This is a genomic window from Paenibacillus sp. FSL H8-0079 (genome assembly GCF_037991315.1).
Taxonomy (GTDB): Bacteria; Bacillota; Bacilli; order Paenibacillales; family Paenibacillaceae; genus Paenibacillus.
Map to the genome: position 1 here is coordinate 1,845,491 of NZ_CP150300.1, position 230,686 is coordinate 2,076,176.

The window sequence follows — 230,686 nt, forward strand, 5'->3', positions numbered from 1 at the left end:
GCAGATTCCTGATAAATTGTCGGGTTTTCATAAAGTCATGTGGTGGATTTTGGATCTATAAAATATTTTAAAATAATCTAAATAATACCATCATTTTCTGACATTTTATAGTATATTAAGAGTGTCTGGGAGGTGAGTGATGAGATAATCCATGTCGGTGATCTGTTCGGCTTCTATGTGTCTACATACCGTGTGAATAGCTTAACCCATCCCAAGAAGGAGGTTTTGTTATGAAGCGTATTGGAAACATGTTTCGGAAAGCAATGCTGCTCTCTCTGTCATTAATGCTGGTGTCTATCGCGTATTCACCTCATCCAGCTTCCGCTGCAAGCGGGCCTGTCAAAGGATTTCATGTAAGCGGTACCAAATTATTGGATGCTACAGGTACCCCTTTTGTTATGCGTGGGGTGAATCATGCCCACACCTGGTTTAAGAATGATCTGCAAGCGGCCATTCCGGCCATTGCTGCCACAGGTTCCAACACCGTGCGTATTGTCTTGTCCAACGGAAGTCGCTGGACAGCAGATTCACTGGCGGATGTAGAGCAGATTCTGGCGCTGTGTGACCAGTACCAACTAACCGTTATGCTGGAAGTACATGATGCCACCGGGTCGGACAGTATTGCAGAATTGCGAAAAGCCTCAGATTATTTTATCAGCATCAAGGATGCCCTGATTGGCAAGGAAGATCGCGTAATCGTTAACATTGCGAATGAATGGTACGGTTCATGGGAAACCGCGGTGTGGGCGGAAGGATATCAACAAGTGATCCCTGAACTCCGTCAGGCGGGCATCAAGAATACGCTTGTCGTGGATGCCGCAGGTTGGGGGCAATACCCTACAGCGATTTTCAATCGTGGACTGGATGTGTTTAATGCGGACCCACTGGCAAATACCATCTTCTCCATTCATATGTATGAATACGCAGGCGGCGATGCAGCAACGGTCAAAAGCAACATTGATCATGCGCTGGCCATCGGCGTACCTGTCATTGTAGGCGAATTCGGCTTCAAACATAGCGATGGTGATGTAGATGAAGCGACGATCTTAAGCTATGCACAGCAAAAGGGAGTCGGCTGGTTGGCCTGGTCCTGGTACGGTAACGGTGGCGGTGTAGAATACCTTGATTTGAACAACGGTCCAGCAGGCTCCCTGACCGATTGGGGACAGACGGTGGTCAATGGACCGAACGGTACGCTAGCAACCTCTGCATTGAATACGATCTATACAACCCCTGGCTATCAGCCGGTGCCAGATAACGGTAGTGGGGGAGTTGTTACGATCCCGGCTGCGCCGACAGGTGTAACAGCCACGCCGGGGAATGGACAAGTAGCTCTGAACTGGAGCGCATCTCCCGGAGCAGCGAGTTATATTGTACAACGTGCGACAACGAGCGGAGGAACCTATACGGATGTAGCCACGAGTGTGAGCGGTAAAACTTACACCAATACGTCTTTGACGAATGGAACCACGTACTATTACAAAATCAAAGCCGTGAACAGCGCGGGTACCAGCCCAAGCTCGGTACAGGTGAGTGCGACACCGCAGGCGGGTACAACCACGCCAACTTCCAATCTGGTTCTGCAATATCGTGCCGCAGATACCGATGCAACGAATAATCATATCAAGCCCTATTTTAATATCAAAAACAATGGTACCTCCGCTGTTAACCTGAGTGGTCTGAAGATCCGTTATTACTTCACGAAAGACGGCTCCGAGGGATTGAATACGATCATCGATTGGGCGCAGATCGGAGCAGCCAATATCACGACCAGCATTGGAAGTATCACGGGCACGAATGCAGATACCTATGTTGAGATTGGTTTTACTTCGGGTGCAGGTTCTCTGCCAGCGGGAGGTCAGACGGGAGACATTCAGCTCCGTATTCACAAGGATAATTGGAGCAACTTCAACGAAAATAATGACTATTCCTTCCGTCCAACGCAGACTTCCTATGATGTGTGGAACAGGGTAACTCTGCATCAGAATGGCAACCTGATTTCAGGGGTCACACCTTAACGTTCAGCGTATCCGCTATTCAGGCTGACCGTAGCAACGTGTACATACTGCGGCAGCCTGAACGGGCGAACCATTTTAACTTTGCAGAGACAGAGGCGGTTGTTATGGGTTGTTGAAAGAAACTGATTTCGTCGGACTAGGCTGTGATAATTCGATCTTTCGTTCGTCTGTTCCGATGTTCTATGGCTTCCTCATAATCCCCGATTAGTGTATCAAATATATGCTCCCACGACCGCTGCTCAGCTAGCTTTCTGCCTTCCAGTCCCATCATCCTCAATTGGTTCCCGTGATTTCCCCAGAGACATATCTCCCGAATCAGTGCATCAGCTTGACCTGGCTCGAATAACACACCATTGCGGTGAGGGGATACTAGATCCTTGACACCTCCGGCATTGGCTGCCACCACAGGAAGTCCTGAAGCCATTGCTTCCAGCACCACATTGCCAAATGTCTCCGTAGAGGAAGGAAACACAAACAGATCTGCCGAAGCATACATAACAGCAAGTTCTTCGCCATGCATATATCCTGTAAAGGTGACATTCGATGGGGTTTGTGTACGCATTTTGGGGAGAGATGGGCCATCGCCAACAATAATCCAGTGTACTTGGGACTGCATTTCCTGTGGCAACTGCTGCATGGTAGTTGTGAGCGTAGCGATATCTTTTTCGGGGGCAATGCGTCCAACGTAGAGTAAAATAAGGGGAGCGGTGATCTGATATCGTTCACGGATATCCGAGCTGCGTTTATCGGGAGAGTACAGGTTGCAATCAATCCCGCGGGACCAAAGCTTCAGACGCTGAATGCCTTGAGCTTGCAGGGTGTTCAACGTTTCCTGCGATGGGGTGAGTGTTGCATCACAGGCACGGTGGAACCATTGGATATATTTCCAGTAGAGCGGAATCATGCTTTTCAACCGGTAGTATTCGAGATAACGATCGAAGTGAGTATGGTAGGAGACAACATGCGGAAGATGATGCTTCAGCGCATACCTCAGGCCAAGTAGCCCCATATTAAACGGCGTGGCGATATGCATCAGATCGGGCTGAAAGTCTTGTAGCTGTTTGTGCGTGTTTGCTCTGTTGGGTAGCGCAATGCGGCATTCGGGATACAGAAAAAAAGGAATGTTAGCAACCGATCTGACTTGAGTCTCATGGCTCCCTTCGATGACGGAGTTCGGAGTAAACAGCAGATGTTCAATTCTTTTGCGGTTCAGATGGTTACTCAAGCGGTGGAGCGTGCCAGCAACACCATTGGTTTCCGGAAGATAGGTGTCTGTGAATAAGGCCAGGCGCATCATTACCCCTCCCAAGACTCGTGATGCCAAGATCATAACAGCGGAACATTTTCCAGAGGTCAAGTGCACGTTAACTTGACGATATTCCCTGTAAATTTGATAACAAAATAAGCAATACCAACTTCCATAAGTTCAACTTATATAGCGTATTCTGCTATGATGTAATAACGTGTCGGCGTATATATAGCCAGAGAGATACAGGAGGCAGAGAAAGATGAACAAGTTACAAGAAGAACTGCAGGAATTGTTACCACTTGATCAGCTTGAGGAGATGTCAGGTGAAGAAGTGGTGGGGGGTATTGCCATGGACCTTTATCGGGCTGAATTTGCGACGATTCGAGAGAGTGGACCAGAGCTTCCGCAAGTATTGCGAGATACCATTCTAATCATCGATCTGGATACCGAACTGTCCATGAACGGGATGACCGGTTTCCTTGAGAATGCCAGCGGGCAGTATCTCGGTGAGACAATAGCAGCGATGGAGCGGATCGGTAATGAGGCTGATACCGTGATCCTGAAGAAGATCGAGCAGATCTTGTCCGAGAGCGGTGTAACGCCCGGGCAATTACGAGATAATGTGAATGGCCTGTCCGAAGATGACATCACGACAAGTCTGCAAACGCACGGAGAACAGATTCATGAGGTATTGCAGCGAATTGAGCAGGAAGCCGGCAATATAAGCATGCAATCGGATAACGAAGAAAGTTTCGACCTGTTGTATCAGTATGTGGATGCGAATAAAGATCGTCTGAAACAGGAGATGCAGCAATTCTTGTCTAATTGAATGGGAAGAGGAGACAAATGACAAACATGAACAAAAGATTAGCGATGGAATCCGTTCTGGTTACCTTTTTATTCATCATCGGTTTTGTAGCTTGGAATGTCGTTCAAGGCATGATCATGACCATGAATTACGTACCTGATCTGACGAACATCGCTTCTTCGGGTACCCCATTGCAAGCCAAGATTGCTTTTGGAACCCGTGTTCAATGGGATACAACATCCATGATTATGGCTGTTGCCGGATTCATTTTGCTCGCCGCTGCATATTACGGTCTTCGATCAGGAATGCAGCGCTGGACACAGCGTTCATGAAGTATTGTCGGCTTAAGCCCCACGTTCAGTGAACTTACGCTATCTCTGTAACACACCAATTGCAACTGCCCTGAGTCCATTAGACTCAGGGTTTTTACTATGGCTAATGTTTTTCCGCTTCGAAGGGGAAATTTTCTAGATCCAAGGTCGAGGAAGAATCCGTTACAATGATCCTGTAAGCGCTTATCGTTTTGGATAGAGAGAGGAGGAGAGACAGAGATCATGATTACAACCAATCAGATTTATCTCGATCAGACATTGCATAGCAAAGAGGACGTATTTGATTTCATATCTGCGGAGGCAGAGCGTTACAGCATCACTACAAACCGTGTTCAACTTGCGGCTGATCTGTGGGAACGCGAACGTGTCTACTCCACCGGACTTCAGGATCACTTTGCGATTCCCCATACCCAGAGTGAAGTTGTAACACGTCCGGCGGTGATGGTCATTCGATTGCAGGAGCCCATTGATTGGGAATCACATGACGGCAAGCCGGTAAAATATATTTTTGCCATCCTTGTGCCTAAAGGTCATGTAGACATATCCCATCTGCAAATTATCTCTTCACTTGCCACCTTATTGCTTGAAGATTCATTCAAAGAGGCCATCGCAGAAGCGGTGCAGCCGGAAGATGTATATGCCTTGCTTCATCAATATACGGAAGGACTGGTGTCATAATGAAAATCGTAGGTGTAACGTCATGTATCGCAGGTCTCGCCCATACCCCGATGGCCGCCAAAGCATTGGAAAAAGCAGCTCAACAACTGGGATATGAGATCAAAGTGGAACAGCAGGGAGCCATGGGACAAGTCAACAAGCTCACGGAAGAGGATATTGCTGCAGCGAATTTTGTACTGATTGCAGCGGATCAAACGGTGAAGGACATGGATCGGTTTGGCGACAAAAAAGTCGTTCGTGTCAAAATCGGTCATGCCGTAAGTCAGGCAGAAGCGGTATTAACCAAAGCCGTCGAGGCTGTGAACGCACAAGCTTAACCCACCTTCCACATGAGGAGAGAGTACGATGAGAAAATGGTTCGGTGAAGCAAAAACACATCTAATGACAGGTATCTCCTATCTGCTGCCGGTCATTATCGCGGGTTCCCTGGTCGTTGCCATCTGTAAAATTATTGCACTATCGATGGGCATTACCGATCTTGATCCGTACAAAGATGGAAGCGGATTCTTGCATATTTTATATCTCGTGCAAAATGTAGGATGGAGTGGCATCGGATTATTGACGATTGTCCTGTCCGGTTATATTGCGTACTCCATTGCCGACAAACCTGCGCTGGCCGCAGGTCTGATCGGCGGAGTGCTGGCACAGCAGACCAACGCTGGTTTCTTGGGCGCGTTGATCTCCGGTTTTTTTGCCGGATACATCACCTTATGGGTCAAAAACAAAGTTAAGATTACAGGTCCGGCCGCTGGCTCGGTACCGTTAATCATTTTACCGCTGATTACTGTCGGTTTAACCGGATTTCTGATGGCAGTCATTCTGGGTGGCCCGCTGGGCGCACTGAATGAGTATCTGATTGCTTGGGTTCAAAACATGAGCCAGAGCGGAACGAATACCGTTGTGCTTGCGATTATTCTGGGAGCGATGATCGGATTCGATCTCGGTGGACCCGTCAACAAAGCCGCCTGGATGGCAGGCAACGCCCTGTTCCTGTCCGGTGTCTATCTGCCGAATATTTTCATTAACATTGCCATCTGCATTCCGCCACTTGGTTATGGTCTGGCAACATTGCTGATGAAGAAACGTTTTTCCAAAACGTATCAGGAAGCGGGCAAAGGTGCAGTGATTATGGGCGTGATCGGCATCACGGAAGGTGCAATTCCGTTCACACTGCGTAACCCTGCCAAAATGATTCTGGTCAACATGTTTGCCTGTGCAACGGGTGCTGCCCTGACTGCATTGCTGGGAGCGCATATCATCATGCCACCGATCGGCGGCTTATATGGAGCTGTATCGGTAGGTACCCCAATCGCGTATCTTACCGGAGGCATTGTCGGTGCACTGATCGTAGCGGGGGGCACCATGCTGGTGAACTTCCGTGATGAAGAAGAGAAACAACCTGCCAAGACTCAGGAAGCTTCGGTGAAGAAAAACGGGGAAGAAATCGAACTCGTTTTTGACTAAAAGTACATGTTCAAAAAGATCGGTTTTCAGTATCGAGAAGATGGGATGAAGGTAGAAATGGAGTAGCGGAGCGTAGGGGAAACTACGTGAGCAACTACAATGTTTCCGAAGGAAACAACCTTCGTAAGCATCCACTTATTTCGGCTGAATTCCATCTTCGACGCTGATGATGCCAACAGGCATCCCTCGTAATCAAAAGCGGACTTTTTTGAACAACCTTTAAAAAGCATCTGGAGGGATATAGAGATATGAGTGAGAGCAATCGTACCAAAGTACATGTTATTCCACATACACACTGGGACCGGGAATGGTATTTTACAACCTCCCGTTCCAAAGTGTATCTCGTCAAACACGTCAAGGAAGTATTGAACGCACTGGAGAATATCGATGGATTTCATTATTACCTGCTGGATGCACAGGGTTCGTTGCTGGATGATTACATCCGCTGGTGTCCCGAAGATGAGGAACGTATCCGCCAACTGGTTTCAGCCAAACGACTGATGACTGGACCCTGGTATACACAGACGGATCAATTGGTGATTTCCAGTGAATCCATGGTCCGAAACCTGTATTATGGTATGAAAACAGCACAAAAGTACGGACATGCGATGAAAGTCGGTTATGTTCCGGATGCATTTGGACAATCGGCACAGATGCCGCAGATCTATCGCGAGTTTGGCATTGAACGTTTCCTGTTCTGGAGAGGCGTTTCAGATAATACAAATCCACATACCGAGTTTACGTGGGAAGGATCGGACGGCAGCCGTGTATTTGCTGTACAGATGCCATTCGGGTATTACTACGGCGGTAACATTCCGGAAAATGAGGAAGATCTAATTCCTTATCTGGAGAAACAGATTGGTGCGCTGGAACGCAAAGCCTCGACCAAACATATCTATTTCCCTAATGGGTTTGATCAGGCACCTGTGCGATTGAATCTGCCGGAGTTGATTGAACGCTTCAATGCGTTGGATACAAAACGCGAATATGTGATGAATGAACCGGAACGTTTTCTGGCGGAGATCGAAGCGGATAGTCAAGATCTGCCTGTACTTCGGGGTGAATTAATGGAAGCCAAGCACATGCGCATTCACAAGTCCATTTTTTCCACCCGTGCGGATCTCAAACAACAGAATAACCGAATTGAGAATCTGATCGCCAATACGCTCGAACCTGTGCTTGCCATTAGCCATTCTCTCGGGCATGATTACCCGCATCGCATTGTGGAGGACATCTGGAAGCTGTTGTTTGAGAATGCGGCACATGACAGCATCGGTGGCTGTAACAGCGATACAACGAATCAGGACGTTGCGTTCCGTTACAAACAGGCCTGCGATATCGCACTGAATTTGCTCGACCTGCATATGCGGATGATTGCTTCAACGATACAGCAGGAGGAGACATTTGCGTTCACCCTGTTCAACACGCTACCGTATGTGCGAGGCGGCGTTACCGAGATTGAAGCTTATATTCCGGAAGAATCCTTTGTCATTCGGGATACGAAGGGACGCGAGCTGGCCTATACGATTGTAGAAAAAGTAGACCAGACCGATTATGTGCTTGGACAGCACATCGATCTCAATCCAAGCCGCAAAGTGCATCTGCCGGAACGGGTATATCGCGCCAAATTGCTGGTGGATCTGCAAGAGATCCCGGCAATGGGCTACACCCAGATTGTGTTTGATTTCAGTCAGGGCACTGCACCTGTCATGGAGCGACGTAACGGAGACACGATTGAAAATGAACATTTCACCGTTGCGCTGCAAGCAAACGGCACCTTGCAAATTACGGACAAGCGATCAGGCCAAGTGTATGCAGATCAAATGGTCTTTGAAGATAATGGGGATGACGGAGATTCCTACAACTATTCTCCACCTGAGCGTGACCTGATTGTTTCTTCCGCAGGCACCCAGATGAGCACAACGACCACCCAAACGTCTGTATCCCAGACACTGTCCCTGCGTTTCACGCTGGATGTCCCCTACGATCTGGAAGAGCGGGCCGCAGGCATCACATCGGGTGCACTGCCAATGCAGGTGGAGATATCCCTTCGCAAAGGAGAGAAGCTGATCCGCTTCCACGTTCAGGTGCAGAATGAAGTGTTCAGCCACCGTCTGCGTGTCCTTTTTGATACAGGAATTGCTTCCGCTCTATCCATTGCAGACCAACCGTTTGGTGTGATTGCTCGTCCAACCTCATTGCCAGAAGTGGACGTATGGGAGCGCGAACAATGGCAGGAGAAACCGATCACCATTGAAGCGATGCAGAGTTATGCCGGGTTGAACAACGGTTCGCATGGTATGGCTGTGATGACGGAAGGTGTGCGTGAGTATGAGATTGTTGGTGAGCAAATGGATACCATTGCTCTGACCTTGTTCCGCACTTTCGGTTTCATGGGTAAGGAAAATCTATTGTATCGTCCTGGCCGGGCTTCCGGTGAGAAAATTGTAGCAACACCAGACGCGCAATTACTTGGCGAGCTTTCCTTTACCTTTGGCCTGCATATCCAGACTTCGGGGTTCGACGAAGCAAATGTAGCTCGTGCTGCGCGTGAATATTTGACACCGATCAGCAGTTATCAGCTGTGCGACTTTTTGAACGGACGATTGATCTTTGCTTTCCGCGATGAGGAACGTGTTCTGGAACGTGATTACAGTCTGATGTCGTTCAGCGACGATTCCAACGTGGTGTTAAGCAGCTTCAAGAAAGCAGAGCAGAGTGACGGATACATTATACGTGTCTTCAATCCGTACTTGTCACAGTCTGCTAACGTGAACATGCACTTTAATCAACCTGTACATGCAGAACGTGTATCTCTTGGTGAACAACCCCTGGAGCCTCAACAGAGGTTAACTGATGGAGAAGAGGTTGTTCGTTTACCGGAACTCGCACATTGTAAATTGATGACGGTACTTGTATCGATATAAGGTGAACTTTAGTTTGACACAATCTTGATCAGAAGGGAGGTCGGATATCGATATGATTTTTCCAACCAAGCGGTTGAAAAAGCTGTTCCATCTCATTCATGGTGAAGGACAGGAACAGGCTTGGACGAGCCAAGCACTTGCAGACAGGTTGGAAGTTACGGTGCGTACCATTCGGGATGATCTGAAAAAGTTGGATCATATTCTAGCAGGACACGGCGGGAGCCTGGAGTCTAAGCGTGGACGGGGATATTCCATTCGTGTGCATGATGCGAAGCGGTATGATGAGCTGTTGGAGGAACGGAAGGATGATCGGCAAAAAGGTGCGCCAGTACCTGGATCGCCTGATGAGCGTATCCGTTATGAATTGTTCAAGCTGCTTGGTGAACCGGGTCATATCAAGATGGAAGACCTCGCTGATCAGCTGTATATAAGCCGTGCAACGATGAACAATGATCTAAAAATCATTCGTCAGATTCTGGAGAACTACCAGCTTCAGCTTCAGATCAAGCCAGGACATGGTGTGAAGGTCGTCGGAGACGAGCAAAGGTTCCGCTATTGCCTTGCCGAATACGCTGATGCGCGAGATGAAGAACTGGGGCCGGAAGGCATGACTGCTGCACAGGAACGTTTGTTGTATCCAATCGAACCTGCGCACATCCGCGAGATCGTCATTCGCCATGTAGGCAAACAGAATGTTCGTATTGCAGATGTGGCCCTGAAAGATCTGATTACGCATCTGGCTGTTATGGTATTGCGTATTAAACAAGGGCATGAACTGGAGCGATTCGAGAAAGTGGAGGCGAATCCGCAGGATCAACAACTTGCACAACAGATTATTCAGGATCTGGAGTCGTTATATTCCATTCATTGTCCAGTCGGAGAGCGAGATTATCTGTTGCTTCATATTGTTAGCAAAAAAATGACCGCTACCGATTGGAATGGACTTCGAAGTGACCCATTATATGTTGCTGTACTGCAGATGCTGGGACATATCTATGAACGGTACACCTATGATCTGCGAGATGATGAACGCTTGCCGAATGATCTGTATGCCCATCTGAAACCCATGATTACGCGCCTGGAACATGGCATGAACATGCGGAATCCACTGCTGGGACATATACGTAAATATTATCCACTCGCCTATGAGATTACGATCAGTGCAGTGAAACAGCTACAGACATACGTACCTCATGAGATCAATGACAGTGAGATTGGTTACCTGGCTCTTCATATTGGTGCAGCATTGGAACGTAAATACCAGATTCCTCATCGCAAACGGAAATCCGTATTACTCGTCTGTGGGTCAGGATACGGCACAGCCCGTATTCTTGAATCCAGATTGCGCTCTTTATTTGCCGAGCTGGAGGTCTCTCGTGTAGTTTCGCTAAGAGAGTACGAGGAGATGGGGAGTGTGCCTGAAGATTTGGTCATTTCCACGATCCGGTTACGGGAGTCCAAAGGCAAGCCGTCGGCTGTCATTGCTGCGATTCCATCGGAACGCGACATGGCAACGATCACTCATCTGGTGCGAACCAGTGATGAGCAGGAGGAAATGACGTTGCTGCGTTACTTTGATCCAGCGTTGTTCATGTTTCGGTCCGATCAGCCTGATAAAATGGCACTTATGGCTGAGATGAGCGGGGCGCTGTTGGAGAAGGGGATTGTAACGGAGCAATTCTGGCCAGCTGTGCAGGAGCGGGAAAAGATGGCTTCAACCGCGCTTGGAAGAGGTATGGCGATTCCGCATCCCATGGAGCTGAGTTCAACCCGTACGACCGTATCGGTATGTCTGCTCGAGAAGCCGATTCCTTGGGATGAAGAGAATGAAGTACATGCGGTATTTATGTTATCCATATGCAAAGAGGATTACGAACAGGCGATGGGGATCTATGATCTGTTTGTAGAGTTGATTCGGCAGGAGGAGCAGCTGGAAAGCCTGCGATCCTGCGGCAGCTTCGATGCCTTTGCCCAACTTGTATGTGAAACGTTGAGTCTGAAAAGTACCGAAGTGTATTAATATATAAGTTCACTAAGGATAATTTCACTGACACTCCGATGACAGAATAACCTTCCGATCGCTGTTATCCCCAGATTTTTCTGATCCCCTTTTCGAAAGGGGAAAACCGTCCTTCATCAGATTTGTCTGATAGAGGACGGTTTTTATTCGTTTACACAAACTATAGATTAAATATGTTTGGATATGACTTCTTCCAGACCCTGAGCGACAGAATGCGCACCCCGCTGCAGATGTCGTTCATACAGATGCAGGCGGACGAAGCTCTCATCCGTTCCCATCGCTTCGGAAAATATTCCACTGAGTCCACGAGCGCGGCGGTCGATCTGTAACAACAGTTCCAGCGAATCGCCCATCGGATAGAACAGCACTTCCAGCTCATCCAGATGCCCACGAAACTTGCTCGTTGGCACAAATTCGAATTCCTGCACAAATGGCAGATTTCCGCCCAGCTTTGGTGCGTAGTCATTGGTCACTTCACGCAGCTTGAAGCCAAGGATATCGATTGCATCGAGCACGGTATTCATGTCTTTGCTAGGAACAACATGTAGTCTGTCCCGGTCGGATGGGTCCACGGCGCTTGAGATATCGAGGCCCGTTTCTACCCACACTTCTGCACGATGCAGTGTAATAGGCAGATTTTCTGGCAGGTCAAATGAGAAGTCTTTCTCCAATTTGGCTCCAGGCTGCAATGTGAAACCTTCGGTGAGCAAATATTTGGCTATAACAGCTGTTTCTTTTACTTTGCGATCATCGCGCTCCCGTATGTAATGGGTTTTGATTGAAAGATAGATTCGATCTACGTTCTGTTCCACATCTCCACCTTCAATGTACACAACCCCTGAGATGATTCCTCCAGGCGTGACCTCTGGTGTATGCAATTCTGTATTCACTTTGGCTGCTCCAACACCTACACTGGCTAACATTTTCTTGAAAAATGACATGCGCTCAACCTCCAGATCAGATGGTTTACTTTTTGGGGATAAATACGACTTCGACCTTAATACGGAAACTGGAAGAGAAGCGTTTCAAATTTTAGTAAAGATATATCCCTATCAAAACAGGAGAATCGACTTACCGATGTCGAATGTTTTGGAAGAAGGAAGTTTTTGTCAGGATTTCCTCAGACACAAGTATATCTGGCAGGCCGTCAGGAGTTGAAACTGAGTGAACACAGAATTTTCAGAACAGAACTATGGTGAGACGGGTGTGAAAACCAGCTTCGAGCAGATGGCGAACGGGGAACAGAAATATAAAATGATAGCAGAAGACGGTAGTTATTATTGTAGAACCGTTGCTTTATCCCAGGGAGCTTGGCAAAACAGCCATGTACACGTCAATATAACGGAGTTTTATGTGGTACAAACCGGATGGATTGCATATGCCAGTTATGGAGATGACCAGATGATTTCCATTCAAGTGATGCGTGAAGGCGAGCATATCGTTGTCCAGCCGGGAGTCCACCATAATATATATATGTCTGCACATAGCGCGATCCATACCATCAAACATGGACTCAATACCTCCAGTGATTGGACGGCATCCCCTGAGTTGGATAGGTTAACTCAATCTTTAACAGAGAAGGAGCTACTCCAGAAGTATGATTAACCAGACGGGAGGATCAGACAGATGCGTAAAAGTACAATATTTTGGATTACGGGAATAACGATAATCCTCTTGGTGACTCTGCTCATATACAGCTATGTTATTCCAAGTGTGAGTGCCCAGGATGTTGTGATGGCAGGTACAATCAGGCAGATTGATACGGATGTAGTTGAGGTAGAGTTAGAGATAACGCGAAAAAGAGAAGACAAGGATCAACATATGGTGTATCCCGTTGTCCCTGGATGGGAGGGGGTCACATTCACTGAAGAACAAGATGATGCGTGGTACATGCCTTCGTCTGTTGGCAGCTCCTATGTTGATCAAGTCATTCTGGAAAAGTATCTGAAGGCGCAGGGGAAAACCATGAAATCAGCTGATAATATGATGGGATTTGCTATACCTGATGAGATAGGGAGCTACAAATTGCGGTTAACGCTTAGATCTTTGGATGGAACGACTCAGCCGCTTGAGAATCCCATGGTGTATTATGTTCACAACGAGCAGTTGTTAGGGAAGGATCTGAGTTGGGTTACGGGTGAGAATCTGGAGATCATTAAGGGGTATGCAGAATAATGAACGTATATGAATCGGATGAAATTACCGTACGTTTCTTGAAGATTGAAGATGAACACCACCTGGTGAAGTGGCTGTCAGACCCGGAAGTTCTTCAATACTATGAAGGGCGTGATCGGCCGCATGATCTGGAACGGGTAAGAGAACATTTTTACAATCTGGAGGATGATGCTACTCGTTGTATCGTGGAGTATAGAGGAGGCCCTATTGGATACATTCAGTTCTATAAGCTTGAGGAAGAAGAGCGAACGGCGTATGGTTATGGAAACACGGATACGGATGAGATCATCTATGGAACGGATCAGTTTATTGGAGAGGTAGATTACTGGAATAAAGGGATAGGTACACAGTTGGTGCAGTCCATGCTTAATTTTCTGATTAACGAAAAGCATGCTCGAAAAGTAGTCATGGACCCTCAAGCCTGGAATTTGCGAGCCATATCTTGTTATGAGAAATGTGGTTTTCAAAGGATGAAGCTGTTAGAGAAACATGAGCAGCATGAAGGACAGATGAGAGACTGTTGGCTCATGGAATATTCCCTGTAGATGCTGTTTAAAGTTATTTTCAATCATACAAATAAGGAGGAATAATGGATGGATGAGAGATTTCCAATAGGACCATTTGTACACACGGGTGAGGTTACGCCTGCACAGAGAGAGCAGTGGATTCAGGATATTGCTGAGCTGCCTGAACGTGCGCGCGAAGCGGTAAAGGGACTGAGTGAAGAGCAATTAAGTCTGCCGTACCGAGAAGGTGGATGGATGCTCAAACAGGTGATTCACCACATGGCAGATAGCCACATGAACAGCATGATTCGTTTCAAGCTGGCACTGACAGAGGACACCCCTACGATTCGGCCTTATTATGAAGAGCGCTGGGCTGAATTGAGTGATTCAAGGGACCTGGATATCGAATTCTCGCTGCAAATTCTGGATGCGCTCCATCGTCGCTGGGTGTTTCTGTTAAACGCGTTGACAGATGCAGATTATGCCAAACAATTCTATCATCCCTCATCGCAAGAAACGACGAGACTGGATTATAATCTGGGCATGTATGCTTGGCATGGCAAACACCATGTTGCTCATATCACATCGCTTCGGGACAGACTGGGAATTTAAAGAAGCAATAGACCTGTTATGAAAGGAGTGCATCATGACGGATATACATATACGGCTCTTAAATGAGAATGATCCACTTGTAATCTCGCAGGCTTTTCAAGCGCAGGGATGGCATAAATCTGCCGAGCAGTATTTTTATTACCTGGCTGAACAACAGAATGGGGAACGCGTAACCTTGGTAGCCGAGTTGAATGGAGAATTTGCCGGATACGTGAATGTATTGTGGTATTCCAGCTACCCATCTTTCAGGGAACAAGGCATTCCCGAAATTAACGATTTTAATGTGCTGATGAAGTACCAGCGCCAAGGTATTGGTTCGCGGCTTATGGACCGAGCAGAGGAAGTTATTCTGGAACGAACGGATGTAGCAGGCATTGGTGTAGGCGTGTTTTCTGATTATGGCAAAGCGCAAATTCTATATGCCCATCGCGGATACATACCAGACGGTCAGGGTGTACACAAGCACGATCATTACATTCAGCCGGGTGAAGAAACAATTATGGACGACGATGTTGTACTGTATCTTACGAAGAAGTTAAAAGCTGCGCAAGAAGTGTAATATGGTCATACCCCTGTCAAGTAGACAGATGTAAAAAAGCTGTCCTGCATGTTATACTCTATTGGAATTTGAGGAATGATAAGCAGGATGTTGAGAGATTAGATGATTAGAGGAGTGAATGATGCATGTTTAGCAAAGTCGGCCAGATTATGTTGTATGTCAACAATCAGGATGAATCATTGGCATTTTGGACGGAAATTGCGGGGTTCCATATTGTGGATGAAGTAAACCTTGACGAGGGTATGAGATGGATTGAGATTGCGCCCACCCCAAATTCGCAGACGAGCATTATTCTTCATGACAAGGAGTTTATGGAGCGGATGTCGGCGGGTGTAAATCTGGGCACACCTTCGTTAATGTTCTTCACCGAAAATCTGGATCAATTATATGCCGACTTGGCTAGTAAACATGTAACGGTCGGAGAGATTGTCGAGATGCCAACGGGGCGTGTCTTCAACTTTGCCGATAACGAAGGGAATTACTTTGCAGTCTTGGAACGGGCGAAGTAAAGTGCAACTGAAAACAGCTCCTAATTCAAGCGATCGACATCCCATGTCGGTCGTTTTTTTGTTGGGAGAAAGCTTTTGTTTTCGAATATAAAATACAAGAAAAATAGAGAATTACTGGGTAAAAATGTTATAATATAGTGTGGCTGATTAAATGAAAATAACGAGAAATTGATAGCGAAGAATCAGGATTGGAACGGAGAATCGAAGGAGGAATGTGGTTATGGAAAAGACGATCAAACATGTGCAGGATCTATATGATATGCTCGATGCGGATTTCAGATCTGCCAAGCAGTTTTGGGAACCTTTCTATGAGGATCGGAACAGACCTATTCCCTTTTTCCCAAACAAACCGGATGAAAATCTGGTAGCGCTTGTGAACACAGGTGTGCTGAGCGGCGGCAAGGCACTGGAACTGGGTTGTGGCCCGGGCAGAAATGCATTGTATTTAACCCGCCAAGGATATCAGGTTGATGCTTATGATCTTTCGGAGACAGCTATTGCCTGGGCTAACGAGAGAGCGGCAGAAGAGCAACTGGACGTGCATTTTGAATGTCGATCTGTGTTCGAACTGGCACCAGAGCAAGAATATGATCTTGTCTACGACTCGGGTTGTCTGCACCATCTGCTACCACATCAGCGCATTCCCTACATAGATATGATCCATAATGCACTCCGTCCAGGAGGATGTTTTGGAATGACTTGTTTTGCTCCGGGTTTTGGCGATATTGGTGGGCCGGAAACCGTTATGAATGACTGGCAGGTGTATCAAGAGAAGTCGATGCGAGGTGGTCTTGCATTCACGGAGGAGAAGCTTCGCTACATGCTGGAAGATGGCTTCGAATGTGTCGAGTTCCGTGCGATGAAGGCGATGGAGCAGCATGAACCGTGTTTTGGTGTTCCTTTTCTATGGGCCACGTTGTGGAGAAAGAAAAACTCGTAAGAATAGGAGAATTACATGCAATGAAAATAGAGGAGGCGTGGTATCGGAATGGGAACAGGAACAGGAACAGGAACAGGAAGAAGACACTTTATCATTACAGGCACATCGAAAGGAATTGGTTTACAACTTGCGCAGTTATTATTGGCTAAGGGAGACTACGTTTATGGTATTTCACGTGGGAGTTCGGATCTGTTGGAATCAGGCGAGGAATGGAGCGGGCGTTACCGCCATGTTCAGTATGATCTTGCCGACCTGAATGGGATCGATGATTTGATTACACGCATATTGGACCAAATACCTTCTCAGGAAGCTGAATTCATTGGACTCATTAATAATGCAGCGATGCTGGAGCCTCTAAGACCTATCGATCAGTGCAGTGCGGTTGAGATAAGTCAGAGTCTTAACATCAGTCTCGCAGCGCCGATGATATTGAGTTCATCTTTTATTCAACAAACAAATCACCTGTCCGCCAGACGTAAAATTGTTAATCTCTCATCGGGTTCGGGAAGTTATCCCGCGCCTTCAATGGCAGTGTACTGTACATCGAAGGCAGGCATGAACATGTTCACCCAATGCTTATCTTTGGAACAAACGGGTCAACAGAACCCTGTTGAGATTATTGCTTTTGATCCGGGGATGGTGGATACGGAATTGCAGGCTGTTGCACGAGGCAAAAGTGCAGAGGAGTTCGCCCTTGCAGGTATGTTCAATCAAGTATATGAATCAGGACAATTAAGATCGCCACGAGACGTAGCGATGCAGTTGATCGAGCGGATGGACGAAAACAGTGATGCAAGCCATGTTATACACACTGTTGAGAGCTAATATGATATACGATACTTCTTTCAGCTCGTTTTCTTACGAAGTATGGATACCTTTTGATATAAGCCTAACTTCCCTGTACACTGGAATCAGCGATCGGAAGAATGATTCGTAACGGTAAAGGTGATCCTGCAACAACGGAGTCTAATTATCTTATTCAACCTCAACCTCAACCTCAACCTCAACCTTAGAAGATCAGAAACGTGGTGAATCTCTTGTTTAAAATTATGCTCATTGAAGACGACGAAACGTTATTCAGTGAAATCAAGGAACGTTTGTCCCAGTGGTCGTATGACGTGTATGGTGTGCAGGATTTTGGAAAGGTATTGCAGGAGTATAGTGTAATTCAGCCGCAACTGGTCATTATTGATATTCAGTTACCTCAATATGACGGGTTCCATTGGTGCCGGATCATTCGTTCGCACTCTAATGTGCCGATTATCTTTTTATCCTCACGGGATCATCCTGCGGATATGGTCATGTCCATGCATTTGGGTGCAGACGATTTTATCCAGAAGCCTTTTCACTTCGATGTATTGATTGCCAAGATCCAAGCGACTTTGCGGAGGGTGTATAACTATAATACAGAGCATATTGAACTTCGAACCTGGCGTGGTGCTGCTATTGAATATGTGAAAAATACACTGACCTGCGGGGGTGAATCTGTCCTGTTGACCAAAAATGAGATGTTCATTCTTAAAGTGCTGGTCGAGCACAAAAATCAGATTGTTACCCGTGAAGATCTCATCCGCAGCTTGTGGGATCATGAGCATTTCGTAAGTGACAACACGCTGACGGTTAACGTTAATCGGTTACGGAAGAAACTTGAACCCATCGGCTTGGAGCGTTACATTGAAACCAAAGTAGGTCAGGGCTACATGGCAACGGAAGAGGCAGAAGCATGATCGGAAAGTACATACGAGAAAGGGCTAGTTGGTTATGGCTACTGGTAAGCATGCAACTTATTATTTTATTGGTGGCCTATCTGGACTCGTCCATTCCATTCCAATCTGTCATGTATATCGTAGGACTGAATGTGGTGGTATGTCTTGTTTTTATCTGGGCGAGATACCTGAAAGAAACCCGCTTTTATAAAAAGTTGAACACCTGGGATCATACCTATGATCTTGGGGAGCTTGACATCGCCGAGAGTCCCTATGAACTCATCGTACACGAGGCTATTACCTCCCAGACGGAGCGGTATCGTAAGGAGTCGTCACATCATTTTATCGCTCTGGAACAGGAGAAGGACGAGATGTTGTCCTGGATTCATGAGGTGAAGACCCCACTGACTGCGTTGCAACTGATGATCGAGCGCTTGCCAGATGAAAAGTTACAGAGCCAAATGACATTTGAATGGTTACGAATTCATCAGTTGCTGGATCAGCAGCTTCATCAAAAGCGTATTCCGTTTATGTATAATGATCTGTTCATCGAAGAGACGGAACTTGAACCGGTATTGAATAGCGAGATACGAGCGTTGAAATCGTGGTGCATTTCCAAAGGCATTGGCTTTGATGTGTCTTTAATGGTATCGCGCGTGCTCACAGACAGCAAATGGTTAGGCTTCATCCTCCGGCAGTTGTTGAGCAATGCGGTGAAATATAGCGATTCATCGGACATCCTCATTGAAAGTTGGGAACAGGATGGACACATCATACTCATGATTCAGGATCACGGGCGAGGGATTGAGACTCAAGATCTGCCGCGTATATTTGATAAAGGTTTTACGTCTACCCGAGGCAGAATGGATGGAGCGGCAACCGGGATGGGGCTGTATCTGGTTCGTCAAGTGGTCCAGACGCTTCATATGAACATTCATGTAGAGTCTTCTCATGGCGAGGGCACAACCGTCACACTTACTTTTCCGCGAAAAAACGACATGGTTGATCTTGCAGGCGTGTGACAACAATGTCACATGCTTTTTGGTTTTGTTCGGTGAATCACACGATAACACTGCACATTCCGCCTATGATATAGACATGAGCAATTTGGAGAAGATCTATGAGGAGTGAGTGGGATATGTGGATACTGGAAGCCAAAAAAATTCATAAAGTCTATGGTAATAAACTGAATAAACAGGAAGTGCTGAAGGGGATTGATCTAGGGGTAAGCAAGGGAGAGTTTGTTGGTATTATGGGCCCTTCGGGTTCGGGTAAAACGACGCTACTTAATGTACTTTCCTCCATTGATCGGGTGAGCCAGGGCACGATTGATATTGAGGGCAAGGAATTCACCGGAATGAAGGAGAAACAGCTGGCTGAGTTCCGCAAACATCATTTGGGCTTTATTTTTCAGGAATATAATCTTCTGGATACCCTTACGGTGAAGGAAAATGTATTATTGCCGCTCTCGATCACGAATATTCCGAAGCAGGAGGCACACCGGAAGTTTGAACAGATTGCCGGTGAACTGGGAATCTACGAATTGAAAGACAAGTATCCATCTGAGATTTCAGGGGGTCAGAAGCAGCGGACTTCGGCAGCACGAGCATTTGTCCATGAGCCAAGTATCATTTTTGCGGATGAGCCGACAGGAGCGCTGGATTCCAAGTCGGCTTCGGATCTGCTCGGCAAGTTAAGTGATATGAACAGCGCACGAAAGGCGACTATTATTATGGTTACCCATGATCCGGTTGCCGCAAGTTATTGCAGCAGAGTGATCTTTATTCGAGACGGTCAGATCTACACCCAGTTGAATAAAGGAGACGAGTCACGGCAATCGTTCTTCAACGATATTATCAAAACCCAGGGCGTGTTGGGTGGTGTGCAGCAATGAGCTTGAGTTATATTATCTTCCGCAATCTCAGGAAAAATCTGAAGAATTATTATCTCTATGTATTTGCGCTTGTGTTCAGTGTGGCCTTATATTTTTCCTTTGTGACGTTACAGTATGATCCTTCCATGGATGAGGTGGCTGCTTCAACGAAAGGTGCGGCCGCCATAGGCACATCTTCGGTACTTTTAATCGTCATTGTCGGCATCTTTTTGCTCTATGCCAATACGATCTTTATCAAGCGGCGCAGCAAAGAAATTGGGTTATTTCAATTGATTGGACTGACGAAGGGCAGAATTTTTGGCATTTTGAGTGCGGAGAACAGTATCCTTTATTTTGGCTCCATGGCTATTGGTGTGTTAATTGGGTTTCTTGCGTCCAAGCTGGTATTGATGATATTGTTCAAAATTCTCGGTGTAGATGCGATTACGAAACTGTACTTCTCTCCGATGGCACTGATGCAAACGGTGATTGTCTTTACGATAATGTATTTGCTCATCATGCTGATGAACTACACTTTTATCAAGAGACAGAGCATTCTCTCGCTCTTTCGGGTGTCGGCCACTTCGGAGCAGCAGGTGCAAAAGATGTCGTTTGGACAGATGATTGTTGGCGTCTTGGGTATTGCTCTGATTGTGTATGGATACTTCATGTCTGCACGGCTGTTCAGCGGTGAGGCAATGGATATGCAGCAGTTGATGTATACGATGATCCTGATTCTCTTCTCGGTCATACTGGGGACATACCTGTTCTATAAGGGTTCGGTAAGTTTTATTTTTAATCTGATTCGCAAAAGTAAAAACGGATACCTTACCATTCATGAGGTGTTGTCTTTATCTTCAATCATGTTCCGCATGAAGTCCAACGCATTGCTGCTTACAATTATTACAACCGTGTCGGCGCTTGCTATTGGCATGCTGTCACTCAGTTACATTTCGTATTATTCGGCAGAGGCTCAGGCGAAGGAAAGCTTGCCGGAGGATTTTTCATTTGCTCAGGTTGAGGTGAAAAATCGATTCGTAGCGGAGTTGGAACACAAACAGATACCATATGAAGAGAAGCACAGAGAGCCTATTTATATTGAAATTGATGCTCATGAAGTGATGGATGAGTCCGTGACGGAACAATACCTGTTCAGTAGTGTGTTGAGTGACAAGATGGTAGATAACATGGATCTGCAACCAGGTGAAGTGGTTTTCATGGGATATGGAAATGCCATTCAGCAGTTGATTACCATTCAAGAGAAAGGTCCAATCGTCTTGCATGGATTGAAGCGAACGCTGGACCAGCACCTGATCGGAACCACCAAACAGGGAGTACTTCCTTCGTACTATACTGGGGGTACGCCGGTTGCGGTAGTGCATGAAACGGTATATCAGCAGCTGCGACAGGATCTCGATTCCGAGCTTCAGAAACCCGAGCGGACTGACTACTATGGTGTGCGTATTCTGAACGAGGGGCATGCTGAAGAGGCATATGCCGTATATAAGGAGCTGCAGTTGGAAGCACCGAGCTTCTCCCAGATTGAGTTCAAAAATAACCAACGTAACAATATGGGCTTAATTATGTTCATTGTTGGTTTCCTTGGTCTAACATTCTTGATTACATCGGGATGTATCCTGTACTTTAAACAAATGAATGAGAGTGAAGAGGAGAAGGGCAATTATACCATTCTTCGTAAACTTGGATTCACGCAAAGCAATCTGTTGAGAGGAATTCAGATCAAGCAGTTGTTCAACTTCGGTATTCCGCTTGTGGTGGGACTGAGTCATAGTTATTTTGCCGTTAAATCAGGTTGGTTCTTCTTCGGTACGGAGCTGGCGACACCCACGGTCATTGTCATGATAGTCTATACATTGTTATATTCGATTTTTGGTCTGTTGTCTGTGTGGTACTATAAACGGGTAATTAAGGAAGCTTTGTAGAATTGGCATCAGGAGTATGCTGATATAGCAAAATAGATTGAGTAAAGGGGAGCTGTATTGTGTACAGACTGCCCTTTTTTCTTGCTTTCTATTGGGATGGGTAGTTGATTTCACCCGTTTCGAGTAGTTGTTTTAAACCTTTGAACATCATATGCCATCCCTGCTCAGAACCGCTGTTGTATTCACGGATTGCTTTTTCAATATCGTCCCTAGTCCAGCCTTCTTCATGGGGAACGATAATATGTTGTGTAAATGTCATCTCGGAACTCTCTCCATGAGGTGTCACCTCAACAGTAATCGTATCTACAGTATCACTGAATTGTGGCATTTCAAATGTAAGCACCAATCGGTTCGGTAGATCAATCTCCAGGTATTCTCCAATAGCTCTGTAATCTTTCCCCTCACGATGGTCTACGATTTCCCAAGTACCGCCGACTTTGGGTTCATTCTGTACAACTTTATTTGTCGTTTCGCTCGTGAACAGCCACTTCTTCATGAGTTTAGGATTCAGCCAAGCGTCCAAGACCTGATTCGTAGGTACATTAAAAGAACGTTTCATCGTTAATAAGGTTGTCGATATGTTGTTCATGATCATCATCCTTTGCTGATTCATCACTCTTCATTAACCTTGCTCAATCTTACAGATAATTATAATGGAATTAGTCAATTTGTTTAACAGGATATTTGGAAAATGAATATAGCATCATAAAAAAGGATGATTATGGAATCAAGTCGAAATGATGATAGAGTCTATGATTCTGATTCATGTATAACGGTGAAATGAGGGGAGTAGAAAAGAAGATGTCTCAGTTAAACATTAATCAAAGTACTTCAGAAGATTCGGCGTATGTTCGTCAGCAATTAGTCGCATATAATGCGGCCCATGTGAGCGATGAGCTGAAGAATCGGTATGAGGAATTTAATTTTAAATATCAAAAATGAGGCTGGTGAAATTGTCGCAGGAGTGCTCAGTACACTTTGCTGGAACTGGCTGGAACTTGATATTCTTTGGGTGGACTCCGATCAGCGGCATCGGGGATACGGTTCCCAATTGCTGCTTGAGGTGGAGCGCATTGCGCGCGAGAAATCCTGTGATTTTATGATGTTGAATACATTCTCATACCAAGCACCGGAATTCTACAAGAAGCACGGATACCAATTGATCACAACTATCGAGAATGCTCCAACAGGGCATTGCCATTATTATTTTAAGAAGGACCTCAATTAAGATAGAATATAGAATACCAAATAAGAGAGAACGTCAGGGGGACATAGTATGAGTATGGTTACGATCAAAGCTATTGAACTACAGGATCTGCCGGGTTTAAGCAAACTGTATGATGAGTTGATGGGAATGCCTACAAATGAGCAGCAGATGAAAAAGATGTTTCATTACATACAGCAGAATGGTCATTATCATGTGCTTGGGGCATTTTACAATGGCAAACTGGTCGGGTCCGTTATGGGGATAGAGTGTATGGATCTGGTGGGCCCATGTAAACCGTTCATGGTTGTGGAGAATGTGATTGTGTCAGATCAGGTACGCAGACAGGGGATTGGGCAGAAATTAATGCTTCAGATTGAGCGGATTGCGAAAGATCTTGGTTGTGGTTACATGATTCTGGTGTCTGGCGATCAGCGCAAGGAAGCGCATATATTCTATGAGAAACTAGGCTTCAAGGATGAGAAGGTTCAGGGTTACCGGAAGCATTTCTAATTAACTGAGCTGATCTTGTTAAACTAATGAGAGCAACAGATAGAAATACAAGATGAATTTTCAAAAAATACATAGGAGGTTAACACAATCATGCGTATCGTAGATAACATTAAAGTCTGGGGGGAGCCACTGGAGAACGCCGTAAGTCAGGCGGTGACTTGCTCGCAATATGGAGATGTACTGGGTGTGGCTCTGATGGCCGACCATCACAAAGGCTACTCACAGCCCATCGGTGGTGTTGTCGCTTATCGGAATATGATCAGTCCGTCAGGTGTCGGATATGATATTGCCTGTGGCAACAAGGCAGTGCGCACGAATCTGATGTGGGACGATATGCGGGATCAGATTAAAACGATCATGGATGACATCAATTCGACTATATCTTTCGGCGTGGGCCGCAACAATCCAACACCTGTGGATCATGACTTGTTCGACGATGCGAGCTGGAAGATGTTTGATGCCATCGAACCGGGATTACAGCATAAGCTGAAGACACTTGCACGCAACCAACTCGGAACCGTAGGCAGTGGCAATCATTTCGTGGATATTTTTGTAGAAGAGGCGACGGGAAAGGTATGGATTGCGAATCATTTTGGCAGCCGCGGGTTCGGTCACAAAGTGGCGAGTGGATTCCTTAACCTTGCTGCTGGACGTCAGTTCAGTGGCAAGGCTCCTGGCGAATCGATGGATCAACCGCCTACGTTGTTTGACCTGAACAGCGAAATGGGTGATATGTATTGGGATGGAATGACTTTGGCGGGCAGATACGCCTATGCAGGACGTGATTATGTCATTGAACAGGTGCTCGGAATTCTCGGGGCAAGTGCCGAATATGCCGTACATAACCATCATAATTTTGCCTGGAAAGAACAACACATGGGTGAAGAGGTAGTTGTGGTGCGCAAAGGCGCAACGCCGCTGGCACCTGGGCAACTCGGTTTTGTTGGAGGAAGTATGGGCGATATCTCGGTAATTGTGGAGGGTATCCATAGCGAGGAGAATACCGAATCATTCCGCAGCACTGTGCACGGAGCAGGGCGTACGATGAGCCGAACCCAGGCGGCTGGCAAAATGAATTACAAGCTGCGCACACGCATGGGCGGTGAGATTAGCGAAGCACAGATGCATGAGGCGATTCGCGCCTATGGCGTGGAACTGCGGGGAGCGGGCACGGACGAAAGTCCGTTTGTGTACAAGAAGCTGCAAGACGTACTGAACGCACATGCGAATACGCTGAAAATAAACCATGTACTGCGCCCGGTAGGCGTTGCCATGGCCGGAGGCAATGAATTCGATCCGTATAAGGATTAGTCATATATGTTCAACTGAACATTTACACGATAACGGAGAGGGCAGAAATAACTTGAAGAAGCGGAGCGTTCGCCTAAAAGCTTTCTAAAAGAAAGCTACCTCGGAAGCATACGCTATCACCGGATTTCCCCTTTACAAAAAAAAGGAATAAAAAAATCTGGGGATAACAGCGATCGGAAAGTTATTCTGCCATCGGAGTGCCAGTGTAAATATTCATTAATTGAACTATATATAGAGAGAGGGTGAACTTCATGAGAAATTGTGCGATATATAGCTCTCAGTTTGACCTGGATCAGCTGTTTGAAGTGGTTCAATCCATTTATCCAGAGGATGCCATTGAGCGGCAGGAGGACAAGACCCACATTCAAGTGACTCAGAAGAAATGGTTCAGTAAGAAATCAAAGGGCTTTAATATCATGACCAGCCAGACACATCCTGAGGAATTTACGACCATGATTCAGGGGATGCTTGGATTTTTGAGTCAAATTGAAGGGCGCAATGCTACGCTCCAGGAAAAGGTACTGATCAAATGTTCTACACTGAACATGGTGGTTGGTATTGAGACGGAAGAGGATATCTCGGAAGAATTCTATGGCGAGTTATTGCGGTTGGCTGATGAGCTGGATGCCGTCATTTTCTGGGGAGGTGGATCTCTGCTCAATGCACAAGGTCAGCTGTTGCTGGATGTGAATGGAGAATCCGAAGTGGAAGATTACACGGTGACAGCGCACACCAGTTTCCTTGACGGTGACAGCCCCCAGTCGGAGTCTGGCATTCAACGTAAAGCACGTTCAGAGCAACTGTTGACTGAACAAGGCATTCCGTATAATGCGAATTTGCCCGCAAGGGCCGGAGATGAGCACGCCACGATTCAGAGTAAAGAGGAAGTCGCGCGCCGTGCGGTTGCCCTATGTCTTGCCGCGCTTAAAGGTGAGTGTCTGGGAGCCGGCGAAAGTGCGGATGATACCGCAGCACTGGTTCAGGAAGTGATCAACAAGTATGAGGCTGACTCCTTTTTCTCACCCGTAGAGAAGAGGTTTATCAACCAGCACGGAGCAGAGCAGCAGGAGATTATCTCCTTCTCTTGGGGATATGAAGCGTACCACGTAATGTTATGGGCGCTTGGTTATGTGAAGGAACTTGGTGCACCAACGGAGTTGTGTAACGTAGGGAAGGATGTCGGTTATTTGCAACAGAAGGATAGTTTTACCGACTTTCTCTCCGATGCATCTCTGCGTAGCAAAAGCGAGATTCTGGATGAAGCAGATCTGATATACCGCTACAACTGGGTATGCGTGGATAGTCGGGTGAATGACAGAACACCTCCAGCTGGCCTGAATGGTGGAGTGGCTTATGAACGTCACCGTGCATTGAACTGGCTGATCTGTTATCTGGATCTGGCGTGGGATGATGTGCGCACAGATACGTAGATCGGGATGATGTGACGGCCCATTGTAATTAAACAAGAACACATTACACAACATACAAAAATGCCAATACCCCTATAGCCACACGAATACGGTTAAAGGGGTATTTGGCGTGCTTTTATCCACTATGCCTGCCGAACTGTTCACGAATAATGACATCAGCAAGAATCAGCTTTTTCTCTACGCTGCTCTCTGGGTTCGCAATGCGCCATAACATCTGATCCACTGCACGCGCACCGAGCAACTCCTTGTTGACATTGACTGTGGCCAGTAATGGAATGTTGTCGTATAGATTATCAAACCCGGTGACAACACACTGATCGGGTACACGAATCCCCATACTCTCAAGGGCTTCTATGGTGTATAGCCCATAGAAATCATTCGCACATACAAAAACTTCAGGCAGGTTATCCTTATGGATCACCGAAGTGAACGTCTGGCGGAACTCATCCAAGGCCTGATTACTCAGCTCGGGAATCTGGTTTATTTCCATCCCGTGACCGATGAGCACAGAAGTATAAGCAATCCAGCGTTCATAGAAACTATGAGCATCACTGATATTGCCTACGAACTGGAAGGTCTTGAAGCCTTTGCGGAGCAAATAGAGCATGATCTCGCGCATGGATGCAAAGTTATCGGTGAATATGCTGTCACTGTGGAAAACAGGGTCCAGATGATCCACCATCACAACCGGAATGCCCAGACGTTTGATTTCGAGCAAAATCGGCGTCGAGATAGAGCCAACGGTAATAATTCCTCGAATAGCATCCGGATTCAATAGTGTGAACAACTGATCTGCTGATGGTTCGGTTAGCGTCAGAATATTAATGCCTTTCTGATTCAGCTTGGACGAGATCCCGTTAAATACAGGTCCCCAGTATACGGACTCTTGATTTTGATACCGAACATTGGGAAATAAAATCAAGATCGTACCGCTTGAACGGGTGTTCTTCGGGTCCTGAGATTCATTGCTGTTATACAGTTCACCAGACAACATGCTGTTATCTTTGAAATATCCAAGTTTGCCGGCGGCCTTAAGAATGACATCCCTCGTCTGATCGCTAACGCCCGATTTTCCAGACAAAGCCCGTGATACCGCGAATTTCGACAAACCCGTAAAATGTGCAATTTCCTGAATTGTTACCTTCGTCTTCATCATACCATCCTTACACTCGTAGTTCTGCCGTATTCCTTATTTGGAGCGATATCCAACTGATTCTAGGGCGTATCTTATAACTCCGAAAGGAGCAGATTTTGCCGAATTTTCGTTCCAGGCCAGGAACTTTTTCGCAGGCGTACCGGGGTACGCCAAGAGAAAGTGACGCAGCAGGGGGCGAAAAGGCGGTGAAAGATGCCCTTAAGTGAGATTTAAGACACGCCCTAGTATAGCATGATGTATTTCTCTTAATCTAATAACGGACAGAGAATTCAAAATGTTAGTGATGCACAGCATTTTACGATAGACATTGAACATGAAGGTAAGCACATTTTCAGATAGTATGACGAATTTTGTCTTGAAAATTATTATTTTGTTATTTTTATAAAATAACAAAATAACGAAAATCTTACTGCTTTCAATAAGTGTGTACTTAGTATACGTACTCGTGAATAAGCTGTGATACAGGAAAATTAGAGCTTAATCAGCATTTTATCAGAATAAATAGAAAATGTTAACAACAAAAATGTTGACGCTTACATTTTGCTGTGTTAAATTTTGTTTGTCAAAAACAAACAAGAAAATAACAAATGGTGGTGGTCGTTTATTTTCGATTGGTTGATGAGCGGGGTTAATGATTTAGGGTGAACCATGATTGGTATACACATTCGGGGAGGTTGTTAAAATCATGATGAGAAGATGGAATGTTCTACCTCTGATGTTATTGGCTGTGATGCTTTTTGTATCCGCTTGCAGTGGTGGGGGGACAGCGCCGACGGGGACCGATGCAGAGGGAACAACGAACTCAGGCAACAGCACCGAAGTCGCTGAGACAGAGAAAGAAGGCGCAGCGGAAGAAGCTGTGGTTGATGTTCCAGATCTGGGTGGACGTGTCATCAAGCTTGCGGCCTGGTGGGATCTGAAACCTGCAGGAGAGACGGCCTCCGATAAGGCCAGACTCGATAAAATTGCAGAGGTCGAGAAGAAATACAACGTGAAACTGGAGTTCATCAACGTACCTTTCGAAGAGTACATGAACAAATTCACTACGTCTGCACTGGCTGGCGAACCATTTGCCGACATCGTTCAGATGGAATACAAATCCGCACTACCTGCTATCCTCAAAGGGCAACTGTTGCCCATCTCCGAATTCACTACACCTGAGAACAACATCAACCAAGAGGCGAACCTGATTGCTAAATTTCCTGCCATTGGGGGCAACGAATACGCCTTCGAATCTCCGACCAGCATCGGTCTGGGACTTCACTATAACCGTGACTTGTTCAAAAAACTATCATTGCCTGATCCGCAAGAACTGTATAACCAAGGCGAATGGGACTGGGATAAATTCATGGAACTCGCCAAACAGGCAACCAAAGATACCAATAATGATGGCAAAATTGACGTATACGGATTTTCTGGCTGGGCCCTTGATGTCGTTCGTCATTTTACCGCAGCCAATGGTGGCACCATCGTAGATGATGCAAATAGCAAAGAAGGATTATCCGATCCGAAAACGATTGAAGCTGCCGAATTCGTCAAACGCCTGTATAACGTGGAAAATGTCGTGAAGGTCAAAACCGGCGACAAAACCAACTGGGAGGAAAGCAATACATTTAAAGATGGAGACGTAGCCCTGTTCACCGCTGCCGAATGGCAGTTAGGCGATCTCACCTTTGCAGTCGGTGTTGTACCGATTCCAAACGGGCCACAGGGTAGTAAAGAGGTAACCTACGCCAATAACGCGGCAGCGGCAAAGTTCATACCAAAAGGTGTGGAGGATCCGAAGATCGTCTACCAAATCTATGAAGAGACCTTTGACATCCCGCAGATTGAAGAGTATCCAGGTCAAGATTATCTGGAGAGTCGTTATACCGACGAGAAGGATATTGCGATCATTCGCGAGCACATCGCTGGAACCGGCCGCATCTTGCTGGATGATGCCTACACAGGATACCCTTTCGGGGATTATGTGAACGATATCATCAAAAACAATGCTTCCGTGACAGCAACAGCCGAGAAATACAAGGCACAGGCACAAGCTGCAATTGATAAACTCGGCAAACAATAACAACACTTATCACCAGCAAACGATTCAGGCAGGGGGGCTCGTGTCGGCAATGTTGCACGGAGCCCCTTTTCCTGAACCACCAAATCGGCATTGCTGGCATCAGCCTTGATGAGGAGGACTCGTAGGATGGCTGGAATTCTACAACGTAAGACATGGATATTGTCCACAGTATTCATCGTGGCGGCAGCCTGCATCATTCTATATGTAACTTCCGGCGCTGATGGAAAGAGTGCAAACATTCCACCTGGCAGTCTGCCTGCCATTGAAGTGGATGCAGTCTTGCAGCAGACCCGGCAGAAAAAGGGATACGAACAGTATCGATCCGGAACGGATCAGGCTACACAGCCGAATGTGGACATCACCATTGAAGCAGGAGATTACATAAAAGCCGAAGGTGAAGACGTCCGCAAACTGACTAATTATGAGGGAATGGATGGTGTATCTCTCCATACCGGAGAGACCGGACAAGTCGATTGGACGATTAATGTGCCGGAGACCGGCCTGTATAACCTGTCCGCAATCTATTTTCCCGTAGAAGGCAAGAGTTCGGCCATTGAGCGTGCATTGTACATTGATGGTGAACTTCCTTTTGCGGAAGCCGCCTATTTGCAGTTTGACCGGGTATGGGCGAATGAGAAAGATGTCGTTGAACAGGATAACCAAGGCAATGACCTTCGCCCGAGACAAGTCGAGCAACCTCGCTGGATGGAAGAAACGTTTCAGGACTCAGACGGGTACGAACAGGCTCCATTCAAGTTTTATTTGGAAAAAGGGGAACACACACTAACGCTAAAATCATCGCGTGAACCCATGGTGATCCGGTCCATACGTCTTTTCAATGAGAAGACAGCGGTCCCTTACGCAGAGACTACGGGGGCACAACAGTCGGATTCCTCCGGGCAGCCGAAGGATGTACTTATTCGCATCGAGGGTGAAGCCGCGATTGCCAAATCTTCACCTACGTTATACCCGACCAGCGAAAGGTCAAGTTCTGCTGTATCTCCTTACAGCGCTTCCCAGGTACGCATCAATACGATTGGTGGCTTTAACTGGCGTCTGCCAGGACAATGGATTGAATGGGAAGTGGATGTGCCGGAGAGCGGACTTTATCATATCAGTTTTACCGCACAGCAGAATTTTGTCAAAGGCATCTATTCTACACGCAAACTGACCATTGACGGTGAAGTTCCGTTTGCAGAGATGGCCAAAGCACCTTTCCGTTATCAAAGTGACTATCGTATTGACGTCATGGGCGGCAAGGAAGCATACAAGTTTCAATTGGACAAAGGAAAACATGTGCTACGGCTGGAGAACAGCCTCGGTGACTTTGCACCCCTTATCCGCAATGTGGAGGACAGTCTGTACAACTTGAACTCCATGTACCGACGCATTCTAATGATTACAGGCACCAAGCCTGATGAATTCCGGGATTACCGGGTGGAAAAGCAGATCCCGAACCTGCTGGAAGTATTCAGCGGAGAAAGTAAACGTCTCAAGGACGTGGCTGCACAGCTTCGTCTCCTGTCAGGACAGTCCAGCGATCAGGAAGCGCTGATCAAGACGATGGCACTGCAACTGGACGAGATGATTGACAAGCCAGATACCATTCCAAGACGGCTTGCGGCTTATAAAACCAATACAGGCGGTCTCGGCACATGGGTGCAGCAGGCACGAGAGCAGCCCCTTGAGATTGACGCACTGTACGTCACTTCGATCGACCGCGATATTCCCGGCACAGGCATGGGACCACTCGCAAAGCTCGGTCATGAAGCGAAGATATTCTATCATTCGTTCTTCATTGATTATAACCAGATCGGCAATGTAGCCACATCGGAAGATCAGCGGACGGTAACCGTCTGGATTGGTAGTGGACGTGACCAGGCGAATACGATGAAAGCGATGATTGACAAGACCTTTACACCAGACAGTGGTATCAATGTCAATCTGAAGCTGGTGAATATGGGAACCTTGCTGCCAGCGACTTTGTCTGGTGAAGGACCGGATGTAGCGATGCAGATCGGCAATGATCTGCCCGTGAACTTTGCGATGCGGAACTCGGCTGTAGATCTGACGCAATTCAGTGATTATAGCACCGTGGAACAGGAGTTCAGGGAAAGCGCGATCGTGCCGTATGCCTATGATTCAGGCGTATATGCCTTGCCGGAAACACAGACCTTTAACATGCTGTTTTATCGTAAAGACGTGCTCGAAGAACTCGGTCTTGAAGTGCCTCAGAACTGGGAAGATGTCGAAGCTCTACTCGCGATTCTGAGCAAAAATCACATGGAATTCGGTATGCCGATTGTGACCCAAGCTAATATGCAGGGTGTTAATATCCCCCCGAACTCGCAGTATGCAACGATGCTGCTTCAGAACGGAGGCGCCTTCTATCGGAATGATGACAAGGAGTCGGACTTGGATTCCCGGATCGGGATCGAGACGTTCAAGCAGTGGACGGAGTTTTATACCGATTACAAGCTAGAGCGGGAATATGATTTTGCCAACCGTTTCCGGACAGGGCAGATGCCCATTGGGCTAACGGATTACACCATGTACAACCAGTTGTCCGTATTTGCACCGGAGATTCGGGGACTATGGGGATTCGTTCCTGTCCCGGGAACCGTTCAGGCGGATGGAACCTTGAATCGGGACGTACCGGGTGGAGGCAGCGCGGTCATGATGCTGGAGAGTGCCAAGGATCAGGATGCTGCGTGGGAGTTCATGAAGTGGTGGACCAGTACGCCGGTTCAAGCTGAATTCGGACGGGAGATGGAAGGGCTTATGGGTGCGGCTGCCCGTTATCCAACGGCCAACATCGAGGCACTGGATTCCCTGCCGTGGCCTGCGGAGGATTACGCCAATCTCAAAGCGCAATTTGAAACGGTGAAGGGCATTCCCGAAGTACCTGGTGGTTATTTTACAGGCCGCCATCTGTTCAATGCATTTTACAAAACTGTTGTTGGCCAAGTGGAAGCCAGGGAATCCATCATGGATTATACCCAATATATTCAGGACGAGATTCGCGTCAAGCGTAATGAATTTGGTCTTCCGTAAGCAGAGGGAGGGTTAATCGTGCCACAAATATCACTCCGAGACGGACAAAACAGTCCTCCTGAGAAAGCGTCAAGGATGGGCATGAAATCGTGGTGGAGCTGGAAGCTCCAGGAAATGAAGGCCAGCAAACATTCCTATGTCCTGCTTGCACCTTATATGCTCCTGTTCCTCATGTTTACCGTGATTCCGGTTGTCATCTCGATCATACTCAGCTTCACCTACTTTAATATGTTGGAATTTCCACGTTTTATTGGCTGGCAGAACTATACTCGCCTGTTTCTGGAGGATGATGTATTCCTGATTGCGATCAAGAATACGTTGCTGTTCGCCATTATTACCGGACCGATCAGTTATATTGCCTGTTTCGTCTTTGCATGGATCATTAATGAGTTAACACCGAAATGGAGAGCGTTCATGACGCTGATCTTCTACGCTCCCTCCATTTCGGGCAATGTGTATTTTATCTGGCTGATGATCTTCTCCGGGGATCGTTATGGCATTGCTAATGGGTTGTTGATCAAATGGGGCTTTCTGCTGGAGCCGATCCAGTGGCTGAAGACAGAAGCCTACATTATGCCGATCCTCATTCTTGTGCAGTTATGGCTGAGTCTCGGAACCGGATTTCTGGCGTTTATCGCGGGCTTGCAGACCGTGGACCGGACATTATACGAAGCGGGAGCGGTGGATGGGATCAAGAATCGCTGGCAGGAGCTATGGTATATTACTCTGCCTTCGATGCGCCCACAGCTCATGTTTGGCGCAGTCATTCAGCTCACAACCTCGTTTGCCGTGGCCGATGTGTCGATCGCACTGGCCGGGTTCCCGAGCGTGAACTATGCGGCAGAGACGGTGGTCACCCACTTGATCGACTTTGGTACAACACGGTTTGAGATGGGATACGCATCGGCGATTGCCACCGTGCTGTTCATGATTATGGTGGGCACCAACTTGCTGGTACAGAAACTGCTTCGAAGGGTGGGAGAATAACTATGGCTGCAATTGCGACAGGCAAAAAGCGGGTGAATCGCTCGCTATCGGGAAGTCTCTCCCTGTTTGCCCTTCTGCTCGTATTTGGTGCCTTCATGGTGCTGCCGTTGATCTATGCGATCAACAATGCATTCAAACCATTGGATGAGATTTTCACCTTTCCACCAACGCTGTTTGTCAAAAATCCCACGTTCAGCAACTTTACAGATCTGCTGAATCTGCTGAGTGACTCGTGGGTGCCGTTCTCACGTTATATATTCAACACGGTATTTATCACAGGCATCGGAATCGTAGGCCATGTGCTGTTAGCTTCCGCAGCGGCCTACCCGCTTGCCAAACACAAGTTTCCAGGCAAAGTATTCATGTTCCAAGTGGTCGTACTGTCACTGATGTTCACACCTGCGGTAACGGCCATTCCGAACTATATGATCATGTCATGGCTCGGATGGATCGATACCTATTGGGCCGTCATTATTCCGGCATTTGCCTATTCACTCGGGTTATATCTGATGAAGCAGTTCATGGAGCAGATCCCGGATGCGCTGCTGGAAGCGGCCAAGATTGATGGTGCCAGTGAATACCGCATCTTCTGGTCCATCGTTATGCCCAATGTGAAGCCAGCCTGGCTGACATTGATCATTCTGCTGTTTCAGATGTTATGGGGCAGTGATGGCAATGGATACATCTACAGCGAGCAACTCAAGACCCTGCATTATGCAGCAGGTCAGATTATTCAAGGCGGAATATCCCGGGCAGGAGCGGGTGCTGCGGTAGCACTGATTTTGATGAGTGTGCCGATCACGCTATTTATCTTCTCTCAGAGCCGAATCATTGAGACGATGGCGAGCTCGGGCATGAAGGATTAAGGGGGAACGATATGGCACGCACAGTGAAAAGATGGCTTGTTCTCCTGGCGGCAGTATCTCTGCTGCTGGTGAATGCCGTGCCTGCGGCGGCCTCCCCGGCGCCGTATGAGAGTTATAACTACAACTACTGGAAAGAGGCTGTTCCTTCACCAGATGCCTATCTGCCCGAGCGTACCATATCAGGCCGGGACCTCGGCATTAGTGAGTTCAAAGACCCCGGTGATGTGAACGTTTCACCCTCCGGGTTGATCTATATTTTGGATAGCGGCAACAGCCGAATTGTCGTATTGGACCCAGGCTTTAAGCTGCTGCGCGTCATCGATGGATTCATGATGGAGGGCACTACGGAGACCTTTAACCTTCCAGGTGGATTATTTGTAGATGAAGAAGAACGCATATACGTCGCCGATACAGGCAACAGTCGTGTAGTTGTCCTGGATGGAGAGGGGACGCTGATACAAACCATCACGAAGCCCGAGTCAGATATCCTATCGACCCAATTCCAGTTTCAGCCCTTGAAGCTGACGGTTGACCATGTAGGTCGAGTGTACGTTGTGGCACAGGGAGTCTACGAAGGCATCATGCAGTTTGACGAGAGCGGGAAATTTATCGGATACGTCGGTACCAACAAAGTGGAGCGGGACTACGGCGAATATATCTGGCGCATGTTATCCACCAAAGCCCAGCGTGCACAGATGGTCCTGTTTGTTCCAACGGAGTTCTCCAATGCGGATATCGACCACAAAGGATTCGTGTATGCAACGAATATTGATCCCGGCTCGAATGAACCGATCAAACGGCTGAATCCGTCTGGTGAAGATGTGCTGAAGCGGTTTGGTTATTATGACGTCAAAGGCGATATCCGGTTCCGTAACAATCCGGGTCCCTCCAAACTGATTGATGTGAAAGTGCTGGGCGACGGCATGTACAGTGTATTGGATGCGACACAGAACCGGGTGTTCACGTATGACGATGAAGGTCATTTGCTCTACATATACGGTGGCAAAGGAAATCAGGTGGGCACGCTCAAAACACCTGTCGCGATTGAACAATCGGGTGAGCACCACTTGGTTCTGGATCGGGGCAAGAACAACCTTGTCGTCTATGAGCCGACCCGTTTTGGTGCCCGTGTGAATGAAGCGGTGGCACTCCACTATCGGGGCGAGGACACAGAGGCCGTGAATATATGGAGAGAAGTGCTTAAGCTGAATGCCAACTATGACATCGCCTATATCGGCATCGGCAAGTCCTTATTAATGGAGAAGAAAAACGAGGAAGCGCTAGGTTACTTCGAACTTGGAATGGACCGCAAGAGTTATTCTGTCGCGTTCAAGAGGCATCGGCGGGAGATGATGAAGGAACATTTCGGTACATTCCTGACCGCTGCAATCGCGCTGATTGTCATTCTGATCCTGACCCGGGTAGCGGTTAAATGGAGACGGAGGAGGCAGGTTGATCGTGAAGCAGGATTTCATTAAGTTTCCGCTGCATCTCATTTTTCACCCCATTGATGCATTCTGGGACCTCAAGTCGGATAACCGGGGACGGCTTCTTGTTGCTTTTGCAGCACTGGCGCTTACCATTGTTATGATGATTTTGCAAAAGCAGTATGCAGGATTTCTTGTCAATTACATCGATCCTCGTACGATTAACAGCATCATCGAGATCGCTACGGTTGCGGTCCCTTTCTTTCTATGGTGTACAGCCAATTGGGCAGTAACAACCTTGATGGAAGGAGAAGGCAAGTTCAGGGAAATCGTTCTGGCGACAGGTTACTCGCTCATTCCAATTATTCTGATCTATGCCCCGATGATCTTGATCAGCCGGTTCATGGTGCAGGAAGAGACTGCTTTTTATTATCTGTTCAATAGTATCGCGTTCTTCTGGTTTGTGCTGCTTCTGTTCATTGGCATGATGACGGTACACCAGTACACGGTGATTAGAACAATCATTACGATGGTGCTAACGCTCATTGTGATGGGCATTATCGTTTTCCTTGGCGCATTGGTTTTCAGCATGCTGCAACAGCTGTACGAATTCGGTTATAACATTTACCGCGAGTTGATTTTTCGGACCTAAAGGAGGCGGCATCCGTGAACAAAAGGCAACGATTATATACGGTGCTGGCTGGTGGTACAGCTGTGATCATGATTGCAGCCGGGCTGCTGTATATAAACAACAGGGGGGTTCCTGCCGTAGAAGCCGCGGCTTACCTGGATACGACAACCAAAGCCATGCCCGTCACGGAGGACCCGTTGCAGTTCCTTAGCGACTCCTCGCAGGGTGTGCCTGGTATGCAACTGGTCGCCGAAGATCAGGGACTAGCCCTGTACTATAACGAGGAGACAACGGAAATTGCAGTACGTGACGGGAAAAGTGGAGAGATCTGGTACAGTAACCCGAAAGAACGGGCTGAGGACGCTCTTGCTTCTGCGTATGAAAAAGAAGTGCTGTCCTCCCAGTTGAATGTGTCTTTCCGGGATTCGATGGGCACACTGGAGAACTTTCCGAATTTCAGTTCCAGCATTAGCAACAAACAATTCACAGTGGGCCACATCGATCAGGGGATTCGGGTGAACTATACGCTTGGTGATACGTCACTTGGCATTGATGCGCTGCCTAAACTGATTAGCAAACAGCGTCTGGAGGAGAAAGTGCTTTCCAAGCTGGATGCTACTGTCGCAAGGTACACATCTGCCCGATATTATCCAACCAAGAACAATCCGGATATTCTGGAACGGCTGGATGGACAGATCTCGAAGCAACTTGTGCTGAACAAGATGCTGGGTGCATTTGAGACGGCGGGTTACACGGCGGATGATCTGGCTTATGACAATCAGGAGAATGGAGTCGAAGGCGGAGGTGTATCGGATAAGCCCAGCTTCGTCATTTCTGTGGAATATCGACTTGAGCAGGGGGCACTTGTTGTGACTGTACCTCTGAGCCAAATAGAAGAAAGTGGGCAATACCGCATTCGGAATATTGATTTGCTCGCTTACTTCGGCGCTGCGGATACGAAGGGCGAGGGTTATATGCTCGTGCCTGACGGTTCCGGCAGCCTGATCCATCTGAACAACGGAAAAACCCAGGAAGAGCAGTATGTACAGCGTGTCTATGGCGCAGACCCAAATGATAATTCGCTCAGTCGTCCTCAGGTTAGTGAATCCGCGTATATGCCTGTGTTTGGTCTGAAGAACGGGGAGAATGCCTGGTTTGCAGTCATTGAAAAAGGGGACGGCATCGCCAGTATCTCCGCAGATATTGGAGGCAGACAGAATAGCTACAACCATGTGCATGCGACCTTCTCCCTGCGGGGGGAGGATGAGTTGGAGATGTATACCTCGCAGAAAATGCAGGAGATTCAGCTACTTAGCGAAGAGCCTTTCCGTGGAGATATTCAGGTGCGCTATCATTTCCTTCAAGGAGAAGAGGCCAGTTACTCGGGTATGGCCCGCCTGTATCAGCAGCAGTTGATCGAGCAGGATGTACTGAAGCCGCTCGCAGAACAGACGGAGTTGCCGTTCTATGTGGATGTGCTTGGTGCAGTGGACAAAAAGGCTTCGTTCCTAAGCGTGCCCTATCGGACCACTTTAGCTATGACGACGTACGAACAGGCCACCGAAATGGCGACGAAGTTACAGCAGGAAGGTGTGAACCGCGTACAAATGCGTTATCAGGGATGGTTCGGTGGTGGCATCAGCCATCATACGCCAACCCGGGTGAAATTGGACAGGGAAGTAGGTAGTCGTTCCGAACTGCAAGCGTTGTCCGCTAAGCTTGAGCAGTCTGGCGGAGCATTGTTCCCGGACGTGGCTTTCCAGCATATGTATCACGATGATATGCGTTTTGCTCCCTCTTCGGATGCGGCGCGGTTTGTAACGAAGGAGACAGCAGAACTGTATCCATACAATCCTGCGCTTAATCGCATGGATCAGAGTAAGGACAGCTATTATTTGCTTTCAGCGGCGAAGCTTCCTTATGTGGTGAGTGAGTTTGCTGACAAATTCAATAAACTGGACCTCGGTGGATTATCCCTTCGTGATCTCGGGCAGGTCTTGACTTCAGATTATCGGGATAGTCGGGTGATTCATCGAGAGACGGCGAAGAACATTGTGAAGGAGCAGTTGGGCAAGCTGGAACAGTCCTATCCGAACCTGATGGTATCCGCAGCAAATAGCTACGCTTGGGGAAGTGCACAACATGTTGTGAATGTACCCGCAGGGTCGAGTCGGTTCAATATTACCGATGAAGAAGTTCCCTTTTATGCGATGGTCATTCATGGATACATGAACTATGCGGCATCTCCGATGAACACGTCGGGTGATCAGGATCTCCGCAAACAGTTGCTGCGCAGCCTGGAGCTTGGGGCAGCTCCGTATTTTCAATGGACCTATGAACCATCATCCAGGCTGAAGCTGACGGATTATGATTCGGCCTATGCGACCGAGTATGGCTATTGGGTGGATGACGCTGTTGCCTTGTATAAGCAGGCCAATGAAGTGCTGGGAGAGCTGGAGAATGAGCAGATTCTCAAGCATGAACGTATTCAAGATGGCGTGGTCCAGATCACCTATACTGGCGGTACATCCATCCTTGTGAATTACAATGCGGATGCAGTAACCGTGGATGGAACAACGGTTGGCGGGACGGACTATGTGGTGGGAGGAGTGAACCGATGAGAACCATTCGATTATCGCTGAGGTCACGGAGAGCACTGCTTGGACTTGCATTTATTTCCCCGTGGCTGCTCGGTTTCATCTTCCTCTTTGCTACGCCGCTCCTGCAATCGATTCGGTTCAGTCTGAGTAATCTGTCCGTTGCTCCGGGCGGATATGTTCTGGAATACGTTGGATTTAAAAACTTCAAGGATGCGCTTCTGGTTGACGCTACATTTAACCGGATTCTGGTGGATTCAGTTGGAGCAATGGTATTGAATGTGCCGATGATACTATTTTTCAGTCTGTTTACGGCGACACTGCTTAACCAGAAGTTCAGAGGCAGAACGCTGGCGCGTGCGATCTTTTTTCTACCGGTTATTCTGGCTTCCAGTGCAGTCGCAGCAGCCGAATCTGCGGGATTAATCAATCTGATGGGGGATGCGAGTGCGGTGGATGCATCAGCCGATGGCGGTGCTTCGTTCAACGTGGTATCCATTGTGCGGATGCTGGCGGATGTGGGATTACCGATGGCCTATGTGGATTACATCGTAGAAGCCATCATGCGGATCTATGAGATTATTAGCAGCTCAGGCGTTCAGATTCTGATCTTCCTCGCCGCGCTGCAATCAGTACCAGGATCGATGTATGAGGTTGCGAAGATCGAAGGGGCGACAGCCTATGAATCATTCTGGAAAATTACATTTCCCATGGTCAGTCCGTTGATTCTGACGAATGTCATCTATACGATCATTGATTCATTTGCCGGGAGTCCAGTCACACAGGCCATCTACCAAACCGCATTCAAAACCCAGAACTTTGGCTTAAGCTCGGCGATGTCTTGGCTGTATACACTGGTGATTGGCCTTGTACTGATCGTAGTGGGCTGGGTCTTGTCAAGGCGGGTTCACTACAACTGACGGTTAATATTAAGGGAGGCTTCAGATTATGGCTGCATCAGGGACAGATCGCATGGTGGTAGTTCCGAAGCAGAATTATCACATGCATCGGGTGCGAAACAAGACATCGGACCTTCTCTATTCCATATTCAGATATGCACTGGTCATCGGCATTTCATTTATTATTTTGTATCCATTATTTCTAAAAGTGTCAGTCGCGTTCAAGGATAAGCAGGATATCTACAATCCGACGATTTATATGATTCCCCAGCATTTTACGCTGGATAATATTCGGCTTGCGGCGCAAGTGATGGATTACCTACCTTTGCTGGCGAACACGTTATTGTTCGTTACCATCACAACGCTTCTGACAGCCATGTCCTGTGCGCTTGCAGGATACGGCTTCGCCCGGTTTTCTTTTCCGGGCAGCAATGTGCTCTTTGTACTGGTCATTCTTACGATTCTGGTGCCTACAAGCACGCTTATGGTGCCGATGTATCTGCATTTCCGCAGCTTCGACTTTCTGGGCATCATCCAGTTGTTCACTGGAACGAATGGCATCAATCTGCTGAATACGTATTGGCCTTCCATGATTACGGCTGCTACAGCGGGAGGACTGAAGGCGGGGTTGTTCATCTATATTTTCCGTCAGTTCTTCAAGGGCATGCCAAAGGAGATCGAGGAGGCCGCACTGATTGACGGCGCTGGTGGATTCAAAACGTTTGCCCGAATCATGTTGCCCAATGCGATCTCGCCACTGATTACGGTCATTTTGTTCTCCTTTGTATGGCAGTATAACGATACATTCTATTCGGCATTATTCATGAGTGAAAGTCCACTGATCTCGCTGAAGGTGGCTTCCTTACCTGCTCAGGCGAACCAGTTGATTCCGCAACTGATGGGATTTGGTTCGAACTCGGGCATTAAGGCCGATCCGAACTATGTGGCCATGATTGTGGATACAGGCATTTTGCTGGCGATTGCACCGCTGATTATTTTGTATCTGTTTGTACAGCGCTATTTCGTGGAGAGTATTGAACGTTCTGGTGTCGTGGGTTAACATGGTAAACCCAATTGGAGGTGTTAGCGATGATGATGCGTACGATCAACAGTGCTCCGGTGAATGAAGCAACGACATCTGAAGCGAGAGAACTAATGGCGTTTCTGGTCGAGCGTTATGGGAAAGAGATGTTGTCAGGTCAGCAGGACTACAGCAATCTGAACTGGATTAATGAAAATACAGGCCAGAAGCCAGCTGTGATTGGCTTTGATCTCATGGAATATTCGCCATCGAGAACTGAACGTGGGGCGGTCTCCCAGGAGATTCGGGATGCCATTGCATGGCACCGACAAGGTGGCATTGTGACGCTGTGCTGGCACTGGAATGCACCAACGGATCTAATCGATGAACCGGGCAAAGAGTGGTGGCGGGGGTTCTATACGAACGCAACCACCTATGATCTGGCATCGGCGCTGGCAAATCCTGAGTCCGAAGAGTACAGACTTTTGATCCGGGATATCGATGAAATTGCTACACATTTACAGGAGCTGAAGGATGCTGGTGTGCCTGTATTATTCCGACCACTTCATGAAGCGGAGGGTGGCTGGTTCTGGTGGGGAGCGAAAGGCCCCGAACCTGCCATACAATTATATCGGTTGTTGTATGATCGATTGGTTCACGAGCACAAGCTGCACAATCTCCTCTGGGTGTGGAACTCGGAAAAACCGGAATGGTATCCAGGGGATGATGTCGTGGATATTGTGAGTGTAGATGTATACCCGGAAGCAGGAGATCACAGCCCGCTGGCGGCACGTTACGTCAACCTGCGTGAGCTTGTGAAGGATAGCAAAATCATTGCACTGGCCGAGAACGGCTCCATTCCTGACCCCAAGCAAATGAAGGAACAGGATGTACATTGGAGTTGGTTCTGTACTTGGACAGGTGGATTCCTGAGAGATGGGACACATAATGATGTGGGGTTTTTGAAGAGAGTGTATAACAACGAAGAGGTCATTACGCTCGATCAGTTACCGAAGTGGAGTTGGTTATAAGAACTCCACTTCCAAGCTTGAATTGGAATCAATGAAGCGTTAGTATTCGCTGAAGAAATAATGCGAATACTAACGCTTTTTTTTGTTGTGGTGCGCATATGTAAGTGGAACCCCTCTTCCGAGAAACAGTGCAGTCCGGTTTGAACAAAAATCTAGTGTGACGGGTGTAACATAGCTTGGATATTGGTATGTAAAGTCACGCTGGAAGTGAATAAAATGTACGATTGATTAACCGTGCGGATCAGAATCCTCTCGCTTGTGCCATTGACTGGACCGATGCGAATGGCGGATGGTTCGCTTCCACCGTACGTATCATCCAGGGTAACCGATGTGATATGTGCGATGGGAATTTCAATTTTGGAGAACTGCCAGCGGATGACCAGTTGATCTTCTATTTTTTTCACGTTAACACCAAACATAGGATGACCTCCTGTTGTGATTCAAATTATTGAAGTAATCTCGTATTTCCAGGTTATCATAATTTGGATACAATTACCTTATTAATAATTAAGAGTGACGATTTCTATCAACTGATTTCGAAAGTCCGAATCTATCCTGTGCAAAGGAGGAGAATGTATGAACAACTGGAATGCCTATCATTATTTTGAACAAAGTCTTGGTCCTTTCAGAAATCTCTCCAGCCTGTCTGCGGATGAAGCAGAAACAGTTACCCAGAAGATCCGTCTTCAGGGACGGAACTTTGCCAGTCGGCGACCCGCAGATTACATGACAATTCGCAGAACACTTGAACAAAGGGCTTATGAGCAGTTTGTTGCCAAAGGTGGGAAGCCGGTACAATCATATCCCCATTATCTGACGCTCGGTGCATGCGAATGGCTGTTGTCCTGGTATTCAAAACCCGATCATGTAATCATTCCGTGGATTGACCTTCCAGTTGAAGTTGTGAGTTTTACCTACGGGGACTTGTTTCCAACAATGAGGTTTGACGATGCTAAACCTTATCGTAAGCAGATCTATACCAAGGATGAAATCATGGAAGTTATTCAGTTCTATGGTTGGCCTCAGGAATGGAACCGTAAAGGTGATAAGGGGCCGGAACGATATATTGAGGTACAAGTCTGGGACGAACGTATTATCCAACCGTGCACACGTGACTGAGCCCGTTATAAAGATTTTTGATTTTATTATCGATCGCAAGAAGTGATCATGCGGAGATATCAGTGTACGATATCGAGGGTGGGATATTTGAGTAAAACCTACAGGATTAACCACGTTACATACCGAATACAAATAGAGAAATTAGAAAACTTATACTCCAACACAAAGGGTGTGCCACATGACGAATCTATTCGAACGATGTTCAGGTCAAACATTATCTGCCAACCTGGGATGGCTGAACGAGCCAGCAGATTGGTCCATTGAAGACGGCAAAGTAACGATAACCGTTTCGCCGATCAGTGACTTTTTCATTGATCCGGGAGGTGACCCGGTGAAAGCCTCAGCTCCATTTTTACATACGATCATCAAGGGAGATTTCAGCATGGTCACTCAAGTACAGGTGGACATGAAAGAACAGTATGACTCGGGTTGCCTGATGGTGAGAGTGGACGATACGAATTGGGCTAAAGTTTGCTTTGAGTATTTCGAAGAACAGCCGTCCATTCTCAGTGTTGTTACTCGTGGTAACTCGGATGATTGTGTATCATCCCCTGTGGAGGTTAACAAGCCTTATTTACGTGTAGCCCGGGCAGGCAACAGCTTTGCTTTCCATTATTCTCAAGATGGAGTGAAGTGGAAGCTGGTTCGCTATTTCGGTCTCGACTGCCCGGAAGAGATCAAAGTTGGTATTGTGGCCCAATCCCCCATTGGGCAAGGGACGACGGTTACTTTTACAGACGTACAGCTTCAACATGGAGTGACCGGGAGTGTTCGCCGTGTAAAATAACAGCGATCAGAAGGTTGTTCTGTCATTTATTTCACCCGAATTAGCAATCCGAACAGGCCGAGTACAGCAAAAGCCAGAAATGCCGTTGTATTGGAAAACACTTCGATCGTATAACCTGCCATGGATGAGCCAAGGAATTGCCCAACACCCAGCGCGAGAAAGGCAAGGCTAATTCCGATGGACACATTTGGACTGAATAGTCTCGTCGCCCAAACGATAAATACACTGGTCAGGAAAATATACGTGCTGCCAAATATGATCGCAGAGATGAGACTGGCAGTCATTGATGGCAGAAGGATAACCCCGAGCGAAATAGCCAATAAAAGTATGCCTATTCGGTAGGACCACCCAATCACGAACCGTTCAATAATGCGACCGGCGCATCCACCGAGTATCCCCATAACCCCCATCACAATCCAGAACAACACGGCTTCCGAATCGGAGGCCCCTTTCTCGTCTGTTAGGAAGTTCCGGGCAAAGGTCCAGTAGATTGCAGAACTGAAACCTGTCAACAGACAAGCCATGAGCAGAGCAGAGCCTGGTCTGGTAGGTTTCATACATGTCCAGAGAGATTTGGTACAAGGCAGCGTCTTGGTTGCCGGAATAACACGTCTGTTCCACAAAAGAACCACAACACCGATTACAGCAAACAGGATGTAGGTTAGACGCCAGTAATCCGTGAACAGCCAGTAGAGTGGACCCGATATTACAATCCCGAAGCTGGTCCCTGTGTTAATCCAGCTGTTGCCTCTTGCTTGTAGCTCGGGAGCAAGCTCGGCATTAACCGTGTTACCGAGGGCTGGAGAGGCCCAGCCTGTACTCAAACCCGCTAAAAATATACTAAATGTAAGAACCCATGCATTCTGAGCTAGGGCAATGCCGGTTAATCCGAGCACTGCGCTGATCCCTGCCAATTGAATGACATAATGATGTCCCTTGCGATTAATCAACAATGGCGCAGTTAGAAGGGACAGACAGTAGGCGATATACGTTCCTGAGTTAATCGCGCCAGAGGCTGCATCATTTAATTGTAAGGCTTCCGAAATTTCCGGCATAAACAATCCATAACTGAATCGCCCGAATGCATAACATACAGCGATAAGTGCAATGCCTGGAAAGATAATTTTTTTCATTAAATCCACCGCCTTTTATATAGAACGATCATTATAATTATGATTAAATAAAAAAGTGAGTTGAACTACTAACTCACCCGGAATAGCATTACTTGAAACTGGTCTGCGTCATATGGATCAGTTCACGGCAGACGTCATTTACATTTTCTGTCTCAGCAAGTGCCGTGGAACCCTCCAGCAGCAGGGAGAATCGTAATAGATCTCGATCACTTGCAACAGGCGCCAATGTTTGGATTAAAGTTCGCATATGTCTTTTATGCGCATTCACTGTCTGCACGATGATATGGTCTGTATGACCTCCGAATTCTTCTTTGGCGCGTAAAAATAAGCAACCTCGTGATTCGTGTTCCTTCAACCAGGTTGCATGTCCTTCAGCCAGATTGAGGAACATAGGTTGTGCTTTATTGTCTGCATATTGCCTGAGCTGTTCTAAATAACGTTGTTCGCGTCGCAAGAGTACCTGGACAATGAGATCATCCTTGGACTCAAAATGATTATATAACGTCATGATGGCAATCCCGGCATCCGTGATAATCCGCTTCAAGCCGATGGAATGGAAGCCATGGAGGTAAAATAATTCTTCAGCCACGTTCAAAAGCATTTCCTTTTTGCTGCTCATGATCAGTGATACTCTCCCTTCAAAATAAGATAGAACGATCATTATAAATATAGACTATAATATATCGTTTACATTGTCAAATGTTGTGACTCCCCTTGTCTTTGGTTAGCTCAAAGCCTGGGCAGGGCGTTATATGAACAACGTCTTTGCACATTAACCGGACATATGAGAGCACAACATGACAGGTTTTGGGGTGGTTTATCCGTTATATTAGACATCAAGGAGTGATTAACACATGAACTGGATCAACTCATTACAGGTCGCTATTCAATATATGGAAGACCACTTGCTCGAAAATATGACGATGGAGCAGATTGCAGCGCAAGCTCATATCTCTCCTTTTCATTTTCAACGTACCTTTGCCTTATTAACTGATGTTACTGTAGCTGAGTACATAAGACGCAGACGATTGACATTGGCGGCACATGAGTTGCTACAGAGTGATGTTAAAATTATCGATTTGGCGTTTAAATACGGTTACGACACACCGGAATCTTTCTCCAAAGCCTTTCGTAGACAACACGGTATCGCACCCAGTGAGGCAAGCAAAAATAGTAACGCTGTCACATCGTATAATCGTCTGGTGATTCAAGTGAGTCTAAAAGGAGCAGAACCGATGAAATATAAAATCGTTGAACATCCCGAATTTACTTTAGTAGGAGTGAAGCAGGCTTTCTCATATGTAGATGGAGAACATCTGCAAGGGATCGGGAAGATGTGGCAGGAAGCTTGGACGAGTGGTACAGAGGATCGTTTGTTTGAACTGAACAATGGAGATATTCCAGGGTTGCTTGGCGTTGTTGTGGATCAGAGCGAAATCAAGGAAAAGCAACTGGAATACTGGATTGCTACGGCTTACGATGGGGAGGTGCCTGATGGATTATCAAGCTTCACCATGCCTGCTTCCAAATGGAGTGTATTTGAAGTAGAGGGCCCGATGCCGGAGAGCATGCAGCTTCTGTGGAAACAGATTATTTCGGAATGGTTTCCATCCAATCCTTATGAGCACGCGTATATGCCAGAGCTGGAAGTATACCCGGGACCAGATCAACCGCCACAAATATGGATACCGATTAAATAAATATTAACCATCTCAAACGCATACAAATGAAGCCCATAGACAGTCGGATAACCGAAGCTGTTTACGGGCTATTTGGTTGTGATTGGTCAGAAATGTGAAGTAGCGAAGAGGATGTTCAAGCGTTGTTCATTGTATTACAGATAGGTAAACATGATATATTGGAATAAGGGTTTATCGCAATGAGAGAACAATAAGGTGAACCGCAGGAGGCAGGCATGTTGCATGAGGGGAAATTCGTTCAAGCGATTATGGATCACGAGCAATTAATGCACGACCTGCGGCGAGTTCGAAGTCTGCAATTGCCTCAATGTTACATAGGTGCAGGATATGTTCGTAATTATATCTGGGATCTTCTTCATGGATATGCCCTTCGCGAGCTGCATAGCGATATTGATGTTGTCTATTATGATGCGTCAGACCTGCGTGAGGAACTAGACATAGAGTTGGAGCGTCAGCTTCGTGAGTTGACAGGTAATGCCAAGTGGTCGGTCAAAAATCAGGCGAGAATGCATCTGCGCAATCGCACAGTTCCTTATCAATCTACTGAGGATGCTCTTCGCTATTGGCCAGAAGTTGTGACTGCCATAGGAGTACAGTTGGATGAAGAGGATCAGGTGAGGATTTGCGCTCCGCATGGTCTGCATGATCTGTATCACCTCATAGTCCGCAAAAGTCCGTTCTTCACGGATGCTGACTATTATAATCAACGCGTACAGAAGAAGTGCTGGCAGGAATAATGGCCGAAACTAACGATAATAACAGCTTGAATAATAAGGGATATGCGGAATTGTGAGTACAAGAAGGAGTGTCTACGGATTTGATAAAAAAGTTCTTACAAAAAAATGGACTGATCATTGATTTTGTCCTGTTGGCATGTTTTGTGGCATTTCTGATCTTCTGGGGCCAAAGGTTTCCAGTCATGTTTTTCGGAATGATCACGGTGGCTTTTATCGTTCTAAGACGGATTGACTATCAGAAGCATGTTATTCTGAAACGGATTATCCTTACCGGATTTAGCGTGGTTGCCGTCTCTTTTGTCATTATTGAAGCACTTGTATTCACGCAACTTGGTGCCAATGATCCGGAAGAAGCGGACTATGTCATTATTTTGGGTTCGGGCATCAGAGGAACAGAGCTGTCCTTGACCCTGAAGCAAAGGCTAGATGCCAGTCTGGACTACATTCGTAGCCACCCTCAGACACCAGTCATTGTATCAGGTGGACAGGGACCAGGGGAATCGATTCCCGAAGCGCTCGCCATGAAAAACTATCTAATTGAACAGGGGATTAGCCCCTCCCGAGTCATTATGGAAGATCGCTCCACAAGTACACAGGAGAATTTGGCTTTTTCAAAAAAAATTATTCTTGAATCCGGGTTGGAGCATCCCGAAATCATGATTGTCACCAGTGACTATCATATGTTCCGCTCCAAGTATATCGCTGCCAAGAACGGTTATGCGGCAGAATACGGCATATCCGCCCCGTCACCTGGATATTTGAAACCGGTCAACATGATCCGTGAATATTTTGCTACGATCAAAACATTTATCTAACCGATTGGCATATATTCGAAAAGACAACGTTAGACTCTCCTAATAGAGTTTATGTTGTCTTTTTGTCATTGTCTCTGCACAAGTTGAATTGAATCAAATATTTGAATCTCAAACCATGCTATAATATACGTCATTAATAGAAGAACGATGTAGGAGTGAATGATCATTACAGCATATCAATTACCTGCTCTATATGAGCAGAAGAAAGTTTCAATGCACGAGATGGAAGAGATTGTACGCCTGTTGGCCCAAGCACCGCTATTATACGATGATGGACAGAGCATTCAGGTTCAGGATTACATGGGAGGCTTGGAGGTCGAACTTGAGCATGAGGTACGCCGTGCAGTGACCGAGTTGTATGAACTGGCTGTTCAGGCCTGCCGCGCCTTCGCTGATCCATTGGCGTACGAGCAACTTCAGGATGCGCTTGGGTTACAGGCTGAGTTATGGCAGGAGGAAGTGCTTACTCTTGCAAAGTGGATGGACTGGCTGAAGCAGATCAGTGAAGGAAAGAGAACACTGCCCGAGTACAACTTTACAGCCATGCTTGGCAATCTGCCAGATGGATTCATGATCCATGATTTTTATGATGAACTCCGATATCAGCTGGAACAAAACCCTGCAAACGCATGGGCTATCGAAGAGCGGGATCGCTTGTACACAACTCTGGGTGCGAAACAAATCAAACCAACGGGTCACCGGCGGTGTTAATCTAATATCTGCATTTTGCATGCATAGAAACATTCCAATCTATATCTTGCGAATTCTTTACCCAGTATGGGAAATGAGGGGATACCGTGAAGAAGGTTGTATTAGCTGGTGGAACGGGATTTGTTGGACAGGATTTTGCCCAAAGATTCAAGAAACTAGGTTATGAGGTATTAATTATCTCGCGTCAGCCCGGTCATATTGCCTGGGAGGATCGTGCAGGAATTATAGGGGCACTGGAAGAGGCGGAAATGTTGATTAACCTGGCAGGTAAATCGGTGAACTGCCGTTATACGGAGGAGAATCGCAAAGTCATTCTGGAATCCAGAACCCGTACAACGCGCATTCTCGGCGAAGCCGTCCTGGCTTGTAATCTTCCTCCTGAACTATGGATTAATTCGAGTACAGCGACCATATACAGACATGCTGAAGATCGTCCCATGACGGAAAAAGAGGGCGAGATTGGCTCCGGATTCTCGGTCGACGTTGCCAAGGCATGGGAACAGGCTTTCTTTGAATTCAGTCTGCAGTCTACGCGTCAGATTGCACTGCGGATTGCGATTGTGCTGGGCGAGGGCGGCGTGATGGTGCCCATGACGAACCTCGTCCGTTTTGGACTGGGAGGATCGCAAGGCGCAGGAACACAGCAGTTCAGCTGGATTCATATCGAGGATCTCTTCCGCATGGTAATTTATTTGCAAGAGCATCCACACTTGAATGGTGTGTTCAATGCTTCCTCTCCGCATCCGGTGACGAATCGGGAGCTAATGGCGCGTCTGAGAGAACAGATGGGTGTGCGGATTGGACTACCTTCTCCTCGCTGGATGCTTGAACTGGGCGCACGTTTTATTCAGACCGAGACGGAACTGGTTCTCAAAAGCCGTTGGGTGATTCCCGAGCGAATGGAGAGGGAAGGATTCACGTTCACATACGGTACGCTAGATGCCGCTCTTACCGAGATTTTGAATAAGAAGAAATGACACTTCATACAAAAGAAAACACAACAGGAAGGGCAGAGGCATCTGCCCTTTTGTTATATATGTTCAACTAAACATTTACACGATAACGGAGAGGACAGAAATAACTTGAAGAAGCGAAGCGTTCGCCTAAAAGCTTTCTGAAAGAAAGCTGCATCGGAAGCATATGCTTATCCCCGGATTTTCCCTTTTTAAGAAGGGAATCAAAAAAATCTGGGGATAACAGCGATTGGAAAGTTGTTCTGTCATCGCAGTGTCTGTGTAAATACTAATTAGCTGAACTTATAGAGGTTTTTCAAAAAGTCCGCTTTTGATTACGAAGGATGCCTATCGGCATCATCAGCATCGAATATGGAATTCAGCCGAAATGTCCGTTGCTCACGTAGTTTTCCTACGCTCCGCTACTCCATTTCTAGCTTCATCCCATCTTCTCGGTACTGAAAACCGGTCTTTTTGAATACGAACTTATATATCAGTCAGATGAACAGAAAGAGGTTGGGGAAATGCAACTTAGAAGAGTAAGGATCGCGGGAACAGGGAAGTACCTGCCTGAACAGGAAGTCACCGATGAGGAACTGGATCGCCGCTTGGACGTGCCTGCGGGCTGGGTCAGCAAAGCCACAGGTGTAGGTGTGCGCCATTATGCTTCGGGTGAAGAAACCTCCTCTTTCATGGGCGCGCGGGCTGCGGAAGCTGCACTGGTGGATGCAGGACTGGAATTCGGGGATATCGACTGTCTGGTGTGTACCAGTGGCACGAAGGAACAACCGTTGCCAAGTACGGCGGTATTTATCCAGCAGGCCATGGGGCAGCAAGATTCGGGCGTACCTGCCTTTGATATGGATGCAACCTGCCTAAGTTTCCTGAACGGACTGGATGTGATCTCCTATATGGTAGATGCCGGACGTTACCAGCGAGTACTGCTCGTAGCCACTGAGATTGCCTCAGCCGGACTGAATTGGTCGGATAAAGAAAGTGCGGCCCTGTTCGGAGATGGAGCGGCCGCCGTTATTATTGAACGTTCGCCTGAGGGATCATCGTCACAGATCGTCCATGCTTCACTTCGAACCTACAGCCGAGGTGCTCGTTTCTCGGAGATTGCAGGTGGAGGTACACGGATGCATGCTTCGAATTATAAGGCAGATCAGCCTGAACCCTACCTATTTCATATGGATGGACAGGCCATCTTCCGCATGGCTTCCAGACTTCTGCCCGGATTCATCAGCGACATGTTACAGGCGACCGGGAATCGGATGGAGGATTTCCAATTGGTTATTCCTCATCAGGGGAGTGCCATGGCGATGAGATTGATCCGCAAGAAGCTTGGGATTGCTGAAGATCGATTTATGGACATCACACGAAATCACGGCAATACGATTGCAGCCTCCATCCCGATGGGGCTGCATGAAGCGATTAGACAGCAGCGCATTCAGCGGGGGGATCGCGTGCTGATGATTGGCACGGCTGCCGGATTATCATTGGGAGGACTTATTTTTGACTACTAGATCTGGGGAAACCGGACATCGCGCAACTGCTTCTCTCCGTGTACTGCTTACAGGCGGAAGGGCCCCCGTAACGCTCGATCTGGCACGCATGCTTCATCGGGCAGGCCATCGGGTCTATGTTGCGGAGAGTGCCGTACGGCATCTGACCAAATCATCCAGTGCAGTGGAACAGTGTGCTGTGGTCCCATCACCACGTCATGACACAGGTGCGTATCTGGCGGAGCTGGAACGGTTGGTTCAGGATTGGCAGATTGACCTATTGATTCCGATGTGTGAAGAAGTCTTCTATGTTGCTCAAGGGGCAGAGAGTCTACGTTCATATTGTCGTGTTCTGGTTTCTTCACTGAAGCAGCTGCATGAGCTGCATCATAAATATGATTTTATCGAGCTTGCAGGGTCACTCGGTCTTTCGGTTCCGGATACACGCCTGATCAATAGTCAGCAGGAATGGATGGAAGCTCAGTCTGTTCTGGGGAAAGTAGGAGATTGGGTGTGGAAACCGGTGTATTCCCGCTTTGCTGCCAAAGTCCGCATGCCGACACTCATGACAGATGACACTGGGGCAAGGACTGATCAGCAAGGGAGCGTAAGCGAAAAGAAACGTCGACATTTCCGTAACGACCCTCCGGACGAAGGGGAATTATCCTCTATTTCACCTTGGGTTGCACAGGCATTCATTCCTGGTCAGATGTTATGTACATACAGCATAGCGCATGAAGGGCAACTGGTTGCGCATTCCACTTACGACAGCCGCTATCGTACAGGAAGCGTGGGAGCCAGTGTTTTTTTTGAACAGGTGGAACATGAGGGTTCCCTTGCGTGGGTGAGACAATTTGTTGAGGCAACGGGGTTTAGCGGACAGATTGGGTTTGATTTTATAGAAGGTCAGAATGGGCGAGTGTACGCAATTGAGTGTAATCCGAGGGCAACGAGTGGGATTCATCTGTTTCACCCTGGAGGTGACTTGGTGCGTGCACTAACTGAGCCGGAGATGTTGATCAAAGACAGAAAAATGATCACGCCAGCACGGGGCAGCAAAGCCATGCTCATGCTTCCCATGCTAGGAAGCGGGGTTCAGCAGATCTTCGGCAAAGGAAAGTTCCGGGCATGGATAGCAGCGTGGCGTGGCACCAGGGATGTGGTCTATGCACGACAGGATCTTCAACCTTTAATGGAACAATTCGGAGTGGTGCTGGCCGCATGGCGTCTGGCAAGATCGCAGAAGTGCTCGCTGACTGAAGCTTTGACTCATGACATAGAATGGAACGGTGAACAACAATGAACAGAGCATTGGTTACAGGAGCTACGGGATGTCTGGGAAGGCACCTCGCGATGCGGCTTGCAAAAGAGGGATGGGAAGTAACCGGTATGGGTCGACAGCCAAAGGTTGGTGCAGAACTTGAGTTGGCAGGAATCCGATTCCTGAGTGGAGATATACGGGATGAGGCTGCAGTGAACAAAGCGTGTGCGGGGCAGGATATGGTGTTTCACTGTGCGGCACTATCCTCGCCATGGGGCCGATATCGTGACTTTTATAGCAGCAATGTGGAAGGGACGCAGAATCTTGTAGATGTATGCCTGCATAATGAAGTACAGCGATTCATACATGTCTCAACTCCGAGTATATATTTTAATTACAATCCGCGATATAACGTACATGAGAATGATCCGTTGCCATCCAAGCCAGCCAATCATTATGCAGCCACAAAGCTTCTCGCTGAGCAGGTTGTGATGGAGGGGCATGCAAAGGGACTTCCGTCGATCATGATTCGACCGCGAGCCATTTTTGGTCCGTATGATCAGACGTTATTTCCCAGAATTGTCGCAGCAAATGCAAAATCGGGCGTGCCAATGATCGGTGATGGACAGGCGTTAATCGATCTGACATGTGTGGATAATGTAGTGGACGCCCTATTATTGTGCCGCGATGCCTCTGACGAAGCGCTCGGCAGAGCTTACAATATCTCCAATGGCGATCCGAGGGCGTTCAGTGAGTTGGTGAGCAGCCTGTTTGGCATGTTGGATATGCCCTTGCGTCGTCGAAACATTCCTTATCGGATGGCATATGGTGTGGCAGCGTTGCTGGAGCGAGTTCATGGCTATATTCCTGCGTTGGGTGAACCTCCGTTGACACGGTACACAGTAGGCTCCTTATCCATCCCACAGACGTTGGATATCACGGATGCACGGGAGCAATTGGGATACATCCCTCGGGTGTCCATTGAAGAGGGATTGCAACAATTTGCAGACTGGTGGAGGGCTGAATCATGCTGATAACAACTCCGGTGAAACTATATTTGGGTGCGGCGGGTTACTGTACACATCCAGAGTTTCTGACGCTGCGTGGTGGTCGATTGAGTCCAGTACCTTTCCCGGCAGGATTTGCTTGCATCATTCATCCCGTACATGGACCGATCCTGCTGGATACGGGATATAGTTCCCGCTTTTTTGAGGAAACGGCTCATCTGCCTAACGCACTGTATCGTCATATTACACCTGTGGTCTATCGTGAAGAGGATAGTGCCGTTCATTTTTTGGCTCGAATTGGACTGAAAGCTTCCGATATTCGGTATATCATCCTCTCGCATTTTCACGGCGATCACATCGCGGGTGTACGAGATTTCCCGGAGGCACAATTTATCTATTTGCCAAGGGCCTATGATGCTGTGCGCTCACTCGGTCCAATTGCGGCTGTGAAAGCAGGTTTTCTTGCCGGGTTGTTACCCGAGGATTTTATGGCCAGATCATGCCCTGTTACGTGTGAGCCTGAGCGATGGACGAGAGCGGGGGAAGAGTTCCCTTTTGATGAGGTCTACGATATATTTGGCGATGGCAGTCTACTGGGGGTGGATGTATCCGGTCATGCGGAAGGCATGATGGGACTCCTGCTGCGTACAGAAGAACATGAATATTTTCTCTGCGCGGACGCGGTATGGTCGAGTCGGGCTTTTCGTGAACAGCGCAGACCTAATATTCTTGCTGGAATCATTATGTCGAATCGAAAGGAATACCACCGTAACTTTGACAAGTTGGTCCAGCTGCATCAGCAGTTTCCCCACATTCGGATTGTGCCGAGTCATTGTCGAGATGTACTGGACGCTTGGGGTACAGGAGGGCAGAAACGATGAGCAATACCCTTCGTATTGTGGTTCATTATGCGCTTGCACGTGGGCTGCGAACATGGAAAACGCGAGAACAACTGGAGCGCTGGCAAGAGCGCCGGGTTATTCGTCATGTCCATCAGATCCGTGCCCGCTCTCCGTTTTACCGGAAGTGGTGGGATGGCGTGAACACATCCGACTGGAGAAGATTTCCGTTGATTGATAAATCGATTATGATGGAGCACTTCGATACACTGAACACGGTAGGCATTACCAAGGATGAAGCGTTGACTCTTGCAGGTGAGAGTGAAGAAACACGTGACTTCAAACCTTCCATTCAAGGCGTGACGGTTGGACTGTCTTCGGGCACGTCAGGGAACCGGGGGATATTTCTGGTGAGTGATCGTGAGCAGGATGCGTGGACGGGTACGGTACTGGCTAAGTTGCTGCCTGGTGGACTGTGGAAACCTGCGAAGATTGCGTTTTTCCTGCGGGCTAACAGTAATCTGTATGAATCGGTGCAGCGTGGCAAATTGCAGTTTCAGTACTTTGATCTGCTGGAGCGTGTGGAGACCTTGGTCAATCGGCTGGAAACCTACCAACCTACCGTGTGGGTGGCTCCTCCATCCATGCTGCGTCTGTTGGCGGATGCCTATGTGGCAGGCCATCTGACTGCTGTACCGGATAAAATCATCTCTGTTGCTGAGGTGTTGGACCCCCTGGATCGCAAGGTGTTGGAGCAGGTCTTCGGACAGACCGTTCATCAAGTCTATCAGTGCACAGAAGGGTTCCTGGGTGCGACCTGTCGTTATGGCACACTGCATTTGAATGAAGATATCGTGCATATTGAAAAAGAGTTCATTGATCCCGCCACCCGGCGGTTCGTGCCCATTATTACGGACTTCTCCAGAACATCACAGCCGATCATCCGGTATCGACTGAATGATATTCTGACCGAGGCGGCGATGCCATGTGCCTGTGGTTCCCCGTTTACCGCCATTGAGCGGATTGAAGGCCGCTGTGATGACACGCTTTATTTTTCACAACTGCATACGGGTGAGGCGGTACCGGTCTTTCCTGATTTCGTCACTCGTTCGGTCATTGCGGCTTCCCCGGATATTGAACATTATCGTGTGGTGCAGCAAGGGGACGGAACAATGGAGGTATCCCTTCGACTTGGCGGGAGCGCAGTGATGGCTCAGGTCGAGACGGATGTACGGGGTGAACTGATAAAGCTGGGAGAGCGGCTTGAATGTACCCTACCTGAGATCAGATTTGTTCCATATACGTTTGAACCGGGACTTACGAAGCTGCGCAGGGTGGAGAGACGAGATAACGGAGTGGCGGATTAAGCAATAGGGGCCGTGCGGTATGGTAGGAACGGAAGTAAGTAATTTACCAAGGAAAGAAGGACACACCGTGACAGCTGATGAACACTTAACAGAGGACGAGCAAGGACGAATTAACACGGGTCTTGATTCAGTGAGTAAGACAAAGGAGAGAGATAACGCTCCGGTTGCCTTAATTACGGGTACCTCCAGTGGTTTTGGTATGCTCACCGCAATCACCCTTGCCAAGCAAGGATATCTTGTTGTTGCTACAATGCGTGACCTGAGTCGAAGAGAAGCATTGGTTAAGCTGGCTGAACAGGCGGAGATAACCGAACGTTTGCAATATGTGCAACTGGATGTGACCGATGCTGAATCGGTGCAAAAAGCTGTGGGGACTGTACTTCACGACCATGGCCGAATCGACATGCTGGTGAACAATGCGGGATTTGCGGTGGGGGGGTTCATTGAGGAAGTAGGGATGGAGGATTGGCGGCGTCAGATGGAAACCAATTTGTTTGGATTAATCGCCGTGACACGTGCGGTCCTGCCTGTGATGCGTGAACAGAAGCAGGGGCTGATTATTAACTTGTCCAGCGTCAGTGGGTTGTCGGGTTTTCCAGGGTATGCGCCCTATGCTGCCTCCAAATTCGCTGTGGAAGGATTCACGGAAAGTCTGCGGCATGAGATGTCTTCGTTCGGTGTTCGGGTGGTATTGGTTGAGCCTGGCTCTTATCGTACACCGATCTGGAATAAAGGTTTGGGTGAGATTCACCGGAGCGAGGACTCTCCGTATAAGCATAAGCTGGACGCGGTTCTTCGTTATTCCAAACATGCGAGCGAGACTGCACCTGACCCACAGGAAGTGGCAGATCTGATCGGCCGAATTGCACGGATGCGTGCACCAAGACTTCGATATGCTTTGGGAAAAGGTTCGCGTGTGCTCATCATTGGCAAAGCGGTGCTACCCTGGAAGTGGCTGGAGCGGATCATCGCCCGTGGCTTAAAATAGCGATTAGGCAGGAGATACGATCGCATAATTCCGATTGGGAGGGATAAGCCATATTCGAATTCATCGTCATTATTTTACTTCTTGCGATTGTGGGTCTGCTCTTTCATATCAATAGCAAGTTGCCAGTGCGTGACCGGGTGAAGGAAGCGATGGAACGGGATCGGAATCAGAAACATAATCAGGATGCACCAAATTAAAACGCGGAGGTTACCAATGAAAATTGCATTCGTTTTGTTTGATGGGCTGACTTTCCTTGATTTTGCAGGATTCTATGATGTGATCAATCGGTTGAATTTCTTTGAACCCACCAAAGGAACGACGTGGGAAACCTGTGCCATGACAGATCAGGTCACGGATGAGTCTGGTTTAACGTTGAAGGTGGATCGAGTGAAGCCTGACCTGTCGGAATATGATCTCGTGTTTATCCCCGGGGGCATGGGAACGCGCAAGCTTCGATATGACGAGGCCTTCGTAGGTTGGCTGAAACAGGCTGAGTCTGTGCCTTTGAAGGTTTCGGTGTGCACAGGCTCTCTGCTGCTAGGTGCGGCTGGTTTTTTATCCGGTAAAAAAGCAACAACACATCCCCGTGCATATAATTTGCTTGAGCCGTATGTCACCGAGGTAATTCAGAAGCGGATTGTAAAAGATGGAAATGTAATTACTGCCGGTGGAGTAGCCACGTCCATTGATCTGGGGATTTATGTTGTTGGGTTGCTTGCAGGACAGGAAGCGGCAGCGAATGTAAAACTTCAGATCGATTATCCTTATGAGATGCAGGGAGTGGTCGAAGAATGAACGAAGATCGAAAGCAAGAGACGTATATCATTCGCAATATTCAGCGCTGTGAAGCAGACATCTACTGGCCTTTGCGACTGGAAGCACTGAAAACACATCCTGAAGCCTTCGGGGCTTCGTTCGAGTTGTCCATTCAGATCCCCATGAATGAAGTGCAAGAGCGCATACATAATGAACCGGATGATTATATTCTGGGAGCATACACAGAAGAAGGAACCTTGGCGGGAATGATGGGTTTCAAAAGGGAACATGGCCTGAAACTCAGGCACAAAGGCATGATCTGGGGCGTCTATGTTGCTCCGCCATATCGGGGAAGTGGGCTGGCTTCGCGTTTGCTCCGCGAGGTGCTGGATCGGGGAAGACATCTGGAAGGCATCAAGCAGATTAATCTGAGTGTAGTTACAACGAATGAATCAGCCAGACGTTTATACGAGCGATATGGATTTGAAGTCTACGGCATCGAGCGTAACGCATTGGAAGTCAACGGTCAGGGATATGATGAGGCGCATATGAATTACTTTTATACGGAGCATTCAACATTGAATGAAGATACCAGCACAGGAGGAGTCCGATGACAGATCAAGTTGAACTTGAGATCGATGGTATTTCCTTTGTCTTAAAAGAGTCTCATTCTTTCGATTGGTTACAGCCCTTGGGTAGGGTTTTTCGCGTATTCGATCAGCAGGATTCAGGGAATCTCTCTTTTGGTATTGTGCAAAAGGATGGAAAGCGATTGTTCGTTAAATATGCGGGAGCACATACGATTCATGCGAATCATACGGGAAGTCCCCCGGAAGCCATTCGGAATCTGAAATGATCTATTTCCGTTTACGAAGATTTGGCGCATGACACGTTGATTCGACTAACGGATCATTTTGCAACGGATGAGGGCTATGCCTGTGTATTCGATTGGGTAGATGGGGAGTGTCTGCATTCCCATTGGTATTTTCCGCCTCCGGCCAAATATGAAGATCCACGTTCGCCCTACTATCGGTTCCGACAGCTTCCTGTTGAGAAACGCATTCGGGCAATGGAGCAGATTGTGAATTTTCATATCGATGTGGAACGGAGAGGTTATGTGGCTGTTGATTTGTATGATGGCAGTCTTATCTATGATTTTAACAGAGAATTCATGAAAATTTGTGATATAGATCTGTATCGGAAGGGCTCTTTTACCAATACCATGGGGCGCATGTGGGGATCTTCCCGCTTTATGTCTTCCGAAGAGTTTGAGCTAGGCGCACCCATAGATACTGTTACCAATGTATTCAATATGGGGGCAATGGCGTTCGGGTTGCTTGGCGGGGAGAAAGATCGTTCCTATGTCAGATGGGATGCCGGAGAAGCGTTGTATCAGGTTGTGAAACGTGCAGTGAGCGACGAGCGGTCCGAGCGGTACGCAACGATTGCGGAACTTGGTGAGGCCTGGAAAGAAGCTGCGATGCAAGGTCAATGAGTGAGTGGGCGGAATTTTCGCAAATGTGCAAATTCCATTCGTATGTGCGTGTGAAATCCCGTATAATGGAAATTATTAAGGGGGTGCAGATGATGTGCAGATATGCCTTGTCAGGACCATATAAAGACATCTATGCATGTTTCATTTGTCGCAAATCATTTAAACAAGTTTCCAGACATGACCTGAGCCCTGAGGTGGTGGCACAACTTGAATATAAATGCCCGCAATGTGCCACGTCTATGGCCAGCATGGGACAGGATTTCCAGGCGCCCAAGCAAAATGATACCAAGCAATGGACCAAAGTTATGATGCTGTATCGTCATGGTTATACCTATCATAATTGCGGGTGCGGGGCTGGATATCGCCCGGCTGATTTACGTCAATTATCCGAATTTCTTGAGCAGCAGGAAGCTGGTAAAGGCAGTGTAGGCGAACGATTATTGCAAAGGTTAACTTCTTAGTTATGCTTCCAGAATCGAACCTGTCGCCTATCGAAATGTTGAAAATACAAGCGAATACTTTATATACGATCAACGAGCAACAGCGCCTCCTAAGCATTAACGAACCGGGTGGTGGGCAGGCTCCAGCCATTTTTATCGGCATGACTTCTGCCGGTTCACTGACCTATTACCATGAGCAGTTACCGCCGAATCTAATGGCTGAGTTGGGTAAGGATAGCGAGCTTCCATTGGATATTCCGAAACTGATTCGAAAGGTGGAAACCTTTGAGTCAGTCAACCGTGTGTGGATGGGACCAGCCTATTCTTTTCCTGAAACATTAGATGAGTGGGATCTGAAGGTGCAGTTGATTGGTCATGAGCAGCGTTATTTGCTTGCGGAGCATTTTCCGGAATTAACGGATCACTCGCATGAAAAAAGCCCTGTTGCCGCTTATGTTATTGAGGGTTCTGCTGTGGCAGTGTGCTGCTCTGCAAGGGTCTCCGTTCATGGTGCAGAGGCCAGCCTGTATACGGCACCTGGTTATAGAGGACATGGATATGCAGCGGAGACGGTAAAGTGCTGGCAGTATGATGTTAAGAAGCGTGGACGCATGCCGATCTACAGTACATCCTGGGATAATCTCGCTTCACAGCATGTTGCCCGTAAACTGGGACTAATTCAGTTCGGTGTGGATTTCAGCATCACAACTCTGAATTCGAGCAAGGGCTGTGACCTCCAATGATCCGCACTTTCGTACAAAAGGACCTGCAATATGTCATTGAAGCGCATATCCGTATTTATCGAAAAGAGTATAATTATGATGATAGCTTTGCTGAATTTATCACGAATGCGGTGAATTTGTTTGGACTTACGGGCAATCACTCGAGGGAAATGTTGTGGATCGTTGAGCTGAATCATTCAGCTTCAGGCTCCATAGGTCTTACTCAAGTGAATGATAATACGGCTCAACTACGCTGGTTCCTGATCGAACCGGAAGCACGTGGTGCAGGATGGGGCGTGAAGCTTATCGAACAGGCAATTCTTTTTGCAAAAGAAAAGGACTACACATCTGTGATCCTGTGGACCAATGAGTCTTTGATCGGCGCACGTAGATTATATCAATCTGTGGGCTTCGAAGTGAAGGAAGTCCGCAAGCAGATGTTGTCAGGTCAGGAGCTTACCGAAGAACAATGGGAACTTGTTCTGTAGTTGGCCGTGGGCTTGAGCATGAAAGACGAATCGGTTGTCTTAACTCATTGTTGAAAGGAGGGGTACAGTGAATCGCAGAAGACTGATTCTGGGTTTGTTATCCGTATGCACAGCATTGACGGTAGTAGCATGTTCGACTCGGACAGAAGACCAAGCATTATCAGCAACCATTGAAAGCAACCTGCAGCAGATGGTTAGCGACCCTGTCCTCCTGACCAGCAGCAATCCCAATGATTATATTGCTGGTAACCGGGAGGTTTACGATGACATTTTGAATACGGGTGAGGAAGGATTGCATCTGCTGCTACAGCAGCTCGAATCCAGTCCGGATAATGGTCTCAAGGAATCGATTATGGCTCAGGCAAGTACTGAACTGCTTGGAGAGCATAACCCCGTAGAGGCATGGCATAGTGGCAAGGACTGGCTCAGGAAGTATAAAATGAACGTAGAATAACAAACCTCACCTCCAGTCAGCATGAGCAGCATTGAGAGGTTCCTGGAACCCGAAAGAATACATTATAGAGGTGAAATCCTTGACTAAGAAAATTGCTTTTTTTGATTCAGGCATCGGTGGTTTAACCGTTTTGCATAAGGCATTACAACAGTTTCCGGAAGAACAGTTTCTGTATTATGCGGATACCTTGCATGTCCCGTATGGAACCAAGTCTGCGGATGAGGTTAGAGGACATATTTTTGATTGTGTGGAAGCCATCGTTCAGGAGGATGTTCAAGCCATCGTGATTGCTTGTAATACAGCAACCAGTCTGGCTGTTAAGGATCTGCGCGCCAAGTACGATATTCCGATCATTGGCATGGAGCCTGCGGTGAAACCAGCCGTAGAGATGAATCGTGACAGTGGGAAGAGAGTGCTTGTATTTGCTACGGCCCTCACCTTGAGCCAAACCAAGTATAACGAACTGGTATCGCGTGTTGATGATCACCACAGTGTGGATTCCATTGCTCTGCCGGAACTTGTGGAGTGGTGTGAACAGCTGGACTTTGATCCGAGCAAAATCGCTGATTATTTCAGGTTCAAGCTGGCAGATTTCGATCTTCAAGGGTATGGCACAGTGGTGCTTGGCTGCACGCATTATCCATTCTATACGTCCATTCTGCGCACGGTTCTGCCAGAGCATATACAGATTATTGATGGCAGCACAGGCACGGTGAACCACCTGAAGCAGCGTCTTGGACTGGTGGCTCAGCCTGAAGGCAGAAGAGGGGAACAAGTTACCTTCTTCAGTTCATCAGGCCGACCGGAAGAGCAGGAGAAGATGTACAGTGCACTTCAATATCTTGAGAAGAGTTCCATGTAGGTTACACCATAGGAGGTGATAGCCGTTGCAGTCCATTTATCTTATCCGTCACGCCAAGGCCACGGGGCAGGAACCCCATGCAGAGCTTACAGATGAAGGGATCGGGCAGGCTGAAAAACTTGCGAATATCTTGGCTCATCATTCCATAACGTATATTGTCTCCAGTCCATGGAAAAGGGCCATTCAGACGGCTATGCCACTGGGCATAGCAACGCTGCAACATATACATACGGATGAACGTCTCCAGGAGAGGATACTTAGCTCCGTTAATCTGCCTAACTGGATGGATGTGCTGAAACGTACATACGATGATGTGGACTGGGTGGAAGAAGGTGGGGAATCATCCAGAACCGCCGCTGAAAGAGGGATGGCACTCCTAGAAGAGTTGTGGAGCAGACCGGAACAGCACGGGGCCGTGGTTACTCATGGAAACCTGTTATCACTACTTATTCGTGAGTATGAACCATCCTTTGGTTATGGAGAGTGGACCAAACTGTCTAACCCGGATGTGTATGTGTTGGAGCGACAACGGCCAGATACAGGGCTACCCACCATTCGCAGAATTTGGACAGATTGAACAGCAAAAGAGTGCTCCAGCGATAGTATATCAGCCAGAACACTCTTTTCGTTTATACATGGGGCGTATTTATAGTGCAGCAATAATGATCATAACCCATCCAGCCAAAAATGCGACTCCGCCAAGTGGGGTAATGGCTCCCAATTTGCGAACACCCGTTACACTTAAAGCGTACAGGCTACCCGAGAACAGGATGATCCCGGCGAACAACAGCCATCCGGCAAGCATGACGAGTGAAGAGGATTCGAGGCGGTCTGCCAGCAGTCCGATCAGGATGATTCCAAGTCCGTGGGCGATATGATACTGAACACCGGTTTCGTAGATTTTGATCATGTCAGCGGATAATTTACGCTTGAGCGCGTGTGCTCCGAAAGCACCCAAAGCGACAGCCAGAAACATCATAATACTGCCGAGGATAATCAGGGTTTGCAATGTGTTTTTCACTCCTTTTAAGGGTAATTAGATACAACATCAAGGTGTACTCGTCCTGATGAGAGTTGTTTACAGTTTGCGCAATTGAATCTGCCCAATGGAGTGATCGGCTTCCTTTTTCAGAATCAGCCTGGCACGTCCTTTGGTTGGCAAAATGTTTTCATGCAGGTTTTTGGCATTGATATCATGCCAAATCTGGTTGGCTGTACGCACGGTTTCTTCTTCATCAATATTGGCGAATCGTTGATGGAAAAAGGAATCCGTGTTCTGAAACGCTGTATTGCGTAACAGCTTGAAACGCTCAACGTACCAGTGCCTTATATGTTCTTCTTCCGCATCAATGTAGATGGAGAAATCAAAGAAATCACTGACCAGCAAAGGCGTTTCCTTTTTGATCTGGAGCACATTGATGCCTTCAATAATGAGAATATCCGGCTGACAGATCTGCTTCTCTTCCCCTTGAATGACATCGTAGGCGAGGTGAGAATAGACCGGTGCTTTCACTTCGGGTTTGCCTGATTTCACATCGCCCATGAACTGAATCAGGGATTTGATATCATAGCTTTCCGGGAAGCCCTTGCGGTTCATGATGCCCTTCTCTTGCAGCACGGCATTGGGATATAAGAAACCGTCGGTTGTGACCAGGTCAACTTTTGGGCTATTCTTACCTCTGGCGAGCAGTGCCTGGAGCAAGCGGGCCGCTGTACTTTTGCCCACGGCAACACTTCCCCCGATTCCAATGATGTAGGGGGTGGGGAGAGCTTTTTTTTTCATAAAGGAGGCCGTCAGTCGATTCAGTTCTCGTGAAACTCTTGCATATAAGTCAATAAAGTGGGTAAGAGGCAGATATATATCTTCGACTTCTTGAATCGATACCTCTTCATTCAATCCCTTTAACTGTTCTAATTCGGCTTCCGTCAGTGGAAGAGTGGTCTGATGTTCTTTAAGTTCAGCCCATTCCTTGCGGTTAAACTCGATGTAAGGAGAGTATGAATTCATGAGATCCCGCTTTCTGTATGTAATATGATCGTGGACACAACCCTTAGTGTACCAAATTTCAGGAAACTGACAACACCTTTACATTGTGCATTCCATAATGCCTTTCGTCAAAATGGAGTGAAAAGTAACTTATAGGAAAGTTTAACCCAATTTATGTTAAAGTCAACGTATACCATGCGGAAGGGTGACAGCAAATGATCGTATATGAGAGAGAGCATGATTTTGTTTTGACCGCACAGCATGAGCATGGAGTAGTAGCCGGAGAGATGGCTTCCCACTGGAAAAATGAATTGCTTGCCGATGCTGCTCATCGAGATGATTTAATTCTGGCGGCGAGAGAACATGACCGTGGCTGGATCGAACTGGATTCATCTCCGTTCTGGAATGATTACAGTCAATCGCCGTATTCGTTTCGTGATTTTCCGCTACGTCCGCGTTTTGTATTCTACCATAAAGGCATTGAAGAAGTTCGGCAGAAAAACCTTTACGCCGGATTACTGTGTAGCTTGATGTATACGGAGCTATTTCAGAAAAATCTGGGAGCCAATGCTCAGGATGATGAAGACATCCGAGATTATCTGAATGAAGAATTGGAACATCAGTTGAGTTGGGAGAACCAGCTTGGTGGTGATACTGAAGCATTGAAACGAAGGCTGCAAAGCGATGTGGAAATCATGTTGTTCTGTGATCAGCTCAGTCTGTTTCTCTGTATGGAGGAACCGGGAACACCTGCTGCACGTTATGATTTTTTTGCAGAAGGCCTCAGTTGTACGTTTGATGCCTGTTCCAGACAACCGATTCAGGCAGAGTGGTTATCCAATGAGAAAGTAGGGCTGTCTTTTTTCCCGTTTGATGAGAACTTTACGGTTGTTTTGCCTTACAAATCGGTACCGAAGGCAAGTATCCGCAAATTTGGTATGCAGCAGGCTTATCGCCGGGCGGAGTGGAAGGAACGCCGGGTGTTGATTACGGAATTGAAGTGAGAACTCGAACATCCGAGCTTGAGGAATGCACAGCATAGAATATCACAAAACAGGCGGGCTTCTGATGTACAGGGCGTCCGCCTTTCGTATGCATATATATCATCATGGACTACACTTCGAGATCGATGAAAATACAAATGAATCAGCGTGGGAATAAAGAAGGAAAACACAGGTTATTCCCAGAAATGTTAGTGTACAGCAGAGAAGCGCATGTTAGTGGGAGGACGAATATGAATACCAGAATAGAGATATTAACGATGTGTATGGTATGGGACAAAATGAATGATCAGGTGCTGCTAATGAATCGGCCGGATCGCAAAGGATTTCCGGGATATATCGCTCCTGGGGGGAAGGTGGATTTTCCAGAGAGTATCGTGGACGGTGCCGTGCGAGAGGTTTTGGAGGAGACGGGGCTAGCGGTTAATGAGATTACGTATAAAGGACTTGATGAGTTCTGTGATCCCGAACAAGGATTGCGATACATGGTATTCAACTATTTGGCAACTTCATTTGAAGGCGAGTTATTGCAAGATCCTCCCGAAGGCGAACTGTTATGGGTGCCTGTGAAGCAGGTGTTCGAGTTACCTATGCAGGATTGGTTTGCTGAACGTATCCCGCGTTTTTTTCAGGCGGGAACCTTTGAGCGGAGTGTGATCTGGGAGAAGTCATCAGGACGTACCCTGCAGGAGACATTTATGGTGTATAGCGATTCGGTTCTTGAACAGAGTGAAGTTAGATAAGCCAATAGGAAGGTTGGATACAGCATGTAAAATTTCCATTACATGATGGATCATATTGTATCATCCCTATCTATATATTTATATCCAGATATTATGATATAATGAAGTTTACTTTTTTTATGGGAGATGACGAGTGACATTATCAAAATCAATCCGGAGCAGAAAGTGGTTAATAGATTGAGTGAACTAGTTTGTTGGAACGAAGAATAATATATTTGTAGATTCGCCATACATAGGCTTCTGCAAACAGGACGTAAATGAATATTGTACGATGAAAAGGTGGAGATTGGCATGAAATTGTCGTTCCGGATTTTGGACTGGGAAGAAGAGAAACCGTATGAGCTCTTATTGTTGGCTGATCCTTCAAAAGCGATTGTTGACGAATACTTGAGCCGGGGTGTTTGTTTTATTGCCGAGTATGAAGGAGAGATGGTTGGGGAGTTCGTATTGTTGAAGACTCGTCCAGAGACTGCGGAGATTGTTAATATTGCCGTACAGGAAGAACTGCAGGGACAAGGGGTAGGCAAACATATGATTAAAGAAGCGATGGAAGCTGCGCGGAGACTGGGATGCCGGATTCTCGAGATTGGGACAGGTAACTCAAGCTTTCATCAATTAAAGTTATACCAACGTTGCGGATTCCGCATTATCGGAGTCGATCGCGACTTCTTTGTGAGGCATTATGAGGAAGAGATTATAGAGGATGGCATCCGCTGTGTAGATATGATTCGTATGGCCATAGATCTGGATGCTGTTACAGAGGATGAAAAGAAATAGGAACTACTCGCTGGGATTGAATTTGCTGTATCCAAAGAAGCTGCTCGGATAGTTATGTCTGGGCCAGCTTTTTTCTGTTGGTCTCCTGAAGAAAAACCCAATTATTTGTTGAATGTGATGTCAATTGGTTAATGTTTAACTTGACGGTTTGTTTTTGAACATAATGGACCACAATTCAATTAAGGAGGTAAAATGGGAGAACCTATGCCTATTTTGATGTAATTAAGCGTTCGTTGTTCTGCTCAAATTGCTCGATTTATTCGATTCATCTAATTTATGCATCAATTGAACTAAAAATAGGAAATGCTCCTGAGCGTAAAAGTTTATAGAATAGATATTAGAACACGGACTTCACTTGAAAAAGAGGAGAAGGTGTAACCTTCGAACGGATAAGGACAGTATTCGACATCTGTGCGACGGTATATACAATCATTGTTTTACTATGATTTTGAAAACGCAGACAAACCTTGACGGGAGCGTCGGACTAACGTTACTACCACCAACAGCACGATTATTGGACTTCATGAAAAATTTCGCTTAAAATGTTGAACGAACGCAAATTACGGCTTAGTCAATGATTTCCGTCAAAAACTTATGACTAAATCAAGACGGAGGGAACGTCGATGACGATCGTGGAAGGCAACAAGAAGCCCTGGGAAAGTTATTATGGCCCCAATATGGGATACGTACAGGAACAATATGAATTATTCACTCAAGACCCTGGTTCGGTTACACCGGCCTATCGGGAATTATTTGAACAATGGGGTGCACCGCCGATGTCTGGCAGGGATGCACGTACAACCTCGAATTCCGGCAACGCCCAATTGGCTTCCGGAAACGTAGACATTCAATTATTACAGAAAGCGGTTACAGCGGGAAAACTGGTATGGAATATCCGTACCTATGGTCATCTTGCTGCAGATATAGATCCGCTTGGAATCAGTGAAGATACAGATACATCTTTGCTGGAGCCCCAGCATTTTGAATTAAACGAAGAAGATCTGAAAGCCTTACCTGCTTCTCTGATCTGGGAAGGTGCAGATGGGCAGACAGCAACCGGATGGGATGCAATCCAACGCTTGCGCCAGATTTACACTGGACCCATGGCCTATGAATTCAGTCACGTGCACGAAGTTCAAGAGCGCGAGTGGCTGAATCGCCGTGCGGAATCACGGACATCACCGGCTCCACTTACGGCGAAGGAACGTAAGACATTGCTGGAACGTTTGGTTGAAGTCGAGCAATTTGAAGATTACCTTCACAAAACATTTGTTGGGCAGAAACGTTTCTCCATTGAAGGTAACGACGTGCTTGTACCGATGCTGGATGAAGCTGTTCGCATCATGGCAGAAGCCGGATCAAGCCACATTCTGATGGGGATGGCCCACCGTGGACGGTTGAATGTACTGGCTCATGTCTTGGGCAAACCGTACAGCAAAATTTTCTCTGAATTTCATCATGCTCCGAACAAAGACCTGGTTCCATCGGAAGGTTCGACCGGAATCAACTATGGTTGGACGGGGGATGTCAAATATCACATGGGTGCCAACCGTTTTGTAAAAGACGGGGAAACCGTGCAGGCTCGCCTTACTCTGGCGAATAACCCGAGCCATCTGGAATACGTTAATCCGGTTGTACAAGGGTTTGCACGTGCAGCTCAGGATGACCGTCGTGACCCTGGGTATCCGAAGCAGGACGTAACGAAGGCAGCCACCATTTTGATGCATGGTGATGCAGCATTCCCTGGAGAGGGGATCGTTGCAGAGACGCTGAACTTCAAAGCTCTGCCAGGTTATCAGAATGGCGGAACCATTCATATTATCGTGAACAATCGTCTGGGCTTCACTACAGATAGCAGTGATTCCCGTTCAACGTACTACGCAAGTGACCTTGCCAAGGGGTACGAAATTCCGATTGTACACGTGAATGCGGACAATCCGGAAGCTTGTATTGCAGCCATTCGCATGGCGGCAGAGTATCGCAATCGTTTCAAAAAGGATTTCCTGATCGACTTGATCGGTTACCGTCGTTACGGCCATAATGAAACCGATGATCCCGAAACGACGCAGCCTACCGTCTATGACAAGGTGAAAAACCATCCAACGGTAAGCCACTTGTATCAGGATCACTTGAAGCAAGAATCGGTTATCGATGATGCGTCTATTGCGAGCATTCGTGATGGAGTAATGAACAAATTAAAAGAAGCTTATGACCAGATGAAGAAAAATGAAGTACATGAATATTACCAACGAAAAATCAGCGAGCCGGAAGCCGTTACGATTACGCCGACTGCGGTACCACTGGAGAATTTGCGCAGCATTAATGCCGATCTGCTGAAATGGCCTGAGAATTTCAATGTATATCCGAAGTTGCAGCGGATTTTGCAGCGTCGGAGTACTTCCCTGAATGAAGGGGAAAAAGTGGATTGGAGTCTTGCGGAGACACTCGCATTCGCAACCATTCTGGCAGATGGCAAGCCAATTCGGATTAGTGGACAGGATGCCGAGCGTGCTACATTCGCTCATCGGAATCTGGTACTGCATGATTCGGAGAATGGAGCAAAGTTCTGCCCATTGCATCACTTGCCACAGGCAAAAGCATCCTTTGCAATCTATAACAGTCCGTTATCAGAAGAATCCGTTGTTGGATTCGAATACGGATATAACGTATATTCACCAGATACACTGGTTATCTGGGAAGCCCAGTTCGGTGACTTTGCCAACTGTGCACAGGTTATTTTTGACCAGTTTGTATCAGCGGGTCGCGCCAAGTGGTCCCAGAAATCCAGTCTGGTCATGTTGCTTCCACATGCGAATGAGGGTCAAGGACCTGAGCATACAAGTGCTCGTCTGGAACGCTTCCTGCAGCTTTGTGCAGAAGACAACATGACGGTTGCCAACTTGTCGAGTGCTTCCCAGTACTTCCACTTGTTGCGTCGTCAAGCTTCGTTGACTGAAACAGAAGATGCTCGTCCACTTGTGATGATGTCACCGAAAAGTCTCATTCGGAATCCGCGTGTTGCTTCACCGGCAGTTGAATTCAGCGAAGGCAAGTTTGAGCTTGTGCTGGAGCAAGCTGGACTGGGTACACAGCCGGATCGCGTGGAGCGCATTATTTTGTGCAGTGGCAAGATTGCCATTGACCTGGAAGATGCTTTTGAAAAAGATAAAGCGGATTGGTCATGGCTTCACATTATTCGCGTGGAACAGCTCTATCCGTTCCCGGCAGAAGAGATCAAACGTGTACTCGCACGTTTCAGCAATGTAAAAGAGCTGGTATGGGTGCAGGAAGAAAACAAAAACATGGGTGCCTGGACATACATGGAGCCTCGTCTTCGTGAAGTCGCCCCGGAAGGCACAACCGTTAGATACGAAGGTCGCCCGGAACATGCAAGTCCTTCCAGCGGTTATCAACTTGTGCATAGTATGGAACAGCAACAGATTATTACATCTGCGTTGAAGCAAACGACGAAGAATAATATTCCACTGGGGAGGTAACAGCTGTGAGTGAAATTAAAGTACCTGCAATGGGTGAGTCAATAACTGAGGGAACTGTATCCAGATGGATGGTCAAAGAAGGGGATACCGTTAATCAGGGTGACGTACTTCTTGAACTGGAAACGGATAAAGTAAATATCGAAATCAGCGCAGAAGAAAGTGGCGTGCTGGAGAAGATCATTCGTCAGGAAGGGGAGACTGTAGAGATCGGTGAAACGATCGGTACACTCTCGGCTGGATCTGGAGGAGGAAGCGGTGCACCCGCTTCCGAACCGGCAGCAGCTGAAGAGAAAAAGGCCGCTACTCCTGCACCTGAAGCTCCAACACCACCTGCACCTGTTGCTGCAGCACCAGAGTCATCCGAGAGTGGCAAGACAGCTTCACCATCTGCCCGTAAACTTGCACGTGAGCGTGGTATCGAGTTGGATCAGGTTCAGAGCAAAGATCCGATTGGACGGGTATACCAGGATGATGTGAAGAGCCACAGTAATCAGGCGCCTGCTCCTGCTGCTCCACCTGCAACTAAAGCTCCATCGGCACCAAGTGCTCCGGCAGCGGGAAGTTCAACCTATACCAAACCAGTGGAGCGTCAACGCATGTCTCGTCGCCGTGCTACCATTGCCAAACGTCTGGTAGAGGCTCAGCAGACAGCAGCCATGTTGACTACGTTTAATGAAGTAGATATGACTGCCATCATGGATGTACGTAAACGCCGTAAGGACAAGTTCAAAGAGAAGCATGAGATCAATCTGGGTTTCATGTCCTTCTTCACCAAAGCAGTTGTGGGAGCTTTGAAAAAATTCCCAACAATTAATGCAGAGATTGATGGCGAAGACGTTGTGCTCAAAAAGTATTATGATATCGGCATCGCCGTATCTGCGAAGGAAGGACTGGTTGTACCAGTTGTACGTGATGCTGATCGTCTGGGCTTTGCCGAGATCGAGAAAAGCATTGCGGATCTGGCATCCAAAGCTCGTTCCAACACGCTGGCGTTGTCTGATCTGCAAGGTGGAACGTTCACCATCACCAATGGTGGAACATTCGGTTCCCTGTTATCTACACCAATCCTGAATACACCTCAAGTAGGTATTCTAGGGATGCATAAGATTCAGCTTCGTCCAGTGGCAATTGATGCAGAGCGGATGGAGAATCGTCCGATGATGTACATCGCGTTGTCCTATGATCACCGGATTATCGACGGCAGTGAAGCTGTACGTTTCCTGGTGACCGTAAAAGAACTGCTTGAAGACCCTGAATCGCTGTTAATTGAAGGTTAATCCACAAGGTTTGATCATAGCTATTATTCATATTGTTTAACAAAGAAGCCCCTGAATGGAGCGCAGCGTGAGCTGTACATCCGATTCAGGGGCTTCTTGTTCTTGTGCTTGGTTATATGTTTTTCGACCATTTATACAGAGTCAGCCATCTCAGCAGGGCTCATTGCAACGTCATGTTCACTAGAGTCAGGTGTATTCCGCTCTAGCCAGCTCACAACGTGCTGGGCCACTTCTGTTCGGTTCGTCTCATGCAGCATTTCATGGCGTCCACCTGGATACAGGTGGTACTCAATATTCTCCAGATGAAGCTTCTTATACTGAGAGACCAGATTAAGAACGCCTTTGCCATGAAGTCCAACAGGGTCCTTCTCACCGGAGAACAGATATACAGGTTTATGTTTAGGTATGCGCTCCATATTGTGTGGAAGATGAACTTCAAGCAGCAATTTGAAGAAATCGCGGAAGAATCCTGCTGTACAGACCGCTCCGCACATGGGATCATCAATGAACCGTTGAACCTCTAGCGTGTCCCGGGACAACCAGTCAAACGGAGTTGTCGCAGGGCGGAAAGAGCGGTTAAATCCACCGAATACAATCGCATTAAGCAGCATGCTGGGATGAGTAGCCCCCTGAATGCCACACTGCAAGAAGGCCAGTTTCTCTCCAACCCGGAGAAGACCACGTCTGCCATTGGTCCCGGATAAAATAAAGGCATGGTACCGTTCATGACCAGCGTACATGAGATGCTGTACCAAGAACGAGCCCATACTGTGCCCCATTAGAAACAGAGGCACCCCAGGGTTTTCCTTGGCGGCTACTTCGCCCAGATTGATCATATCACTCGCCATCCAGCGGAAGGCATCGATACCAGCATTACCGAGCAAGCTGGCACTTTCCACGGTTTTGCCATGACCCCGATGGTCATTGGCATAGACCGCGTAACCGTGTCTGGTGAGAGTGTCGGCAAACTCGGCGTAACGGGCCGCAGTCTCACCCATGCCGTGTGCGATTTGCACGACGCCCTTAACATTGCATTCCGGATCGGGAAGCCAGCGGTACACATGAATACGGGTACCTTCACTACCGACCAAGGCAAAGGTAGATTCCTGCATCTCGTGTAATTCCTCCTTCACAGGTTACATATAAGCTTGATTTATGGCAGATAAGAGCGAAGAACAGTGGTATTTCCATCTAAAGTATAAGAACCCAGATTGGCTGGCAAGAGATAACATTGTCCAGCTTTCAATTCGATGTTGTCTGATCCAGCATGTGCCCACGAGAGTGTTCCTTCGCCTTCACAGACAACGAGAATCGTGAAGCTGTCAGGATTGGTGGAAAGTTCCCAACGTTCAGTCACAATGCCTTTTTCAACCACAAAATAAGGGCATTTCGCAAGCTTGAGCCATTCACCAGGCGTGGCGTTATTTGTTTTCATCGTTGAGGCACCTGCGCCCTCATAGGCGGTTACATTCAGCGAGTCTTCAACATGCAACTCACGTGGCTTGCCGTCCAGCCCTGGACGATTGTAATCGTAGATCCGATACGTCGTATCCGAGTTTTGCTGAATCTCAGCGACAACCACACCCGCACAGAGCGCATGTACTGTTCCAGCTGGGATAAAGAACGTATCGCCAGCTTCAACAGGAACTTGACGAAGGGTATCCATCACCGTACCGTTCTCCAATGCTTCTTTCAATGTTGCACGGTCCACGCCTTCATTCAAGCCATAGATGATGTGTGCGCCCGGTTTCGCGTCGAGTACATACCACATTTCTGTCTTGCCAAGCTCGCCAGGAGGAAGTGCCTCATAATCATCTGTCGGATGAACCTGAACGGACAGGTCATCGTTACAGTCGAGCAATTTAATCAAAAGGGGGAAACGTCCACCTTTCTCGGAAACGCCTTTGGTTCCTAGCCATTCGGTGCCCAGTTGTTCACGAACTTCATCCAGACCCTTGCCAGCAAGTGCTCCATTTAATACCTTGGTTGTACCGTTGGGATGATCTGCAATCATCCAGCCTTCTCCGATATGTCCTTCAGGGGGCGTAAGACCGAATTGCTCCAGCGCACGACCGCCCCACACACGTTCTTTGAATTCAGGTTGGAATTGTAATGGATATGGCGTAGACATCAGTAATCTCTCCTCTAGTATATGAAATGGTGGATCGCTTTAATCAGTCATGGGCATGTAGTCGCCATGAACAAACAAGTGAATACGTTTGCATATGTGTGTTTAGAACACAGATCGCAGTAAGAGAAGGCCAGTAATGGCTCACCTTGCGATTGTGTCTAGTTTATTGTATTTGGTGAACAAAGGAAATTATTTTTTCTCGATTCCGATCAGAAAAGGAGAAGTTTCTCGCTGTAATTGGCGATACAGCACAACCTGTGCCTGTTCTACCGGCAGGGCAGAGGACCATTCCAATACGGCTGCTGCTTCCTGCGCCCCACCGTCATGGCCGGGGTAGAGCGCAACTGTAATAATGCCTCGAGGACGTAATAAAGCGAGTGCGGCCTCTAACGCAGCAATTGTACTGTCTGTCTCGGTGATGATGGAGGAATCTGCACTTTCTGAAGGCAGGTACCCCAGATTGAACATGACCGCACCAACTTCACCAACCCATGACTCAGGCACCGCTTCTGCCATGCGATCATGGCTTAATTGAAGCATGGAGATGGAGCCAAGCTTGGCTTCGTCGTCTTGTTTTCGTATGCGGGCCTGTGCCAGCGTGAGGGCTTCACTTTGAATATCGAATCCGATCACTTGTCCACGTCTGCCTACTTGTTGTGCCAAAAATAATGTGTCTGCTCCTGTACCGACGGTTGCATCTATCGTCAGATCACCAGGCTGCAGACGGGAAGCGATCCATTGATGCGCACAGCTGAGAACCGAAAGAAAGCCCATCTATGCTCGCCTCCAATACTTCCCTTGCCATGTATCCCGCTCTCGCAGCTCACGATCAATGGAGTTCAACACTTCCCATTTGTTGAGGGACCACATCGGTCCAATCAGCAAATCACGCGGTGCGTCGCCTGTAAGACGGTGTACGATCATTTCCGGTGGTAGCATCTCCAACGTATCCACGATCAGCTTGATATACTCGTCTTGTTCCAGAAAACGTAGAAGTCCGGCTTCATATTGCTTCACCATCGGCGTTTTGCGCATCAGATGCAGCAGGTGAATCTTGATGCCCTGCACATCCATGTTGGCGACGGCACGTCCAGTATCCAGCATCATTTCATGCGTCTCTTGAGGCAGACCATATATGATATGTGTGCACACACGTATATTCCGTTTGCGCAGTTTCTCAACCGCTTCTTCGTAACACTTCGTGTCGTGCGCCCGATTGATCAATGTCGATGTGGAATCATGGATGGTTTGAAGCCCCATCTCAACCCACAGGTAGGTGCGCTCATTGAGTTCAGCCAAATAATCAACAACATCATCTGGCAAACAATCCGGGCGAGTGGCGATGGACAAACCAACAACACCGGGCTGCTCAAGAATTTCTTCAAAATATTCGCGCAGCTCCTCAACCGGAGCATACGTGTTCGTATAGGCTTGAAAGTAGCCAATATAATGGGCGGTAGGCCACTTGAGATGTTGTTTATCTCTTATCGTATTGAACTGGGTGACCAGATCTTCACGTCTGCTGCCAGCAAAATCGCCTGATCCACGCGCACTGCAGAAGGTGCAACCACCTTTGGCAATGGAACCGTCACGGTTGGGACAGGTGAATCCGGCATCCAGCATCACTTTGAAAACCTTATTGTTAAATTGATCTCGCATCTCATAATTCCAGGTATGGAATCGTTTATCTCCCCACAGGAGAGGGGACTGTAATGCAGGTGCATTCATCTTCAGGGTACTCCTTTGGCTGTCAAATTACCGTAATCATACGTGAACAAAAGAAGAAGCGCTATGCGATTTCCATCAATGACATTCGATAGCGATAATAGGTGTCTTCATGAACATTTATCATTGTATCAAAAAACTGAAAAAAAAGGGAATCGAAACGCAAAAATAGGCCGTAAAATCAAGGTTTTCTGCTTGCTATAGTTTACACCTTGTGTTATATTTAAATCAACGTCAGACACCATCTAATGGGTATTATTCATCATAGCATTTGAATCAACGTTGACGTCATGGACCATACTATACCGTGAGGTGATATGAATGAATTCCCAAGTTAAAAACAATGAATTGAATCATGTGTCTGTTGAATTGACGGCAGAAGAAGCACTGGCTTTAACAGGTGTTCGTTTTAATGGAAATCCGAAAGTGAAAGCGGCTGCAAGACAAAAAGTTCGCGATGCTTTCGAAAAGACATTTGATTTTTCACACCAAGATAAGGTAGACTATGAACTACTAAAGTAGTTGGACCCCAATTCCAAATAAATCGAAGAGGGAATCTTTGAGATTTGCCCAAAGTGGCAGATCCGAAGATTCCCTTTTCATTGCTCTTTACAATTTGCCAGTTCTTCGGCAAAATAAGTCTGAGACAAGTATGGGACAAACGGAGGAATAAAATGCGTTTACGTGGCAGAAAAGGGATAAGAGAAAATCTGGAGCAACAAGTCGATCTTGTTGTACTGGACCCCAAGCAACATAAAGGAAAATGGTCTGAACTATTTGGCAACGACCATCCGATCTTCGTGGAATTTGGTATGGGTAAAGGTCAATTTATCAGCCAAATGAGTTATAAATATCCGGAATTCAATTTTATCGGTATTGATATGTATGATGAACTGGTACGTCGTGCCAGTGAGAAAGCTCGTAATGCGTGGAGTCAGGCTGATGTGGAGACACCTCCGAACCTGAAGCTTGCGCTGGCGAATATTGAACAGATCGAGGAAGTTTTTGAACCGGAAGAACTGGAACGCATTTATTTGAACTTCAGTGATCCTTGGCCAAAAGCAAAGCATGCACGCCGTCGCTTGACGCACCCGCGCTTCCTGAAGAAATATACGGAACTGCTTAATCCAAAAGGACAGATTCATTTCAAAACCGATTCGGAGACGCTGTTTGATTTCTCGCTCAACGCGATTTCCGACTTTGGCCTGCAAATGACCAATATTTCTTTGAATCTGCATCGTGATGGCTTGAATGAAGAACATGTGATGACGGAGTACGAACAGAAATTCATGGGCAAAGGCATGAACATTCACCGCGTTGAAGTGATCGTTGGTGAAGAGGCCTTGCGTGAGTATCAGCAGATACGTCTGGACAAGTATAAAGTCCGTGAAGCTTCGGATGAGTCTGGCGAAGATCAGGAACAGGAATAAATCGAAATCAAAATTAAATTTATACAAGAAGAGCGTCAGATGAGGTGAATGGTTCATTCTCATAGGTCGCTCTTTTTTGCGTCAACGCTCAATGGACAACGCTCTATAGAACTCATGTCTGGTATGAAGTCAAAAGTTCTCTGAATGGAACTCTTTGCGGCGATAATCGTTTGGCGTAACACCGTTGAACTTTTTGAACATGCGGTAGAAGTAGGAACTGTTGGTGAATCCGGTTCTCTCGGCAATATCGGCAACGGAGTTCTCTGTCTCTACAAGCAAATGTTGAGCTTTAGCTATCCGGGTTTCGTTAATCACATCCGTGAGCCCTTTCAGGGTGAGTTGTTTGTAGAGCCTGCTCACATAGATGGGCGACATGCCCAGTTCATCTGCAATCGAGGTTAGACAGAGATTGGGATCGGCATAGTCCCGCTCAATAATACCATTGATTTTACGAATCAACTCTTCGTGCTTCAGTGTGCGTTTCTCCTCGACTTTGGAACCAAGCTCATCGAACATCCGATAGAAGTGTTCATGTACTTCACTGATGTCTTCAGCGTCTTTGACAGGAAGCATTAGACCATCCGAGATTGAATCAAGCGTAAGCTGATTGTTCTTCTTGAGGGTGTTCCGTACATGATTCAGTGTCATTGTCAGATGGGATAAGGCTAGCTGGAAGACGGTAAAAGGGTATGCGGCTGTCTCGCCGACGATGTCTGCATAGACTTGTTTGGCTTCTCTCGTCTTGCCTGTCATTAGATAATCGACAAGTTGTCTTTCCTTACCTGCCGGGAATGCGTATTCTTTGGTGTGATAAGCCATGATGTCAGCGGTATAGATTAGACAGCCTGGTCCCATGAACAAACGATGCAGTGAGGCTTCGGCTGATCTGGTGTAGGATGCAATACTGTCTTCCAATGAATCTTCTTCCGTGCCGATGGTGCAGGAGATAGAGCATTTTAAATGGGTCATTACAGCAGCCTGCATCATACGTAACAATTCTTCGATCCGGTTAGGAGCAGGTTGGCCAAGTTCAGGAAGTTCCTCTTTTTCATTGAAGATGAGTGTGATCAGATCACCGCCCATGTCCACAGCTTCCGCATTGTAGTGGAGATCGGCTGTCTCGGTGCAGATGTTCATCATGGCGTATTTTACAAGCTGGGTCTCGTCACGATACGTTTCATTGAATTCGGTAAAATGGTCAATCCGCAGCAAGACTAGTCTAGACGCATGTTGAACGTCAATGGAGGAACCATAGAACTTCATTCGTTCTTCCAGCATACCTCCGGTTACTGTTTCACGACCCTGCAGAGCTCCTCGCAGAAAATCCTGCCGTAACAAATGAAGACTGCCACGTCGCTCCGCTTCCATCACACGCAAACGAACAAGCACCTTATCAATGGGATGATATAGTTTTCGGGACACAAGGTAAGAGAGTAGCAAGCCTGCGATGAGAAGTCCGACACAAAACAGAATGGTATGTGTTCGCATACTCCGTATATCTGAGGTAATCAGATCATACGGTGTTATTCTCACATAACGCCAGCCCAGGTCATCGGGAGCGGTGTACGTAATGAGCGATTTTTCTCCGTCGACCTCCTCCGTAAAGTACGCGGACTGCTGCATGTCCTGCATGATTGGCTCCATAAAAGCTTCGCTGGAGAGATTTTTCATCAATGCACGGTCGCCAAAGTCAGATAGAAGGTCTCCATTCTCATTCACGATAAAGGTCTTGCCTGGTTGATCCACAGCATTCATATTCGGACTGAGCCAATCATCCTTGATATTAACGATGACAGCATAGTTTAGTTTGGCATTGTCATTGATCGTGTCATAACAGAGATAGGTGTAGCTGTTAACCTCTGTTGCTTCGGTAGAGCCGACCTGATATGTACGCGGTATGGGCACAAAAGGTTTATAGTCATGGAAGCGTTGGAGGATACTTGTAATCCCCTGATCGTCGATCTCTGAGATGGACTGCTGCCCATTGCGTACGTTGGAACTGATAAAGAATTCATTGCTTTTGGAGTTATATACATAGATGGATTCGATAAAAGGAAGGGACATACGGTAGTTGTCGAGCTGCTCCATCGCCGATGTGATCTCATAGATATTCGGTTTGGAATAGAGCAGTAATGAAGAAATGGTGTAGTCTTGATAAATCTGATATGACAAGGATTTCGCAGTCTCGGTCATTTTGGCCACTTCACGGCTGGTTTGAGTAAGACTGTTCATATCTGTCCGATATACCTGGCGAAGAGCAATACGATTATAATTGACGTACAAAATGGCAGAAGCCACAAGCAAGGTCGCAACGGTACTGATAATAATGCCGATCAGAATCCGTGTGAAGACCTTCTTACTGTCCTCTGAACGTTTACGCATTCCTTTTCCCCCTCGGACCTCCTGTTTTGGGTGAACAACGTAGAACTTCATATACATACGCTAGATTTCATATATGGATGAGCAGAAGAGCAAGAGTATCTTGAATTATATATTATGTATGCGTTTACATCAATGCTGGACAGGCTGTTTTGTCTGTTTTCTCTACATAAAGTTCAACTTTCGCTGGATTGTTCACTGGGTTTAGCCTATGCACGATATCAACATTTGTGAACGGATGTGTGTTCATTTCATGGTTCGTTCGTTTTGTTCATAGTTCATTTCGCAGAATCGTTCATTTTCTGACGGGAAGCTTCAGTATCCGTGAGCGGAGCGAGCATCTACAATAAAAAGAGAGCTCCACCACGCAGCACCGCAAGAAATTCGGGAGGGATCGAGCCATGCTCAAAGAATTGAACAAGAACAAAATCATGTTTCTGATGCTGTTGCCCACGCTGATCTTTTTTCTGATTAACTCGTATTTTCCGATGGTCGGCATCTATTATGCATTTACCCGGTATGATTTTGAAGGAGGATTATTCGGCAGTCCATTTGTTGGTCTGGAGAACTTTAAGTTCCTATGGCAATCCGGAATGCTGCTGAAGCTCACAACCAACACCGTGGGTTACAATCTCGCCTTCATTATATTAGGAAACGGTCTGGCGATCTTCTGCGCGATCATGCTTAGCGAAATCCGGGGCAGGTTATTCAAAAAAATCACGCAATCCGTCATGTTCTTGCCGTATTTCATCTCGTTTGTACTATTAAGTGTAATCGCTTACAACATGTTTAACTATGAATCAGGTTTCGTGAACACGGTGCTCAAACGTTTCGAGGCGGGCCCGGTCGACATTTATAACACACCCTGGATCTGGGTGTTCCTGATCATCATCTTTTATCTGTGGAAAAATCTTGGATACAGTATGGTCATCTATCTAGCTGCGATAACGGGGATCAGTGACGAGTATTATGAGGCTGCCCGAATCGATGGGGCCAATATTTTTCAGCGAATCTGGTACATCACGGTACCGATGCTAAAGCCAACCTTTGTCATCCTGCTGTTGTTCTCGCTCGGCAGCATTATGAAGGGTCAGTTCGACCTTTTCTATCAACTGATCGGTAATAACGGGGTGCTGTACAACGCGACGGATATCATTGATACGTATGTGTATCGTTCACTGAAAGTAACGTTTGATATCGGGATGGCAACAGCTGCCGGTTTGTATCAGTCGTTATTCGGATTTATTTTAATCATGACCGTCAACTATATTATTCGCAAAGTAAATGAGGACTACGCCTTGTTCTAGAACGCCCGCAGGGCAGGAGGGAGAACGATCATGAACACGCCAATGAATACTCACACGCGAACGAATACTCGTCTCAGAGATTCGGAATTCACCTTCATGTTTCAACTGATTGCCTACAGCGTCATCATCATTTTATCGATCATGTGTCTGCTACCGTTTCTACTAATATTATCGGGTTCATTCAGCAGCAACGAGTCCATTGTGAGGGATGGGTATCACCTCTTTCCGACGGACTTTTCCCTGGAAGGCTACAAAATGGTTTTTACATTCCCTACAAAGGTACTCAAGGCTTATGGGGTAACGGTCTTTACAACGGTGGTGGGGACTACGCTTGGGCTTTTCCTCATCACGATGGCCGGATTTGTACTCCAGCGTAAAGACTTCAAGTATCGGAATACCTTCTCGTTTTTTATCTACTTTACAACGTTGTTTGGTGGGGGGCTCGTGCCTTGGTACATTATGCTGGCGAACTATTTCAACCTTATGGATACGTACACGGTACTGATTTTCCCGGGGTTGATGACACCATTTCTCATTATCCTGATGAAAAACTTTATTCGTTCGGCTGTGCCGGATGAGTTGATTGAGTCCGCTAAAATTGATGGAGCGAATGACTTCCGCATCTATTTCAGCATTGTGTTGAAACTGGCGATGCCTGGTATCGCAACCGTAGGTCTGTTTCTGGCACTGGGTTACTGGAATGACTGGTTTACTTCATCCCTTTTCATTAACAACCCGGATATGTACCAGCTGCAATTTTATCTCTATAACACGATGAACACGATTACTTTTATTGACCAGATGGCGATTGGCACAGGGATCACGCTCAGTCAGGATGTGCCTACGGAATCAACCAAGATGGCGATGGCTATCGTTGTTACGGGACCGATTCTGTTCCTTTATCCGTTTGTACAACGTTATTTTGTTAAAGGACTTACGATTGGTGCAGTGAAAGGTTAGAACGTGAACACGCTGTGGGTGTCAGGCCATTAGCATCATCTTCGGCTTGAAGCATGGCGAGTCTGCGCTAACATATAAAGGTTCACCACAAAAAGGGAGGATGCGTATGCGTAACAAAACAATTCGGCACCTGTCTCTGGTACTTGCCCTGATGTTATTCGCCGGGGTGCTTGCCGCATGTAATAACGGTTCGGGGGGATCGACGCAAGGAAGTGAGCAGGGAGGAGCGTCCGAGAGCAAAGGCGAGAAAGTAACGCTTCAATTTTACATGCTTGGGGATGCTCCCAAAGATCTGCCTGTCATTGAATCCGAGATCAACAAGCTGGCTGAGGCTGATCTGAACGTCAATGTGAAATTCAACTACACCTCCTGGACCGACTGGGATCAAAAATATAAACTGCTGCTGTCTTCCGGACAGCCGATCGATCTGATCTTTACAGCGGATTGGACATTCTACCAGTCCTATGCGAAGAAGGGCGCGTTCCTGCCGCTGGATGAAATGCTGCCAACAGCAGCGCCAGCACTGAAGGCTCATGTACCTGAAGATATGTGGAATGCAGTCAAAATCAATGACAAAATCTATACGGTTCCATCGACATGGATTGAGTATGTAACAGAGGGAATTGCGTATCGTGAGGACTTGCGCGAGAAGTACAATCTTCCGAAGCCGGAATCGTTGGAGACGCTCGAAGCGTATCTGGAGGGCATCAAAGCTAACGAACCCAATATGATTCCGATTGCGGATAGCAATGCCAACCATACTCATGGTATCCGTCAATTGACATCAAAGCTGGTTAATACAGCAGGTCAACTCCCATATGGACTGGATATTATGTATGACTCACCATCAACCGTGAGTTCCTACTGGGGATCGGCGCAGCATCTGGAAGACCTGAAAACATACAAGCGCTGGATGGACAAAGGCTTCTTCCCGAAAAACGTACTGAATGTAAAGGATACTTCCAACTCGTTGCTGCAAAATGGAAAAGCGGCAGTTGTTCTCTCCGGGGAGAACCCGAACAAATTTAATGCAGATGTAATCAAGGTGCAGTCTACGCATCCAGATTGGAAACTCGCTTATTTCCCGTATCCGAATGCGAAAGGGTTTGCACAACCGGTTCACCCGATCCATAACGGATTTGCGATTCCGCGTAGCAGTAAAAACCCGGAAAAAGCATTGGCGTTTTATGAGAAGCTCGTGACAGACAAACGCTACAACTGGTTGACTGAATACGGCGTTGAGGGTAAAAACTTCGAGGTAGATAATGGTTACTACAAAATGGTCGGTGATGCACAAACGAACGGCTTCCCACGTGAAGGCATGAATGGCTGGGCATGGCGTAATCCGGAATTCATGCTCTATGATAAAACCTTTGATGATGTACTGACCATGTTTGAAGATCTCGACAAAATCAAAAAGCCGGATATTTTCACAGGATTTGCTGAAGACTGGACTCCGTACCAAGCCGAGAAGGCTGCATTAGAGCAAGTGGAAAAACAATATTTGTATCCGCTTAATGTGGGATTGGTGGCAGACGTGGAGGCTGGATTGAACACATTCATGGAGAAGGCTAAACAAGCAGGATTGGAAAAAATTCAGGCAGAGTACACCAAGCAGTGGCAGGAGTACTTGAAGTCAGCGGGCATCCAATAGTTTGTACTTTCCTTCATACAGAAAAGGTGCCTTCAGATCCGAAGGCACCTTTTAAATGTGGTTGCAGGCTTGTTTGAAGCCGTTGGTTAGAGACGTGAATGGACGAAGCCTGCGGGAAGCAACTTCCCGTTTGAGATAAAATCATAAACGAGCCTCTTCTGCGGATGAAGGACGAACGTCCTCCAGGAGATCGATAATACTTTGAGCGCTCTCCATCGGATGAACCTTTGCGATTTCCGCCAGATGGCGTTTGCGTTTACGTACGACATCCGGGTAATGATGCAGCAGTTTGTTCATCCATTTGACCACTACGTCGAGCGAAGATATGGGTTCTCCCAATCCTCTTGCGGTAAAATAATGGACGTTTTCTTCTTCCTGACCGGGTATAGGGTTGTGAAACAACATTGGAATTCCTTTGGCCAAGCCTTCGCTGCAAGTCATTCCCCCGGGTTTGGTGATCAACAGGTCGGATACTTCCATCAATTTGTCGATTTCGTTCGTGTACCCGATAATATGAATGTTTTCTTTGCGATACATGGGGTTCTGTTCCATGCTGATCCGTGCTTTATCGTTGCGCCCCAGACAAAAGATGATCTGAATATCTTCGTGCCAGCGAGTGAGCAACGGATGGACCAACTTGTCACTTAGCATCCCCCAACCGCCTCCCATGACCAGTACAGTAGGCATGTTCTTGAGGTTAAATCTGCTTCGGATCTCATCTCGTCCGGGATGCTCCCAGAAGTTCGGATGCACAGGAATGCCTGTGACTCGAATTTTGTCTATTGGTACGCCACGCAGCATTAGTTTGGACTTAACCTCATCTGAAGAAACCAGATAAAGGTCTACTTCACGGTTAATCCATGTCCCATGTGCATCATAGTCGGTGATGACTGTGCATAGGGGAACCTGTACACCCAGACGTTTCAGTCTGGATATGACAGCACTTGGGATCGGATGGGTACAGACGATCGCATTGGGACGTAACTGATGCACGACGCTGCGTGTGTGTGTGTAGAACAGTTTATGCAGCGCCAGTGTTGTCAGCCGGTTCAATGATTTTTTATATTGATGTCTGTATACATATCCCACGAGTTTGGGTTGGTTGGTAACCGTTTTTTTGTATGCCGTTATAATTAGAGGTGCCATCTTGGGATTTAAAAAACTTCCCAGTTCAAGCACTTTCGTCTGCACGTCTGGCGACAGCTTTCGCAAATTGCTGGACAGTGCATAGGCGGCTTGAGTATGACCCGTACCAAAGCCTTCAGATAATAGTAATACTCTTTTTTTCTCCACGCTTGCTTCACCTGTTCCTGCTAGGTTTTTCTGAGTCTAACATATCGGCTTTAAGACCAGAATGCAACTGTTGCAAGTGCGACTAAAGTACCTATTGTGGCACCTGCCAAAACATCGGATGGATAGTGTAATCCCAGATAAATTCGAGAGAATCCGACAATAAGGGCCACAGGCAACAATATTAGCAATAAGATCGGATCAGTAGTCATAAATGGAACCGTGACCGAAAAAATGGCAGTCGTGTGTCCTGAGGGAAACGAGTGGTCCGTCAGGGGGTTACGGAACGTGATGGTATCCGGCAAGGCCAGATAAGGCCGAATGCGGGGATACAATTTTTTCGCGATGGCTACGGGAATGTGGCTGACCGCAAGAGCGATACAAGCCTGTAGTCCTGTTGTGCTCCATGGAGCTGGAGCGAGCAGCCAGATTAACAAGGATATTGCAATAGAAGAAGTTGCTCCACCCAGATGGGTGAAATAATACAGCCAAAAATTCATAAAACGATTATGAAGTCGGCCGTTGATCCACATAAAAACATTTCGATCATAATCTTGAAACTTTAAGAATAAACGGCTCATATTGGCCTCCTGCCAGTCAGGCCGCCCGTAATGGCGGCAGTATTTCCGGTGATTTTTCTGCATCCGGTTTCGTCCTGATTAGTATATAACCGTTTTTCGTGAACTTGAGGTTATTTCAGGTATATGTTTATCATATTTTTAAATGTTGTCCTTTTCAAGAAGAACACATGTAAAGAACGTAAAATTCATGTTAAAGAGTGGATATATACCCATCTTAACTTTTTGACTTGAGTCAGCCAAAAAAGATACAATGATTCAACATGGCTGAAATGAGGTAAAAAAAATGTGAGTTTTGGTTTAAACTTTTTGAGGTCTGGATGCGTTATTTGTTATAGAGCCTCTGACGAAGAATAACATGCTGATGAAAAAAGCAGGGACTTTAGAAATAAAAATCAAGTAAAAGGCTGAAAATAAGATATAACAGGCATGAATGCGAGGTTGTGGTATCACGAAGTGTCTATTCAGCGTTTAAAGATCACATTTCTGCTTCAGAAAGTGGAATTGGGGTTTTGACAAATGACTGAAAAGAATACAGAATCGATAAAGCAGCCAACTGATAGCAACCAAGCTTTGAAACATTGCCTGATATATTCACGTAGTACACAAAAGAACAGGGTCATATTCTGCAGATTACAAAAAAATAAATTGCAGAATCAGGAAGAGAAATGCTTAAGTAAACTGGGTTTTGAAAAAAAGGGGGTAACAGAGAACGATGTTGGACGCTATATTCGTCACGATGCAGGTCATTCTGGCACTGCTAGCCGTGTACCAATTCACGTTTTCGCTGTTCGGTCTGATTAAGAAAAAGAAAAAGAAACATTATCCGGCGACAAAATCATTCGCTGTACTCGTCGCAGCACACAATGAGGAACAGGTCATTGGTGCTTTGATGGAGAACTTGAAACAACTTGATTATCCGGAAGATCTGTATGATGTGTTCGTCATCTGTGACAACTGTACGGATGGTACGGCTCAAATTGTCAGAGAACATGGGTTGAATGCCTGCGTACGTACCAATGCCGATCTGAGAGGTAAAGGGTATGCTATCGAATGGATGCTTAAGTACCTGTGGAAATTGCCACGTCAGTATGACGCAGTTGTCATGTTTGACGCGGATAACCTGGTTGACCGTAACTTCTTGCTTGAGATGAATGATGACTTGAACAATGGTTCGCGTGTTATCCAAGGATACATTGATACGAAAAATCCGGAGGATTCCTGGATTACTGCAGCATACGGTGTATCTTACTGGTACATCAACCGTCTGTGGCAGTTGTCTCGTCATAACTTGAATATGGCGAACTTCCTCGGAGGCACCGGAATGTGCTTTGAGACCAACCTGTTGAAGGAAATTGGCTGGGGCGCAACAAGTCTGGTTGAGGATCTGGAGTTTACGATGCGTAGTGTGCAACGTAATGTGTATCCTGTTTTCAACTATGACGCTAAAGTATTTGATGAGAAACCATTAACGTTCAAAGCTTCAGCGCGACAACGTCTGCGCTGGATGCAAGGCCACTTTACAGTTGCACGTAGATACTTCTTCCCGCTGCTCTGGCAGTCCATTAAGGAAAGAAGCTTGGTGAAATTCGACCTTGCTATCTATGGAGCCAATGTCTATGTTGTATTGCTTACATTCCTGATGACTGCTGCGATGTGGGTAGACATGGCGATATTCAAAGGTCCGCATATTGCGAATATTTATGGATACTTCCCGTTATGGGTCGGATTCGTGGCCATTGGTCTGAATATTCTGACGTTCCTGTTGTCCATGGCGCTGGAGAAGGTTACCTTTGCCAAAGTGTATCTATATCTGATTTTGTTCCCGATTTACCTGCTGTCATGGTACCCGATCACGTTCTACGCTTTCTTTACGCAGAACAACAAACAGTGGAGTCACACGCAACACACACGTGTTGTTCGGCTGGATGAGGTACAGAGCAAACAAGGGTAAGGAACATGCAAGCATGCTTTGTCGGCATCTGATATAAACAAATGTATAATTTTCGAAAATGAAGTTATAAAGATGTTGACAATGCATTTCGTGGGTGTTATAGTATTCAAGTGCTTTAAAACGGATTTGAAACGAATAGCAATGGAATCACAAGTAGAAGTCCGACTTCTCACCTGATCAACACTATGTTGGCTGGTCAACGATCCCAATAATTTATGAAGTGTATACTCATGAAGAATTGTGTTGATTACAGGGATGTCGGTAGCTTGACCGGCATCCCTTTTATTTTTGTGTAACAGGATATTCAAAATGACCTGGAGGTGGACGGTTATTAGTAAAGATCACATGATTAATGATGAGATTCGGGCGAAGGAAGTACGCCTTGTCGGAGCTGAAGGAGAACAAATTGGGATTACGCCCATTCGCGAAGCACTGCAAATGGCGATTGACCTGAATTTGGATCTGGTCAATGTGGCACCACAGGCTAAACCGCCGGTGTGTCGCATTATGGACTATGGCAAATTCCGCTATGAGCAACAAAAGAAAGAAAAAGAAGCCCGTAAGAACCAGAAAATTGTTGACATTAAAGAAGTATGGTTCCGTTCCAATATTGAGGAGCACGATTATCAAACGAAGCTTCGTAATGTAGTTAAGTTTTTGAACGAAGGCGACAAAGTGAAATGTTCTGTTCGTTACCGCGGACGTGAAATTGCACATGCCGCGATTGGTCAACGGATTTTGGAGCGCGTTAAGGTAGAAGTTGCAGAACTTTGTACTATTGAACGTCAACCGAAATTGGAAGGCCGCAGTATGATCATGATTTTGGCTCCTAAAGCCTGATAACATTGGAGGAGGAAACACAAAATGCCTAAAATGAAAACACACAGCAGTTTGAAAGGACGCTTCAAAATTACCGGTTCCGGTAAAGTCCTTCGTTACAAAGCTCACAAAAACCACTTGCTTTCCCACAAATCCAAACGTGCTAAGCGCGTTCTGAACGGTAACCCAGTTATGGCTGCCGGGGATGTTAGACGTTTGAAACAAGGTTTGGCTAACTTGAAAGGCTAATTCTAATTAGTACATTCCGTATGGGGGATCGGCTACGGCCGTACACATACCACGGATACATTTATATTTATTTGGGAGGTTCTTTAATATGGCAAGAGTAAAAGGCGGTTTTGTAGTACGTCGTCGTCATAAAAAGGTTTTGAAACTGGCAAGAGGTTATTTCGGTTCCAAACACCGTATTTTTAAAACAGCTAACGAGCAAGTAATGAAATCCTTGGTATACGCATACCGTGACCGTCGCAACACGAAACGTAACTTCCGCAGACTGTGGATCGTTCGTATCAATGCTGCAGCACGTATGAATGGTTTGTCTTACAACAAACTGATCCATGGTTTGAAACTTGCTGGAGTAGACATGAACCGCAAAATGTTGGCTGATCTGGCCGTTAACGACATCAATGCGTTCAACTCTTTGGCTACTGTAGCTAAAGGCAAAATCAACGCTTAAATTGTATGATACAAGCCGCCGTACCTATATGGCGGCTTTTTTTACGGCTTGGAAGAAATCCGAAGATGAATCTCTGAATGAGTAGAGCGAATAGGCTATAGTCTGCAAGGGAACAATGAAACCAGATAACTGGTGAATAACAGACCATGGTAATACATAAAATACGAACGGTGAAATAATACAAACGAAAACAGGTAAATTCCATACATCACTAAAGTTTGCGGTATGTTTTTGTTATATAACATCACATCGCTGTAACGTTAGTGTGTTAAATCGCTAAATTATTAAGCGTTTTCAATAAAAAAAGAACAAAAATATGTGATATTTGGTGATGAAACATCTGGATTTTAACACTGGTTGATTGTATAATCACCTCTAGTAGGCTAGTCCTAATTTTTCTCTCCATGTCATAATGTTCGGTTTTTCGACAGATGATTGGATGCTTCAAGGGTGAGAATGCGCTTTTAATGTCGAAGAAACCATACATTCTGCATAAAAGTCATTCCTGCTATCTGTTAACCGTTCAATTGTAGGCTGGATTGGAATGAGGATATATCATTAAGGGGGAAAAAGAGAAAATGAAAAAGATGCTCAGCTTGTCTTTGGTAATGTTGCTGGCGGTATCGGTTATGCTCGCAGGTTGCGGTAGCAAACCGAAAGAAGAAACAAATGCCGGAGGAGATACAGGTGGCACATCCACTGAAGCGAAATCCGATCTCAACATCGGTATGGTTACTGACGTAGGTGGAGTTAATGACAAATCCTTTAACCAATCCGCTTGGGAAGCTCTACAAGCGACTGAAACAGAAACAGGTACTGCAGTTAAATATCTGCAAAGTAAATCCGATGAAGAGTACATTCCTAACCTGAACGAATTCGTTAAAGGTGGATATGATCTGACTTGGGGTATTGGTTTCCAATTGGCTGATGCAATCAAGACTGTTGCGGAGCAAAATCCTGATTCCAAACTTGCGATCATTGACAGTGTAGTTGATGTTCCTAACGTTAAATCCGTAACATTTGCTGAAGAAGAAGGTTCTTACCTGGTTGGTGTTGTAGCTGGTCTGACAACGAAATCCAACAAAATTGGTTTTGTTGGCGGTATGGAAAGCCCACTGATCAAGAAGTTTGAAGTAGGATTCAGAGAAGGCGTTAAAGCAGTTAACCCTGATGCTCAATTCATTTCTAACTATACAGGTGCATTTGATAAACCTGACTTGGGTAAAGCAGCAGCAGCAACACTTTACAATGAAGGCGTAGATATTATCTTCCACGCTTCTGGCGCAACAGGTAACGGTGTGTTTAACGAAGCAAGTGCTCGTAAGAAACAAGGTCAAGATGTATGGGTTATCGGTGTTGACAAAGACCAATCTCTTGAGTTTGGTGATGAGATCACTTTGACTTCCATGATCAAAAAAGTTGACGAAGCTGTTAAGCGTGTTAACCAAGAAGTAATCGACGGTACATTTGCTGGCGGTTCCGAAAACCTGACGTTGAAAGAAAACGGCGTAGGTATTGCTGATACTTCTACTGCGAACGTATCTGCTGATACACTTGCAAAAGTAGAAGAGTACAAAGAAAAAATCATCAGCGGCGAAATCAAAGTACCTACTGAGTAATTTGATCTTCGTGGCATAAAGAATAATCATTGGGGCCGGTCTTGACCGGCCTTATGATTGCAAGAACAGGAACATATGATCAAGTCATCATAACAATTGTACAAGGTCACTGTATATCAACGCTCCGGTAGGAGCTTTTCTTTCGTTTGCGGAACCACACTATATCAGTTATAAGGGTGATTACATGGGTGCAGCAACCCCCGTCGTTGAGTTAAAACAAATTACGAAGCGTTTCCCAGGCATTGTTGCCAACGACGCCATCAGCCTTCAGCTTCGTAAAGGCGAGATCCATGCGCTACTGGGCGAAAATGGCGCTGGTAAGTCAACGTTGATGAATATTGTATTTGGTCTCTATCAGCCAGATGAAGGTTCCATTGAAGTGAATGGCAAGCCTGTCATCATCGACAGCCCTAACCGAGCGATCGATCTTGGCATCGGCATGGTGCATCAGCACTTTAAGCTTGTACAGCCGTTCACGGTAACAGAGAACATTATTTTGGGATCTGAACCAACGAAGGGTCTCAATATTAACTATAAAAAAGCAGCTGCTGAAGTTCAGCGTCTGTCCGAACAGTATGGACTCAAGGTAAATCCTCATGCCAAAATTCATGATATCTCTGTCGGAATGCAGCAGCGTGTAGAGATTGTTAAAACGTTGTATCGCGGTGCAGACATTCTGATTTTTGATGAGCCTACCGCCGTATTGACTCCTCAAGAGATCAAAGAATTGATGACCATCATGAAGAAGCTGGTCGCTGAAGGAAAGTCGATTATTTTGATCACGCACAAACTGAAAGAGATCATGGAAATCTCCGATACGGTAACGATTATCCGTCGGGGTAAAGTGATTGATTCGGTCAAAACATCGGAAACCAATCCGAATGAATTGGCAGAGAAAATGGTAGGTCGGAATGTCACATTCAAAGTGGACAAAAAACCAGCTACACCTGGAGCCAATGTGCTCGAAGTCAGCAAACTAACTGCCAAGAATAAAGAAGGTATTTCGGTTCTGAACCAACTTAACCTGAACGTACGTGCAGGAGAGATTGTCGGAATCGCGGGCGTGGATGGTAACGGTCAAAGTGAACTGATTGAAGCCCTTACCGGACTTCGTAAAGTAGAGAGCGGTTCGATTCTGTTGGAGGGCAAGGAGCTGTCCAATCATTCTCCGCGCCATATTTCGGAGTCGGGTGTAGCCCACATTCCAGAAGATCGACATAAACACGGACTTGTACTTGATTTTTCAGTGAGTGAAAATATCGTTCTGGAATCGTACTATAAGGCACCATACACCCGTAAAGGGTTCCTTAACTTCGATGCGATCAAAAAGCAGGCGAAGCGGCTTGTGGAGGCATTTGACGTGCGTACACCAAGCATCGAGACCAAAGCTCGTTCCTTGTCCGGAGGAAACCAGCAGAAGGCCATTATCGCCCGTGAGGTGGATAAAAACCCTGAACTGCTTATTGCTGCCCAACCAACGCGTGGTTTGGACGTAGGGGCTATTGAGTTCGTGCAAAAGCAACTGATTGCACAACGCGATCAAGGCAAGGCTGTTCTGCTGATTTCATTTGAGCTTGATGAGATTATCAATGTATCTGACCGAATTGCTGTTATCTATGAAGGCCAGATCGTTGGCGAGGTGCTGCCGGAAGAAACCAATGACAGGGAGCTCGGCTTGATGATGGCGGGCAGCACCCAAAAGAGAGGTACTGCGCATGAATAACGTATTGAAATGGTTTACCCGAGATTCATTTATTTTGCCTGTAGTCGCCATTGTTATGGGTCTGATTCTCGGTGGGATTGTCATGCTGATCGGTGGTTACAATCCGATTGAAGCCTATGGCGCATTGTTCACCAAGGTATTTGGAGACATGTACAACTTTGGTGAAGCGGTACGTGAAATGACACCACTGATCATGACTGGACTTGCATTTGCATTTGCATCACGTGCAGGGCTGTTCAACATCGGGGGAGAAGGTCAATTTCTCGTCGGTATGACAGCTGCAACATTTGTTGGTGTTAAGTTTGCAGGTTTGCCGATCTACCTCCATGCGCCACTGGCTTTGATTGCCGGTGCATTGTTTGGTGGTCTTTGGGCCGCGATTGCTGGTTATCTGAAAGCAGCACGTGGGGTCAATGAAGTTATCAGTAGTATCATGTTGAACTGGATTGGTCTGTATTTGGCCAACCTTATCGTTCGCCAATTCTTGCTGTTAAAAGGTGAGAATCGTTCCGTGAATATCAGCGAATCGGCTTCGATTAGTTTGACATGGCTCTCTGAACTGATGGGCAACTCCCGTGTGCACATGGGAACGCTGATTGCCATTGTGATGGCTGTGCTCTTTTATATCTATATGTGGAAAACAAAACAAGGTTATGAAATCCGCGCGGTAGGTTACAACCCTAATGCGGCTGAATATGCAGGTATGCATGTTAACCGGAATATCGTAAAAGCGATGTTCATCAGTGGTATGCTTGCCGGTCTTGGTGGTGCATTCCAGGTGCTCGGGGTGTTCCAGTACCAGACTGTAATGTCAGGTTCACCGGGAACAGGTTTTGACGGAATTGCGGTTGCCCTGATTGGTTTGAATCATCCGTTTGGGGTGTTATTGGGAGCAGTGCTGTTCGGTACCCTCACGTACGGATCTGCAGGTATGAGTTTTGCTGCGGATGTTCCGCCTGAGATTATTCGGATTGTGATCGGTTCGATTATCTTCTTTATTGCGGCACAAGGCATCGTGCGCTGGATACTTAAACCGTTCTATTCGAAGCGTAAGAAAGAGAAGGTGTTGTAGATGGACTTGTTGACAATTGGGCAAATTATCAATACGACGCTTGTCTTTGCTACGGCATTGATTTTTGCATCACTCGGCGGAATTTTTTCGGAAAAATCAGGTGTAACCAACCTTGGACTTGAAGGTTTTATGGTCTTTGGTGCCTTTGCAGCTGGAATCGGGGCGCATTATGCCCAAGAAGCGGGCATGGGTGGAACGACATCGGCCTGGATGGGGGTTTTGCTCGCGATTGTATTGGGCGTACTGGTATCGCTGATTCATGCCGTTGCGTCTATCACATTTAAGGCAGACCAGATTATCAGTGGTATCGTCATTAACTTTTTGGCAGCAGGAAGTACGTTGTATTTGGTTAAACTGTTGTTTGAAGGTTCTGGTGATTCACCGTTGGTTCAAGGCTTCAGCAAGTTTGATGTGCCATTCTTGAAAGAGATTCCTTTGCTTGGAGAAGCCTTCTTCAAGAACGTATATCCAACGACATATCTGGCTATTCTGTTCGTATTCCTAACGTATTACATCATGTTCAAAACGCCATTTGGTCTGCGCCTTCGTTCTGTAGGTGAACATCCAAGTGCGGCTGATACGGTTGGTGTTAAAGTGCTTCGTTATCGCTATATTGGCGTTATGATCAGTGGTGCGCTTGCGGCCATTGGTGGAGCTGCAATTACGTTGACGACTACGGGTACATTCTCACACAATACGGTTTCCGGCCAAGGTTATATTGCCATTGCAGCTATGATCTTTGGTAAGTGGAATCCGATTGGTGCCTTTGGTGCGGCTGTCTTCTTTGGATTCTCACAAGCGATCCGAAACTATGTACAGTTGTTTGAATGGTCACAAAGTATTCCCCAGGAAATTATTTTTATGTTGCCTTACCTGCTTACCATCATCGTTCTCGTTGCAGCGGTTGGACGTTCTTCGGCTCCGTCTGCACTAGGTGAAGCATATGATCCGGGTAAAAGGTAACAACCTTTTCCATATCAGTTTAGCTATTCAGAGTTTTGATAAAGGGTCCGCCTTGTGCGGGCCTTTTTTTGTTTTCTTGAACGCCCATCGACTTTTACATGCTTAACTTGGTTCTCGTGCAGATACCCATATTTTCAGGTAGGGACAAAGAAACAGGCGAATTCAGTGATGGACGAATACACTGTTTTGAACGATCCGAGGAGGAGGGGAAAGTATGAAACAACAAGTTACGCGTGATGAAGCGATGAAATTAATAGGCAAAAATATTGTTGCAATCAAAAAAGACGGCACTCGGGTTACGGGAAAGCTGTTGAAAGTATCGGGCAACAAACTGGTACTCAAGCGTTTGAATGGCAAAAAAGTACGTACAAAAGCGATTCTGCCACTGGTATTGTTTGATCTGCTTGCTATTGTCACACTGCCTTATGCTTATGGAGGTGGTCCCGGCTTCGGTCCCGGATATGGACCTGGACCAAAACCAGGCCCTGGATATGGTCCAGGCTACGGACCGGGATATGGACCTGGAGGACCTGGTGGCGGATATGGACCTGGTCCTGGATTCGGCCCTTATGGTCCAGGTCCACGCCCCCCAGGATTTTTCTAGGACATTCTATAATGTTTTTTCCAATTCGTAGCAACGGCTTATCATGATGTATCGAATCGCATGATATCCATTTTTTTGATAAAACTGAAGTCCTTTGGTATTGCCTTCATCCACCATGACTTTCGATCTTTTACAACCCCGCGATGCCGCAAAGCTCTCTGCTTTGAGTAACAAAGTTTGCCCGTAACGTTTGCGTTGTTCTTTCGGACTAACAGCCATCATATCGACATAGAGAAGTTCCCCATGCATGAGAAAATGGATGAATGCCACAGCAGCTTTGTCTGGCTCCGGCGAGACAACAAAGGTCATGCCCCTGTTCATTCGCAGGGGTATTTCTTTGCGGATTTTATTAATTTCCTTTTCGCTCATATGGGATAAAGGAACAAGTTGAGTGTCAATCAGCTTCATGATGGCGCCATCATCCAGCTTGGATGTGCGTTGCCGAATCACCATGCGGAGCCTCCTTTCAGGACCAGTCGTGCTGCTCGTATATCCTATGCCCGAAGCAAGATAAAAGGTGACTGAATGAAGCGCTGGGATTAGGGCAACCTTAAAGGCTGAAGAGGGAGGATGGAAGGTGCTCTGAATTTTTATGCAAAACAGGTATTGACTTATCGGTTAGAGGAATCATATAATGTTCCTAACATTTAACGAGAATATTTCATCGGCTATGAAGAGGACGAAGTTTTAAGGGCTCTTTTGCTCAGAGAGTGGCTGGAATTGCTGAAACCACCACCATTATCCCTTATATACGAGCTCACCTCGGAGCTGTTTTCCTGAAAAGCACTGGATGTCACTCCTTTCGCGTATTAGGGAAAATCGTATGTCTGCGTTACAGACAACAGGTATGGGAAACGACTATGTTCGTTTGAGCTATTCGTTTTGTTGTACCTGGTAAGGTCCGTTATTGCGAAATTTCGGACAAAGTTGGGTGGTACCACGGAAGCGATAACCTTTCGTCCCTCGCAAGCATGAACTTGTTTGCAGGGGATGGAAGGTTTTTTTTGTAACTTTAAATGTCAGAATGGTGTAAATTCCGAGAGGAGGATGACTAATGGGAGCTCAAATTCCAGAAGTACGATCGACAGATGAATTACGTGAAAAATGGATGAAGCCGGAGGTCATTAGCGGTTCCGAGATTTTGCTGAGAAGCTTGTTGCTTGAAGGTGTGGATTGCGTATTTGGTTACCCGGGTGGCGCAGTGTTGTACATTTACGATGCAATGTATGGTTTCGAGGACTTCAAACACGTCTTAACCCGTCACGAACAAGGTGCAATTCATGCAGCTGACGGATATGCACGTGCAAGCGGCAAAGTCGGTGTTTGTATCGCTACCTCCGGGCCGGGAGCAACCAATCTGGTTACTGGAATAGCCACGGCATATATGGATTCCGTGCCGCTGGTTGTCATTACGGGAAATGTCAATTCCAGCCTGATCGGCTCGGATGCTTTCCAGGAAGCGGATATTACCGGGATTACAATGCCGATCACCAAACACAGCTATCTGGTAAAAGATGTTAAAGATTTGTCGAGTATCATTCATGAGGCATTCCATATTGCCAACACCGGCCGTAAAGGTCCTGTACTGATCGACATTCCGAAAGATGTCTCAGCCAACAAAACCTTGTTTGAACCGAGTACTGAACCTGTTACATTAAGAGGGTACAATCCACGGACAGTACCAAACAAACTGCAGGTTGACCGTTTGGCTCAGGCCATTCAGGAAGCAGAACGTCCAATGATTCTGGCCGGTGGCGGTGTGGTATACTCGGGAGGACATGAAGAACTGTTCGAATTTGTTGAGAAGACAGGCATTCCAATTACGACAACCCTTCTGGGTCTTGGTGCATTCCCAAGTGGGCATGAACTATGGACAGGGATGCCGGGAATGCACGGAACATACACATCTAACCTGGCCATCCAACAGTCGGATCTGCTGATTAACATCGGGGCACGATTCGATGATCGGGTAACAGGTAAGCTGGAGGGATTCGCTCCACATGCCAAAATCGTTCATATCGATATTGATCCGGCTGAGATTGGTAAAAATATTGCAACCGATATTCCAATCGTTGGTGATGTGAAGACGGTACTTGAAATAGCCAACAAAGAAGTTGGGCGTGCAGAGCGTGCAGATGCATGGAGAGACCAGATCAAGCAGTGGAAACAAGAGAAGCCATACAGCTATAAGGATTCAGACGAAGTGCTGAAACCGCAGTGGGTTGTTGAAATGTTGAATGATACAACCAAAGGTGAAGCGATTGTGACTACGGATGTGGGACAACATCAGATGTGGGCAGCACAATATTACAAGTTTAATCAACCACGTTCATGGGTAACTTCGGGTGGTCTCGGAACGATGGGCTTTGGATTCCCTTCTGCCATTGGTGCTCAGATGGCCAATCCGGACAGACTCGTTATCTCCATTAACGGTGATGGTGGAATGCAGATGTGTTCCCAAGAACTCGCAATCTGTGCCATTAACAATATACCGGTAAAAATTGTGATCATTAACAATCAGGTACTCGGAATGGTTCGCCAATGGCAGGAACTCATCTATGAGAATCGTTACAGCCACATTGATCTGGCAGGAAGTCCGGATTTTGTAAAACTGGCTGAAGCATATGGCGTGAAAGGATTGCGTGCAACGAATAAAGAAGAAGCGGCGCGTGCTTGGCAGGAAGCTCTGGATACACCAGGACCAGTCGTTGTCGAATTCGTAGTACGCAAGGATGAAAATGTGTATCCAATGGTTCCGCAGGGAGCAACAATTGATCAAATGTTGATGGGGGATGCTGAGGAATGATTAGACATACGATTTCAATATTGGTAAACGATCAGCCAGGCGTCCTTCAGCGTGTATCAGGGTTGTTCGGTCGACGCGGATTTAACATTGAGAGTATTACAGTAGGTCAATCGGAAGAACCCGGACTCTCCCGGATGGTTATTGTCACCATTGGTGACGATAAAACACTGGAGCAGATTGAGAAACAACTGTACAAAATCATCGATGTCATTAAAGTGGTTGATTTCAGCCTGAAACCGATGGTAGCTCGTGAACTTGCATTGATTAAGGTAAAAGCTGAGCCTTCCGAACGTCCAGAAATTCTGGGTGTGGTGGAAACATTCCGCGCATCCGTTGTAGATGTTGGTCCAGGCAGCCTGATTGTCCAGGTAGTCGGAGATACGGATAAAATTGATGCGATGATTGAATTGCTCAAGCCATACGGCATTCGCGAATTATCTCGTACAGGCATAACTGCATTGGTACGCGGCAACGTATAAGGTTATAATGAATAAAAAGGGGCGACGGTTAGCTAACATATATAGTTGATCTTATGTGAGAGTGTCTGTCCCTTAACAGGTATAAGGTAACATTTTAGTGATGTAACGCTTGAAAATATAGCTACATTCCCGCATTAATGGGCGGGTGTCTGAACGGATCGGATCGGATCAGACCAGAGACGCTTTCGACACACCAAGCGAGCCGGTCCATTGAGACACCCGCTCATTAATGAAGGGTTCTTTACAATACAAAGGAGGACTTATAAACATGCCAGTAACTACTTATTATGAACAGGATGCAGAGCTTAACGTATTGAAAGGAAAAACGATCGCGGTAATCGGTTATGGTAGCCAGGGCCACGCCCAAGCCCAAAACCTTCGTGATAGCGGATTGAACGTAGTCATCGGACTTCGTGAAGGTAAATCCTTTGACACTGCAAAAAATGACGGATTTGAAGTTCTGTCCCCGGCTGAAGCAACAAGCCGCGCAGATGTAGTTCAAATCTTGCTGCCTGACGAAACGCAAGCTTCTGTATACAAAAACGAAATCGAACCAAACCTCAAAGAAGGCGCAGCATTGCTCTTCTCACACGGTTTCAACGTGCATTTCGGTCAAATCGTTGCTCCAAAAAACAGTGATGTATTGCTGGTAGCTCCTAAGTCCCCTGGTCACATGGTACGTCGTACTTATGTGGAAGGTTTTGGTGTACCGGGCCTGATCGCGATCGAGCAAGATGCAACGGGTAAAGCTAAAGAAATCGGTTTGGCTTATGCTAAAGGTATCGGTTGTACACGCGCAGGGGTTATCGAAACTTCCTTCCGTGAAGAAACAGAAACAGATTTGTTCGGTGAGCAAGCGGTTCTGTGTGGTGGCGTGAGTGCGTTGGTAAAAGCTGGATTCGAAACATTGACAGAAGCGGGTTACGCTCCTGAAATGGCATACTTCGAATGTCTGCACGAACTGAAGCTGATCGTTGACATGATGTATGAAGGCGGACTTTCAAGCATGCGTGATTCCATCAGTAACACAGCTGAGTACGGTGACTATGTAACTGGACCTCGCGTGGTAACTGAAGATACGAAGAAAGCAATGAAAGAAGTGCTGACGGATATCCAACAAGGTAAATTCGCACGTGACTTCATTCTGGAAAACCAATCCGGACGTGCATTCTTGACAGCTACTCGTCGTAACGAAGCTGAACACCCAATCGAAGTGGTTGGCGGACAATTGCGTGAGATGATGCACTGGATCAAGAAGTAAGCATTAACTTTTAAAACATGCACTTTAAGGTATTCAAGTAAAATTAGAGCTTTAACTGGGAATAGCGGCCGTGCTTATGCGTGAGCCGCTATTGCTGGTTCAGAGAAACAATATAATACAAGTACAGGAGGTGCGAAGCGTGCGTAAAATCTATGTATTTGACACAACGCTGCGTGATGGAGAGCAATCCCCGGGAGTCAATCTGAACACTCGTGAAAAGGTGGAAATTGCCCATCAGCTCGAGCGGCTTGGCATTGACCGGATGGAAGCTGGTTTCCCGGCGGCATCTCCAGGTGACCTGGCAGCTGTCAATGCAGTCGCAAATGCGGTCAAAAATGTGACCGTAATTGGCTTGTCCCGTTCCAGAGAGCAAGATATTGATGCGGTTAAGGAAGCACTTAAAGGTGCACAGGATCCGTGCATTCACGTTTTCCTGGCAACTTCACCTATTCACCGCCAACATAAATTGCGTATGGACAAAACGCAAGTACTGGATACAGCTCGTTCTGCAATTCGTTATGCGAAGAAAACATTCTCGAAGATCGAATTCTCGCTTGAGGATGCAGGTCGTACCGAGTATGATTTCCTCGTGGAAATGGTGAATATGGCTGTTGAAGAGGGTGCGGCCGTGGTGAATATTCCGGACACAGTAGGCTACCTGAGCCCATATGAATACGGAAACATTTTCAAACATCTCAAGGAGAATGTGTACGGTATTGAAAAGGTACAGCTGAGTGCCCACTGTCATAATGACTTGGGTATGGCGACAGCCAACACACTTGCAGCCATTCTCAACGGAGCCGATCAGATCGAAGGTACGATCAATGGCATTGGTGAACGTGCAGGGAACACGGCGATCGAAGAGATTGCTATGGCGCTGGAGACACGTCAGGAATTTTTCCAGGCAAAAACATCGCTGCAGTTGTCTGAGATTGCACGGACCAGTCGTCTGGTTAGCCGTTTGACAGGTATGGTTGTACCTGGAAACAAAGCCATTGTTGGAGCAAACGCCTTCGCACATGAATCAGGCATTCACCAAGACGGTATGCTGAAGGAAAAAACCACGTACGAGATCATGACTCCAGAGTCCATCGGTTTGAAAGAAAGCAAGCTCGTACTGGGTAAACATTCCGGTCGTCATGCGTTCCGTGAGCGGTTGATTGATCTGGGATATGAGCTGGAAGAAGAAGCGTTGAATCGGGCTTTCGCCCAGTTCAAAGATCTGGCTGATAAGAAGAAAGAAGTGACTGACGAAGATCTGCTCGCAGTAATTGAAGAGAAATTGCAGGATGCACCTGAGGTGTATAAGCTGGAATCGATTTTCGTTACGTACGGAGATGAATCGGTACCAACGGCCAAAGTTCGCATTGCGACGCTTGACGGGGATACGGTTGAGAAGCAAGCAGAGGGTAATGGATCGGTAGATGCAATCTACAATGCGATTGATCAGGTGAGTGGGGAAGAGGTAACGTTGTCTGACTATTCCATCAAATCGGTAACGCACGGTAAGGATGCATTGGGTGAAGTACATGTTGTGCTGACTCAAAATCAGGTTTCGGTACAAGGACGTGGCGTGAGCACGGATATACTGGGTGCAAGTGCACGTGCCTATGTGGACGGTCTGAACCAATTGATTGAGAAACGCAAAACATATACGAACCGTGTAAACGTGAACCTGTAAGTTCTGGTGCAGCAAGCACGAATCCTTCATTGAACTGAATTTCAAGCTGGAACGCATGTAAACTGCCAGGATGATCTGTCTTAATCTTAACGGATATAGAAGATCGTTCGGCCTGCTTTGCTCTGTTCAGTGAGGTACGTAAAGAGTCTGACTCTCTTATGGAGGGTCAGACTCTTTTGCTTTTATTTATATGATTATGGCAGTGGAACACAGTGCATGTTATACGGCTATCTATTGCTTCAGCTTACGCTATCAAGCTGTTACCACGCGTAAGCATTAGGTGCATGTCCACCTGGACCCGGGAAAATCTCATCCAGACGTTTGAGCACGGCTTCATCCAAAGTCACATCCAGACATTTGAGTGCAGTTTCAAACTGCTCCAGTGTACGCGGTCCGATAATCGGGGCAGTCACTGCCGGATTGGCTGCAACCCAGGCCAAGGCTACCGTATCCTGTGGTTCACCGAGATCACGACAGAGTGCTGCGAAGTCTTCAAGCTGAGTTTGCTGCTGCTCGATCCGTCCAGCGATACCTCCACTGCGTGTTCCTTCCAGTTTTTGAAGCGCATTACGTCCCAATAATCCACCATCCAGTGGACTCCATGGGATGACGCCGAGACCCAGTTCTTTGGCGGCGGGCAATACTTCCAGTTCAGGTAAACGACAGTTGAGGCTATATTTATGTTGTTCGGAAACCAGGCCGAGGAAATGGCGATTCTTGGCTTCACTTTGAGCGATTGCAATCTGCCATGCAGCAAAGTTACTAGACCCTACATAACCGATTTTTCCCTGATGAACGGCATTCTCGAACGAACCCCACAGCTCGTCCCACGATATGGCAGGGTCCACATGGTGCATCTGGTACAGTTCGATATGATCCGTCTGCAAGCGGCGGAGGGAACCCTCCAGATGACGTCTGATTTTATAGGCGGATAGTCCGGCTTCGTTGTTGGGTCCGTCTGTATCATCATGCATGGAGCCATAGACTTTGGTGGCCAGCACTACTTTTTCACGTCTGCCACCGCCCTGATTGAACCAGCGTCCGATAATTTCTTCGGTAAGTCCGGAATTCTCACCCCAACCGTAGATGTTAGCGGTATCAAAAAAGTTCACGCCTGCATCGAGTGCTGCGTCCATAATGCGGAAAGCTTCTTTCTCATCTGTAGCAGGCCCGAAATTCATGGTACCAAGACAGATTCGGCTGACCTTAAGGCCTGATTTACCCAAATACGAATATTGCATGTTAACTATCCCTCCTGCGTACTGATTTGAATTCAGCTATATTTTACCCTACCGGGAGGGTCGGGAACAACTTGTGAAAGCTAATCTCTATTAGCTTATAGGTAAAATCTATTAAAGTCATAGATTGTATATCTTGGTCAAATGACCTTGGAATATGATACAAAAGAGAGAGTTAATATGAGACGTTACTTTAAGAATAATTAATGAATGAAATATAAGGAGTGGACAACCCATGGCAGACGTGAAAAAAATTGCAGTTATTGCAGGTGACGGAATCGGTCCTGAAGTCGTAGCTGAGGCTGAGAAAGTTCTTAAACGTACAGAGGAAGTATTCGGTTATCGTTTTGAGACAGAGCATGCTTTGTTTGGTGGAATCGCGATTGATGAGAAGGGTACACCTCTTCCAGAAGAAACACTGACGGTATGTAAAAGTGCAGATGCGGTCCTGCTTGGAGCGGTTGGCGGTCCGAAATGGGATAACAACAGCAAGGAACTTCGTCCGGAAACAGGCTTGCTGGGTATTCGTAAAGCGCTCGGATTGTTCTCCAACTTGCGTCCGGCTGTCGTATTTGATTGCCTGAAGGATGCTTCAACTCTGAAGCCTGAAGTACTGGAAGGTACGGATCTGATGGTGGTACGTGAGTTGACTGGTGGGATCTACTTCGGTGAGAAGTTCAGACGTGAAAGTGCACAGGGCGAAGAGGCAGTAGATACTTGTGCATATAATGTAACGGAAGTGGAGCGGATCGTTCGTCAGGCATTCGAAATTGCGCAAGGACGTCGCAAAAAGCTGGCTTCGGTAGACAAAGCCAACGTATTGGAAACTTCCCGTCTCTGGCGCGAAGTCGTGAACCGGGTAGCACCGGATTATCCGGATGTTGAACTGGAGCATGTACTTGTGGACAACTGCGCGATGCAATTGTTGCGTCGTCCAGCCAGCTTCGATGTTATCGTTACTGAAAATATGTTCGGAGATATCCTGAGTGATGAAGCAGCGATGCTGACGGGTTCCATCGGCATGCTAGCATCTGCATCACTGGGAGAGGGTAGCTTTGGACTCTATGAGCCGGTACACGGTTCTGCACCGGATATCTCAGGTCAAGGCCTTGCTAACCCGATTGCAACCATTCTCTCTTTGGCGCTGATGTTCCGCACAACCTTTGGTTATGCAGAAGGCGCGGATGCTATCGAAGCAGCTGTATCTGATGTACTGAACGCGGGACACCGCACGAGTGATATTGCTGTAGACAAGAGCACAGCGATCAGTACAACTGAAATGGGCGATTTGATCGTCGCGGCTATTCAGAAACAGGCGTAATTATATTTCCAACAACATGGCAGCCCTTTGTTTCCAATTATGGAATGTACAGAGGGCTGTTCCTTTATAATTTTGGCACGAAAAATCCTTATTTATAATGATTATAAAAAAATAATGTTTATAATCTTGACTTTGGGAAGTCCGGATGATAACATTTTACTTGTACTTGTTATCGAGGTTCAAACATTTTAATTACAGGAAAAGCGTACGCGTTTTTCTTGATGATGAGCAATCCGCAAGGATGCTTACATAATCCCAAAGGAGGAATTTTTAGTTATGGCAGAACGTTTGGTAGGTAGACCAGCACCGGATTTCGCAATGGAAACAGTATCGGGAGACGGACAAGACTTTGGTTCCGTTAAACTGTCCGATTATCGTGGCAAATGGCTCGTATTCTTCTTTTATCCTTTGGACTTCACATTTGTGTGCCCAACTGAAATTACAGCTTTGAGCGTTGCTTCCGAGCAATTCAAAGCTTTGGATACTGAAATCCTTGGCGTGAGCGTAGACTCCGTGCACAGCCACAAAGCATGGATCAATACACCTGTAGACAGCAATGGTCTCGGTCAATTGAACTTCCCATTGGCTTCCGACATCACGAAGCAAGTGGCTAAAGATTACGGCGTTCTGATCGAAGAAGAAGGCGTAGCATTGCGCGGTCTGTTCATCATCGATCCAGAAGGCGAACTGAAATATCAAGTGGTTAACCACAACGATGTAGGCCGTAGTGTTGAAGAAACACTTCGCGTACTGCAAGCACTGCAATCCGGCGGATTGTGTGCAATGAACTGGAAACCAGGCGACACTAACCTGTAAGCCAGGTTAACTTGAACGGTTTTTGTTCAAGGGGCTGTCTCAAAAGCCCTTGAAAAAAGTATAGGCAAAAAGAAATACCACGCATACGTTCAAAAAAGGACAAAGCAGAGGTTTATTCTGCTTTGTCCTTTTTGCGTTTTTCTGTCAATGTGGCTTTTTTGAGTAGATTGTGGGCAAGGCAAAGCCACCCAACCTCCAGGCTCACTTTTTGCAAGCCGCGAAGCAGGAATCTTCGGAATCCCCGGTTATTTTTAATTTGTCCAAACACACTCTCAGGCTCCGTCATGCGCCGAACTGAAAGGGTATATCCTTCCTCACTACGTAACCGTTCCCGCATCTCGTTTTTTTGACGCATATAGGTAAGACTGACGGTAATCTCCCGATTGCCTTTCGCTGTTGTGCATTTGGTTTTCAGGGGACATTCGCTACAGTCTGCACTTCGATAATGGCGGGTTCGAATCGCGTAGCCACTCTCCGTGACCGCCTGACTTTCATACCGGAATGGTAACGTTTGCCCTGCCGCACAGGTCCATGTATCTTCGGTTTCGTTGTAGCTCCAGTGGTCCACTTTGCCCAGCGCTTGCTTCCATGCCCTCGTTTTCTCTTTATGGTATGTTCCGTATTTGACGATGCCGTGGATGTTTTTTTCTTCCAAATAGCTGTAATTTTCTTCGCTTCCATACCCGGCATCGGCAATGACGGTTTTCACTCTTTTACCAAGCTGCTCTTCCAGATGATCCAGGTGCGGTTTCAGACATTTGGTGTCCGTGGGCCGCTGGTGTACACTGTAGCCCAATACAAACTGGTTTTCCGTTCCGATTTGTACATTGTATCCAGGCTTTAGTTGACCATTTCGCATGTGGTCTTCTTTCATTCGCATGAACGTCGCATCTGGATCGGTTTTGCTGTAACTGCCCCGCTCACCAGCAGTTTGGATCTGATGCTCATACTTTTGCAACCGGGGCAGGAAGTCTTTGCACAACTGTCGCACCGCTTTTTTTAATGTTTTGCTCTTCGGTTTTTCGCTTAGCTTTTCCTCCAATTGCTTGACGGCTTGTTCCAGTTTTTCCGCAGTGAGAGCCGAGACTTCGCCAAGTTCAGGCAGGTCGGTTCCGGTGTGGAGGGTATCTTCTTCGTTTTCCGCTTCTTCGATGGCTTGAAACAAGGTATGTACTTTTTCTTGCAGCTTGGCCTGGTGCTTGACGACGGCTTTTTTCCACACAAAGGTGTAGCGATTCGCATTCGCTTCAAGCTTGGTTCCGTCCAAAAAATAGTGATCCAAGGACACGTATTGCTCCTGAACCAACAGCTCCAGCACATGGGTAAACACAGTTTCCAAGACCTCTTTCATCCGCTCGGAACGAAAGCGATTAATGGTCCGGAAATCCGGTTGTTGCCGCCCGGCTATCCACATGAACATGATATTTTCGCGAACCGCCTTGGCAATTTGCCGGGAAGAATAGATGCGCTGGGTGTAGGCGTAGATGATGATTTTGGTGAGCATTTTGGGATGATAGCTATGGCGACCCCCGCCAGGATACGCCGAGTTAAAAATGGAATCGCTGAGGCGATTGATTGCGTTATTCACAACACGAACGAGGTGATTTTTGGGGATATCTGTCTCCAAATCCATTGGCAAGAAAAGTTGATCCATGGTATATTGAATGTACAAAGAAACCGTCTCCTTTCAAATGGTGGGTCGCACTTCCATTTTACCAAGGAACGGTTTCTTTTTGTTTTACAATTTTGAAAACAGAGCTGTCTCTAGCCATTTTATGACTTATGGGACAGCCCCTTTTTGCACCCTTTTGCCGGAAGTTATCACGAAGTTAATCAAAAGTGTTTGAACAAGCAGCTAAACGTGTTAATGATGTATTAAGAGAAAGTCTTCTTTTTATCTGTTGAAAGAGGAATTGATGGCCTTCAAGGCGAATAGGGTATGGAAACCCGGTAAATATTCCGGTGCTCTGCATTTATAATCTGTACATGAATGTGATACACTGATGGAACTATTCCTTTTCGGAAGTGCTGGAAGTGTACGGGATTGCATTTTAATAAAAAGTCCCGGCACGTAATAAGGAGGGTGAACAAAAATGAGTTACTGTTGTGGGGCAAGTATGGTTGGAACGAAGGGCACGCTGAAGCATTACCGCACCCAGGTTCATAATGTTCCCCTGCTGTTTTGCCCGGTGTGTCATCGGGTTGAGGTGCATTATAAAGTGGAAAATGAATATGAAATTCTTGCTGAATATGCGCATGGAGACGGTGCGTCCGAGATCGATTTTCAAGATTATGTAACAGAAGATGAGGATGCGATTTTCGAAAACTGTGTAAACCGTGAGAGTGAGGATGCTATGGTCATTGTGCAGCGCCAGATTGATATGGCTCTGGATCTGCTCAGGCTCGCGAAAGAAACAAAAGACGAGAAGTGGGAAAGCGAACTTAAACGTCGATTAGCTGTGATGAGTCAGCGCAGACTGAAAATTCAGCATAATAAGACCGGACTATAGGTGATCTCGGATATTTCATAACGTAAAGATAATAGAAACGAAGCTGATTTGCCCGTTGGGTGAAATGGCTTCGTTTTTGTGCATTGATCTGGAACTAATTCGAGGTTTTTTTTAAAATAATTTCCATTCGACACTTTCTCCGATTGACTCTCTTCTATAAACTTGTCTATGATAAAAACAGACTTGCAAAAGAGGCGGAGCAAAAAATGTTCGTGTTTGGGAATAGGAGAATGTCAGAATGGAACAAACGTATATGATTTTCCGGATCGACTGTTGGTTACCGGGAATAGACCAGCTTGAGTTCCGGACATGCCATCCATATTTTCGGCTCAGCCCCCCAACGAAAGGGCACCGGTAATGAAAAATAAAATCGGCCCTTCCTGTTTCTGTGATGATATGATGTCCGAATGGCAAGTTTATCATTTACGTGAAAAGGAGGAACCTGACATGATTAGTGAATTTCAGGATACAGTGCCTCAACCAACGGATGGATTCCCGCCCGTACATCTGGATAACAACAAGTATGAGAATGTACTGGAACATCTGGATAGCGGTATTATGTTGTTTGACAGTCACGGTGTATTGACGTTTATTAACGTTCAGATGGCAAAGTTGTTGGAACTTCCCAGAAGTCTGTTGAGCGGCTGCACCCTGATGCAAATGCTGCATCATCCCCAGATGAGCCGATTCAAGAAAAAGAAAATTTTACGTATTTATCGGGAAACCATCTTCCACCGTAAGCGCTATCATGAGTTGATTGATGAGTACGGAAGGCATTGGCTGGTTACTGTGACGTACGGGGATCAGATGGACGGAGACTTCTTGTTCAGTGTCAAGGATGTATCTGATTATAAACAGATTGAACAGACCGCTTATCAAAATGACAAACTTGCGATGCTGGGGCGCATTTCAGCATCTATTGCTCATGAAATTCGTAATCCGTTAACCGCAATCCGTGGGTTCATCCAGTTGCTTCGGCCCCATCTGCTGCAGCTTGGCAAAGACGAGTACGCTCGCATCATACTGACAGAGATTGATCGGGCGAACGACATCATCTACGAATTCTTGAATTCTTCCAAACCGTCAGCGCCACAGAAGACTGTGATGTCTGTCGACTCTTTGCTTAAAGAGGTGGTCTTGCTGACAGAGAGCGAAGGATTGATGAAGGGGTGCGAGATCACGTTGGATGAAGGGAATGCCCCGCTGAATGTGTCCATCGATGTCAAACAGATTAAGCAGGTTATTTTGAATATGGTGAAAAATGCAATGGATGCTATTGAGGAAGTCGGCGAAGAACATACCGGTCTGATTCGGATATCTACCGCTACGGAAAATAAATTCGTGCAGATCTCCATCGCCGATAACGGTCAGGGGATGGACCATAACACACTTGTGCGTCTGTTTGATCCATTCTTCACGACCAAGGAGAGTGGAACGGGGCTGGGACTCTCGGTGAGTTACCGGATCATCAAGAACCACGGAGGTACCATCTCGGTAGATAGCAAAAAAGGCGAAGGTACGCGGTTTATGATTATGTTACCTTTGGTATATTGAGAAGAGCGGGACGTAGAGGAGTCGGCAATTGGCCGACTCCTTTGTTTTTTGTTGCCAAAAAGGGTTATAGTTAGTAATGAATGCGAATACATAAGCTCCATTAACGGAAGGATGAGATACGATGGATATCCAAGGAATGGAACGAATGAATCAACAATTGATGGATAACGTGGGAAAAGTGATCGTGGGCAAAGAGCATACCATAGAGCTGGTGATGACAGCGATCATAGCATCTGGACATGTACTGCTGGAGGATGTACCGGGTACCGGGAAAACGATGCTCGCCAAATCGGTAGCCTCCTCATTGGACTGCACATTCCAGCGTATACAGTTCACACCGGACTTGCTGCCATCTGACTTGACAGGGATTCATTTCTTTAATCAAAAAGAAGGGGATTTTGAGTTCAGACCCGGCCCCTTGTTCGCTAATCTTGTATTAGCCGATGAGATTAACCGTGCTACACCACGTACGCAATCAAGTTTGCTGGAGTGCATGGAAGAGCGCCAGATCAGTATCGACGGTTCAACGAGACTGTTGGAACGGCCATTTATCGTTATTGCCACCCAGAACCCTGTAGATAACCAGGGAACTTTTCCGCTACCTGAAGCGCAGATGGATCGCTTTATGATGAAAATTCGTATGGGTTATCCAAGCAGTGAAGAGAGTGTAGAAATTTTGAGACGTACGGTGGCAAGCCGCTCTGTTGATGATTTGTCGGCAGTGATCAGTCGTGAAGAACTTATGAAGGCACAGGATACGTATAAAACAGTGCAAATCAACGAAGATTTGCTACGATATATCATTCAGTTAACCGAAGCGACAAGGCAACATCCCGAGCTCTCGCTTGGCGTAAGTCCACGAGGGGCTCAGGCATTACTCAAGGCAAGTCAGGCTTGGGCTGCACTGCATGGCAGAGACTTTGTGTTGCCGGATGATATTAAAGTTCTGGCGGAGCCTGTGCTGGCCCACCGACTTGTATTCCGTAACCGGATCAGACAACAAGAAGGCTTGGCGGAGCGTATCATCCAGGAACTTCTGAATCAGACAGAAGTACCAACGGAGAACCTCGCTACAAGCGGGCGTTAGTCTTATGGCATTATTATGGCTTGTCCTTGTAGGAGGCATTGTCGTTGGCATACACGGTGTATGGTTCGGACGACCTGCACTGCGAAAGCTCAAGTACAGCAGACAATTCAGCAAGCTGCGTTGTTATGCTGGAGATGAGCTTGAGATGGTGGAGACGATATCGAATGAAAAACGAGTCTCCGTTCCGTGGCTCAGACTTGAAGCAATGATGCCTGTGTCGTTTGTATTTCGTTCCGGTTCAGGTATGGATATTAGCCAAGGCGAAATCTATCAGAACCATAAGAGCATTTTCACACTAAAACCGTTTACGCGTATCACGCGCAAGCATCCGTTCTCATGTACTCAGCGTGGCATCTATCCACTCAATACAGCAAGCATGACAGGTGGGGACCTCTTTGGCGTGTGGCGTTCCACCAAACCGATTCCTTTGCATATGTCCATGGTCGTGTATCCTTCATTAGTGAATGCAGAGGATCTTCCCGCCATATATCAAGTGTGGCAGGGGGAAGTGGAAGTATCGCGATGGATTGTCGAAGATCCGTTCCTGATTCTGGGTGTTCGCCCTTATGGTGCAGGCGACCCGATGAATCGTATCCACTGGAAAGCGAGCGCACGTACGGGTGAATTGCAAGTCTACAAGCAGGGATGGACAGCAGATCCGCAATCATGGATTGTAGTTAACATTCAGGAGTCTGCAGATATGTGGAGTGTAGTCACTCGACCAGAGAAGATCGAACGGGCACTTCGTTACGCTGCCACGGCTGCAGTGGATGCCATCGGTAGAGGGTTGCCGGCAGGCTTCGCCCATAATGGTTATCATGTGGGTGGAGGTCGCGATGCAGTTCGGATTGAGCCGGATTATGGAACACCCCATCTGGAAAGGGTACTGGAAGCTATGGCTGAGACCGAGTTGAAATGCATGGTGCCCATGGAACAATTCCTGAATGATGAAGTACGTCTGAATGAAGAAGCACAGCAAATCCGCAGCTATCTGTTGATCACATCCTATGTATCTGCCGCTATGGAGCACGAGATTTCGCGTCTGCACGAACAAGGGCATCGCGTGACGGTTCTCCCGGTAGAGGACGTGAAGGGTGATACGAAGGCGGTGAGTGCATGAGGGACAGACAGGTAGCGACGACCAAGGGACTTATAGCGATGCTTGCCGTCTTGATGGCTGGCATATACCTTTTTCCGATATTTACGCTTGCTTCATTCTACGCAATGGAACATTTGCCGTACACATTATTCATCCTGGTTGTTCTCGCGGGTTGGTTGGGACAATTCATTCAGCATAAAATTCCGGGATTTAGCGAGAAGAGTACATTCATTCGTGGAGTAACGGCATTCGTCATAGGACTTCTCTTCGCACTCGTTATAGGGATGAGCCTCATTCTCCCGTTGCCGGATATCATTACACTGGTATTGTGTGGAGTCATCTCCGCTTATGCAGGCCTGAGCTTCGAGCCAGACTTTCATTCTGTTTTGTTATGGCGTTTGCAGATTGTGGGGGTAATCAGTGCGATCGTGCTTACGGTTGCTTCGAACCGCTTGGAGTTTATGCAGCCGATACAAGCCTACACCATGTGGATCTATATTGCAGGAGTAATCAGCTTTGCCTTCTGGCTGGTTGGAAGATATATGCTACAACTGGACCGGGCAATACTTAATGATGGCAAGCGAAAATTAGTATTGCGCGATTTTGCTCGTGCGAATCATCAGCGGTTCATGTGGATGTTTATTGTCATCGTCGCTATTGGTGCTTTCCCAAGTTTGGCTGCATGGTTGAGACCACTACGTGACCGTTTGCTCGCATGGATCAGGGGATGGTTTGACCCGATTTCCGGCGAGGATCCACCACTACCAATGGACGCCCCAAATCAGCCGCTAAATATACCGCAGGAGTGGAGAGAACCACCCTCCGAACCTTCAATCTTTTGGAACATTCTCGGATGGGTAGTGATGTCTGCTTTAGCAGGAGCAATCCTGTGGCTGCTTCTGAGGTTCGGACAAAAAACGATAAACAGATTTTTGGATCGATTCAAGGGGATGTTACAACCAGGTGTAAAGAAAGCAGAACCGCGGACGGAGTATATGGATGTCAGTGAGACGCTTGAGGCGCCGGAGAAAGTTCGAAAGACTTGGTTTCGGAAGAAAGAAGTGCCACCTGTGCAGGATGCTGAGCGTGTCCGGTATTACTATCGGACTTGGATTGATAAGGCTGCTCATCGAGGAGTGGGAATACAGGGGACGCACACTCCGCTGGAGGCTGCCCAGACCATTATTCAGAATGGTGTGAAGCAAGAGGAAGATGAGTTATCTGCGAGACTGCCAGATACGTATAACAGCGTGCGTTATGGAGGAAAAGTTCCGGATCGTTCCGATATGGTTGAGATTGACCGAATCTGGAAATCTTATCGAAGTAAATAAGTCCGGAATCCCTTTACTTTTCTTGTCACGTTCAAGTATCATGAGAGGAATACACAAGTTGGTCAGAAAAGGAGCAGACATTAATGAAGACAAATCATTGCAAAATTGTAGATTGTACGATCCGTGATGGCGGATTGGTGAATAATTGGGACTTTAGCGTGGACTTTGTTCAACAGCTGTATGCTGGATTGAATGAAGCTGGCGTTGATTATATGGAAATTGGATATAAGAACTCTCCGAAGTTGCTGAAAGGTGCGGAGGAAGCAGGACCTTGGCGTTTCCTGAATGATGATTTCTTGCGTAAAGTTATTCCTCAAAAAGGTAATACCAAACTGTCTGCACTGGTTGACGTTGGACGTGTGGATGAGAACGACATCTTGCCTCGCAGCGAGAGCATGCTGGATCTGATCCGGGTTGCCTGCTACAGCAAAGATGTAGACAAGGCACTTGCACTGGTTCAAACATTCCATGATCGTGGATATGAAACAACACTGAATATTATGGCACTCTCCAATGTTATGGAGAATGAGTTGCTGGAAGCATTTGAATTGATCAAAGAAAGCTCCGTAGATGTGGTCTACATTGTAGATTCCTACGGTAGCCTGGATCATAATGATGTGAAATACCTGGTAGAGAAGTTCAAAACTCATTTGCCTAACAAGCGTCTTGGCGTTCACACCCATAACAACATGCAGCTCGCGTTCTCCAACACATTGGTTGCTGCGGAACTGGGAGTTGAACTGCTTGATGCTTCTGTATATGGTATGGGACGTGCGGCAGGTAACTGCCCAACCGAATTGCTCGTAGCTCATCTGAAAGGTACGAAATACAATCTGCGCCCAGTCCTCGGTGTACTGGAACAGTTGATGGTACCCCTTAGAGAAAAAGAAGAGTGGGGCTACATTCTGCCTTACATGATCACAGGTGCATTGGACGAGCATCCACGTTCGGCGATGGCGCTTCGTTCATCGGAAGACAAGGACAAGGTTGTTGATTTCTATGATAAATTAACAACACCAGAAGTGAATTTCGACAAGTAATATAGTCTGAAATACAGTTGCAAACTAGGAAAACATGGACTCCACCTGGAGATCCATGTTTTTTTTAGTTCTTAATACCTTGTTTTTCTCCATTTTTATGAATAAATATTCCTAGGAGTAACTATTTTTTAGTTCACGTATACAGAATTAAATGTTATTATGTACCAGATAGCATGTGCATGCATGTGAATTGAACGTTGGTAAATATGTTTTTTTGTCGAATTGTGTAGCGGGCAGGGCAAGTTTGGTAAATGTAATTCTGGATAGGTGATCCCGGGAAGGAAAACACGGCATGAAGGTTAATCTGCAAGATCAGAGAAAAATAGGTTGGGTCGCTATATGCGGCTTATTGTGTTTCCTCGCAAGTCAATGGTTTCGTTCTTCTTCAAGCTCTGATCTGATCATATCGGGTTACCCTGTTTTGACACTCTTGGGTGGATTCGCTGCGGCGGCGGCTTGTATCGGCATTTATAATCAAAGCTGGTTGTTTCGTACGCAGAAGCTGACCCTTCGGAGGGTGTTATTGACAACACTCTTTTTATTGATTGGACTGTTTGAACTGGTTCATATCGTTTCTTTTGCAGAAGAGATTCCGAACGGAGCGATGATGGAATCGGAATTCTCCTTGATGATGTCTACTATGGGGTCTTTGGTATGTTCAGTAGGTTTACTGCTCGTGTACACCATAACTGAGAAGGAAATTGCATTACCACGCAAATTCTTACTGTTCAGTGGGACGTTGGGTACCTTTGTTATTCTATACACATTGGCTATTCAGGAATGGAGCATATTGCCGAATATGCTTGAGGGTGAAGTACTTGGCGGGATTTTCACCCGGGTTCATTTTATCGTCGGATTGCTGTATGGCATTATTGCCGTTATTTTGTTTGTACAATGGAAAAAAACCAAGGATGGTGACTTGCCATCCATTCTATGCGGTATTCTGTGTTTCTTCTTTGGGGAATGTTATTTTATTTCCGCCACAGGGGTGAACGATCTCAATCTGCTGTTTGGATTGTTGAGTAACTGTATGGCATATTTTTTCATCCAAAAAGGGTTGTACACGTCCGTTGTGGACACGCCGTTTCTGCAACAGCAGGTTGCTGAAGCCAAGATGAATTACATTGCTCATCATGAGGATGTGACGGGGCTTCCAAACCGTCGTCGCCTTTCGCAGCGGTTGAAAATGATGATGGATGATGCCGTGGTGGAGGAAAAGCTTGTCGGTGTGCTGGTCCTGAATATTAATCGGTTCAAGACCATTAATGATTCGCTCGGACAGCAAGCAGCTAACCGGGTTCTTCGCCAGGTAGGTCAACGTCTGAAACATTCGTCACTTCCAGGAGAAGAAGTATTTGGCCTGGGAAGAGATGAGTTTGCATTGACGATGACAGATTTCAGCACAACCGATACAGCGTTGCGGAGAACAAGATCTATTTTACAACTCTTCGAGAAGCCTGTCCTGGTTGACGGTAATGAGTATCATCTTACACTTGGAATCGGCATGGCGATTTTCCCGCATGATGGTGAGTCACCACAGGAGATTATTCAGAATGCAGATACGGCTCTGCACAATGCCAAAGAACAGGGCATGGAATTGAACCGTTATGCTCATGCGATGCAGATGAAAGCACAGGAACGTTTGCAGCTTGAGAATGATCTGCGGAAGGCGTTGGATCGAGGTCAGTTCTATCTGGTCTACCAGCCGCAGGTTAATCTGCAAAGTGGGCTAATCGTCGGCATGGAAGCATTGGTGCGCTGGCAGCATCCGCAGCGAGGTTCGGTATCTCCGGCTGAATTTATTCCTCTGGCAGAAGAAAGTGGGCTGATTGTACCGCTTGGCGAATGGGTGCTTCGTGAAGCATGTGCACAGAATAAGCAGTGGCAGGAAGCCGGTTATCGTAAACTGTGTGTTTCGGTGAATCTGTCCATGAGACAGTTCAGGCATTCGCATCTATTGGACAATATCAATGGCATTCTCAAGGAGACTGGGCTTGAGCCGGTATGGCTTGAATTGGAGATTACGGAGAGTATGACATTTGATAAAGACCGGGCATTCGAGCAGTTACGTAAAATCAAAGAGATTGGTGTGCATATCAGTATTGATGATTTTGGAACGGGATACAGCTCGTTGCACTATCTGAAGGATCTGCCGATTGATCGGCTCAAGATTGACCGTTCATTCGTTAATGAGGTCATGGAGGACAGCAATAACGCTGCGATCGTATCGACCATCACTTCAATGGCTCATCATTTACATCTGAAAGTGACAGCTGAGGGCGTGGAGAACGAAGATCAGATGGTCTTTCTTCGCAATCAGCATTGTCACGAGGCTCAAGGGTATTTCTTCAGTAAACCGATTGAAGCCGCTGATTTTGAAAAGCGGTTTTTGAGAGATGTGGATAAACCCACAGGATAGGGAACAGCGGGGGCACGTGAGTGCTCCTGCTTTTTTAAGATGGATGTGTAATGAAAAAAATGGTAAATATGACTTGCATGCTATGGAGGATCATGGTATATTATTCTTTGTAAAATCACTGTTAACTTCTGAACGGAACTTAACAATTAGATCGTCAATCATGCGGGTGTAGTTCAATGGTAGAACTTTAGCCTTCCAAGCTAATAGCGTGGGTTCGATTCCCATCACCCGCTTAACGAAGCAGTACCCAGAGCCCTTGCGATGCAGGGGCTTTTTTCTTTTGCTCTAAAAGAAATATGAGGGTAACCTTTGCTTTTTAACAATGATCTGGTACAATAACGGAGAAATTGATACTACACATGAATGAGAGGTAACCATACGTCCCATGAAGTAAAACACATGAATTGAACCCCAGTTAACTGCAGACGGTTGTATGACGCAGTCAGCCAGAGCGGCTGAGCAATGAGGGGATTCGTGTGTCCAAATTCAGCTATGGGAAAAGGTATGGAGCAAGTAAGCCTTTGAGGTTTACGTGTACCCTGTATTTGGGGTTTCTTTGTTCATGCCGTAGCTTACCTTAGATCTGTCTTTGAATGCTTGATCCAACCCTGAATTGCCAAACCGCCGGCTGATGCCAGCGGTTTTTTTTGTTCAGCAAAAAGGATGCAGGAAGGATGAGGCCTCATGACGACATTGGTACGCTTACATGAAGTATCAAAAGAGTGGAACGGTATTGAATTGTTTACAGGATTGAATCTGGAGATTAATGAGGGCGAGCGACTCGCGATTCTAGGTCGCAACGGATGCGGCAAGACAACGTTGTTACGTATCATTTTGGGTGAAGAGCATGGTGGTGGACGGATTGAACGTCATATCCCGCAACAGGAATGGGGATTCATGCGCCAGCGTTCGGAGATTGAGGGCGTGATGAATGTAATGGATGCGGTCCGACGTGAGAGCGGTCAGATCTATGAAGTGAAACGGAAACTGGAGGAATTGGAACAACGCTTGAGCATCAGCAGTGAGGCTGATGATGAGCTACTTGCAGCCTACACAAAAGTGATGGATCAATATGAACAGCTTAACGGATATATGTGGGAGACCGAGGTAGAGAAGGTACTGACACGCCTTGGTTTATCCGCAGAGCATTGGAACAGACCCTATCATTCCTTGAGCGGTGGACAAAAAACAAAGGTTCGTTTGGCAGGCCTGCTTGTCAGCAAACCTAAATTCCTGATCCTGGATGAACCCACGAATCATCTGGATGAGGGAAGCATGCGTTGGCTTGAAGAGTGGTTATCCTCATATGAAGGTACGCTGTTATTTGTATCTCACGATCGTACGTTTATTGATCAGGTAGCAACAGGAGTGATTGAGTTCAGTTCAGAGGCTTTGACCAAATACAAGGGCGGGTACTCCGAGTACAAGGTCCACAAAGAGCGTGAATTACGGGAACAGGAAACGATCTACCGCAGGCAGGAGTTGGAACGAAAGGCGCTGGAAGAGACGATTCGTAATTATCAGGAATGGTTCCATAAAGCGCATAACTCAGCGACCGATGTGGAGGTGAAGATCACCCAGAGCTTCTACAAGGCCAAAGCCAACAAGAATATTTCACGTTACCATGCGAAACAAAAACAGTTGGAGCGGTTGGAGCGGGAACGGGTGGATAAACCGTGTGAAGCTACCAAGTTGAATATGGAATTGCAGATGAGTACACTGGCTGCACGTCAGCTGCTTGCGCTGGAAGAGGTGAGTTTTTCATATACGGGTAACCAGCCCTTGCTTCGCGACCTTCGAATCACTGTTGAACGTGGAGACCGTGTTGCCGTACGAGGCCCTAATGGAACGGGCAAGACGACACTGTTGAAGCTGATGATTGGTGAGCTGGAACCCTCCCAAGGCAAGGTAACACGGCATCCACAGCTGAGAATTGGTTACTTTTCACAGGAGTTGGAAGGACTTCCCGAGACTCTGACGCTGCTGGACAGCTTGCTTACCCTTCCATCCATGACACAAAGTGCGGCACGTACCATTCTGGGATGTTTCCTGTTTTCCAGGGATGATGTGTTCAAGCAGATCGGGGATTTGAGCATGGGAGAAAAGTGCAGAGTGGCATTTCTGAGGCTTTACTTTGGCGGAGCGAATCTGCTGGTGCTGGATGAGCCGACCAACTATCTGGACATCGATACCCAGGAAGTCATGGAGAATGTATTAAAACAGGCTTCAGGTGCTTTGGTGCTTGTATCCCATGACCGTATGCTGACGAAGTCACTTGCGAATCGCTTGTGCGATCTGGAACCTGGTGGCACAGCAACCCTGTTTGAAGGAAGTGTGCCGGATTGGGAGGAGTCCATTAAACTTCGGGAGCTGGCGCTCGAGACCCGGGAATCCGATGACGAACGGTTGCGATTGGAGATGCGCTTATCCGAGTTACTGTCTCCTGTGAGCGCTGCTGGAAAAGACAGTCTGACACTGCCTGAACACGAGAGTGAACGAGCAGTCGAGGCAACGGAGATTCGCGAAATCCAGCAGCGCCTGAAACAATTGAAAGATAAGGGTGCAAGCATAAATTAGAAGATGGACGGCTTGCTATTTCAATCTATTTTGCATATAATTATGAACGATCATCGATGATTACATCGATATGGGGAAGTGTTCAAAAAGATCGGTTTTCAGTACCAAGAAGATGGGATGAAGATAGAAATGGAGTAGCGGAGCGTAGGGAAAACTACGTGAGCAACGGACATTTCGGCTGAATGCCATATTCGATGCTGATGATGCCGTCAGGCATCATTCGTAATCAAAAGCGGACTTTTTGACAACCTCTAGAGGTTTAACTTAAAAGCAAACGTGATGATGGAGATAAGTAAGCAGTGCCTCTGGACAGGGAGGAAGCGCCGTAGATTGAGAGCGTTTCTGTAGAACAAGGCTGCCGAAATTCACTCCGAAGCGGTTCCCTGAACCTGTTTGTGTGCAGACACAGAGGCAACAGTAGGGGCAAACGGTTAACGGTCGTTATTCCGTACAAAGTGAGATAGAACGAGTTGCAGGCCAAAGGGGCCGTGCAGCAAGGGATGTCTAACAAGGGTGGTACCACGGTCTTTTCGTCCCTTCAGGGGAGAGAAGGCCTTTTTTTGTTGCAAAAACACCACAAAAAGGGGGCAATTACACATGAAAGAACGTTTAGAGGCATTAAAGATCGAAGCGCTGGAGCAGTTGTCTGGTGTGAATGATCCGCAGACGCTCAGTGATCTGCGTGTGAAGTATTTGGGGAAAAAGGGTGCATTGACTGAAATTTTGCGCGGAATGGGTGCGCTTAGTGCAGAGGAACGTCCAGTTATTGGTCAAGTAGCCAATGATGTTCGGGCTGCCATTGAGGAAGTCATCGACAGCAAGCAGGATCAGTTCCAGAAGGAAGAGACAGCGAAGCGTCTGCAATCCGAGAAAATTGATGTGACCCTGCCAGGACGTCGTGGACGTCAAGGCGGACTGCATCCACTGACCAAAGTGGTACAGGAGATCGAAGATATTTTCATCGGTATGGGATACCGCGTAGCGGAAGGTCCTGAAGTCGAAATGGATTATTACAACTTTGAAGCATTGAATCTGCCGAAGAATCACCCGGCGCGCGATATGCAGGATTCCTTCTATGTTACAGAAGACTTGTTGATGCGTACCCATACGTCTCCGGTTCAAGTACGTACCATGCAGAGCATGAAGGGCGAAGTGCCTGTCAAAGTCATCTGCCCAGGTAAAGTATACCGCCGTGATGACGACGATGCGACGCACTCTTTCCAATTCAACCAGGTTGAAGGATTGGTCATCAGCGAAAACATTCGTATGAGCGATCTGAAAGGAACCCTGCTGCAATTCGTGCGCGAAATGTTCGGTTCCCACACAGAAATTCGTCTGCGTCCAAGCTTCTTCCCGTTCACAGAGCCAAGTGCGGAAGTGGATGTAACCTGTGTACAATGTGGCGGCAGCGGCTGTCGCGTATGTAAGCAAACAGGCTGGCTTGAAATTTTGGGCGGCGGTATGGTTCACCCGAAAGTACTGGAAATGGGTGGTTATGATCCGGAGAAATACAGTGGTTTCGCATTTGGTATGGGTGTAGAACGTATCGCCATGCTGAAGTATGGTGTTGATGATATCCGTCACTTCTACAATAGTGATCTGACCTTCCTGAAGCAATTCGGACGGCTGTAATTTTAAGACAAGATAGATTAACCATATAGAGCAAGCGAATGAACCGGGAACACCAATTTATAGATGAAGGAAGTGAACGTCCATGAGAGTATCGACAGATTGGCTGTCTGATTATATTTCCCTTGAAGGTGTGACGCCACAGGAATTGGCAGAGAAAATCACCCGTGCGGGAGTAGAAATTGATGTAGTGGAGAACCGCAACAAGGGCGTGAATAAAGTTGTTGTGGGTTATGTGAAGAGCAAGGAGAAACACCCGGATGCCGACAAACTTAATGTATGTGTCATCGATGCTGGTCAGGAAGAAGATCTGCAGATCGTGTGTGGCGCGAAAAATGTGGATGCAGGCCAAAAAGTAGTCGTAGCCCTGGTTGGAGCGAAGCTCCCTGGTGGATTGGATATCAAAAAAGCCAAACTGCGCGGTGTTGTATCCCTTGGCATGATCTGTTCCGCCAAAGAGCTAGGCATGAACGACAAATTGTTGCCGAAAGATCAGCAGGAAGGTATTCTCGTTCTGCCAGAACAAACAGAGGTTGGCAAGCCAATCAGCCAGGTTCTTGGTCTCGACGATCATGTGCTTGAACTGGACCTGACACCGAACCGTTCCGACTGTCTCAGCATGCGTGGTGCAGCTTATGAAGTGGGTGCCATCCTGGGTCGTGAAGTGAAGCTGCCGAGTCCCAAAGACCAACTGGTTGAGGTTGGTGATGCGGCTGCGAATCATATCTCGGTAGAGATTAAGGCACAAGAGCAATGCAGTCACTATGCAGCTCGTTATGTAACAGGCATTAAGCTGGGTGCTTCCCCGCTGTGGATGCAAAACCGTCTGATGGCAGCAGGTGTTCGTCCGATCAATAACATCGTTGATATCACGAACTATGTCATGCTGGAATACGGCCAACCGCTACATGCATTCGATGCGGATAAGTTGGAAAAAGGTCATATTGAAGTGCGGATGGCCAACGAAGGCGAAACGATTGTTACGTTGGATGGCCAGGAGCGTAACCTGGAGCCACATATGTTGCTTATCACAGATGGCGTGAAACCGGTAGCCATCGCTGGGGTTATGGGTGGCGAGAATTCCGAGGTGTCGGAAAGCACGGTAAATCTGTTGCTGGAGTCCGCCAAGTTCGATGGCGGAACCGTTCGGAAAACGTCGCGCCAACTGGGGCTGCGTTCCGAAGCAAGCATGCGTTTTGAGAAGGAAGTAGATCCGGGTGCGGTCATTACGGCTTTGGATCGTGCAGCTGAACTGATTCAGCGTTATGCTGAAGGTGAAGTGCACCAAGGAATCGTGGAAGCTGGAGCGGAAGCTGCGGAGAAACGTGTAATTCAATTGTCGCTGGACAGACTGAATCGTTATCTGGGAACAGATCTGTCTTTGCTTGAGGTGAAAACCATCTTCACTCGCTTGCACTTTGCATGTGGTGATGCTGATCAAGGATTGCTGGATGTGGAAGTACCAACACGCAGAGGGGATATTACGCTCGATGTAGACCTGTTTGAAGAAATTGCGCGTCTGTACGGATATGACAACATTCCTACCACATGGATTGAAGGACCGACGACTCCGGGTGCTTATACACGCTCTCAAGCGATGCGTCGCACGATTCGTGGATTGCTCTCAGGCAGTGGCTGGCAGGAAATGATCAGTTACTCCTTTGTACACCCGGATAAAGCGACTCTGTTCCCGGCGCTGACACAAGGCAGTAAAGCGGTGAAGCTCGCGATGCCTATGAGTGAGGACCGCAGTGTGCTTCGTACGAGTATTTTGCCGCAAATGCTGGATGCAGCGGTGTATAATATGAACCGTAAACAGGATTCACTGGCTGTATTTGAAGTGGGCAATGTATTCTTCACTGAAGAAGATCAATTGACCAAGCAACCACATGAGATTCCGGTATTGGGCTTGCTGCTTACCGGGAATCGTGCAAGCCAGCAATGGAATGTTGGAGTGGAGAAAGTAGACTTCTTCGATCTGAAAGGTGCGCTTGAGCATCTGTTCGCCTATGTGGGTTTGGAACAACGCATTCGCTTGGTAGCAAACAGTCCTGAAGGTTTCCATCCGGGACGTTCTGCATCGGTTTATCTGGAAGGGAAGGATGGCGGAGAAGGCACATTGATCGGTACATTGGGTCAATTGCATCCGGAACTGCAACAGCAGTATGATCTGAATGATGTGTACATCGCAGAGATTGTACTTGAATCGATCTACAATGAAGCAGACGCTGACATTCGTTATCGTGAACTTCCGCGTTTCCCAGCCATGGAACGTGATATCGCGGTTGTTGTGAATGAGGATATTGAAGCTGGAGATATGCTGCGCGCCATTCGTGAATCAGCGGGTGAGTTGCTGCAAACCGTACAGGTATTCGATATATTCACGGGCAGCAAACTGGGCGAAAACAAGAAGAGCGTGGCGATGGCGCTGGTGTACCGGAATCGTGAACGTACACTGACTGATGAGGAAGTTACTGAAGTTCATGCCCGTGTAGTGGCTCGTCTGGAAGAGCAATTCGGAGCGGAATTGCGTAAATAGGCCAGAAGAAGATTTTTTGAACAAAGATTAGCAGGAATTGTTTGAAGTCACATCGAATCCTTAGCATTAGAGGATCGATGTGACTTTTTTGTGATTACAGCTTAGAATCAACATACAGACTTGAAGGAGGGCACAACTGTGACTACACCTGATCGTACACGCGTCACCGTAGATATCTACGGGACTTCCTATAAACTGGTTGGCAGCAGTGCCGACTATATGAAACAAGTAGCTAACCTGGTAGATGAGCGTATGAGCGCGATCTCCAAGCAAAATTCCCGTTTGGATACTCCGCGTATTGCGGTACTGGCGGCTGTACATATGGCTGAACAGTCTCTTCAGACTCAGGAAATCCGGAATGAACTGAAGATGCTTACTGGAGAACGTACAGAACTGAGAAACGAATTGAATCGGTTGAACGCCATACAAAATGAACATCAACAAGAATTGGAACGACGTGACCAGTCTCTTGCTGAATTGCAGAAGCTGAAGCTTCAAGCAGAGCAGGCGCTGCAGAAGGCCGAAACGGACAAGCAAGCAGAAATGGCTAAGTTAAACACATTGCTTGAGCAGGAGCGTGCCCAGGCAACAGAGCGAGTGCAGAAATTGCAGTCTCAAACTACGGCACAACTCAAGGAAGCAGAAGCCAAGGCAGCGAGACAGCTGAAGGAAATGGAAGAAAAAGCGGCAAATCAGTTTAAAACTGCACAGGCACAGGCCGCTTCACAGCTTAAAGAAGCTCAGAATCGTTCTGTAGCCGAACTGCAACAAGCACAGGCCAAAGCTGCCGCGCAATATAAAGAATTGCAGGACAAGACTGCAGCTCAATTGAAAGAAGCCGAAAGTCGTGCCGTTGCAGAACGTCAACAAATTGAAGCCAAGGCTGCACAGCAAGTTCAGACAGCCAAGGAAGAAGCCGAATCCGCCATACTGTCCGAGTTGGAGCAGGCTGAGGCCAATTTGAAGAAAGCCCAGGAAGAAGCGGCACTGCAATATAATGAACTTCAACAACAGATGGAACTTCGCCTCCAGCAGGCTGAAGAAAAAGCGCTGGAACAGACTCAGGCTCTGACGGATCAATCGAATCAAGAGCGCGCTACTTTGCAGGAGCAAGCGGAGCAGAAGCGCCTGACTCAAGTGAATCAATTGAATGCGGAGTTCAAAGCGTTATCCGAGCAGTCGGAACTCGAATGGATGGAGAAAGAAGCAGCCCTCGAGGAACAATTGCAGCAAGCCAAGGAAGCAGCAGCATCCCGCGCAACAGAAGCCGCATCGGCGGCAGAGGCCTTATTGCAAGAAGAACGTGGCAAGCTCAAGCAGCAGCTTGAGGAACAACGTAAACAGGCGGAGACTCGACTATTAGATGTCGAAGAGCAATTGGAAGAAGTGATGACTCAGCTCATCAGTGCACAGGACGTGGTTGCAGAGCAAGAACAGCAGCTTCAGCACGAGCGTGGTCAATTGGAAACATTGCGTCATGAGCATGGGGTCCGTAAACAGGAGCAGGAAGTTCAGACTCGCCGAATCACGGAACTGGAGCAGCAATTGGAACAGTTAAAAGAGGACCGTTCCCAGTTGCAGGAGCTTCTGCGTGAGACGGAGCAAGCTGCCCAGCAATCCCGTGATGCACAGGAACAATGGAAGCAGAAGTATAACGAAACTGTGGATAGAGAAACCTCTCTCACAGCACAGTTGCGCAAACTTCAGGAACAACATACACAGATTGAACAGGAAGCCCAAAACCTTCGTGAGGCTGAAGTGAAGTCGGAAGAGGAACAGCGCAGGTTGCATAAGGTGCTAGAACAGGCTCATGCTGCGGTGCGTACATTGCAGAATGAGATCGGCACACTTACGGAACGTGAGCAGTCCTTGAAAGACCTTGCTGAGCAGCGACTGGCTGAGATCGGCGACCTGGAGAATCAGATTCTCGAAGTTGCTGAACAAAATGAAACGCTGGAGTCTGGTGTGCAATCCCTTCATGATGAATTGTCCGTGGTGAAGGAAGAGTCTCGTTTCAACCATGAAGAGGCTGTGCATTATCAGAAGGAAGCAGAGCTTTTGGAAGAGAAACGCAAACAGCTTGAAGTTGAGCTAAATGTTGTGCGGGAAGAGTTGAACCGACTTCAGGAAAATTATAAACAAATACGTAACGACTACAGTGATGCATTACAACGGGAAGAGAATTACAGTTCCAAGCTGGATGAATTGAATACGGAGAAGCAAGAGATTGTAAGAGCGCTTGAAGAAGCAAGACAATCTTCAGCGAAACTGTCCGATCGCTACTCGGAGCAAGAGAGCCGGCTAGCCCAGACTGAGGAAGAAGCGTTGGAGTGGCAGATCAAACACGAAGAGTTGTCAGCCAAGCAGGCCGAGTTGTCATCCCGTCTGGAGCAGTTTACGAGACGTGAAGAAGAGCTCCGCTCCAGCGTTGCACAAGCAGAGCAGAACGACCAGGTGTGGCAACGCCGTGCAGATGAATGGGCAGCTCAGGAACAATCCTGGCAGGAACGGTGGGCTGCGCTTGAGAATGAACTGACGGTATGGAAGAGAGAAAGTGCGGCAAGTAGCGAGTTGCTGGAGGGACTGGAGCAAGAACGACAGCAGCTGGACCAGTTACGGTCAGAAGCGACTCAAGAGAAACAGATCATGGAAAATGAACTGCTTGAGATGAGTGAACGTTACGAACTAGCGGCCAATCAATTACGTTTGTTGCAGGTTGAACGTGGGATGGAGCAGGAAAAGGCAGAGCAGCTGAATACGGAATATCGTCAGTTGCATGATGAATATACGAAATTGCAGACGGAATATAACGAATGGATTGAATTGATTGAACAGGACCAGACCTAGCGGAATGATTGTAGCAGAACTGGCTCGTGGGCAACGCACTCTGGTACAATTTGTTATACTAAAGAAGGAGCTCCCGTCGCTGCGGGGGCTCCTTGTCTTGAATACTATTCTTCAACGATAATTTTGGAGATCATGCTGCTGTGTCCCGAACCACAGAAGACCGAACAGGACATTTCAAACTCACCGACTTTGTCCGGGGTAATCACTTTGGAACTGTTTCTGGTGTCCAGCATAAGATTCAGCTCAGGCACGAGTATTCCGTGATTTCCGTTTACATTTTCATAAACAATGTTAACCGGGACACCTTTTTTAAGATGGTACTCGGGTTGCTCGAATTCGTAGTTGCTTGCCTTGATGACCAGTTCTTCGCTGGCTGTAACACCAGCATCGGACCCATTACTGCCAGAGTCTGCAGACTGATTCGCCCCTCCGCATGCAGCGAGGACGAGAATTAACATACAGGCAGCAAGCCATGCTATGCCTTTCTTCATCATGTGCCTCCTTAAGCGTGATATGGATAAAATGTGAATGATTGCTCCAGTCATCATACCGCAATATGTGGATGCCTGTACACGCTGCGTATGTCGTTTTGTTGAAAAATATACATGTTTGAGTGGACGGTTCGTTACGACTTCAAATGAAATAAACCTCTTCCGGCACAGGCCTTCAGAGGTTTAGGAGCATTCATTTGGACGTAAATGAGAAGCTGGGATTAGCTTTTGGAGCTTCGTCCGGCATCAAAAGGGGTGGATACCGGGATGAAGAGATCGATAATCCCGATAACCAGCGCAGCGAGAATGGCGCCGAGCAGACTGACCTCAACATGATCTACAACATATTGACCTAGCCAAATCACCAGTGCGCTAACGATAAATCCGACAATACCGCGCCCAAACGGGTTGACCCTTTTGCCGAAGATACCTTCAACGATCCAGCCGAGCAGGGCAATGACGAGAGCAAGCAACAGAGCGCTCCAGAAGCCACCAACGGCGAAACCGGGAACGATCCAGCTGACCACCATTAATACAATTGCAGCGATGACAAATCGCACGACATGTCCCAGGAAATTCATGGTGTGTACCTCCTTTTATTCGGATTGAACTGAGCATGGCAACTCCAAGGGGCTCGGAGAGGTTGCACAATCCTGACACCTGTAGTTTGTGATGCTATGGTTGAAGTTATGTGTGGAAGGATTCGTTAAATAGCGCAAGAAAGTTTCTTTCGTTATAATACAGATATAGTTTGGAAGGAGTTGTACACTTGGACACGAAAATTTTACAAACACTGGAATATCGCAAAATTTTAAATACATTGCTTAGCTATGCCCAGACCACGATGGGTAAAAAGAAAGCGGAGCAACTTGAACCGATCAGTGAACTTGAAGAAGTGAATCGGTTGCTTCAGCAAACCGATGAAGCCTTTACATTTGATCGCTTGAAAGGCTCGCCGTCTTTTGGAGGGATTGTAGACATTACGGCCTCCATCAAACGTGCTGAAATTGGAGGCACACTTAACCCTCACGAGCTTTTGGGAATATCCAATACGACCTTTGCGGCACGACGATTGAAACGTCTGATTGCTACTCTGCATGAAGATGAACCCATTGAATCCTTGTTCTATATCAGTGATCAACTGTCAGAGCAAAAGACGCTTGAGGATGCCATTAAAATCTGTATCGACGATAATGCAGAAGTTGCCGACAGTGCAAGCGTAACGCTTGCGCAGATTCGTCGTGAGCTGCGAGGCGGAGAAGCGCGGATTCGTGAGAAGCTGGATTCCATGATTCGATCCTCCACCGTATCCAAGATGTTGCAGGATCAGCTGATCACGATCAGAGGGGATCGTTTTGTTATCCCCGTGAAAGCCGAATATCGTTCGTACTTCGGTGGGATTGTGCATGATCAATCCGGTTCGGGGGCCACATTGTTCATTGAGCCGGAATCCATCGTTGCAATGAACAACAAATTGCGCGAAACCCGGATTCGGGAAGAACGCGAAATAGAAATTATTTTGCAGAAATTGACGGCACTTGTCAGTGAACAGGGAGAATGGCTGCTGTATGATGTCGGCTTGCTGGGATCGCTTGATTTTATTTTTGCCAAAGCACGTCTGGCTCGTGAACTGAAAGCAACGCTACCACGCATGAATGACCGCGGATTCCTCAAACTGAAAAAAGGCCGTCATCCGTTGATACCGATCGAAAACGTGGTTCCAATCGACATTGAACTGGGCAATGATTACACATCCATTATCGTGACAGGTCCGAATACGGGTGGTAAGACGGTAACGCTCAAAACGATTGGCTTGCTGAGCCTGATGGCAATGTCCGGTTTATTTGTTCCGGCAGAGGATGGTAGCCAGCTATGTGTATTTGATGCGATCTATGCAGACATTGGGGACGAGCAGAGTATTGAGCAGAATCTGAGTACTTTCTCCAGCCATATGACGAACATCATTCGCATTCTGAAGAACATGACGCCAAAAAGCCTGGTATTGCTTGATGAACTTGGAGCGGGAACAGACCCGGCTGAAGGGTCCGCACTGGCGATCTCCATGCTGGAGCATATGCACCGGACGGGATGCCGCATGGTAGCAACCACCCACTACAGTGAACTGAAAGCATACGCATATGAGCGTAAAGGTGTTATTAATGCCAGCATGGAGTTTGACATTAATACACTGAGTCCAACGTATCGCCTTCTGGTGGGTGTACCTGGACGAAGTAATGCATTTGCCATTGCAGAGCGACTGGGACTGCCGGGTTACATTCTCGATTACGCCCGTGGCGAAGTGAAGGAAGAAGATCAACGGATCGAGCACATGATTGCTTCTCTTGAAGAGAACCGTCTTACAGCTGAACAAGAGCGTGAGAAGGCAGAGAGCTTGCGCCAGGACATGGAGAAATTACGCAGTCGTCATCAGACGGAACTGGAAAAGCTGGAACAGCAGCGTGATCGTCGGATTGAAAAAGCAGAAGATGATGCACGTAATATTGTGGACAAGGCTCGTGCCGAAGCGGAGAAGATTATCGCAGATCTTCGTCTGTTGGCTATGGAAGAAGGTGCTTCCGTGAAGGAGCACAAGCTTATTGCCGCCCGCAAACAGCTGGATGAAGCTGAACCGGAGAAGCGCCGGAAGACCGTCAAGAAGACGGCAACAGCACCGAAAACGCGTGCCATCGGTCCTGGTGATGAAGTGCTTGTCTACAGTTTGAATCAAAAAGGTCTTGTTGTGGAGATGTCGGGTAGCAAAGACGCCATGGTGCAGCTGGGGATTATGAAGATGAAAGTATCCCTGGATGACCTGGAACTGCAGCAATCGGCTCCCACAGCCAAACCGAAGCAAAAGCCGGTAACTGGCATGAAGCGCACGCGTGATGACAATGTGAAGAGTGAACTGGATCTGCGTGGTACCAACCTGGAAGAAGCCCTTATGGAGACAGACCGTTTCATTGATGAAGCTTTCCTCGCCAATCTGGGCCAAGTTTATATTATTCATGGTAAAGGTACAGGAATTTTGCGTTCCGGTATTCAGGATTACCTGCGTAAGCATAAACATATTAAAAGTTACCGGCTGGGCAATTACGGAGAAGGCGGGAACGGTGTGACCGTCGCAGAATTGGAATAGCCGGACCATGAATCAATGATATTCTGCGGCCTTATGCATGAAGGTCGCAGATGTGGAGAGGGGAACGGTGCGTGAAAGAAAGCGTCGACCAATTGCTGTCTCATCCCTTGGGGATGGTACTCGGTTTTTTCTCGGTAGCGATTATGGAGCTGCTTGTATTTCTGGCTTGCTTCGAACTGGTGACCAAATATAAATGCTGGACTGAGATCAAGAAGGGCAATGTGGCCGTTGCGATGGCCACTGGAGGCAAGATTTTCGGGATCTGTAACGTACTTCGTTTCTGCATACAGGCTAAATCTTCGGTCTATGAAGCCATGACGTGGTCGTTTGTCGGATTTATCCTTCTGCTCGTTGCCTATTTTTTGTTCGAATTCCTCACACCCGTGTTCTCCATTGATAAGGAGATCGAAGCGGATAACCGAGCTGTCGGATTGATATCCATGATTATTTCCGTCTCGTTGTCGTTTGTTATTGGCGCGAGCATTATCTAGGGGGACCGGTCATGAAAATATTGATACGGATTCTGTTTGCGGCATCGATTGTGTTCTTTGCCATTGGTGTCATCTATGTAATGAATACATGATTATATGAAAGAGAAAGGTTGATCAATATGGAAACAACAGTATGCCCTTGGTGTCAGACGGAGATTGTATGGGATGAGGAGCTCGGTCCTGAAGAAGAGTGTCCTTATTGCCACAATGAGTTAAAAGGATATCGTACGCTCAACATTAACATCGATGATGAAGAGAATGAAGCTGAGGACGACATCTATGATGTAGACGATGTAACGAACGAGAAACAGACTACGGATCTTTCTGATCTGTGGGGGGATGAAGTCGAACTCAAATTGCCGGAGTTGCGAACGTTAACCAAATACGCGGATGAAGGTAATGATCTCATTCAGTATGAACAAGGTGTACAGAAGCAACTTGATCATCAGGAAGAAGTACCAGAGTGCCCGAATTGCCGGGAATTCATGATTCTCGCAGGTACACAAGCTGCAACGCAGGATAACTTCACACCAGTTGCTAACGCTGCTTCAGGTGAAGAGTCACTATTGTCCACACCTTTTAAAGTGCTAACCTATGTGTGCTCTGGATGTTTCCAAGTTCAATACAGTCTGTCTGAGAATGATCGTCTGCGTCTGATCCAGAATCTAAGTACGCAGAAATAAGCATTCCGGAGATTTAAACTAATTTCATAGCAATCCTGAAGATTCATCATGTTTTCCTCTTGCTTGGGGCACGTTAACCCTGAGACCTGCCTGTGTACAGTTCACTTCAGGTGGATTAAGGAGGAGCAGATGAAGATTACTTTAGGCCGACAATCCATTCTGCTTTTGGGCGTGAATGGATTGTTTGCGTTAGCCGGAGCATTGTCAGGAACCTTTTTGAATGTGTTTCTGTGGAAAAGCCGTCCGGATTATGCCATGTTGGGTTGGTTTACCATCAGTCAGCAACTGGCTATTGGACTCACGTTCTGGCTTGCTGGCAAATGGGTTAAGGAACACAATAAAATGAGTGCGTTACGACTGGGTACTGCGCTGTCCGGCCTTTTCTATATGAGTGTCCTCTGGGCTGGATCCAAAGCTGTAGACTGGATTTGGCCTTTGGGCATACTGCTGGGTTGTTCGCTTGGGTTATTCTGGATCGCATTTAATGTCGTGTATTTTGAAATAACGGATCGGGCAAACAGGGATCTATTCAATGGCTGGGTTGGATTACTTGGATCGATGACAGGAATTATAGGTCCTTGGTTCTCCGGTCTTATTATTACCCGTATGGCAGACAACACGGGGTATCGGTTTATATTTACGATATCGCTCGTCATTTATGTCATAGCGGTAGTCTTCAGTTTTTTTCTCAAGAAAAGAAAGGTGAGCGGTACATACCGGTGGTCGGAGCCCTGGACACAGTTATCCCAACCGGATAGTCCCTGGAGAACCTTGGCTTTGGGTTTGTTCGCTCAGGGTGCGCGTGAGGGTGTCTTTGCCTTCCTGATTGCACTGCTTGTCTACGTGGCTACAGCACAGGAGTACAAATTGGGACAGTTCTCACTCATCACCTCAGCCGTGGCATTAGTAAGTTATTGGGCAGCAGGGAAATGGTTTAAACCGCAGTATAGATCGAGAGGCATGTTCATCGGTGCCCTGATTCTGCTGGTGGTGCTCCTTCCTCTTCTCTGGAAAGTCACCTATGGTACGTTGTTAATCATGGGGATTGGGAGTGCTGTCGCAATGCCTCTATATGTATTGCCAATGATATCAGCGGGATTCGACATGATGGGCACAAGTGGCGAAAATGTGGAGAAAAGGGTTGAACTTGTCGTTTTGAGAGAGTTATGCCTGATGCTTGGCAGGCTTTTTGGATTGGCCGTATTTATTGTAACGGTCATGAATGCTCCGTCTCTACGCATGTTAACCTGGCTTATTATTGTCCTCGGTGCTTTTCCGCTAATCGGCTGGATCTTTATGCACAAATTATTGAATCGAACGGAAGGGCAAGAGCCGTCCACATAGAGGGCTATCAATATATAGGTTTTTTAACCAAAAGGGTACAGTTTCAGGAAAGAGATAACTTTCCTGAAACTGTACCCTTAATGATTTATAACTCATACATAGCTCATTGACAGCTCAGATCGGATGTTATACAGGAGAGGGTTTACTTGTACGTGTGAGTGAGAATAGATCCATATCAGGATTCTGCTTGCCAGTAATGGCATCTGCAATCAGGGAAGCAGCAATCATGCTGTACACCGTTCCGTTGCCTCCATACCCTTCCACAAAGTAAGAATGCGGATAATCGGGATGTGTACCGATCAGTGGCAGACCATCATTCGTATTACCAAACACGGCACCCCAGGCATAATCGACTTCAAGACCATCTAGAGGGAAGTAGGAACGGACCTCTTCCAGAAGTGTATCTCCCTGGTGTTTTGCCCGAATTTCACGTTGATCCTCCCGAGGTATTTCTTCATCCAAACCACCTGCGATGATTCTTCCATCCGGTGTTGTTCGCATATACAAATATGGGCGTGCTGTCTCCCAAATCATGCTGTGCTCAAACCATTCCTTAAGATCAGGCAACGGTTTGGTAGCAATGGCATAAGTCGTCTTCAGATAGGCTCCGCGATCCTTTTTGATATCCTGTGTCTCGTAACCGGCAGCAAATATGACCTTGTTGGCACGGATTTTAACGTTGGAAGTGTGGCATACTACACCATCTTCAACGTAATCACAGTGTACCATTTCGGTCTGACCATAGATTCGGGCCCCACGCTTATTGGCAGATTCAAATAAGGCATGAACGAATCGATAGGGATTCACTTCCGCATCTCCCATCGTATACAGTGCAGCTGGTTTGCTGAAGGGGAAGTGTGTTTTTATTTTGTCGGTATTCCACAGTTCGGCTTCAAAGCCGTAGCGCTTCAGCGTCTGATATTCTTCCTCCAATAGGGCAACATCATCTTCACTGCTTGCAAAACAAAGACTTGTTCGTGGAATAAACCAAGGATCCGTATCCAACGTGTCTGCTATTTGAGTAAGTTGTTTCATGGCTTCCCGGCAAAGTTCATAAAATCGTACGCCTTTTGCTTCGCCAAAGGTGTTGATACATGAAGTTAGGGTCTTGTCATTCGTGTATTGCAAGAGACCTGTATTGGCAGAGCTACTGCCTTGGGCAATATCTCGCTTATCAATGACAACTGTGTTCACACCCTGCTCTGTGAGTAGTTTGGAAGTTAGCGCGCCTCCCATACCACCGCCAATGATAAGGCAGTCACACGAGATGTCTTCTCGAAGAGCAGGATAATTGAAAGTTGAATTAAAAGTGGAAGGCCAGAACGGTGTGCCATAGACCAGATCCATCAGAAACATCTCCTTAATGATTTATATTTGTATACTTTTGTGTGACCGGGCTAACAATAATTGCGCATAAACTTTATGCCGAGGAGGCCACCGAAATGCAGAATCAAGCTATGCAAGCGCTGAGTCCCAAGGAATTGAACTACATTGCGGACTCGATCACCAATGAAGAACTGCTGATCAAGCAGTGTGCAGCCACAGCTTCCATCACACATAACCCACAAATTCAACAGGCACTGAATCACTATGTTCGCTCACATGAACAGCATCTGAATACCCTTGTCAATGCGCTGCAGCAACATCAATCTCTTGCACCAGCACAAGTTCAGTAACTGAAGTCAACTCTAACTGTATAGGAGGAAAACGCATGTATTCTCAATCTTTATCATCTAATGGCGCTTTTATGCAGGAGCAGGATCTGCTGAAGTCGATTCTTGCAGATTTAAGACGAACCTCGCGCGAATATACGACTGCGACAACGGAAGCTGCCTGCCCCATGACACGCCGAATGTTCACAGATTTAACAAATGACACCCTAAGATTACAAGGGGAACTGTTCAATCTGATGCAGCAAAACAACATGTATTCTGTCTCGTCCAAGGCACTTCGTCAAGACGTGGACAAGCAAATCCAGTCTGCACACCAGACGCAACAGAAGTGTCAGCAATTCATCCAGGAAAAGAACACGCAGAACAGTTCATATAGCCAAGCTCCTAATGTGCCTCAGCATCAGCCGAATTACGGTAACCCTTATTACATGTAACCTGTGTAAAAGAGGTTTGAAGCACTTGGCTAACCAAGACCATACCACCGCTTGCCTGAATTCAGGGCAGGCGGTCTTTTGTCTTTGCATCAACGTTAAATTCATGTAATATAAGTATTAATTCATTTTCAGGAACCTGGATGACGCTGGAGGGAAAACCATGAAAGATTTGAACGATCTGCAATTAAAAGTTCTGGATCTGCTGAAGGAAGACGCGAGAAGGACTCCCGCACTGCTGTCGACGCTGCTGGGGGAGTCGGAAGACAAGATCAAGAACGCCGTGGCACAGCTTGAACAAGACCACGTCATCGTGAAATACGCAACCGTCGTGAACTGGAGCAAAATAGATGATGAGAAAGTAACAGCCCTGATTGAGGTGCAGATCACGCCGGAGCGTGGTCGTGGCTTTGAAGGGATTGCCGAACGAATTTATCTCTATCCGCAAGTGAAATCCGTATATCTCATGTCAGGTGCATACGATCTGCTCGTTGAAGTAGAAGGTGGCAACCTGCGTGAAGTCGCTAATTTTGTGTCGGAGAAATTGTCTCCGATTGACTCTGTGCTTTCAACCAAAACGAATTTTATTCTTAAAAAATATAAGCAGGACGGGATTATCTTTGAAGACCATCAGGAAGACAACCGTCTCATGATCTCGCCGTAAAGGAAGATGTGTCATGATAGTGAATGAACAGACAACCGGAAACAACAAGAATATGACGTCTTATCTGGCACCTCTCGTGCAACAGATACCTCCATCCGGAATCCGCAAATTTTTCGATCTGGTTGGAGACAACAAGGATATAATCACTTTGGGTGTGGGTGAACCTGACTTTGTTACACCTTGGCATATGCGTGAAGCCTGTGTATACTCGCTGGAAAGAGGTATGACCAGCTACACATCCAACGCAGGCATGCCGAAGCTGAGAGAAGCCATCAGCGATTATCTGGATACTCAGTTTGATACCAAATACGATCCAAAGGATGAGATTATTGTTACCGTGGGTGGCAGTGAAGCGATTGACCTGGCTTTGCGTGCATTAATCGTACCCGGCGACGAGATTCTCATTCCTGAACCTTCTTACGTGGCTTATTCACCAATCGCTTCCATCGGTGGAGGTATACCGGTCGGTGTTGAAACCTATGCGAAAGATCAGTTCAAGTTAACTGCCGAAGCACTTGAAGCTGGCATCACACCGAAGTCGAAGGTGGTTATTCTGTGTTATCCGAGTAATCCCACAGGAGCCATTATGACGTATGAAGAGTGGCTGCCTATTGCTGAAGTAATCAAAAAGCATGATCTGATTGTGATCGCTGATGAAATTTACGCTGAATTAACGTATACGCAAAAGCATGTCAGCTTTGCAGCTATTCCGGACATGAAGGAGCGGACCATTCTGGTAAGCGGATTTTCCAAGGCTTTTGCAATGACAGGATGGCGGATCGGGTACATGTGTGGTCATCCTGAACTTATTGCAGCCATGCTTAAAATCCATCAGTATACGGTAATGTGTGCACCGGCCATGGGCCAAGTTGCTGCACTTGAGGCATTGACGAACGGTTTGGGTGAGAAAGACCGGATGGTAGAATCGTATAATCAACGCAGACGTTTGATTGTGCAGGGATTCCGGGATATTGGACTCGATTGTCATGAACCTCAGGGCGCATTCTATGCATTTCCGAGTATTCAAAAGACAGGCATGAGTTCCGACCTGTTTGCGGAGCGATTGTTAACGGAAAATAAAGTTGCTGCTGTTCCTGGGAATGTTTTTGGTCCTCAGGGTGAAGGCTTCTTGCGCTGCTCGTATGCTACTTCCGTAACCCAATTGAATGAAGCTTTGGAACGAATCGGAAACTTTGTTTACAAACTTCAAAAAGAGGGTTAATACTAAAGTAGAATCTATTAACAGATGTGACATTGTTAACATTGGAAAAAAATAACTTTCTTTTCCAAAATATTGTGATATAATTTCAATTTGAAATAAGTTTTCATATATTTGGAAACCATTTTTCCAAGGAGGGGTTGGCTTTGTTTTGTGTTGAATATGATTTATCGACTAATCGTGGGCACTATCTGGCAGAAGGCGATCATGGCGACCGATGGTCGGTGAAACCTGATAACGCATCTTTGCATGACATTTCCTTGGAAGATGAGATTCATATGCTTCGTCGCAAGATGGAACAGATCTTCCTCGAAGAGAAATCATTCACATCCGATATAGTAATTGAAATCAGCAGTTTGCTGGATCTAAAGATTAATGAATACATGAAGGCTAACCCGATTAAAGGAAAATAACGTTTTCGTTGAATTGAAACGTTTCATTTTATTGAGTTAGAAAGGAGACCTGAGAGGGTCTTCTTTTTTTGTGTGTAAAGCAAGGGTGATCCCCCGATAAGACAGCTTATTTTTTTGCGTGGAACAATTGTGATATATTGGACATAGGAGACTAAAGGGGGAACTGGAATGAAAAGATTTTGGGGGCTTACTGCGATCATTTCTATCGTTTTTCTGCTTGCGGGTTGTGGTGGTAAAGATGGTTTTTCCATTTTCATTATCGATAACCAAGGAAATCCATCTGTAATCTCAGAGCAGTTGCAGGCTAATCTGCAACAGAAACTGGGCGAGGAACCTAAGGTGGAAGTGATCACCAGTGCGATGTATGATGTTCAGAAAATTATGGTAGAGTATGCGGCTGGCGGACATGATATCTTCATCTTGCCTGAATCCGACATGAAACAATACGGAAGTAATGGCTCCAACATTCCGCTGGATGATACCTTTGATCCAAAGAAGTTTGAACGGGGTGTATTTGAGGGTGGTGTATTGGTAGAGAAAGGTGAAGGAGATGAAGGTACAGATCTCAAGCAAGAATCACATCTGTATGGCATTCCGCTCGAAGATATGAAAATGTTTAAAGATGTAGAATATGCTGCGAGCAATTTGTTCGCCACCATTCCGGTATCCACGTCTAATGTCGAAGAATCCAAGAAAGTGCTGAAGGCGCTGACAGAGTAGAGAAAATACAGAATGGCTATGGAAGGAGGGAAGCGGATTGCTGATTACGGTCACAGGCGGCATAGGTAGTGGTAAAACCCGGTTTGCCCTCAATTACGCAGCCGGGATTAGCCGAGAGGGCGTATATTTATCCACTGGTGATCATGATCCCGTTATTCCCGAATTACCATCCGCTCATTATCGTGCCATTCATGCCGGGAACGGTCAGCAACTGACAGAGGTGATCACCCAGATTAATCGGGAATCCAATCTGTTTTTGGCGGATCAGCGAATTGTAATTGTGGACAGTTTGACCTCATGGATGGCTGCCGGTTTCAGGGCAACGGATGATCTGAATCATCAGCGTTCAGAGACTCAGCTTTTGCTCGATGCATTGTTGTCTTATCAGGGGAAGTTGCTTGTGATTACCAATGAAATGCATGGCACATTACATCCTACCGAGGAAGAACGGATATTTACAGCGAGAATGGCCTCGGTTAACCGGATGCTGCAGACCCATGCTGAAAAGATGTACATGCTGGTATCCGGTCTGGCTATTGATCTGAAGGGTCAGGCAATGCGGTATGAAGACGAACGGTAACGAGATGACATAAACGGGTGATATGAAGAAGCCTCCTCGACCACGATCATGGTGGCAAGGAGGCTTTATTTATGAAGTCTATCCTTTTTTTTATTTCTGCTTTTTGCTACGTCTGATCCACCAGATGATACATCCGATGACAATGATGGCCAGGATGACATACACTACAATGGAATAGACATCCATAAAGTGCAAAATGCTCTCCCATGATGCGCCAAGTGCAGCGCCAACGGAGACAAGAATGACATTCCAGATCAGTGTGCCAATGGTTGTAAAGAGAAGGAATAAACCAAATTTCATGTTGGACATGCCTGCAGGAATTGAGATGAGACTACGGACGAGGGGAACCATTCGACAGAACAATACGGTCCACATGCCATATTTGTCAAACCATGCATCGACACGGTGAATATCCTCTTTTTTGATGCGCAGAACATGTCCCCAGCGTTCCACAATTTTCTCAAGGCGTTCGACGTCAATGAGGAGTCCAATACCATACAGTATCACAGCACCAAGGACGGAGCCGATGGTAGCGGCAATAATCACACCTGGAAGGGTGAGACTGGTATAGGTGGTCATGAATCCGCCAAACGGCAAGATGATTTCGGATGGAATCGGGGGAAATACGTTCTCAAGAGCAATAATGAGTGCAATGCCTATGTAGCCGTATTGTTCCATGAAATCGGTTATCCAGTTTTGCATAATCGTCTCCTTTACTTTTGGTTTCCTTTGATTTGTCGTATACTCGGCAGAGCACACCAATTCTTATATACGTGTAAAGCGATAGACTGGTTTCTGAAAAAATGGCATTCCCGTATTCATTATTATATTAACAATTGGAGGGATAACGATGGGTATATATACACGAACAGGTGACGAAGGGCAGACTTCGGTCATTGGTGGACGCGTCATCAAGGATGATGATCGAGTTGAGGCTTATGGCACGATTGACGAATTGAACTGTTTTGTCGGCCAGGCGATCAGCCTGATTGATTCTGCTCAAGGGCAATTCGAAGATCTGCGTGAATATCTGTTGGAAGTTCAGCAGGAATTGTTTGATTGCGGATCCGATCTGGCCTTCGTGAAGATTAGTGAGTCCAAATATAAGGTAAGAGATGAAATGGTCACACGTCTGGAACAATGGATCGACCAGTATGATGCAGAGAATCCAAAAGTGGAACGGTTCATTATTCCTGGTGGCAGTCAGTTGTCTTCTGCTCTTCATGTGTGCCGTACTGTATGTCGTCGCGCAGAGCGTCGCACGGTAACATTGGGACAACATACGGACATTAACCCGTCTGTACGACGGTATTTAAACCGACTGTCTGATTACTTCTTCGTGGTTGCACGGACGGCCAATGCGAGACAACAGGTGGCCGATATTGAATATGTGCGGAGCAAAAAAGTATTCCGCCGCAAAGAATGAGCCAGTATTATTCGCCGATAGTCTACACGGTGACCGAGCAAGAAGATGGCTGGCTGCTGAAGACCGTGCTTCAGCGCCGGCTACTGGTGTCGCGCAAGCTTTTGTCCAAAATCAAGCTGACAGAACAAGGCGTCATGCTAAATGGAGAGCGCGTGTACATTAGCGTCAAGGTAGCTGCGGGTGATGTCGTTGAAGTTCGGATGGAGCAAGAGGAATCGGATGATATTTTGCCTGAGCCTATTCCCTTTACTATTCTGTATGAAGATGAGCACTTGCTCATTGTCAACAAGGATGCGGGCATCATTGTTCATCCGACACATGGTCATTACACAGGTACTTTGGCAAATGGGGTCGTTCATTACTGGAAATCCAAGGGTGAGCGATTCCGGTTCAGACCGATTCATCGACTTGATCAGGAAACGTCAGGTGTGCTCGCAATAGCCAAGAATCCTTATGTGCATCAGCATGTGTCTGAGCAGATGATTGCAGGAACAGTGGATAAGAAATATATTGCGCTTGTGCACGGCAGTCCTGTCCCGGAAAAAGGGTCAGTGGATGGCCCGATCGATCGCGATCCTGAAGAGCCGCACCGCCGAATCGTAACACCTGATGGCTACGCTGCAAGAACGCTGTACGCAACCGTAACACGCTGGGCAGAAGGCAGCGCCAGTGCAGTAAGTCTTAAGCTGGAGAGCGGCAGAACCCATCAGATCAGGGTACATATGACTTCTATTGGCTGCCCGTTGATCGGTGACCGGATGTACAAGACACTACCTGTGCACGAGATCGATGAGCAGACCATAGCTGCTCGGGATGAACGGGACAGCTGGATCGAACGTCAGGCCTTGCATGCTTGTGAATTGACGTTCGAACATCCCATTCTAAAGGAGCGTATAACGTTCCAGGCTCCTTTTCCAGCAGATATGGCCGCGCTGGAGAAGCGTTTGAATGATGAGGCAGCTCCGAGAGAAGAACTGTAGGAAGCTGCGACGGGGCTCTTAGTTTTGCACCTCGTATCGCAGTTTCCTGCACGGCCTGTCCTGTTTGGAGTTCAACGCTGTTTGTCTTACCCTTGTGAGGGATGCTTAATGTACCCGAACAACATGCCGTAGGCTAATCATTATGTTCTATCGTTAATGTATTGATGTGTAGCATTTTCATGTTAAATCTTTTAAGATTTCAAATTTTTTAAAGCTTTTAAAGAGATTAAAGCTGTAAGATCCTGATTCAAAAAATATAGCCGAATGTGTGTTTTTGATCTCATTCGCAAAAGTCAGTAAAATTACATGGCGATGGTATCGATTTGGAGCGACTTTTGGATTTGCAAAGCAAACCAAGGGAAGCGACAAGTCGAAACTATCGCCACAGGAGGCAAATCAATGAGCAATTTAAAAGTATATCAATATGCCAAATGCGGCACATGCCGTAAAGCTGTAAAATGGCTGGAAGCTCAAGGACACGAGCTGGAGCTAATCCCCATTTTCGACACACCGCCATCAGAATCTGAATTAACAGAACTGATCCAAAAAAGCGGATTGGAAGTGAAGAAGTTCTTTAATACGAGCGGGGAAGTGTATAAGGAACAACAACTGAAGGACAAACTTCCGGGCATGTCCGCTGATGAACAGATTCGTTTGTTGGCTTCCAATGGTCGTCTGATCAAACGTCCGATCGTTACGGATGGAGAAAAGGTGACGGTTGGATTCAAGGAAGAAACGTACGAGCAGGAATGGAATAACGCGTAAAATATGGATTTTTGGTGGGGTCGGTCATTCGATGATTGTTATGATTGTCGAATGAATTAACACTCAATGGGCTCTGAATGTTCAAAATTCAGGGCTTTTTTGGCTGATCGATGGTTGGCGGAACTATGCTATAATGATAGAATTAGTTTCGATATTTTATATGCTAGATTTAGATAGGAGAGAACAAATTCAAGTGAATCAACGTAATGAACCTACTTTGTTGCTGGTAGACGGTATGGCGGTGTTGTTCCGTGCTTTTTATGCGACATCTGCAAGCGGATATATCAGACGTACAAAGGCAGGATTGCCTACCAACGCAGTCTACGGATTTATCCGTTATTTCTGGGATGCGGTTCAGACTTTTGGGCCAAGTCATGTTGTATGTTGTTGGGATATGGGCGGTAAGACGTTCCGCGGTGAAGAATATGCAGCCTACAAAGGCAACCGGGCGGAAGCTCCGGATGACCTAATTCCCCAGTTTGCCCTGATTCGTGAAGTCATGGATAGCTTGGGTATTCCGAATATAGGTGCACAAGGATTCGAAGCCGACGATTGCATCGGGACGCTTGCGAAGTATTACACCGAAGAGACAGATATGAATGTTATGGTACTGACGGGTGACCACGACATGCTGCAACTGATTAATGATCGCACAAGTATTATTATTATGAAAAAAGGCCATGGCAACTACATGGTGTACAACCCTGAGACGCTCATGGCAGAGAAACAACTGACACCTCGTCAAGTGATTGACATGAAGGGTCTGATGGGAGACGCCAGCGACAATTATCCCGGAGTACGGGGGATTGGTGAGAAAACAGCGTTGAAACTTGTACAGGAATACGGCTCTATTGAAGGGATTTTGAGCAACATGGATAAGCTAACCCCTTCGGTGCGTAACAAGATTGAGAATGATTTGGACATGCTTCATCTGTCCCGCAAACTGGCAGAGATTCATTGTGCTGTTCCGGTTGCCTGTGCGCTGGATACCTGTGAATTGCGTCTTGATCCGGATATGGTGATGGACAAGTTTGAACAACTTGAGATGAAGAGCCTTGGCTCTTGGATGGGAGTGGCAATAGGGTGAGCAACATGAAGAACGTACGAACAGGTAAAAAGTGGTGGACAGGGGCTATGGCCCTCGTCCTGGCCTTACCCGTAATTCTTTCGGGAGCAGTAAGTGCGCCACAGACAGTGGATGCCAAAGCAGCAATTAGCACCAAAGTACAGAAAGTAAAAGCAGCAGGACGCAATTTTACCGTACAGACGGTTACGATTCCGAAGGGAACACCGGTTACGGTGGGACTCGCGAAGAAGCAAGTGGGCCAGACGGCAACACTGCCATCGATCGTGAAAGCCTATGGAGCACAAGCAGCCATTAACGGAGCATTTTTTGAAGCATATAACGGAGCACCAGATCCATATGGCATGTTAATAGCAAATGGTAAGGTCATACATATTGGTAGATATGGAACATCCATCGGATTTAAGGAAGACGGCTCGGCGATCATGGATTCACTTCAGGTGAGCCTGACAGGTAAAGTGACGGATACGAAAGGCAAATCACGCAGTTGGTATGCCACCTTTATTAATCGAACACCTTCAGCAAATGCCAGTATTACGATGCTGTATACGCCTGAAAGAGGTGCTACAGTCGGGTTCAAAGGTGGCACTGCGGTTGTCATGGAAAAAGGTGTCGTGACCAAAAAAGTACCCAATACGAATGTAGCGATTCCTAAGAATGGCTCAGTATTGGTGTTCACAGGTAATCAGAAGTCTTCTTCGGACCGTTTCACCGTTGGTTCAACCGTAGAAATGAATTATAAGTATACGAACGCAGCAGGCAAAGAGATCCCTTGGCAAGATGTAGTGACTGCTGTTGGAGCAGGACCACGTCTGGTAAAAGACGGTAAGATAGCTGTAAATCCGACGAGCGAAGGTTTCAAGGATGCCAAGATTCTTACCGCATCCGGTGCCAGAAGTGGTATCGCCATCATGGCGGATGGTTCTGTCATGCTGGCTACCGTTTCTGGAGCGACAGTCAAGGAGTGGGCAGCGGTGATGCAGAAGCTTGGTGCCAAACAGGCCATGAATCTGGATGGCGGTGCATCCTCGGGCATGTATGCCGGGGGCAAAATGCTAACTTCTCCAGGCCGGCTCTTGAGTAATGCACTGGTATTTGGTGGCTCTGTGCGTTAAAAGAAAGTAATTATGGGAGGGATGATGCAAATGACACTCACATCGGATCGAAAGCCAGGGGGAGGCAACACAGCAGTTCTGGCCATTAATGTAGGACTGCCGCAGGCGCTCCCTGGGCAGAAGCGTGAAGTGATGAGCGGCATTGTCAAACATCCTGTATCCGACGCGGTTTTCCTGTCATTCACTGGAATGACAGGGGATGCGCAGGCGGATCTGGTGCATCATGGCGGACCTGACAAGGCCGTTTGTGTATACGATTACAGTCGTTATCTGGCGCTGGAACAGCTGATGAATCGCAAGCTGGACTGGGGAGCTTGTGGAGAAAATCTGACGGTTGAAGGCTGTGCCGAAGAAGACGTCCGGATTGGTGATATGTACGAGTTGGGCGAAGCCACGGTGCAGGTCAGTCAGCCCAGACAACCTTGCTTCAAGCTGGGTGCGAGGTATGACTATAAGGAGCTACCTGTTTATTTTCAGGAGAGTGGACATACCGGCTTTTACTTTCGTGTACTGCAAGAAGGGGAGGTAAGGCCTTCGTCGATATTTCGACGGATTAACACCGATCCAGCCTCAATGACGGTTCTTGAAGCCAATCGAATTATGCATCAGGGGAAAGAAAATGCTGAAGGTATTCAGGCGCTGCTGGCCATTCCTGCGCTGTCAGACAGCTGGAGGCAGACGTTGATGAAACGATTGTCCAAGCTGGAGATTAAGTAGCAGGGTAATTACAGTGTCATTAATTAAAATAATATCAATTCCTATTAAACTAACTTGGGAGTGTGACTAACATGACGATCTTAGGCGCAATTGAAGCAGGCGGAACCAAATTTGTATGTGGTATTGGCACGGAAAATGGAGAAGTTCTGGAACGCGTAAGTTTTCCCACGACGACACCGGAAGAGACCATGGCTCAAGTGATTTCATTTTTTGAAGGCAAAGGCATTGAAGCGCTGGGCGTAGGTTCATTTGGCCCGATTGATCCGATTGAAGGAAGCCCAACGTATGGTTATATCACAACAACACCGAAACCACATTGGGGACAGTATAACGTGATTGGCAAGCTCAAGGAGCATTTTGATGTACCGATGACATTTGATACGGATGTGAATGGCGCGGCACTTGGAGAAGCAACCTGGGGCGCTGCACAAGGTCTTGAGAGCTGTCTGTATATCACTGTGGGTACAGGCATTGGTGCAGGTGCTGTAGTTGGCGGTAAAATGGTCCATGGATTGTCACATCCAGAGATGGGACATATCATTGTACGCAGACATCCGGAGGATACATACGAAGGTTTCTGTCCGTATCATGGTGACTGTCTCGAAGGCCTTGCAGCAGGACCGGCCATTAACAAACGTTGGGAGCAACCGGCTTATGAACTGCCCGCAGATCATAAAGCATGGGAGATCGAAGCACATTACCTGGCACACGCACTGATGAACTATGTTCTGATTCTCTCACCGCAGAAAATCGTAATGGGTGGCGGGGTAATGAAGCAGGAGCATCTGTTCCCAATGGTTCGTAGCAAACTGCAGGAGTTGCTTGCAGGATATGTTCAGCATCCGGCACTTCAATCCGACATTGACCAGTATATTGTATCACCAGGACTTGGTGACAATGCAGGGCTGTGTGGTTCGCTGGCGCTTGCCAAATTAGCGCTGAACAAGTAGTACAATAAGGGATTGACGAATTTTACCATTGTGGTATGATATGGGCAACAGCATAGTACGGTTAATGAGGAAGCACCTCTCTTGCATGAATTTTGCAGGAGAGGTGTTTTTTTTGCTGCCTGTAGTTAGCATATCTAACCTGTATAGGCTGAAATGTCAAAGGGAGGGAACGGAAAATGGAAGTCATTTTCATGAACAGATTGTCCAGATTGTCAGATCAGAATGCAGAGTATGCGCAGCTATGGATTGGGGAAGAGGACGATAGCTGGCAGCTGGGATGGAGTCGCTACGAGGAAGGAGAACGTGAGGACAGCATCTGGTACGAAGGGACCTCTTGGGAGGAGCTACTTCATATCTACCGTCATCAGCTTGCCATACAGATGAGTGAGGGGTACCGACCGCAGTTGCAGGGGTTATTCCACGAGAATGATGATCTGAAGTCACGCAGTTATGGTGGGCAGCGGCTCCATTGTTATAGTGAACTATACGGCAACGAGCAGTTATATACGGATCTGTGCACATGGCGCAGGAAGAGAGTTGTGTCTGACCGGAAGGCACCGTATTTTATTGCAACAAATCGTCTGCTGCGTTTGATCAGTGCCTTTGTTCCACAGTCCATGGATGAGCTGATGCAACTGCCCGGCGTAGGAGAGAGCAAAGCAACCGAGTATGGTACGGAATGGATGGAGATTACGAACGGGTTGGAGCGTTCAACGACATTCCCGCTGGACTGGGTATACACGGCGCTGAAGGAAGAAGAGTATGAGAGCTGGTTATACAAGCAGAGAGAGCAGAAGTACAAACAGGAACTCGACAAGTTCACCACGCGTAAGCAAGTGCTTGAAGGCATGAAGGAAGGTTTTACGTTAGAGGAGATTGTTAATCGATCCGGATTATCCCGACGTGAGTTGATTGAGCTGTTAGAGACACTGGATCTTGAAGGTTATGACACCGATTGTCTTCTTGATGTAGAGTTGGCAGTTATGCCAGAGAACGAACAAGAGGCCGTATGGAGCGCGTATGAGGAGCTGGGAGATACGTTCCTGAAGCCAGTATTACATAAGGTGTATGGAGGAGAGAAGCCTGACGGAGGAAGTCTGGAGCAGGTCTATGAAAGACTGCGCATGATTCGAATCCGTTTTCGTCGGCATGCAGAGACAGAGCAGAATGTTGGTTAGGTGAAGGAAATGAAAAAAAGACGAGGCGTTTCTCCCACAGGAGCGCTTCGTCTTTGTTATTTCATACGAGTTCATACCCAGTCTTTTTTGCGGAAAATGAAGAACATGCTCAGGCCCAGTGTTACCATCAGGCCAATCACAACAAAATAGCTGTATTTCCAGTTAAGCTCTGGCATATTCGTAAAGTTCATTCCGTATATACCCGTAATGACCGTCAGCGGCATGAAGACCGTGGTAATGGCAGTAAACACACGCATGATCTCATTCGCCCGGTTCGCAATACTGGACTGGTAGGCTTCTCGTAAGTTGCCCATCAGGTCGCGATATGTTTCAAAGGTTTCAGATATTTTTACAGCATTCTCATAGATGTCACTGAAATACTTTTGCAGTTGATCATCGATGAGACGCAGATCTTTTTTGTTCAGTGTATTAATGACCTCTTTCTGAGGTCCAAGGACTTTTTTCAGCCACAGAATCTCACTGCGCAGTCCGATGATTTCATTCAGATGTGACTTTTTGGTGTGCATCAGAATGTCTTCCTCAAGCTTCTCGATCCGAGCTTCAATTCGGTCACCTACGGTGAAATAATTATCAACAATCAAGTCAACCAGCAGGTAGAGCAGACGATCCGGTGTACTGATTTCCTGTTCCCACAGGATGGGCTTCAGGGTGCGCAATTCGCTGACCTTCTGCTTCGTAACACTAATAATGAAATGTCTGCCGAGGAACAAGTTCACCGCACGTAGAAAAATCTCTTCATCATCAAAACGGATGCTATTAATCACAATAAAGTAATGGTTCTCATAAATTTCAATCTTCGGACGTTGTTCTTCATCACTGAGACAATCTTCCACTGCCAGATCATGCATCAAGAACAGCGGCTGAAGTACCGCCAAATCGTCTACGTCCGCATCAATCCAGTAAAATCCTTCCGCTGGTGGAGTCAGCGCCTGCTGAATGTCGTCCACCGGAATAAATACACCGTTGTTAACCAACCGGATTTTCATTGTTAATCTACTCCTTCTGCACCCGCCAACTTGGCGGATATTATCATTATGGGCGCAAAAAGAACAAATCAGCCGGTCGGCAGCGGAGCCTGGAGATCAGGGCTGCGTTCACTATATAATCAAACGGAAGTCACGTCCCGCTGCCGGCATGCTGATGTCAATTCTCTATGCAGTTTGTCGGAATTCGGCTGCCAGTCAGGCCTCGGGTCGCCATCCATTTAATATGTCACCTCTCACATAAGGGTTTATAACACCTTGTTTAGTATACCGCTGGTACAAGGTGCTTTCAAGCGCAAAAATGTGTCTATTTCGCGCCCTGAGGCAGTGTATGACAACGGATGATGAACGGTTCCGATCTGGAAAGCAGACGTAGAACTGCAACTTGACGTGAGGGCATTAATGTAATAAAGTAGACGGTGAACCACATTAAATTACAATCTAATACAGCGAAATCTTATCAAGAGTAGGTGGAGGGACTGGCCCGATGAAACCCGGCAACCGGCGGTATACCGCACGGTGCTAATTCTTGCAGCGACCAAGTGTCAAGTGGCACTGTTGTAACTGAGAGATGAGAGAGGCGCATATCTATTTACATATGACCTTTCTCGAAATCCGAGGAAGGTCTTTGTCATATGCCCCGACTTCTCAGCAGTGATTTTCGCTAAGGAACTTGAGATTGTCGTAACTTTGGATGGAACTTCAATCCAATGGTTGTAGACAAGCTCATGGCAGCCTACAACTGTATTGATGTGAAGACATCAAGCCAGCAGTGGCTGCATCTATTTATGCACAAGGAGGAGTTAGACTACCCATGCCAATCAAAATACCCGATACGCTACCAGCAAAAGAAGTCCTTGAAGGAGAGAATATCTTCGTCATGGATGAAACTTCTGCATACCAGCAGGATATTCGTCCACTCCGTATCGCTATATTAAACCTGATGCCCACAAAGGAAACGACCGAAACACAATTGCTTCGTCTGGTGGGAAACACGCCCATTCAGGTGGATGTCGTTCTGGTACATCCCAAATCCCATACGTCGAAGAATACGTCTCAGGAGTATTTGGATCTGTTCTACAAAACCTTCGATGAGATTGAGCATCGTCGTTTCGATGGAATGATCATTACGGGTGCCCCTGTGGAACAGATGGATTTCGAAGACGTGAACTATTGGAATGAAATCCAGGAGATCTTCGAATGGACCAAAACCAATGTGACTTCAACCCTGCATATATGCTGGGCTTCCCAGGCAGGTTTATACCATCATTTCGATGTACCCAAGGTTGCGCTTGATGAGAAGTGTTTTGGGGTTTTCCCACATACCATCAACAAGCCTCATGTTCCGTTGTTGCGTGGATTTGATGAAGTATTCAACGTTCCACATTCCCGTCATACGGAAGTGCGACGCGAAGATATTGAAAAGAATGAGAAATTAGAGATTTTGGCTGAATCCGAGGAAGCTGGTATTTTCCTGGTTGCTACCAAAGACGGCAAACAGATTTTTGCTACAGGACATGCCGAGTATGACCCTTTCTCATTAAAGTGGGAGTATGACCGGGATGCAGCGAAAGGGATGGATATTGCATTACCTAGACATTATTATCCGAATGATGATCCTTCCCGTGTGCCACCGGCTACTTGGCGTGCTCATGCCAACTTATTATTCTCTAATTGGCTCAATTACTATGTGTATCAAGAAACACCTTACGATATTGGCCCGCAAATCTAATCGAGATTACAGGAGGATGCAGCAATGGAAGACAACAACAAGTTGAAAATCGAAAGCCGCTTAGCACAAATTGGGTCCATCAATGAACCGGTAACAGGCGCCATTAACTTTCCGATCTATCAATCCACTGCGTTTCGCCACCCGAAGCTTGGTCAAAGCACGGGGTTTGATTATATTCGTACGACCAACCCAACACGCAAAGTGTTGGAAGAAGCAGCTGCAGCGCTGGAGTCCGGTGATGCAGGGTTTGCCTGTAGCTCAGGTATGGCCGCGCTGCAAACCATCTTTGCCATGTTTGGTCAAGGGGATCATCTGATTGTATCGCTGGATCTGTATGGCGGAACCTATCGTCTACTTGAACGCATCCTGTCTCGTTTCGGCGTAACTGCAAGTTATGTGGACACGAATGACCTTGCAGCACTGGAGAATGTTCGTCAACCGAATACCAAAGCTGTATTCATCGAGACACCAACGAATCCGCTGATGATGATTACAGATGTGGAAGCCGTCGCTTCCTGGGCGAAAAGTTACAACCTGTTGACAATTGTTGACAACACGTTGCTGACTCCATTTTTCCAACGTCCGATTGAATTGGGTGCCGATATCATCATTCATAGTGCTACCAAATATCTGGGCGGACACAATGATGTGTTAGCCGGATTAATCATAACCAAGGGTGAGGCATTATCTGCGGAAATGGCGTTCCTGCATAATTCCATTGGCGCCGTGTTGTCTCCAAGTGACTCTTACCAGTTAATGAAAGGCATGAAAACGCTGGCTCTTCGCATGGAGCGTCATGAATACAATGCGCTTACCATTGCCAAATACTTGCTTGAGCATCCAGCAGTGGGTGAAGTGTATCATCCAGGCCTGTCGGATCATCCGGGGTATGCGGTGCAGAATAAACAATCCACGGGTAACACAGGTATCTTCTCTTTCAAAGTGAAGGATGCACGTTATGTTGAACCATTGCTGCGTCATATCAAACTCATTGCTTTTGCCGAAAGTCTCGGTGGAGTCGAATCTCTTATGACTTACCCGGCGGTACAAACGCATGCGGATATACCGCTTGAAATTCGTGAGGCTGTAGGTGTGGATGACCGTCTGCTCCGGTTCTCCGTGGGCATTGAACATGCGGATGATCTGATAGCAGATCTCGGCAATGCGCTTACCGTTGCACAACAGGAAGTTGAAGGAGGCGTGCATCATGAGTGAGTCCAATAACAAGCCAAATTCCGAGTTGAAATTCAATACCAAATTGCTTCATTTCGGTGATGAGATCGACAAAACGACTGGAGCTTCCAGTGTACCGATCTATCAAGCTTCAACGTTCCATCATTTTGATATCTTCAATCCGCCTCAACATGATTACAGTCGTTCGGGTAATCCGACACGTCAGGCACTGGAAGATTACATCACACTGCTGGAGGGTGGAGCGCGAGGATTCGCCTATTCATCGGGAATGGCCGCGATTTCCAGTGTGTTCATGATGTTCTCCGCAGGGGATCATATGATTGTAACGGAAGATGTATATGGAGGTACGTATCGTTTGCTTACTTCCATATTGAGCCGTATGCAGATCGAGACGACCTTTGTAGACATGACCAATATAGATGAAGTAAAAGCGGCGCTCAAGCCGAACACCAAGGCAGTTTATATGGAAACACCGTCCAACCCGACACTGCGAATCACGGATATCGCTGCTGTGACTGACTGGTCGAAGGAAAATGACCTGATCACGATTCTGGATAACACTTTTATGACACCTTACTATCAGCGTCCAATTGAGCTGGGCGTGGATATCGTCGTACATAGTGCTACGAAGTTTCTCGGAGGTCACAGTGATGTACTGGCAGGGTTAGCCGTTGCTCGCACGGAATCACTTGGCGTACAACTGAAACAGTTGCAAAATGGACTCGGAACTGTACTTGGGGCTCAAGAATCCTGGCTTCTGATGCGCGGCATGAAAACCTTGGGAGCTCGCATGGCTCACAGCGAACAGAGCACAGCCAAACTGGCGGCTTGGCTTAATGAGCGCAGTGATATTACCGCTGTTTTTTATCCTGGACTGGAGGATCATCCGGGCCGTGAGGCACATGAGCGCCAGTCAACGGGGTATGGAGCTGTCGTTTCGTTTGACGTTGGTTCAGGCGATCGCGCGAAAGCAGTTCTTAACCGGGTGAAGCTACCCATTGTTGCTGTAAGCTTGGGAGCTGTGGAGAGCATTCTGTCTTACCCAGCGATGATGTCTCATGCGGCAATGCCGGCTGAGGTTCGCCGTGACCGAGGCATTACAGATGGGCTGCTGCGTTTCTCGGTGGGTCTCGAAGACATTGAAGATCTGATTGTAGATTTGGAACAAGCACTTCAGGAATCCTAGGAAAAGTGGGTACCCCAAAACGCCTAAGTGTATCGTTTAATATCGAATAAATTTGATTCCATATGTAAAAATTTTTACTTATTTTTAAAGCACCTGTACATAAGGTGCTTTTTTTCACATGTAACCTGTGTTACGATATGTGGAGTACAGAAATACGATGTTGCCACCAGAACTTGCTTCTCTTAAACAAGTTGGGACGGATCGTTATATAATTTCTCTTCATGAGGGAGGCTTTTTTACGATGAGTACGGTAGACCGTATCTTAGATAAAGCCCTTCGGGGCGAACGTTTGGACTTGGAAGACACGATTCAGCTATTTGAATCCAATGAAGTGGACAAAATCGGGGCAGCTGCGAATGTCATTATGAAACGCATGCACCCTGAACCATACAGAACATTTGTAATTGGGCGTAACGTCAACTACACGAACGTGTGTGATGTGTACTGCCGTTTTTGTGCTTTCTACCGCAGACCTGGTTCCGATGAAGGTTATGTACTTCCGGACGAAGTTATTTTCCAGAAGATTCAGGAAACGGAAGATGTGAATGGTACCGAAATTCTGATGCAAGGCGGAACGAATCCGAACCTGCCTTTCAGCTATTACACAGACCTGTTGAAAGCCATCAAGGAGCGTTTCCCGAACATCACCATGCACTCTTTCTCACCTGCTGAGATTATGAAAATGGTTGAAGTATCCGATGGTCTTACATTGGAAGAGGTTGTTCGTGCCATTCACGAAGCTGGACTGGATTCCCTGCCTGGTGGTGGTGCTGAAATTCTGGATGACCGCACACGCCGGAAAATCAGCCGCTTGAAAGGTTCATGGCGGGATTGGATGGACGTGATGCAAACTGCACATCGCATCGGCATGAACACCACAGCAACAATGGTTATCGGCCTTGGTGAATCGATGGAAGAGCGTGCATTGCACTTGCTCCGTGTACGTGAAGCTCAGGACGAATGTATTGCGAACAAGTATGACTCCGAAGGTTTCTTGGCGTTCATTCCTTGGACTTTCCAACCGGATAATACAAACCTCAAGCTGGAGCGTCAGACGCCGGAAGAGTACTTGAAGACTGTAGCCATCAGCCGACTAGTGCTGGATAATATCAAGAATATTCAATCCTCTTGGGTAACCATGGGCCCTGAGATCGGTAAGAAGTCACTTGAATTTGGCTGTAATGACTTCGGTAGCACGATGATCGAAGAGAACGTCGTATCTGCTGCTGGTGCAACATATAAAGTTAACATTGAATCCATTCTCCGTTTGATTCGGGAGTCCGGTTATATTCCGGCACAACGTAACACCCGATATGACATCGTGCGCATGTTCGACGAAGAGAATTCCGTGCATGAAGATTTCGTAATGCAGAACTAATATTAATTATTTGAAATTACGCTTATACATGTTTTAAATGTTAATCGTAGATGAGTGTTTATGAAGCCAAGCCCACCGACTACTCCGTTTGGAGAGACGGTGGGCTTTTTGATTTTTCCGCAGATCAAGGTCATTAAACAGTACATCTTACGCAATTGCCGATATTTTATATTGAAATTGAACTGTTACAATGAGAAGGAACTTGTGTAGTCAGACATGCTGGGAAGGGGCTAGCTAACCGATGAAGAGAAGAATACTTGGAAAGACAGAACTAGACATACCTGTATTGAGCTTTGGAGCATCCTCACTCGGTTCAGTATTTCGTGACATTGACCGGGACGAAGGGGTTCGTACCGTACATGCTGCCGTAGATGCGGGGATGAATTACATAGACGTTTCACCTTACTACGGATTGACGAAGGCGGAGAATGTACTGGGTGAGGCCATTCGTAGCTTGCCGCGCAGTTCGTATATTTTATCAACCAAAGCCGGACGGTATGGGGAAAACGAGTTTGATTTTTCACGTCAGCGGATTCTGGATAGTGTGCAAGAGAGTCTGGATCGATTGCATACGGACTATATTGATATTTTATTCCTGCATGATATTGAATTTGTGCCAGCAGAGATTATTATCGAAGAAGCCTTTCCAACGTTGTTGCGTCTGAAAGAGCAGGGAGTTATTCGTCATGCGGGGATATGCGGATTGCCCTTGCCGTTGTTCGAGAAGGTTCTGCCACAGATCGATGCCGATGTGATCATCTCGTATTGTCATTATTCATTGAATGATACCTCATTGTTATCGTTGTTGCCCCTGTTGGAAAAGAAAGAAATTGGCCTCGTTAATGCTTCGCCTCTTTCTATGGGCTTGTTAAGTACCCGAGGTGCTCCTGCCTGGCATCCGGCAGATGAACGGGTGAAACAACTCTGCCTGAAGGCTGCCCGCTTCTGTGCAGAACAAGGCAGTGACATTGCCAAGCTGGCCGTGCAATTCTCGACGGCGAATGAACGAATTCCCACAACACTGGTGAGCAGTGCCAACCAGCGCAATATCGTCAATAATGCAGCTTGGATAGAAGAACCGATAGATCAAAGTCTGCTGGAGGAAGTGTTGCGCATTCTGGCACCATTGCATAATGAGACGTGGCCAAGCGGACGTCCTGAATATAATACAGAGCATCACAACATGACATCAGAAGCATCCAAGGGGGAACAACGATGAGAGCCATTGTATGTGAAGAAATAGACCGTTTGGAGCTGCAGGACCTGCCCCAACCGGAACGAGCAGAAGGGGAGGCACTGATTGCCATTCGGCGGATTGGTATCTGTGGAACGGATCTGCATGCGTACAAAGGCAATCAGCCGTTCTTTACCTATCCTCGCGTACTCGGTCATGAACTGGCGGCTGTTATTGAAGAGATCGGTCCGAACGATGCAGGGCTGCAGCCCGGGGATCAGGTAAGCATTATTCCGTATCTGCACTGCGGTCATTGTATTGCATGTCGCAATGGAAAAACCAATTGTTGTGTGTCCATGCAAGTCATGGGTGTGCATGTAGACGGTGGCATGAGAGAAAGAATCAGCGTGCCTGTCTCACATCTGCTCTCAGCAGAAGGATTGACGCTGGATGAGACGGCGATGGTAGAACCATTAAGCATTGGTGCTCATGCCGTCAGGAGAGCAGGAATCAAGCCTGGTGAGCATGTGGTTGTGGTTGGAGCAGGTCCCATTGGACTCGGTGTGATGGCATTCGCCAAACAGGCGGGAGCGCGTGTTATTGCTGTTGATCGTAATCTGGACAGGCTGGAACTTAGCCGTACTTGGGCTGGAGCGGATGACCTGGTTCAGGCCAATGAACATACTGTACAACAAGTGGCTGAAATCACGGGAGGTGACTATGCTACGGCTGTTTTTGACGCAACTGGTAATGTGAATTCCATGAATGAGGCCATTCAATATGTGGCGCATAGTGGTCAGCTCATTTTTGTAGGGCTGGTGAAAGCGGATATTACCTTTCATGATCCGGAGTTTCACAAGCGAGAGATGAGCATCCTGGGCAGTCGAAACGCAACCCGTGAAGATTTTGAACATGTCCTGTCCACCTTGCGTCAAAAGAAATTAAGCATGGATGGGTACATCACACACCGAGTGGAATTTAATGAGCTACCTATGGCAATAGACCAATGGCTTTTGCCAGATTCACATGTAGTCAAAGCTATCGTTGAGCTATAATATCAAGAAATTTTGATAACAAAAAAAACGCTCTCTGACCTTGGTGGACAATACTGTCCATCCATAGGGGAAGAGAGCGTTTTTTGTAAGTTGAATTAAAATTACACGATAACGAAGAGGACAGAAAAAACCTGAAAAAGCAAAGCGTTCGCCTTTATCCCCGGATTTTTCCCTTGAGAAAAGGGAATAGAAAAAATCTGGGGATAACAGCGATTGGAAGGTTGTTCTGTCATCGTAGTGTCAGTGTAAATATCTTTAGTTCAACTTACATGAGCTATTATTTTTCCGGATTCGTTACAATGCCCGCATGCGGATCAATGTGACGCACAATGGACTTCAACCAGATCATCTCCAGCACGTGTACCTCATAATAAAGTGCACCCGGGATCTGTTTGATCCATCCTTCCGCCATATCGAGTTGTGTTGAGTCAGAAGCTGCTTCTAGTGGTCCAGGTTCCCGGCGCAGCCGTTTGCGTACAGCTTTTTCAACTTGAGAGCTTTGCGTGGTCAAAATGCATATTTTGCGTTTGGAAGAGAAGCCCCTGAACGCAATGTACACCATTTCATAAGCAATAAGATAGGCGATTACCGAATACATCGCTTGGTCCCAGCCAAAGACAACCCCAGCGGCTGTCAGTATCAACAAGTTAAGCAGCATGATTATTTTTTCGATAAGCATCCGTTTCCCGCTAAATACACGTTCAGGTGGACGGGAAGACGGATCACCGATTTCCAGCGTATCCAGTGTCCCACCATACCGCACGACGAGCCCAATTCCGAGTCCGAGGCATAATCCGCCAAACATGGCGGCAGCCAGCGGGTGCTCTACAAGTGGCGGCATGGGATGAAGCACAATGGCACCGATCGAAAAGACAACCAGACCTAGAACAGTTACCAGTACAAATTTCTTCTGCACAATCTTGTAGGACAAAAATATAAACGGAACATTGAATAAAAATAGGAATAATCCAATCCTCATTTCGGTCCAGTGGGCGAACAGTGAGGAAATGCCTGTAATGCCTCCAATAATGATCTTATTGGGGTGTAAGAACAATTCAAGTCCCACGGAGGCCAGAATTCCGCCCGCAATCACAAGCAATAAGTTTAACCAGCGGCGGGTAGACGATATTCTGGTCTTGGCGGTGTTTGGCACCGGATTAGCCGATATCAGAGGTGCTTTCATAGGTCATCCTCCTTTGTGCGGCTTTCGAGCCATTCTCCCTGGGTTAGTCACAGAAAGATCGGCGTAGAGCCGCGAAGTACGATAGTATGTCTGTTCTGTACAGACATAGAATTTATCCTTCTTTCTGCAGAACCTTCGGTTCTTCTTTCTTTTTCCTAGGATCTTTGAACTTGAATATTTTATCCAATAAACGGAATACGTGTTTGGACTCTTTGGTCAATAAAGGACCCAGAATGGCCAGAATCAGGACATACAATGCAGCAAATGGTTGAATCATTGGTAACAGTCCCCCGGCTTTACCCATGTTCGCCAAGATGATGGAGAATTCCCCCCGTGACACAATGGTTAATCCAATATTGGCCGATGCTTTGGGCGATAGTCCTGCACTGCGTCCAGCCAGCATACCTGCCAGGAAGTTACCGAACAATGTAATAACAACTGCAATCAGAGCCAGCCACACGGCTTCGCCACCCAGGGACAACGGATCAATGGACAATCCGAAGCTGAAGAAGAAGATTGCTCCAAAGAAGTCACGGAACGGCAGAATCAAGTGCTCAATCCGTTTCGCATGTTCTGTTTCAGCAAGCACCAGTCCAACTAGCAATGCACCGATCGCTTCGGCAACATGAATGGTTTCAGAGAAACCGGCTACCAGGAACAAGGCTCCGAATACAACGAGAGAGAATAGCTCATTCGATCGAATTTTAAGCAATTTGTTTAGTAGTGGTGTTGCTTTACGTCCAAGGATAATCACGATAAGCATGAATCCGAGGGCAATAAGTGCGGACATGATGACGCCTCCGATGGAGGATGAATCACTAAGCACAAGTCCGGACAAGATCGAGATATATACAGCGAGGAATACATCTTCGAACATAATAATACCCAATATCATCTCTGTTTCCGGGTTGGCCGTTCGTTTCAAATCAACGAGTACCTTGGCCACAATGGCACTGGAAGAGATGGTAGTTATACCTGCGATAATAAGTGCTTCTGCAACTGGGAAACCGGACACAAAACCGAATATTAATCCCAGCGTAAAGTTAATGCCGATGTAGATCGAGCCGCCTACTGCAATGGAGCGACCCGATTTAATTAAACGACCTACCGAGAATTCAAGTCCAAGGTAGAAGAGAAGGAACAGGATACCGATCCGACCCATAAATTCAATAAAAGGCTGACTCTCAATAAAACGGAAGTCCAGATGCCAGATTTTCATGGCATGTGGCCCAACGGCCATCCCGATCAGAATATAAAATGGAACGACCGAAAATCTTAGTTTTGCCGATAAAAGGCCGGCTGCTGCAATGAGCACAAGGGCCAGACCTACTTCGAATATCAGATGATCCATCTATTTACCCCCTTCCAGTCAGGAGGAGGGATTTAAACAGTTTCTGCTGATTGCGTTCGCCAACGGCTACCACCGTGGATTCTGCACTGATAACTACCTCCGGACCTGGGCTGATATGTTTTTTGTGATTTTTCTCTACAACGGCGATCACCGTTGCCCCAGAGTTTTGACGTACGTCCAATTCACCGATGGATTTACCGATACTTCCGAAGGATGGTTCGATTTTGTACCACTCGATAATCAGGTCGTCAAACGTGACTTCAATATTTTCAAGCTGCTTCGGTTTGTAAGTCAATCCGCCAACAATAGCAGCAATCTGTCGTGCTTCGTAATCGTCAAGCGTAATCATCGAGATACTTTGATCGGGATCATCATACTCGAAGTGGTACATTTCCCGGCGACCGTCATCGTGAATAATAATGACAATTTTATCACCGCTGCTTGTTTCAATCTGAAATTTTTTGCCGATTCCCGGCAAGTCTGTTTCGCGTACATCCATGGATTGTTGCCTCCTTATAATTAGGGGCTGGCCACAGAAGACAGGCTTATTTCCCGAAAATGAATCATTTGCTGCTCAAAGGCACACCAAATGATACGGGTAAACAGAGCCAGAAATTCCTGACACAGCCATATGATTTGAATTTGTCGGTGTGGGTATAACAAAAATAGGTGCTGTCATAAACATTGGCTTATCTAACGTTTGCTAAAAGGGTTATAAGTTATGCACAAGCACACCGTCTTAAATACAGAGGTGTCTCCATGCAAAAGCAACCTGTAAATACGTCGTAACGGCTAGTGAAGAGCGTTCACGTATTTGGGTGCCATCGGGGTGAGGGATACATACATGCTGGTAAACTTAATAGGCAGCAAAAATAATCTGCGTTTGAACAGACAATACCACGGTTTAAAGGACAGACCCGTTGTAGGGATTCGCAGCATCAATAACAATGCGAGGACAAGAAAGACAGGCTTATTATGCGTAACCGCAATCAGCTTGGACATAACTTGTGGATATTTGCGAATGACAGGTTTCTGCTGGGATTCGGGTATTTGTAACAACACTTCCTTATTGGAATTTGCGTCAACAGACACCCCAACGGCAGATTCGGACTGCATCGGAATAGGGAAGCACAAGGCTTGGAAAACGCACAAAATGATAATAATGGTGTAATGGAGTATTCTAGGTTGTTGTCTCATTTTGGCTTCCCTCCTTTTCCGTGAAACATACTGTTATTAAAATAATAACACATTTTTGTCTTAACTCCAAACCTCTTCATAATATACTGAGAAATCATGACACGCTTTCCATCAATCCGCTTCGTATATCCCCATCGGCCTTGCCATATACTTTGAACAGGAAGGAAAGGAGTGATTCTTGTGGAACTGTTCGCTGTATGGACCGATGTATCGGGGCAAGAGGAAGCGGATCAATTTTATCGTTGTGTCAAGGAAAAAATCAAAGGTTTACATATAAGTAAAAGAGGATTTCGGCTCACCTTCAAACATAATGATGGAAGAGCAACCTGGGTGTGCAGAGGGAATGAGAATCACGAAGACTTCCAGCAATGGCTTCCTCGGATCAGTGATCTGCTCTCCCTTGGACTCGCTGACTTCATTATGGAGACACAAGAACGCAGCATGGTGGAGGATATGATCACCAAGGCGTGTTCTGTCATGGATGAGCATGAGGTGGAGAAGGTTAATCGAATCTGCATGCCTCTACTATTAAATGGTGATCTGGATCAACCCGGACTTCGGGAACGCCGCCGTACTACGTTGGCCAGTGGACTAAGGCAGGATTTGGAGGATGTTCATTTTTTTCACCTTGAAGGCATTATCAATTTCCGCATACGACCATATAAGCAGGAGCTTCAGGAATTAGTGGAGTATGCGCTGGATGAGTTCTGGATGGATCGGCAGTATGAAGAGTTTATGGGGCTGTTAAAATATTTTGTATTCTTTCAGGAAGCCAAAGTACCTCTGGTCCATCTTGTTCACAAGGGAATGCATGAATTTCAGGTGCTTGATGCCGGACTTAATCTGTTACCCGTGAAAAAGGATGAACAGGTCGTTGTGGAAATGCCGGGTCTGGAACTGGAGATGGATATTGAAGATATGATTGTAAGTACACTCATTTCGATCTCTCCTGAGAAAGTCATGCTGCATACGCGCACCCCAGAACTGCCGATCATCTCGACCATATGTCAGATCTTTGAAGACAAGGTTCAAATATGTCATCATTGCCCGGAATGTGAAGTGCTCCGTTCAGGATTGTTGACAGGTCTTGACGCAAGTGATCTCGGCAATTATAATAACTGTTGATCCATGAATTTTTCATGTGAACCATTGAACCAAAAGCGTTGACAAAGACAACAACCACACGCAAGATCGGTGCAGAGAGAGGAACCCTGGCTGAAATTTCCTCCGGATATCACGTATGGTTTACCCCTTTGTAGCTGCAATTTTGAAAGTGGAGTTAGAATATCGCCTTTATTGGGGATTATCCGCGAGTAAGGATCTGCCGGGTCATGCCCGTTATCGTCATGCCAATGAGGGCTGTATTTCCGAATAGGGATGAATCAGCTGAATTAGGGTGGAACCACGAGTATATGTCACTCGTCCCTTTGCCGGGACGGGTGTTTTTTGCGTTCCTTTGCAAAATGACTGGAATAGCAATAGATAATCAGTCCATGAACATCTGGACACGAAGGTTACATTTACAGGGGGAATGAGACAAATGGCAGTTAACATTAAACTACCGGATGGTTCGGTACGTGAGTACGCAGATGGCAGCAGTATTGAGGACGTAGCCGCTTCGATTAGCAGCGGATTGCGCAAAAATGCCGTAGCTGGCAAGCTGGATGGTATCGTGGTGGACTTGTCCACAACGCTTCATGAAGGAGCATTGGTGGAAATCGTCACTTTGGATTCACCAGAAGGACTTGAAGTGATGCGTCATAGTACAGCTCACTTGATGGCTCAAGCGGTGAAACGTTTGTATGGTAACCAAGAGGTACGCCTCGGCATTGGCCCAGTCATCGAAGATGGTTTCTACTATGATATGGATCTTGAACAAGCGCTCAATCCCGAAGATCTGCAAAAGATCGAGAAGGAAATGGAACGTATTGTGAACGAGAACTTGCCAATTGTACGTAAGGAAGTTAGCCGCGAGGACGCGATTAAAACGTTCGAAGAAGTTGGCGACCCATACAAACTTGAGTTGATTCGTGACTTGCCAGAAGACAGCGTGATCACGATTTATGAGCAAGGCGAATTCTTCGACTTGTGTCGTGGTCCTCACGTACCGTCGACTAGCAAAATCAAAGTGTTCAAACTGATGAATGTCGCGGGTGCTTACTGGCGCGGAGATAGCAAAAACAAAATGCTTCAACGTATCTATGGTACGGCTTTTGTGAAAAAAGCACAGCTGGACGAGCATCTGCACTTCCTTGAAGAAGCTCGCAAACGGGATCACCGCAAGCTGGGTAAAGAGCTCGAAATGTTCACATTCTCCCAACTGGTCGGACAAGGGCTGCCAATCTGGTTGCCTAATGGTGCGAAGCTGCGCCGTACTCTGGAACGTTATATTGTGGATCTGGAAGAAAGTCTTGGATACCAGCACGTATACACACCAGTTCTGGGTAACGTGGAATTGTACAAAACATCCGGACACTGGGAGCACTACCAGGATGATATGTTCCCGAAAATGGTTATGGATAACGAGGAACTCGTTCTCCGTCCAATGAACTGTCCTCACCATATGATGGTGTACAAGTCCAGCATGCACAGCTACCGTGATCTACCAATCCGGATTGCCGAGCTTGGCATGATGCACCGTTATGAAATGTCGGGGGCGTTAACAGGTCTGCACCGTGTACGCGCAATGACACTGAACGATTCACACATTTTTGCACGTCCGGATCAGATCAAAGAAGAATTTGCTCGTGTTATCGAGTTGATTCAAACGGTGTACAAAGATTTCGGGATCAACGAATACCGTTTCCGTCTGTCCTATCGCGATCCGAAGGATACCGAGAAATACTTCCAGAACGACGAGATGTGGGAAATGTCCCAACGCATGCTGCGTGAAGTTGTGGAAGAACTTGACCTTCCATTTTATGAAGCAGAAGGTGAAGCGGCGTTCTACGGTCCGAAGCTGGATGTGCAGATCAAAACAGCACTGGGTAAAGAAGAAACATTGTCTACTGTTCAACTGGACTTCCTGTTGCCTGAGCGCTTTGAACTTGAATATGTGGGAGATGACGGACAGAAACATCGTCCGGTCGTTATTCACCGCGGTGTAATTAGTACAATGGAACGTTTCACAGCATTCTTGCTGGAGAACTTTGCAGGAGCTTTCCCGCTGTGGTTGTCTCCGGTTCAAGCGAAAGTGATTCCGGTATCCGGAAACTTCGACGATTATGCGCGTGAAGTGGAAGCGAAGCTGAAACGTGCGGGGATCTCTGCTGAAGCCGATCTGCGGAATGAGAAGCTTGGATATAAAATCCGTGAGGCGCAGCTGGAGAAAATGCCTTATATGTTTGTTGTCGGTGAGAATGAGCGTAATGCAGAAGCGGTATCCGTGCGTAAGCGTGGAGAAGGCGATCTGGGTATGAAACCGCTCGATGAGATCATTGCTCAACTGAAAGAGGAAATTGCAACACGTCTGGTCTAAATGAACAAATGATCTATCAGATAACCAGTGCATAAGTTGCCTGACTAATCAGAAAAACGCCTGAATGACATGGGATTGACCTATGTTATTCAGGCGTTTTTTCGTAGTGTTTGTTGTGAAAAGTATAGACTAATTGCTTTTTGGAAAACCTTTGCAGTGAGGGGGAGGTTATACAATGAAAAAGCAATTCTCAATTCAAAAGAAACATATACGGGGTTTACTGGTTGGCTGTGTAATGTTCGCCGGGATGACGATTAGCCTGAATCAGGCGGATGCCTATACATTTGAAGAGGAAAGTGCAGTACTGCATGTCGAGAGTCGCAGCAGCAGTGAAGCTCCGATTATTGAGACTTCGAGCAAGCCTATTCAGGAATTTCCGGAACAGGTCAGCGTTCAATACAGCGATGAGGCCCAGCTGACAACGATGGTGTATATGGCTTTACTATGGTCACCACAACCGATGGTCATCCCAAGGCCTGAGCTTCCCGAGAAACAGGTGGTTGACCCGGCTATGCCCGTGCTTGCGCCACGTTCAGAACAGGTGCTGGGTACACAGAAGGTGACAGCAACAGGATATACAGCAGGGGTGGAGTCTACAGGAAAAGGACCTAAACATCCCCAATATGGAATTACGTATTCCGGTGTCAAAGTACGCCGTGATAAAGAAACAGTTTCCACGATTGCAGCTGATCCGAAGTTGTTCCCGATGGGCTCCATTCTGTATATTCCGGGCTATGGATACGGGATTGTTGCAGATACGGGTTCAGCGATCAAAGGCAATAAGATCGATCTGTATTTCCCCACAACCAAGCAAGTGTACAAGGAATGGGGCAAAAAGGATGTGGAGGTACAGGTGATCAGGCAAGGCGCTGGCAAGTGTACAGAAAAGATGCTCAGCGAGTTAGCAGATGCGATTGACGTGTACAAATCCGTACCGGACTCCTGGTTGGACAAGGCCATTTAATTTCACATGTTCACATGAATAACTAAAGTGCTCTCTTCACATAATATTGACTGGGGACGAACCCCGCGGTGCAGCAATGCAGCGTAAATATGAAGAGAGAGGTGATTCGTTGTGGCTAAAAAATCACAAGGGTACCAAACGCCAAACGAGAAGTACAATGCAGAGTTTGGAGAAGAGAATGCAGCATCTAAAGTGAAGCAATCCGCTCAACACAAAGTACAAGATAATTTCCAAACACCTGATGAAAAATATAATGCCGAGTTTGGTGTAGAAAACACAGGCCAAACAAGCCAAGGCAAAGCATCAAAATACAAAAAATAATTGAAGATTCATTAAATTAAATGAAGATTCAGCACCCTGGAGCAGCTGCTCCGGGGTGTTTTACATATGTGAAGTTTTACAAAAATATCCTCCCATCTCAGTCTCGAGACCGAGAAGACTTCCATCTGCCGCCGCTGTTCTCATTGTCTTGTCTGAGTTACACTGGATACATAATACAGACGAAGGAGACATGAGCGATGAAACGATCTACGCGTGACCGCTGGTGGGTAGGTATACCTCTTATTGCTATTGGTGCGATGATCTTGTTCAGACAATTGGGATATGACATTGATGTAGGATATATTTTCAGAACATATTGGCCGTTATTTCTAATCTGGTGGGGGGTCAAAGGAATTTCGGAGATTCGTCGCAATGGGGGTTACGCCTTCATTGGACCGGTAATTGTCCTGGCGATCGGTGGATATTTTCTTGCACGCAACCTGGGATGGATTGATTATTCCATGGGGGAGTTCATCCGTTATCTGATTCCGGTTATGCTGATTGGCGGAGGATTGTTCGTACTGATTGGGCCACGACGTCGTGATCGGAAACATCATGACAAGATGCAGCCACCTCCAGCACCGGAGCAACCTTATAAACCGTTGTCCCCTGAGGATCTGGAGATGCCATCTTCGTTTGACGAACAATTCGAGAAAACATTTGGCAAACCGAAACAGGAACAGAAGAACGATTCATATGGCTCGTTCAATACAGCTAAGGAAAACCTGGCTTCCTATGAACATCAGCAGTATCAGAAGCACAACGCTCACGGTTCAACTCAAAAGAAATATGAAAAATATGATGACAATGACCAGTATGATGATTCTAGCTACTATGGTGGCAGTGGCAATACCATTAATAAATCAGCATTCATTGGCGATCTGTACATGGGACAGGAAGTGTTCTCGTTGAAACCGATGAACATCTCGGCTTTTATCGGAGATACGGTGATTGATTTGACCAAAGCACAGATTCCTTATGGGGAGACGAAGATTGTCATTTCTTCATTTATTGGGGATGTGAAAGTATTTGTTCCAGAAGATATGGACCTGGGTGTGACGGTGACGACGAATTCCTTCATTGGAGACATGTCATTGTTGAACCAGAAACGTGGCGGATTCCTGAGTAGTGCCCAGGCTGAAACGGCCCATTATCGTGAAGCAAGCAAAAAGGTGCGGATTATTGTAAGTGTGTTTATCGGAGACGTCAAAGTCAATAAGGTGGGTTAATGCATGATTCGAACCATTCTCAAGGCCAATAAGTGGGAACTGATGATGTATTTTGCGCTAACCGGTCTGATTACGCTGGGTGGATTCTATCTATTGTATGGAGAGGTATTGATGGGGGCTGGTCGTCAGCGGGCATGGACCTATGTTGCCGTTGTTGTGCTGGCCACCGTTATCACCGGATACATTGCTGCTCTGCGCCTTCAGCGCAAGATTGACCTGCTTGATCTCAACATGTTGAAAGTGTCCAAGGGCAATCTGGCGGTGCGCATGCCTGAGGTGGATGACGCTTCGTTCGGTCGTGTCTATCAGGAGTTCAATGTCATGATGGATTCGATTGAGAAAAAGATGAGACTGCTTCAGCGTCTCGGTGAGCAGGAAGTTATTGAGAAGGAGCAAGCCTCGGAGCGGGCTGTGCTTGAAGAACGCAAACGAATGGCAAGAGATCTCCATGACACGGTTAGCCAGCAGCTGTTTGCGATGCATATGTCGGCTTCGTCCTTGCCGCGTCTGCTAGAGAAGAATCCGGAACATGGCGGTAAAGTACTGGACCAATTGATTCAGATGTCACATATTGCACAACGTCAGATGCGTGGACTGATTGCCCAACTTCGACCAGTGGAGCTGGAAGGGCGTGATCTGTCCGCGGCACTGGATAGCTGGTTTCCTGATTATTGCAGGCAGAATGGTCTTAAAGGTGTGAAAGAGCTGGAACTGGATGGCGGAATCTCGGATGCCATTGAGCACCAGCTGTTTCTTGTTATTCAGGAGGCCATTGCTAATGTAGTGAAGCATGCAGAGGCGGGGATGGTCAGTCTGTCCATACGGGAGAGTGAACATCAGATCAGCATGAGCATCAGCGATGATGGTCAGGGATTTTTGCAGCAAGCTGAGCGTCCAGGGTCCTACGGATTATCCACCATGCGTGAACGAGCGGAGAAGCTTGGTGGGCAAGTTCAGATTATATCGAAGCCGGGAGCGGGAACAACGGTACGGGTATTCATCCCGAAATTCCCGAACGTTCCTGAGTGAACTAGAGGGGGAGACGAATTGAGCGGTAAAGTAAACGTGATGATTGTGGATGACCATGACATGGTGCGAATGGGGTTAAAAACGTATCTGATGCTGGAGCCTACTTTTCATGTGATGGGAGAAGCGGGCCATGGACAGGATGCGCTTGATCAGTTGCGTAAGTTAAATGATAGTGAAATGCCGGACTTGATCCTGATGGATCTGATGATGCCTATAATGAATGGCGCTGAAGCAACAAAAGCCATTATGACTGAATTTCCGAAGATGAAGATTGTAATGCTCACGAGTTTCTTGGAGGATGATCTTGTTGTTCAAGCGATTGAAGCCGGAGCGGTCAGTTATGTGCTGAAGACCGTTTCTGCGGAAGAACTGATCTATGCTCTTCAAGGAGCTTATAGAGGCATGCCTGTGATGACAGGTGATGTATCGCAGGCATTGACTCGGGGAATCAGACAGCGTACAGCGAGAGAGAGTGAATCAGGTCTGACTGAACGGGAGAAGGAAGTGCTGTTGCTTATTGCAGAGGGAAAGACCAACAAAGACATTGGAGAAGAATTACATATCAGTATCAAAACCGTCAAAACACATGTGAGCAACCTGCTGATGAAATGCGAGATGGATGATCGTACACAATTGGCTATCTATGCGCATCGTCAAGGCTGGGTGAAAACGAAAGGGTAAAATGCTGTCATGACGGGGGAAATAATCTATTCTTACGTGCTTTTATCTCCTTTTTAATTGTTTTTAAGGTACGGTTAAGGTTTAAAGTACAAAATAAGGACAGTTAAAGAATATCTCTTGGGAATAAGAGATTGGGAGGTAGAGAGGCATGGACGAACGTAATTATAGATCGAACCGTCAAGACGAGGAAAACGAAACCAAACAAACGGAGAACCGCAATTCTTCCGGAACGGACGAATCCTCCTATTATTATTCTTATGGACCTTTTCAGTCCGTGAATCAGGAAGATACAGCAAATCACATGGGAAGCAACAATCAGCGTGAAGAAGGTAATGTAGAGATTACAAAACCTGATCCGGTGAGACCCGTACCTACTTACTATAATAGTGAACCATCCGAGCAAGCGAAAAGATCGTCCGGAGGCGGCGGAAACGGCTCAGGTAACGGTGGGGATCAAGGGAATGGCGGCAAAGGCAACTGGAATTATAATAACCGAAAGCCGCGTTCTTCCGTAAGATCACTTCTGTTCTCCTTTATTGCCGGCATGCTGGTCATTACCGTTCTCATGTACACAGCCGACAGAACGAACATGTTCACACCGGAGACTGCACTTACGAACACAGGCAATGAAAGCTCGGGACAGGAAACGTCCACGAACACAGGCGGAGGCAACAATGTGACAGCGTCGTTACTGCCAACAGGTAAAGAAGATGTGTCTTCCGTAGTAACGAGTACAAGTCCAGCAGTGGTCAAAATCGAAACACTTGCGAAGCAGTCCTCACGCACAGGTACTGGTCAAGGCGGATCGAATACAAGCGATCCGTTGTACCAATACTTCTTCGGTAATGGTGGCGGAACGGAAGGTAATCAAGGCCAGAGCCAGCAGCAACAACAGCAAAGCAGTAATCAGTTGGTTCCACTAGGCATTGGTTCAGGATTTATTTTTGACAAAGAAGGATATATCCTGACGAACCAGCACGTGGTTCAGGGTGCAGATGTGATTCAGGTTACGCTGGAGAACAACAGCAAGCCTTATGAAGCCAAACTGCTCGGAAGCAGCTTCGATCTGGATCTGGCAGTATTGAAAATTGAGAAAAACAGTGGTGACGATGCGTTCCCTGTAGCTCCACTGGGCGATTCCAACAGTACGCAAGTCGGTGAATGGCTTGTAGCTATTGGTAACCCTGAAGGCTTCGAACACACCGTTACAGCAGGTGTACTGAGTGCCAAAGAACGTACAATCAGCATTCCGGATGAAGAAACAGGTAAAACACGTGAATATAGCCACTTGCTGCAAACCGATGCTTCCATTAACCCGGGTAACTCCGGTGGTCCGTTGCTTAACCTGAACGGGGAAGTTATCGGCATGAACGTTGCAGTCAGTGCAGATGCACAAGGGATTGGTTTTGCGATCCCATCAAGCGTCATCTCTGAAGCGGTTAAATATCTCAAAGAGAACAAAGAAGTTCCCAAAGAGCCCGTACCATTTATCGGTGCATCTTTGATGGCTCTCACACCTGAAGTCGCTAAACAAATGGGAACAGATGTGACCGAAGGTTCTGTCGTAGCCAGCACGATCTTCCAATCACCAGCTTACCAAGCAGATCTTCGCGCATATGACATCATTACAGGTGCCAATGGTACGCCGTACGCGACAAGTCAGGATCTGATTGATTTTATCAAGAAACAGGAAATCGGCAGTGAAGTGACACTGAACGTGGTTCGTGACGGTAAGAAGATGGATCTGAAAATCAAAATCGGTAACAAAAATGATTTTGATACTTCACAAACAACGGATACACAACAGCAGCAACAACCATAATATTGGATTAAGGATTGGAAGAACGGAAGGGTTTGAAGGCCCTTCCGTTTTTTTTGCCCAGAACTAACGGGATAACAATGGAGCACGCTTGAATGGAGACTCTTACTTGAAGATGCAGATTGTGCTTCTGCCTGTTACAATGGGATAAAACGTTAGGATAAAGGAGAAAGACCATGCGCTCAACTATTTTGATTGTGGATGACGACGAAAAAATTGTGTCCATGCTCCGCCGCGGGCTGGCTTTTGAAGGATATGAGGTACAGACCGCTTCCAATGGAGCTGAAGGTCTCAGCAAACTGATGGACAAGGAGCCGGACATCGTTGTTCTGGATGTGATGATGCCGCAGATTGACGGATTTGAGGTATGTCGCAGATTAAGGGAAGCAGGTAGCAAAGTGCCTGTGCTGATGCTTACGGCCAAGGATGAAGTACAGAGCCGGGTGACTGGACTGGATACAGGGGCCGATGACTATCTCGTGAAGCCGTTTGCGTTGGAAGAGTTATTGGCACGTGTCCGTGCATTGCTGCGCCGCAAGTCAGATATTGCGGGTACACCAGACAATCGTCTGATGTATGAAGATATCATTCTGGACAATGACTCACGTGAAGTAGTACGAGATGGTCAACGTCTGGAACTGACTGCCAAGGAATTCGAACTGTTGAATCTGTTTATGCAAAATCCAAGACGAGTACTGTCACGCGATCTGATTATGGATAAAATCTGGGGTTATGATTACAGCGGTGAGTCTAATGTGCTTGAAGTGTACATTGCCATGCTCAGACAGAAGACTGAAGAATACGGTGGCAAACGTCTCATCCAGACCATCCGGGGAGCCGGTTATATTCTGAGAGGTGACTCCTGACATGTCCATTCGGTTAAGACTAACCGCATGGTATTCTGGCATTTTGGCGGCCGTGCTTATCTTTTGGGGCGTTGTGATCTATGCCTTTGTTTATTTTAACTCCTATCAGGAAGTTGAACAGCAATTGAAGGTGAAGAGTGCCCGGATTACGGAGCAAATTGGTGTGAATCCTCTTTCGCAGTCATTGGATCTGGACCCATTTACAGAGAGCCAGCTTCAGGAGGCGCAAATTTATATTCAACTCTGGGATTATCAGAGCCGTTCGGGCAGAATTTCCGGTAATATGGAAAAATTAGGGATTCAGTTTCCGGTATTGAAATCCAATGAAATTCTCAAAGAACGGGGGATATCCAAGATCTATGTGGATGGGACGCCGTTTCTGGTGAATCAATTGCCACTGTCTCTTCAGGGAACCAATGAAGTCAGAGGAATTCTTCAGGTAGGTGCCAATGTAAGTTCACAGGAGCGCTTGCTGGAGGCATTGCTTAATATTTTGGTTTTTGGCTGGCTGGTGGCGATGGCATTGGCTATAACTTCAGGTCTTGTTCTGGCCCGGAAGTCGATGCGTCCGCTTGTGAATGTTATTGATGCTGCGAATCAGATCCAATCCGGCGATGATCTTAGTGTGCGAATTCAATATGCGGGGCCGAAGGATGAGATCGGGCGTTTGATCGAAACGGTGAATAACATGCTTGAGCGTACAGAATTGTCTTTCCGTGGATTGGAAGAGACGAATGCTGCCCAGCGCCGTTTTGTATCTGATGCTTCGCATGAACTACGTACGCCGCTGACGACTATTCGCGGGAACGTGGACTTCCTGAAGAAGCTGTGGGATCAGGAGGGCACAGACCGACCGAATCTGGATGAAGAAACGGTAAGACAGATGTCCGTCGAGGCGTTGGAAGACATGGCCGATGAAGGTAAACGTATGAGCAGATTGATCAGTGACATGTTGTCATTGGCGAGAGCGGATACAGGGCAGAAAATTGAACTGAATCCGGTACCACTACAGATATTGGTGCAGGAAGTCGCGCGAAGATCGCAATTCTTGGATCATCATGCGGACTGGCGTCCAGGTGATCTGTCGATTCTTAACGGTATCTATGTGAACGGCAGCAAGGATTATCTGCAACAGATGCTGTTTATTTTCATCGAAAATGCGTTTAAATACACGCCAGAAGGCTCCGTGACACTTGATGCCGTACTGTACAAAGGTCAGGTAGGACTGCGCATCAGCGATACCGGTATTGGCATGGATCGGGACGAAGTACCGTTCATCTTTGATCGCTTCTATCGGGCAGATGAATCGCGCGGGGCTACACCTGGCATAGGTCTGGGACTTTCGATTGCCAAGTGGATCATTGAGGAACACCATGGCTCGGTTGAGGTTGTGACCAGACGTGGAGAAGGAACCACCTTTATTATCTGGTTGCCGGTTGTCTTTGCTCCGCCTATCGAATAAAGGTATAATAGACAGGACTGCAATTACATCGGCAACGTTGCCGAGAAAGAAAGCGGGTGGCAACCAAGTGGAAGTACTGCGAATTTCACCGCGGGGATATTGTTACGGCGTTGTGGATGCGATGGTGCTCGCGCGTCAAGCGGCACGCAATCTGGATTTACCACGACCTATTTATATATTGGGTATGATTGTGCATAACCAACATGTGACGGATTCCTTTGAAGATGAAGGTATTATTACATTGGATGGTCCGAACCGGATGGATATTTTGAGCCAAGTGGAGAGTGGCACGATTATTTTCACAGCTCACGGCGTTTCTCCAGAAGTGCGCAAGCTGGCACGGGACAAAGGGTTGACGACAGTGGATGCAACATGCCCTGATGTAACCAAAACCCATGATCTCATTCGGGAGAAGACTGCAGAAGGTTATCAGATCATCTATATCGGTAAAAAGAATCATCCTGAACCAGAGGGGGCTGTTGGCGTTGCGCCAGACCTCGTTCACCTGATCGAGAAGGAAGAAGAGATCGATGAACTGAACGTTCCTCCAGGCAAAATTCTTATTACGAATCAGACCACGATGAGCCAATGGGATATCAAGCATATTATGAGCCGTCTGTTGGAGAAGTTTCCGGGTGCAGAGATTCATAATGAAATCTGCCTGGCGACTCAAGTGCGTCAGGAAGCTGTCGCTGAACAGGCGGGGCAGTCTGATCTGGTCATTGTTGTAGGTGATCCTCGCAGCAATAACTCTAACCGTCTGGCACAAGTGTCGGAGGAAATCGCGGGGGTTACGGCCTACCGTGTATCTGATGTTTCCGAGATTCAGCAAGAATGGCTGAAAGGTGTAAATAAGGTGGCGGTTACTTCGGGTGCTTCAACACCAACACCGATTACGAAGGAAGTCATCCTTTATCTGGAGCAGTATGAACATGACAAGCCGGAGACGTGGGAAATTAAGCGTACCGTGAACATGAGCAAACTGCTGCCACCAGTTAGAGAAAAAACACGTACACCATAGGGCAAGCACATGTAAGTGAAGTGCAAAAGTTGTAAACGAAATAAGAAGAATCCTGTTACGCGGAACCGAATTCGGAGCCTGCGGAGCAGGGTTCTTTTTTGTATATGGATAAGGAATGTGTACCTTGACGCAATAGGAGAACTATGGTATATTTGCTTTAACGGATAAAAGCTTAAAAGCGAACAAGCGTTTAAGCATGACAGAGTTTTCAAATTTAATCAGACGCACGTTAAGAGATTATTGTGCTCTCATACAAGGAAGGATGGGAATTAATATGATCGTTATTGCAGGCAAGGCTACTCCGGAGGAACAGATTCAGGATATCGTTGCAGTTATTGAAAAAGAAGGGCTTCAGGTGCACATCTCTCGCGGAGAGGATCGTACCATCATTGGTTTGATTGGCAAAGTTGAACCTAAAATGCAGGAGCATCTTCGCCAAATGAAAGGTGTCGAGAATGTCGTGAAAATCTCGAAGTCCTACAAATTGGCAAGCCGTGACTTCCATCCGGAAGATACGGTGATCTCCATCAAAGGTGTAGATATCGGCGGAAAAGAACTTGTTGTCATGGGCGGACCATGTGCGGTTGAATCCGCTGCGCAGATTGATGAGATTGCCGGGCTTGTGAAAGCTGCTGGTGGGCAAGTGTTGCGTGGGGGTGCATTTAAGCCACGTACAGGTCCTTACAGCTTCCAGGGAACGGGCGTAGAGGGATTAATCATGATGGCAGAAGCAGGCAAGAAACATGACCTGCTGACCATTACAGAAGTTATGACACCCGAGTATGTGGATATTTGTGCCGAGTACGCAGATATTCTGCAAGTAGGTACACGTAACATGCAGAACTTTGACCTGCTCCGCAAATTGGGCGAGTGTGGCAAACCAGTATTGTTGAAACGTGGCTTCAGTGCGACATACGATGAATTGTTGAATGCGGCTGAATACATTCTTGCGGGTGGTAACCCGAATGTCATGCTCTGTGAGCGTGGTATTCGTACGTTTGAATCCTACACACGGAATACGCTTGATCTGTCCGCAATTCCTGTTCTGCAGTCTCTGAGCCATTTGCCGGTTATTTCAGACCCGAGCCATGGTACTGGACGCCGTGAACTGGTGGAACCGATGACGAAAGCTTCCGTTGCTGCGGGTGCCAATGGCCTGATCATTGAAATGCATACCGATCCGGATAACTCCATGACAGGAGATGGTGTGCAGTCCTTGTTCCCTGACCAATTCGCCAACCTGTTGCAGGATCTGGAGAAACTGGCACCAATCGTGGGTAAATCATTCAGTACAGCCAAACAACCGGCAGAATTTTTCCCGGCACGTGTAGGGGTGTAATAAGAATTTCATAGTCAAGGTCTGGATCATCATCCGGGCATCTCCTCTGGTCTCGTTCATTGCGACGGAATCAGATAGATGCTCGGTTTTTTGCATATTTTGCAGTTTTGAACGTATTTATTAATCAATAGTGATAAGAAACATTTATGATGTGAAGTTTTTTCCATGATTTAGGCTAAAATAGGGGTCGCTTTACCGCATTAAACCAGTTAAATGTATAATCAATTTGTTGTTATATGAATTTAGGTTATTTATAAAATGTGAGTATATCTAACATCCTCGCAAAAAATACCTTACATAAGTATTGACGATGTCATGTTTTAAAATTTATAATGACGACAGAAAAAAATTCGAATTTAGACATTTTCTTAGTGGGGTTGTTTAATGTTCGGAATATTTGGGAGGACGAATACATGTCGGTTGAAAACGTATTGAAATCAATTCAAGAGAACAACATCGAGTGGGTAGATTTTCGTTTTGTAGATTTAGCTGGTCGTGCACATCACATCTCGTTACCAGCTTCGGCTGTTGATGCAGACACGTTCGTAAATGGAGTAGCTTTTGACGGTTCTTCTATCCAAGGTTTCCGCGGAATTGAAGAGTCCGATATGGTTATGATGCCAGATCCTGAAGCGACTTATGTCGATCCGTTCACTGCACACCCTACATTGAATGTTATGTGTGATATCTTCACTCCGGATGGCGAGCGTTATGAGCGTGACCCACGTAGCATCGCTGTTAAAGCAGAAGCTTATTTGCAAGAGAGCGGTGTAGGTACAGCGGCATTCTTCGCACCTGAATCCGAGTTCTTCATCTTCGACGATGTACGTTATGAGAGCGGCACGAACAGCTCTTCCTACTTCGTAGATTCCGAAGAAGCTTCTTGGAACACGAACCGCAAAGAAGAAGGCGGAAACCTTGGCTTCAAAGTTCGCACTAAAGGCGGATATGTTCCAGTAGCGCCAGTGGATACACAACAAGACATTCGTAGCGAAATGTGTCGCCTTTTGGAAGAAGCAGGCCTGTCGATCGAGCGTCATCACCATGAAGTGGCGACAGCGGGTCAAGCCGAAATCAACTTCCGTTTTGATACACTGAAGAAAACAGCAGATAACCTGCTTGCATACAAATACATCGTGCACAACACTGCACGTCAATATGGTAAAGTAGCAACATTCATGCCAAAACCATTGTTCGGTGATAATGGTAGCGGAATGCACGTTCACCAATCCATCTTCGATGGCGATTCCCCATTGTTCTATGACAAAACGGGATATGCTAACCTGAGTGAAATGGCTTTGCACTACATCGGAGGTATCTTGTACCATGCTCCGGCACTGATCGCTTTGACTAACCCTAGTACGAACTCGTTCAAACGTCTCGTACCTGGTTACGAAGCACCAGTAAACTTGGTTTACTCCAAAGGTAACCGTTCTGCAGCAGTTCGTATTCCGGTTGCAGCTGTGACACCTAAAGGTTGTCGTATCGAGTTCCGTACACCTGACTCCACAGCTAACCCGTACTTGGCATTCTCCGCAATGCTGATGGCTGGTCTGGATGGAATCAAACGTAAAATCAACCCAACTGAGCTTGGATATGGTCCGCTCGACAAAAACATCTATGACCTGTCTGATGCGGATAAAGAAAACATCCGCAGTGTGCCAGCTTCCCTCGAAGAAGCACTGGATGCATTGGCAGCTGATAACGAGTTCTTGACTGAAGGCGGCGTATTCACGAAAGAATTCATTGAAAACTACATCAACCTCAAACGTGATGAAGCGAAAGCAGTAGCGATCCGCATTCATCCGCACGAGTACAGCCTCTACTTCGACTGCTAATCGGTCGGGGTCGGAACAGCTCTTGTTCCAACTTAAAGCCTCCGGGACACGCTCTCGGAGGCTTTTCCTTGAATTAAACAATGTAGTGCTTTAACTTTGCAGGGTGATAAAGGAATTTGATGACCTGAATTCAACACTTCAGTGCATATTGCCCTTGAAGCAGATAGAGAATACTGATATCATAGCGATAATATTTACTTTGTATGTCAGCTACGGATGGAAAGGGCGGGGGATTTTGTGACAAAAAGAGCGTATAACTTTAATGCAGGGCCTGCGGCGTTACCACTTGAGGTACTGGAGCGTGCACAGGCGGAATTTGTAGATTTTCGTAATACAGGCATGTCGATTATGGAGATGTCTCACCGTGGAGCGGTGTACGAGTCTGTACATAATGAAGCTCAGGAGCGCTTGTTGTCGCTTCTAGGCAATCCAAAAGGATACAAGGTTCTCTTTCTGCAGGGCGGTGCGAGCACTCAGTTCGCGATGCTGCCCATGAACCTGCTCGGAGCAGGACAGACAGCAAGTTACGTAATGACTGGCAGCTGGGCCAAGAAGGCTCTGTCTGAGGCGAAGCTGATCGGCGAGACACATGTTGCTGCATCTTCGGAAGCAGAGAAATTCATGAAATTGCCGGATGTTTCGAATCTGAGTTTGCCTGAACGTACGGCTTATGTGCATCTGACTTCCAACGAAACGATTGAAGGTACGCAATTCAAGTCATTCCCGGATACCGGTTCAGTACCTCTGATTGCGGACATGTCGAGTGATATTTTCTGTAAACCATTCGATCTCAATCAATTCGGCATGATCTACGCGGGCGCACAGAAGAACCTGGGTCCATCCGGAATTACGGTTGTGATTGCTCGTGAGGAATTGGTGAGCGAATCGCCTAAAACGATTCCAACCATGCTTCGTTACAGCACACATGTAGACAACAACTCCCTATACAATACGCCACCTTCCTTCTCGGTCTATATGGTGAATGAAGTATTGAAATGGATTGAAGAACAGGGCGGACTGGCTGGTATTGAGCAAAAAAATACGAAAAAAGCGGAATTGCTCTATAACACGATTGATTCCTCCGGTGATTTCTACCGTGGTTGTGTGGAAACAGAAGATCGTTCCCTCATGAATGTAACCTTCCGTCTTGCTTCGGAGGAACTGGAGAAAAAGTTCATTAAAGCATCCGAGGAAGAAGGATTCGTAGGTCTGAAAGGACATCGCAGTGTCGGTGGTCTCCGTGCCTCCATTTACAATGCAGCTCCTTATGAGAGTGTTAAGGCGCTGACAGACTTCATGAGCCACTTCCAGAAGACAAATGGATAAATTAGTATAGGTACTGTGTCATGGACCTTCGTGTCTAATCCTATGCCTTACCAGAGCCTTCCACATTGACGTGTGGAGGGCTTTTCTTTAAGATTAGAGGGTTGTCGTCAACATGAAATGAAAAGGAGATTGAACACATATGGCTTTACACATCGTTCTGGTTGAACCAGAAATCCCGGCGAACACAGGGAATATTTCGCGTACTTGTGCGGCGACTGGTACCCATCTGCATCTCGTGCGTCCACTTGGATTTCGAACAGATGATGCTACATTGAAACGGGCAGGGCTGGACTACTGGCATGCCGTTCATATTGAATACCACGATTCATTCGAAGAGGTTCAGGAAAAGTATTCGGAAGGTCGTTTCTTCTACGCAACTACGAAGGCGAAGAACCGATACAGTGATTTTAAATTTCAAGATGGGGATTTCCTTGTCTTTGGTAAAGAGACTAAAGGCCTGCCACCTGAATTAATCGCTGCCAATCCCGACACATGTATGAAAATGCCAATGACTGGTGACGTTAGATCATTAAATCTGTCCAATTCGGCAGCAATCATTGTGTATGAAGCATTGCGTCAGCTTAATTTTCCGGGGTTAGAGGGTTAAATTCGGGTTATTAATGACGGCTAGAATTCGGTAAAAAAACATTTTTCAAAAAAAAGGACAAAAAATGTTTATTTCCAGCAGGATTCGACAAAATGTTGGCGAATCTATAAACATAGTACAAATGTACCTAGAAATTTAGAGTAAGATAGGAGAGGTGTGCCGTAGCTATGAAGCCAGCTGGAGTAGTTCGCAAAGTTGACCAATTAGGTAGGATCGTATTGCCTAAATCTTTGCGTAAAAGGTATCAAATGAATGAGGGAGATCCTGTAGAGATCTTAGTACAAGGGGACCATATTATCTTGGAGAGATATCGTCCGAAATGTATTTTCTGCGGATCCATCGAGGAAGTCAACGAGTTCAAAGAGCGTTACATATGCGCACAATGTTTAGATGAAATGACTCAGCTTCCACAGCACGGGTAAGAAATCACGTCATGGGGTCCATTGACCCCGTGGCGTTTTTTTTGTTTTAGTTTTATTTATTATCCACCCGATCGTACTATTCCAAATGAATAAAAGGAAAATACGTAAACTAAGGTTGGATGCATGTAGGTAAAATCTCATCCCATACGGCATTCAGGATGCCCTGCATATTTTCTTCCTCACTGTTAATACATATGACCGCTTCCCTTGAAGGAAGGATGATGCACAACTGACCATAGGCACCATCGGCACGGTAAGCATCATGAGAACACATCCAGAACTGATACCCGTAACCTTTTCCCCAATCACCATCTCCAGTCGTTTCGATCTGCTGGGACGTAGCCTGTCGAATCCAATCCGCAGGTACAAGCTGTCTGCCTTCCCAGTAGCCCTCCTGCAGCAATAACTGACCAAATCGACTTAGTTCCTCATTGCTTATCCAAAGACCAGCACAGCCAAGCGTTACGCCGAGTGGAGAGGTTTCCCACTCTACATCATGAATGCCAAGCGGCTCAAACAACCGTGGAGTCAGGTAATCTTTTACGGTTTGGCCGGTAGCAGCCTGTAGCATGGCCGAGATCATAAACGTATCACCGCTGCTGTATGTAAATTGTTCTCCAGGCATCCGGTCCAGAGGTAGAGACATGTAATGTTTCGCCCAATCCTTCTCGGTCAATGAAGCTCGTTCATCAGCCCAAAGAGGCGGCGAGTCATGGCCTGAAGACATTCGAAGAAGATCACGTAACTTCAGGTCCCGCGGCGAGGAGAGATTATGTTCTGAAATGGGTACATGATCATAAGAGAAATAATCACCAAGTGTGGCATCCAGATGTATCAGACCTTCTTCGAGCGCAAGCCCAACGGCCATACAGGTGAAGGATTTGCTAATGGAATGTTGTACCCGGCGCTGATCCTTATCCCGGTCCCAATGGGCTAGCAACTGCCCTTTTTGTAATATGCGAATGGAGAAAACGTTCAATTGTTGCTCGGTAATCGTTTGGATGAAGCCTTTAAGTTGCTTAGACATATTAACCTCCCTAATATCAGGTGAAACCTGAGTAAAATCGGTTGGTGAAACGTTTCCGTAATTCGAATGCAAAATCAGAACCCATGTTAGTATAAACCTGGTTTGGTGTCAATTAAAGTTGTAATAGCACTGACTAAAATTTCATTTTTTCGCAATAATAGTGTCTTTGGGCGCGAATTCAGACTTTTAAAAGCATGTTTTCGAGAAAATAACGCGAAATTTGTAAAAAGGTTATTGACAGGATTTACTCATCGGGCTTATGATTTATTCGAAACGATTCGAAGAAATCGCTTCCACATCAAAAGTGTTGTAATGAAGTCCATGTGAATCAACGTTGGCTATGTTTTGAAACGATTCGAGAAAATCGTTTCGATAACCCATCGTAATACAAGGGAATCTACAACAGCCTGCAAACCAACGCCAGAGAAACGAATGAGTAAAGACAGCAGGCGCTGATGAGAGGGGTTACATTATGGCACATATAACGATCGAAACTGGATCGCCAACCTTATGCATGAATACGAGCATACATGTTGTGTCCAGTGACTCCGGAGAGACTTCAGGCGGTACACTATATCTGTTGCACGGGGCAGGCGATAATGCGAGTACCTGGCAGCGTTTAACCACAATTGAGATGTATGCAGCGCAATACGGCTGTACCGTCATTATGCCAGAAGCGAATCGAAGCTATTACACCGATATGGAATACGGCCTGAATTACTTCCACTACATCACTCAGGAGTTACCTGAAGTATGCAAGCGTCTGCTCAATCTGAATCCTGATCCGGAGAAAACGTACGTTGCCGGTTTATCGATGGGTGGATATGGTGCACTGAAATGTGGGCTAACTTATCCAGAGCGATATCGCAAAGTAGTGTCTTTATCCGGCGTTACGGATATCCAGACAAGGCTTCATGATCCCCATATGCCAGCGACCATGATCAAGGAAATGAAAGCGGTTTTTGGAGAACGGTTACAGGTAAAAGCCGATCAGGATATTTACAAACTGTCGGCCAAGCTGCTGGAACAGGGTGTACCTTTACCGGATATCCTCAGTTGTTGCGGCGACAGTGACCCCTTCGTGGAGATGAATCGCGATTATGCGAAATACATGCAGGGGACGGCCTTTGATTTTCGGTATGTGGAGACGCCGGGGGCTCATGAATGGAGATTTTGGGAGCACCACCTGAGAACGATGTTTGATTTTCTGTACAACGACAAGACCACAGTAGAGTGAGGAGATGCAATGTGAAACCTGCAGCCGAAGGACCTAGCAAAAAGCTGAAGGGAAACGTGAAGGGCAATTCGCTCTGGACTGAAATCTGGAAGCACCGAATGACATATACCCTGCTTATTCCGGGGCTTGTCTGGCTAATCCTGTTTGCCTACATGCCGATGGGTGGCCTGTCTCTGGCATTTAAAGATTACAAGGCCAACCTGGGCATCTGGGGAAGTCCATGGAGCGGATTCGAGAACTTCAAATATGTTTTCCGTGATCCAACCTTTATCGATGCCGTATGGCGTACGCTGTACATCAATATTCTGAAACTGATTATTCAGTTCCCGTTCCCGATCATTCTGGCGTTGTTGCTGAATGAATTGCGGATGCGTAGAGGGAAAAAATTGTTCCAAACCGTTCTTACATTCCCGCACTTTCTATCCTGGATCATCGTATCCGGCGTAGTCATCAATGTGCTGGCATATGACGGATTGGTAAACAGCGCGCTCGGATTACTCGGATTGCCAACGATTAACTTCCTGGGATCCGAATCTAACTTTGTACCCATGTTGCTGTTAACTGATATTTGGAAATCAAGTGGATGGGGCGCGATTATATTCTTGGCTGCCATTTCCGGTATTGACCAGGATCAGTATGAATCAGCACAGATTGACGGGGCTTCCCGTATGCAACAGATGTTCAGAATTACTTTACCGAACATCCTTCCAACCATCACGATCATGTTTATTCTGTCCGTTGGTGGATTGATGTCTTCCGGTTTCGACCAGATCTTCAACTTGGCGAATGCCGCTACCAAAAATGTATCGGAAGTACTCGATGTATACATCTATCGGATTACGTTCCAGTCATCAACCGATTTCTCATTCTCGACAGCGGTCAGCTTGTTCCGTTCCCTGGTGAATATGGCCTTGCTGCTTCTTGCTGACAGATTTGCCAAGTGGCTTGGCGGAGACGGTTTGTTCCGATAAGAGAGGAGGAGAAATGAGATGAGCAAGAAAGCTAACAAAAAGCCGAGAATTGGCACGGAAAGAATGACACTTCTCGATTACTTCATATTTGCGATATTACTTGTGCTTGCCTTAATGATTCTGATTCCATTCTGGAATGTCATCATGATCTCGTTTGCAACACAAAAAGAGTATGCCGACAATCCATTTTTGATGTTCCCTAAAGAATTCACATTGGATTCCTATAGAGCGCTGTTCGCTGATGGAACGATTCTGTCGGGGTACAAAAATACAATTATTTTGCTCGCCATCGGCTTGCCGCTCAGTTTGTTCCTGACAACGAGCATGGCGTATGGCCTTAGTCGCAGCAAATTCCCGTTCAAGAAGTTTCTCTTTTTCCTGGTTTTGTTCACCATGATTTTCAATGGTGGTATCGTACCGCTGTACCTGATCATGAAATCACTTCATCTTACAGGTACGCTGTGGTCCGTTATTCTGGCGGGAAGCTTCAGTGCTTTTAACATGATTCTGATGATGAACTACTTCTATACCTTGCCTGAATCGCTGATGGAATCGGCGAGATTGGATGGTGCAGGAGAGTGGAGAATTCTGTTCTCTGTTGTTCTTCCGCTGGCTACACCAATTATGGCTACAATCACATTGTTTTACGGTGTGGCCTACTGGAACAGTTGGTACGATGCGATGATATTCCTGCGAAAAGCGGATCAGCTGCCGCTGCAGAACGTACTCAGAAATATTATCGTCACATCTCAGACGAACGCATCCAATGCATCCAGTGTGGATGCTGCCCAAGCGAGCAATTTCTCAATGGGTATGAAAATGGCGGCTGTATTTGTAACGATGGTGCCGATTATGTGTTTCTTCCCAATGCTGCAAAAGCACTTTGCCAAAGGGGTATTAACAGGGGCAATCAAGACCTGATAAACACATAGGATTTGGACTACAAATTCGACTAAAAACATGGGGGTAAAAGCATGGAAACGAACAGAAAGTTGTCAGTTAAATCTCTTTTTGCCATCACACTCTGTCTGTTGATGTTGGTGGTGACAGCTTGTTCCAGTGGTGGTTCTGAAGGTAGTAACGAGAAGGATGCTGAAGGAAATTATACAGATAACCTTACCATCTCCGTAGCAAACCTGACGGAAATTAAAAACGGGAACTTGGATAATGAGTTCCATAAATTCTGGACAGACAAGTTCAATGTAACATGGGATTACAACTATATCGATTGGGATTCATGGGGCGAGAAGCTTCGTTTGTGGATTAACTCTGGCGACTTGCCGGATGTAGCGGTATGGAACTACGTGCATGGCGATGCCATGAACAGTATTGAACAAGGCTTGTTCTACAAATTCCCGGATGACTGGAAAGAACGCTGGCCTAACGTGGCAGCAGCTTACAATTTGACGGGTCTTGGAGATAAGTTGGAAGAATTGACGGGTGGAACATACGTCCTGCCTAGACCAATCTATTTCGAGAACAAACCGGCTGACCCATTGACGAACCAAATTGGTGTCATTGCGCTTCGTAAAGACTGGGCTGAAGCGGTTGGTTTTGAACTGAAAGATGCTTATACAACAACTGAACTGAACGAATATGCTGCGCTTGTGAAAGAAAAAGATCCAGGCAAAGTGGGTAACAAACTTGTACCTCTGTCCTACAATGCCGGAGATGCGATGACAAATATCATTATGCCGAACAGTGTGCATGCCATGACCGATTCTCCGTTCTACAAAGGTGAAGATGGCCAGTTCCACTGGGGACCTTCGGAGCCTGAGACACTTACAGGGCTGAAATTGATGCAAAAAGCATACAAAGATGGATTGCTCAATCCTGAGTTCTACACATGGAAAAACAATGAAGGTCAAAATAACTTCAAAGTAACAGGTACAGCTGCAGTAACAAGTCTGGGCGGACTGGCTTCGTACAGACAAGGTCTGGATTCCGATATGAGAAAGAATCTCGGTGTAGATAGTGATGAACTGGTACACACAGCAATCGTAGTGGGCGATGACGGGAAATACCGTAACATGGAGCAAGCTAACTTCTGGTCTGCATTGATCTTCAATCCGGACATCAGTGACGAGAAATTCGAACGGATCATGGATCTGATTGACTACTCGACGACAAAAGAAGGACAGTTGCTCATTAACATGGGCTTTGAAGGAACGGATTGGAAATATGATGAGAACCAAGAACTGGTTAGCTTGTTGCCAGAAGGAACAGTATTGGAAGATAAATATCCAGCACGTTTCGAAGGTCTCTACCTGCTCGGTGACGACTTCAGTGTTGTAAACCCTGCAATCCAAAAGGATTACCGTGATAGAGCCGTGAAATTGTTCGAAGAAAAAGCAAAACTCGGTACAGAAGGCAACTCACTTGCAACATACGATTGGGATGTCAATCTGTACGATTCCAAAGCTAAGAGTCAGGCTTCATTCGATTACCAGAACGAATATGCCAACCTGATCCTCAAAAACGGAGATCTGGAAGCGAACTGGAAAGAATGGGTAAACAGTAAAATGTCCCTGGTTCAACCTTACCTGGATGAGCTAAACGAGAAATTCTAGTAATCGTTCAGTAATTAATTTTGAACCCGGTGCGCGGTCTCTCCCCGAACGCAGCCGGGTTCTTTATTTCAACAACTTGTAGTGGAGGATATTATCGATGAATAACGAGCAGTTACTAGACCTGGTAAAACAGATGACGTTGGAGGAAAAAACAGCTCAGCTTCTTCAGTTGACTGCCAACTTTTATGAAGGAACGAATGTTGAAGGTCAGATCACAGGACCTATGGAAGAGATGGGAATCACGGAGCAGTCCGTGGATGCCAGTGGCTCCATCCTGGGGTTGTCCGGTGCGCAGGCCATCATTGATGTGCAACAAGCTTATATGAAGAAGAGTCGTCTGGGCATTCCGCTCTTGTTCATGGCTGATGTAGTACATGGATTCAAAACCATCTTCCCGATTCCGCTGGCGATTGGTTGCTCATGGGATACCGAACTTGCTGAGAAAAGTGCTGAAATTGCAGCACGGGAATCGGCTGTATCCGGTTTGCATGTAACCTTTGCACCGATGGTGGATCTGGTTCGTGACCCGCGCTGGGGTCGTGTGATGGAGACGACAGGAGAAGATCCTTATCTGAACAGCTTGTTCGCGGCTGCATTTGTAAGAGGATATCAAGGAGATAGCTTGAAAGATGAGCCTGATCGCCTTGCAGCTTGTGTCAAACACTTTGCGGCGTATGGAGCGGCTGAAGGTGGTCGGGATTACAATACGGTGGACATGTCCGAGCGTAACTTGCGTGAGTACTATTTGCCAGCGTACAAAGCAGCGTTGGATGCAGGTGTGGAAATGGTCATGACCTCGTTCAATACGGTTGACGGTATTCCGGCAAGTGGCAATGAGAAGTTAATGCGCGGCATTTTGCGTGAAGAGTGGGGCTTTGATGGCGTATTGATCTCGGATTGGGCTTCCATTCGCGAGATGATTGCACACGGTGCTGCGGAAGATGACCGTGAAGCGGCGTATCGTGCCATTCGTGCAGGGGTAGATATGGAGATGATGACACCTTGTTACGTTCATCATTTGCCTGAGTTGATTGAGAGCGGTGAAGTAGAAGAGGAGCTCATTGATGAAGCCGTTCTGCGAATTTTGCAACTGAAAGAAAAGCTGGGATTGTTCGACAATCCGCTACGTGCAGCCGATCCGGAACGTGAGCGCGAGATTGTTTTCTCCAAAGAGCACCGTCAGGTATCGTATGAACTGGCAACGAAATCAGCTGTCCTCTTGAAGAATGATGGCAATGTTCTTCCACTTCAACCGAAAGCTAATGTAGCCCTCATTGGTCCTTTTGCACAGAGTCCTGACATTCTGGGTTGGTGGTCCTGTGAAGGGGTTAAGGAAGATGCAGTCAAGCTGGGAACAGCTCTGCAAGAGCGCCTGACGGGTGGGAAAGTTCATTTTGCCCAAGGCAGTGATGTTCATACGATTACATCTGAGCAGATTGCCGAAGCCCTGGAAGTGGCAAGCAAAGCAGATCTGATTGTTCTCGCTCTGGGTGAAGACTCAGCGATGAGCGGAGAAGGTGGCTCACGCACATATATCCGTCTGCCAGCAGCCCAATTGGAATTGGTCAAACAGCTCAAAGCAGCCGGCAAACCGATTGCTACCGTTATTTTCAACGGCCGTCCATTGGATCTGCATGGTGTAATTGATGAATCGGATGCTGTTCTTGAAGCCTGGTTCCCCGGTAGTGAAGGCGGAGCAGCGATCGCAGATGTTCTGACAGGTGTAGTGAATCCATCGGCACGTCTGACGATGTCCTTCCCGCAGTCTGTAGGTCAGATTCCGGTCTATTACAACCATTTCAATACAGGACGTCCACTGAACCCGGAGAAGACGGAAGAACGTTATGTTTCCAAATACATTGACAGCCCGAATGAACCGTTGCTTCCGTTCGGTTATGGTCTCTCTTATACATCCTTCGCTTATGGTGATCTTGAAGTCTCAAGTAATGAATTGACTGCTGATGAGTCCCTGAGCATCCAGGTACGTGTAACAAACACGGGTGAGCGTGCAGGTGTGGAGACGGTTCAGTTGTATGTTCGTGATGTAACGGGTGAAGTGGTTCGTCCGATGCGTGAGTTAAAAGGATATGTGAAACTTGCACTTGCGCCAGGCGAGAGTGGTACAGCCACGTTTACATTAAATGAAGAACAGCTTCGTTATCACCATTCGGACTTAAGTCATCGCAGTGATCGAGGCGAGTTCCATGTTCTTGTAGGTGCAAACAGTCGGGATACCCAAAAGAAATCATTCAGACTCGTTTAATCCGGGGGATGGAAAGAGTAATGTGTCAGGCCTTTCGCTATGGAAGGCCTGATAAACATAACAGGGGAGCGAAGAATGTGGTCAGTATCAAGGATATCGCCAAACAGGCGGGAGTTTCCATCTCCACCGTGTCATATGCGCTGAATGGCAGCAACAAAGTGACCGATGAGACGAGTTCCAAAATTTTGGCCATTGCCAAAGAGTTGAACTATGTTCCGAATGCCGCTGCAAGAACACTGAAGAAGAGGGAATCCAAAATTCTGGGTGTATTCTTGACCGATTTTAGCGGAGATGTATATGGAGACTTGCTGAGTGGCATGAAAGCCGTATGTAATGCTCAAGGTTATGACCTGATCGTGTGCAGCGGCAAACAATCCCATCGCATGCTTCCGGAACGGATGATTGATGGTGCAATCATTTTGGATCATACGTTTGCGAGTGAGGAACTGATGCAGTATGCCGATCGAGGGCACAAAATCGTTGTACTGGACCGGGAGATGGATCATCCCAACATTAATCAGGTTCTGCTGGATAACAAAGCCGGGGCGACACTTGCCATGGAGCATCTGATTGAACAGGGACATAAGAAAATCTATGTGGTGACGGGACCGGAAGGTTCGTTTGACTCTGTGCAACGTCTAAAGGCTGTAAGACAGGTTGCGGAACGTGAAGCCGATGTGGAATGGATTGAGATCACGGGGGATTTTGAGAAGAGCGGTGGAGAACGAGCCGCAGATCAGATTGTACAGGTATATGACGGACCTGCAGCGGTATTCTGCCTCAATGATGAGATGGCTATTGGTCTATGTGATCGTCTGGCAGACAGTGTGCTTGGCGTTGGTCAGGAGATTGATGTCATTGGATTCGACAATATTGAACTGAGCAAATACGTGCAGCCGAGATTGGCAAGCATTGATTATTCCAAACGCAAGTGGGGATCGCTCGCTGCTGAACAATTAATTAAGATTATTGCTGGAGAACCCGTCGACCATGAACGAATTTACGTGACATTGGTTGAAGGTGGGTCGGTGAGTGGACCCAATCAGTCTGAATCTGTGATATCCATGCGGAATGACAGGGCGGTTAGCTATTGATCCCGAATACAGGAAGAGACAAGGCTTAGAAGAAATGCATCATTCTTTTAAGCCTTGTCTCTTGCTATTTCGAGGATGAAGTATTAAAGCATTAAAAAAGCCTCTCCGGAGAGAGGCTTGGCCTTTACAGACCTTTTGTTTTGTCATTGTTGTAGGATGAAGTGAGAATGCCTGCAATGAAGAGAGTCAATACGACTGCAATAATCCAGAATGTCAGTGAAAACGACATACCCTTCGCACCTCCTGCACAAGCTCATTTTCTTCTATTATACCCATTATAGGTAGAAAAGAAATGCTTCACCCTATTATTTGTAAAATAAAAAGTGTGTGGGCACCGGTCTGAGGCTGCCATCTGAAGGGTTATTCACAACCCGATTATTCAGTATAAGCGAGGAAGATCCACCGCCATCCAGATTATAGGCGTCGATGACCCCAAGCTTGTACAACCGTCCTTGCAACTCTTCAAGGGTAGCACCGGAACTTCCACCCTCATTATATCCGTCGACCACAATGATTAATAACTGATCATCCTTATAATTGCCAATGACTGTACGTGGTGCTCGTTTGGGTGATACTTTCCATTTGGCGGGAATCGCGGTTTTGCGCCCGTTCTGTAGTAGCACCGGCACAAACGTAGCTCCAAATTGCGGTTGTAGGCGATCCAGGGAGTTTTTATCGAAGAACTTGCCTCCGACCAGCTTGCCGGTATCGTTAAGTCCTACAAAGAACAGATCTTTGAAGCTGGCCTGAAAACCATTCACGTATTTTCCGTCCATGACGGTTGTGCTGAGCGGATAACGTTTGCCACCACTGTCAGCAAATCCGCCTGCGTTGATCCCGGCAATTGCACCGTTACGTTTCACAGCCTGCATGGTTGTCTCAGATCGTCCAGGTTCGCTGTCCAGAGCCATCTGCATGGCTGTGGGATCTTTTAGCTTGATCTTCATGGCATAGCCCTTATAGCTGCCAGGATTCACTCTGTACATTTCAATCGTCAATCGGTCACTGTCTACCCGTTCAAATGGAACGCCCAGCTTGGATGAAATACGCTTGTTATAAATGGTTTCTGGGCGATCTGCCTGGGCAGTAGCCTTCTGTACAAGTGTAGACATCGTACTTGTTGTTTTATTATAGAGCTGCGTCGTTCTTTTAATAGAAGAAGAAGTCTGGACAGCAGCGTCTTTTGCCCCCGCAAGTTCTTGGCTAATTGCTTGGGTCCGGGGTGTGATGGTGTCCTCTGACAGTTCGGTAGGAAGCAAACCTCCGGGTTCAAGTGGAGGACGAAGCAGCAGCAAGCATACTATTAATCCAACAAAAGGAGCGAGTGCAAGCATAAAAAAACGATTAACCTGTTTGACGGGTGTAATCATTTGAGCAGGTCCATCTTTTTCTGGAGTGTCTCCAGTTGTTTTTTGACTTCGCTCAGCTGGGTATACAGTTTGTTGCTGTTATCCGTTTTGTCACTTGCATTATCCTTGGTAAAAGTCAGCAATTCATTGAAGGATTGCACTTGCCCTTGCAGGTCTGCGACTTCCTTCGATATCGTTGTTAGCTGCTTTTCGTAGTCGGTTTTTAGCGCTGCAATCTGCTGCTGATTATGGGCCTGAAGCTGGTTAATCATCTGTTGCTGGAGATGGTTACTATAATAGTAGGTTCCAACGACTCCTAGTGCAATGAGAACAATCCACATTACCAGAAACAGCTTGATTGAAGATCCGGCCTTGCCTTTGGCGCTCCGGGTGTGATGGATGTCAGAGGGCGGGGCAGATGGTTTCATATCATCACTCCTGGTCATTTATAGGTACAAAAATTTTTCCAGTCCTCATTCTATCATGCCCCTATTGATTACGCAAAAATGAAATTCTTTACTTAATAGAGTAAAAAGAGATTGCATCGGAAGGAAGTCCTAGGATACAATTTCTTATAGATGCAATAAGTAGGAACTTTGGGCAGGTTTTTCGACTTTTTTAGATAGAAATGCAGGAAATTTATACTATATTTTGACCTTTCCGGGCATGGAAAGATGAACGTCATGGTGTTTTTATGACAAAATACAGTGAAAATAGAGCTTTTTTAGCAACTTTACCCTGTATTTTTCCGTTTTTCGACATAATCCGACCTATGCTTCTTCTATACTCGGACTGTCGCATAGACAATGGAATCATCATGGCAGAAGGTAGAAGTTATTTGTCCAATACATAACAGGGGGAACAACAATGAAAAAAGTATGGCAGGTGGTCATCGTAGATATCCACCCCACCAGCATGCTCGGTACAAAATTGATTTTGGAAGAGCAGCAGGATCTGACGGTACGTGGCATGACTTCGACCGGAACAGAAGGGCTCGATCTGGTGAACATTCACCAGCCTGATCTGATTCTCATGGATTATCGTCTTCCGGAGGGTCAGGCAGATCAATATATTGCCCAGATGAAGAATCTGTCGGCACATAGTCACATCATCATTTTGACGGATGAAGACAATGTGAAGCTGTTTCGTCATCTGATGAGTCTTGGTGCAAGCGGCATGCTATCGAAACAGGCTTCCCCTAGCCAGCTGATTCATCTGATCTCGGGGTTACGTGAGGGACATGTATCCATTCCATTATCGTGGTTAAACAGTGCGGAGTGGGCGCAACCTGTGGAGTCTCCAACCGAAGAACGGGTCATTGAATTAACGGAAACTGAAACTTTTATCATGGAAAGAATTGTTCAGGGTGTAACCTATGATAAAATAGCGAGTGAGATCAACGTTAGCAGGCGCTCGATTGATAATTATCTGCGTAAAATATACGTGAAGCTGGAAGTAAGCAGCAGAGCACAGGCCATTGAACGTTATGCCTTGCATGCAAGGCAGGCGAAGACGGTATCCTGACGAACGCGTTTAGTTCTTCCCATCCTCATAACAGGTCAGGTGTGCATCCGGTCATATTCGATGGCGAGCAGGAATAGGTTGTAGGGCTGCGGACTGCGAGTTCAGTTTCGATAGGGATGAAAGGGGATCGGATCGATGAAATATTTCTTTGCTTCTCGTACCAACAGGCTTTTGTCATCACCGCTGAGGGATATACGTGAGATGTCTGGCAGGGATTATTTCATTTCTCTGGCAGAAGAATTGCCTGCGGAGGAGTTGTTTCCTTTCAAATTGCTGGAAGAAGCAGCGGTGTCTGTCTTTAGTTCAGGCCCCTCCGCATTGCAATATGGAGAGCCAGCAGGCTACACACCCTTGAGAGAGTGGTTGAACAAAGACTGGAATGCACGCAAAGGCATACGAACGGTACCCGAGCAGATTCTGTTGACCACTGGTACCCAGCAGGCCATCGATCTGGTGATGCGTCTATTGCTTGAGCCAGGGGATTCCGTATTGGTTGAACATCCTACATCTCCAGGCTGTCTTGAGGTTCTGGAGATGCAAGGCGCCAAGATAGTGCCCGTGATGGGTGATCGGGACGGGATACTGCCAGATCTTTTGGAGCAGCACATGCAGCAGGTGAGACCGAAGCTGCTTTTTGCTGCACCCAGCTTCTCGAATCCGACCGGTGCGCTGTGGAGTATGGAGCGGCGGGAGGCTGTCCTTGAGCTGTGTTCGCGCTATGGTGTGCTGCTTGTGGAAGATGATTCTTATGGAGAGCTTCATTTCGACGGCCTTGAGCCAGCGGAATTTTATCGTAAATATCCTTCACTCTTTGCACTGGATACTGCCGACCAGGGAGGACATGTTCTCTACATCGGTTCGTTTAGCAAAACGGTAGCGCCCGCTCTTCGAACCGGATGGGCTGCTGGACATCCTGCGCTGATTCAGGCCATGGCCTCAGTTAAACGGATCGCAGATGGTCAGTCCAGTCCGATGAATCAGCGGCTGTTGTATCAACTGCTGGCTCATTCCCCTTTTCGATGGAGTGATCACCTGTCCATGCTGAACCGGGAGTATAAGACAAGGCTCAAACTGATGCTTGAACTGTTGAAGAGACCGGGCTGGAAAGGATGTCAGTACAACATCCCTGAGGGCGGTATGTATCTGTGGGTACAGTTGCCGGAAGGATTGGATAGTGGTGCCCTGCTCAAGGCGGCTCTGCCCAAAGGTGTATCTTTTCTTCCAGGATCGCTATGCTCCACAGGTGTACAGGATCAACGTTACATTCGATTGAACTTTAGCCATCCGGGACGTGATGAATTGCTGCTCGGCATGAACCTGATCAGTGAAGCCATATCCGAATTTACGGCTCGCAGCTGAGTCGAATCAAAAATAGATTGTAGCAAATTGCAAATTGGTTCATGAACATCGTGATTACGTTATTGCATCCACTAACATTTTTATATATAATATGAATTAATGAGTTGTTGGTTTCTTTATATAAGCTGCAATTGTGGCGAGTTCAGGAAAAGCGCTCATATATTTTATCTAACGGGGGAAAATTCAACATGTCTAATATTTTATTCGTAAAAGCAAATGACCGTCCTGCAGATCAAGCAGTCAGCGTTAAATTGTACGATGCATTCTTGAGCGCATACAAAGAGTCCCACCCAGGTGACACAGTTACTGAGTTGGATCTCTACAATACAGATATTCCTTACTATGGCAACACTGTAATTACAGGTGGCTACAAAGCGGCAAACGGCATTGAAGCAACTGCTGAAGAGCAAAAAGCTGCAGCACTTGCTGCACAACTGCAAGATCAATTTTTGGCAGCAGACAAAGTGGTATTTGCATTCCCGCTCTGGAACTTCACTGTTCCTGCTCCACTGGTGAACTACATTTCCTACCTGAGCCAAGCTGGTAAAATGTTCAAATACACAGCTGAAGGTCCTGTAGGTCTCGTAGGCGACAAAAAAGTGGCATTGTTGAACGCACGTGGTGGCGTTTATTCCGTAGAGCCAATGGCTTCTGTTGAAATGTCTGTTAAATATGTAACTAACGTATTGGCTTTCTGGGGCATTCAAAACCCTGAGCTGGTTATCGTTGAAGGACATAACGCTTCTGCAGATCGTGCTGAAGAAATCGTTACTGCAGGTCTGAAATTGGCTTCCGAAGTAGCAGCAAGCTTCTAATAGCATTCTTCTATATAGAACATACAAAAACACCTGTAGTCTCCACTGGAGATTACAGGTGTTTTTGCGTTCTCATTTTTTCGCATCCTTTACGTCAGATGATTCCGAATTAGATATGGCCTGTATTTTTCAAGTACTGCTCTGCTGCTTCAGCAATGTGTGAAAGGTCGTCCTGGTTGTCAGCAGATCCCGTATACGTTACATCAAGTTCATTAATGGTTCGTTCAATCACATTATTATCCTCAAGCATGTGTGCATGCTCGGTTAACGCCTGTACTCCCTTGATCGTCAGAATATACTTTCCGCGGGAGAGGCGTTCAAACCAGCCATAATAATTTTTTTGCAGAATCGCCGCGGCAGAACCTACACCTGTCTGTCTGGCAAGGTTGGCCGGAGAGGCTTCTCCGTTCGTTCGTAGAGCGGATGCGACACGTAAGGCCTTCTCACGATATGCCGTTACCAGCTGTCTGCGTGTGCTGCCTCCCGTATTGTAGTCTCCGCTGCGTTCGTCGAATTCCTTGAGCAAGCGTTTCCGCCGGACACCGCTTTTGCGGGCAACTTGATTGTGACTAGTGAGAGCCGTCTGGGCAGATGGTTCGCACAATATATCAATCAGGGGAGCTTTGGTTTTGTAAAATGTGACAGTCAGCAACCCCAGGCCGAGTTGTCTGCATAGTGCGGTCAGTTCGCTCCAGCGTTGGTTCACGGCTCCGCGTTTGCTACGGTTGCGCTCGACGGCCAGATACACGAACGGGCTAAGCTTCAAGCGCTGCATGCCCTGCAACAACAGGGAGAGGTTGAATGTTTTTTTCATCTCTACAATCAGTGGTTCGTCCTGGTCCGATCTAACCCCTACGAGGTCACAATGTCTGACTTCGGCCTTGACGTCGAAGCCACGCTGCTCGAAGAAAGCCTTCACAGGCGAATATAATTCGGTTTCGTATTGTACTGCCATCGTCCGTGCTCCTTTCCTGAAGTGGCCTACCTCTGGCCATGTGTTGTCCGGTTTCCTGAATTTAGAACCCTCATTATATCATATTCGTTCTTTTTTTTCTGAGGGCACAAGATGTCTGATAGAACAGGGAAAAGCCAAAATTCGAAGCGGTTGATTGAAAAAAAGAGGTCAACTTATCCGAATTGCCGCATAGGTATGTAATACACTTTTCACAACAAAACAAGACGTTTGGACAGAGGGTGGCGGGACTAAACAGGACCGCAAGATTGGTATTCAAGCAGGAGCCGCAATTCTATTGATTTCTTCATACCATTCGGAATGGTTGACAATCACACTAAAGGAGCCATGGGAGGTACCAAGCATGAATATTTTTGAACGCGTTGCGGAACATCGGGCAGAGAGTGACCGTTTGACATGGAACGGAACATTTGAAGATTATATTGCGCTGTTGAGAGAGGACCCGACTCCGGCAATGACGGCTCACGCCAGGGTGTATGAGATGATTGAATCGTTTGGCGTGGAAGAAGTAGGTGGGCATAAGCGGTACAAGTTTTTTGAGCAGGAGATCTTCGGACTGGATAGATCGATTGAAAAGCTGGTCGAAGAATACTTTCACTCGGCAGCACGCCGTCTGGATGTACGTAAACGGATCTTGCTCCTGATGGGTCCCGTAAGCGGAGGTAAGTCAACGCTGGTGACGCTGCTGAAGCGGGGGCTTGAGCAATTCTCGCGCACAGAGAAAGGTGCCATATACGCCATTGATGGATGCCCGATGCATGAGGAACCGCTGCATCTGATTCCACTGGAGCTTCGTCCTGAAGTGGAGAAGGAAATTGGAGTCCGCATTGAGGGTAACCTTTGCCCATCCTGCCAGATGAGACTCCGTACCGAATATGGTGGTGATATCAGCAAGGTGCCGGTGGAACGGGTCCTTGTTTCCGAAGATAATCGGGTGGGGATAGGAACGTTCAGTCCATCTGATCCGAAATCACAGGATATTGCCGACCTGACCGGTAGTATCGACTTTTCCACCATTACGGAGTTTGGTTCCGAGTCCGATCCACGTGCCTATCGTTTTGATGGAGAGTTGAACAAGGCGAACCGTGGACTGATGGAGTTCCAGGAGATGTTGAAATGTGATGAGAAATTCCTGTGGAATCTCTTGTCACTCACGCAAGAAGGTAATTTCAAAGCAGGACGCTTCGCCCTAATCAGTGCGGATGAGATGATTGTGGCGCATACGAATGAATCGGAGTATAAGTCATTTATCTCCAACAAGAAGAATGAGGCACTGCAATCCCGGATGATTGTCATGCCGATTCCGTACAATCTGAAGGTGTCCGAGGAAGAGAAAATCTATGCCAAGCTGATTCAGCAAAGTGACATGAAGCATGTTCATGTTGCACCGCATGCACTGCGGACTGCAGCCATTTTTTCCATACTTACCCGCTTGAAGGAAACAAAGAAACAGGGCATGGATCTCGTGAAAAAAATGCGGATGTATGATGGTGAAGAAGTGGAAGGATACAAAGAAGCCGATCTGCGCGAGATGCAAAATGAGTATCTGGATGAAGGCATGTCTGGCATTGACCCACGGTATGTCATCAACCGGATATCCAGTGCTTTGATCAAGCAAAATCTTCAGTGCATTAACGCGCTGGACATTCTGCGGGCCATCAAGGACGGTCTGGACCAGCATGCTTCGATTACGAAGGAAGAGCGAGAGCGTTATCTGAACTTTATCGCTCTTGCACGCAAGGAGTATGATGAACTGGCTAAGAAGGAAGTACAAAAAGCATTTGTGTACTCGTTCGAGGAGTCGGCTAGAACGTTGTTCGAGAATTACCTCGATAACATTGAAGCATTCTGCAACTGGTCCAAGATTCGTGATCCGCTCACGGATGAAGAGATGGACCCGGATGAGCGTCTGATGCGTTCCATTGAAGAGCAGATCGGGATCTCCGAAAATGCGAAGAAAGCGTTCAGGGAAGAGATTCTGATCCGAATCTCGGCATACTCCCGCAAGGAGCGCAAGTTCGAATATAGCAGCCATGACCGTCTGCGTGAAGCGATTGAGAAGAAGTTGTTTACTGACCTGAAAGACATTGTCAAGATCACAACTTCAACCAAAACACCGGATGCAACCCAATTGAAACGAATGAATGAAGTGATTAAACGGTTAATTGAGGAACATGGATATACCGCAGCCAGTGCGAATGAACTGCTACGTTATGTGGGCAGTCTGCTTAATCGCTAATCGGCAAAGAACCATTCCGGATCAGGCTCCTGATGCCTGCTGTGAGGCTCCTTCACAGCAGGGTCAGGGCCTTTTTAGTTCGATGAGGGTCTTATCAATCTAAAAAGCTGACAAATAAGGTTAATTTTAAAGAGAATTAGTTCTAATGGTATATGTATATTTAGGTATTTTAGTCTATAATCGATACATATATTTACAATTTAAAGTAATATCGTGTTTATTAAGGAGCTGACTGAACCAGATATGAGCAGTATTTCCGCAACAAGACAGAAGCAACTTGATTATATGGGATTAACCGCAGGGGATCTAACTCTGCTTGCCGATCATCGGCCTGTTTTTAAAAAAGTCGTTAATGAAGTGGTCGATCATTTCTACAATCATGTGGGGAATTATCCCGAGTTGGTAGATCTGATCGCCCGATTCTCTACGATTGATCGTCTAAAAGAAACACAGAAGATGTACTGGTTATCGATGACGGACGGGGTCGTTGACGACGCATATATTGAGCAACGGATTGCGATTGGACTTGTGCATTCCCGGATTGGTCTGTCCGAAGATTATTATCTGGGCACCTACATGGTCTATCTAGATATTGCAACGAGCATATTCCAACAGGTTATTCCTGATTCCTGGCATCTTGTCATTCAGGCGCTTAGCAAAATGTTCAATCTGGATTCACAGCTTGTCCTTGAGGCCTATGAGAAGAAAGAAAAAGAAAAGTTACACCAGCTTGCCGATGATCAACAACATACATTGCAGGCGATTACACAGATTACGCAAGAGCTTACGGGCATGATTAGTGAATTAAATGAAAATGCTTCGGCGATCTCGAGTGTAGCGAAAGAAACAGCTGCTTCTCAGGATCAGGCTCAAGTTCTGCTCACTGAATTGACGGGGGAGATCCATCAGATTGGAAAAATGGGTGAACTCATTCGCGAGATATCGGACCAGAGTCATCTTGTCGGTCTGAATGCAGCGATAGAAGCTGCTCATGCAGGAGAGTTTGGACGAGGCTTCGAAGTAGTCGCCAGTGAGGTGCGCAAGCTTGCAGCAAGTTCCCGGGATGCCCAGGGTAAAATTCAGTCTAATCTGGAGCAGATCATGAAGAAACTGAGCAGTGTGCAGCAGGAGTCGGATCATACGTCCCGCGGTGCACGGAGCCAAGCTTCACGCTCGGCTGAACTCGCTGTATTTGCGACAACAATGGAGAAACTGTCTCTGGATTTGAAGAAACTGGAACAGCAGGAATAGACGTTAAAACCATTAGGAAGCTTCCATACCGTTTCAGGCTGTTTTAAGCTATAATGGGTAGACAAACCTGCCGATGTTATAGAAAATGCAGCCGGAGACAGGGGATTTGAAAGAGGTTGAGGTGATCAGATGGCTTCTATCCATGATGTGGCCAAGGAAGCGGGAGTATCTGTTGCAACCGTTTCCAAAGTGATAAACGATTATCCCGATGTAAGTGAAAAAACACGCAAAAAAGTCAATATAGCCATCGAATTATTGAAATATCAACCCAATGTGGTCGCACGTGGACTTGTAAAACGCCGTTCATGGACGGTGGGCGTACTGTTAACGGTTCCGTTTACGAACCCGTTTGTGTCAGAGTTGCTGGAAGGGATCAAGACTGCGCTGGAGAACAGTGGATATGATCTTGTCCGGTTGTCTACTCGATTCGATGACCCGACATACTCGTTCATCAAACATTGCCGCAGTCGTAATGTGGATGGCGTTGTAGTATTCGGGGAAGGCAGAGAAAACGCGAGTATTCAGGAACTGGTGGATGCAGAGATTCCGACGATGTTTGTTGATACAGACATGTTAGGCAAGCGTGCCGGGTACATTACAACGGATAACGCGAACGGGATCTCGATGAGTGTCAAACATCTGCATGAGCTTGGGCATCACAAGATTGCCTATATCTCAGGCACGCTTGGACCTGCCGTAGCCAATCTGCGATTGGAAGGATATCGGGAAGGGCTGAAAGAATGTGGCATTCCGTATTCTACGGTATACCTGGAGATCTGCGATTATTCATTCGATGGGGGAAGCAAGGCCGCCCGGCGGTTGCTGGCACTTCAGGATCAGCCAACGGGGATTGTCTGTGCTTCGGATATGTCTGCCTTTGGTGCGATTCATGAAATTGAAAAGCATGGACTGCGTGTACCGGAGGATATCTCGGTTGTTGGATTCGACAATACGTATTATGCTGAGGTGTTCAAACCAGGGCTGACCACGGTGAATCAGAACATCTATTCCATTGGCATTAAGTCCATTGAATATCTGATTGCCATGATCGAAAATCCGGCGTATTCTCCTCCTGTTGTTACGGAACCCTCCAATCTGGTTATCCGTCAGACGACAGCACCAGTCAATGAATCATAATTTGGAACAAACAAGAGCACAGCCATAGGCTGTGCTTTTTTATCGTATCGTCTTGTTATGATGATAGATAGTTCACTGATTTTCACCGCTGGATAGAGGCTTAACAACAATCTAAAGGGATTGTTATTTTCACTTATTATGTGTATTGACAATAAAAGGTATAATAACATAAATTTATTTGTAACCGCTTACTTAATATCGAAAAAGTAAGTATGAGTGGCAAAAGTCATACTCACTCGTAAAGGTTGGTGACCATGCATCAGGTGTTCCTGATGCCATCCGTGCAACAATGAAGATTGTTGCCAGCGTAATGATCAACAGAGTATATCCATGTATGCAGTACATTGTTGTGAAAGGCCCGACGCTTGGCAGAATCATAGTATGTTGACATGAACCTACGAGGAGGAGATGGAATGGGCGGAAAATGGTTAAGGTTATGCATGGCAGCTGTGATGGTTCTCAGTTTGTTACCTGGTATCGGTACAGAAGGGTCACATGTGAAGGCTGCAGCAGCTGGTGATACGTTACTGGCTCACTCGTATGAGGATGGTACGACCCAAGGGTGGATGGCGAGAGGCGGAGTAACTGTCGCGGCTACCGGGGATCAGGCATATGAAGGGGCATATTCACTTCAGACCACGGGACGAACAGCGGCATGGAATGGCCCTGCATTATCTCTGACAGGTGTAGTAGAGAAAGGTACAGTAGTTGAGATCTCCGGATATGTGAAGCTGGTCGCAGGTTCCGTACCTGCCAATCTGAAATTTACGGTGGAACGTCGGGATGGCAACCAGCCTGCGCAGTACGATCAAGTGAATGCAGCTCAGCAAGTAACGGATCAGGAGTGGGTTAAACTGCAAGGGCAATACAGTTTCCAGCAAGGAACGGACCTGTTGTTGTATCTGGAGAGTGCCGATCCGACCAGTGCATATCTGCTGGATGCGTTCAACGTACGTCTGGTGACACCTGCACCGGAAAATCCGGGCGAGCCTGTTGAACCTGGTGCACAGCTGTTTACGGCTGATTTTGAAGATGGTAACCTTGGCAATTGGCGTTCACGGGGCAGTGAGCATCTGGAGGTGGTAACCGGCATCGGTCATAACAGCACACACAGCCTAAAAACCTCATCTCGGACTGAGACGTTCCACGGACCGCTGATTGAGGTGCTGGATCATCTGCAAAAGGGAAGTACCGTTCATGTGTCGTTCTGGGCGATGTATGATGAAGGACCTGCGAGTCAGGTTATTAACGGTTCATTGGAAAAGGAATATAACGATGACTCCGCAAACCGTGAATATGCTTCGTTTGCTTCTACGACGCTGAACAAAGGCGAGTGGAAGAAAATTGAGGCAGACATCGTCGTTCCGGGAGAAAACAGCGGAATAACTGGATTAAGGGTGTATGCCGAGACTCCATGGAAGCAGTCAGAGCAGGTTACCCCGGCTGACACCATTCCTTTCTACATTGATGATGTATCAATTACAGCTGCGGAGCAGATTGAAATTGAGGAAGATATTCCGAATCTGGCAAGTACGCTTGCAACATCCTATGCACTGGGAGCGGCGATTGACTTATCTGCACTGGATGAACAAGATCCACACTCCCAGTTGTTAACGAAACACTTTAACAGTATTACCGCAGGTAACTTTATGAAGATGGATGCCATGCAACCGCGTGAGGGGCAGTTTGTCTGGTCCGAGGCGGATCGTCTGGTGAACTTTGCTGAAGCAAACAACATGCAGGTGAGAGGGCATACGTTATTGTGGCACAGTCAGGTGCCAGAATGGTTCTTTACCCATCCGGATGATGTATCACAGCCAGCCACGCGAGAACAGTTGCTTCTTCGGATGAAGACGCATATTCAAACGATTATGAATCGTTACCAAGGGCAAGTACACACATGGGATGTCGTCAATGAAGTCATCTCGGACGGAGGCGGACTGCGTAATGAGGCGAGCGGCTCCAAGTGGAGAGACATTATTGGAGATGTGGACGGTGACGGGGATGACAGTGATTATATTGAGCTAGCTTTTCGTTATGCGCGTGAGGCCGATCCCGATGCTGTGCTGGTCATCAATGATTACGGGCTGGAGGGTAGTGCTAGCAAGCTGAATGACATGGTGGAACTTGTTGAGAAGCTGCTAGCCAAAGGAACGCCAATTGATGCCGTTGGTTTTCAGATGCATGTATCCATGTATGGGCCGGACGTGCAACAGATTCGAGAAGCTTTTAACAGGGTAGCTGCACTTGGAGTGAACATTCAGGTGACGGAACTGGACGTTTCCATCTATTCAGGGTCTTCGGAACAGGAGAAGGCTGTAACGGAGGAGTTAATGCTAGAGCAGGCTTACCGTTATCGTGAGTTGTTCGACTTGTTCCACGAATTCGATGAACGAGGTGTAATGGATAGTGTGACCGTGTGGGGACTTGCTGATGATGGCACATGGCTTGATAATCATCCGGTGAAAGGGCGTAAAGATGCACCATTGCTGTTTGATCGAAAATTGAAAGCGAAACCGGCCTATTGGGCATTGGTGGACGCGTCCGCGCTTCCGGTATATCGCAATGAATGGACAGCGCCTAAGGCTAGTGTTTCTCTCCCGGATCGCAAAGGGCAGGAAGATATGCTTTGGGGGGCTGTAAGAGGGCTAAATATTCATCATCTGGCAGATGGTACATCCGGGTTTACCGGTGAGGCGAGAGTACTATGGGATGCCAAAAAGGTGAATTTAAGAGTGGAAGTAAAGGATACCACACGTCGCAAAGGTGATCAGGTTCAGGTTTTACTTGCGGAAGAAACGCAGGGTACGGTCGCTGCATCTTCTGGAGATATTTTATTTGCTAAGAAGAAAAATCCGCCGCCTGTAAATGGTCAGTATACGTTCAAACGAGAGGGCGGTAAAGGCAAGGATAAAAATGTGTACAGCGTACAGGAGACAAAAACGGGTTATGTTGTGTACGCATCACTACCTTTGTCAGCCGCTTTATTAACAGAAGGGCAGGTACTGTCCCTGGATTTTCGAATTATGGACGAATATGCTGCTGGAAAGACAGCTACGATCGTATGGAACGATATTTCCGATCAGCAGCCGAATATACCTGCCAATCGAGGCAAATTGAAGCTGGGCTCTGCACTGAAACACGCGAAGGTTACTTATGGCACCCCGGTTATAGATGGTCAGAAGGATCGGGTCTGGAAAAAAGCAACATCGATCACCACAGATGTATGGGCACTTGGGGATTCAGGGGCAACGGCAACAGCACAGCTGCTATGGGATGAACAGTATGTATATGTACTGGCAGACGTGAAAGATCCTTTGCGGAGCAAATTAAGCACCAATGCACATGAGCAGGATTCGATCGAGATTTTTATCGACCCGAGCAAAGATCAGACATCATACTACCAGGAGGATGACGCCCAGTACCGGGTTAACTTTGATAATGAGAGTTCTTTTGGAGGAAATGCACGGAAAGAAAGCTTCAAATCAGCCACCCGATTAACAAGTGGGGGATATATAGTTGAGGTGGCGATCCCACTGGATAGCGTTCTGGCTGAAGGGAAAAGATGGATTGGATTCGATCTTCAGGTTAATGATGATGGCGCCGGGGATGGCAAGCGAAGCAGTGTCTCCATCTGGAGTGATGCATCAGGTAATTCTTATCGAGATACTTCCGGTTTTGGCAGTTTGCTACTGACACGCAAATAGGATATTCAGATCTGGATTTGAATGCGAAAATGTCAGCTATTAAACATCCGTATTTCTGGAAAAAAGTGTTGATTTTCAAGGCTAGGACGTTTAGACTATATACATTCATATTAAACGGGTTCCGATGTATGACACCGGCTTGAACTAAGTCTGTGTTCACAAGTCAAATGATGCGGAGGGAGTGCCTGTCATCCAGACAGTGCACTCGCTTCTTTTTTACATTTTTGCATACATATGAGGCATTTCCCGGTTGAAAGGACAGAGTGAGTGGAGCACCTACATGGTACGTACAACTTAGAACTTGTTATTTTATCCTATATTATTGCATCGCTAGCTTCGTACGCGGCGCTTGACCTTGCAGGCCGTGTCAGTCAGGCTAGCGGGGTGGCGCGGAATGTATGGCTCACCTGCGGCGCAGTCTCCATGGGTCTGGGTATCTGGTCCATGCATTTCGTGGGTATGCTGGCATTTGTTCTGCCTACGCAAGTTTCCTATTCCACCGGTAAGGTTGTTTTATCTGTTCTACTCGCTATTGTCGCATCAGGGGTGGCCTTGAACATTGCGGGTAGACAATCGGGCAAGATAAGAAAGCTTATGATTGCTGGCGTACTTATGACTGCAGGGATCAGTTCGATGCATTATGTGGGCATGGCAGCAATGTCGACCCCTGTTACGTATGAACCAGGCAGAGTGGTGTTATCCATTCTAATTGCAGCCATTGCTTCATTCGCGGCATTGTGGCTTATGTTTTTCTTCCGTTATCGTCAATCCAGCCATACCTGGGTTTACAAGATGGGTAGCGGTCTTATTATGGGCGTGGGTATCTCCGGAATGCACTATACCGGGATGTCAGCCGCACAGTTCCATCATTCACATGGCGCAATGGTTAGTTCAGGAATGCAGATTGAGCCAGGTATTCTCGCCTATTTGATTGCATCGGGCACGTTTATTGCACTGGGCTTGACGTTGTTTGGCATATTTATCAATCAGCGAATGTCTCAGAAAGATCGGCGGATTCATGAGAATGAGCAGTGGTATCAGGCCTTGTATCATAACCATTCGGATGCCATTATCTCCGTGGACAAGGAAGGCATTGTCAAAGGGATAAATGTTGCTGTAACGACGATTACCGGATATCCTGAAAAAGAGGTCATGGATCGTTCCATTGACGAGATTGCTCAGCGGATCGAAATAGAGTGGATCAGTGAATTTGATTCCATCGACTGGGATGATAATCGTCTGGAGCAGGTGCACTATATGGCCAAAATGAGGGACGTACAGGGTGAACTTCTGGACCTTAGTATTGTTGTGGTTCCTGTTGTCATTGATGATAAACATGTGGGAAGCCACATTCTAATCAAGGACATTACTGAGGAGAAGCAGGCTCAGGAGAGCATTCGTCACCAGGCTTTGCATGATCCACTGACAGGGCTGCCCAATCGGCGCAAGTTGGATGATATGCTGGCGGGTACGATTCAAGCTTCTGAAGAAGAAGGAAATTCTTTTGCTGTTATGGTAATGGATATAGACCGTTTCAAAATGATTAATGACTCCCTCGGACACTCCGTCGGGGACGTATTTCTAAGAGAAGTCAGCAACCGAATTATAGCAGCGATAGAAGCCTCCGATCCAAAAGCTATGGAAAATGTCATGTTGGCCCGTATGGGCGGTGATGAATTCACACTGGTGGTGACCCATGATCAAGCGACTGAGGTTCGGGTGGCCGAACTCGCGAAACAGATTGTAGAAGCCATTCAGTTACCTTACCGATTAAAGGAAAATGACTTTTACGTGACAGCTAGCATCGGGATTGCGATGTATCCGCACCATGGAGTGGGAGCAGATTCTTTGCTGAAACATGCGGACTCCGCCATGTATGAAGTGAAGAAGAATGGCAAGAACGGTTTTCAGTTCTATACCGCCCAACTCGATTCGGAACTCTATGAACGTATTGAGCTGGAAGGTTACTTGCGTAAAGCGTTGGAGCGCGAGGAGATGGTCCTGTATTATCAACCGCAGATTCGTACCGAGGATAGCCGCATGATTGGTGTGGAGGCTCTTATTCGTTGGAATCATCCACTCAAAGGTCTGCTCGCACCTAATGTATTCATCCCGCTCGCAGAAGAGACAGGTATGATCTATGAGATTGGTAACTGGACGCTGCGGGAAGCGTGCAGGCAGATGAAGCTCTGGCATGCCAGTGGTGGACCGCTCATTCCGGTATCGGTTAACTTGTCCAGCCAGCAGTTCCATCAATCCAATTTGGTAGAACAGGTCAAGAATGCACTTCATGAGACAGGGCTGGATGCACGATATCTGGAGCTGGAGATTACAGAGAGTATGATGATGGATGCAACAGTATCCACGGCGATCCTGAACGAACTGACAGCATTGGGTGTCAAGATCAGTCTGGATGATTTCGGTACGGGATACAGTTCACTGAGTTATCTGAAGCATTTCCCGATTCATAAGCTCAAGATTGATCGTTCATTCGTGACAGACATTACGGAAAATCGGAGCGATCAGGCGATTGTGGCAACCATTATTTCGATGGCTCAGAATCTCCAGATGGAAGTGATTGCCGAAGGCATTGAGACGAAAGGGCAGTTGGATATTCTGATGCAGAATGACTGCCGGGAGATACAGGGGTATTATTTCAGTCGTCCACTGCCTGCAAGTGAAGTGGAACATGACTTTTTTGTACCGCTGCGGTTGCAGGGCAATGGTACACCACCGGTACAATCCTAATCCTATAAATACCAAGCGGCAAGTCCCCGTGTGTGTCGGGAACTTGCCGCTTTTTGTTTACTTTTTATTTTTATATAACACTGGATAAAAGTATAGAGTTCAATACAACATATCGTACAAACGGTTGAATATAACGATCTGCTTCGGTCCTAGAGCTTAATATCCTTAACAGAATGAAGCAATTCCTCGGCCATTAGAGCCAGCGCTTGAGACGAAGAGGTTATTTCCTCCATCGTTGCCAGCTGCTGTTCTGTCGCAGCCGATACACTGATTGTACCGGAAGAAGTTTCTTCTGCTACTATTGCTACTCCCTGCAATGTTTCAGCAAGCTTAACGGTGTCTTCCGACAATTGATGAGACGCTTCGGATACGGAATTAATTTGGGAAGTGACCGAGTCGACAGCCTCCCGAATATGCAGGAATGATTCGCCTGCGGTCGAGACCGCTATAATACCAGCTTGGACAACTTCATTACCTTCTCTGACATTATGGACCGTCACCTGAGTATCTGCTTGAATAGAACGAACGAGCTCAGCGATTTGCTTACTTGAGAGTGAGGACTGTTCCGCAAGCTTACGTACCTCTGACGATACGACAGCGAAGCCGCGACCCGCTTCACCAGCACGCGCTGCCTCAATTGCGGCATTAAGCGCAAGTAGATTGGTCTGCTTGGCAATCGTTGAAATCACTTCAACAATTTGGCCGATCTCATTGGACCGAGAGCCAAGTACATGAACGCCATCCTCTATTTTCTTAACTGTTGATTGAATATCCTCCATCTGACGTATAGCAGACTGTACGGCTATCGTGCCATCTGCAGCTGTCTGTGTTGCAACATTCGATTTATCAGCGACTTCGCGGGCGCTATGAGCGATATTCCTTGACTCCACTGACATATTGCCGACAAAAGCTACACTTTCCTGAACGACAGCTATTTGCCGTTCTGAACCACTGGCTACCTGCTCGATAATTTCGACGACTTGCTCCGTTGCTTTGGTCGTTTGCTCTGCACCTGCCATCAATTGCTCTGACGACGCGGCAACTTGCATCGCATTTTGCGATACTTGCTCAATAAGACTTCGTAAGTTTTCAGTCATCCGTTGGAAAGATACAGCAAGTGAACCGATCTCATCTCGGTTTTTCACTTTAACTGGTTCGCTTGTCAAATCACCGGCTGCAATTAACTCAGCTACTGAGGTAATTCTTCGGATTGGTAACGTGATCATTCGACTGATGAAGAAAGCAATACCAATGCCAGCCAATATGGTTACAATGAGCAATATAATAACAAATCTTTTGGAATCGGCAATACTACTTTGCGTATCATTAAGACTTTGCGCCAAAGCGTCCTCCTGTATTTTTATGTAACGATCAGCCGTTTGCATAAACTTATCGATGATCGGCTCATTTTTAAGGGTGAGCTTCATATAATTTTCTACTTCATTTTGCTTCTTGAATTCAATGATCTCTTCCGCATTAGTTGTGAAATTCTGTTGCAGCAAATCTAGTCCTTGTAGCAGTAGCCAGTCATTCGGATCTGTTGTCCGCGATTGAATCTCCTGACTGACCATAGCGTAACTGCGCACCGCTTCACGATAAGATGTGATGTCATCTTCCTCACCCATAAGTAAAAACGTGTTTATACTTAAATTCTCATCCTTAATAGCAAGACTAAGTGTTTTAACCTTACTTACGATATCAGCACGATCACTAAGGAGCTTTTGGTAGGTTGTATCAATAGAATTGATTTGAAGATAACTGACTGTGGCAATGAGACACAATAATAATAAAATAGATATAAATCCGCTATATAGTTTTTTGCTAATCGTCAATTTCATTTAGCTAGATCCTTCCCCATTGGAGACGACTTCCGCGAACACTTCTGTTGCGCCATCTCTGAATTGTTTCGCAGCCTCTTCCGGTGTGATGTCTCCCTGAAGCATTTGATTTCTAGCCTTGGTGAATAAAATATTAATGCTGTTTGCTACAAGTGGCACGGGTGGATCAATTGGACTGGAATGCTGCTCGACGTGCTCCATATATTTATACTGCTCTTTATCCTCTTCCTTCATCGAACTGAGCAGATGCTCGCGTACTTTCGCCGTAGCTGGAACACCACGCTCAGCTTGCAATATGTCGTTTGCGTCCAAATCATTAAAGAAGAAATCAACGAACAATGCGGCTTCCTTCGTCTGCTTCGTATAAGCAGAGACGGAAAAATACATGGATGGCTTAACATAGTTGCCTTCTGAACCGCCTTTGTAACCCGGGAGCGGAATGAGCTTTAACGCCTTCTCTGTCGATTTACTGTAGCTTACAACGTTATTACTTGTCAGCATATGAAACGCTGCTAACTTGTTCACGATAAGCTTATCTTTGTCAGCGGTACGGTTTCTGGTCTCTTCCGGACTAGCCATCAACTTTTCATCAATGAACTGCTTTTCCATCTTGAAGAAATCCGCCAAGTATTCATCCTTGTCATAACCAAGCGTACTACCATCAATCGAGTATAGAGAAGTTCCACGTTGTCTCAAATAATAAGGGAAATCCAATTCTCCCGAACCAATCGGATAAAACCCGGGCTGATCCACAGTTGCTTTCAACTGCCTTGCGATCTCAGCAAGATCCTCGTATGTATAGCCTATAGATGGCGGCTCAATCCCGTTTTCCGTGAAAAAGTCAGGGTTGTAAATGATCCCTTGTGCATTAATACCTGTTACCACGCCGTACAGTTTATCATCGATCTTCCCTGAAGCAAGTGAAGAGGCATCAAGATCAGCTATATTCAAATCACCAGAAGAAACCAACTCATCCAGCGGCAACAACAGCTTGCGTTGCACGAATTCGTCAATATACTTGTAGTCCATTTGAATGACATCAGGGAATTGTTGATCTGCGGCATTCATTGCAAGCATTGTCCAATACTCACCATTCGGGCCATCAGACGGTTCCACTTTAATATCAGGGTATTTCTTCTCAAATAACTCGATAACCTTCAGTGTTCTTTCTTTGCGTCCATCATTTCCCCACCAGGCAACCTTTAATATTTTTTGGCCTGTTTCTGACGTTGCTTCTGTTTTCTGTGCATCCTGATTAGTACAACCTGTTATCAGTGCAGCAGCCATGATGGTGCACAAAGCGATTTTCATTTTCATCAAATAACTCACGATTGCCCCCCCTTGCTTTTGATCAATTTAGTGAATGATCATTAATGTAATTTATCGGATTTTTAATTTTTTTAATTAGATGAATGTGGCTCTATCTCATAATGCGATGAAACGCAATTTTAAATATTGATTTTGAAATGCCAAGCGGCAAGTCCCCGTGTGTCTCGGGAACTTGCCGCTTATTGTGTTTTTTATGATATGTCGCCATCTTTCATGCGTGATACGAAGGTTCTCTTTATCAAAAAAGAGAAGGGGCTATTGGAACCTCACAAAAACTTGCGGTGGTGCTTCTTGCCATCATACGTAAACCAGATCGGTTTATCCTCGACACGTGTCTCTACATGTACCGTACGTCCCCAGAGGCGATACAGATAGGGTAGGGTGCGTTCCATATATTTCAGATCCAGCTCGATGCCTTCATATTGATGTTTAAGCACGAGTTCTCCGGTCCGCAAATAGTCAGCATCTTGCACGACCAGATAAGGGGACCCCCCGTTGACACGTGAAAATACGAGCTGATCCCGTATGTTCTCCCAGGCCTTGTCGGTGATTTTCCAATCAGGACCTTTTTTCTCAAATACGTAAAGGTCGAGATCTTCGGTTAATTGCTTGGTCATGTAATTGCGGATGAAGGAGGTATCGGAATCAAATTCACGCACCTCGAACATTTTGGCACGACCTTGGCCCGGTTTGCGGCCCCAACGTTCCTGTTCTTCACGGGTTGGGTTATCCCAGCGGCGTTCAATATCCTCGAAAATCTTCAATCCCAAATAATACGGGTTCAGACTTTGCTTGGATGGCTGCACCACGGAGGAGTTGAGTTTGGCAAATTCGATCGTATCCTCACTGTTCAGATCGAGCTCACGTATAATGCGTTGATGCCAGTAGGAGGCCCAGCCTTCGTTCATGATTTTAGTTTCCATCTGTGGCCAGAAATAAAGCATCTCTTCACGCATCATACTCATGATATCCCGCTGCCAGTCGGTCAGCACTTCCGAGAATTCCTGAATAAACCACATAACATCCTTCTCCGGTTCAGGCGGAAAGTGATGGACCTGAATGCCTTCGGCAGGTGCTTCTTCGGTCTGCACATCGTCAAGTGACCATAGATCATCATAGCGGCCTTCAGGCCGTGGTGCTTTCTCACCACGCTGCTCCCGCATTTTCATCTCCATGTAGCGTTGTTTGTCCAAATGGCGGGGTTTAATCAGCTGTGGGTCCACATGTTCCTGAATCGCGATCACGGCATCGATAAATGCTTCAACCGCTTCCGTTCCGTACTCCATCTCATAATTACTAATCCGATCCGCTGTAGCGGCCATACTTTCGACCATATTTCGATTGGATTTGGAGAAGCGGGCATTATTTTTGAAAAAATCGCAGTGCGCCAGTACGTGGGCCACGATCAATTTGTTCTGAATCAGGGAATTGCCATCCAGCAGGAAGGCATAACAAGGGTTGGAGTTGATGACAAGCTCATAAATTTTGCTGAGTCCAAAGTCGTATTGCATTTTCATCTTATGAAATGTTTTGCCGAAGCTCCAGTGACTGAATCTGGTCGGCATGCCGTAAGCTCCAAATGTATAAATAATATCCGATGGGCAGATTTCGTACCGCATGGGGTAATAATCCAGGCCGAATCCATCGGCAATCTCCATAATCTCGGCAATGGCGTATTCTAGGTCGCGGATTTCATCTGTCATCTAACGCTGCCTCCTTCCCTTTTCTGGAAAAAGCTGCGCAAAGCTTTGTACACTTCGCCTTTTTCTTTGATCACATAATACATGAACTGATCCATCTTGATATGACGGTAAGCCGACATCAGTGTGCTGCTGCGGTTGTACTGATTCACCTCGCCGTACCCAAACATGTTACTACGCTTCATTAACTCACCGATCAGCTTCACACACCGCTCGTTATCCGAGGTCAGGTTATCCCCGTCAGAGAAGTGGAAAGGGTAGATGTTGTAGCTTGAAGGTGGATACCGGCTGTCAATAATATCCAGTGCCTTCATATATACAGAGGAGCAGATGGTGCCTCCGCTCTCGCCACGGGTAAAGAACTCTTCTTCTGTTACTTCCTTGGCTTCCGTATGATGGGCGAGGAAAACAATCTCAACTTTCTCATACTGACGGCGTAGAAAACGGGTCATCCAGAAGAAGAAGCTGCGTGCGCAGTATTTCTCAAATGAACCCATGGACCCGGATGTATCCATCATGGCAATAATAACGGCATTGGATTGTGGAATAATTTTGTCTTCCCATGTCTTGTAGCGCAGGTCATCCGGACTGATGTGATGGATGCCTGGCGTACCGGTCGTTGCATTGCGACGCAGATTTTCCAGAATGGTACGTTTCTTGTCAATATTGGACTGCATGCCTTTTTTGCGAATATCGTTGAAAACTACCGTATGTGTCTCAATCAGGTCTTTGTCTTTCTGCTTCAGATCGGGTAATTCCAGCTCAGCGAAGAGCATATCTTCCAATTCCTCAATACTAACTTCGGCTTCCACAATATCATGACCAGGCTGATCACCAGCTTTTTCGCCTTTGCCGGGTTTCTGCGAAGCAGAGGGATCACGACCGATGACGTCTCCGACCTGACTGTCACCGTCTCCTTGACCGACATGTTTTTGCTTCTGGTAGTTATACACAAAACGGTACTCATCCAGACTGCGGATTGGTACCTTGATGATTTGTTTTCCATCAGACATGATGATGTTTTCTTCCGTGATCAGATCAGGCAGATTCTGCTTGATGACATCTTTCACCTTTTGCTGATGGCGCTGCTGGTCCTGGTACCCTTTGCGGTGAAGCGACCAATCTTCCTTCGACACGACGAACGAGTAAGGCTGGTGTGAATTTGACATGTAGGCACCCCCCATTGATTACGCGGCACAGTTTGGCCTGTCGGTAATTAAGTATATTCACGGGCGGGGACGATATGTGATGAGAGTGGATATAAAATGATACAATTACGCAAGTTCACCTCAGAGGTAAGGTGAGTCGTAAGAACAGAACTGCACCATTTTTTACAGAAACAGTGAACAAGTGTGATATCCTTCCTTTACAATAGGAGAAAGACATCAATTATTTAATAGAGATGCGTGCAAAGGAAGGATTCATGTGAATAAAAAGGCGATCAAGGCTTGGATTATGTATGATTGGGCCAACTCGGCGTATGCAACAACAGTACTGGCGGCAGTATTGCCCGTATTCTATGCTTCGGTGGCTGCAGCTACGCTGGATACGGATACCGCTGCTTCCTACCTAGCCTACACACACTCCATTGGCATGTTGTGCGTAGCTCTGCTAACACCGTTGCTTGGCACGTTGGCTGATTTGTCAGGACGGAAGGGCGACTTCCTGCGTGTATTTGCAATCATAGGCGTTCTTGCCACATTGGGATTCAGCGCAATTGGAGAAGGGGACTGGCTACTTGCTTCCGCGTTACTGGTCATATCCACCATTGGTTTTGCGGGTGGTAACACCTTTTACGATGCGATGCTGCCGGATCTGGTACCCGTGGAACGAAGGGACATGATATCCTCCAAAGGTTATGCCTATGGATATATTGGAGGAGGCTTGCTGCTTGCCGTCAATATGCTGATGATTCAGCAACCGGGCTGGTTTGGGATGAGCAGTACACTGGCAGGTACAAGGCTTGCGTTCATCTCTGTATCGTTGTGGTGGTTACTGTTCTCGATACCGATCTTCCGCCATGCTCCGAGACGTCCTGCATCACCGGACATGCCTGGATCATGGAAAGGTTACGCCGTGGTGGGCGTTCGCAGACTGCGGCAAACCTTCCGTCAGATGCGACGTTTTCCCCAGTTAATTCGTATGCTGGTGGCGTTCTGGTTTTTTAATGACGGCATTAATACCATCATTCTTATGGCTACGATCTATGGGACAAGTATAGGCATAGGTACAGCCGACTTGATGCTCGCACTGCTGCTAACCCAGTTCATCGGTTTCCCGTGCACCTTGTTACTGGGAGCATGGGCGCAGCGCTGGGGCGCAAAGCAGGTATTAATCGTGAGTTTATCCGTGTACATATGTATCGTGATCCTCGGTTATTTCATGACACAAGCGAGCCACTTTTATATACTCGCTGGGCTGGTTGGTGTCGTGCAGGGTGTGAGTCAATCCACAGCTCGTTCCCTGTTTAGCAATCTGATGCCAGCTGGCAGAACAGGAGAGTATTTTGGCTTTGTGAATATTACAGGCAAATTCTCTTCGATCTTCGGTCCATTTGTGTTTGGTTATGTTGGGCAGATCACTGGTTCCACGCGTTGGGGTATTCTGTCGCTCATCTTCTTTTTCGTCGCGGGAATTGCTGTATTGTTAACCGTGAAGGTACAGAACGGGATGCAGGATGCTACACGGGCAGATCAGGAAGAAGAGCGAAATGGGAGTATCGGAGCTGCTGGGAAAAGTTCAAATGTAAGGTTTACAGGTTAGTTGTTCATCGGTTTTCATATCAAACTTCTCTAATGAATTACTCTCATGGCTTCAGGCATTGTTCCTCGCAGAACATGTCTGGAGCTTATTCGCGTTTGTGCATCCTGCTCAGAATTGATTATGAATAAGTGCTTAAACGACAGACAGCAGAATACAGTGAAAGAGTAACAATTTATGAAAAGGTGAAAATAAAAGATTGACATGATACATTTTGTATCATAGAGTAAAACTATGAATACATAATGTATCTGAGAGTTGTCGAAAGAATACATGTATTTTGCATCACTCTTGGGTTAAATTCCGACGGAATGTTGCAAAATGCTGACCTATAGCGTGCGTAGTAATCGTTTTGCCAAACACAAAAGTAGAGTCTGGTCTATCCCGGCTGCATGCTTATTTTAATGAACAAAGGAGAGGCTGCCATTGATCGACGCTCAAGGTAACGGACTTGTTTTCTTACTATGTGTTCCCCGCAGTGGTAGCTCGTTGTCCACCGTCATGCTACAAAATCACAGTCGTATATTTGCCACCCAGGAAATGTGGTTTCTGATGAGCCTTGTCGATCTGCCAAAGACCGATTCACGTGCTTACGGTGGCAGCTCCATCATGCGTCAGTTCTACAATGCCATGGTATCTGAGGATGTTTTCGAAAAGGCGTGCAGAAGTTTTGCTCTTGAGATCTACAATGGATTCCTGGAAGGCAGTGGAGCAGACTTCATCGTTGATAAATCTCCGCGTTATTATTACATGCTTGAATGGCTGGATCGTTTGTTCCCGCAGTCCAAGCGCATTCATCTCCAGCGTAATCCTCTGGCTATAGCAGCATCATTCAAAAAGGTAAACCGTCATACAGGTGAAGGATTCGATCTGACTCATAGTCTACAGAGTAGCAAATTAAATATGAAAGCCGTAGATCTCACACTGGGTATGCTCCGCCTGAATGATTATTTTGCCGAACCACACACCAATGCGCATGAACTGCAATATGAACAATTGGTCGCCAGACCTCAGGAAGAACTCGAGAAACTATGTGCATTTCTGGGGATTCGATATGAACAGGGTATGGAACAGTATGGACAGTTTCTGGATAGTGCAAAATCTGACATGTTCTACAGTATGGGGGTTGGTGATCCATTCCTCTCTTCGCATCAAGAGGCTCATCAGGGTTCTGTTAACAACTGGAAAAGTATATTAGATCCACAAGAAGTTGAACTGTATTGCCGTGTTATGGGTGCAGATCTGTTCCACCGGATGGGGTACAGTGAACAGCTGGCGGAAGCTGAACAATGGACGGGTGTTCGTTATGAAGCAAGTCCGGATCAGGAAGTCATTGACCGAATCACGCATCAGTTGACGGTAGCGACCGGTTGCCAGTGGCAGCAACAATACCGGATGCAGCCAGCTGATTCTGTTGTTCGTGATTCGCTCGCGAATCGGAATGATCCAGTTGTCGAAGGAAAGGAAAAGACAGATCCGACGTTGGCTGCGCTGGCAACGATCAGGCAGTTACAGGCCGCGCTACGAGCAGCAGATCATCGACTGGAACGGGGATACGGCGAGCGGGAGCGCTTGAAACTCCAACTGGCCTCTGCTCAAAGCAAAATACAGCGTATCAAATCATGGGTACCATTTGGTCATCAGATCAGCGCTTGGGCTTCACAGCGCAAGATTCTACGGGGAGGAAAATCATGAGCGCCATAGCGGGAATTGTTCACAACGATGGTCAGCAGGCGCTATGGGAAGACAGCTGGCGTTTGTACGCAAGCCTGGGGCATGTGCCTGCAGATACGACAGGGGTCTGGAAAGGCAATGAGGCGTTCCTTAGCTGTCATGCCCAGTGGATTACACCGGAATCGGTAAGCGAGAAGCTGCCTTTATATGATGAGGATAGTGGTCTGACCATCACAGCAGATGCCATCCTGGATAATCGGGAACAACTGGCAGATCAATTACAGATATCCAGAGCAGAACTGGCTATGTTGGCGGATAGTGAACTGATCCTGCGTGCCTATCAGCGTTGGGGAGACGATGTGGCTGTTCGATTACTAGGGGATTTTGTATTTGCCATCTGGGATGATCGGAATCGCAAACTATATGCAGCAAGAGACATTACAGGCATGAGAGCTTTTTATTACCGACATGATGGTTCACGTTTTGCTTTCTGCACACTCATGAATCCGTTGCTCGGACTTGAAGGGGTACATAAAGAACTTGATGAGACCTGGTTATCTGAGTTCCTTGCCATTCCTGACATGCATGATTCAGCAGATATCAACTCGACCGTATACCGGGGAATAAGTCAGCTGCCTTCTGCACATACACTTGTCTTCCGGGACGGGAGGCTGGAACTAAAGCAATATCATCGCTGGGATGAAGTGGAGCCTCTAAGGCTTAAATCCGACGGTGAATATGTAGAAGCGTTTCGAGAGGTCTTTGGGCAGGCGGTCGGATCACGATTGCGAACTCACAGGCAAGTGGCTGCTGCATTAAGTGGAGGGCTCGACTCCGGAGCCGTGGTTGGTTTTGCCTCCGGAACACTGAGAAGTCAGGGCAAACGGCTGCATGCCTATAGTTATGTTCCCGTGCCGGATTTCACTGATTATACGTCGAAAACGTTGCTGGCAGACGAGAGGCCCTTCATTCGTTCCACGATTAATCACGTCGGCAATATCACAGAGAACTATCTTGATTTTGAAGGCAGAAGTCCTCTCAGTGAAGTGGATACTTGGCTCGACATTATGGAGATGCCCTATAAATACTTTGAAAATTCGTTCTGGATACGCGGATTCTATGAAAAAGCGAGCCAGCAGGATGCAGGCATTCTACTCACAGGGGCACGTGGTAATTTCACCATCTCCTGGGGTCCGGCTCTGGATTATTACGCCAGTCTGCTGAAAAGTGGCCGTTGGTACCGCTGGTTCCGTGAGATGCAGCAGTATAGTGAACGCACTGGCATGCCTTTCTCCCGTATAGCCAAGATCACAGGGAAAAAGGCATATCCGGATTGGTTCAAGGCTCAGTCCAAAGGAGCCAGCCAGGCCGCATCCGTACAGTTGATTCATCCTGATTTTGCGCAGAGAACGGGTGTACTGGAACGACTCAAATCCATTATCGTTCTGCAGGGCGGTGCCCAGGCGGATGCGCTCAAAGTGCGTGCCGAGAAATTCAATAATCTGGCCATTGCGAACAAAAACGGTGCTGTCGCCACGAAATGTTCTCTCCGTTACCGGGCTTGGGAGCGTGACCCGACAAGCGATGCCAGAGTCATTCGGTTCTGCCTGTCCGTACCGATTGAACAATATGTGAAACAAGGGACGGATCGTTCGTTGATTCGCCGGGCTACTTCACCGGAGTTGCCTGATAAGGTCAGACTGAATCAGCGGGTACGGGGTGTTCAGCCGGCGGATTGGTTACATCGCATCATTCCGAATTGGGATGCCTTTACGGCCGAGTTGCATGCCTTGTGTTCTGACAGCAAGGTCGCTGGCATATTAAACACGGAGCGTATCAAGTCTGCTCTGGCCAATTTTCCGAGTCCGAGACCTGAACTTGCGTCTCATCCAGATCTGCGATTGATGATGCATAGTCTGATCGTCTATCGGTTCATTCGGAAATTTTGAATGAGGGCACATGAAAGGAGGTGAATACGATGCAAATGGAAAAAAAGGAATGGCAAGCACCAGCTCTTGAAGTGTTGGAAGTCAATCAAACGATGGCCGGTACTGGCTACAGACAAATTGACTGGGTAACGGTTCACGATGCAGATCTGTACGATCCAACTTCCTAAGTTATTAAGTTTTATGTAGTGTCATCATACTTAAAGGGCGGAATGCAACAAATCCAGCTTTTCGCCTCCGCCCTTATATTGAGCAACACGAATATAAGGGCTTTTTTTTACATTTTATTACGAAGGAGGCGTCGTTCATTGTTGCCTGTGCATTATGTAGCGTATGGTTTGCGCTGGTCGAGCCAAATTCCAATGCCTGAACTGCAGAGCGTACCCATGCATGCAGAGATTCGTTCTGATATCGCGGATGTACACATTGAGTCATCAGATCTGACTACATTGTGGGAGAAGTGGGATCTCGGCAACGACAACTTTGTGGCAAGGGAAGGCAGCCTTTTTTTCAAAATCGAAGATACAGGTCTGTTTCTAATGGAGCAAGGAAAGCGCATCGTTGTATGCTCACAACCGGGAGCAGATGAGAAGAAGGTTAGATTATTCATCCTGGGCACCTGTATGGCGGTTATTATGATGCAACGTGGCATTCTTCCACTACATGGTAGTGCAGTTGTTATGGATGGCTGGGCTTACGCATTTGTCGGACATTCGGGGGCAGGGAAATCAACGCTGTCGGCTGCACTCGCATCACGCGGATATCCGCTTCTCACCGATGATGTTGTCGCACTGACCTGGGATGCTGGGGGAAGAGCCATCGTATCACCTGGTTATCCGCAACAGAAGTTATGGCAGTCCAGTCTGGATGGCTTCGGCATGAAGGAACAGGATTATGCAACGGTTCATGCAGAGATTACGAAGTATGCGATACCTGTTCAGCACTATTTTCATGAGATGGCTGTGCCACTGGCAGGGGTATTTGAACTTGCTCCACAACCGGAAGAAGACCATACGTCCGTTCAACTGGTTGAAGTGACAGGGCTGGAACGACTGCATCTGTTATGCTCCCATACGTTCCGTGGTGGACTCGTTGCAAGGCAAGGGTTGGCACAATGGCTATTCGAGACCGTCTCAAGACTCTCGGCAAGTGTGGAAATAGGCAGATTGACCAGAAAGGGCGCTGAGTTTACAGCATTTGAGATGGTGGATCGGATCACAGATCATATACGCAAAGGAGTGCATACAGGACAATGACAGCAACTACACCGATGAATGTGGAAGACCGGGTAACCCGGAAGGAAGGTAATCTGGTCAGTGATATGGGCGGTGAGAAAGTCATGATGAGCATTAGCTCTGGAAAGTACTATAATCTCGGGAGTACGGGCGGGAGAATCTGGGATCTGATCGCAGAGGAACGTACGCTGGGGGAACTGGTGGAGGTACTTGCTGCGGAGTATGAGATTGAGCCGGATGTATGTCGTGAGCAGGTAGTGCAATTCCTGGAACATCTGTCCCGTGAGGGATTAATCGACGTTGCTCGCGGAGTGTAGAATGATGTTGCGAAAAATGAAGGCCTATTTCTCCCTTCCGCGCGCGATGCGCCGACTGGTCTGGGAAGCTTATGTTCTCCTGGGTTGGGCGCGAATCCTGAAGGCTATGCCATTTGCCAAAATCGCACCCGGGCTGGGGATGCCCATGGTCGAAACACCGATGACCGGACTCGACCGCAGCGAGGTAATTGCGATACGGAATATTTCCAGAGCGATTGTGCTCGCCAGCAAATATACGTTATGGGAAAGCCGCTGCCTTGTTATGGCGATTGCCGGGATGAAGATGCTTGAGCGACGCAAGATAGAGAGTACGTTATATATGGGGACTGCACGAAATAAGCAAGGACATATGATGGCTCATGCCTGGCTGCGAAGTGGGAAATTGATCGTGACCGGAGCAGATACTATGGACCAATATACGGTTGTCGGCGTGTTTGGCAAACGGTGTCCGGAGAAGGGATCTGGGGAGATTGTCTATGATACATGAAAGTGAACTCTATTCATCAGGATTTCCGAAGGAGCTTAAACTGATTTTGAGTATGATTAGAGGTGATCTGACGGCTCTATCCCCTGAAGAACTCAAGGCGCGTTTGCAGGGAACGGATTGGCAGCTCTTTCTGCGGCTTGTCTATCATCACCGCTTGTACTCTGTCCTTTACCTGAAAATGAAAGAACTGAACTCCACGATCATTCCGGCGGATGTTATGGAGAGTCTGCGACAACAATATACGGCCAATACGTTTCGCATGTTACATCTGACAGCTGAGATGGAGCAGGTGTGCGGAGCTTTTCGTGAAAGAGGCATCCGCAATATTACACTAAAGGGACCGGCGCTCGCACATGATCTCTATGGCGATGTATCCATGCGTACTTCCAAAGACCTGGATATTCTGATTCCATTCGATGATGTGGAAGCGGCTGAAGGTATTCTTGCTACCCTAGGTTACGTATCCAAGGAAGAGGAGCGAACACATACGGTTCGTAGTTGGAAATGGCGGGAACATCATATCTGTTACACACATCCGGTCAAGAAGACTCAAGTGGAGATCCATTGGCGGCTTAACCCGGATTCGGGCAAAGAAACCGATTTTGAATTGCTGTGGCAACGCAGCCGGTTCAGTTCATACACACAGACACCTGTCCGCATGCTCGAACAAGAAGATCTGTGGGCTTATCTGGTAACTCATGGAGCGCGGCACGGATGGTTCAGACTACGCTGGTTGCTGGATATCGACCAGATGATTCGCAGTATGTCACTCGATGTGAAGAAAGTAGAACGGCGTCTGAAAGCAGAAGGACGGTTATCGATCGGTTCGCAGGCGCTCTGCTTGACCTCGGATTTATTTAACACGCCGCTGGATGCAGAGTACAGGTCCTTAATGTCCTTGAGTGATCGTACAGGCAAGCGATTAGCCAGTGAAGGCGTACTGTTCATGAATGACATGCTGGAAAGTCCAGCTGATATGAAGTCTTATCAATCGTATCTGTTTAAACTTCGAAGTACGAAGCAGAAATGGTTTTTCTTTATTGAACGTTTATATCCAAGTACATGGGATGTGGATCAATTGCCGCTTCCACGTTCTTTGTTTTTTCTATACTTTCCGTTACGTCCGTTTCTCTGGTTCTGGCGGCGAATTAAAAGGTATACGGTGACGGAAAGGGGTAAAGTATGATCTCGGAATTAAAGTATTTCATGCGAAAGTTGCATCATGTTACGGGGCCCATTTTATATTGGAATCTGCTTGGGATGATCTGTATCAGTCTCATGGAAGGGATCGGCATCTACATGCTTGTTCCGATGCTGAGTCTGATCGGCATATTTGATATGGGCTCCACAGGCTTGAACATTCCCTGGCTCGGAGAAGTGTTGAATCGTTTTTCTGAGAATAGTCAATTGTTACTCGTACTGTTCACCTTTGTGTTGATTGTCTCCGGACAGGCCTGGATGCAGCGTCTCCAGACGATCCGTAATACGCGAATCCAGCAGCAATTTGTACGAACGCTGCGCATGGAAACCTATGGTGCCATTATCATGGCGCAATGGTCATTTTTTCTCCAAAAACGAAAATCCGATTTTAACCATATATTAACGACTGAACTTGCACGTGTGAGCCAAGGAACGAGCATTATGCTGCAAATGGCAGCCTCGCTGATCTTTACGGGCATTCAGATCGGTCTTGCTTTCTGGTTATCCGCCAAGCTGACGGCACTTGTGCTGGTCTGTGGATTGTTATTATTTTTTGTCTTACGAAAATTCGTCAAGCGGGCCAAGCAGATCGGAGACCAGACCTCTGAATTCTCGCAAAGTTATTATAACGGCATTACCGAGCATTTCAACGGAATTAAGGATATCAAGAGCAATATGCTCGAGCGTTCACACATGAACTGGTTTGAGCGCATGTGCAGACAGATTGAACGCAATGTCATTCAATTTAGCCAATTGAACAGTGGCACACAGCTGATTCACCGGATGTCCGCAGCTATCATTATTGCGGCATTCATCTATCTTTCTCTCCGTGTAATGACAGTACCTCCGGCAAGTCTCATACTCATTATCCTTATCTTTTCCCGCTTATGGCCAAGGTTTACGGCGATTCAGTCCAATTTGGAGTACATCAGCTCCATGCTGCCTGCGTTTCGGGTGGTAAGAGAACTGCAAGCGCAGACGGCGAAGAGTCGTGAGTTTAGTGAAGAGATTGCCTCAGCAGGAGATGTTGGAATTGGTGGGATTCAACCTATGAAACTGAAGGAATCTATCACGTGTCAGGATATCTGCTATCGCTATGAGGGAAGTGATACGTATTCATTGATGAATGTGCAAGCTTCTATACCTGCAAGGGGCATGACCGCGATTGTAGGCAAATCCGGAGCAGGCAAGAGCACGCTGATAGATCTGATTATGGGCCTTGTGAGGCCTGAAACTGGTCGTATTCTGATTGACGGTGTACCGTTGTCAGAAGAACGATTACTGAGCTGGCGAAGTTCCATCGGATATGTCTCCCAGGACCCATTCCTGTTTCATACGAGTATTCGGGAGAATCTGCGTCTGGTTGATCCGAATGCAAGTGAAGAACAGATGTGGCAAGCATTGCAGTTTTCGTCTTCTGCGGCTTTTGTACGGAAGTTACCTCAGGGTCTGGATACGATTATAGGTGATCGAGGTATCCGACTATCTGGGGGGGAACGCCAACGGTTGGTGCTTGCCCGGGCCATGCTGCGGAATCCTTCGGTGCTAGTGCTGGATGAAGCAACGAGTGCGCTGGACAGTGAGAATGAACAGTACATTCATGAGGCGCTGGAACGGTTAAAAGGACATGTCACCATTATCGTGATTGCACACCGATTGTCCACCATTCGGACGGCAGATCGTGTGATTGTGCTGGACGAAGGTCGTGTCATCCAAGAGGGCGGATATCAGCAGTTATCTACAGACCCGGTAGGCACGTTCAGCAAACTTCTGAACATGCAAGCGGGTGTTGTAGGACAGTAGGGAGGCAAGCCATAACGTAAAGAGGCGCGCCACGATGGCGCGCCTTTCATGTAAGTCATTAGTGTGATGTGCAAGAATTAATGAACGAGCGCTGTATTCGTAGGGAGTGGCAGTTGAAGAGCACCAATCTGCTCTAAATGCTGTACGATCTCCTGCACGGCGTCCTCAATGGACCATTGCTCCGTATCGATGATGAATGAAGGAGATTTCGGTACATCATAGGGGGCGGAAATGCCTGTGAAATGAGGGATGTCACCGTTGCGGGCTTTTTTGTACAGGCCTTTGGGATCTCGCCGCTCACATTCTTCAATCGAACAGCGCACATAGATTTCAATGAAATCATCCGGTTCAAATAACTGTCTAACCATCTCCCGATCCTGTTCATGAGGAGAGATAAAGGCTGAAAGGACGAACAACCCGGCATCTACCATTAACTTCGATACTTCACCAATTCGCCGCAGATTTTCTTGACGATCCTCAGCTGTAAAACCGAGATCCCGGTTCAGACCATGACGTACATTATCCCCGTCTAGAACATAACAACGCACGCCTTGGTCGTAGAGATACTGCTCCAGGGCAAATGCAAGGGATGACTTTCCTGCACCCGATAACCCGGTAAACCAGATGGCACGACTACGGTGTCCATTATGTTTCTCCCGGTCTTGTCTGTTGATGCTAGATGATTGCCAGGTTATGTTGCGCTCTTCCTTTGACATGAGTATCCCGCCTTTTCCCTACCATGATATGTATAATATTTTAACATATTTACAAGATTATAGCACCTTATAGATTTCTTCAAAATAAGCGTGAATCGACAAAATATCGGGTATAGATGTAGTACATACATAGCAGGAGGATCAATGTCATGAGTGAAAACATACAAAACATACAGGTTGGATTCAAGTGCCCGGATTGCCAGCAGGATGTCCGAGCGGAATTTATAGATGAACAGGTTAGCACGGTTCGTTGTAAAGGTTGTGACAGAGCGTATACGCTATTGAAACCAACCATCGGTGATGAGATTCTACTTGATTGGGAGCAGGAGGCTTTGTATCACAAGCTGAGGGCAGAGCGGTCTGAACTGGATAATCACAATATGTCGGCCTTGATTATCAAAGTCATCGAGCTACTTACTTGGCGTGATCGGGGAGATGGGCAGACCCGTGCCATACAGACTGTGAGGGAGTGGCTCGCTTCCAGTGGCAAACCCCAGACCTTGCTCGAATTGTTTCATCAAACTCCGCCACAACATGAAAATAAACGTTTCGATTAGGGCGTGTCTGAAACTCCGAAGGAAGCAGATTTTGCTGAATTTTCGTTCCAAGCAAGGAAGTTTTCCGCAGGCGTGCCGGGGCACGTCAAGGGAAAGTGAAGAAGCAGGGGGCGAAAAGGCGGTAAAAGATGCACTTCAGCGAGTTTCAAGACACGCTCTAATAAGCATTTACATACATTAGCCGTTCCTGTGGCATATTACCTGAAGGTGTTCGTGTGTGCAGACGACTAACCGAATTTTCTCAGGAACAGGAGCGGATAGAATGAAGCGAATGGTTCTATACATACTGTTGGGGCTATTGTCCATCAGTATGGTACCGGCACAGGCTGAAGCATCGCCGGTTACCGGAGCTTATCACTTTGGCTTCAAGAAAAGTCAAAATGGTCAGCTGCCCTCCATTGATCAGGAAGGCTTTAAATCGATCTTACAACATAACGATGCCATTTTCCTGGGGGATACGAAGCAGAAGGAATTGTATCTCACGTTTGATAACGGGTATGAGAATGGGTTCACGCCTGCCATACTGGATGTTTTGCGTGCCAAGAAGGTACCTGCGGCTTTCTTTGTGACAGGTCATTATCTCAAGGATCAACCTGAGTTGGTTAAACGCATGGCGGCTGAAGGTCATATTGTGGGTAACCATTCATGGAGCCATCCAGACATGACCCGCATCTCCAATGAGAAGCTTAGGGTGGAACTGGATAAGGTCAAGTCGGAAGTGAATCGGCTAACGGGTCAACAAGCGACCTTTTTGCGGCCACCGCGTGGGATATTTAACAATCGTACGCTTGCAGAGAGTCATGCTCAAGGGTATGTGAACGTGTTCTGGTCAGTTGCCTACAAAGATTGGGACACCAATGTGCAGCGTGGTGCACAATATGCTCATCAGCAGGTGCTGAAACAACTCCATCCGGGGGCTGTCATTTTGCTTCATTCGGTATCCAAAGACAACACGGAAGCTTTGGGTTCCATTATCGATGAGGCACGTAAGCAAGGATATGCATTTAAAAGTCTGGATGATTTGAGGACGAAAACGTATTGATCCTGTATCATATATGATCAATCGGCTAACTTAAGGTTATTCTTGAATTTAGCAAATTATAAAAGGGCATCCTGAGCGATTAAGCTCGGAATGCCCTTTTTACGTTGTATTGGTATGTCGGTTGCAAGTATTGGATGTGACCACATACAAATCCAGAAGATAGGATATAGTCATAAGATACGAAGTTGCGTGTGATACTATATAACAGTATTATAGATGATTCCAATCGTTTTCGGACCACAGTGACTGCATACTACACAACCGGCAGTGGTCAGTTCCACGCGGGCACCCGTCTGTTCCTGCAAAGACTTCTGCAAATCAAGTGCATCCTCTTCAGCCATGGTATGCACAACGATCAGTAGGTCTGGATCAATCTGTTCCTTCGCGCTGAGCGTGTTTTGCAGCATTTGTTCCAGAGCTTTCTCCCGTTTACCGCGTACTTTATAGGCGGGCGCCATCTTGCCATCCGTTACCCGGATGACAGGGCGGATTTTCAACAGACTGCCAATCAGATTCTGCATGCCCGAACAACGTCCGCCTTTGTGCAGATACTCCAGTGTATCAATGACAAACTCCGTGCGCACATTCGGTTTCATCGCCTCAATCAGGTGTGTAATCTGAGTCAGGTTTTGTCCTTTATCGGCTGCATGTACTGCTTTCATCACCATAAGGGCAATTCCGGATGAGAGATTTTGTGAGTCGATGACGGAAATTCGTCCTTCCGGGAACTCGGAACTCGCTAGTCGTGCATTTTGGTAGGTAGAAGAAAGTTCAGAGGACAAGCTGATATATAGAATCTCATCCCCTTGGTCTATGTAAGGTTGAAATGCCGTCATGAAATCAGCGGGTGAAGGTGCAGCTGTTTTGGGGAGACGCCCATCTTGGCTGACACGTTCATATAGCTGTTCAGGCTTAATCTCAGCACCGTCTTTCAGTGATTCTTCACCGAACACCACATACAAGGGGATGATGCCGATATCGTGTTGCTGGATCCATTCGGGAGCCAGATCACTTGTGCTGTCCGCAAAAATTTTGATTCGTGACATGTCAATCTCCTTTGAAATACAAGAATTTTTAGCAAAATAGTATAGATTATATTCATGTGTAAACCCATTCATTTTAATTATAAGGAAACATGACGCTGATGCAAACCGTTACATCATGTTCATGCCCACCAAAATAAGACCAATGAATGCCAGAATGATGATCCCATTCAACAGCATCCCGATAATGGCAAAGACTTTCTTGCGATTCTTGAGGACAAGACCAATGATTCCGAGTATGCCTCCGGCCAGATTGAGAATCAGGCAGACCAGAATGGCTAATGAAGCCAGAATGACGGCTGGATGCAAGGCTAGCTCTTCTGCCTGCAACGGGGTGAGGACTTCGATTGAATCGTTTAGGGCCATAGCGGCAATAAAAAATATCAGAATGTAACCCACGATTGCAACCAATCCAATGACAAAGCTGGCGATTCCAGGTCCGGAATGTTTCAGTGGAGCCATGGGTTCCCTCTCATGATCTGGCGGGTATGGTTCATAGATATTGTTATTGTATTGATCTGCATGGTTAGCATTCTGATCTGTGTTGTTATAACCTGAATTGTAGGAATTGTGATTATCCATTATTTTAATATCCCTCCTTAATCACGTACTGAGTGTTATTAACCTAATCGGCGTATAATGATCTTCTATTTAATATAAAGATTGCATACCTGTTTACTTTTCCATAATTATCGATAAAAATCAAGGATTTACGCCAGTTTTCTACGATATATAGGGTAGGGATAGGATTAGTAAGTATAAACAGACATATGATCTATGAAGCTCCGCTCCGACTGGTAAAGGGTGATTGGATTCGCTACAATAAAAGGAGGGAAGAGTTGAATTAAGGGAGAGAACTTACATGCAACGAAGATGGATGATGCTTGGAGCTGTAATGACCATGTTATCGGTTGCGATCGGTGCGTTTGGTGCACATATGCTCAAAGATACAATTGGGCCGGCGGCCATAGCTACATATGAGACTGGTGTGCAATATCAGATGATTCATGCAGTGGCCTTACTCATTATCGGCTTGACGGCTGGTCAGCTTGGTGCATCTACGAAACTGAAATGGGCCGCACGTCTGTTGTTTATCGGAATTATCGTGTTCTCGGGCAGCTTGTATGTGCTCAGCATTTCGGGTATCAAGATTCTGGGTGCCATCACACCGATTGGTGGGGTAGCTTTCATTGCTGGATGGTTGTTATTGGCATTAGATGTATGGCAGCGAGGTAAGGATCGCTCATGATCCATCCAAAGGAATCAATCATAACGATATATGGAAAAGTAAGAAATTCCTTTGTTATCTGAATGAATTAACTGAAAAAGCAACTTGCGTTAGAATGTCACGTCATTCTAACGCAAGTTGCTTTTTGTTTTAATCGGATTAAGTTAGTTACAGAAACTCATCGATTTCATTCGTTCGGAACGTATACACTTGTTTTTCATCTACATGGTAAATGCTCACCACACTGGTATCCCGATCAAAATTCAAAATGCGGCAAGGAATGCTCTGATGTTTACCGTTTTTGTTGTTGACAACAATACGGGTTAGACGATTTTCTTTAATAAGCGTGTCAATCCACGCATCAAACGAATTTCCTTCGGAAACATTGGATGTTTGGGGGGCAGGCTTTTTCTCGCTAACTGGTTTTTCTTGCTGATTCTGTGCTTTGACTGGAGCAGGTGAGGCAGGTGTCTGTGTTGCAGTGGACGCCTTCTGTGCTGCGTTGGCTTGTGATTTTTTACGTTCGTTGTGAAGGGTGACGAAGGAGTCCTTCTTGGACTGGAGTGTCGCTTCAATAATTTTGCCTAGCTCTATGCCGGATTGAATCCGAAAGTCCGCAATTTGTTCCTCTTTGTTTATGAATTCCAACAGGGACTGCAGTGCCAATGCATTTGAGCGGCTCTTAATAAGTATATCGACATTAAATAAAAAGCCGATTTCCTCTTGATTGGATAAGGTTTCTTTCATTCATCCCAGCCCCGTTAAAAAGTATGTCAGCATATAAAACGCTTCAATACACTATATCATTAAAAAGGCAATAATCATAGTGCCAGAGACGCAGAAATATGCAGAAACGATATGAATCAAGACCCGGAGTGTCCCTTAATTTCTACCCATAATAGAACTTATATTCTTCCTTTTTCATCCCCTGATCATCCTGTTTGCCTGCGTCAGTCGTGAGGGTCTAATCTATAATTTATATAACAGGACAGGAAGCAACAGGGGGAATCGACAATGGGCAATGCATATCAGGATCGATTGAGGTACGTATATAAAGTTACATCTTCGAGAATTAGAAAAGCGGATTATAATCTCCATCTTACCTATCAAGAAGCGACAGTAAATGGAGAAGTGGCATCTATTGGAAGCCATCAGGTGTTTCGTTTTATAGATCATATCCGAGGCTACAAGGAGAGAGAGCGAGATCTGGCTAGAATCAAGCTGGACATAGAGCAATTAAAAGCTTTGAAAACCAATGCTGAGCATAAAAGAACAATGAAGAAATTACATGAAGAACTGAAAAATCTGAAATTTGTCGATGATTACCTGCTGGTGGTCATTGAAAATAATAAAGACTACGATCGGCTGAATTCATGGAAAGCCTTTTCCATCAACGGCAAAAAATACAAGCGTCTATTGGCTACAACAGGTGGTGCCAAAAGTTCGACGGTCATCTATGTGAGTGAGGATATTCACCCGCTTTTGGAGAAAAGATTGAATAACGGCAGAGATCCGAATAAAGAGCTGGTTCCTGCCAAACTGGAGGCATATAAAGCTCTAGCCTGTAGTACAAGCACACCTGTGTCACATCCCGAACGAGTATTGGTTGTTCAGGATTGCATAACCGAATTTGGCGCAGACATCATTCAGATTGATGATACCGAGACAGAGTTTCCTCGTGTTGAGAGTAGGAAAAATGAGCCTATTCAGATGAATATGAGTGACGGATTCGGTCTTATCTCTCCTGCACTTAGTGAACTTTGGGCAACCGAGTTGGGGCATGCATATATCCCGAGTGGATTTTGTATTCGTAATAGCTTCTGTAAAGGTATGGTATTTACATTTGATTATCACGCATTTGCTGATCAAGTTGCAGGCAAGTATATGGTGGACGATGCCTGGGGTAATCCTGTGGATATTCTAGAGGTAGACCTGATCATCACAACGTCCATGCTCAAAATATGGAGCTCGTACAACAGTATCGACGATTATTTGTTATGTTGCGGTTATTATGGCTACACGTTCAGTGTGACGAAAGTTACACCCGAAGAACTGGAGGACGAGCGTCATTTAAATTACCAGTTCATTCAATCGCTTCAATTAGATGATAACGAGATTGGTGAACTCATTACTCCCACGGTGGACTCGATTAAGGATGTGCTAGGTGAGGACTATCGCAAGGCACTGTTATTCCTCAAAGGAATTCATATCCATGAGAATGACTACAGAAATAGTCCGGATGATTATATCAAAGGGCTGATGGTAGACCCACGACTTATAGATGATCCTTTTGTGCGGAGCAAAATTCATACATTAATACGTAAGCGAATGAATGAAGCCAAGATCGGGGTTCTGAGAGTTAAAGGCAATTTCAGCATTATTTCTGGCGATCCCTATACATTGTGTCAGAGCATATTTGGCTTACCTTTAACAGGATTGCTAAACTCGGGTGAGTTTTACTCCAGATATTGGAATGAGCGGCATGTAGACCGCGTGGCTTGCTTCAGAGCTCCAATGACTTGTCATAACAATATCAAGGTGCTTCGTTTCCAAAACACGGATGAGATGCAGCAATGGTATCGCTATATGAACACGGTTACGATCTTGAATTCATGGGATACGACGACGCATTCTTTAAATGGTGCAGATATGGATAGTGATCAGGTATTAACTACAGATAACACAACGATTCTTGGTTCAATTCAGGAGCTGGATGCGATTGTATGTGTACAAAAAACCTCAGCCCAAAAAATTCCGGATGAGAAGGATCTGATCCAGGCTAACAAGGATAGTTTCGGTGATCTAATCGGTTTTACAACGAACAAAATTACATCGATGTTCGATGTATTAGCCAATTATGAGGAGCATAGTGCAGAATATCAGGAAATGATGTACCGAATTCAATGTGGTCAGCATTATCAACAAAATGCCATTGACCAGGCCAAAGGTATTGAATGTAAAAGAATGCCGAAGCACTGGTATGATATTCGCGCTGCGGTGACGGACGAGTCTGCCTTGAAAATGGTAGCGCACAAGAAGCCTTACTTTTTCATATACAATGACCTGGAGCAGAAAAAAGAATATACCACCTATGTAGAAAAAACGAGTCAGAAGTGCTTGCAGCTCTTTGGTATGACTGTGGATGAATTGGTTTCGAAAAAGGAGTTATCTCCGGACCAGGAACAGTTCCTTGCACAGTATGAACAGAGAATGCCTGTATCCACGGCACCTTCTGTGATGAACCGGTTATGCCATCAAGTGGAAGACGAGTTCAACAAGTTAAAGTTAAAACAGACCGAGAGTCCGTTTGATCATACGATATTGAAGAGTACCAAGAAATATTCCCAGGCTCGTTACAAAGAGATCCAACGATTATATCAGATGCATAACGAAGAATTACGTAGTTATATGACTAACTTGCGCAAGAGTAAGGTGAAAAAGGAAGAAAGATCTGCCCGATGGCAGTTGTTTGTTTCACGCTTTAAGGAGCAGGCGCTGGAGATCTGTACTAACGAAGAAGATCTGTGCAATATGATTGTGGACATGTGTTATCGAAATGCGGAGAAATCAAAGCAATTTGTATGGGATGTGTCAGGAGATCAGATTATTCGCAATCTATTGCTCAGCAATGATCATATCATCCATTATCCGGTTAGAGACCCGGAGGGCGATATTGAATACGCGGGAAGAACCTTTAAAATGACCCAAATGCATATGAAGGAGCAACGCCCTTGAAAATCATTCTGAATGAACGTCAACATGCCGAGCAAGCAATTGCACATGGGAAAATGGATAAGAAACCAACTAAAACTTTGATATGTTTAGCTAAATACGGGCTTGAACAGGGGAAGAACGCCGAAGATGCGTATGCGTTGTTAAATCAGTTTATGACCAAATACTATCCAGACTACAATGCTGTCCAGTGGGATACATTTCTCAATCGTATCATTAAGCAATCTCAGAAGTATATCAAGATAAGGAAGGAGGCAGGCAAGAGCACGCTAATTGAGATTGATCATGTACCTGTGATACATGAAGAACTTCAAAAGATCAAACAACTTAAAAGTAAACGACTTGAGAAATTGGCCTTTGTTTTACTGGTCTACAGCAAGATTAATAATCGAATCAATGAAAATGATACGTATTGGATTAATAATGAATGGAAAGAAATCTACGGCGATAGCCAAATGGCGGTAAGCAAAAAAGATCAGGGGTTATTGGTGCACAAACTTATTCAGTTAGGGTACCTCAAAGAAAGTAAACGCGTCGATTCAACTAACGTACAGGTTTTATACGCTGCGGAGCATGGTGAGGTTGCCTTCCAGCTAGTTCGCTTCGATGACTTTGTGTTGGAGTATTCTCGCTGGAAAGGAGAAAATATTAAAAATTGTACCGTATGTGGAAAACGGATGCTGGCAAAATCGAACCGAATGAAATACTGCAAGGAATGCAAAAAAATTGGCATTAATCCCATTAGAGAACTTCTCTAAAGCCAGACACAGCAATGCTTTTCATGGTTGTTCAAGAATTTCTTTAATGATAAGCCAGAGACAGGTTTCCTAGTTATGGGGGAGGTATTAACTTGGAAACAGTCTTATAAAGAAAATATGCTACATAACGCTTAGGTAGGTGAATTATGTCAAATGGGATAACTTTAGCACATGTAGAGTCTTTAATTAGAGAAGCGGTGAAACATAGCGGTCCTGGACAGCCTGGAGATTCTGGGGAAACCGAACTCGCCATCAAACGGGCACTGGAGGCTGCTGGCGAAGCCTTACAGGCTGCCGGAAAAGCAAAAGAGGCTTATCAGACGACTCGACTTGTGTACCAGAGTCCAGTTGCTGATTTTGAGGAGTTAAGTATGCAGTACTCTTCTCCTGAAATAGGCTGGACGGTACAAACGTATAAGGATGGCAAAAGATATCGTTTTGATGGACAGACATGGGTAGAGATTGATGTATTTGGTCAAAACCTTCAGGTGGTTAATTCCGATATGGATGGGCTCATGAGTAGAGCTGAACACCTGAAATTAAATGAGATTCCGTTGGAAGTACAGGATCGCGTTATGGTCTTTTGCAAAGAATCACGGGTGTACCCGGAAGTACTGGGGATTCTAGCCCCCTTTCCATTCAATGGCGAGATTTTACACGTAAAGGGCTACTGTGGAGTTTCTGGAGATACCGCAACTGAAATAAGAATCGAACGATCCAAGGATCTCATTCACTGGCAGGATGTGATGGGGAGTCCACTGAAATTTGAAGCATTTCAACATCAAGATGACGGTGAGGCTACATTTGAGACCAAAAAAGTGGAGACTGGAGATATCTTCAGAATCAACATCATTGAAGCAGGTTCAAACATTCAACATCTTACAATTCAATTAACCATAAGAACATAAAAAAAGGAGATTGATTATAATGACACAACCAATTATTACATGGATGGACGCAACACATAGCAAGGAGATTGTAGCACCGTTTGATTATGGTGTTATTGATGCAGATACCAAAAGTGAAATTCGTATTTTTAATGTGTGGAACAACAAAGGTGGTGCGACGGATGTGTCCAAAATGGAGGACTGCACCTTTACAACGCGGGATATGGATGGGGGGACTGGTGATACGGTTAAATACGATATTGAAGCTGTTAAAAACAACTGGTTTCATGTGCAAGTGGACTCACTTGGGGAGAATGATTTGGATGAAGAGAGCTCTCGTGTAGGCAAGGACTTTTCGAAGCCTATTGGAACTACGGGCAAAACCACGGTGGATTATTCAGGAACACCTTATGCAACACCGCTAGTACCGGGAGCAAAAGAGATTTTGGGAGTCAATAATAATGGAAATCAAGAAGACGCCGCAGGTAACTATGTAACGCTGTCTATTCAATGCGAAGTACCCTTGAATGCTCGTAGTGGTAAACAAGAGTTCAAGAAACGTATCTCCTATCGTTACGTTTAAGAAAAGTTAATGATGCAGACAGGCCATTGTAGCCTGTCTTTTTATTTATCTATGAGGAGGGAAAATTGTGATTTTAGGTCAGAAACAGTACTCTCGTTCACCTGTATCTCAAGCTTATATATGGATTGCCGATTATTATGATGGAACATATCTGAGTGAGTATGATCTTCAGACACAACATGCACACCGCTTTTATGACATCAACAAAGAGAAGTTGGTGTTATTCGGATTGATGGGTCAAGGATCCCAAGTTTATTACAATGTTGCCAATGGGATCTTTCACATTAATGCTGATCGTTACTCCATATCTTATGAATGTGAGGAGCAGGAGTACCCTTTAACCGGGAGGACGTTTGTGTACAATGACATCATCCAATTCAAAAATGGGTCCTCAGAAGCGAATATGGCTGGATTTTCAGGGCAAGGGAATTCAGGGGCTTTCCGAAATACGATTGAATGTTTTAACTTTGGTTACAAAAAAACAATGAACCTGAACGATGCACAAATTAATTTCCAATGCGTTTGTTCCCTGCCTCTAAAGGAATCTGTATTCTTTCATATAAAAATTTCTTCTAACCTGGACTTGCCTGGGCAACTCGTTATTCGTAAAAATGGGTTTGTCGTAGATCGAATCATAGCCCCTCTGAAGGCAAATCATGCTGGGATCATAAACTGGGACATTCGTTAAGCTGGATTTTGAGATGAGATTGGTGGTGAGAGTATGGCAATTCAAGAAATTCTACTAGATATAGATCTGTCTGTAGGTGTTTTTCAAGATACGATAGTTGAGGATCAGAAGTTGAAATTAAGGGAACTTGGTCATGATGCGGACGGTAATCCAATCTATCCTGCTACTGGATCTTGGGAGTCTACTGCGATTCGAATTCAGGATAAGATCGCATCATTTAAAGGTGTGGCTGCAAAGGTAGATGTTGCGGGGGGCGCAGCATACAAAATCTACTGGAGTACATCTGAGGATGGCTTTGAGTGGCTGGAGTATGAGGAAGTCTCAGCTAATAGCGCTGTATCCCAATCTCCTGCAAAGTATGCGAAGGTGAAAATTGAGATTTTTGCAGAAAAGAAATATTCGAACTTTTACATAGACGATTTTAACAAGAAGGATAAATACAGTAATTCTTTTATTGAAAGTGAATCTGGTTCACTAGGCTTAAAGAAACTATATCAATTGAACATGGAACGAGCATCTGACACTCCAACAGGCATGGTGTTACGTCAGAAGGTTGAAAAAGCGAAATTTCAAAAAGTAGATGGAATCAGAGTGAGTAAGGGGTGATTTTATGGCAGTTCCAGCCACTACAGGGCAGTTGAGAGAAAAGCTATCTGATATGGAGATCGGAGACTATATTGTTTGGAAGTACGACAATACAATAAATGGATATATTTTCGGAGGAAGTACGACGGGGTATACAGAAATTCCGCTAACAGGAAATCCATTAGCCAGTATGCCTTTGAAATATTTTTGGTATGTCATCAAAGTGGATAGAGGGTTGCTAATAGCAGATAGAGTTGTAAATAACACGATAACATGGGATTGGTTAAATTCCAATAAGTTTGTTGAAGGTTCCCCGCGCATTAT

General features: G+C 46.6%; 206 protein-coding genes, 1 tRNA gene, 1 pseudogene and 1 riboswitch (2 of these 209 cut by a window edge). Of the genes and pseudogenes, 168 read left to right on the forward strand and 40 right to left on the reverse strand.

The window, feature by feature from the left end; all coding sequences use genetic code 11:
- Together MHI06_RS08405 and MHI06_RS08410 are read left to right on the forward strand one after the other, a co-directional pair.
- Positions 1–61, forward strand: the 3' portion of a protein-coding gene (locus tag MHI06_RS08405; RefSeq protein WP_340401168.1) for a hypothetical protein. Its footprint begins 518 nt before the window's first position; only the last 61 of its 579 coding nucleotides appear in the window; its start codon lies beyond the left edge, outside the window; the stop codon is at positions 59–61.
- 169 nt (positions 62–230) lie between these two features.
- Positions 231–2,018 carry a cellulase family glycosylhydrolase gene (locus MHI06_RS08410; RefSeq protein ID WP_340401169.1) on the forward strand — a complete coding sequence of 596 codons (1,788 nt, stop codon included), beginning with the start codon at positions 231–233 and terminating at the stop codon, positions 2,016–2,018.
- Between the two features lie 136 nt (positions 2,019–2,154).
- On the opposite strand, the gene MHI06_RS08415 is transcribed toward MHI06_RS08410, so the two are convergent.
- On the reverse strand, positions 2,155–3,315 hold the full coding sequence (locus tag MHI06_RS08415; protein ID WP_340401170.1) for a glycosyltransferase family 1 protein: 1,161 nt from the start codon (positions 3,313–3,315) through the stop codon (positions 2,155–2,157).
- A gap of 211 nt (positions 3,316–3,526) precedes the next feature.
- Between MHI06_RS08415 and MHI06_RS08420 the strand changes: the two genes are divergently transcribed.
- From MHI06_RS08420 to MHI06_RS08450, 7 genes are all read left to right on the forward strand, one after another.
- On the forward strand, positions 3,527–4,096 hold the full coding sequence (locus tag MHI06_RS08420) for a hypothetical protein (protein ID WP_340401171.1): 570 nt from the start codon (positions 3,527–3,529) through the stop codon (positions 4,094–4,096).
- A gap of 26 nt (positions 4,097–4,122) precedes the next feature.
- Positions 4,123–4,407 carry a hypothetical protein gene (locus tag MHI06_RS08425; RefSeq protein WP_340401172.1) on the forward strand — a complete coding sequence of 95 codons (285 nt, stop codon included), beginning with the start codon at positions 4,123–4,125 and terminating at the stop codon, positions 4,405–4,407.
- Positions 4,408–4,629: 222 nt separating this feature from the next.
- On the forward strand, positions 4,630–5,085 hold the full coding sequence (locus MHI06_RS08430; protein WP_340401173.1) for a PTS sugar transporter subunit IIA: 456 nt from the start codon (positions 4,630–4,632) through the stop codon (positions 5,083–5,085).
- On the forward strand, positions 5,085–5,402 hold the full coding sequence (locus MHI06_RS08435; protein ID WP_017689749.1) for a fructose PTS transporter subunit IIB: 318 nt from the start codon (positions 5,085–5,087) through the stop codon (positions 5,400–5,402). Before MHI06_RS08430 ends, MHI06_RS08435 begins: the two co-directional genes overlap by 1 nt.
- Before the next feature lie 28 nt (positions 5,403–5,430).
- Positions 5,431–6,549, forward strand: a complete 1,119-nt coding sequence (locus tag MHI06_RS08440) for a PTS fructose transporter subunit IIC (RefSeq protein ID WP_340401174.1) — start codon at positions 5,431–5,433, stop codon at positions 6,547–6,549.
- A gap of 248 nt (positions 6,550–6,797) precedes the next feature.
- A complete protein-coding gene (mngB, locus tag MHI06_RS08445) occupies positions 6,798–9,476 on the forward strand; it encodes a mannosylglycerate hydrolase (protein WP_340401175.1) in 2,679 nt (892 codons plus the stop codon).
- 52 nt (positions 9,477–9,528) lie between these two features.
- Positions 9,529–11,496 carry a BglG family transcription antiterminator gene (locus MHI06_RS08450; protein WP_340401176.1) on the forward strand — a complete coding sequence of 656 codons (1,968 nt, stop codon included), beginning with the start codon at positions 9,529–9,531 and terminating at the stop codon, positions 11,494–11,496.
- A 167-nt stretch (positions 11,497–11,663) separates the two neighbouring features.
- Here MHI06_RS08450 and MHI06_RS08455 read toward each other — a convergent pair whose 3' ends face one another.
- Positions 11,664–12,437: a sporulation protein gene (locus MHI06_RS08455; RefSeq protein WP_076330195.1), complete on the reverse strand. Its 774-nt coding sequence runs from the start codon at positions 12,435–12,437 to the stop codon at positions 11,664–11,666.
- Between the two features lie 223 nt (positions 12,438–12,660).
- On the opposite strand from MHI06_RS08455, the gene MHI06_RS08460 reads away from it, so the two are divergent.
- The 12 genes from MHI06_RS08460 to MHI06_RS08515 all read left to right on the forward strand — a co-directional run bounded on the left by MHI06_RS08460 (position 12,661) and on the right by MHI06_RS08515 (position 22,319).
- Positions 12,661–13,101, forward strand: a complete 441-nt coding sequence (locus MHI06_RS08460; protein ID WP_340401177.1) for a cupin domain-containing protein — start codon at positions 12,661–12,663, stop codon at positions 13,099–13,101.
- A gap of 21 nt (positions 13,102–13,122) precedes the next feature.
- Positions 13,123–13,671, forward strand: a complete 549-nt coding sequence (locus tag MHI06_RS08465; protein ID WP_340401178.1) for a hypothetical protein — start codon at positions 13,123–13,125, stop codon at positions 13,669–13,671.
- A complete protein-coding gene (locus MHI06_RS08470) occupies positions 13,671–14,216 on the forward strand; it encodes a GNAT family N-acetyltransferase (protein ID WP_340401179.1) in 546 nt (181 codons plus the stop codon). The genes MHI06_RS08465 and MHI06_RS08470 overlap by 1 nt, the downstream gene beginning before the upstream one ends.
- Positions 14,217–14,264: 48 nt before the next feature.
- Positions 14,265–14,789 (forward strand): YfiT family bacillithiol transferase, encoded by a 525-nt coding sequence (locus tag MHI06_RS08475; RefSeq protein WP_340401180.1) that lies wholly within the window; start codon positions 14,265–14,267, stop codon positions 14,787–14,789.
- A 34-nt stretch (positions 14,790–14,823) separates the two neighbouring features.
- Positions 14,824–15,348, forward strand: coding sequence for a GNAT family N-acetyltransferase (locus tag MHI06_RS08480; RefSeq protein ID WP_169478926.1), 525 nt, complete (start codon positions 14,824–14,826; stop codon positions 15,346–15,348).
- Positions 15,349–15,473: 125 nt separating this feature from the next.
- The gene (locus tag MHI06_RS08485) at positions 15,474–15,857 is read left to right on the forward strand and encodes a VOC family protein (RefSeq protein ID WP_340401181.1); all 384 of its coding nucleotides are present in this window, start codon (positions 15,474–15,476) and stop codon (positions 15,855–15,857) included.
- A gap of 220 nt (positions 15,858–16,077) precedes the next feature.
- Positions 16,078–16,797, forward strand: coding sequence for a class I SAM-dependent methyltransferase (locus MHI06_RS08490; protein ID WP_340401182.1), 720 nt, complete (start codon positions 16,078–16,080; stop codon positions 16,795–16,797).
- A 48-nt stretch (positions 16,798–16,845) separates the two neighbouring features.
- Positions 16,846–17,622 carry an SDR family NAD(P)-dependent oxidoreductase gene (locus MHI06_RS08495; RefSeq protein ID WP_340401183.1) on the forward strand — a complete coding sequence of 259 codons (777 nt, stop codon included), beginning with the start codon at positions 16,846–16,848 and terminating at the stop codon, positions 17,620–17,622.
- A 212-nt stretch (positions 17,623–17,834) separates the two neighbouring features.
- Positions 17,835–18,524, forward strand: coding sequence for a response regulator transcription factor (locus MHI06_RS08500; protein WP_340401184.1), 690 nt, complete (start codon positions 17,835–17,837; stop codon positions 18,522–18,524).
- Positions 18,521–19,525 (forward strand): sensor histidine kinase, encoded by a 1,005-nt coding sequence (locus MHI06_RS08505; RefSeq protein WP_340401185.1) that lies wholly within the window; start codon positions 18,521–18,523, stop codon positions 19,523–19,525. Before MHI06_RS08500 ends, MHI06_RS08505 begins: the two co-directional genes overlap by 4 nt.
- Before the next feature lie 116 nt (positions 19,526–19,641).
- Positions 19,642–20,397: an ABC transporter ATP-binding protein gene (locus MHI06_RS08510; protein ID WP_145146663.1), complete on the forward strand. Its 756-nt coding sequence runs from the start codon at positions 19,642–19,644 to the stop codon at positions 20,395–20,397.
- On the forward strand, positions 20,394–22,319 hold the full coding sequence (locus MHI06_RS08515) for an ABC transporter permease (protein WP_340401186.1): 1,926 nt from the start codon (positions 20,394–20,396) through the stop codon (positions 22,317–22,319). Before MHI06_RS08510 ends, MHI06_RS08515 begins: the two co-directional genes overlap by 4 nt.
- A gap of 88 nt (positions 22,320–22,407) precedes the next feature.
- Here MHI06_RS08515 and MHI06_RS08520 read toward each other — a convergent pair whose 3' ends face one another.
- The gene (locus MHI06_RS08520; protein WP_340401187.1) at positions 22,408–22,908 is read right to left on the reverse strand and encodes an SRPBCC domain-containing protein; all 501 of its coding nucleotides are present in this window, start codon (positions 22,906–22,908) and stop codon (positions 22,408–22,410) included.
- 321 nt (positions 22,909–23,229) lie between these two features.
- On the opposite strand from MHI06_RS08520, the gene MHI06_RS08525 reads away from it, so the two are divergent.
- From MHI06_RS08525 to MHI06_RS08540, 4 genes are all read left to right on the forward strand, one after another.
- Positions 23,230–23,547, forward strand: a complete 318-nt coding sequence (locus tag MHI06_RS08525; protein ID WP_340401188.1) for a GNAT family N-acetyltransferase — start codon at positions 23,230–23,232, stop codon at positions 23,545–23,547.
- Positions 23,548–23,595: 48 nt separating this feature from the next.
- Positions 23,596–24,036: a GNAT family N-acetyltransferase gene (locus MHI06_RS08530; protein ID WP_340401189.1), complete on the forward strand. Its 441-nt coding sequence runs from the start codon at positions 23,596–23,598 to the stop codon at positions 24,034–24,036.
- A 90-nt stretch (positions 24,037–24,126) separates the two neighbouring features.
- On the forward strand, positions 24,127–25,347 hold the full coding sequence (locus tag MHI06_RS08535) for an RtcB family protein (RefSeq protein ID WP_340401190.1): 1,221 nt from the start codon (positions 24,127–24,129) through the stop codon (positions 25,345–25,347).
- Between the two features lie 251 nt (positions 25,348–25,598).
- A complete protein-coding gene (locus tag MHI06_RS08540) occupies positions 25,599–26,777 on the forward strand; it encodes a DUF4272 domain-containing protein (RefSeq protein WP_340401191.1) in 1,179 nt (392 codons plus the stop codon).
- 115 nt (positions 26,778–26,892) lie between these two features.
- On the opposite strand, the gene MHI06_RS08545 is transcribed toward MHI06_RS08540, so the two are convergent.
- Complete coding sequence (locus tag MHI06_RS08545; RefSeq protein WP_340401192.1) at positions 26,893–27,933, reverse strand: LacI family DNA-binding transcriptional regulator; 1,041 nt, start codon at positions 27,931–27,933, stop codon at positions 26,893–26,895.
- Positions 27,934–28,621: 688 nt separating this feature from the next.
- On the opposite strand from MHI06_RS08545, the gene MHI06_RS08550 reads away from it, so the two are divergent.
- From MHI06_RS08550 to MHI06_RS08595, 10 genes are all read left to right on the forward strand, one after another.
- A complete protein-coding gene (locus MHI06_RS08550) occupies positions 28,622–30,001 on the forward strand; it encodes an extracellular solute-binding protein (protein WP_340402082.1) in 1,380 nt (459 codons plus the stop codon).
- Between the two features lie 126 nt (positions 30,002–30,127).
- Positions 30,128–33,055 carry an extracellular solute-binding protein gene (locus tag MHI06_RS08555; protein ID WP_340401193.1) on the forward strand — a complete coding sequence of 976 codons (2,928 nt, stop codon included), beginning with the start codon at positions 30,128–30,130 and terminating at the stop codon, positions 33,053–33,055.
- 75 nt (positions 33,056–33,130) lie between these two features.
- Positions 33,131–34,042: a sugar ABC transporter permease gene (locus tag MHI06_RS08560; RefSeq protein WP_047842211.1), complete on the forward strand. Its 912-nt coding sequence runs from the start codon at positions 33,131–33,133 to the stop codon at positions 34,040–34,042.
- Between the two features lie 2 nt (positions 34,043–34,044).
- Positions 34,045–34,908, forward strand: a complete 864-nt coding sequence (locus tag MHI06_RS08565; RefSeq protein WP_017689719.1) for a carbohydrate ABC transporter permease — start codon at positions 34,045–34,047, stop codon at positions 34,906–34,908.
- Positions 34,909–34,919: 11 nt separating this feature from the next.
- The gene (locus MHI06_RS08570; protein ID WP_340401194.1) at positions 34,920–36,386 is read left to right on the forward strand and encodes an NHL repeat-containing protein; all 1,467 of its coding nucleotides are present in this window, start codon (positions 34,920–34,922) and stop codon (positions 36,384–36,386) included.
- Complete coding sequence (locus MHI06_RS08575; RefSeq protein WP_340401195.1) at positions 36,367–36,987, forward strand: YIP1 family protein; 621 nt, start codon at positions 36,367–36,369, stop codon at positions 36,985–36,987. Before MHI06_RS08570 ends, MHI06_RS08575 begins: the two co-directional genes overlap by 20 nt.
- 14 nt (positions 36,988–37,001) lie before the next feature.
- Positions 37,002–39,587 carry a DUF5696 domain-containing protein gene (locus MHI06_RS08580; RefSeq protein ID WP_340401196.1) on the forward strand — a complete coding sequence of 862 codons (2,586 nt, stop codon included), beginning with the start codon at positions 37,002–37,004 and terminating at the stop codon, positions 39,585–39,587.
- Positions 39,584–40,483, forward strand: coding sequence for a sugar ABC transporter permease (locus tag MHI06_RS08585; RefSeq protein WP_340401197.1), 900 nt, complete (start codon positions 39,584–39,586; stop codon positions 40,481–40,483). Before MHI06_RS08580 ends, MHI06_RS08585 begins: the two co-directional genes overlap by 4 nt.
- 28 nt (positions 40,484–40,511) lie before the next feature.
- Positions 40,512–41,522, forward strand: coding sequence for a carbohydrate ABC transporter permease (locus MHI06_RS08590; protein WP_211175460.1), 1,011 nt, complete (start codon positions 40,512–40,514; stop codon positions 41,520–41,522).
- A 29-nt stretch (positions 41,523–41,551) separates the two neighbouring features.
- Complete coding sequence (locus MHI06_RS08595; protein WP_340401198.1) at positions 41,552–42,514, forward strand: glycosyl hydrolase; 963 nt, start codon at positions 41,552–41,554, stop codon at positions 42,512–42,514.
- Between the two features lie 152 nt (positions 42,515–42,666).
- Here MHI06_RS08595 and MHI06_RS08600 read toward each other — a convergent pair whose 3' ends face one another.
- Positions 42,667–42,933 carry a hypothetical protein gene (locus tag MHI06_RS08600; protein ID WP_340401199.1) on the reverse strand — a complete coding sequence of 89 codons (267 nt, stop codon included), beginning with the start codon at positions 42,931–42,933 and terminating at the stop codon, positions 42,667–42,669.
- Between the two features lie 157 nt (positions 42,934–43,090).
- Here MHI06_RS08600 and MHI06_RS08605 point away from each other — a divergent pair, with 157 nt between their 5' ends.
- Both MHI06_RS08605 and MHI06_RS08610 read left to right on the forward strand, forming a co-directional pair.
- Positions 43,091–43,633 (forward strand): hypothetical protein, encoded by a 543-nt coding sequence (locus MHI06_RS08605; RefSeq protein ID WP_340401200.1) that lies wholly within the window; start codon positions 43,091–43,093, stop codon positions 43,631–43,633.
- A 178-nt stretch (positions 43,634–43,811) separates the two neighbouring features.
- On the forward strand, positions 43,812–44,420 hold the full coding sequence (locus MHI06_RS08610) for a DUF1349 domain-containing protein (RefSeq protein ID WP_340401201.1): 609 nt from the start codon (positions 43,812–43,814) through the stop codon (positions 44,418–44,420).
- A gap of 26 nt (positions 44,421–44,446) precedes the next feature.
- Here the strand turns inward: MHI06_RS08610 and MHI06_RS08615 are convergent, their stop codons facing one another.
- Both MHI06_RS08615 and MHI06_RS08620 read right to left on the reverse strand, forming a co-directional pair.
- Positions 44,447–45,553, reverse strand: a complete 1,107-nt coding sequence (locus tag MHI06_RS08615) for an MFS transporter (RefSeq protein WP_340401202.1) — start codon at positions 45,551–45,553, stop codon at positions 44,447–44,449.
- An 88-nt stretch (positions 45,554–45,641) separates the two neighbouring features.
- Positions 45,642–46,172, reverse strand: a complete 531-nt coding sequence (locus MHI06_RS08620) for a TetR/AcrR family transcriptional regulator (RefSeq protein WP_053061497.1) — start codon at positions 46,170–46,172, stop codon at positions 45,642–45,644.
- 235 nt (positions 46,173–46,407) lie between these two features.
- On the opposite strand from MHI06_RS08620, the gene MHI06_RS08625 reads away from it, so the two are divergent.
- The 20 genes and pseudogenes from MHI06_RS08625 (at position 46,408) to MHI06_RS08720 (ending at position 63,230) form a co-directional block, all read left to right on the forward strand.
- On the forward strand, positions 46,408–47,253 hold the full coding sequence (locus MHI06_RS08625) for an AraC family transcriptional regulator (RefSeq protein ID WP_340401203.1): 846 nt from the start codon (positions 46,408–46,410) through the stop codon (positions 47,251–47,253).
- Between the two features lie 215 nt (positions 47,254–47,468).
- Complete coding sequence (locus tag MHI06_RS08630; RefSeq protein ID WP_340401204.1) at positions 47,469–47,990, forward strand: nucleotidyltransferase family protein; 522 nt, start codon at positions 47,469–47,471, stop codon at positions 47,988–47,990.
- Between the two features lie 80 nt (positions 47,991–48,070).
- Positions 48,071–48,805 carry a YdcF family protein gene (locus MHI06_RS08635; protein ID WP_340401205.1) on the forward strand — a complete coding sequence of 245 codons (735 nt, stop codon included), beginning with the start codon at positions 48,071–48,073 and terminating at the stop codon, positions 48,803–48,805.
- 159 nt (positions 48,806–48,964) lie between these two features.
- Positions 48,965–49,516, forward strand: a complete 552-nt coding sequence (locus MHI06_RS08640) for a hypothetical protein (protein WP_340401206.1) — start codon at positions 48,965–48,967, stop codon at positions 49,514–49,516.
- Between the two features lie 86 nt (positions 49,517–49,602).
- A complete protein-coding gene (locus tag MHI06_RS08645; protein ID WP_340401207.1) occupies positions 49,603–50,493 on the forward strand; it encodes a TIGR01777 family oxidoreductase in 891 nt (296 codons plus the stop codon).
- 500 nt (positions 50,494–50,993) lie between these two features.
- Positions 50,994–51,995 carry a beta-ketoacyl-ACP synthase III gene (locus MHI06_RS08650; RefSeq protein ID WP_340401208.1) on the forward strand — a complete coding sequence of 334 codons (1,002 nt, stop codon included), beginning with the start codon at positions 50,994–50,996 and terminating at the stop codon, positions 51,993–51,995.
- Positions 51,985–53,277, forward strand: a complete 1,293-nt coding sequence (locus MHI06_RS08655) for an ATP-grasp domain-containing protein (RefSeq protein ID WP_340401209.1) — start codon at positions 51,985–51,987, stop codon at positions 53,275–53,277. Before MHI06_RS08650 ends, MHI06_RS08655 begins: the two co-directional genes overlap by 11 nt.
- Positions 53,274–54,269, forward strand: a complete 996-nt coding sequence (locus MHI06_RS08660) for an SDR family NAD(P)-dependent oxidoreductase (protein WP_340401210.1) — start codon at positions 53,274–53,276, stop codon at positions 54,267–54,269. The genes MHI06_RS08655 and MHI06_RS08660 overlap by 4 nt, the downstream gene beginning before the upstream one ends.
- Complete coding sequence (locus MHI06_RS08665) at positions 54,263–55,123, forward strand: MBL fold metallo-hydrolase (RefSeq protein ID WP_340401211.1); 861 nt, start codon at positions 54,263–54,265, stop codon at positions 55,121–55,123. The genes MHI06_RS08660 and MHI06_RS08665 overlap by 7 nt, the downstream gene beginning before the upstream one ends.
- Positions 55,120–56,448, forward strand: coding sequence for a F390 synthetase-related protein (locus MHI06_RS08670; protein ID WP_340401212.1), 1,329 nt, complete (start codon positions 55,120–55,122; stop codon positions 56,446–56,448). The genes MHI06_RS08665 and MHI06_RS08670 overlap by 4 nt, the downstream gene beginning before the upstream one ends.
- 67 nt (positions 56,449–56,515) lie before the next feature.
- Complete coding sequence (locus MHI06_RS08675; RefSeq protein WP_340401213.1) at positions 56,516–57,436, forward strand: SDR family oxidoreductase; 921 nt, start codon at positions 56,516–56,518, stop codon at positions 57,434–57,436.
- Positions 57,437–57,649: 213 nt separating this feature from the next.
- Entirely contained in the window at positions 57,650–58,231 is a 582-nt protein-coding gene (locus MHI06_RS08680) for a DJ-1/PfpI family protein (RefSeq protein ID WP_036669691.1), read from the forward strand.
- A complete protein-coding gene (locus MHI06_RS08685) occupies positions 58,228–58,806 on the forward strand; it encodes a GNAT family N-acetyltransferase (RefSeq protein ID WP_340401214.1) in 579 nt (192 codons plus the stop codon). The genes MHI06_RS08680 and MHI06_RS08685 overlap by 4 nt, the downstream gene beginning before the upstream one ends.
- A pseudogene (locus tag MHI06_RS08690) lies at positions 58,803–59,687 on the forward strand (serine/threonine protein kinase). The gene MHI06_RS08685 and the pseudogene MHI06_RS08690 overlap by 4 nt, the downstream one beginning before the upstream one ends.
- A gap of 89 nt (positions 59,688–59,776) precedes the next feature.
- Entirely contained in the window at positions 59,777–60,148 is a 372-nt protein-coding gene (locus MHI06_RS08695; RefSeq protein WP_340401215.1) for a hypothetical protein, read from the forward strand.
- Positions 60,149–60,150: 2 nt separating this feature from the next.
- The gene (locus tag MHI06_RS08700) at positions 60,151–60,870 is read left to right on the forward strand and encodes a GNAT family N-acetyltransferase (protein WP_340401216.1); all 720 of its coding nucleotides are present in this window, start codon (positions 60,151–60,153) and stop codon (positions 60,868–60,870) included.
- Entirely contained in the window at positions 60,867–61,337 is a 471-nt protein-coding gene (locus tag MHI06_RS08705) for a GNAT family N-acetyltransferase (RefSeq protein WP_340401217.1), read from the forward strand. Before MHI06_RS08700 ends, MHI06_RS08705 begins: the two co-directional genes overlap by 4 nt.
- Positions 61,338–61,404: 67 nt before the next feature.
- Positions 61,405–61,791 carry a hypothetical protein gene (locus MHI06_RS08710; protein WP_340401218.1) on the forward strand — a complete coding sequence of 129 codons (387 nt, stop codon included), beginning with the start codon at positions 61,405–61,407 and terminating at the stop codon, positions 61,789–61,791.
- A 79-nt stretch (positions 61,792–61,870) separates the two neighbouring features.
- Positions 61,871–62,653 (forward strand): glutamate racemase, encoded by a 783-nt coding sequence (gene murI, locus MHI06_RS08715; RefSeq protein WP_340401219.1) that lies wholly within the window; start codon positions 61,871–61,873, stop codon positions 62,651–62,653.
- A 25-nt stretch (positions 62,654–62,678) separates the two neighbouring features.
- The gene (locus tag MHI06_RS08720) at positions 62,679–63,230 is read left to right on the forward strand and encodes a histidine phosphatase family protein (RefSeq protein WP_340401220.1); all 552 of its coding nucleotides are present in this window, start codon (positions 62,679–62,681) and stop codon (positions 63,228–63,230) included.
- A 69-nt stretch (positions 63,231–63,299) separates the two neighbouring features.
- On the opposite strand, the gene MHI06_RS08725 is transcribed toward MHI06_RS08720, so the two are convergent.
- On the reverse strand, positions 63,300–63,662 hold the full coding sequence (locus tag MHI06_RS08725) for a DUF423 domain-containing protein (RefSeq protein WP_340401222.1): 363 nt from the start codon (positions 63,660–63,662) through the stop codon (positions 63,300–63,302).
- Positions 63,663–63,731: 69 nt separating this feature from the next.
- Positions 63,732–64,661: a type I pantothenate kinase gene (gene coaA, locus MHI06_RS08730; protein WP_340401223.1), complete on the reverse strand. Its 930-nt coding sequence runs from the start codon at positions 64,659–64,661 to the stop codon at positions 63,732–63,734.
- Between the two features lie 194 nt (positions 64,662–64,855).
- On the opposite strand from coaA, the gene MHI06_RS08735 reads away from it, so the two are divergent.
- The 5 genes from MHI06_RS08735 (at position 64,856) to odhB (ending at position 71,935) form a co-directional block, all read left to right on the forward strand.
- Positions 64,856–65,644, forward strand: a complete 789-nt coding sequence (locus MHI06_RS08735; protein WP_340401224.1) for a DUF3891 family protein — start codon at positions 64,856–64,858, stop codon at positions 65,642–65,644.
- Between the two features lie 230 nt (positions 65,645–65,874).
- The gene (locus MHI06_RS08740; protein ID WP_264930184.1) at positions 65,875–66,384 is read left to right on the forward strand and encodes an 8-oxo-dGTP diphosphatase; all 510 of its coding nucleotides are present in this window, start codon (positions 65,875–65,877) and stop codon (positions 66,382–66,384) included.
- A gap of 291 nt (positions 66,385–66,675) precedes the next feature.
- Positions 66,676–67,161: a GNAT family N-acetyltransferase gene (locus tag MHI06_RS08745; RefSeq protein WP_340401225.1), complete on the forward strand. Its 486-nt coding sequence runs from the start codon at positions 66,676–66,678 to the stop codon at positions 67,159–67,161.
- Between the two features lie 623 nt (positions 67,162–67,784).
- A complete protein-coding gene (locus tag MHI06_RS08750; protein ID WP_169478884.1) occupies positions 67,785–70,658 on the forward strand; it encodes a 2-oxoglutarate dehydrogenase E1 component in 2,874 nt (957 codons plus the stop codon).
- Positions 70,659–70,663: 5 nt separating this feature from the next.
- The gene (gene odhB / locus MHI06_RS08755; protein ID WP_340401226.1) at positions 70,664–71,935 is read left to right on the forward strand and encodes a 2-oxoglutarate dehydrogenase complex dihydrolipoyllysine-residue succinyltransferase; all 1,272 of its coding nucleotides are present in this window, start codon (positions 70,664–70,666) and stop codon (positions 71,933–71,935) included.
- A gap of 131 nt (positions 71,936–72,066) precedes the next feature.
- Here odhB and MHI06_RS08760 read toward each other — a convergent pair whose 3' ends face one another.
- From MHI06_RS08760 to MHI06_RS08775, 4 genes are all read right to left on the reverse strand, one after another.
- Complete coding sequence (locus MHI06_RS08760; protein WP_340401227.1) at positions 72,067–73,047, reverse strand: alpha/beta fold hydrolase; 981 nt, start codon at positions 73,045–73,047, stop codon at positions 72,067–72,069.
- A gap of 41 nt (positions 73,048–73,088) precedes the next feature.
- Complete coding sequence (locus MHI06_RS08765) at positions 73,089–74,066, reverse strand: type I phosphomannose isomerase catalytic subunit (protein ID WP_340401228.1); 978 nt, start codon at positions 74,064–74,066, stop codon at positions 73,089–73,091.
- Positions 74,067–74,255: 189 nt separating this feature from the next.
- A complete protein-coding gene (locus MHI06_RS08770; RefSeq protein WP_340401229.1) occupies positions 74,256–74,840 on the reverse strand; it encodes a class I SAM-dependent methyltransferase in 585 nt (194 codons plus the stop codon).
- The gene (locus tag MHI06_RS08775) at positions 74,841–75,794 is read right to left on the reverse strand and encodes a TIGR01212 family radical SAM protein (RefSeq protein WP_169478879.1); all 954 of its coding nucleotides are present in this window, start codon (positions 75,792–75,794) and stop codon (positions 74,841–74,843) included.
- 318 nt (positions 75,795–76,112) lie between these two features.
- On the opposite strand from MHI06_RS08775, the gene MHI06_RS08780 reads away from it, so the two are divergent.
- Positions 76,113–76,313, forward strand: coding sequence for a hypothetical protein (locus tag MHI06_RS08780; RefSeq protein WP_036610190.1), 201 nt, complete (start codon positions 76,113–76,115; stop codon positions 76,311–76,313).
- Between the two features lie 152 nt (positions 76,314–76,465).
- Complete coding sequence (trmB, locus tag MHI06_RS08785) at positions 76,466–77,221, forward strand: tRNA (guanosine(46)-N7)-methyltransferase TrmB (protein ID WP_340401230.1); 756 nt, start codon at positions 76,466–76,468, stop codon at positions 77,219–77,221.
- Between the two features lie 129 nt (positions 77,222–77,350).
- Here the strand turns inward: trmB and MHI06_RS08790 are convergent, their stop codons facing one another.
- Positions 77,351–79,603: an AraC family transcriptional regulator gene (locus MHI06_RS08790; RefSeq protein WP_340401231.1), complete on the reverse strand. Its 2,253-nt coding sequence runs from the start codon at positions 79,601–79,603 to the stop codon at positions 77,351–77,353.
- Positions 79,604–80,001: 398 nt separating this feature from the next.
- Between MHI06_RS08790 and MHI06_RS08795 the strand changes: the two genes are divergently transcribed.
- The 3 genes from MHI06_RS08795 (at position 80,002) to MHI06_RS08805 (ending at position 83,521) form a co-directional block, all read left to right on the forward strand.
- A complete protein-coding gene (locus MHI06_RS08795; protein WP_017689672.1) occupies positions 80,002–80,907 on the forward strand; it encodes an ABC transporter permease subunit in 906 nt (301 codons plus the stop codon).
- A gap of 30 nt (positions 80,908–80,937) precedes the next feature.
- Positions 80,938–81,867 carry a carbohydrate ABC transporter permease gene (locus tag MHI06_RS08800; RefSeq protein WP_169478875.1) on the forward strand — a complete coding sequence of 310 codons (930 nt, stop codon included), beginning with the start codon at positions 80,938–80,940 and terminating at the stop codon, positions 81,865–81,867.
- Positions 81,868–81,973: 106 nt separating this feature from the next.
- Positions 81,974–83,521 carry an extracellular solute-binding protein gene (locus tag MHI06_RS08805; protein ID WP_340401232.1) on the forward strand — a complete coding sequence of 516 codons (1,548 nt, stop codon included), beginning with the start codon at positions 81,974–81,976 and terminating at the stop codon, positions 83,519–83,521.
- A gap of 141 nt (positions 83,522–83,662) precedes the next feature.
- Here the strand turns inward: MHI06_RS08805 and MHI06_RS08810 are convergent, their stop codons facing one another.
- Both MHI06_RS08810 and MHI06_RS08815 read right to left on the reverse strand, forming a co-directional pair.
- Positions 83,663–84,814: a glycosyltransferase gene (locus MHI06_RS08810; protein WP_340401233.1), complete on the reverse strand. Its 1,152-nt coding sequence runs from the start codon at positions 84,812–84,814 to the stop codon at positions 83,663–83,665.
- 50 nt (positions 84,815–84,864) lie between these two features.
- Positions 84,865–85,392 carry a phosphatase PAP2 family protein gene (locus tag MHI06_RS08815; RefSeq protein WP_017689668.1) on the reverse strand — a complete coding sequence of 176 codons (528 nt, stop codon included), beginning with the start codon at positions 85,390–85,392 and terminating at the stop codon, positions 84,865–84,867.
- Positions 85,393–86,104: 712 nt separating this feature from the next.
- On the opposite strand from MHI06_RS08815, the gene MHI06_RS08820 reads away from it, so the two are divergent.
- From MHI06_RS08820 to MHI06_RS08860, 9 genes are all read left to right on the forward strand, one after another.
- The gene (locus MHI06_RS08820; protein WP_169478871.1) at positions 86,105–87,343 is read left to right on the forward strand and encodes a glycosyltransferase family 2 protein; all 1,239 of its coding nucleotides are present in this window, start codon (positions 86,105–86,107) and stop codon (positions 87,341–87,343) included.
- 345 nt (positions 87,344–87,688) lie between these two features.
- Positions 87,689–88,183, forward strand: a complete 495-nt coding sequence (gene infC, locus MHI06_RS08825; protein ID WP_062833422.1) for a translation initiation factor IF-3 — start codon at positions 87,689–87,691, stop codon at positions 88,181–88,183.
- A 24-nt stretch (positions 88,184–88,207) separates the two neighbouring features.
- Positions 88,208–88,411 carry a 50S ribosomal protein L35 gene (rpmI, locus tag MHI06_RS08830; protein ID WP_017689665.1) on the forward strand — a complete coding sequence of 68 codons (204 nt, stop codon included), beginning with the start codon at positions 88,208–88,210 and terminating at the stop codon, positions 88,409–88,411.
- 88 nt (positions 88,412–88,499) lie between these two features.
- Positions 88,500–88,859, forward strand: a complete 360-nt coding sequence (gene rplT / locus MHI06_RS08835; protein WP_017689664.1) for a 50S ribosomal protein L20 — start codon at positions 88,500–88,502, stop codon at positions 88,857–88,859.
- 578 nt (positions 88,860–89,437) lie between these two features.
- Positions 89,438–90,478 (forward strand): BMP family ABC transporter substrate-binding protein, encoded by a 1,041-nt coding sequence (locus MHI06_RS08840; protein WP_340401234.1) that lies wholly within the window; start codon positions 89,438–89,440, stop codon positions 90,476–90,478.
- A gap of 184 nt (positions 90,479–90,662) precedes the next feature.
- Entirely contained in the window at positions 90,663–92,201 is a 1,539-nt protein-coding gene (locus tag MHI06_RS08845; RefSeq protein ID WP_169478868.1) for an ABC transporter ATP-binding protein, read from the forward strand.
- Complete coding sequence (locus MHI06_RS08850; protein ID WP_340401235.1) at positions 92,194–93,273, forward strand: ABC transporter permease; 1,080 nt, start codon at positions 92,194–92,196, stop codon at positions 93,271–93,273. The genes MHI06_RS08845 and MHI06_RS08850 overlap by 8 nt, the downstream gene beginning before the upstream one ends.
- Positions 93,274–94,236, forward strand: a complete 963-nt coding sequence (locus MHI06_RS08855) for an ABC transporter permease (protein ID WP_340401236.1) — start codon at positions 93,274–93,276, stop codon at positions 94,234–94,236.
- Between the two features lie 214 nt (positions 94,237–94,450).
- Positions 94,451–94,840: a hypothetical protein gene (locus MHI06_RS08860; protein WP_340401237.1), complete on the forward strand. Its 390-nt coding sequence runs from the start codon at positions 94,451–94,453 to the stop codon at positions 94,838–94,840.
- 6 nt (positions 94,841–94,846) lie between these two features.
- Here MHI06_RS08860 and MHI06_RS08865 read toward each other — a convergent pair whose 3' ends face one another.
- The gene (locus tag MHI06_RS08865; RefSeq protein ID WP_340401238.1) at positions 94,847–95,293 is read right to left on the reverse strand and encodes a GNAT family N-acetyltransferase; all 447 of its coding nucleotides are present in this window, start codon (positions 95,291–95,293) and stop codon (positions 94,847–94,849) included.
- Positions 95,294–95,894: 601 nt separating this feature from the next.
- Here MHI06_RS08865 and ilvB point away from each other — a divergent pair.
- From ilvB to MHI06_RS08885, 4 genes are all read left to right on the forward strand, one after another.
- A complete protein-coding gene (gene ilvB / locus MHI06_RS08870) occupies positions 95,895–97,646 on the forward strand; it encodes a biosynthetic-type acetolactate synthase large subunit (RefSeq protein ID WP_340401239.1) in 1,752 nt (583 codons plus the stop codon).
- The gene (ilvN, locus tag MHI06_RS08875; RefSeq protein ID WP_024628317.1) at positions 97,643–98,125 is read left to right on the forward strand and encodes an acetolactate synthase small subunit; all 483 of its coding nucleotides are present in this window, start codon (positions 97,643–97,645) and stop codon (positions 98,123–98,125) included. The genes ilvB and ilvN overlap by 4 nt, the downstream gene beginning before the upstream one ends.
- A 268-nt stretch (positions 98,126–98,393) precedes the next feature.
- Entirely contained in the window at positions 98,394–99,386 is a 993-nt protein-coding gene (gene ilvC / locus MHI06_RS08880) for a ketol-acid reductoisomerase (RefSeq protein WP_036669754.1), read from the forward strand.
- 139 nt (positions 99,387–99,525) lie between these two features.
- Positions 99,526–101,067: a 2-isopropylmalate synthase gene (locus MHI06_RS08885; RefSeq protein WP_340401240.1), complete on the forward strand. Its 1,542-nt coding sequence runs from the start codon at positions 99,526–99,528 to the stop codon at positions 101,065–101,067.
- Between the two features lie 260 nt (positions 101,068–101,327).
- Here MHI06_RS08885 and MHI06_RS08890 read toward each other — a convergent pair whose 3' ends face one another.
- Positions 101,328–102,308 carry an aldo/keto reductase gene (locus MHI06_RS08890; RefSeq protein WP_036669756.1) on the reverse strand — a complete coding sequence of 327 codons (981 nt, stop codon included), beginning with the start codon at positions 102,306–102,308 and terminating at the stop codon, positions 101,328–101,330.
- Positions 102,309–102,540: 232 nt separating this feature from the next.
- Between MHI06_RS08890 and leuB the strand changes: the two genes are divergently transcribed.
- Together leuB and MHI06_RS08900 are read left to right on the forward strand one after the other, a co-directional pair.
- Positions 102,541–103,626, forward strand: coding sequence for a 3-isopropylmalate dehydrogenase (leuB, locus tag MHI06_RS08895; protein WP_340401241.1), 1,086 nt, complete (start codon positions 102,541–102,543; stop codon positions 103,624–103,626).
- 276 nt (positions 103,627–103,902) lie between these two features.
- Positions 103,903–104,442, forward strand: a complete 540-nt coding sequence (locus MHI06_RS08900; RefSeq protein ID WP_036610146.1) for a peroxiredoxin — start codon at positions 103,903–103,905, stop codon at positions 104,440–104,442.
- A gap of 112 nt (positions 104,443–104,554) precedes the next feature.
- Here the strand turns inward: MHI06_RS08900 and MHI06_RS08905 are convergent, their stop codons facing one another.
- A complete protein-coding gene (locus MHI06_RS08905) occupies positions 104,555–106,114 on the reverse strand; it encodes an IS1182 family transposase (protein WP_340398831.1) in 1,560 nt (519 codons plus the stop codon).
- 421 nt (positions 106,115–106,535) lie between these two features.
- Here MHI06_RS08905 and MHI06_RS08910 point away from each other — a divergent pair, with 421 nt between their 5' ends.
- From MHI06_RS08910 to zapA, 12 genes are all read left to right on the forward strand, one after another.
- On the forward strand, positions 106,536–106,952 hold the full coding sequence (locus MHI06_RS08910; protein WP_017689649.1) for a hypothetical protein: 417 nt from the start codon (positions 106,536–106,538) through the stop codon (positions 106,950–106,952).
- A gap of 447 nt (positions 106,953–107,399) precedes the next feature.
- Positions 107,400–108,506, forward strand: coding sequence for a PAS domain-containing sensor histidine kinase (locus MHI06_RS08915; RefSeq protein WP_169478854.1), 1,107 nt, complete (start codon positions 107,400–107,402; stop codon positions 108,504–108,506).
- A gap of 121 nt (positions 108,507–108,627) precedes the next feature.
- Positions 108,628–109,593, forward strand: coding sequence for a MoxR family ATPase (locus MHI06_RS08920; RefSeq protein ID WP_340401242.1), 966 nt, complete (start codon positions 108,628–108,630; stop codon positions 109,591–109,593).
- Positions 109,594–109,597: 4 nt separating this feature from the next.
- Positions 109,598–110,713: a DUF58 domain-containing protein gene (locus MHI06_RS08925; protein ID WP_340401243.1), complete on the forward strand. Its 1,116-nt coding sequence runs from the start codon at positions 109,598–109,600 to the stop codon at positions 110,711–110,713.
- Entirely contained in the window at positions 110,710–112,023 is a 1,314-nt protein-coding gene (locus MHI06_RS08930) for a hypothetical protein (protein ID WP_340401244.1), read from the forward strand. Before MHI06_RS08925 ends, MHI06_RS08930 begins: the two co-directional genes overlap by 4 nt.
- A gap of 83 nt (positions 112,024–112,106) precedes the next feature.
- Complete coding sequence (locus MHI06_RS08935) at positions 112,107–113,063, forward strand: aldolase catalytic domain-containing protein (protein WP_076330255.1); 957 nt, start codon at positions 112,107–112,109, stop codon at positions 113,061–113,063.
- A gap of 292 nt (positions 113,064–113,355) precedes the next feature.
- The gene (locus MHI06_RS08940; protein WP_340401245.1) at positions 113,356–115,482 is read left to right on the forward strand and encodes an EAL domain-containing protein; all 2,127 of its coding nucleotides are present in this window, start codon (positions 113,356–113,358) and stop codon (positions 115,480–115,482) included.
- Positions 115,483–115,644: 162 nt separating this feature from the next.
- A tRNA-Gly gene (locus tag MHI06_RS08945) sits at positions 115,645–115,715 on the forward strand.
- A 451-nt stretch (positions 115,716–116,166) separates the two neighbouring features.
- Positions 116,167–118,059, forward strand: a complete 1,893-nt coding sequence (gene abc-f / locus MHI06_RS08950; RefSeq protein ID WP_340401246.1) for an ABC-F type ribosomal protection protein — start codon at positions 116,167–116,169, stop codon at positions 118,057–118,059.
- 597 nt (positions 118,060–118,656) lie between these two features.
- A complete protein-coding gene (gene pheS / locus MHI06_RS08955) occupies positions 118,657–119,691 on the forward strand; it encodes a phenylalanine--tRNA ligase subunit alpha (RefSeq protein ID WP_047842255.1) in 1,035 nt (344 codons plus the stop codon).
- Between the two features lie 82 nt (positions 119,692–119,773).
- Positions 119,774–122,227, forward strand: a complete 2,454-nt coding sequence (pheT, locus tag MHI06_RS08960; protein ID WP_340401247.1) for a phenylalanine--tRNA ligase subunit beta — start codon at positions 119,774–119,776, stop codon at positions 122,225–122,227.
- A 138-nt stretch (positions 122,228–122,365) separates the two neighbouring features.
- The gene (zapA, locus tag MHI06_RS08965) at positions 122,366–125,074 is read left to right on the forward strand and encodes a cell division protein ZapA (RefSeq protein WP_340401248.1); all 2,709 of its coding nucleotides are present in this window, start codon (positions 122,366–122,368) and stop codon (positions 125,072–125,074) included.
- 104 nt (positions 125,075–125,178) lie between these two features.
- On the opposite strand, the gene MHI06_RS08970 is transcribed toward zapA, so the two are convergent.
- The gene (locus tag MHI06_RS08970; protein WP_340401249.1) at positions 125,179–125,565 is read right to left on the reverse strand and encodes a cytochrome C oxidase subunit II; all 387 of its coding nucleotides are present in this window, start codon (positions 125,563–125,565) and stop codon (positions 125,179–125,181) included.
- A 221-nt stretch (positions 125,566–125,786) separates the two neighbouring features.
- Positions 125,787–126,146 (reverse strand): phage holin family protein, encoded by a 360-nt coding sequence (locus tag MHI06_RS08975; protein WP_036610114.1) that lies wholly within the window; start codon positions 126,144–126,146, stop codon positions 125,787–125,789.
- A 188-nt stretch (positions 126,147–126,334) separates the two neighbouring features.
- Between MHI06_RS08975 and MHI06_RS08980 the strand changes: the two genes are divergently transcribed.
- The 4 genes from MHI06_RS08980 to MHI06_RS08995 all read left to right on the forward strand — a co-directional run bounded on the left by MHI06_RS08980 (position 126,335) and on the right by MHI06_RS08995 (position 131,219).
- The gene (locus MHI06_RS08980) at positions 126,335–128,701 is read left to right on the forward strand and encodes an endonuclease MutS2 (protein WP_340401250.1); all 2,367 of its coding nucleotides are present in this window, start codon (positions 126,335–126,337) and stop codon (positions 128,699–128,701) included.
- Between the two features lie 50 nt (positions 128,702–128,751).
- Positions 128,752–129,192, forward strand: coding sequence for a DUF350 domain-containing protein (locus MHI06_RS08985; protein WP_169478835.1), 441 nt, complete (start codon positions 128,752–128,754; stop codon positions 129,190–129,192).
- 119 nt (positions 129,193–129,311) lie between these two features.
- Positions 129,312–129,875 (forward strand): hypothetical protein, encoded by a 564-nt coding sequence (locus MHI06_RS08990; protein WP_340401251.1) that lies wholly within the window; start codon positions 129,312–129,314, stop codon positions 129,873–129,875.
- A 129-nt stretch (positions 129,876–130,004) separates the two neighbouring features.
- Entirely contained in the window at positions 130,005–131,219 is a 1,215-nt protein-coding gene (locus MHI06_RS08995) for an MFS transporter (RefSeq protein WP_340401252.1), read from the forward strand.
- Positions 131,220–131,345: 126 nt separating this feature from the next.
- Here the strand turns inward: MHI06_RS08995 and MHI06_RS09000 are convergent, their stop codons facing one another.
- Positions 131,346–132,566, reverse strand: a complete 1,221-nt coding sequence (locus tag MHI06_RS09000) for an FAD-dependent oxidoreductase (RefSeq protein WP_340401253.1) — start codon at positions 132,564–132,566, stop codon at positions 131,346–131,348.
- A gap of 95 nt (positions 132,567–132,661) precedes the next feature.
- On the opposite strand from MHI06_RS09000, the gene MHI06_RS09005 reads away from it, so the two are divergent.
- The 7 genes from MHI06_RS09005 to MHI06_RS09035 all read left to right on the forward strand — a co-directional run bounded on the left by MHI06_RS09005 (position 132,662) and on the right by MHI06_RS09035 (position 136,919).
- On the forward strand, positions 132,662–132,895 hold the full coding sequence (locus MHI06_RS09005) for a hypothetical protein (protein WP_062833449.1): 234 nt from the start codon (positions 132,662–132,664) through the stop codon (positions 132,893–132,895).
- 35 nt (positions 132,896–132,930) lie between these two features.
- Positions 132,931–133,326, forward strand: a complete 396-nt coding sequence (locus MHI06_RS09010) for a spore coat protein (RefSeq protein ID WP_169478827.1) — start codon at positions 132,931–132,933, stop codon at positions 133,324–133,326.
- Positions 133,327–133,486: 160 nt separating this feature from the next.
- On the forward strand, positions 133,487–133,987 hold the full coding sequence (locus tag MHI06_RS09015) for an Lrp/AsnC family transcriptional regulator (RefSeq protein ID WP_024628343.1): 501 nt from the start codon (positions 133,487–133,489) through the stop codon (positions 133,985–133,987).
- A 13-nt stretch (positions 133,988–134,000) separates the two neighbouring features.
- Complete coding sequence (locus MHI06_RS09020; protein ID WP_169478824.1) at positions 134,001–135,209, forward strand: aminotransferase class I/II-fold pyridoxal phosphate-dependent enzyme; 1,209 nt, start codon at positions 134,001–134,003, stop codon at positions 135,207–135,209.
- 143 nt (positions 135,210–135,352) lie between these two features.
- Positions 135,353–135,619, forward strand: coding sequence for an aspartyl-phosphate phosphatase Spo0E family protein (locus tag MHI06_RS09025; RefSeq protein ID WP_169478814.1), 267 nt, complete (start codon positions 135,353–135,355; stop codon positions 135,617–135,619).
- Between the two features lie 168 nt (positions 135,620–135,787).
- Entirely contained in the window at positions 135,788–136,339 is a 552-nt protein-coding gene (locus MHI06_RS09030) for a hypothetical protein (protein ID WP_169478811.1), read from the forward strand.
- 37 nt (positions 136,340–136,376) lie between these two features.
- Complete coding sequence (locus MHI06_RS09035) at positions 136,377–136,919, forward strand: bifunctional adenosylcobinamide kinase/adenosylcobinamide-phosphate guanylyltransferase (RefSeq protein ID WP_340401254.1); 543 nt, start codon at positions 136,377–136,379, stop codon at positions 136,917–136,919.
- 90 nt (positions 136,920–137,009) lie between these two features.
- On the opposite strand, the gene MHI06_RS09040 is transcribed toward MHI06_RS09035, so the two are convergent.
- Positions 137,010–137,621, reverse strand: a complete 612-nt coding sequence (locus tag MHI06_RS09040) for a DedA family protein (protein WP_145146724.1) — start codon at positions 137,619–137,621, stop codon at positions 137,010–137,012.
- A gap of 148 nt (positions 137,622–137,769) precedes the next feature.
- On the opposite strand from MHI06_RS09040, the gene MHI06_RS09045 reads away from it, so the two are divergent.
- From MHI06_RS09045 to MHI06_RS09080, 8 genes are all read left to right on the forward strand, one after another.
- Entirely contained in the window at positions 137,770–138,345 is a 576-nt protein-coding gene (locus MHI06_RS09045) for a cob(I)yrinic acid a,c-diamide adenosyltransferase (protein WP_340401255.1), read from the forward strand.
- Complete coding sequence (locus MHI06_RS09050; protein ID WP_340401256.1) at positions 138,342–139,325, forward strand: RluA family pseudouridine synthase; 984 nt, start codon at positions 138,342–138,344, stop codon at positions 139,323–139,325. The genes MHI06_RS09045 and MHI06_RS09050 overlap by 4 nt, the downstream gene beginning before the upstream one ends.
- A 399-nt stretch (positions 139,326–139,724) precedes the next feature.
- Entirely contained in the window at positions 139,725–140,090 is a 366-nt protein-coding gene (locus MHI06_RS09055) for an arsenate reductase family protein (protein ID WP_338592954.1), read from the forward strand.
- 193 nt (positions 140,091–140,283) lie between these two features.
- Positions 140,284–141,177 (forward strand): 5'-3' exonuclease H3TH domain-containing protein, encoded by an 894-nt coding sequence (locus MHI06_RS09060; RefSeq protein WP_289391834.1) that lies wholly within the window; start codon positions 140,284–140,286, stop codon positions 141,175–141,177.
- A 5-nt stretch (positions 141,178–141,182) separates the two neighbouring features.
- Positions 141,183–142,289 carry a phosphodiester glycosidase family protein gene (locus tag MHI06_RS09065; RefSeq protein ID WP_340401257.1) on the forward strand — a complete coding sequence of 369 codons (1,107 nt, stop codon included), beginning with the start codon at positions 141,183–141,185 and terminating at the stop codon, positions 142,287–142,289.
- Between the two features lie 30 nt (positions 142,290–142,319).
- Complete coding sequence (locus tag MHI06_RS09070; protein WP_340401258.1) at positions 142,320–143,006, forward strand: MOSC domain-containing protein; 687 nt, start codon at positions 142,320–142,322, stop codon at positions 143,004–143,006.
- Between the two features lie 71 nt (positions 143,007–143,077).
- Positions 143,078–143,956: an ROK family protein gene (locus MHI06_RS09075; protein ID WP_169478801.1), complete on the forward strand. Its 879-nt coding sequence runs from the start codon at positions 143,078–143,080 to the stop codon at positions 143,954–143,956.
- Positions 143,957–144,132: 176 nt separating this feature from the next.
- Entirely contained in the window at positions 144,133–145,134 is a 1,002-nt protein-coding gene (locus tag MHI06_RS09080) for an HRDC domain-containing protein (RefSeq protein WP_340401259.1), read from the forward strand.
- A gap of 71 nt (positions 145,135–145,205) precedes the next feature.
- On the opposite strand, the gene corA is transcribed toward MHI06_RS09080, so the two are convergent.
- The gene (corA, locus tag MHI06_RS09085; protein WP_062833460.1) at positions 145,206–146,141 is read right to left on the reverse strand and encodes a magnesium/cobalt transporter CorA; all 936 of its coding nucleotides are present in this window, start codon (positions 146,139–146,141) and stop codon (positions 145,206–145,208) included.
- Positions 146,142–146,592: 451 nt separating this feature from the next.
- Positions 146,593–146,716: riboswitch (SAM riboswitch) on the forward strand.
- Between the two features lie 236 nt (positions 146,717–146,952).
- On the opposite strand from corA, the gene metA reads away from it, so the two are divergent.
- The 6 genes from metA to MHI06_RS09115 all read left to right on the forward strand — a co-directional run bounded on the left by metA (position 146,953) and on the right by MHI06_RS09115 (position 153,857).
- Entirely contained in the window at positions 146,953–147,870 is a 918-nt protein-coding gene (gene metA / locus MHI06_RS09090; RefSeq protein WP_169478799.1) for a homoserine O-succinyltransferase, read from the forward strand.
- 24 nt (positions 147,871–147,894) lie between these two features.
- Complete coding sequence (locus MHI06_RS09095) at positions 147,895–149,085, forward strand: PLP-dependent transferase (RefSeq protein WP_340401260.1); 1,191 nt, start codon at positions 147,895–147,897, stop codon at positions 149,083–149,085.
- Positions 149,078–150,250, forward strand: coding sequence for a PLP-dependent transferase (locus MHI06_RS09100; RefSeq protein WP_340401261.1), 1,173 nt, complete (start codon positions 149,078–149,080; stop codon positions 150,248–150,250). The genes MHI06_RS09095 and MHI06_RS09100 overlap by 8 nt, the downstream gene beginning before the upstream one ends.
- A 241-nt stretch (positions 150,251–150,491) precedes the next feature.
- The gene (gene mqnC / locus MHI06_RS09105; protein WP_124113707.1) at positions 150,492–151,628 is read left to right on the forward strand and encodes a cyclic dehypoxanthinyl futalosine synthase; all 1,137 of its coding nucleotides are present in this window, start codon (positions 150,492–150,494) and stop codon (positions 151,626–151,628) included.
- Between the two features lie 241 nt (positions 151,629–151,869).
- Positions 151,870–152,847, forward strand: a complete 978-nt coding sequence (locus MHI06_RS09110) for an aldo/keto reductase (protein WP_340401262.1) — start codon at positions 151,870–151,872, stop codon at positions 152,845–152,847.
- Complete coding sequence (locus MHI06_RS09115; RefSeq protein WP_340401263.1) at positions 152,844–153,857, forward strand: zinc-binding alcohol dehydrogenase family protein; 1,014 nt, start codon at positions 152,844–152,846, stop codon at positions 153,855–153,857. Before MHI06_RS09110 ends, MHI06_RS09115 begins: the two co-directional genes overlap by 4 nt.
- A 277-nt stretch (positions 153,858–154,134) precedes the next feature.
- Here MHI06_RS09115 and MHI06_RS09120 read toward each other — a convergent pair whose 3' ends face one another.
- The 4 genes from MHI06_RS09120 to MHI06_RS09135 form a co-directional block, all read right to left on the reverse strand.
- Positions 154,135–155,040 carry a YitT family protein gene (locus tag MHI06_RS09120; RefSeq protein WP_340401264.1) on the reverse strand — a complete coding sequence of 302 codons (906 nt, stop codon included), beginning with the start codon at positions 155,038–155,040 and terminating at the stop codon, positions 154,135–154,137.
- 112 nt (positions 155,041–155,152) lie between these two features.
- Positions 155,153–156,391, reverse strand: a complete 1,239-nt coding sequence (locus MHI06_RS09125; protein WP_091014701.1) for a cation:proton antiporter — start codon at positions 156,389–156,391, stop codon at positions 155,153–155,155.
- 4 nt (positions 156,392–156,395) lie between these two features.
- Complete coding sequence (locus tag MHI06_RS09130; RefSeq protein ID WP_036610059.1) at positions 156,396–156,890, reverse strand: cation:proton antiporter regulatory subunit; 495 nt, start codon at positions 156,888–156,890, stop codon at positions 156,396–156,398.
- Between the two features lie 293 nt (positions 156,891–157,183).
- On the reverse strand, positions 157,184–157,588 hold the full coding sequence (locus MHI06_RS09135; RefSeq protein ID WP_169478792.1) for a hypothetical protein: 405 nt from the start codon (positions 157,586–157,588) through the stop codon (positions 157,184–157,186).
- A gap of 171 nt (positions 157,589–157,759) precedes the next feature.
- On the opposite strand from MHI06_RS09135, the gene MHI06_RS09140 reads away from it, so the two are divergent.
- The 16 genes from MHI06_RS09140 to MHI06_RS09215 all read left to right on the forward strand — a co-directional run bounded on the left by MHI06_RS09140 (position 157,760) and on the right by MHI06_RS09215 (position 175,990).
- Positions 157,760–158,713, forward strand: coding sequence for a putative sporulation protein YtxC (locus MHI06_RS09140; RefSeq protein WP_340401265.1), 954 nt, complete (start codon positions 157,760–157,762; stop codon positions 158,711–158,713).
- A gap of 415 nt (positions 158,714–159,128) precedes the next feature.
- Complete coding sequence (gene thrS / locus MHI06_RS09145) at positions 159,129–161,066, forward strand: threonine--tRNA ligase (protein ID WP_169478790.1); 1,938 nt, start codon at positions 159,129–159,131, stop codon at positions 161,064–161,066.
- 175 nt (positions 161,067–161,241) lie between these two features.
- Positions 161,242–162,030, forward strand: a complete 789-nt coding sequence (locus MHI06_RS09150; protein ID WP_340401266.1) for a 3D domain-containing protein — start codon at positions 161,242–161,244, stop codon at positions 162,028–162,030.
- Positions 162,031–162,141: 111 nt separating this feature from the next.
- Complete coding sequence (locus MHI06_RS09155) at positions 162,142–162,351, forward strand: hypothetical protein (RefSeq protein WP_169478789.1); 210 nt, start codon at positions 162,142–162,144, stop codon at positions 162,349–162,351.
- 197 nt (positions 162,352–162,548) lie between these two features.
- Entirely contained in the window at positions 162,549–163,580 is a 1,032-nt protein-coding gene (gene liaF / locus MHI06_RS09160; RefSeq protein WP_340401267.1) for a cell wall-active antibiotics response protein LiaF, read from the forward strand.
- A 3-nt stretch (positions 163,581–163,583) separates the two neighbouring features.
- Complete coding sequence (locus MHI06_RS09165; RefSeq protein WP_340401268.1) at positions 163,584–164,609, forward strand: sensor histidine kinase; 1,026 nt, start codon at positions 163,584–163,586, stop codon at positions 164,607–164,609.
- A gap of 39 nt (positions 164,610–164,648) precedes the next feature.
- Complete coding sequence (locus MHI06_RS09170; RefSeq protein WP_340402083.1) at positions 164,649–165,290, forward strand: response regulator transcription factor; 642 nt, start codon at positions 164,649–164,651, stop codon at positions 165,288–165,290.
- A gap of 148 nt (positions 165,291–165,438) precedes the next feature.
- Positions 165,439–167,112 carry a trypsin-like peptidase domain-containing protein gene (locus MHI06_RS09175; protein ID WP_340401269.1) on the forward strand — a complete coding sequence of 558 codons (1,674 nt, stop codon included), beginning with the start codon at positions 165,439–165,441 and terminating at the stop codon, positions 167,110–167,112.
- A 173-nt stretch (positions 167,113–167,285) separates the two neighbouring features.
- A complete protein-coding gene (locus MHI06_RS09180; protein ID WP_062833477.1) occupies positions 167,286–167,975 on the forward strand; it encodes a response regulator transcription factor in 690 nt (229 codons plus the stop codon).
- Position 167,976: 1 nt separating this feature from the next.
- Positions 167,977–169,437, forward strand: a complete 1,461-nt coding sequence (locus MHI06_RS09185; protein ID WP_169478784.1) for a HAMP domain-containing sensor histidine kinase — start codon at positions 167,977–167,979, stop codon at positions 169,435–169,437.
- A 67-nt stretch (positions 169,438–169,504) separates the two neighbouring features.
- Positions 169,505–170,458 (forward strand): 4-hydroxy-3-methylbut-2-enyl diphosphate reductase, encoded by a 954-nt coding sequence (locus MHI06_RS09190; protein ID WP_340401270.1) that lies wholly within the window; start codon positions 169,505–169,507, stop codon positions 170,456–170,458.
- 274 nt (positions 170,459–170,732) lie between these two features.
- Entirely contained in the window at positions 170,733–171,797 is a 1,065-nt protein-coding gene (aroF, locus tag MHI06_RS09195) for a 3-deoxy-7-phosphoheptulonate synthase (RefSeq protein ID WP_036610039.1), read from the forward strand.
- Between the two features lie 413 nt (positions 171,798–172,210).
- Entirely contained in the window at positions 172,211–173,635 is a 1,425-nt protein-coding gene (glnA, locus tag MHI06_RS09200) for a type I glutamate--ammonia ligase (protein WP_169478782.1), read from the forward strand.
- Between the two features lie 237 nt (positions 173,636–173,872).
- Positions 173,873–174,961 carry a 3-phosphoserine/phosphohydroxythreonine transaminase gene (serC, locus tag MHI06_RS09205; protein ID WP_169478781.1) on the forward strand — a complete coding sequence of 363 codons (1,089 nt, stop codon included), beginning with the start codon at positions 173,873–173,875 and terminating at the stop codon, positions 174,959–174,961.
- 139 nt (positions 174,962–175,100) lie between these two features.
- The gene (gene trmL / locus MHI06_RS09210; protein ID WP_062833482.1) at positions 175,101–175,568 is read left to right on the forward strand and encodes a tRNA (uridine(34)/cytosine(34)/5-carboxymethylaminomethyluridine(34)-2'-O)-methyltransferase TrmL; all 468 of its coding nucleotides are present in this window, start codon (positions 175,101–175,103) and stop codon (positions 175,566–175,568) included.
- A 167-nt stretch (positions 175,569–175,735) separates the two neighbouring features.
- Positions 175,736–175,990, forward strand: a complete 255-nt coding sequence (locus MHI06_RS09215; protein WP_036610032.1) for an AbrB/MazE/SpoVT family DNA-binding domain-containing protein — start codon at positions 175,736–175,738, stop codon at positions 175,988–175,990.
- Positions 175,991–176,099: 109 nt separating this feature from the next.
- Here MHI06_RS09215 and MHI06_RS09220 read toward each other — a convergent pair whose 3' ends face one another.
- The gene (locus tag MHI06_RS09220; protein ID WP_340401271.1) at positions 176,100–177,017 is read right to left on the reverse strand and encodes a serine hydrolase; all 918 of its coding nucleotides are present in this window, start codon (positions 177,015–177,017) and stop codon (positions 176,100–176,102) included.
- Positions 177,018–177,489: 472 nt separating this feature from the next.
- Here MHI06_RS09220 and MHI06_RS09225 point away from each other — a divergent pair, with 472 nt between their 5' ends.
- The 6 genes from MHI06_RS09225 to MHI06_RS09250 all read left to right on the forward strand — a co-directional run bounded on the left by MHI06_RS09225 (position 177,490) and on the right by MHI06_RS09250 (position 185,152).
- Positions 177,490–178,254 carry an alpha/beta hydrolase family protein gene (locus tag MHI06_RS09225; protein WP_340401272.1) on the forward strand — a complete coding sequence of 255 codons (765 nt, stop codon included), beginning with the start codon at positions 177,490–177,492 and terminating at the stop codon, positions 178,252–178,254.
- A gap of 11 nt (positions 178,255–178,265) precedes the next feature.
- Entirely contained in the window at positions 178,266–179,225 is a 960-nt protein-coding gene (locus tag MHI06_RS09230) for an ABC transporter permease subunit (protein WP_062833485.1), read from the forward strand.
- Between the two features lie 18 nt (positions 179,226–179,243).
- Positions 179,244–180,146 (forward strand): carbohydrate ABC transporter permease, encoded by a 903-nt coding sequence (locus MHI06_RS09235; protein ID WP_169478778.1) that lies wholly within the window; start codon positions 179,244–179,246, stop codon positions 180,144–180,146.
- A gap of 53 nt (positions 180,147–180,199) precedes the next feature.
- The gene (locus tag MHI06_RS09240) at positions 180,200–181,795 is read left to right on the forward strand and encodes an ABC transporter substrate-binding protein (RefSeq protein WP_169478777.1); all 1,596 of its coding nucleotides are present in this window, start codon (positions 180,200–180,202) and stop codon (positions 181,793–181,795) included.
- Between the two features lie 97 nt (positions 181,796–181,892).
- Positions 181,893–184,058 (forward strand): beta-glucosidase BglX, encoded by a 2,166-nt coding sequence (bglX, locus tag MHI06_RS09245; RefSeq protein ID WP_340401273.1) that lies wholly within the window; start codon positions 181,893–181,895, stop codon positions 184,056–184,058.
- Positions 184,059–184,135: 77 nt separating this feature from the next.
- Complete coding sequence (locus MHI06_RS09250; RefSeq protein WP_340401274.1) at positions 184,136–185,152, forward strand: LacI family DNA-binding transcriptional regulator; 1,017 nt, start codon at positions 184,136–184,138, stop codon at positions 185,150–185,152.
- Positions 185,153–185,457: 305 nt separating this feature from the next.
- Here the strand turns inward: MHI06_RS09250 and MHI06_RS09255 are convergent, their stop codons facing one another.
- Positions 185,458–186,522 carry a phosphodiester glycosidase family protein gene (locus MHI06_RS09255; protein WP_169478774.1) on the reverse strand — a complete coding sequence of 355 codons (1,065 nt, stop codon included), beginning with the start codon at positions 186,520–186,522 and terminating at the stop codon, positions 185,458–185,460.
- On the reverse strand, positions 186,519–186,929 hold the full coding sequence (locus MHI06_RS09260; protein ID WP_062833490.1) for a uroporphyrinogen-III C-methyltransferase: 411 nt from the start codon (positions 186,927–186,929) through the stop codon (positions 186,519–186,521). The genes MHI06_RS09255 and MHI06_RS09260 overlap by 4 nt, the downstream gene beginning before the upstream one ends.
- Positions 186,930–187,368: 439 nt before the next feature.
- Between MHI06_RS09260 and MHI06_RS09265 the strand changes: the two genes are divergently transcribed.
- From MHI06_RS09265 to MHI06_RS09275, 3 genes are all read left to right on the forward strand, one after another.
- Positions 187,369–188,025 (forward strand): response regulator transcription factor, encoded by a 657-nt coding sequence (locus MHI06_RS09265; protein ID WP_062833491.1) that lies wholly within the window; start codon positions 187,369–187,371, stop codon positions 188,023–188,025.
- A 135-nt stretch (positions 188,026–188,160) separates the two neighbouring features.
- Positions 188,161–189,384: a PLP-dependent aminotransferase family protein gene (locus tag MHI06_RS09270; protein ID WP_062833492.1), complete on the forward strand. Its 1,224-nt coding sequence runs from the start codon at positions 188,161–188,163 to the stop codon at positions 189,382–189,384.
- Between the two features lie 188 nt (positions 189,385–189,572).
- Positions 189,573–190,199, forward strand: a complete 627-nt coding sequence (locus MHI06_RS09275; protein WP_340401275.1) for an FMN-dependent NADH-azoreductase — start codon at positions 189,573–189,575, stop codon at positions 190,197–190,199.
- A gap of 109 nt (positions 190,200–190,308) precedes the next feature.
- On the opposite strand, the gene MHI06_RS09280 is transcribed toward MHI06_RS09275, so the two are convergent.
- Positions 190,309–191,154 (reverse strand): DUF2161 family putative PD-(D/E)XK-type phosphodiesterase, encoded by an 846-nt coding sequence (locus tag MHI06_RS09280; protein ID WP_340401276.1) that lies wholly within the window; start codon positions 191,152–191,154, stop codon positions 190,309–190,311.
- A 361-nt stretch (positions 191,155–191,515) separates the two neighbouring features.
- On the opposite strand from MHI06_RS09280, the gene MHI06_RS09285 reads away from it, so the two are divergent.
- The 5 genes from MHI06_RS09285 to MHI06_RS09305 all read left to right on the forward strand — a co-directional run bounded on the left by MHI06_RS09285 (position 191,516) and on the right by MHI06_RS09305 (position 202,254).
- Positions 191,516–193,411, forward strand: a complete 1,896-nt coding sequence (locus MHI06_RS09285; protein WP_169478769.1) for a PrkA family serine protein kinase — start codon at positions 191,516–191,518, stop codon at positions 193,409–193,411.
- A gap of 243 nt (positions 193,412–193,654) precedes the next feature.
- Positions 193,655–194,662, forward strand: a complete 1,008-nt coding sequence (locus MHI06_RS09290; protein ID WP_340401277.1) for a globin-coupled sensor protein — start codon at positions 193,655–193,657, stop codon at positions 194,660–194,662.
- 129 nt (positions 194,663–194,791) lie between these two features.
- A complete protein-coding gene (locus MHI06_RS09295; protein ID WP_340016417.1) occupies positions 194,792–195,799 on the forward strand; it encodes a LacI family DNA-binding transcriptional regulator in 1,008 nt (335 codons plus the stop codon).
- A 413-nt stretch (positions 195,800–196,212) separates the two neighbouring features.
- Positions 196,213–199,506 (forward strand): endo-1,4-beta-xylanase, encoded by a 3,294-nt coding sequence (locus tag MHI06_RS09300; protein WP_340401278.1) that lies wholly within the window; start codon positions 196,213–196,215, stop codon positions 199,504–199,506.
- Positions 199,507–199,773: 267 nt separating this feature from the next.
- Positions 199,774–202,254 (forward strand): EAL domain-containing protein, encoded by a 2,481-nt coding sequence (locus MHI06_RS09305; protein WP_340401279.1) that lies wholly within the window; start codon positions 199,774–199,776, stop codon positions 202,252–202,254.
- Positions 202,255–202,403: 149 nt separating this feature from the next.
- Here MHI06_RS09305 and MHI06_RS09310 read toward each other — a convergent pair whose 3' ends face one another.
- The 4 genes from MHI06_RS09310 to yhbH all read right to left on the reverse strand — a co-directional run bounded on the left by MHI06_RS09310 (position 202,404) and on the right by yhbH (position 208,290).
- On the reverse strand, positions 202,404–204,092 hold the full coding sequence (locus MHI06_RS09310) for a methyl-accepting chemotaxis protein (protein WP_340401280.1): 1,689 nt from the start codon (positions 204,090–204,092) through the stop codon (positions 202,404–202,406).
- On the reverse strand, positions 204,093–205,421 hold the full coding sequence (locus MHI06_RS09315) for an ABC transporter substrate-binding protein (protein ID WP_340401281.1): 1,329 nt from the start codon (positions 205,419–205,421) through the stop codon (positions 204,093–204,095).
- A gap of 266 nt (positions 205,422–205,687) precedes the next feature.
- Positions 205,688–207,124: a SpoVR family protein gene (locus MHI06_RS09320; protein ID WP_169478762.1), complete on the reverse strand. Its 1,437-nt coding sequence runs from the start codon at positions 207,122–207,124 to the stop codon at positions 205,688–205,690.
- A complete protein-coding gene (gene yhbH, locus MHI06_RS09325; RefSeq protein WP_036609998.1) occupies positions 207,121–208,290 on the reverse strand; it encodes a sporulation protein YhbH in 1,170 nt (389 codons plus the stop codon). Before yhbH ends, MHI06_RS09320 begins: the two co-directional genes overlap by 4 nt.
- Before the next feature lie 256 nt (positions 208,291–208,546).
- On the opposite strand from yhbH, the gene MHI06_RS09330 reads away from it, so the two are divergent.
- From MHI06_RS09330 to MHI06_RS09370, 9 genes are all read left to right on the forward strand, one after another.
- Entirely contained in the window at positions 208,547–209,884 is a 1,338-nt protein-coding gene (locus tag MHI06_RS09330) for an MFS transporter (RefSeq protein WP_340401282.1), read from the forward strand.
- A 423-nt stretch (positions 209,885–210,307) separates the two neighbouring features.
- On the forward strand, positions 210,308–211,576 hold the full coding sequence (locus tag MHI06_RS09335; protein WP_340401283.1) for a sulfotransferase: 1,269 nt from the start codon (positions 210,308–210,310) through the stop codon (positions 211,574–211,576).
- Positions 211,573–213,504, forward strand: coding sequence for an asparagine synthase-related protein (locus MHI06_RS09340; RefSeq protein WP_169478759.1), 1,932 nt, complete (start codon positions 211,573–211,575; stop codon positions 213,502–213,504). Before MHI06_RS09335 ends, MHI06_RS09340 begins: the two co-directional genes overlap by 4 nt.
- 35 nt (positions 213,505–213,539) lie before the next feature.
- Complete coding sequence (locus MHI06_RS09345) at positions 213,540–213,671, forward strand: paeninodin family lasso peptide (protein WP_105408482.1); 132 nt, start codon at positions 213,540–213,542, stop codon at positions 213,669–213,671.
- Between the two features lie 138 nt (positions 213,672–213,809).
- Complete coding sequence (locus tag MHI06_RS09350) at positions 213,810–214,757, forward strand: aldolase (protein ID WP_340401284.1); 948 nt, start codon at positions 213,810–213,812, stop codon at positions 214,755–214,757.
- Entirely contained in the window at positions 214,754–215,053 is a 300-nt protein-coding gene (locus MHI06_RS09355) for a lasso peptide biosynthesis PqqD family chaperone (RefSeq protein ID WP_340401285.1), read from the forward strand. Before MHI06_RS09350 ends, MHI06_RS09355 begins: the two co-directional genes overlap by 4 nt.
- A gap of 4 nt (positions 215,054–215,057) precedes the next feature.
- Complete coding sequence (locus MHI06_RS09360) at positions 215,058–215,540, forward strand: lasso peptide biosynthesis B2 protein (RefSeq protein WP_340402084.1); 483 nt, start codon at positions 215,058–215,060, stop codon at positions 215,538–215,540.
- Between the two features lie 52 nt (positions 215,541–215,592).
- Positions 215,593–216,726: a nucleotidyltransferase family protein gene (locus tag MHI06_RS09365; RefSeq protein ID WP_340402085.1), complete on the forward strand. Its 1,134-nt coding sequence runs from the start codon at positions 215,593–215,595 to the stop codon at positions 216,724–216,726.
- Positions 216,726–218,543 carry an ABC transporter ATP-binding protein gene (locus MHI06_RS09370; RefSeq protein WP_340402086.1) on the forward strand — a complete coding sequence of 606 codons (1,818 nt, stop codon included), beginning with the start codon at positions 216,726–216,728 and terminating at the stop codon, positions 218,541–218,543. Before MHI06_RS09365 ends, MHI06_RS09370 begins: the two co-directional genes overlap by 1 nt.
- A gap of 77 nt (positions 218,544–218,620) precedes the next feature.
- Here MHI06_RS09370 and cysC read toward each other — a convergent pair whose 3' ends face one another.
- Positions 218,621–219,259 carry an adenylyl-sulfate kinase gene (gene cysC / locus MHI06_RS09375; protein WP_169478755.1) on the reverse strand — a complete coding sequence of 213 codons (639 nt, stop codon included), beginning with the start codon at positions 219,257–219,259 and terminating at the stop codon, positions 218,621–218,623.
- A 149-nt stretch (positions 219,260–219,408) separates the two neighbouring features.
- Between cysC and MHI06_RS09380 the strand changes: the two genes are divergently transcribed.
- Entirely contained in the window at positions 219,409–219,816 is a 408-nt protein-coding gene (locus tag MHI06_RS09380) for a hypothetical protein (protein WP_340401286.1), read from the forward strand.
- Between the two features lie 262 nt (positions 219,817–220,078).
- Positions 220,079–220,858 carry a delta-lactam-biosynthetic de-N-acetylase gene (gene pdaA / locus MHI06_RS09385; protein ID WP_340401287.1) on the forward strand — a complete coding sequence of 260 codons (780 nt, stop codon included), beginning with the start codon at positions 220,079–220,081 and terminating at the stop codon, positions 220,856–220,858.
- A 197-nt stretch (positions 220,859–221,055) separates the two neighbouring features.
- Here the strand turns inward: pdaA and MHI06_RS09390 are convergent, their stop codons facing one another.
- Complete coding sequence (locus tag MHI06_RS09390; RefSeq protein ID WP_340401288.1) at positions 221,056–221,904, reverse strand: DegV family protein; 849 nt, start codon at positions 221,902–221,904, stop codon at positions 221,056–221,058.
- Positions 221,905–222,012: 108 nt separating this feature from the next.
- On the reverse strand, positions 222,013–222,483 hold the full coding sequence (locus tag MHI06_RS09395) for a hypothetical protein (protein WP_340401289.1): 471 nt from the start codon (positions 222,481–222,483) through the stop codon (positions 222,013–222,015).
- A gap of 280 nt (positions 222,484–222,763) precedes the next feature.
- Here MHI06_RS09395 and MHI06_RS09400 point away from each other — a divergent pair, with 280 nt between their 5' ends.
- Positions 222,764–223,150, forward strand: a complete 387-nt coding sequence (locus MHI06_RS09400; RefSeq protein WP_340401290.1) for a DUF423 domain-containing protein — start codon at positions 222,764–222,766, stop codon at positions 223,148–223,150.
- Positions 223,151–223,297: 147 nt separating this feature from the next.
- Here MHI06_RS09400 and MHI06_RS09405 read toward each other — a convergent pair whose 3' ends face one another.
- Entirely contained in the window at positions 223,298–223,876 is a 579-nt protein-coding gene (locus tag MHI06_RS09405) for a hypothetical protein (protein ID WP_169478750.1), read from the reverse strand.
- A gap of 267 nt (positions 223,877–224,143) precedes the next feature.
- Between MHI06_RS09405 and MHI06_RS09410 the strand changes: the two genes are divergently transcribed.
- The 7 genes from MHI06_RS09410 to MHI06_RS09440 all read left to right on the forward strand — a co-directional run.
- Positions 224,144–226,864 (forward strand): hypothetical protein, encoded by a 2,721-nt coding sequence (locus tag MHI06_RS09410; protein ID WP_340401291.1) that lies wholly within the window; start codon positions 224,144–224,146, stop codon positions 226,862–226,864.
- A complete protein-coding gene (locus MHI06_RS09415; protein WP_340401292.1) occupies positions 226,861–227,619 on the forward strand; it encodes a hypothetical protein in 759 nt (252 codons plus the stop codon). The genes MHI06_RS09410 and MHI06_RS09415 overlap by 4 nt, the downstream gene beginning before the upstream one ends.
- Positions 227,620–227,765: 146 nt before the next feature.
- The gene (locus MHI06_RS09420; protein WP_340401293.1) at positions 227,766–228,527 is read left to right on the forward strand and encodes a hypothetical protein; all 762 of its coding nucleotides are present in this window, start codon (positions 227,766–227,768) and stop codon (positions 228,525–228,527) included.
- A 19-nt stretch (positions 228,528–228,546) separates the two neighbouring features.
- The gene (locus tag MHI06_RS09425) at positions 228,547–229,089 is read left to right on the forward strand and encodes a hypothetical protein (RefSeq protein ID WP_315936679.1); all 543 of its coding nucleotides are present in this window, start codon (positions 228,547–228,549) and stop codon (positions 229,087–229,089) included.
- Positions 229,090–229,156: 67 nt separating this feature from the next.
- Positions 229,157–229,777 carry a hypothetical protein gene (locus MHI06_RS09430; RefSeq protein WP_340401294.1) on the forward strand — a complete coding sequence of 207 codons (621 nt, stop codon included), beginning with the start codon at positions 229,157–229,159 and terminating at the stop codon, positions 229,775–229,777.
- Between the two features lie 33 nt (positions 229,778–229,810).
- Positions 229,811–230,383: a hypothetical protein gene (locus tag MHI06_RS09435; protein ID WP_340401295.1), complete on the forward strand. Its 573-nt coding sequence runs from the start codon at positions 229,811–229,813 to the stop codon at positions 230,381–230,383.
- 4 nt (positions 230,384–230,387) lie between these two features.
- On the forward strand, positions 230,388–230,686 hold the start of the coding sequence (locus tag MHI06_RS09440) for a hypothetical protein (RefSeq protein ID WP_340401296.1). The gene runs 394 nt beyond the window's last position; 299 of the gene's 693 nt are visible here — the first part of the coding sequence; its start codon is at positions 230,388–230,390; the stop codon falls past the right edge of the window.

Bases quoted from the DNA above. Each gene is read 5' to 3' on its own strand.
- MHI06_RS08595 (WP_340401198.1), top strand. From the start codon at position 41,552: ATGATGATGCGTACGATCAACAGTGCTCCGGTGAATGAAGCAACGACA.
- MHI06_RS09015 (WP_024628343.1), top strand. From the start codon at position 133,487: ATGAAAGATTTGAACGATCTGCAATTAAAAGTTCTGGATCTGCTGAAG.
- MHI06_RS08780 (WP_036610190.1), top strand. From the start codon at position 76,113: ATGAATTCCCAAGTTAAAAACAATGAATTGAATCATGTGTCTGTTGAA.
- MHI06_RS08925 (WP_340401243.1), top strand. From the start codon at position 109,598: ATGGCATTATTATGGCTTGTCCTTGTAGGAGGCATTGTCGTTGGCATA.
- pdaA (WP_340401287.1), top strand. From the start codon at position 220,079: ATGAAGCGAATGGTTCTATACATACTGTTGGGGCTATTGTCCATCAGT.
- MHI06_RS08590 (WP_211175460.1), top strand. From the start codon at position 40,512: ATGGCTGCATCAGGGACAGATCGCATGGTGGTAGTTCCGAAGCAGAAT.
- ilvC (WP_036669754.1), top strand. From the start codon at position 98,394: ATGCCAGTAACTACTTATTATGAACAGGATGCAGAGCTTAACGTATTG.
- aroF (WP_036610039.1), top strand. From the start codon at position 170,733: ATGATCGTTATTGCAGGCAAGGCTACTCCGGAGGAACAGATTCAGGAT.
- MHI06_RS08610 (WP_340401201.1), top strand. From the start codon at position 43,812: ATGACGAATCTATTCGAACGATGTTCAGGTCAAACATTATCTGCCAAC.
- MHI06_RS08770 (WP_340401229.1), bottom strand. From the start codon at position 74,840: ATGGGCTTTCTTTCGGTTCTCAGCTGTGCGCATCAATGGATCGCTTCC.
- MHI06_RS08455 (WP_076330195.1), bottom strand. From the start codon at position 12,437: ATGTCATTTTTCAAGAAAATGTTAGCCAGTGTAGGTGTTGGAGCAGCC.
- yhbH (WP_036609998.1), bottom strand. From the start codon at position 208,290: ATGTCAAATTCACACCAGCCTTACTCGTTCGTCGTGTCGAAGGAAGAT.
- MHI06_RS08805 (WP_340401232.1), top strand. From the start codon at position 81,974: ATGCGTAACAAAACAATTCGGCACCTGTCTCTGGTACTTGCCCTGATG.
- MHI06_RS08815 (WP_017689668.1), bottom strand. From the start codon at position 85,392: ATGAGCCGTTTATTCTTAAAGTTTCAAGATTATGATCGAAATGTTTTT.
- MHI06_RS08745 (WP_340401225.1), top strand. From the start codon at position 66,676: ATGAAATTGTCGTTCCGGATTTTGGACTGGGAAGAAGAGAAACCGTAT.
- MHI06_RS08680 (WP_036669691.1), top strand. From the start codon at position 57,650: ATGAAAATTGCATTCGTTTTGTTTGATGGGCTGACTTTCCTTGATTTT.
- MHI06_RS09040 (WP_145146724.1), bottom strand. From the start codon at position 137,621: ATGCAAAACTGGATAACCGATTTCATGGAACAATACGGCTACATAGGC.
- MHI06_RS08615 (WP_340401202.1), bottom strand. From the start codon at position 45,553: ATGAAAAAAATTATCTTTCCAGGCATTGCACTTATCGCTGTATGTTAT.
- MHI06_RS09280 (WP_340401276.1), bottom strand. From the start codon at position 191,154: ATGGCAGTACAATACGAAACCGAATTATATTCGCCTGTGAAGGCTTTC.
- coaA (WP_340401223.1), bottom strand. From the start codon at position 64,661: ATGAATTCATACTCTCCTTACATCGAGTTTAACCGCAAGGAATGGGCT.
- MHI06_RS08495 (WP_340401183.1), top strand. From the start codon at position 16,846: ATGGGAACAGGAACAGGAACAGGAACAGGAAGAAGACACTTTATCATT.
- MHI06_RS09005 (WP_062833449.1), top strand. From the start codon at position 132,662: ATGCAGAATCAAGCTATGCAAGCGCTGAGTCCCAAGGAATTGAACTAC.
- MHI06_RS09150 (WP_340401266.1), top strand. From the start codon at position 161,242: ATGAAAAAGCAATTCTCAATTCAAAAGAAACATATACGGGGTTTACTG.
- MHI06_RS09235 (WP_169478778.1), top strand. From the start codon at position 179,244: ATGAGCAAGAAAGCTAACAAAAAGCCGAGAATTGGCACGGAAAGAATG.
- MHI06_RS09030 (WP_169478811.1), top strand. From the start codon at position 135,788: ATGAAAAGATTTTGGGGGCTTACTGCGATCATTTCTATCGTTTTTCTG.
- corA (WP_062833460.1), bottom strand. From the start codon at position 146,141: ATGAAAATCCGGTTGGTTAACAACGGTGTATTTATTCCGGTGGACGAC.
- MHI06_RS08760 (WP_340401227.1), bottom strand. From the start codon at position 73,047: ATGCAGGAATCTACCTTTGCCTTGGTCGGTAGTGAAGGTACCCGTATT.
- MHI06_RS09115 (WP_340401263.1), top strand. From the start codon at position 152,844: ATGAGAGCCATTGTATGTGAAGAAATAGACCGTTTGGAGCTGCAGGAC.
- ilvB (WP_340401239.1), top strand. From the start codon at position 95,895: ATGGGAGCTCAAATTCCAGAAGTACGATCGACAGATGAATTACGTGAA.
- MHI06_RS08430 (WP_340401173.1), top strand. From the start codon at position 4,630: ATGATTACAACCAATCAGATTTATCTCGATCAGACATTGCATAGCAAA.
- pheT (WP_340401247.1), top strand. From the start codon at position 119,774: ATGAGAGTATCGACAGATTGGCTGTCTGATTATATTTCCCTTGAAGGT.
- mqnC (WP_124113707.1), top strand. From the start codon at position 150,492: ATGAGTACGGTAGACCGTATCTTAGATAAAGCCCTTCGGGGCGAACGT.
- MHI06_RS08775 (WP_169478879.1), bottom strand. From the start codon at position 75,794: ATGAATGCACCTGCATTACAGTCCCCTCTCCTGTGGGGAGATAAACGA.
- MHI06_RS09420 (WP_340401293.1), top strand. From the start codon at position 227,766: ATGTCAAATGGGATAACTTTAGCACATGTAGAGTCTTTAATTAGAGAA.
- MHI06_RS09045 (WP_340401255.1), top strand. From the start codon at position 137,770: ATGGGTATATATACACGAACAGGTGACGAAGGGCAGACTTCGGTCATT.
- MHI06_RS09215 (WP_036610032.1), top strand. From the start codon at position 175,736: ATGAAGCCAGCTGGAGTAGTTCGCAAAGTTGACCAATTAGGTAGGATC.
- ilvN (WP_024628317.1), top strand. From the start codon at position 97,643: ATGATTAGACATACGATTTCAATATTGGTAAACGATCAGCCAGGCGTC.
- MHI06_RS09220 (WP_340401271.1), bottom strand. From the start codon at position 177,017: ATGTCTAAGCAACTTAAAGGCTTCATCCAAACGATTACCGAGCAACAA.
- MHI06_RS08570 (WP_340401194.1), top strand. From the start codon at position 34,920: ATGGCACGCACAGTGAAAAGATGGCTTGTTCTCCTGGCGGCAGTATCT.
- MHI06_RS08910 (WP_017689649.1), top strand. From the start codon at position 106,536: ATGAGTTACTGTTGTGGGGCAAGTATGGTTGGAACGAAGGGCACGCTG.
- MHI06_RS09240 (WP_169478777.1), top strand. From the start codon at position 180,200: ATGGAAACGAACAGAAAGTTGTCAGTTAAATCTCTTTTTGCCATCACA.
- MHI06_RS09265 (WP_062833491.1), top strand. From the start codon at position 187,369: ATGAAAAAAGTATGGCAGGTGGTCATCGTAGATATCCACCCCACCAGC.
- MHI06_RS08995 (WP_340401252.1), top strand. From the start codon at position 130,005: ATGAAGATTACTTTAGGCCGACAATCCATTCTGCTTTTGGGCGTGAAT.
- MHI06_RS09365 (WP_340402085.1), top strand. From the start codon at position 215,593: ATGATTAGAGGTGATCTGACGGCTCTATCCCCTGAAGAACTCAAGGCG.
- pheS (WP_047842255.1), top strand. From the start codon at position 118,657: ATGAAAGAACGTTTAGAGGCATTAAAGATCGAAGCGCTGGAGCAGTTG.
- rpmI (WP_017689665.1), top strand. From the start codon at position 88,208: ATGCCTAAAATGAAAACACACAGCAGTTTGAAAGGACGCTTCAAAATT.
- MHI06_RS08940 (WP_340401245.1), top strand. From the start codon at position 113,356: ATGAAGGTTAATCTGCAAGATCAGAGAAAAATAGGTTGGGTCGCTATA.
- MHI06_RS08650 (WP_340401208.1), top strand. From the start codon at position 50,994: ATGCAACTTAGAAGAGTAAGGATCGCGGGAACAGGGAAGTACCTGCCT.
- abc-f (WP_340401246.1), top strand. From the start codon at position 116,167: ATGACGACATTGGTACGCTTACATGAAGTATCAAAAGAGTGGAACGGT.
- MHI06_RS08920 (WP_340401242.1), top strand. From the start codon at position 108,628: ATGGATATCCAAGGAATGGAACGAATGAATCAACAATTGATGGATAAC.
- MHI06_RS08625 (WP_340401203.1), top strand. From the start codon at position 46,408: ATGAACTGGATCAACTCATTACAGGTCGCTATTCAATATATGGAAGAC.
- MHI06_RS08505 (WP_340401185.1), top strand. From the start codon at position 18,521: ATGATCGGAAAGTACATACGAGAAAGGGCTAGTTGGTTATGGCTACTG.
- MHI06_RS08545 (WP_340401192.1), bottom strand. From the start codon at position 27,933: ATGATGAAGACGAAGGTAACAATTCAGGAAATTGCACATTTTACGGGT.
- infC (WP_062833422.1), top strand. From the start codon at position 87,689: ATGATTAATGATGAGATTCGGGCGAAGGAAGTACGCCTTGTCGGAGCT.
- MHI06_RS08765 (WP_340401228.1), bottom strand. From the start codon at position 74,066: ATGTCTACGCCATATCCATTACAATTCCAACCTGAATTCAAAGAACGT.
- MHI06_RS08620 (WP_053061497.1), bottom strand. From the start codon at position 46,172: ATGAGCAGCAAAAAGGAAATGCTTTTGAACGTGGCTGAAGAATTATTT.
- MHI06_RS08480 (WP_169478926.1), top strand. From the start codon at position 14,824: ATGACGGATATACATATACGGCTCTTAAATGAGAATGATCCACTTGTA.
- MHI06_RS09320 (WP_169478762.1), bottom strand. From the start codon at position 207,124: ATGACAGATGAAATCCGCGACCTAGAATACGCCATTGCCGAGATTATG.
- MHI06_RS09225 (WP_340401272.1), top strand. From the start codon at position 177,490: ATGGCACATATAACGATCGAAACTGGATCGCCAACCTTATGCATGAAT.
- MHI06_RS08485 (WP_340401181.1), top strand. From the start codon at position 15,474: ATGTTTAGCAAAGTCGGCCAGATTATGTTGTATGTCAACAATCAGGAT.
- MHI06_RS08865 (WP_340401238.1), bottom strand. From the start codon at position 95,293: ATGGTGATTCGGCAACGCACATCCAAGCTGGATGATGGCGCCATCATG.
- thrS (WP_169478790.1), top strand. From the start codon at position 159,129: ATGGCAGTTAACATTAAACTACCGGATGGTTCGGTACGTGAGTACGCA.
- MHI06_RS09255 (WP_169478774.1), bottom strand. From the start codon at position 186,522: ATGATTACACCCGTCAAACAGGTTAATCGTTTTTTTATGCTTGCACTC.
- MHI06_RS09170 (WP_340402083.1), top strand. From the start codon at position 164,649: ATGATTGTGGATGACCATGACATGGTGCGAATGGGGTTAAAAACGTAT.
- MHI06_RS08840 (WP_340401234.1), top strand. From the start codon at position 89,438: ATGAAAAAGATGCTCAGCTTGTCTTTGGTAATGTTGCTGGCGGTATCG.
- MHI06_RS08670 (WP_340401212.1), top strand. From the start codon at position 55,120: ATGAGCAATACCCTTCGTATTGTGGTTCATTATGCGCTTGCACGTGGG.
- MHI06_RS08890 (WP_036669756.1), bottom strand. From the start codon at position 102,308: ATGCAATATTCGTATTTGGGTAAATCAGGCCTTAAGGTCAGCCGAATC.
- MHI06_RS08490 (WP_340401182.1), top strand. From the start codon at position 16,078: ATGGAAAAGACGATCAAACATGTGCAGGATCTATATGATATGCTCGAT.
- MHI06_RS09345 (WP_105408482.1), top strand. From the start codon at position 213,540: ATGGAAAAAAAGGAATGGCAAGCACCAGCTCTTGAAGTGTTGGAAGTC.
- MHI06_RS09130 (WP_036610059.1), bottom strand. From the start codon at position 156,890: ATGGATGTACGCGAAACAGACTTGCCGGGAATCGGCAAAAAATTTCAG.
- MHI06_RS09300 (WP_340401278.1), top strand. From the start codon at position 196,213: ATGGGCGGAAAATGGTTAAGGTTATGCATGGCAGCTGTGATGGTTCTC.
- MHI06_RS09080 (WP_340401259.1), top strand. From the start codon at position 144,133: ATGGAAGTCATTTTCATGAACAGATTGTCCAGATTGTCAGATCAGAAT.
- liaF (WP_340401267.1), top strand. From the start codon at position 162,549: ATGAAACGATCTACGCGTGACCGCTGGTGGGTAGGTATACCTCTTATT.
- MHI06_RS08685 (WP_340401214.1), top strand. From the start codon at position 58,228: ATGAACGAAGATCGAAAGCAAGAGACGTATATCATTCGCAATATTCAG.
- MHI06_RS09055 (WP_338592954.1), top strand. From the start codon at position 139,725: ATGAGCAATTTAAAAGTATATCAATATGCCAAATGCGGCACATGCCGT.
- MHI06_RS08900 (WP_036610146.1), top strand. From the start codon at position 103,903: ATGGCAGAACGTTTGGTAGGTAGACCAGCACCGGATTTCGCAATGGAA.
- MHI06_RS09275 (WP_340401275.1), top strand. From the start codon at position 189,573: ATGTCTAATATTTTATTCGTAAAAGCAAATGACCGTCCTGCAGATCAA.
- MHI06_RS08970 (WP_340401249.1), bottom strand. From the start codon at position 125,565: ATGAAGAAAGGCATAGCATGGCTTGCTGCCTGTATGTTAATTCTCGTC.
- MHI06_RS09270 (WP_062833492.1), top strand. From the start codon at position 188,161: ATGAAATATTTCTTTGCTTCTCGTACCAACAGGCTTTTGTCATCACCG.
- MHI06_RS08435 (WP_017689749.1), top strand. From the start codon at position 5,085: ATGAAAATCGTAGGTGTAACGTCATGTATCGCAGGTCTCGCCCATACC.
- MHI06_RS09310 (WP_340401280.1), bottom strand. From the start codon at position 204,092: ATGAAATTGACGATTAGCAAAAAACTATATAGCGGATTTATATCTATT.
- MHI06_RS08605 (WP_340401200.1), top strand. From the start codon at position 43,091: ATGAACAACTGGAATGCCTATCATTATTTTGAACAAAGTCTTGGTCCT.
- MHI06_RS08525 (WP_340401188.1), top strand. From the start codon at position 23,230: ATGAGGAATTTAATTTTAAATATCAAAAATGAGGCTGGTGAAATTGTC.
- MHI06_RS08585 (WP_340401197.1), top strand. From the start codon at position 39,584: ATGAGAACCATTCGATTATCGCTGAGGTCACGGAGAGCACTGCTTGGA.
- MHI06_RS09400 (WP_340401290.1), top strand. From the start codon at position 222,764: ATGCAACGAAGATGGATGATGCTTGGAGCTGTAATGACCATGTTATCG.
- MHI06_RS08640 (WP_340401206.1), top strand. From the start codon at position 48,965: ATGATCATTACAGCATATCAATTACCTGCTCTATATGAGCAGAAGAAA.
- MHI06_RS08735 (WP_340401224.1), top strand. From the start codon at position 64,856: ATGATCGTATATGAGAGAGAGCATGATTTTGTTTTGACCGCACAGCAT.
- MHI06_RS08935 (WP_076330255.1), top strand. From the start codon at position 112,107: ATGAAGACAAATCATTGCAAAATTGTAGATTGTACGATCCGTGATGGC.
- MHI06_RS08985 (WP_169478835.1), top strand. From the start codon at position 128,752: ATGTGGAGAGGGGAACGGTGCGTGAAAGAAAGCGTCGACCAATTGCTG.
- MHI06_RS09435 (WP_340401295.1), top strand. From the start codon at position 229,811: ATGGCAATTCAAGAAATTCTACTAGATATAGATCTGTCTGTAGGTGTT.
- MHI06_RS08860 (WP_340401237.1), top strand. From the start codon at position 94,451: ATGAAACAACAAGTTACGCGTGATGAAGCGATGAAATTAATAGGCAAA.
- MHI06_RS08475 (WP_340401180.1), top strand. From the start codon at position 14,265: ATGGATGAGAGATTTCCAATAGGACCATTTGTACACACGGGTGAGGTT.
- MHI06_RS09360 (WP_340402084.1), top strand. From the start codon at position 215,058: ATGTTGCGAAAAATGAAGGCCTATTTCTCCCTTCCGCGCGCGATGCGC.
- MHI06_RS09395 (WP_340401289.1), bottom strand. From the start codon at position 222,483: ATGGATAATCACAATTCCTACAATTCAGGTTATAACAACACAGATCAG.
- MHI06_RS09050 (WP_340401256.1), top strand. From the start codon at position 138,342: ATGAGCCAGTATTATTCGCCGATAGTCTACACGGTGACCGAGCAAGAA.
- MHI06_RS09260 (WP_062833490.1), bottom strand. From the start codon at position 186,929: ATGAAACCATCTGCCCCGCCCTCTGACATCCATCACACCCGGAGCGCC.
- MHI06_RS08930 (WP_340401244.1), top strand. From the start codon at position 110,710: ATGAGGGACAGACAGGTAGCGACGACCAAGGGACTTATAGCGATGCTT.
- bglX (WP_340401273.1), top strand. From the start codon at position 181,893: ATGAATAACGAGCAGTTACTAGACCTGGTAAAACAGATGACGTTGGAG.
- MHI06_RS08975 (WP_036610114.1), bottom strand. From the start codon at position 126,146: ATGAATTTCCTGGGACATGTCGTGCGATTTGTCATCGCTGCAATTGTA.
- leuB (WP_340401241.1), top strand. From the start codon at position 102,541: ATGGCAGACGTGAAAAAAATTGCAGTTATTGCAGGTGACGGAATCGGT.
- MHI06_RS08510 (WP_145146663.1), top strand. From the start codon at position 19,642: ATGTGGATACTGGAAGCCAAAAAAATTCATAAAGTCTATGGTAATAAA.
- MHI06_RS08695 (WP_340401215.1), top strand. From the start codon at position 59,777: ATGATGTGCAGATATGCCTTGTCAGGACCATATAAAGACATCTATGCA.
- MHI06_RS09425 (WP_315936679.1), top strand. From the start codon at position 228,547: ATGACACAACCAATTATTACATGGATGGACGCAACACATAGCAAGGAG.
- MHI06_RS08465 (WP_340401178.1), top strand. From the start codon at position 13,123: ATGCGTAAAAGTACAATATTTTGGATTACGGGAATAACGATAATCCTC.
- MHI06_RS08565 (WP_017689719.1), top strand. From the start codon at position 34,045: ATGGCTGCAATTGCGACAGGCAAAAAGCGGGTGAATCGCTCGCTATCG.
- rplT (WP_017689664.1), top strand. From the start codon at position 88,500: ATGGCAAGAGTAAAAGGCGGTTTTGTAGTACGTCGTCGTCATAAAAAG.
- MHI06_RS08515 (WP_340401186.1), top strand. From the start codon at position 20,394: ATGAGCTTGAGTTATATTATCTTCCGCAATCTCAGGAAAAATCTGAAG.
- MHI06_RS08790 (WP_340401231.1), bottom strand. From the start codon at position 79,603: ATGCGTAAACGTTCAGAGGACAGTAAGAAGGTCTTCACACGGATTCTG.
- MHI06_RS09295 (WP_340016417.1), top strand. From the start codon at position 194,792: ATGGCTTCTATCCATGATGTGGCCAAGGAAGCGGGAGTATCTGTTGCA.
- MHI06_RS09095 (WP_340401260.1), top strand. From the start codon at position 147,895: ATGGAAGACAACAACAAGTTGAAAATCGAAAGCCGCTTAGCACAAATT.
- MHI06_RS08740 (WP_264930184.1), top strand. From the start codon at position 65,875: ATGAATACCAGAATAGAGATATTAACGATGTGTATGGTATGGGACAAA.
- MHI06_RS08795 (WP_017689672.1), top strand. From the start codon at position 80,002: ATGCTCAAAGAATTGAACAAGAACAAAATCATGTTTCTGATGCTGTTG.
- trmB (WP_340401230.1), top strand. From the start codon at position 76,466: ATGCGTTTACGTGGCAGAAAAGGGATAAGAGAAAATCTGGAGCAACAA.
- MHI06_RS09410 (WP_340401291.1), top strand. From the start codon at position 224,144: ATGGGCAATGCATATCAGGATCGATTGAGGTACGTATATAAAGTTACA.
- MHI06_RS09110 (WP_340401262.1), top strand. From the start codon at position 151,870: ATGAAGAGAAGAATACTTGGAAAGACAGAACTAGACATACCTGTATTG.
- glnA (WP_169478782.1), top strand. From the start codon at position 172,211: ATGTCGGTTGAAAACGTATTGAAATCAATTCAAGAGAACAACATCGAG.
- MHI06_RS08915 (WP_169478854.1), top strand. From the start codon at position 107,400: ATGATTAGTGAATTTCAGGATACAGTGCCTCAACCAACGGATGGATTC.
- MHI06_RS08750 (WP_169478884.1), top strand. From the start codon at position 67,785: ATGACGATCGTGGAAGGCAACAAGAAGCCCTGGGAAAGTTATTATGGC.
- MHI06_RS09065 (WP_340401257.1), top strand. From the start codon at position 141,183: ATGAAGAACGTACGAACAGGTAAAAAGTGGTGGACAGGGGCTATGGCC.
- MHI06_RS09010 (WP_169478827.1), top strand. From the start codon at position 132,931: ATGTATTCTCAATCTTTATCATCTAATGGCGCTTTTATGCAGGAGCAG.
- MHI06_RS08845 (WP_169478868.1), top strand. From the start codon at position 90,663: ATGGGTGCAGCAACCCCCGTCGTTGAGTTAAAACAAATTACGAAGCGT.
- MHI06_RS09340 (WP_169478759.1), top strand. From the start codon at position 211,573: ATGAGCGCCATAGCGGGAATTGTTCACAACGATGGTCAGCAGGCGCTA.
- mngB (WP_340401175.1), top strand. From the start codon at position 6,798: ATGAGTGAGAGCAATCGTACCAAAGTACATGTTATTCCACATACACAC.
- MHI06_RS08850 (WP_340401235.1), top strand. From the start codon at position 92,194: ATGAATAACGTATTGAAATGGTTTACCCGAGATTCATTTATTTTGCCT.
- MHI06_RS09135 (WP_169478792.1), bottom strand. From the start codon at position 157,588: ATGAGACAACAACCTAGAATACTCCATTACACCATTATTATCATTTTG.
- MHI06_RS08540 (WP_340401191.1), top strand. From the start codon at position 25,599: ATGAGAAATTGTGCGATATATAGCTCTCAGTTTGACCTGGATCAGCTG.
- MHI06_RS08415 (WP_340401170.1), bottom strand. From the start codon at position 3,315: ATGATGCGCCTGGCCTTATTCACAGACACCTATCTTCCGGAAACCAAT.
- MHI06_RS08425 (WP_340401172.1), top strand. From the start codon at position 4,123: ATGAACAAAAGATTAGCGATGGAATCCGTTCTGGTTACCTTTTTATTC.
- MHI06_RS08530 (WP_340401189.1), top strand. From the start codon at position 23,596: ATGAGTATGGTTACGATCAAAGCTATTGAACTACAGGATCTGCCGGGT.
- MHI06_RS09405 (WP_169478750.1), bottom strand. From the start codon at position 223,876: ATGAAAGAAACCTTATCCAATCAAGAGGAAATCGGCTTTTTATTTAAT.
- MHI06_RS09390 (WP_340401288.1), bottom strand. From the start codon at position 221,904: ATGTCACGAATCAAAATTTTTGCGGACAGCACAAGTGATCTGGCTCCC.
- MHI06_RS09355 (WP_340401285.1), top strand. From the start codon at position 214,754: ATGACAGCAACTACACCGATGAATGTGGAAGACCGGGTAACCCGGAAG.
- cysC (WP_169478755.1), bottom strand. From the start codon at position 219,259: ATGTCAAAGGAAGAGCGCAACATAACCTGGCAATCATCTAGCATCAAC.
- MHI06_RS08550 (WP_340402082.1), top strand. From the start codon at position 28,622: ATGAGAAGATGGAATGTTCTACCTCTGATGTTATTGGCTGTGATGCTT.
- MHI06_RS08705 (WP_340401217.1), top strand. From the start codon at position 60,867: ATGATCCGCACTTTCGTACAAAAGGACCTGCAATATGTCATTGAAGCG.
- MHI06_RS08520 (WP_340401187.1), bottom strand. From the start codon at position 22,908: ATGAACAACATATCGACAACCTTATTAACGATGAAACGTTCTTTTAAT.
- MHI06_RS08535 (WP_340401190.1), top strand. From the start codon at position 24,127: ATGCGTATCGTAGATAACATTAAAGTCTGGGGGGAGCCACTGGAGAAC.
- MHI06_RS08800 (WP_169478875.1), top strand. From the start codon at position 80,938: ATGAACACGCCAATGAATACTCACACGCGAACGAATACTCGTCTCAGA.
- MHI06_RS08560 (WP_047842211.1), top strand. From the start codon at position 33,131: ATGGGCATGAAATCGTGGTGGAGCTGGAAGCTCCAGGAAATGAAGGCC.
- MHI06_RS08660 (WP_340401210.1), top strand. From the start codon at position 53,274: ATGAACAGAGCATTGGTTACAGGAGCTACGGGATGTCTGGGAAGGCAC.
- MHI06_RS09185 (WP_169478784.1), top strand. From the start codon at position 167,977: ATGTCCATTCGGTTAAGACTAACCGCATGGTATTCTGGCATTTTGGCG.
- MHI06_RS09290 (WP_340401277.1), top strand. From the start codon at position 193,655: ATGAGCAGTATTTCCGCAACAAGACAGAAGCAACTTGATTATATGGGA.
- metA (WP_169478799.1), top strand. From the start codon at position 146,953: ATGCCAATCAAAATACCCGATACGCTACCAGCAAAAGAAGTCCTTGAA.
- MHI06_RS08450 (WP_340401176.1), top strand. From the start codon at position 9,529: ATGATTTTTCCAACCAAGCGGTTGAAAAAGCTGTTCCATCTCATTCAT.
- MHI06_RS08600 (WP_340401199.1), bottom strand. From the start codon at position 42,933: ATGTTTGGTGTTAACGTGAAAAAAATAGAAGATCAACTGGTCATCCGC.
- MHI06_RS09075 (WP_169478801.1), top strand. From the start codon at position 143,078: ATGACGATCTTAGGCGCAATTGAAGCAGGCGGAACCAAATTTGTATGT.
- MHI06_RS09380 (WP_340401286.1), top strand. From the start codon at position 219,409: ATGAGTGAAAACATACAAAACATACAGGTTGGATTCAAGTGCCCGGAT.
- MHI06_RS09100 (WP_340401261.1), top strand. From the start codon at position 149,078: ATGAGTGAGTCCAATAACAAGCCAAATTCCGAGTTGAAATTCAATACC.
- MHI06_RS09125 (WP_091014701.1), bottom strand. From the start codon at position 156,391: ATGGATCATCTGATATTCGAAGTAGGTCTGGCCCTTGTGCTCATTGCA.
- MHI06_RS08440 (WP_340401174.1), top strand. From the start codon at position 5,431: ATGAGAAAATGGTTCGGTGAAGCAAAAACACATCTAATGACAGGTATC.
- MHI06_RS08630 (WP_340401204.1), top strand. From the start codon at position 47,469: ATGTTGCATGAGGGGAAATTCGTTCAAGCGATTATGGATCACGAGCAA.
- MHI06_RS09175 (WP_340401269.1), top strand. From the start codon at position 165,439: ATGGACGAACGTAATTATAGATCGAACCGTCAAGACGAGGAAAACGAA.
- MHI06_RS09165 (WP_340401268.1), top strand. From the start codon at position 163,584: ATGATTCGAACCATTCTCAAGGCCAATAAGTGGGAACTGATGATGTAT.
- MHI06_RS09285 (WP_169478769.1), top strand. From the start codon at position 191,516: ATGAATATTTTTGAACGCGTTGCGGAACATCGGGCAGAGAGTGACCGT.
- MHI06_RS09120 (WP_340401264.1), bottom strand. From the start codon at position 155,040: ATGAAAGCACCTCTGATATCGGCTAATCCGGTGCCAAACACCGCCAAG.
- MHI06_RS08665 (WP_340401211.1), top strand. From the start codon at position 54,263: ATGCTGATAACAACTCCGGTGAAACTATATTTGGGTGCGGCGGGTTAC.
- MHI06_RS08420 (WP_340401171.1), top strand. From the start codon at position 3,527: ATGAACAAGTTACAAGAAGAACTGCAGGAATTGTTACCACTTGATCAG.
- MHI06_RS08855 (WP_340401236.1), top strand. From the start codon at position 93,274: ATGGACTTGTTGACAATTGGGCAAATTATCAATACGACGCTTGTCTTT.
- MHI06_RS09180 (WP_062833477.1), top strand. From the start codon at position 167,286: ATGCGCTCAACTATTTTGATTGTGGATGACGACGAAAAAATTGTGTCC.
- MHI06_RS09000 (WP_340401253.1), bottom strand. From the start codon at position 132,566: ATGGATCTGGTCTATGGCACACCGTTCTGGCCTTCCACTTTTAATTCA.
- MHI06_RS08470 (WP_340401179.1), top strand. From the start codon at position 13,671: ATGAACGTATATGAATCGGATGAAATTACCGTACGTTTCTTGAAGATT.
- MHI06_RS08990 (WP_340401251.1), top strand. From the start codon at position 129,312: ATGGAAACAACAGTATGCCCTTGGTGTCAGACGGAGATTGTATGGGAT.
- MHI06_RS08700 (WP_340401216.1), top strand. From the start codon at position 60,151: ATGCTTCCAGAATCGAACCTGTCGCCTATCGAAATGTTGAAAATACAA.
- trmL (WP_062833482.1), top strand. From the start codon at position 175,101: ATGGCTTTACACATCGTTCTGGTTGAACCAGAAATCCCGGCGAACACA.
- MHI06_RS08820 (WP_169478871.1), top strand. From the start codon at position 86,105: ATGTTGGACGCTATATTCGTCACGATGCAGGTCATTCTGGCACTGCTA.
- MHI06_RS09070 (WP_340401258.1), top strand. From the start codon at position 142,320: ATGACACTCACATCGGATCGAAAGCCAGGGGGAGGCAACACAGCAGTT.
- MHI06_RS08555 (WP_340401193.1), top strand. From the start codon at position 30,128: ATGGCTGGAATTCTACAACGTAAGACATGGATATTGTCCACAGTATTC.
- MHI06_RS09020 (WP_169478824.1), top strand. From the start codon at position 134,001: ATGATAGTGAATGAACAGACAACCGGAAACAACAAGAATATGACGTCT.
- MHI06_RS08410 (WP_340401169.1), top strand. From the start codon at position 231: ATGAAGCGTATTGGAAACATGTTTCGGAAAGCAATGCTGCTCTCTCTG.